The sequence below is a fragment of the Ectopseudomonas chengduensis genome, assembly GCF_900102635.1.
Lineage (GTDB): Bacteria > Pseudomonadota > Gammaproteobacteria > Pseudomonadales > Pseudomonadaceae > Aquipseudomonas > Aquipseudomonas chengduensis.
The window spans coordinates 115,344-332,256 of the sequence record NZ_FMZQ01000003.1 but is presented as its reverse complement, the minus strand read 5'-3'; the positions used below and the strand labels follow the sequence as shown (position 1 = coordinate 332,256).

The following is a 216,913-nucleotide window of genomic DNA, read 5'->3' as shown; positions in this document are numbered from 1 at the left end:
CGCAGCGAATCGGCTTTTAGCGCCTGCTCCAGCGTGGCGTGAAAAGGGCTGAGTTTGTTGAAGATCGCGCGGCGTTGGTAGACCGGCGGCTTGGCCTCAGGTGCTCTGACCCACTTGCGAATCGTGTTGCGCGCCAACCCGGTGCGCTTGGCTATCTCATGCAGCGACAGCTTGTCGCGGAAATACATCCGGCGAATTTTGCCCATCATTTCCATACTGATCACCCTGTGTTCTCCTGCTCAAAAATTGAGCAGAAGCAGTTGAACACCTGGGTCAGTTTTCAGTCGGCAGAACAGCCTCTACTGGGTCAGTTTTCGGTCAGCGGCAACAGGGACTGTACATAAGGCGCATGTGTTAGCAGATCCTTGCTGTACTTTTCCATGAAGGAGGTCATCGCTTCCTGCACTTCCGGTGCCGAGCCGGTTTCCCACGCTGCCTTTAGTTCTTGGATGGCTGCTTTGATTAGCGAGCCGCGGCCATAAAATGGACCAGCCTTCCGCCGATCAAGCAGTTCCTCCTCGGCGATTGTTCCCCAGCTTTCAACATCGGCTATGCGGCGAACCGAGAAGCTGAGTTTTTTGAGGGTGCCGGAAGATGCTGCGAGCCGGGCCATTAATGGCTCATACAAGCTGGCCAACGCGTTCTGCTCGTTAATAATTGCGTCGAAAACGCGTCCGTACGTGTCATTACGCTCGGCTTGCAAGGCCTTGCGACGGGCCTCGGCTCCAACTGCATCAGCGAGGCGTGATTCGAGTACCTGAAGTGCAGTGTTTTCCTGCGCAATACGCGCTGCTAGCGTCGTGTACTGATCCCGCACGATCTTGTCAGCACTGAACAGCGCCTCAAGGCGTGTCATCTCAGCTGCGATGGGCGCTAGTGGTAGCTTAGAGAGATCGGTAGCCTCATCGATCAGAGGGACATTCTACAGGCGCGGCGTCCGTGAGCTGCTGGACGATCTCATCCAGCTGGCCACATAGCGAGCGTTGCTTAGCCTCCCTCCAACGCTGAGACAATCAGTCCACGGATGATGCTGCAACGCCTGTGACGCCAACTGCCCCAGCGAATCTGCCCTTCTCTACTCTGCAATCCTCTCCTCCCGGTTGAGGCACACCAGAACGTGCCATATGGTGCCAAATAGACACCTTTCACGTATCACACAATCGCCGGTATGGTATCGGCGGGATCGTTATCCATGGAAGCGATACAGTTTTTGAGCCACGAGCAAGTCTGTGAGTTGACTGGCGCCAAGATAAGAGCGAAGCAAATCGAGGTCCTACGCAGAAACGGCATACCCCATACGATCAAAGCAAATGGCTGGCCATGTGTGATTGCGGCCAATCTATTGCCAGTGTCGAAGGTTAGCGTTGAGCGAGAAGTGACCTGGAGGTCGAGGAAGGCAGGATAGATGGGACGAAGACCAACAAACCTAGGGGCAATTCCGCGCCTGCGTGAGCGAAAACGCGGGAGCACGACATACTACTTCTATGACACCGGAGGTCGACCAAGGAAGGAGATTCCCCTTGGTCGAGATTACGGTCTGGCAATAATGAAGTACGCTGAACTTGAGCGCGATAGAACAGCTACAGAGCTACAACAGAAAGTCATTACGTTCGGGTATGTGGCAGGGAAATACCAAGTAGAGATTATTCCTACCAAGGCCCCCGGTACCCAAACGAAAAATCGCCAAGAACTACGCAAGCTACTAGAGTTTTTCGACGACCCGCCAGCCCCACTTGAAGCGATCCAGCCTCAACACATTCGCCAGTATCTACGCTGGCGGCAAACCGCTCCGATTAGCGCGAACAGGGAGAAGGCTCTTCTCTCAGCAATCTGGAACTATGCACGAGAGATGGGTTACACCGCTCTTGCTAATCCGTGCGCGGGAGTGAAAGGCAACAAGGAAAAGGGACGCGACGTCTACATCGAAGACAGCCTCTTCCATGCCGTTTACTCAGAAGCGGATTCTGGCTTACGCGATGCGATGGACTTGGTTTATCTGACAGGACAACGTCCTGGAGATACCTTGCGTATGGACGAGCGAGACATCAGAGACGGACATCTGCATGTAAAGCAGTCAAAAACTGGCACCAAACGCCGCATTGAGGTTACAGGCGAACTTCGCCTGCTACTGGAAAGGATCAAAGCTCGAAAAGCAGGCCACAAAGTGCGCTCGACCAGACTGGTAGTGGCGGAGGATGGAACCTCTATGACTCCGGCAATGCTCCGCTCCCGGTTCGACAAGGCTAGAAAGGCGGCAGGTATCGAAAAAGCAGAGTTTCAGCTACGTGATCTACGGGCCAAAGCAGGCACCGACACGGCTGAATCAAGCGGAGACATCCTGAAAGCTAGAGACCAGCTTGGCCACACCACGGTAGTCATGACGGAGCATTACATCAGGGAGCGGCGAGGAAAAAAAGTGTCGCCAACAAGGTAATTGCGGAAAAAAACTGGAATTGCGGAAAAAGTGGGAAGAGAGCCGATATCTGTAAGTGCTTGATTTTAAATGGTGCCCGAAGCCGGACTCGAACCGGCACGCCCTTGCGAGCGAGAGATTTTAAGTCTCCTGCGTCTACCGATTTCGCCATTCGGGCGGTAGCGCTGTGCGAAGGACCGGACTATATACAGCCCTTCGCTTACCCGCAAGGCACGCAACGCTTGCCCGGGATAATGAAAAAAGCCTCGTAGATCAGTGATCTACGAGGCTTTTCGAATTGGAGGCTGAGGTCGGAATCGAACCGGCGTTCACGGATTTGCAATCCGGTGCATAACCACTCTGCAACTCAGCCATGAAGCAAACGAGCCGCCTTGGCGACTCGTGTAAAACTGGAGCGGGAAACGAGACTCGAACTCGCGACCCCGACCTTGGCAAGGTCGTGCTCTACCAACTGAGCTATTCCCGCTTGTCTTGTCGACGGGCGCCATTCTATAGAATCGAATCGCGCCGTCAACCCTTTGATTCAAAAATACTTATTTCTTTTCCGAGGTCGTGCTGAGGTGCGGCCAGGCGGCCAACAGGTACTGCAGCATCGACCACAATGTGAGCACGGCTGCGACCACCAGCAAGATATATCCGAGCACGACCCAGAAGGTGAACACCGGTGGATTACCCAGCAGGATGACCAGCGCCAGCATCTGCGCTGCGGTTTTCCACTTGCCAAGGTTGGACACCGCGACATGCGCCCGAGCACCGAGCTCGGCCATCCATTCACGCAACGCTGAGACGACTATCTCGCGCCCGATGATGGTCGCGGCAGCCAGGGTCAGCCAGAGATTGGAGTGTTCGGCCGCCAGCAGCACCAATGCCACCGCCACCATCAGTTTGTCCGCCACCGGGTCGAGGAAGGCGCCGAAAGGCGTACCCTGCTCCCAGCGGCGGGCCAGGTAGCCATCGAGCCAATCGGTCACGGCGGCAATCGCGAAGACGCCGCTGGCAGCCCAATAGCTCCAGGAGAACGGTAAATAGAACAACAGGATAAAGACCGGGATCAGCGCGACCCGGAGCAGGGTAAGCAAGTTGGGGATATTCATCGGCACAACTAGGCTGCGAGGTGAGCGGGCATTCTACTCGCTGTGCAGAGCGTCATAAATCAACTCGGCGAGCTTTTTACTGATTCCGGGCGCTTTGGCAATTTCTTCCGCGCTGGCACGGGACAATTCCTGCAGCCCGCCAAAGTGATTGAGTAGCTCGCGCCGCCGCTTCGGGCCGATCCCTGCTACTTCTTCCAGCGTCGAGGTGCGCCGCGTCTTGCCGCGGCGAGCACGATGCCCAGTAATCGCAAAACGGTGCGATTCATCACGGATCTGCTGGATCAGATGCAGCGCTGGCGAATTGCCGGGCAAGGTGAACTCATGCTCAGCGTCGTTCAGGTAGAGTACTTCCAGGCCAGGTTTGCGCGTCGTGCCCTTGGCCACACCAAGCAGAATCAGATCCGGCACGGCCAGCTCCTGCAGTACCTCGCGCGCCATGGCCAACTGCCCCTTGCCACCGTCCACCAGCAGCACATCGGGCAACTTGCCTTCGCCATCCTTGATCTTGCTGAAGCGCCGAGTCAACGCCTGGTGCATCGCGGCGTAGTCGTCGCCGGCGGTCACGCCCTCGATATTGAAGCGCCGGTAATCGGATTTCAGCGGGCCTTCGGGACCGAATACCACGCAGGAGGCGACCGTCGCCTCACCACTGGAATGGCTGATATCGAAGCATTCCATGCGCTGCGGCGGCTCGTCCATTTCCAGCACGGTAGCCAGCGCCTCGAAACGCTCGGCCAGATGCTGCCGGTTGGCCAGGCGTGCGGCCAGCGCCTGTTCGGCGTTGGTCACGGCGAGCTGCTGCCAACGGGCTCGCGTGCCACGCACGCGCAAGCTGATGCTGAGACTACGGCCGCGTAACGACTCGATGGCCTCGATCAGCGTGGCGAAATCTTCATGCTGCACGTTGACGATCAGCTCGCTGGGCAGGTCGCGCTCGGCATTGCCCAGGTAGTACTGAGCGAGGAAGGCCATCATCACGTCGCCACCCTCCTCTTCGATCGCCACCTGCGGGAAGAAATTCTTGCTACCCAGCACGCGCCCGCCACGCACGCTGATCAGGTGCACGCAGGCGCCACCGGGGGTGAGCATCACCGCGACCACGTCGACGTCGCCGGTACCACCTTCCATGCTTTGCTGGTCTTGCACGCGGCGCAGCATGGAGATCTGATCACGCAGCTCAGCGGCGCGCTCGAACTCCAGGGCCATCGAGGCCTTTTCCATGCTGGCCGAGAGCTCCTCGCTCAGTGCATTGCTGCGGCCATCGAGAAACATCACCGAGTGGCGCACGTCCTCGGCGTACTCCTCTGGACTGACCAAGCCGACGCAGGGACCTTTGCAGCGTTTGATCTGGTATTGCAGGCAAGGTCGCGTGCGGTTCTTGTAGTAACTGTCCTCGCACTGGCGAACCAGAAAGGTCTTCTGCAGCAGGCTCAGGCTCTCGCGAATCGCCAATGCACTGGGATAAGGGCCGAAATAGCGCCCCTTGGCTTTCTTCGCCCCCCGGTGAATGCCGAGCCGTGGAAAGTCGCCGTCGGAGAGAAACACATAAGGGTAGGATTTGTCGTCGCGCAGCAGGATGTTGTAAGGCGGCCGCCATTCCTTGATCAAGGTCTGCTCGAGCAGCAGTGCCTCGGTCTCGTTGGCGGTGATGGTGGTTTCGATCTGCGCGATACGTGCGACCAGCGCGGCCGTCTTGGGTGCCTGACCGGTCTTGCGAAAGTAACTGGAGAGACGCTTCTTGAGATTCTTCGCCTTGCCGACATACAGCAGGCGAGCCTCGCTATCGAACATGCGATAGACGCCGGGGCGACCACTGCAGGTCGCCAGGAAGGCACTCGGATCGAATGGGGCAGACATTTTCAGCTGACGGCGTCGACCATGCCGTGGCGCACCGCGAGCAGAGCCAGCTCGACATCGCTGGTGATGGAGAGCTTCTCGAAGATGCGGTAGCGGTAGGTATTGACCGTCTTCGGCGACAGGCACAGCTTGTCCGAGATGTTCTGCACCTTGTGGCAGTTGGCGATCATCAGCGCGATCTGGATTTCGCGCTCGGACAACAGGTCGAATGGCGAACCACTGTTCTGCGGCTGAAAAGATTTCAGCGCCAGTTGCTGGGCGATTTGCGGGTCGATATAGCGCTGGCCGGCGAATACGAGGCGAATGGCCTGCACCATCTCATCCAACGCTGCACCCTTGGTCAGATAACCAGCGGCGCCCGCCTGCAGCAGGCGCGTCGGGAAAGGATCTTCCTCGCACACGGTAACGGCGACGACCTTGATATCGGGATGGCTGCGCATCAGCTTACGGGTGGCTTCCAGGCCGCCGATACCAGGCATTTTGACATCCATCAGGACGACGTCGGGCTTGAGTTCGCGAACCTTGAGCAGGGCTTCTTCGCCAGTGCAGGCTTCGCCCACGACTTGCAGACCGTCGATATCGGCCAGCATACGGGTGATGCCCGTGCGGACCAGATCGTGATCGTCGACAACCAGGACCCTAATCAATCGCCACCTCGTTGCACCTTGTCAGCCACCGTGCAACGACGGTGAGATTGAACTTGCCGGTCACCTTAACAAAAAGCCAGGGCCTGACCTAGCTTGGCGCACGGGAGTCAAAAAGCAAGCGCCAGATTAGGATCAGCAATTGCGTCGTAGCAATTTTGGAGAATTGGCGGAAGCGGTGAGATTCGAACTCACGGATAGTTGCCCATCGACGGTTTTCAAGACCGTTGCCTTAAACCACTCGGCCACGCTTCCAGATTCTTGAGTGCGGAGGCTAACGCTCAAACCTCCGCAGCAGTGCGGGCGGCAATCTTACCGGAACGCAACACACTGTCAAACTCTAAGTCTTGGCAGGCAATCCCGCTCTGTTATGATCCGATACATTCGAATTTGAAAGCCTCTTACAACAGGAGCGTCGCCATGCAAGAGCGAGATTATGCACTCAACCATTCTCAGGTTGAGCAACAGGAAGTCAGCAGCGTTCTGCGCAATACCTATGGCCTACTGGCCATCACCCTGGCCTTCAGCGGCCTGGTGGCGTTCATCTCGCAGCGCGCCAACGTTCCTTATCCGAACATCTTTGTCGTACTGATCGGTTTCTACGGCCTGTTCTTCCTTACCGCCAAGCTGCGCAATTCTTCGTGGGGCCTGCTTTCCACGCTCGCGCTGACCGGCTTCATGGGTTACACCCTGGGCCCGATCCTCAACCGCTACCTGGGCATGGCCAACGGCGCTGAGGTGATCAGCTCCGCCTTTACCATGACCGCACTGGTGTTCTTCGGCCTGTCTGCCTACGTGCTGACCACCCGCAAGGACATGAGCTTCCTCAGCGGTTTCATCACGGCAGGCTTCTTCGTTCTGCTGGGCGCCGTGGTTGCCAGCTTCTTCTTCCAGATCAGCGGCCTGCAACTGGCGATCAGCGCCGGCTTCGTGCTGTTCTCCTCGGCCTGCATCCTGTTCCAGACCAGCGCCATCATCCATGGTGGTGAACGCAACTACATCATGGCCACCATCAGCCTGTACGTATCGATCTACAACCTGTTCGTCAGCCTGCTGCAGATCTTCGGCATCATGGGCGGCGACGACTGACAGCTTTCGTCCCCCTTCAAGCCCGCTTCGGCGGGCTTTTTCTTGCGCGGCCGTCAGCTGCCTTTGTTTGCTGGGCACCCTGGCCTTATCATTGGCGCAGTTTTGCCTCGCCGGAAACGCCATGAAGTTTGCCATTGCCCTGTTCGCCGCTCCTCATCTGCCCGCCTCGCGACGCGCACTGCGTTTTGCCCAGGCGGCGCTGGCGGACGGCCACGAGATCGTTCGCCTGTTCTTCTACCAGGACGGCGTGCACAGCGCCGCCAGCAACGTGGTCAGCCCGCAGGACGAGCTGGATCTGCCCGGCGAGTGGCGCGAGTTCGTCACTGCCAACGGGCTGGACGCGGTGGTGTGTATCGCTGCTGCGCTGCGTCGCGGTGTACTCAACGCCGAAGAGGCGCAGCGCTACGCGCGCCCAGCGGCCAATCTGCAGGCCCCGTGGGAGCTTTCCGGCCTCGGCCAATTGCATGAAGCGGCGCAACAGGCCGACCGACTGATCTGCTTCGGAGGCCACTGAATGAGCAAGTCTCTGCTGATCATCAGCCGCCAGGCGCCCTGGAGCGGCCCTGGAGCCCGCGAGGCGCTGGATATCGCCCTGGCCGGCGGCGCCTTCGACCTGCCCATCGGCATGCTGTTTCTCGACGATGGCGTGTTCCAGCTAAGCAAAGCGCAGCAGCCTGGTGCGCTACAGCAAAAAGACCTTGGCGCGAACCTACAGGCGCTGCCCATGTTCGGCGTAGAAGATCTGTACGCCAGCCAACGCAGCCTGGACGAGCGCGGCCTGAGCGATGCCGAACTGAATCTGGCGGTAGAGCGACTGGACGACAGCGCACTGACCGCCCTCCTTGATCGTTATGACCAGGTGATCACCCTCTAATGGCCACCCTGCACATACTTTCCCATTCGCCGTTCGCCGATAGCCGCCTGGCCAGCTGCCTGCGTCTGTTGGGTACCGCTGATGGTCTGTTGCTCAGCGGCGATGCGGTCTACGCGCTGCAGCCAGGCACAACCAACCTGCAGGCGCTGCAACTGATGCCCGCCAGCGTTGCGCTCTATGCACTGGGCGAAGACCTAAGCGCCCGCGGCCTGCAGGCGCCCGAGCGCGCACAGGTCGTGGACTATCCAGGGTTCGTCGAGCTCTGTACCCGCTACGCCAAGGTCAACAGCTGGCTATGAGCACGCTCAACGTCGCCGGACGCGAAATCGCCCTGGACAAGGACGGCTACCTGGTCGACCTGCAGGATTGGTCACACCCCGTAGCCGAGGCGCTGGCCGCAGCGGAAGAGTTGCAGCTGAGTGACGAACACTGGGAAATTCTCGAACTGCTGCGCGCCTTCTACGCCGAGTTTCAGCTATCGCCGGCCAACCGTCCGCTGATCAAGTACGCAGCCCTGAAACTGGGCACGGACAAAGGCAACAGCCTGCACCTCAATCGCCTGTTCAAGGGCACGCCCGCCAAACTCGCCGCCAAGCTCGCCGGCCTGCCGAAACCGACCAATTGCCTATGAACCTGATCACGCCCGCCGAACACCCCTTCGCCCAGTTCGTGCGCATTCTCGGCAAGGGCAAGCGCGGCGCCCGCGGCCTGACCCGCGAGGAGGCCCGCGAAGCCATGGGCCTGCTGCTCGACGGCAAGGTCGAGGACACCCAGCTCGGCGCCTTCCTGATGCTGCTGCGACACAAGGAAGAGAGCGCCGAGGAGCTCGCCGGCTTCACCGAGGCCATCCGCCCACGACTCGCCGCCCCCGACATTCAGGTCGACCTGGACTGGCCTAGCTATGCCGGTAAAAAACGCCACCTGCCCTGGTATCTGCTGGCGGCCAAGGCGCTGGCCGCCAGCGGCGTGCGCATCTTCATGCACGGTGGCGGCGCCCACACCGCCGGGCGCCTGTATAGCGAGCAATTGCTGACAGCGCTGGATATCCCCTGTTGCCGCGACTGGCAGAGCGTGGCAAAGGCGCTCGATCAACATGGCCTGGCCTACAGCTACCTGGGCGACTGGATGCCGGCGCTACAGCGTATGATTGATCTGCGCAACACGCTGGGCCTGCGCTCGCCGATTCACTCCCTGGCGCGCGTTATCAACCCGTTGGGGGCCAACTGCGGGCTGCAAAGTATCTTCCATCCCGGCTACCAGGCCGTGCACCGCGAAGCCAGTCGCCTGCTCGGCGATCCTGCCATCGTGATCAAGGGCGAAGGCGGCGAGATCGAGGTCAACCCGGACGGTGCGTGCCATCTCTACGGCACTCTCGATGGCGAGAACTGGGACGAAGAATGGCCTGCGCTGTCAGCGCAGCGCCATGTCAAACCCGAACGACTCGACCCAGCCGTGCTGGGCGCATTCTGGCGCGGCGAGCACGATGACCCTTACGGTCGTCTGGCAGTGATCGCCACCATGGCCGTCGCATTGCGTGGCCTGGGCTTGGCCCGTGAAGCAGCGTTCCAGCAGGCACAGCAGCGTTGGGATGCGCGCCTTCAATCTAACCAGCCGATCATTTAAGCCAGCTTTTTCCACCTTTCAATCGAGTTCATAACGTTAGACTCCAGACTCACTCAAAACGGAGGCAAGCGTCATGGGCTTGTTGATCGATGGACGCTGGCACGACCAGTGGTACAACACCGGCAACAGCGGCCGCTTCCAGCGCGAAAGCGCACAACGCCGCAACTGGGTAACCGCCGACGGCAGCGCCGGGCCAAGTGGTGACGGCGGCTTCAAGGCTGAAGCCGGACGTTATCACCTGTACGTCTCGCTGGCCTGCCCCTGGGCTCACCGCACCCTGATCCTGCGCAAACTCAAAGGCCTCGAATCGCTGATCGATGTATCCGTGGTGAGCTGGCTGATGCGCGAACAGGGCTGGACCTTCGACCGCAAATTCGGCTCCAGCGGCGACCACCTCGACAACCTGAGCTACATGCATCAGCGCTACACGGCCGATGATCGCCACTACAGCGGCCGTGTCACCGTGCCCGTGCTGTGGGACAAGCAGACCGGCGGCATTGTCAGCAACGAGTCGGCGGAAATCATCCGCATGTTCAACAGCGCATTCGATGACCTGACCGGCAACGACCTGGACTTCTACCCCGAGCCGCTACGCGAGCGCATCGACCAGCTCAACGAGCGCATCTACCCGGCGGTGAACAACGGCGTCTACCGCGCCGGCTTCGCCACCACCCAGGAAGCCTACGAAGAAGCCTTCGACGAGCTGTTCGCCATGCTTGATGAGCTGGAAGCACTCCTGGGCAGGAATCGCTATCTGGCCGGTGAATACCTGACCGAGGCCGACATCCGCCTGTTCACCACGCTGATTCGCTTCGATGCCGTCTATCACGGCCACTTCAAATGTAACCTGCGACGCATCGAGGTCTACCCGAACCTGTCCAACTGGCTACGCGAGCTATATCAGTGGCCAGGCATCGCCGAGACGGTGGACTTCACCCACATCAAATCGCACTACTACGCCAGCCACGCCACCATCAACCCGACTGGCGTGGTTCCCAAAGGGCCGCAGCAGGATTTCACCCGCGCACATGATCGCCAGCGCCTGCCGGGTAAAGGTGTGTTTCAGCACTAGAGTGACGGCGGATGATGGCTGAAGCCCCGATAACGAGGCTTCAGCCACAACGCGTCAGATGCGGTTCTGGGCGCCTTCGAACCAGGCCAGCTTGTCACGCAGGGTGACCACTTCTCCGACTATCACCAGCGTGGGCGCGTGCACTTCGTGCTCGGCCACCAGTTGCGGCAAAGTCTCCAGGGTACCGGTGAATACCCGCTGACTCTGCGTGGTACCTTGCTGCACCAGCGCTGCAGGCGTGGCGCCTGAACGGCCGTGAGCAATCAGCTGCTCGCAGATGCCCGGCAGGCCGACCAAGCCCATGTAGAACACCAGGGTTTGCCCTGGAGCCACCAGGTCTTTCCATGGCAGGTTGCTGCTGCCGTCCTTGAGATGCCCGGTGACGAAACGCACCGACTGCGCATGATCGCGGTGGGTCAGCGGAATGCCGGCATAGGCCGCGCAACCGGACGCAGCGGTGATACCCGGCACGACCTGGAAGGGAATATCTTCCGCCGCCAGTTGCTCGATCTCCTCACCACCACGACCGAAGATGAACGGATCACCGCCTTTCAGGCGCAGCACACGCTTGCCCTGACGGGCCAGATCGATCAGCAACTGGTTGATCTGCTCCTGCGGCACCGCATGATCGGCGCGGCGCTTGCCGACGTAGATGCGCTCGGCATCGCGCCGGCACAGCTCGATGATGGCGGGAGCCACCAGGCGGTCGTAGAGCACCACATCGGCTTGCTGCATCAGGCGCAGGGCGCGAAAGGTCAGCAGATCGGGATCGCCCGGCCCAGCACCGACCAGATAGACCTCGCCCAGCGCACGTGGCGCTGCACCGGCCAGACGCTCCTCCAGCAGGCGCTCACCCTCCTCCGGCTTGCCGGCAAACACGCTCTCGGCGATCTGACCCTGGAAGACATCCTCCCAGAACACCCGGCGTTGCTGCACGTCGGGAAACAGCTGCTTGACCCGCTCACGAAAGCGCTTGCCCAGGTTGGCCAACTGGCCGTAGGTGGCCGGAATCCAGGTTTCGATCTTGGCGCGGATCAGCCGCGCCAATACCGGCGCATCGCCGCCACTGCTGACCGCGACGATTAGCGGCGAACGGTCGACGATGGCTGGGAAGATCACGCTGCACAGAGCCGGCGCATCCACCACGTTGACGGGAATGCCCAACGCCTGGGCCTCGGCGGAAATCTGCGCATTGAGCGGCACGTCATCGGTCGCTGCAATGACCAGGGCAACGCCCTGCAAGTCGCTGCTCGCGTAGCCACGCAGGAAGATGCCGCCAGGACCGGCCAGCTCCTGCAACTCGCTACGAATCTCCGGAGCGACCACATGCAAAACAGCACCAGCGTCGCTTAGCAGGCGCGCTTTGCGCAGCGCGACCTCACCACCGCCAATCACCAGTACCAGGCGATCCTGCAGCTTGTGGAACAGCGGAAGGAATTGCATAAATCAGCCTCGAATGAGGTGGGAAGGCGAACGACGGGCTCTTAGGGTGCGCCATGCGCACCGGACCAGGCTGAAAGACCTTGGTGCGCACAGCGCACCCTACGCCCATCGCCAAGCGCGCCGCCTGTAAACGGGGCAGCCGCACCACCCCGCTTTAGTACCGGCTCAGCCGATCACTTCAATGCCGCCCATATAGGGTTTCAGAACCTCGGGCACACGAATGCTGCCGTCGGCCTGCTGGTAATTCTCCAGTACCGCCACCAGGGTACGGCCGACCGCCAGGCCGGAGCCGTTGAGCGTGTGCAGCAGCTCCGGCTTGCCGGTTTCCGGGTTGCGGTAGCGCGCCTGCATGCGGCGCGCCTGGAAGTCGCCGCAGTTGGAGCAGGAAGAAATCTCACGGTACTTGTCCTGGCTCGGCACCCAGACTTCCAGGTCGTAAGTCTTCACTGCGGAGAAGCCCATGTCACCAGTGCACAGAGCCAGCTTGCGATACGGCAGCTCCAGCAGTTGCAGCACGCGTTCAGCGTTTGCGGTCATGCCTTCCAGCGCCTCGAAGGACTTGGATGGCTCGACGATCTGCACCATCTCGACCTTGTCGAACTGGTGCTGACGGATCATCCCACGGGTATCACGACCGGAAGCGCCCGCCTCACTGCGGAAGCACGGGGTATGGGCGACGAACTTCAGCGGCAGCTGCTTGGCATCGAGAATTTCACCGGCGACGATATTGGTCAGCGAGACTTCGGCAGTCGGGATCAGGTACAGATCGGCCTGGTCTTCACGACGGATCTTGAACAGGTCTTCCTCGAACTTCGGCAGCTGGCCGGTGCCCTGCAGCGCCGGAGCCTGCACCAGATACGGGGTGTAGGCCTCTTCGTAGCCGTGCTCGCCGGTGTGCAGGTTGATCATGAACTGCGCCAGGGCGCGATGCAGGCGCGCAATGGGGCCGCGCAGCAGGGCGAAACGCGCGCCGGACAGCTTGGCAGCGGTCTCGAAGTCCAGCCAGCCGTGCTGCTCGCCGAGGGCGACGTGATCCTTGATCTCGAAATCGAAGCTGCGCGGGGTGCCCCAACGCGCCACCTCGACGTTGCCGTCTTCATCGGCGCCAACCGGCACAGACTCGTGCGGCAGGTTGGGAATGTTCAGCAGCAGGTTGTCCAGCTCGTTCTGGATCGCATCCAGCTCACGCTTGCCGGCTTCCAGCTCGCTGCCCATCTGATCGACTTCCGCCAGCAGCGGCGCGATGTCTTCGCCACGCGCCTTGGCCTGGCCGATGGACTTGGAACGGCTGTTGCGCTCGGCCTGCAGTTGCTCGGTGCGCACCTGCACCGACTTGCGCTGACTCTCCAGGGCCTCGAAGCGGGCGACGTCAAGGGCGAAGCCACGGGTGGCGAGGCGCTCGGCGATTTCGGTGAGTTGCGTGCGGACAAGTTTGGAATCGAGCATGTTCGGGTCTCAATACATCGACGAAAAAAGGTTGCGGCCACCAGCGTGACGCGGGTTGCCGAGTGTAAAGCTTTAGCGGGTCAGGATGCCAATCGGGCCAGGCTCAGACCAGCCCAGGCAGCCAGCAGACCACCAAGGATACTGAATGCCAGGTAACCGAGCGCTTCGAGGGCGCGACCTCCATCCATCAGCTTCATGATTTCCAGGCTGAAGGATGAAAAAGTAGTGAAGCCACCCAGCACACCGGTAATCAGTCCGGTACGCAGCTCCAGCGGCAGGTCGGTACGGGTAAGGAACAGACCTGACAGCAGACCAATCAGCAGGCAACCGATGACGTTTACTGCAAAGGTGCCCAGGTAGAAATGCCGGGGCCAGTTGCCGGCTACCCAGCTGGCAACCAGAAAGCGCATAACCGAACCAGCAGCGCCCCCTACAGCGACGGCAAGCGCCACACGAATCATCACTTTCTCCTCTGCCTTGGACTGTTGCCATCCAGGTTGCGCAGGTGCTGCAGCTTGTCGCGGATCTTCTGCTCCAGGCCACGTGGTACCGGGTCGTAATACTGGCGCGGCTGCAGATTTTCGGGGAAGTAATCCTCGCCCGCCGCGTAGGCATCCGGCTCATCATGGGCATAACGGTATTCATCGCCATAACCGAGCTGCTTCATCAGCTTGGTCGGCGCGTTGCGCAGGTGCAGCGGCACCTCCTGCGAGCCCTGCTCGGCAGCGTCACGCATAGCCGCCTTAAATGCGGTATACACCGCGTTGCTCTTCGGTGCACAGGCCAGATAGACGATGGCCTGGGCCACGGCAAGCTCGCCTTCAGGGCTGCCCAGGCGCTCCTGCACGTCCCAAGCGTTGAGGCACAAGGTCAGTGCGCGCGGATCGGCGTTGCCGATATCCTCGCTGGCCATGCGCACCACACGGCGGGCGATGTACAGCGGGTCGCAACCGCCATCGAGCATACGCGCGTACCAGTACAGCGCACCGTCCGGGCTGGAACCGCGCACCGACTTGTGCAGCGCGGAAATCTGGTCGTAGAAGGCTTCGCCGCCCTTGTCGAAACGGCGCCGGCTATCGCCCAGCAGGTTCTGCAGCAACTCCACCCCGATTTCGCTACCATCCTCGGCCAGGTCTGCAGCGTTCTCGAGAAAATTGAGCAAACGACGGCCGTCGCCATCGGCGGCAGCCAGAAGAATCTGAAAGGCCTCGTCCGGCAGGCTGAGATGGCGATCACCCAGGCCTTTCGGGTCGGTAAGTGCGCGATTGACCAGCTTGCGCATAGCGGCCTCGTCGAGGCTCTTGAGCACATAGACGCGAGCACGCGACAGCAGCGCATTGTTCAGTTCGAACGAGGGGTTCTCGGTGGTGGCACCGATGAAGATCAGCGTGCCGTCTTCCACGTAGGGCAGGAACGCGTCCTGCTGGCTCTTGTTGAAGCGGTGCACTTCGTCGACGAAGAGAATGGTGCGACGGCCGTACTGAGCCGCGTGCTGCTGGGCCACTTCGACGGCCTGGCGAATCTCCTTGACCCCGGAGAGCACGGCGGAGATGGTTTCGAAATGCGCGTCGGTGACCTTGGCCAGCAGGCGCGCCAGGGTGGTCTTGCCTACGCCAGGCGGCCCCCAGAAGATCATCGAGTGCAAAGCGCCCTGCTCCAGCGCCTCGCGCAGCGGCTTGCCCGGCGCCAGCACATGCTCCTGGCCGACGTATTCGTCCAGACTGGTAGCACGCAAACGCGCAGCCAGGGGCTGCGCGACGGGTTGGCGACCGAACAGATCCACGCCTTACTCCTGGATGACGTCCGCGCCTTCCGGAATGTCGAAGGTGAACAGATGGTCTTCGACCGGCTCGTTCATCTTTACATTGAGGAACAGGATGTTGGTGCGCTGACCGATGCTGTCGATCAGTTGCATGTCGTTGAGCACGCGATTGCGGAACGACAGGCGCAGGCTGTCGAACAGGCTGTCTTTGGCCTTGGGCTTGAGAATGAAGTCGACCACGCTGCCGCCTTCCTTGTAGTCGATCTCGAAGTTCTCGCGGATCTGCGAGACATCGCCGGAGAGCAACAACGCGGGAGTGTGGGTCAGGCGCTGATCGAGTGTCTGAATGGTGACCTGCTCCAGATCCGGGTCGTACAGCCAGACCTTCTCGCCATTGGAGACCAGCAGTTGCTCCATGGGTTGATCGGTGTGCCAACGGAACATGCCCGGACGCTTGAGCGCCAGTTGCCCTGCAGTTTCCTGCAGCTGAGTGCCGCTGGCGTCGAGGGTCAACTGAGAGAAGCGCGCGCTGATGGTTTGCGCCTGGCTGAGCAATTCGCTCAAGCGCTTGGTGGCCGCCTCTTCATCAGCCTGGGCGGTCAGCAGGGTAAAGCTCAAAGCAGCCAGCATCAGCAGGCGAATAACACGCATATAAACCCCTTGAGTCCGTATAAGAATGGCGAGGCGACTCCGTACCCCGCATTGCTCGGCAGCACCTGGGCTGCCGTGAATCCTGTAGACCGCGAATTCAGCGGTTCATCCGCGAGACGCAACACTCAGTCACGAGATGAACCGGGCGCGAGTACCTCGCGTGAACCGTTGGTATTCATCGAGCTGACCACGCCGGCCATTTCCATCGCCTCGATCATCCGTGCGGCGCGGTTGTAGCCGATCTTCAGCTTGCGCTGCACGGCGGAAATGGAGGCACGGCGGCTTTCCAGCACGAAGTTGACGGCCTCGTCGTACAGCGGGTCTTCCTCGCTGCCCTCACCGCCTTCACCACCACCACCTTCGAAGCTGCCGCCACCCTCTTCGGCCCCGGCGAGAATGTCTTCGTTGTAATCCGGCGCACCACGCAGCTTCCAGGCTTCGACTACACGGTGCACTTCATCGTCCGAGACGAAGGCGCCGTGAACACGAATCGGCAAGCTGGTGCCCGGCGGCATGTAGAGCATGTCACCGTGGCCGAGCAACTGCTCGGCACCGCCCTGGTCGATGATGGTGCGCGAGTCGATCTTGCTCGATACCTGGAACGCCATGCGGGTCGGGATGTTGGCCTTGATCAGGCCAGTGATCACGTCCACCGACGGGCGCTGGGTGGCGAGGATCAGGTGAATACCTGCCGCACGCGCCTTCTGCGCGATACGCGCGATCAGCTCTTCGACCTTCTTGCCGACGATCATCATCATGTCAGCGAATTCATCGACCACCACGACGATGGTCGGCAGTGGTTTGAGCAGCGGCGCTTCGTCTTCCATGCTTTCGCGACGGAACAGCGGATCGGACAACGGCTCGCCAGCCTCGATGGCATCCTTGACCTTGCGGTTGAAGCCCGCCAGGTTGCGCACGCCCATCTTCGACATCAGCTTGTAGCGGCGTTCCATCTCGGCAACGCTCCAGCGCAGGGCGTTGGCCGCTTCCTTCATGTCGGTGACGACCGGGCAAAGCAGGTGCGGAATGCCTTCGTAGATCGACAACTCGAGCATTTTCGGGTCGATCATGATCAGCTTGGCGTCTTCCGGGCTCGACTTGAACAGAATCGACAGAATCATCGCATTCACGCCCACCGACTTACCGGAACCGGTGGTACCGGCCACCAGCAGGTGCGGCATCTTGGCCAGATCGGTAATCACCGGCTTGCCGCCGATGTCATGGCCCAGGGCCAGGGTCACCGGCGACTTGGCGTCATCATATTCGGGCGTCGACAGCACTTCGGAGAAACGCACGATCTGACGATTCTCGTTGGGGATCTCGATACCGACGGTGGTCTTTCCGGGAATGACTTCCACGACCCGCACGCTGGTCACGGCCAGCGAACGCGCCAGGTCCTTGGCCAGGTTGGCAATACGGCTTACCTTGACCCCTGCGGCCGGCTGGATTTCGTAGCGGGTGATCACCGGGCCAGGATGGATCGAATCCACCGCGACCTCGACACCGAATTCCTTGAGTTTGATTTCCAGCAGATGGCCAACGCCCTTGAGCGATTCCGGCGAGTACTCGACCTTCTTGGCTTCCGCCGGGTCGAGCAGGGAAATCGGCGGCAAGGTGCCTTCCACCGCGCTGTCGACGAACAGCGGCGCCTGCTTTTCCTTCTGCACGCGCTTGCTCGGTTCTGGCGCCTTGGCCACGGGCGGCGGCGCAATTACCGGTGCGGGGCGCTTCTCGCGCTCGCTCATGTGCTTGCTCAGCGACTCTTCGCGTTCGAGCAGACGCTCCTTAACCTTAGCTTGCTCACGGCGATCCGAAACCACTGGCGCAGCCACTTCGGTGACCCGCTCATCCAGCTCGCGCAGCTGAATCTTCATCTGCTTGCGCTCGCTACGGGCATTCCACCAGCCGGTGATGGCGCCGTGAATCAGCTCGATCAGGTCGAGGGTGATCTTGCCGGTCAGGTCCATCACACGGAACCAGGACAGATCGGTGAAGACGGTCAAACCAAACAGAAACAGTGCCAGGAATACCAGGGTACTGCCCTGCACGTTCAGCGCATGCACGGCCAAATCACCCAGGCTGGCACCGAGCATGCCACCACCGGAGCCCTGCATGCCGGCGGCCGCTGCAAAATGAATATCGCCCAGCGCAGCACCGGAAAGAATCAGGAAGACCAGGCCGATGCTATGCCAGGAAAACAGCCAGCCGTTCCAGTGCCAGGGTTGATTGCGGGTGCGAAACACCTGCCAGGTCTTGGCGGCCAGCAGGAGCGGGAAGATGTAGGCGAAGTAACCCAGCGCGCCGAACAGTGCGCTGGAGAGCCAGGCGCCGATGCTGCCACCGGCATTCATGATGCGTTCGACCTGCACGCTGTTGTCCCACGCCGGGTCGGCAACGTTATAGGTCAACAGTGCCATCAGCAGGTACAGGCACATAGCGCCCAGGGCGATCAACGCGCCTTCCTTCAGTCGGTACTGAAGCTTCTGACGCCAGTCGGTAATCTGGGTGGTGGAATTCTTCAAAACAGCCATTTCCTGCGCCCTTGGCGCGTCCATCTGATGGTTAACCGCGAAGCGGCCTATTGTAGGGCCAGCCTGACGCCCAGGCCAATTGCCAAGCTCCCGCACCCACCCCGCTTCGGTGTAGCATAGCCGCCAGCAGCTTCCATGCGGCTCAATTGGAGCACGCATTCTCTTTTGTGACAAAGGCTTATGGGGTTTTTTTATGAGCGAAGTCAAGCATTCCCGCCTGATCATCCTGGGTTCCGGCCCTGCCGGTTATAGCGCCGCCGTTTATGCCGCGCGCGCCAACCTCAAGCCCGTGGTCATCACCGGCATCCAGCCTGGCGGTCAGCTCACCACCACCACCGAAGTGGACAACTGGCCGGGTGACGTCGAAGGTCTCACCGGCCCGGCGCTGATGGAGCGCATGCAGAAACACGCCGAGCGCTTCGACACCGAGATCATCTACGACCACATTCATACCGCCGAGTTGCAGAGCCGCCCCTTCGTGCTCAAGGGCGACAGCGGCACTTACAGCTGCGATGCACTGATCATCGCCACTGGCGCCAGCGCCCAGTACCTTGGCCTGCCATCGGAAGAGGCATTCTCCGGCAAGGGCGTCTCCGCCTGCGCCACCTGCGACGGCTTCTTCTATCGCAACCAGGTGGTGGCTGTGATAGGCGGCGGCAACACCGCAGTGGAAGAGGCACTGTACCTGTCGAACATCGCCAAGGAAGTGCACCTGGTGCACCGCCGCGACAAACTGCGCTCGGAGAAGATCCTGCAGGACAAGCTGTTCGACAAGGTCGAGAACGGCAACATGCGCCTGCACTGGAATCACACCCTGGACGAAGTGCTGGGCGACCAGAGCGGCGTGACCGGCATGCGCCTGAGAAGCACCCTCGACGGTAGCACCAAGGAGCTGGCCCTGGCTGGCGTGTTCATCGCCATCGGCCACAAGCCCAACACCGAGCTGTTCGTCGGCCAGTTGGACATGCATGACGGCTACCTGAAGATCAAAGGCGGCAGCGAAGGCAATGCCACCGCTACCAGCATCGAAGGTGTGTTCGCCGCCGGCGACGTGGCCGATCACATCTACCGTCAGGCCATTACCTCCGCTGGCGCCGGCTGCATGGCCGCGCTGGATGTCGAGAAGTTTCTCGACGGCAACTGATGGACAAGGGCGAGCACCTCCGCTCGCCCTCCCCTCCTCCGCTGGACAAGCGCACATGCTCACCTGGCTGCAACGCGACTCACTGCAGTTCCCGCCATTGGCTAAAGCCATGCGCGAGCCTAATGGCCTGCTGGCCGCTGGCGGCGATCTGAGCGCCGACCGCCTGATCAGCGCCTATCGACATGGCTGCTTTCCCTGGTTTCAGGATGGCCAGCCAATTCTCTGGTGGTCGCCCGATCCGCGCACCGTTCTGTTCCCTGATGAGCTGCATGTTTCCCGCAGCCTGGCCAAACTGCTGCGCCAGCAGCATTATCGCGTCACCTTCGACCAGAACTTCGCCGCCGTCATACAGGCCTGCGCCGAGCCACGCGCCTACGCCGATGGGACCTGGATTACCCGCGGCATGCAGGAGGCTTACCTGCAGCTGCATCAGCGCGGCACCGCCCACTCCGTGGAGGTCTGGAGCGGGGACGAACTGGTCGGAGGGCTTTACGGCCTGGCCATCGGCCAGCTGTTTTTCGGTGAGTCCATGTTCAGCCGTGCCGACAATGCATCCAAGGTCGGTTTCGCCACCTTGGTCGGCAAGCTGCGAGACTGGGGCTTCGTCCTCATCGACTGCCAGATGCCCACACAGCACCTGCACAGCTTCGGCGCCAGGGCTATACCGCGCGCCAGCTTCGCCGAATACCTTAAGCGTCACCTCGATCTGCCCACCGGAGCAGATTGGCTCGCCTAGTCGATATTCGCAGCCTGGCATACACTCTTATCAGGCTTCCCCGAGACACCGCCATGACCGAGCTGGCCCGCCTGAAGTTCTATGCCACTCAACCCCATCCATGCAGCTATCTGCCGGAAGAACAGGCCACCACCCTGTTTCTTGACCCCAGCCAGCCCATGGATGTGCTGGTTTATGCAGAACTTTCGGAAATGGGCTTTCGCCGCAGCGGCGACCACCTCTACCGACCGCATTGCCAGCAGTGCACCGCCTGCATTCCTGCACGCATTCCTGCTGCGCGCTTCACACCTAACCGCCAGCAGCGGCGCATCCTCAAACGCAATGAAGACATCGTCGTTCGCTGCGTGCGCCCGGCATTCACTGAAGAATATTACGATCTCTACGTGGGCTATATCGAGCAGCGCCACGCTGATGGTGACATGTATCCACCGAGCCGCGACCAGTTCTCGACCTTTCTGATTCGCGACCTGCCGTTCTCACGCTTCTACGAGTTTCGTCTGCAGGGCAGGCTGGTCGCCATCGCAGTCACTGACGTTCTGCCAAACGGTCTGTCGGCGGTTTATACCTTCTATGACCCCACCGAAGAACGCCGCAGCCTGGGGCGATTCGCCATCCTCTGGCAAATCGGCGAGGCCGAGCGCCTGGGATTGGAGGCCGTCTACCTCGGCTACTGGATCAAGAATTGTCGGAAGATGAACTACAAGACCCAGTACCGCCCCATCGAACTGTTCGTTAATCAGCGCTGGACACTGCTTACCTAGCCTATCAGCCACCACCCCAGTCAGTTCGACACTCCAAGCCACTTGGCGCAGCCCACTGTTTTCGGGCACAATGCACGCCGCTTTTGCCTGGCGCCAGTTGCACCGGGCCATTTCCTGGATACCGAGGGCTTTACTGCATGTCGAAAGAAGACAGCTTCGAAATGGAAGGCACTGTCGTCGACACCCTGCCCAACACCATGTTCCGCGTGGAGTTGGAAAACGGGCACGTCGTTACCGCGCACATCTCCGGCAAGATGCGCAAGAACTACATCCGCATTCTCACTGGTGACAAGGTGCGCGTTGAGCTGACACCTTATGACTTGAGCAAGGGCCGCATCACCTACCGCGCCCGTTAAGCCAAGCACCAAACGAAAACGCCCGGCATATGCCGGGCGTTTTCGTTAGCTCACTGAAAGCCACCAGGGCTTTCAGTGCACTTGAGGCCATTCGATCAGGCGACCTCTGCCGCCGTCTCGAACTCGAAGCTGGGCTCGCCATCCTTGATGTCGATGTGCACCACACCGCCATGCTCGGCCAGCTCGCCGAAGAGGATTTCCTCTGCCAGCGGACGCTTGATCTTGTCCTGGATCAAACGTGCCATCGGCCGTGCGCCCATCATCACATCGTAACCGCGCTCGGCAAGCCAGCTGCGCGCCGCATCGCTGACCTCCAGCGTGACACGCTTGTCCTCCAACTGCGCCTGCAGTTCGGTGAGGAACTTGTCGACGATGCTCTTGATCGTCTCGTGACTGAGGCGACCAAACTGGATGATGGTGTCCAGACGGTTGCGGAACTCCGGTGTGAAGCTCTTCTTGATCACTTCCATGGCATCGGTGGAATGATCCTGCTGGGTGAAGCCGATCGACGCACGCGAAGCGGTTTCCGCGCCAGCGTTGGTGGTCATGATCAGGATCACGTTGCGGAAGTCCGCCTTGCGCCCATTGTTGTCAGTCAGCGTGCCGTGGTCCATCACCTGCAGCAGCAGGTTGAAGACTTCCGGATGCGCCTTCTCGATCTCATCGAGCAACAGCACGCAGTGCGGCTGCTTGGTGATCGCCTCGGTCAGCAAGCCACCCTGGTCGAAACCAACGTAACCGGGCGGCGCACCGATCAGGCGCGACACGGTGTGACGCTCCATGTACTCGGACATGTCGAAACGCACCAGCTCGATACCCATGGCCTTGGCCAACTGCCGTGCGGCCTCGGTCTTGCCCACGCCAGTAGGGCCAGCGAAGAGGAAGGAGCCGACCGGCTTGTCCGGCGCCTTGAGGCCGGCACGCGACAGCTTGATCGCGGTTGCCAGCGAGTCGATGGCAGCATCCTGGCCGAACACGGTGAGCTTGAGGTCACGCTCCAGATTACGCAGTAACTCCTTGTCGGAGCTGGACACGTGCTTCGGCGGAATCCGCGCGATCTTGGCGACGATATCCTCGACCTGAGCCACCTCGATACGCGCCACGCGCTTGTCTTCCGGCTGCAGACGCTGGTAGGCGCCGGCCTCGTCGATGACGTCGATGGCCTTGTCCGGCATGTGTCGATCATTGATGTAGCGCGCAGCCAACTCAGCCGCTGCACGTAGGGCTTCATCACTGTATTCGATGTGATGATGCTGCTCGAAGCGCGCCTTGAGCCCCTTGAGAATGCCGACGGTGTCCTCTACCGAAGGCTCGACCACGTCGACCTTCTGGAAGCGTCGCGCCAGCGCACGGTCTTTCTCGAAGATGCCGCGGAATTCCTGGAAGGTGGTGGAACCGATGCAGCGGATTTCACCAGAGGACAGCATTGGCTTGAGCAGGTTGGAGGCATCCATGACCCCGCCCGACGCCGCGCCAGCACCGATGATGGTGTGAATCTCGTCGATGAAGAGGATCGCATGCGGCCGCTTGCGCAGCTCATTGAGCAGCGCCTTGAAGCGCTTCTCGAAGTCGCCGCGGTACTTGGTGCCGGCCAGAAGTGCACCGAGGTCCAGGGAATAGACCACGCTGTCGGCCAGCAGATCAGGCACCTGCTCGTCGACGATACGCTTGGCCAGGCCTTCGGCGATGGCTGTCTTGCCGACACCGGCCTCGCCTACCAGCAGCGGGTTGTTCTTGCGCCGACGCGCGAGAATCTGCGCAACGCGCTCGACTTCATGCTCGCGACCGACCAGTGGATCGATACGCCCCTGACGAGCCAGTTCGTTGAGGTTGCTGGCGTAGGCATCCAGCGGATTGCCGGAAGCTGAGGACTCGCCGCCCTCCTCATCCTGCATGTCCTGATCATTCTCGTGCTGATCGCCATGCCCCGGCACCTTGGAGATGCCATGGGCGATGTAGTTGACCACATCGATGCGGGCCACGCTCTGCTGCTTGAGCAGGAACACGGCCTGGCTTTCCTGCTCGCTGAAGATCGCGACCAGCACGTTGGCGCCGGTCACCTCACGCTTGCCGGAGCTCTGCACATGGAAGACAGCACGCTGCAAAACGCGCTGGAAGCCCAGAGTCGGCTGGGTTTCGCGGTCTTCATCGTGCTGAGGAATCAGTGGCGTAGTGGAGTCGATGAACTCCTGCAGATCGTGGCGCAGCTTGTCGAGGTTGGCCCCACAGGCCCGCAGCACACTGGCGGCTGCCTCGTTATCCAGCAAGGCGAGCAGCAGGTGCTCGACCGTCATGAATTCATGACGCTTGGCACGGGCCTCCTTGAAAGCCAGATTGAGGGTGACTTCGAGCTCTCGATTCAACATAGCTTCACCTCATACCCAAGTGGCCGGCGTTAACCGTCCTTCTCTATTTCACAGAGTAGCGGATGCTGGCTCTCTCGCGCGTATTGGTTGACCTGCATTGCCTTGGTCTCCGCAATATCACGGGTGTACACACCACACACCGCACGCCCTTCTGTATGGACGGCCAGCATGATCTTGGTCGCCAGCTCCCGGTTCATGCCGAAAAACGTTTCGAGCACTTCGACGACGAAATCCATCGGGGTGTAGTCGTCATTGAATAAGACCACCTTGTACATCGGTGGTGCCTGCAATGCTGGCTTGGATTCCTGAACAGCGATACCAGAGGAGTCATCCTCATGCTCTGCCGGGTGATCCTGATTGAATGTTAGTCGAATCTGGCTACTTGCATGCATGCTGAAATCAGAGGTTCAAGGCCGGGCGAACGGGGATGCTAGAGGGAGTTTGACTGAGTTCTCAGCCATCCGCCGTATAGCCTTGACTAACGGCAAAAGGGTGTTACAACAAATAAATACCCACTGGTGGGTATCAGGGATTCCACGCCTTCGCCCAGCCTGGTCGGTTATCGCGTGGAGTCGAAGTGGATGATACTCCAGAGATGGAGTCCTTTGCAGAGGGATATCAGCATGCTCAGCGGTAAGGTCAAGTGGTTCAACAACGCCAAAGGCTACGGATTCATCCTGGCCGACGGCCGAGATGAGGACCTGTTCGCCCACTACTCGGCCATCCAGATGGACGGTTACAAGACACTCAAGGCCGGCCAGCCGGTCCGCTTCGAGATCGTGCAAGGCCCCAAAGGACTGCATGCCATCAATATCAGCGCGGTTACCGCCAACCAGGACGCCCCCGTGGCCGTACCCCAGGCGCAAACTATCGCGAGCACTGTCGAAGTCTGAGTACTCTGGCAAATCGCCACGAAAAGGCCGGTCATGTGACCGGCCTTTTTTTTCACGCTCTGAATCGGTCTACCGATTACATATGGCTGATCATCGCATCGCCAAATTCGGAGCAGGACATCAGTTTCGCTCCCTCCATCAGACGCTCGAAGTCGTAGGTTACGGTCTTGGCAGCGATGGCGCCGTTGGTGCCCTTGATGATCAGATCGGCCGCCTCGGCCCAGCCCATATGACGCAGCATCATCTCGGCAGAGAGAATGACCGAGCCTGGGTTGACCTTGTCCTGCCCGGCATATTTGGGCGCCGTACCATGAGTCGCCTCGAACATGGCCACCGAATCGGACAGGTTGGCACCGGGCGCGATGCCGATGCCGCCGACTTCTGCCGCCAGAGCATCGGACAGATAGTCACCATTGAGGTTTAGGGTAGCGATCACGTCATATTCGGCCGGACGCAGCAGGATCTGCTGCAGCATGGCGTCGGCAATCACGTCCTTGACCACGATGTTCTTGCCGGTGCGCGGATTCTTGAACTGCATCCACGGGCCGCCGTCGAGCAGCTCGGCGCCGAATTCCTCACGGGCAATCTCGTAGCCCCACTCCTTGAAGGCACCCTCGGTGAATTTCATGATGTTGCCTTTGTGCACCAGGGTCACCGAGCTGCGGTCGTTGTCCACAGCGTATTGCAGTGCCTTGCGCACCAGGCGCTTGGTGCCCGCCTCGGAAACCGGCTTGATGCCGATACCGCACATGTCGGTGAAGCGGATCTTCTTGACGCCCATTTCCTCGGTGAGGAACTTGATGACCTTTTCGGCCTCGGGGCTGCCAGCCTTCCACTCCACGCCGGCATAGATGTCCTCGGAGTTCTCGCGGAAGATCACCATGTCCACGTCCCCCGGCTTCTTCACCGGGCTGGGTACGCCTTCGAACCAACGCACCGGGCGCAGGCAGACATAGAGATCGAGTTCCTGGCGCAAGGCCACGTTCAATGAGCGAATGCCGCCACCAACAGGCGTGGTCAGCGGGCCTTTGATCGAAACCACGTAATCACGCACAGCTTCGAGGGTTTCTTTCGGCAGCCAGGTGTCCTGATCATAAACCTGGGTGGCCTTCTCGCCGGCATAAACTTCCATCCAGGAGATCTTGCGGGCGCCGCCATAGGCTTTTTCGACAGCCGCGTCGACGACCTTGATCATCACCGGAGAAATATCGACACCGATACCGTCACCCTCGATGAACGGGATGATCGGGTTGTTCGGAACGTTCAGCGACATATCGGCATTGACGGTGATTTTGTCACCGCTGGCTGGCACCTGGATCTTTTGGTATCCCATGCTGGACTCCATCTTGTGGTTAGACAGTGTGCATCCCCGAGAGTAGCGCAAACCGCTCGCGGAGACACATGTGCAAAGGTCTTATGCAACTGGGCATTCTGTGGCGAGGTGTCGCAGTGGTATACTGCTTAGGTGACTAACGAGTCATAAGGGGCGACCTGTCTGGAACCAGACAGCAACCTCTTGAACCCGGTAAACGGCCACCACTGTCTGCCGGCTCGAAATGCTCGACACTCTACGGGTGCATCCAACATCACCGCGGCGAGTCCTCGACCCGGCCCCGCCATCATGGGGCTCAAGCGCCTACCCGCGCAGGTCGAGTTTCTATGCGCGCTCAGCAAAGAAGAGAGTTAACCCTAAATGTCCACCCCTTCGAAGATCATCTACACCTTCACCGACGAAGCTCCGGCCCTCGCTACCTATTCGCTTCTGCCAATTGTAGAAGCCTTTGCCGCCTCGGCTGACATCTCCGTTGAAACCCGCGACATCTCTCTTGCTGGACGGATCCTGGCAAGCTTTGCCGACCGCCTGGACGCCGACAAGCGCATCGATGACGACCTGGCCAAACTGGCCGAGCTGACTCTGCAGCCGGACGCCAACATCATCAAACTGCCGAACATCAGCGCCTCCGTACCTCAGCTCAAGGCAGCCATCGCCGAGCTGCAGGCTCAGGGCTATAACATTCCGGACTTCCCGGAAGATCCGCAGAGCGACGAAGACAAAGAAGTTCGCGCCCGCTACGCCAAAATCCTGGGCAGCGCCGTGAACCCGGTTCTGCGCGAAGGCAACTCCGACCGCCGCGCCCCGGCCGCGGTCAAGGCCTATGCACGCAAGCACCCGCACAGCATGGGCAAGTGGAGCATGGCTTCGCAGTCCCACGCCGACTACATGCGCGGCGGCGACTTCTTCTCCAGCGAGCAGTCGATCACCATGGCCAAGGCTGGTGACGTGCGCATCGAGTTCGTCGGCAAGGACGGCAAGGTCGAGGTCAAGAAACAACTCGCTCTGCAAGAAGGCGAAGTGTTCGACAGCATGTTCATGAGCTGCCGCAAGCTGCGTGATTTCTTCGAGAAGACCCTGCAGGACTGCAAGGAAACCGGCGTGATGTGGTCCCTGCACGTCAAGGCGACCATGATGAAGGTCTCCCACCCGATCGTCTTCGGCCACGCCGTCAGCGTTTACTACAAGGACGTGTTCGACAAGTACGGCGAACTGTTCAAGGAACTGGGCGTCAACCCGAACAACGGCATCAGCAGCGTCTACGACAAGATCAAGTCGCTGCCAGCCTCGCAGCAGGAAGAAATCCTCCACGACATCCACGAGGTTTATGCCCATCGCCCGGAAATGGCCATGGTCGACTCGGTCAAGGGCATTACCAACCTGCACATCCCGAGCGACGTGATCGTCGACGCCTCGATGCCGGCAATGATCCGCAACTCCGGTCAGATGTGGGGCAAGGACGGCAAGCAGAAAGACACCAAGGCCGTCATGCCTGAGAGCACCTACGCTCGCATCTATCAGGAAATGATCAACTTCTGCAAAACCAACGGCGCCTTCGACCCGACCACCATGGGCACCGTGCCGAACGTCGGCCTGATGGCGCAGAAAGCCGAAGAGTACGGCTCTCACGACAAGACCTTCGAAATGACCGCCGACGGCACCATGCGCGTCGTGGCTGCCGACGGCACCGTGCTGATGCAGCACCAGGTCGAAGCCGGCGACATCTGGCGCGCCTGCCAGACCAAGGACGCGCCGATTCGCGACTGGGTGAAGCTGGCCGTTACCCGCGCTCGTCAGTCCAACACCCCTGCCATCTTCTGGCTGGACCCGGAGCGCGCCCACGACCGCGAGCTGCAGAAGAAGGTCGAGCTGTACCTCAAGGATTACGACCTGACCGGCCTGGACATCCGCATGATGGGCTACAACGAAGCCATCCGCGTATCCATGGAGCGCATGATCCGCGGCCAGGACACCATCTCGGTGACCGGCAACGTACTGCGCGACTACCTGACCGACCTGTTCCCGATCATGGAACTGGGCACCTCGGCCAAGATGCTGTCCATCGTGCCGCTGATGGCTGGCGGCGGCATGTACGAAACCGGCGCCGGCGGCTCGGCACCCAAGCACGTACAGCAGCTGGTCGAAGAGAACTACCTGCGCTGGGATTCCCTGGGCGAGTTCCTGGCCCTGGCCGTGTCGCTTGAGGAAACCGGCATCAAGACCAACAACGCCAAGGCCAAGGTACTGGGCAAGACCCTGGATCAGGCCACCGGCAAGCTGCTGGACAACAACAAGTCCCCGGCGCGCAAGGTCGGCGAGATCGACAACCGCGGCAGCCATTTCTACCTGGCACTGTACTGGGCACAAGCCCTGGCCGAGCAGAATGACGATGCCGAGCTGAAAGCCCGCTTCACCCCGCTGGCCAAGCAACTGACCGAGCAGGAAGCGACCATCGTTGGCGAACTGGCTGCCGTACAAGGCAAGCCGGTCGAAATCGGTGGCTACTACCGCTCCAACCCCGAGCTGACCAGCAAGGTGATGCGCCCCAGCGCTACCTTCAATGCCGCTCTGGCTGCACTGAATGCCTGATAGGGCTTGAGTGTCAAAAGAACCCCGGTCTTGTGCCGGGGTTCTTTATTTATAGACGCGAACAATCTCCGTAGGAGCGAGCTCTGCTCGCGAAGCCGTTTTTCGCGAGCAGAGCTCGCTCCTACAGAATCCTGCACGCTGATCGTTTTTTGGAGCACCGAAAATGGAGTGGCAACCCCATATCACCGTGGCCACGGTGATCGAAGATGATGGCCGTTTCCTCTTCGTCGAAGAGTTCAAGGCCGGCCGCCTGGTACTCAACCAGCCGGCCGGGCACCTGGAAGCCAATGAATCGCTACGCGAAGCCGCACTGCGCGAGACGCTCGAGGAAACCGGCTGGGACGTCGAGCTCACTGCCCTGCTCGGCATCTACCTCTATACCGCACCAAGTAATGGCGTGACCTATCAGCGCGTCTGCTTCAGCGCACGCCCCGTGCGCCATGACCCCGAGCGCGAGCTGGATAGCGACATCAGCGGCATCACCTGGTTGACGCGCGACGAGTTGGCCGACCAGCCCGAGCGCTGGCGCAGCGAGCTGGTACTGCAATGCGTGGATGACTACCTGGCTGGCATCAGCGGACCACTGGAGCTGCTGCGCTAACACCAGGCGCACCGTTGCGCCCAAAGTTGTCGCTTACCTCAACACGGCCAACATAGCCGGTACGCTCAATACCGCCGTGTAGTAACCCATGAACTGCACGCCGATGTTGAACCCCAGGAAGCGCCCGAGGAAGCCACCAATCAAGCCGATTGTGACCACCACCAGCACTCCGAGCAGACCGCCCTCCCAGATACCCACGACCAATGCCAGACCGATGAAGGTGGAAATCACCGCCTCGTGACTGATCTTGCGGAACACGAAGGATGCAGCCCGGTGGGCGAAGCTCATGGAAAACGGATAAGCGATCAGGATGGCGACAAACACCGCCAACATGCCGTAACCGAAGAACTCCCAGTAGTTCAGCAGGTTGTGAAGGTTGTTGACCTCACCTGTCGCGCTGTCGACGGTAAAACGCGGCGGTGCATTGAACAGCGGCGCAGCCGGCCCGGCAGCTACCGGGCTTAGCGGCAGGCCGAAGGCGATCAGGGGAATCAGCGCTTCCGCGATGTAGGTCGACTCAGTTACGCCATTACGTGCAGTGATCACCGTGGTCAATCGCTCGTATGCCTGCTTGATGCGGGCGCCGATCACCTCGCCCATGATCACGGTCATGGCCACGGGGCTGAAGACGAAGGTGGCACTGGTGACACTGGCAGCCATCGCGGCCATGCGTCTCTGACGCTTGTTGATCACTCGAAACGGATTGGGAAAGTAGCCTTTCCAGCCCTTCATATCCGGAGCCAGGGAAAAGACGCGAAAGCCATCGCGACGCATCTTCTCGCGCTCGCCCGGCGCCAGCAGAGAGAACAGCGAGGCGATCAGCGGCGCGACTGCGATACCGAGGAAATAGCTGACGGCGAGCTTGACGTCGTGCTGAGCCGTCAACGCCTGCAAGGCAACGATAACCAGCACGAATGGCAGCAGCGCCAGCACCGAGGCCCAGCGACCGGCCGAGAAATAAGCGATGGCAAAGGCCGCACAGAGGAAAACCCAGGGAGCGAACTGCTTGATCACATCGCCGAATGGCGCCAGCAACACCGCGAACAGCACCGATAACGGCACTGCGATCAGCGCGGCCATCGCGCCGCCGGTGATCATCTTGCGCAAGGCCACGTGGGGCACGCCGAGTCGGCGCAAGTAGTTGGCGTCCCCGATCAGCGCAGTCGCCATGGTGTCGCCGGGAATCCCCAACAGCGCAGTGGGTACGGCGTGGGTCATATGCTTGGCGACCGCCCCGGCCAGAAAGAAGGTGAGGATGCCGGCTGGCGGCGCACCCAGCATCACGACCAACATGGTCAAGGGCGCCAGGGTGGTGGTTTCATCGGTTCCCGAGACCAGACCGATAGCGGAGAACAACACCGCGCCGAACAAACCAAGTGCCAGAGCCATCAGGATTTCGTAGAGCAGCCCCTCCATCACGAACGCCCTCCGCTTGGCTGCAGGGATGCATGCGCATCCACCTCGGCGTCAGCGGCAGACTCACGCGCCCCCTCCTCTCGCCGCTGAGCGTCGCGAAATAGCTCGTAGAGCCCCAGATCGCGCAGCTCGGCGATCACCTCGGGCGACGTCTCCTCAAGGCGACCAAGGCTGCCGTACTCCTTGAGCAGGTCGTTGACCACTTGCTCACGAAACGCGGGATCCGCCACGTGCTCGACCACATCGCGCTTGGGTTTGAACAGGAAGGCACTGATAGTCCCGCCACCCAGGCAGCCCAGAATTCCGAACAACATGGCGTAGGCCTTGGCCATCTGCGCCGAATCCAGGATGTCGGCAAGAATCCCTAATGCCAATGCATAGGTACCGAGACTGACGACTGCACTGATCAGAATGGCCAGCACGAGATGCCTGGAATCCACGGTGTCGCCCCACACCTCATAGAGGTTGTTGGTATCGCGCGTGACGTCGGACGGCGTTGCGGCCGGCCTGGCAAGTTCTTGAGTCATGATGTCCCTCGCCCTCGCGGGCTCTTGTTGTTATTGAGGAAGCGCTTGGATGGACGACCGCCAGGTCGTCGTTCATGGGTGTCGGGATACTGGGCGTGACACAACCTGCCTGTCATCACCAGCCCTCCGGCACCGTCATCGCGGACGGGCTGCCTTGCTGCGCAGAGCCGTGGCCACTCTCGAGGCCGAGGCCTTGCCCAGCGCGGCATCGATAAAGGCTCCCGCTTCGAGCAGCGCCGGAAGATCAACACCGGTCGCCAACCCCTGCTCACGGAACAGGTAGACCAGTTCCTCGGTTGCCACGTTACCCGTGGCACCTGGTGAATATGGACACCCGCCAAGCCCGGAGATCGAGCTGTCGAACACACGCACGCCAGCCTCCAGAGCCGCCTGAACGTTGGCCACTGCCATGCCATAGGTGTCGTGGAAGTGCCCGGCCAGGGCCGTGACCGGCACTTCGCTGGCGCACGCCTCGATGAGCTGCCTGACCCGCCCCGGCGTACCTCTGCCAATGGTGTCCCCCAGGCTGATCTCATAGCAGCCCATGGCATACAGCTCACGGGCAACTCGAACCACATCAGCCATCGGTACTTCATCGCTGAACGGACAACCAAGCACGCAGGACACGTAGCCGCGTACCGCCACGCCCTGCTCTGCTGCCTTGGCAAGCACAGGCTGGAAGCGCTGCAGGCTTTCATCGATGGAGCAGTTGATGTTCCGCTGCGAGAACAACTCGGATGCGGACGCGAAAACCGCGACCTCCCTGCAGCCCGCCGCCAGCGCGGCATCCAGCCCCTGGAGATTGGGCACCAGCGCCGTGTAGGTCACCCCCGGGTGCTGCCGAAGCCGTCGCAGCACCTCATCGGAGTCGGCCATCTGCGGAACCCAGCGCGGCGAGACGAACGCACCGGCCTCCAGAGTTTGCAACCCGGCTGCGACCAGGCGCTCGATCAGCTCCACGCGTATCGCCACCGGCAGCGTCTGGGCCTCGTTCTGCAGGCCGTCGCGTGCGCCGACCTCTACCAGCCTTACCGCATCCATGGTCATTGAGCACGCTTTTCGCGCAGCAGAACCTCCGCGCGGTCGGCGCGCACATCTCGCGCCTCGACCATTCGCTTGACCAGCCAGTCCACCTCATCGCCACGGGCACCGGCCGACAGCGCGACATTGCGCGCATGCAGGGCCATGTGACCGCGCTGAATGCCTTCGGTGGCCAGGGCGCGCAGAGCCCCGAGGTTCTGCGCCAACCCCACGGCGACCGCAATTTCGCCCAGCTCCTGAGCACTCTTGACGCCCAGAATGCGCAGCGACAACTGCGCCAGGGGATGAGTCTTGGTGGCGCCGCCCACCAACCCCAGCGGCATGGGCATTTCAATGGTTCCGACCAGATGACCTTGGCTGTCCTTCTCCCAGGTGGTCAGTGAACCATAGTGACCATTGCGGCAGGCATAGGCATGAGCACCGGCCTCCACCGCCCGCCAATCGTTGCCAGTGGCCACCACCAGGGGATCGATGCCATTCATGATGCCCTTGTTGTGGGTCGCCGCTCGGTAGGGATCGATCGCCGCAAAGGTATAGGCATCGATCACCCCTTCGATGACCTCGACCCCCTTGTACGCCGGCGTATCCAGCTGCTCCGGCGCAATACGCACCTGGGCGCGGGCCAGACGCAGATCGGCGAGGTTGGAGAGAATGCGCAAACGCACCTTGCCGCCGGTGAGCTGCTCCATCAGCGGCGCCACCGCCTCTGCCATGGTATTGACCGTATTGGCGCCCATGGCATCGCGCACGTCGACGATCAGGTGAGCCACCAGCATCGGCCCGCGCGGGCTATCGATGAAGGTGTGCACCTCGATATCGCGACAACCGCCACCCAGGCTGTTCAGCAACTGGTCCTTGCTGTTGGCCAGAGCGATGATCTCGTCCTTGCTGCGCAGCAGGCTGAGCCGCGCATTGTAGGGGTCGCTGACGCCAATGATCTGTACCTGAGCACGCATCAGGGGCGCACTGCTGGAGGTCTGAAAACCACCAGTCGGCCGCGCCAGCTTGGCCATGAACGAAGCCGCGGCAACCACCGAAGGCTCCTCCACCACCAATGGAATCACTACATCCCTGCCGTTGATGCGGAAGTTGCTTGCCAGTGCGTAGGGCAACTCGAACGTGCCGATCACGTTCTCGATCATGCCGTCGGCGATTTCAATCGGCAGTGCACCGGCATCGCGGAGAAGGGCCGAGTCCTCGGCAGACAGACCGATCAGTTGCTGAACGTAGTCGAGTCGTTTCGAGGGCGACAGATTGCGGAAATTGGGCAGGCGGGAGTCGATGGACATCGGGGAGCTCTCTTGGAGTCGTTTGTTCTTGGTTGCGAAACACTATCCGCACTGTATCCATGAAAAAAGGTACAGTTTGTCCAGACACTTCACCCATGTACCCACGACCTTTTCGCCATGCCCAGACAAACCCTTGCGCAAAGAGTGGCCGACGCCATTGCCAGGCAGATAGCCGAAGGCGCCCTGCAAGAGGGCAACAAACTGCCCTCGTTACGCGAGTACATGCGCCTGCATGGGTACGCCAAGAACACCGTAATCACCGCTTACGAGCACCTGGCATCGCAGGGGCTGGTAGAAGCCCGGCATGGCAAGGGGTTCTTCGTCTGCAAGAACCTCAAAGCGCGCAAGGAGGATGACGAACCAGAGCCTTACACCCGGGCGCTGGACACCATCTGGATGATGCGCCAGCAGTTCGTGCGCGACCCTGGCCATTCACACCTGGGCGAAGGGTTTCCGCCGATCGAATGGCTGATGGACATGCGCCTGGACAAATTCCACCGGCAAGTGGTGCGCGGTGGCGTGTCGACCCTGTTTCGCTACGGAACACGGCTGGGCAATCCCGACCTGCGCCAACGCCTGGTGCAGAAGCTGGCGGACTACCAGATTGCCGTATCACCACGGCAACTGGTGACCACCCTGGGCGCCAACCATGCAATGGACCTGATCATCCGTCGCTACGTGGCCCCCGGCGACACGGTACTGGTCGAGGACCCTGGCTACTATCCCTTGTTCGGCAAGCTGCAACTACAAGGGGCGCGCATGCTCGGCATTGCGCGAGAGGCTGATGGCCCGGACCTGGATACGCTGGAACGCCAGCTGAAGAAGCACCGCCCCAAACTGTTCTTCCTCCAATCCGTGGGCCACAACCCGACCGGCTCCGATCTGTCCCCAGCCAAGGCGCACCAGTTGCTGCAGCTTGCAGAAGCGCATGACCTGCTGCTGGTGGAGAACGACGCCATGGCCGACTTCAAACCCAGCTCGGCGATAAAGCTGACGGCCCTGGACCAGTCCGAGCGCACCCTGTACCTGGGCAGTTTCTCCAAATCGATTTCCGCCGCCTTGCGCGTCGGCTTCATCGCCGGCAGCAAGAAACGCATCGAGGAACTGGCCGACCTGAAGATGCTGCTGCACAACAGCGGCGCCGAGTACAGTGAGCGCACCATCGACGTGATCCTCGCCGAAGGGCACTTCCTGCGCCACCTGTCGCGCCTTCAGGAACGCTTGCGCGCTGCCACGCAACGCGGTCTGGCGGTACTCGACGGTTTGGGCGCCGAGGTGTTCTGCCGGCCCGAACAGAGCCTCTATCTGTGGGCCCGCTTTCCTGGGGCAGATGATGCCAATACCCTCACCCGCCAATGCCTGAGCCAGGGCGTGATGCTTGCGCCGGGCTCGATCTTCGCGGTCGATCGGCAGATGCCCGTGGCCTGGACGCGGCTCAATGTCGCCTACCTGGACGATCCAGCCTTTCGCCGCAGCCTCATGCACCTGGGGCTAGCAGGATAAGAACAACAGTCGCTCTCGCCTGCGCACTGAACGGGCGCAGGCTTTCTGGTAGACTCGGCAACTTTTCAGGCTTCACTCGCAGATTCCCATGCAAGCACCTAGCACCCAACGCGTGATCGTCGGCATGTCCGGCGGCGTCGACTCGTCCGTTTCCGCCCTGCTGTTGATGGAGCAGGGTTACCAGGTCGAAGGCCTGTTCATGAAGAACTGGGACGAAGACGACGGCACCGAGTACTGCACCGCCATGGACGACCTGGCCGACGCCCAGGCCGTATGCGATCGCATCGGCATCAAGCTGCACACCGCCAACTTCGCCGCAGAATACTGGGACAACGTGTTCGAGCATTTCCTGGCCGAATACAAGGCCGGACGTACGCCGAACCCGGATATCCTGTGTAACCGCGAGATCAAGTTCAAAGCCTTCCTCGACTACGCCCTAAGCCTCGGCGCCGACCTGATCGCCACCGGCCACTACGTGCGTCGCCGCGATATCGATGGCCGTACCGAGCTGCTCAAGGGTCTGGACCCGAACAAGGACCAGAGCTACTTCCTGCATGCCGTCGGCGGCGAGCAGATCGCCAGGACCCTGTTCCCGGTCGGTGAACTGGAAAAGCCGCAGGTGCGCGCCATTGCCGAGAAGTACGAGCTGGCCACGGCGAAGAAGAAGGACTCCACCGGTATCTGCTTCATCGGCGAGCGCCGCTTCAGCGACTTCCTCAAGCAGTACCTGCCGGCGCAGCCTGGCGATATCGAAACCACTGACGGCCAGGTCATCGGCCGTCATCACGGCCTGATGTACCACACCATCGGCCAGCGCCAGGGCCTCGGCATCGGTGGTCTCAAGGACGCCAGCGACGATCCCTGGTACGTGCTGCGCAAGGACCTGACGCGCAACGTGCTGATCGTCGGCCAAGGCAACGAACATCCCTGGCTGTTCTCCCGCGCCCTGCTCGCCTCGGACATCTACTGGGTCAACCCCGTGGACCTGAGCACTCCGCTCCGCCTCACGGCCAAGGTGCGCTACCGCCAGAGTGACCAGAGCTGCACCCTGGAGAAGACCGAAAACGGCTATCGCGCCGTGTTCGACGAGCCGCAGCGCGCCGTCACCCCGGGTCAGTCCGTGGTGTTCTATGACGGCGAGGTGTGCCTCGGCGGCGGCGTGATCGAAACCGCCGAAGCCTGGTACGAGGACGCCCGATGAGCCCGCTGCAGGAGCAACTGGTTGCCCTCGGCGCCGTATTCGAAGCCGCCGTACTGGCCGACAAGATCGCCCGCACCGGCCAGGTCAGCGAAGCCTCTATGGGCTGCATGCTGGGCAGCCTGCTGGTGCGCGACCCGAAAAGCACGCTGGACGTATACGGCGGCGACGACCTCAACCTGCGTGACGGTTATCGCGCCCTGATCAGCTCGCTGGAGCGCAACCCATCCGCTCTGCAGCGCGAGCCGCTGCGCTATGCGCTGGCGATGATCGGCCTGGAGCGGCAACTGGACAAGCGCAGCGACATGCTGCAGGTGATGGGCAGCCGGCTGGATCAGATCCAGCAACAGGTCGAGCATTTCGGCCTGGTCCATGACAACGTCATTGCCGCCTGCGGCGGCCTGTATCAGGACACCATCAGCACCTTCCGCCAGCGCATTCAGGTGCACGGCGACATGCGCTTCCTGCAGCAGCCGAACAACGCGGCAAAAATCCGCGCCCTGCTGCTCGCCGGCATCCGCTCGGCGCGCCTCTGGCGTCAGCTCGGCGGCCACCGCTGGCAGTTGGTGTTCAGCCGCAGCAAGCTGCTCAAAGAACTCTACGAACTGACGCGAAGCTGACCATGGAGCCCGCCAGCCGCAGCGTAAAACCCCTTCAGGGTGCCCTGCTGCTGGCGCTCTCGGCGCTGCTGTTCGCCTTTACCGGAGTCGGCATCCGCGAGATATCCGTCAGCGTCAACAACGAGTCGGTGGTGTTCTTCCGCAATCTGGTCGGCGTGCTGTTCTTTCTGCCGCTGCTGCTGGTACGCGGTGTTCGTCCTCTGCGCACGACACGGCTGAAATCCCATCTGTGGCGCACCACCTACGGCCTGGCGGCGATGTACTGCTTCTTCTACGCCATCGCCCACCTGCCACTGGCCGACGCCATGCTGTTCACCTATTCGGCGCCGGTATTTACCCCGCTGATCGCACATATCTGGCTCAAGGAGCCGCTGACGCGGCGCATGCTGATCAGCAGCCTGATCGGCCTGTGCGGGGTACTGCTGGTGGCCAAGCCCAGCGCCGCCCTGTTCGAGGGGCCCGCGCTGTTTGGCCTGGCCGCCAGCCTGCTGGCCGCCTTCGCCTTCGTCTCCATCCGCGAAATGAGCGACAGCGAACCGGCCACGCGCATCGTCTTCTATTTCTCGCTGTTCAGTGCACTGTTCTCCGCCATCCCGCTGACCTGGAGCTGGCAACCGCTCGACTCCACGCAACTTAGCTGGCTGCTGGGCATCGGCCTGCTGGCCACCGCCAGCCAGGTGATCATGTCGCGCGCCTATGGCCTGGCGCCGCCCGGGCTGATCGGCCCGGTCGCCTACCTGGCCATCGTCTTCGCCGGCATCATCGCCTGGCTGCTCTGGGGCGAGACGCCAGACACGCTTTCGCTGCTCGGTGCAGCATTGATCTTTGCCGCCAGTCTGTTATCGGTAGCAAGACGCAGGGCATAGGCGGCCAAGCGTCGGTTTTCATGTATGATATGCGCCCTTTTCGTCAGAGGTCGTCCCGGCACCTGAGCTAGCGCCCGCTTCATCGAAGCCGGCGCGATGCACAGCGATCCAGGATGGCTTTTCAGCCCGACAGCCCGAGAACGCCTACATGCAGCTTTCCTCGCTCACCGCGGTTTCCCCCGTCGACGGCCGCTACGCCGGCAAAACCAGCGCCCTGCGCCCTATCTTCAGCGAATACGGCCTGATCCGTAGCCGCGTACTGGTCGAAGTGCGCTGGCTGCAGCGCCTGGCTGCCCACGAAGGCATCCCGGAAGTCGCGCCCTTCTCCGCCGAAGCCAACGCCCTGCTCAACGAGCTGGCCGAGAACTTTGCCGTCGAGCATGCCGAGCGCGTCAAGGAAATCGAGCGCACCACCAACCACGACGTCAAGGCCGTGGAGTACCTGCTCAAGGAGCAGGCCGCCAAGCTGCCAGAACTGAACAAGGTCAGCGAGTTCATTCACTTCGCCTGCACCAGCGAGGACATCAACAACCTGTCCCACGCTCTGATGCTGCGCGAAGGCCGTGACAGCGTCCTGCTGCCGCTGATGAAACAACTGGCAGACGCCATCCGTGAGCTGGCGGTGAAGTTCGCTGACGTGCCGATGCTGTCGCGCACCCATGGCCAGCCGGCCTCGCCGACCACCCTGGGCAAGGAACTGGCCAACGTCGTCTACCGACTGGAGCGCCAGATCGCTCAGGTCGCGGCTGTACCGCTGCTGGGCAAGATCAACGGCGCCGTGGGCAACTACAACGCGCATCTGTCGGCCTACCCGAGCATCGACTGGGAAGCCAACGCCCGCCAGTTCATCGAAGGTGACCTGGGCCTGAGCTGGAACCCCTACACCACCCAGATCGAGCCGCACGACTACATCGCCGAGCTGTTCGACGCCATCGCCCGCTTCAACACCATCCTGATCGACTTCGACCGCGACGTCTGGGGCTACATCTCCCTCGGTTACTTCAAGCAGAAGACCGTGGCCGGCGAAATCGGCTCCTCGACCATGCCGCACAAGGTCAACCCGATCGACTTCGAAAACTCCGAGGGCAACCTGGGTATCGCCAACGCGATCTTCCAGCACCTGGCCAGCAAGCTGCCGATCTCCCGCTGGCAGCGCGACCTGACCGACTCCACCGTGCTGCGTAACCTGGGTGTCGGCTTCGCTCACAGCGTCATCGCTTACGAGGCAAGCCTCAAGGGAATCAGCAAGTTGGAGCTCAATGCTCAGAAAATCGCTGAAGACCTGGACGCCTGCTGGGAAGTGCTCGCCGAGCCGATCCAGACCGTCATGCGCCGTTATGCCATCGAGAACCCGTACGAGAAGCTCAAGGAGCTAACCCGCGGCAAGGGCATCAGCCCCGAGGCCCTGCTGGCCTTCATCGACGGCCTGGACATGCCGACCGCCGCCAAGGAAGAGCTCAAGCAACTGACCCCGGCGCGCTACATCGGTAACGCCGTGGCCCAGGCTAAACGCATCTGAGCCATACCAGCCTCGAGGACGCCCGGCTGAGCCGGGCGTTTTTGTTTTAAGGTTTTTATCTATTTCAAGGGCTTACTGATGAATCCTGATACTCCGCTGCAATTGCTGGGTGGCCTCACAGCCCGTGAATTCCTGCGCGACTACTGGCAGAAGAAACCCCTGCTGGTGCGTCAGGCCATTCCCGACTTCGAAAGCCCGATCAGCCCGGACGAACTGGCCGGCCTGGCGCTGGAAGAGGAAGTCGAGTCGCGCCTGGTGATCGAGCATGGCGAGCGCCCCTGGGAGCTGCAGCGCGGTCCGTTCAACGAAGACACCTTCCAGGATCTGCCCGAGCGCGACTGGACCCTGCTGGTACAAGCCGTCGACCAGTTCGTCCCGGAAGTGGCCGAACTGCTGGAAGACTTCAAATTCCTGCCCAAGTGGCGCATCGACGATCTGATGATCAGCTTCGCTGCCCCCGGTGGCGGCGTCGGCCCGCATTTCGACAACTACGACGTATTCCTGCTGCAGGCTCATGGTCATCGCCGCTGGCAAATTGGCCAGATGTGCGATGCCGACAGCCCGCTGCTCCCCCACGCCGATCTGAAGATCCTGGCTCAATTCGAACCAACCGATGAATGGGTGCTGGCACCCGGCGACATGCTCTACCTGCCGCCATGCCTCGCCCACTGTGGCACCGCTGAGGATGATTGCATGACCTATTCCGTGGGCTTCCGCGCGCCGAGCGCCGCCGAAGTACTGACCCATTTCACCGACTTCCTCGGCCAGTTCCTGCCCGACGAAGAGCGTTACAGCGATGCCGACATCCAGCCGAGCGAGGATCCCAACCAGATCCAGCGCGACGCCCTGGAGCGCCTCAAGGCCCTGCTCAATGAGCACATGGGTGACGAACGTCTGCTGATGACCTGGTTCGGCCAGTTCATGACCGAGCCCAAGTACCCGGAGCTGGTCGCCGGCATCGAGATCGAGGAAGAAGACTTCCTTGGCGCACTGGAAGATGGCGCGATCCTCATCCGCAACCCCAGCGCACGCATGGCCTGGTCGGAAGTCGGCGAAGATCTGGTGCTGTTCGCCAGCGGCCAGAGCCGTCTGGTGTCGGCCCGCCTGCGTGAGCTGCTGAAGCTGATCTGCAGCGCCGATGCGTTACATGTGGAAAACCTCGGCGCCTGGCTGGCCGACGACGAGGGGCGTACCCTGCTATGGGAACTGGTCAAGCAAGGCAGCCTGGGATTTGCCGATGAGTGAGATCTCCGTCCGAGTCGCGGACTGGCACAGGGACAATGTCGAGCTTCGTCGTATCCGCGACAGCGTGTTCGTCGCCGAGCAATCGGTGCCGCCAGAACTGGAGTGGGACGCCGAGGATACCGACGCCGTGCACTTTCTCGCCGAGGAAGGCGATTACCCGGTCGGCACCGCACGCCTGCTGCCCGACGGCCATATCGGTCGCGTGTCGGTGCTCAAGGACTGGCGCGGCCTGAAAGTGGGCGAAAAACTGATGCAGGCGGTGATTGCCGAAGCGGAAAAGCGCGGCCTGCATCAGCAAATGCTCACGGCTCAGGTGCACGCCACGCCGTTCTATGAAAGGCTAGGCTTCAGGATTGTCAGCGACGAGTACCTCGACGCTGGCATACCGCACGTGGATATGGTGCGCACCAGCCAGTAGAGAGCACGATGAACGACAAAGACGCCCCGGTCGAACCGATCGATACGCCAGATCCCATTGAACTGGCGGCTATCCAATTCGAGTCGCCGGGGCGTTTTGCCGTGCACAACCCCGCCCCCATCACGCCGGATGCGGCGCAATGGGAGCCGGCCCCCTTCGTCTTGGGCGAGCACGAGCGCCTGGAGCGCTTCAGCCAGCCCCAGCAAGCGCGCGCTCACGTTCTCGCCCTGATCCAGCAGGCGCAGCGCAACCTGTGCCTGTACAGCGATGACCTGGAACCCTGGCTCTATCACCACAGCAGCGTGCAACAGGCCTGTACCCGATTCCTGCTGAGCAGCCCACGAGCGCGCCTGCGCATCCTGCTGCGCGATCCGACCCGCGCCGTGAAGGAAGGTCATCGCCTGCTCGCCCTGTCACGCCGACTGTCCTCCAACCTGCATATCCGCAAACTCAATCCGGATTACGCCAACGAGGAACTGGCCTTCCTGATCGCCGATGACAGAGGCCTGTTCGTGCGACCTGAACTCGATCAACAATCCGGCTACACCCTGTACAACGATCCGGCGCGCGTGCGCCAACGCCAAACCCAGTTCGACCAGGCCTGGGATACCAGCATCACCGACCCTGATCTGCGGAGCTTTCTGCTATGACCCTGCGCACGCTGTTCGCCGCCCTGCTTCTCGGCCTGTGCCTGCCGCTGCAAGCGGCCACCGAGGTAATCCCACTGAATTACCGCACTGCCGATGACGTACTCGGCGTGGTGCAGTCGATGCTCGGCAACGAGGGCAAGGTCAGCGCCTATGGCAACCAACTGATCGTCAATGCGTCACCGGCCAAGATCGGTGAAGTGCGCGTGTTGTTGCAGCAACTCGACACCCGCCCGCGTCGCCTGCTGATCACCGTGGAGAGCGCCGACAGCAATTACCAGAACGACCGCGGCTATCGCGTCGATGGCACGCTCAGTGCCGGCAATGCCGAAGTACAGGTCGGCCGCGGCGAAGTGAACGGTCGCGACCAGGTGCGCATCATCCGCCGCAGCACCGACAGCCGTGGTGGCGGCACCCAGCAGGTACAAGCCACCGAAGGTTATCCAGCGCTGATCCAGGTCGGCCAGAGCGTGCCGCTGACCACCACCAGTACCGGCCCTTACGGCCAGGTCTACCAGGATACCCATTACCGCGACGTGACCCGCGGCTTCTACGTAACGGCCAGCCTCTCTGGCGAACTGGTCCACGTTGCCATCAGCAGCCAACGCGATCGCGTCAGCAACAGCCACCCCGGCGTGATCGATGTGCAAAGCACTGATACCCGCGTCAGCGGCCGACTCGGCGAGTGGATTACCCTGGGTGGCGTCAGCGAGGAAACCAGCTCCAGCGGCCGTGACGTGTTGCGCCGACACACTACCCAGGGCCGCGAGGACATGTCGCTGCGCCTGAAGGTCGAAGCGATCGACTGACACCCCGACCAAAGTCGAATGCCTTTCCCTCGCAAGAACGATGGACAACTCACGCAACCCGCGAAATGCCTGAAACGCCCATCCCATGGGCTGCCGAGCGTGACCAGCCAGTCGCCTACTGAATATGTAGTAGTTTTAAAAAACCACTACAAAACGTTTGACGAAGCATTTTCCCAGAGGCATGATGGCCTCGCTCCCGCTAGCCAGGGGTCCTGAAAAGGATCTCCAGACCGCCCGCGAAGTACTTCGCAACGGTCCGTGTCCCAACAGCCCACAAGGCCGTACGACGAGGTTGCGACTGGAACGAAGTTGTCCTGAGGGACGGGGAAGCGTTTAGCGTCAGACAGATCGAAAGCCCAGCAGGTGCCCAAGGCTTCCACGAGCCAACCAGCCCACGCCAAGCGCCCGAACTGTTCGCCACATCCCCCCCTCCTCGCGGTCAATCCTCGCCCCAGCCGTATTCTCGCCGTCAAAGTGGAAGCCTCCCGCAGCCGCTGCATCCGTGCACGCATTGCGTGGGTAGTCGGTGCTCAACCAACACATTTTTTGAAGGATTGACCATGTCCGCATATCAAAACGACATCAAGGCTGTAGCCGCTCTGAAAGAGAAGTTCGGCAGCAGCTGGAGCGCTATCAACCCCGAGTCCGTCGCCCGTATGCGCGCTCAGAACCGCTTCAAGACCGGTCTGGAAATCGCTCAGTACACCGCTGACATCATGCGCAAGGACATGGAAGAGTACGACGCCGACTCCTCCGTCTACACCCAGTCGCTGGGTTGCTGGCACGGCTTCATCGGTCAGCAGAAGCTGATCTCGATCAAGAAGCACCTGAAGACCACCAACAAGCGCTACCTCTACCTGTCCGGCTGGATGGTCGCTGCTCTGCGCTCGGACTTCGGCCCGCTGCCGGACCAGTCGATGCACGAGAAGACTGCCGTCTCCGACCTGATCGAAGAGCTGTACACCTTCCTGCGTCAGGCCGACAGCCGCGAACTGGATCTGCTGTTCACCGCCCTGGACGCTGCTCGTGCAGCTGGTGACCAGGCCAAGGCTGCCGAGATCCAGAACCAGATCGACAACTACGAAACCCATATCGTGCCGATCATCGCCGACATCGACGCTGGTTTCGGTAACCCGGAAGCCACCTACCTGCTGGCCAAGCGCATGATCGAAGCAGGCGCCTGCTGCATCCAGATCGAGAACCAGGTTTCCGACGAGAAGCAGTGCGGCCACCAGGACGGTAAGGTGACCGTTCCTCACGCCGACTTCCTCGCCAAGATTGCTGCCGTTCGCTACGCCTTCCTCGAGCTGGGCATCGACAACGGCGTGATCGTTGCACGTACCGACTCCCTGGGTGCCGGTCTGACCAAGCAGATCGCCGTGACCAACGAGCCGGGCGACCTGGGCGACCTGTACAACAGCTTCCTGGATTGCGAAGAAGTGTCTGCTGCCGACCTGGGCAACGGCGACGTCGTGATCAACCGCGGCGGCAAGCTGCTGCGTCCCAAGCGCCTGCCGTCCAACCTGTTCCAGTTCCGTGCTGGCACCGGCGAAGACCGCTGCGTACTGGACTGCATCACCAGTCTGCAGAACGGCGCCGATCTGCTGTGGATCGAGACCGAGAAGCCGCACGTTGGCCAGATCAAGGCCATGGTTGACCGCATCCGCCAGGTCATCCCGAACGCCAAGCTGGTGTACAACAACAGCCCGTCCTTCAACTGGACCCTGAACTTCCGTCAGCAGGTGTTCGACGCCATGGTTGCCGAAGGCAAGGACGTTTCCGCCTACGACCGCGCCAAGCTGATGAGCGTCGAGTACGACGAGACCGAACTGGCCCAGATTGCCGACGAGAAGATCCGTACCTTCCAGCGCGACGGTTCGGCCCACGCCGGCATCTTCCACCACCTGATCACCCTGCCGACCTACCACACTGCCGCACTGTCCACCGACAACCTGGCCAAGGGCTACTTCGCCGACCAGGGTATGCTGGCCTACGTGAAGGGCGTGCAGCGTCAGGAACTGCGTCAGGGTATCGCCTGCGTCAAGCACCAGAACATGGCTGGCTCCGACATCGGCGACAACCACAAGGAGTACTTCGCTGGCGAAGCAGCTCTGAAGGCGAGCGGTAAAGACAACACCATGAACCAGTTCCACTAAGAACGGTTCTCCTGCTGCGGACCACGCATCCGCAGCAGCCTGTTTGCCTAATCCGCCCCGGCTTTGCCGGGGTTTTTTTATGCCTGGGCGCAGGGTACGTCCCGCGCATCAATATCACCGCAAACGCCTGCACTGCCTGCCCTGCACGGCCTTGCCACACCTGATGAAGCGGCGCCAAACAGAGGATGGTCGTTGCCCCTCCGAGCAGTTTTGTGCAATGGCGCACAGGCGCTGTCACTATTCCGTCGTTTTCCTTGGTTAGCGTCATGACTCCGTCGATCAGCCTGACAAGGAGCCCTCCATGCGCAATGAACAAGAGCAAAACGTGCTATTCGGCAATGGCGATGAACCGCTCAGCAACGCCTCCAGCAATCCTCATATCAATGACCTGATCGAAGCCGGCCTGAGCCGCCGCCAGGTGGTCGCCGGCGGCGCTGCGCTCGGCGTCATGGGCTTTCTCGGCGTCGCCATGCCCGGTAGTGCCGAGGCCGCCGACAACCCGCTCAAAGACCAGCTCAAGGAGCTGCTGGAACGCCTGAAGAAACGCAGCAAGCGCCTGCCGTTCAATCCGGTGGCGGTTACCCGTGCCGATACCATCACCGTGCCAGCCGGCTACAAAGCCACCACTTTCATCCCCTGGGGCACGCCGATTCGTGGCAGCTTCCCGGCATTCCTCGACAACGCCGGCAACAGTGCCGCCGATCAGGCTGACCAGATCGGCATGCACCATGACGGCATGCACTTCTTCCCCATCGACGGTCAGCGCGGTGGCGGTCACAAGAGCGACCACGGCCTGCTGGTACTCAATCACGAGTACATCGACGCACCGCTGCTGCACCCCAATGGCCCCACCCTGGTCGGCGGCAAGCGCAGCAGCGCCGATGAAGTGCGCAAGGAAATCAACGCCCACGGCGTTTCGGTGGTAGAAGTGCGCCGCGTGCGCGGCCAATGGGAGGTGCTGCCCAGCGCCCGCAACCGCCGCATCACGGGCGCCACACCGATGCAGATCAGCGGCCCAGCACGCGGTCACGCCCTGCTCCGGACTCGCTACAGCCCCGACGGCACCGCCACCCGCGGCACGCTGAACAACTGCGCCAACGGCTTCACGCCCTGGGGCACTTACCTGACCTGCGAGGAAAACTGGGCCGGTTATTTCGCCAGCGGCGATGCCGAGCGCCCGCGTGAAATGACCCGCTACGGTGTCGGCAGCGCCAGCCGCTACGGTTGGGATCACCTGTCCGGCGACGAATTCCAGCGCTTCAACGCCACCCGCCTGGCCGCCGAGGCTGCAGGCGACTATCGCAACGAGCCGAACCACTTCGGCTGGATCGTTGAGATCGATCCCTTCGCGCCGGAATCGCCCCCGGTCAAGCGCACTGCACTGGGCCGCTTCGCCCACGAAGGCCTGGTATTCGCCCCGGTCAAACCGGGCAGTCCAGTGGTCTGCTATTCCGGCGACGATTCGCAGAATGAGTACATCTACAAGTTCGTCAGCCGCGGCAGGTACGTACCGGGTCGCAGCAACGGCAGTCTGCTCGACGAGGGCACTCTCTACGTGGCGCGCTTCAAGGCCAACGGCAAGGGGGATTGGCTGGCCCTGGACATCAAGGACAAGGCCTTCCAGGCCGCCTGCAGGGCTGCCGGGGTAAGCTTCGCCGACCAGGGCGAGGTACTGATCAACACCCGCCTGGCTGCCGACATCGTCGGCGCCACCAAGATGGATCGTCCGGAATGGGGGGCGGTAAACCCGAACAACGGCGACGTCTACTTCACCCTCACCAACAACAGTTCGCGCACCGTCGCTGATGCAGCCAACCCGCGCCCGGCCAACGCCTTCGGTCACATCATCCGCTGGCGTGAGCAGAGCCGCGACTATGCTGGCCGTGAATTCGTCTGGAGCCTGTTCCTGCTGGCCGGGCCGGAGAACGACAGCCTCGACCCCAACGGCAGACCGCTGACCGCCGACAACCGCCTGGCCAGCCCGGACGGCCTGTGGTTCGACGACGAAGGCCGCCTGTGGATCCAGACCGACATGAGCGGCAGCCAGCTCGCCAGCGGCCCTTTCGGCAACAACCAGATGCTGGTGGCCGAGCCCACCACCGGCGAGGTCAAGCGCTTTCTGGTCGGCCCCGTAGGCTGCGAGGTCACCGGCATCACCGCCACACCGGACTTCCGTACGTTGTTCGTCAACATCCAGCACCCGGGTGAAGGCTCGACTCCGACGGATTTTCGCAGCACCTGGCCGGACGGCCCCGGTCGCCGCCCACGCTCGGCCACCGTGATCGTCACGCGCGAAGACGGCAAGCCGCTGTTCTGATCCAGACACCTGCCCTCTCACCCACGACGAGAGGGCAGGCCCTCCATTCGCTGCATGGACAGGCAAAACGCGACTGCAACTTCTAAGCTGGAAGGCAATCGACTCGCGCAAGGACTGCTCATGCCCCGCTCCATTCTGCTGTTCGGCAGTTGCATTCTGATTGGCAGCATGACACTCGCCTGGTACTGGCAACGCCCCAATGCCGAAGAGCCTGCCACCTCACCATCAGAGCAAACGCAAGTGCAACCGGCCGCGCAAGGCAGCGCCTCGCCAGCTCCAGCCGATCTGAGCCCCGAGCAAATGCACCTGTTGGCCAGGCCCGAAGTCCAGCAACAGGAACGCCGCCTGGATTTTCATCAGCGCTACAGAGGGTTCATCGAGAACGCCACGGAACTCGACAGCAGCAGTCGCGAAGCACAAGCGCAAGCGTTGAGTGAGGGCGTCGATGCACTGGAGCAGCGAGGGGAATTGGCGCTGAGCGAGTCCCTGTTGTTGCAGATCGCCCTGATCAAGGCAGTCAGCGAAGACGAAGCCGAGCAGAAGAGACGCGCTGAAGCACTGATCAAGCGTTACCAGGCCATCAGCGCTGAGCGTGAGGCCAAACTGGCGCAACGATCTGACCCGAACTTCGAACGCTACAAGGCCGAGGAAAGAAATATCGTCGAAGAAGTGCTCGGCCTGCAGAATATTCCCCATGGACTCACTCGCGATCAATACCTCAGGCAACGCCTGCAAGAAGCTCGCGAGCGCAGTTACCAACAAACTCCGGATGGCTGAACGCGGCGACAACCCAAGCTGCCGCCGCGTTGCTTTCGCGCCGCTTCAGAGCAACTGGTCCAGCAGGTAATAGAGCAGATTGAATGGTTTGTTGCGGTCAGCCACATCGCTGCTTTCCGAAGCATCCAGTACCTGCCCACTGCCATCGAGAACACTGCTGACGAAGTTGTCCAGCTGCAGATTCTGCTCCTGGATATCGGAGTTGGCGAACTCGATGATGCTGGTGCAGTGGCTTTCGTTGACGTTACGGAATTGCGGGAAATAACCACCGACATTGCCCAGGCTCGCCAGTTGGCTGCGCAGACGCGTGGTATCCGTTGCCCAGCGCTGCTTGATCAGTGCTTCCTTGGTAGCCTGATTCGGCGCGTTGACGATCTCAGGGTAGAAGCGCTCGTAGGAATAGGACGAATAGTTCAGGTCCTGCCAGAAATGCGTATGCCCCATGCGATCACCAGGCAGATTGCTCGAAAGCGCCGGATACAGGCTGCCCAGATCGTTGCTGTTGAAGCCTGGCAGGCGCGCCTGCAGGTATTGCAACGGCCCCTGTGCAGCATCCAGACCCCAGGCCTGACGAATCAGGGTCTGCAACGGATAGGAAGGATAAGCCTGGTTGTCGCCAGCCAGCGCGGTATAGACAGGCCCGGAATCATTGATCAGGTAACCCCGGTTCGGCGCGATGTCCTGGCGCAGGTTGGCGTAGTTGGTCAGGCTGCCCGCGCCGCCTGCACTGCATCCCGTGGTGAGCATCTGGGTCGGCCGCGGCAGATTATCCTTCAGCCACCCCACCACTGCGCGCATGTTGCGCAAGCCGTTGTGGTGCCACACCAGCGGGGGATTTACCCCCTGCGGGTCTTCGTATACCGCCACCTTGTCACCGGAGTAGATGTCACCCGTGCAATACGGCACATAGACCATGTTCCAGTTCTGCGTCTTGACGCGCGTCCAGGGGTGCAGACGCACGACGAACGGACTCACCAGACTGGCGCCCGGATTGAGCAGCGACATGTAGTCGTCGGCGATGCCATCGGGGTTGCGCGCACCGCGGATGCCGCTCTGCCCGCTGCAGCTGGCGTAATCCCAGCAGGCACCACCACCTTCCAGATAAACGATGGTATTGCGCGTGTTCGGCACACGATTGATGAAGAACTTGTAAGGCGAGCCATTGCCGCACACCGCACCGGTCTGCGGCGCCATCTGAATCGTTTGCCAGCCGTAGTAATTGCCGGGATTGAAGCCGCTGTTGAAACCACTCGGATTGGCCAACAACGGATACGGCCCCACACGCTGCGCAGGCGTCACCGGGTTATCGGCCCTGGGCGGCGACACCAGGTTGCTCAAGCTCTGCCAGAAACTGTAATCACCCAATTCCGCGCTGGCAGGCGCGCTCAGGGCTAGCAACAGAACGGCTGGGACAATACGTGGCAACGACTGGACAACAGGCATGGCAAAACCCCTCATATTGTTATTCGTACGAAGGGTCGGCATACCCAGGCAGGGCAACTTCGCAGACCCAGCGGATGGTGGGCACTGCTCGATCAACTGCGCATCGCCGCGCGGCGATTCATGCACGCTAGTACAAGATCAGTTGGACAGCACCTGGAGATGAATAACATTTGGTGATAAGCCATGCCGCCGGCTATACGCTTTGAGAATCCGGGAAGCCATTCGATGCTTTCGCCTTAACACCAAAGTGGCAGCGAATTGCTCATCTCGCTGAGGGCAATCACGCTGCGAAATGAGGCAAATTAGCCGGATGAATGCGCCTTGAAATTGCCAGAGCAGAGTCATCAGCTATAGTCCTGAAACGCCAGCCCATACGGCTCGCTTCAGAATTACACCGATGCGACAAATCAATCAGAAATGATCGAATTTCAGGAATAATTTTTCTCTGAAAAATTTACTTACAGTTGGTCTACGCATAGTATTGTATACACACTTCGCGCCAACGCCCTCGACGGTGTCTGGTCGCTTAATAGATTAAAAGCCGTTCCTTAATCCAAGGAGTACCGGCATGCCTGATGCGGTAACGACCATGTCCCATAACTGGGCTTTCGCTGTGTTCTTGCTGGGTGTCTGCGGGCTCATCGCCTTCATGCTCGGCGTTTCCAGTCTGCTCGGCAGCAAAGCCTGGGGACGTAGCAAGAACGAGCCTTTCGAGTCGGGCATGCTTCCTACCGGCAGCGCGCGTCTGCGCCTGTCAGCCAAGTTCTATCTGGTCGCGATGCTCTTCGTGATCTTCGACGTTGAAGCCCTCTATCTCTTCGCTTGGGCAGTCTCGGTGCGCGAAAGCGGCTGGGCGGGCCTGATCGAAGCTACAGTTTTCATAGCAATTCTGTTGGCAGGTCTTGTCTATCTTTGGCGTATCGGCGCGCTCGATTGGGCACCGCAGGGACGTCGTGAACGGCAGGCGAAGCTAAAACAATGAGGCTTTGGCGATGCAATACAAACTTACTCGGGTCGACCCGAATGCGCCCAACGAGGCGTATCCGATCGGCCAGCGGGAGGTCGTCTCCGACCCGCTGCTAGAGGACCAGGTTCACAAGAACATCTACATGGGCAAGCTCTCGGACGTGCTTAACGGCGCGGTCAACTGGGGGCGCAAGAATTCCTTGTGGCCGTACAACTTCGGCCTGTCCTGCTGCTATGTGGAAATGACCACCGCCTTCACCGCCCCGCACGACGTGGCGCGTTTCGGTGCGGAGGTCATTCGCGCATCACCCCGCCAGGCCGACTTCATGGTCATCGCCGGCACCTGCTTCATCAAGATGGCGCCGGTCATCCAGCGTCTCTATGAGCAGATGCTGGAGCCCAAGTGGGTCATCTCCATGGGTTCATGCGCCAACTCCGGCGGCATGTACGACATCTACTCGGTCGTTCAGGGCGTGGACAAGTTCCTCCCCGTGGACGTCTACATTCCCGGCTGCCCGCCCCGTCCGGAGGCGTTCCTGCAAGGCTTGATGCTGCTGCAGGAATCCATCGGCCAGGAGCGCCGCCCGCTATCCTGGGTCGTTGGCGATCAAGGCATCTACCGTGCCGAAATGCCTTCGCAGAAGGAACAGCGACGCGAGCAGCGAATCGCCGTTACCAACCTGCGTAGCCCCGACGAAGTCTGAGCCGATGCTTGCCTGCGCAAGCGTCACGCCCACTTTCTACGTTGATCGACAGCGACCGAGACCATGACTCAAGACACCGTTGTGTCCATACCGCCTTACAAGGCTGACGACCAGGACGTCGTCGCCGAACTGCGCGCCCGTTTTGGCGACGACAGTTTCACCCTGCAAGCGACCCGCACCGGCATGCCGGTTCTCTGGGTCGCCCGTGAGCGCCTTATCGAAGTGCTCACCTGCCTGCGCAACCTGCCACGCCCCTATGTGATGCTCTACGACCTGCATGGCGTCGACGAGCGCCTGCGTACCCAGCGTCGCGGCCTGCCGGACGCCGACTTCACGGTGTTCTATCACCTGATGTCGCTGGAGCGTAACAGTGACGTGATGATCAAGGTCGCCCTGTCCGAGCGCGACCTCAACCTGCCCACCGCCACCAGCATCTGGCCCAACGCCAACTGGTACGAGCGCGAAGTCTGGGATCTGTACGGCATCACCTTCACCGGCCACCCGCACCTGAGCCGCATCATGATGCCGCCGACCTGGGAAGGTCACCCGCTGCGCAAGGACTACCCGGCGCGCGCCACCGAATTCGATCCGTTCAGCCTGACCCTGGCCAAACAGCAACTGGAAGAAGAAGCCGCGCGCTTCCGCCCGGAAGACTGGGGCATGAAACGCGGTGGCGAGCACGAGGACTACATGTTCCTCAACCTCGGCCCCAACCACCCCTCCGCCCACGGCGCGTTCCGCATCATCCTGCAGCTAGACGGCGAAGAGATCGTCGATTGCGTGCCGGAGATCGGCTACCACCACCGTGGCGCCGAGAAGATGGCCGAACGGCAGAGCTGGCACAGCTTCATCCCCTACACCGACCGCATCGACTACCTCGGCGGGGTGATGAACAACCTGCCCTACGTGCTCTCGGTGGAGAAACTCGCCGGTATCAAGGTGCCGGCCCGCGTCGACTTCATCCGCGTGATGCTCGCCGAGTTCTTCCGCATCACCAGTCACCTGCTGTTCCTCGGCACCTACATCCAGGACGTCGGCGCGATGACGCCGGTGTTCTTCACTTTCACCGACCGCCAGCGTGCCTACAAGGTGATCGAGGCCATCACCGGTTTCCGCCTGCACCCGGCCTGGTACCGTATCGGCGGCGTCGCCCATGATCTGCCACGCGGCTGGGACGGGCTGGTCAAGGAATTCGTCGACTGGCTGCCCAAACGTCTCGACGAGTACGAGAAAGCGGCGCTGAAGAACAGCATCCTCAAGGCCCGTACCATCGGCGTGGCGCAGTACAACACCAAGGAAGCGCTCGAATGGGGCACCACCGGTGCCGGCCTGCGCGCCACCGGTTGCGACTTCGACCTGCGCAAGGCGCGCCCCTATTCCGGCTACGAGCACTTCGAGTTCGAGGTGCCGCTGGCGGCCAATGGTGACGCCTACGACCGCTGCATGGTGCGCGTGGAAGAGATGCGCCAGAGCATCCGCATCATCGACCAGTGCCTGAAGAACATGCCGGAAGGCCCGTACAAGGCCGATCACCCGCTGACCACGCCGCCGCCGAAAGAGCGCACGCTGCAGCACATCGAAACCCTGATCACCCACTTCCTGCAGGTTTCCTGGGGCCCGGTCATGCCGGCCAACGAAGCCTTCCAGATGATCGAGGCGACCAAGGGCATCAACAGCTACTACCTGACGAGCGACGGCAGCACCATGAGCTACCGCACCCGGATTCGCACCCCCAGCTTCGCCCACCTGCAGCAGATCCCCTCGGTGATTCGCGGCAGCATGGTGGCGGATCTGATCGCCTACCTGGGCAGTATCGACTTCGTCATGGCCGACGTGGACCGCTGATCATGAATACGCTTATCCAGACAGACCGTTTCGTTCTCAGCGAAACCGAGCGCTCGGCCATCGAGCACGAGATGAACCACTACGAAGACCCGCGCGCCGCCAGCATCGAAGCGCTGAAGATCGTGCAGAAGCAGCGCGGCTGGGTGCCAGACGGCGCCGCTGACGCCATTGGCGCGATCCTCGGCATTCCCGCCAGCGACGTCGAGGGCGTGGCCACCTTCTACAGCCAGATATTCCGCCAGCCGGTGGGCCGCCACGTGATTCGCGTGTGCGACAGCATGACCTGCTACATCGGCGGCCATGAATCGGTGGTCAGTGAGATGCAGAAGCAGCTCGGCATCGGCCTTGGCCAGACCACCAGCGATGAGCGTTTCACCCTGCTGCCGGTGTGCTGCCTGGGCAACTGCGACAAGGCCCCGGCGCTGATGATCGACGACGATACCTTCGGCGATGTTCAACCCGACGGTGTCGCCAAGCTGCTGGAGGACTACCAATGAAAACTCTGACCTCCATCGGCCCAGCCAACCGCATTACCCGCAGCGAAGAAACCCATCCGCTGACCTGGCGCCTGCGTGACGACGCCCAGCCGGTGTGGCTGGAGGAATACCAGCAGAAGAACGGTTACGCGGCCGCCCGCAAGGCACTGACCGAAATGGCCCAGACCGACATCGTGCAGACCGTCAAGGAATCCGGCCTCAAGGGCCGTGGCGGCGCAGGCTTCCCCACCGGCGTGAAGTGGGGCCTGATGCCGGCTGACGAATCCATGAACATCCGCTATCTGCTGTGCAACGCGGACGAAATGGAGCCCAACACCTGGAAAGACCGCATGCTGATGGAACAGCTGCCACACCTGCTGGTGGAAGGCATGCTGATCTCCGCGCGCGCACTGAAGGCCTATCGCGGCTACATCTTCCTGCGCGGCGAGTACGTCGACGCCGCCGCCAACCTCAACCGCGCCATCGAGGAAGCCAAGGCCGCCGGCCTCTTGGGCAAGAACATTTTTGGCAGCGGCTTCGATTTCGAGCTGTTCGTGCACACCGGCGCCGGTCGCTACATCTGCGGCGAGGAAACCGCGCTGATCAACTCGCTGGAAGGCCGCCGCGCCAACCCACGGGCCAAGCCGCCCTTCCCGGCTGCTGTCGGCGTATGGGGCAAGCCCACTTGCGTCAATAACGTCGAAACCCTGTGCAACGTGCCGGCCATCGTCGGCCAGGGCGTGGACTGGTACAAGGGCCTCGCCCGCCCGGGCAGCGAAGACCACGGCACCAAGCTGATGGGGTTCTCCGGCAAGGTGAAGAACCCCGGTCTGTGGGAGCTGCCGTTCGGCATCACCGCCCGCGAATTATTCGAGGACTACGCCGGCGGCATGCGCGATGGTTACCAGCTCAAATGCTGGCAGCCGGGCGGTGCCGGCACCGGCTTCCTGCTGCCCGAACACCTTGAGGCGCAGATGTACGCCGGCGGCATCGGCAAGGTCGGTACCCGTATGGGCACAGGCCTGGCGCTGGCAGTCGACGACTCGATCAGCATGGTCTCGCTGCTGCGCAACATGGAAGAGTTCTTCGCCCGCGAGTCTTGCGGCTGGTGCACGCCGTGCCGCGACGGCCTGCCCTGGAGCGTGAAGATCCTGCGTGCCCTCGAGCGCGGCGAAGGCACACGCGAGGACATCGCCACCCTGCTCGGCCTGGTCAACTTCCTCGGCCCGGGCAAAACCTTCTGTGCTCACGCGCCAGGCGCCGTGGAGCCGTTGGGCAGTGCCATCAAGTATTTCCGTGAAGAGTTCGAGGCCGGTGTGGCCAAGGTGGCGACCACGCCCCGCATGCCGGCAAGAGCGAGCTGAACAGACGAATTCCCTTAGCCAGCCGCTTTTCTGAAGCGGGTAAACGAAGACTGAAGAAATGGCCACTATCCACGTAGACGGCAAAGATTTCGAAGTCGATGGTGCAGACAACCTCCTGCAGGCCTGCCTGTCCCTTGGACTCGATATCCCCTACTTCTGCTGGCACCCGGCGCTTGGCAGCGTCGGCGCCTGCCGCCAGTGCGCGGTCAAGCAGTACAACGACGAGAACGACACCCGCGGTCGCATCGTCATGTCCTGCATGACGCCCGCCACCGATAACACCTGGATCAGCATCGACGACGAGGAGTCCAAGGCGTTCCGCGCCAGCGTCGTCGAATGGCTGATGACCAACCACCCGCACGACTGCCCAGTGTGCGAGGAAGGTGGTCACTGCCACCTGCAGGACATGACGGTGATGACCGGGCACAACACCCGTCGCTACCGCTTCACCAAGCGTACCCACCAGAATCAGGAACTCGGCCCGTTCATCGCCCACGAGATGAACCGCTGCATCGCCTGTTATCGCTGCGTGCGCTACTACAAGGACTACGCCGGCAGCACCGACCTGGGCGTCTACGGCGCGCACGACAACGTGTACTTCGGCCGCGTCGAGGACGGCACGCTGGAAAGCGAGTTTTCCGGCAACCTGGTCGAGGTCTGCCCGACTGGCGTGTTCACCGACAAGACCCACTCCGAGCGCTACAACCGCAAGTGGGACATGCAGTTCGCCCCGAGCATCTGCCATGGCTGCTCCAGCGGCTGCAACATCAGCCCCGGTGAGCGCTACGGCGAGCTGCGCCGTATCGAGAACCGCTTCAACGGCTCGGTGAACCAGTACTTCCTCTGTGACCGTGGCCGCTTCGGCTATGGCTACGTCAACCGCGAAGATCGCCCACGTCAGCCGCTGCTGGCTGGCCAGGCCATCAGCATAGATGCCGCGCTGGACAAGGCCGCCGAGCTGCTCAAGGGCAAGCGCGTGATCGGCATTGGCTCGCCGCGCGCCAGCCTGGAATCCAACTTCGCCCTGCGCGAACTGGTCGGTGCCGACAACTTCTATAGCGGCCTTGCTGCCAGCGAACTGGCCAATATTCGCCTGATCCGCGACATCCTGCAAAACGGCCCGCTGCCGACCCCGACCCTGCGCGACGTCGAGCTGCATGACGCCATCTTCGTCCTCGGCGAAGACCTGACCCAGACCGCCGCGCGTATGGCCCTGGCCCTGCGTCAAGCCGTCAAGGGCAAGGCCACCGAGATCGCTGCCGGTGCACGTATTCAGGACTGGCACATGGCAGCGGTGCAGAACGTTGCGCAGCACGCTCTGCACCCGCTGTTTATCGCCAGCGTCGGCGAAACCCGCCTGGATGATGTCGCCGAGCAGTGCGTGCACGCTGCCCCGGCCGACCTGGCCCGTATCGGTTTCGCCGTGGCCCACGCCATCGACCCGAGCGCACCGGCCGTCGACGGCCTGGACGCCGAAGCCGGCGAACTGGTGCAGCGCATCGCCGATGCCCTGATCAATGCCAAGCGCCCGCTGATCGTTTCCGGAGCCTCCCTGGGCGACAAGGCCCTGATCGAAGCCGCCGCCAATATCGCCAGCGCGCTGAAGAACCGCGAGAAGAACGGCTCGCTGAGCCTGGTGGTGCCTGAGGCCAACAGCCTGGGGCTGGCCCTGCTCGGTGGCGACTCCGTCGATGCCGCACTCGGTGCTCTGAGCAACGGCCAGGCCGATGCCGTGATCGTGCTGGAAAACGACCTGTACCGCCGCGCCGATGCGGCCAAGGTCGAAGCCGCGCTCAGCGCCGCGCAGGCGGTGATCGTCGCTGATCACCAGCGCACTGACACCAGCGAACGCGCCCACCTGCTGCTGCCGGTGGCCTCCTTCGCCGAAGGCGACGGCACCCTGGTCAGCCTCGAAGGCCGCGCCCAGCGCTTCTTCCAGGTCTATGAGCCGAGCTACTACGACGCGGGCATCCTGATCCGCGAAGGCTGGCGCTGGCTGCACGCCCTGCACAGCACCCTGCAGGGCAAAGCCGTGGACTGGACGCAACTGGATCAGGTCACCGCGGCCTGCGCCGCCAGCAATCCGCATTTGTCCGGCATCAAGGACGCCGCGCCTAGCGCCTCGTTCCGCATCAAGGGGCTCAAGCTCGCCCGCGAGCCGCACCGCTACAGCGGCCGTACCGCCATGCGCGCCAATATCAGCGTGCACGAGCCGCGTCAGCCGCAGGATCAGGATTCGGCCTTCGCCTTCTCCATGGAAGGCTACGCCGGCAGCAAGGAAGATCGGCAACAGATTCCGTTCGCCTGGTCGCCGGGCTGGAACTCACCGCAGGCCTGGAACAAGTTCCAGGACGAGGTCGGTGGTCATCTGCGTGCCGGCGACCCCGGCGTGCGCCTGCTCGAAGCCGCCGGTAACGTCCTGCCCTGGTTCGCGGTGAATGCAGCGTTCAACCCGGCAGCCGGCACCTGGCAGGTGGCGCCGCTGCACCACTTGTTCGGCAGCGAGGAAAACTCCGCACGCGCCAAACCGATTCAGGAGCGTATGCCCGAGCCTTACGTGGCCCTGGCCCGCGATGAAGCAGCACGCCTGGGGGTGAACGACGGCGCGCTGCTGGCCCTGCGCGTCAACGGCCAGGCGCTGCGCCTGCCGCTGCAGGTGCGTGATGATCTGGCCGTCGGCCTGGTCGGCCTGCCGGTTGGTTTGCCAGGCATTCCGGCAGCAGTCGCCGGTGCCAGCGTGACCCTGCTGCAGGAGGCCGCGCAATGAGCTGGTTGACGCCCGAACTGATCGAGATCGTCATCGCTGTGCTCAAGGCCATCGTCATCCTGCTGGTGGTGGTGGTCTGCGGCGCGCTGCTGAGCTTCGTCGAGCGGCGCCTGCTCGGCTGGTGGCAGGATCGCTACGGCCCCAACCGTGTGGGGCCGTTCGGCATGTTCCAGATCGCCGCCGACATGATCAAGATGTTCTTCAAGGAGGACTGGACGCCGCCGTTCGCCGACAAGTTCATCTTCATCCTGGCACCGATGATCGCCTTCTCGGCGATGCTGATGGCCTTCGCCATCATCCCCATCACCCCGACCTGGGGTGTGGCGGATCTGAACATCGGCATCCTGTTCTTCTTCGCCATGGCGGGTCTTTCGGTCTATGCCGTGCTGTTCGCCGGCTGGTCGAGCAACAACAAGTTCGCCCTGCTCGGCAGCCTGCGTGCCTCGGCCCAGACCATCTCCTACGAGGTGTTCCTGGCCCTGGCACTGATGGGCGTGGTGGCGCAGGTCGGCTCGTTCAACATGCGCGACATCGTCGATTACCAGGCGCAGAATCTGTGGTTCATCATTCCGCAGTTCTTCGGCTTCTGTACCTTCTTCATCGCTGCCGTTGCGGTGACCCACCGTCACCCGTTCGACCAGCCGGAAGCCGAGCAGGAGCTGGCCGATGGTTACCACATCGAATACGCCGGGATGAAATGGGGCATGTTCTTCGTCGGCGAGTACGTCGCCATCGTCACCGTGTCGGCCTTGCTGGTAACGCTGTTCTTCGGTGGCTGGCACGGCCCGTTCGGCATCCTGCCGCAGATTCCGTTCTTCTGGTTCGCGCTGAAAACGGCCTTCTTCATCATGATCTTCATCCTGCTGCGTGCGTCGATCCCACGCCCGCGCTATGACCAGGTCATGGCCTTCAGCTGGAAGTTCTGCCTGCCGCTGACCCTGATCAACCTGCTGGTGACCGGCGCCGTCGTGCTGGCCACGGCCCAGTAAGGAGAACCACAGAATGTTCAAATACATATGGGACGTGCTGGTCGGTACCGGCACCCAACTGCGCAGCCTGGTCATGGTGTTCAGCCATGGCTTTCGCAAGCGCGACACCCTGCAATATCCGGAAGAACCGGTCTACCTGCCGCCGCGCTACCGTGGCCGCATCGTCCTGACCCGCGACCCCGACGGCGAGGAACGCTGCGTGGCCTGCAACCTGTGCGCCGTGGCCTGCCCGGTGGGCTGCATCTCGCTGCAGAAGGCGGAAACCGACGACGGTCGCTGGTACCCGGAGTTCTTCCGCATCAACTTCTCGCGCTGCATCTTCTGCGGCCTGTGCGAAGAAGCCTGCCCGACCACCGCGATCCAGCTCACCCCCGATTTCGAGATGGGCGAGTTCAAGCGTCAGGATCTGGTGTACGAGAAGGAAGACCTGCTGATCAGCGGCCCCGGCAAGAACCCGGACTACAACTTCTACCGCGTTGCCGGTATGGCCATCGCCGGCAAGCCCAAGGGCGCCGCGCAGAACGAGGCCGAGCCGATCAACGTCAAGGGGCTGTTGCCATGACTCGTTCTTACCCTCTCCCCCAGCCCCTCTCCCGTATGCGGGAGCGGGGTGCAATGAGGAGCTTCTGATGGAATTTGCCTTCTATTTCTCCGCCGGTATGGCGGTGGCCGCAACGGTCGGGGTGGTCACCAACACCAACCCGGTGCATGCCCTGCTCTATCTCATCGTCTCGCTGCTGGCGGTGTCGATGGTGTTCTTTGCCCTCGGTGCGCCCTTCGCCGGCGCGCTGGAAATCATCGTCTACGCTGGCGCCATCATGGTGCTGTTCGTCTTCGTGGTGATGATGCTCAACCTTGGCCCGGCTGCTGCCGAGCAGGAGCGCAAGTGGCTGACGCCCGGTATCTGGGTCGGCCCGGCGATTCTCAGCGCCTTGCTGCTCGGCCAGTTGCTCTATGTGCTGCTGAACCACGTCAGCGACGCCCATATCGGCCACACCACAGTCGAAGCCAAGGCCGTCGGCATCAGCCTGTTCGGCCCCTATCTGCTGGCGGTGGAACTGGCTTCCATGCTGCTGCTCGCCGCATTGGTCGCTGCCTACCACCTGGGCCGCCACGACGCCAAGGAGCCCACCGCATGACCGGTATTCCACTCGAACACGGCCTGGCCCTGGCCGGCGTGCTGTTCTGCATTGGCCTGGTCGGCCTGATGGTGCGGCGCAACATCCTGTTCATCCTGATGAGCCTGGAAGTGATGATGAATGCCGCTGCGCTCGCCTTCGTCGTCGCCGGCGCCCGTTGGGGCGCGGCTGACGGCCAGGTGATGTTCATTCTGGTGATCACCCTGGCAGCCGCCGAGGCCAGCATCGGCCTGGCAATCCTGCTGCAGCTGTATCGCCGCTTCAACACTCTGGATATCGACGCTGCCAGCGAGATGCGCGGATGAACCTTCTAGCCCTGACTCTATTCTTCCCGCTGCTCGGCTGGCTGCTGCTGGCCTTCTCGCGCGGGCGCCTCTCGGAAAACACCAGTGCGCTGATCGGCGTCGGCTCCATCGGCCTGGCCGCCGCCAGCGCTGCCTGGGTGACCGCCGCTTTCCTCGGCAATCCGCCGGCCGGCGGCGCCTACAGCCTGACCCTGTGGCAGTGGATGAGCGTCGAAGGCCTGGCGCCGAGCTTCACCCTGTATCTGGACGGCCTGTCCGTGACCATGCTCGGCGTGGTCACCGGCGTAGGGTTTCTGATCCACCTGTTCGCCAGCTGGTACATGCGCGGTGAAGAAGGTTATTCGCGCTTCTTCGCCTACACCAACCTGTTCATCTTCAGCATGTTGCTGCTGGTGCTCGGCGACAACCTGCTGGTGCTGTTCTTCGGCTGGGAAGGCGTGGGCCTGTGCTCGTACCTGCTGATCGGCTTCTACTACAAGCACATACCCAACGGTAACGCCGCGCTCAAGGCGTTCATCGTCACCCGCGTCGGCGATGTGTTCCTGATGATTGGCCTGTTCCTGCTGTTCCTCAACCTCGGCACCCTGAACATCCAGGAGCTGATGGTGCTGGCGCCGCAGCAATACGTGGCCGGTGACGCCTGGCTGTGGCTTGCCACGCTGATGCTGCTGGGCGGCGCGGTCGGTAAATCTGCCCAGCTGCCGCTGCAGACCTGGCTGGCCGACGCCATGGCCGGCCCGACTCCGGTGTCGGCGCTGATCCACGCGGCGACCATGGTCACCGCTGGCGTGTACCTGATCGCCCGTACCCACGGCCTGTTCCTGCTGACCCCGGAGATTCTCGAGCTGGTCGGCATCGTCGGTGGCGTGACCCTGGTGCTGGCCGGTTTCGCCGCGCTGGTGCAGACCGACATCAAGCGCATCCTCGCCTACTCGACCATGAGCCAGATCGGCTACATGTTCCTCGCCCTGGGCGTTGGTGCCTGGGATGCGGCGATCTTCCATTTGATGACCCACGCATTCTTCAAGGCCCTGCTGTTCCTTGCTTCCGGTGCGGTGATCCATGCCTGCCACCACGAGCAGAACATCTTCAAGATGGGCGGGCTGTGGAAGAAGTTGCCACTGGCCTACGCCAGCTTCGTCGTCGGCGGCGCTGCCCTGGCTGCCCTGCCGCTGCTGACCGCCGGCTTCTACTCCAAGGACGAAATCCTTTGGGAAGCCTTCGCCAGTGGCCACAGCGAGCTGCTTTACGCGGGTCTGGTCGGTGCCTTCCTGACCTCGATCTACACCTTCCGCCTGATCTTCATCGCCTTCCACGGCGAGCAGAAGACCGAGGCGCACGCCGGTCATGGCATCGCCCACAACCTGCCGCTGCTGGTGCTGATCGTCCTGTCGACCTTCATCGGTGCCTGGATCACCCCGCCGCTGGCCGGCGTGCTGCCACAAAGTGCCGGCCATGCCGGTGGCGAGGCCAAGCACAGCCTGGAATTGCTGTCGGGGCTGATCGCGGTGAGCGGTATCGTCATCGCCGCCCTGCTCTTCCTCGGCCAGCGTCGCGTCGCCTCTGCCGTGGCGCAGAGCGCGCCGGGTCGTTTGCTGAGCGCCCTGTGGTTCGCTGCCTGGGGTTTCGACTGGCTCTACGACAAGCTGTTCGTGCGCCCCTACCTTGCGCTCTGCCATCTGCTGCGCCGCGACCCCATCGACCGCAGCATCGGCCTGATTCCGCTGCTTGCGCGCGGTGGTAATGCCACGCTGGTGCGCAGCGAAAACGGCCAGGTGCGCTGGTACGCCGCCTCGATCGCCGGGGGCGCCGTGCTGGTGCTCGCCGCCATCCTCTTTCTGAGTTAAGGAAAACAGCCTGTCATGATTCTGCCCTGGCTAATCCTGATTCCCTTCATCGGCGGCCTGCTGTGCTGGCAAGGCGAGCGCTTCGGCCACGTCCTGCCGCGCTGGATCGCCCTGATCACCATGGGCCTGCTGCTGGGCCTCGGCCTGTGGCTGTGGGTCAGCGGTGATTTCACCCTGGCACCCGCTCCTGGCGGCGAGCCGCGCTGGGCCCACGAGTTCGTCATCGACTGGATCCCACGCCTGGGGATCACCATCCACCTGGCGATGGACGGCCTGTCGGTGCTGATGGTAGTGCTCACCGGCCTGCTCGGCGTGCTCTCGGTGCTCTGCTCGTGGAACGAGATCCAGAACCGCGTCGGCTTCTTCCACCTCAACCTGATGTGGATTCTTGGCGGCGTGGTCGGCGTGTTCCTCGCCGTCGACCTGTTCCTGTTCTTCTTCTTCTGGGAAATGATGCTGGTGCCGATGTATTTTCTCATCGCGCTCTGGGGTCATAGCGGCAGCGACGGCCGTACCCGCATCACCGCCGCCACCAAGTTCTTCATCTTCACCCAGGCCAGCGGCCTGATCATGCTGGTGTCGATCCTGGCTCTGGTGTTCGTGCACTTCAACCAGACCGGCGTGCTCAGCTTCAACTATGCCGACCTGCTGAAAACCGAGTTGGCGCCGGGCACCGAGTACCTGCTGATGCTCGGTTTCTTCGTCGCCTTCGCGGTGAAGTTCCCGGTGGTGCCGGTGCACTCCTGGCTGCCGGACGCCCACGCCCAGGCGCCTACCGCCGGCTCCGTCGACCTGGCCGGCATTCTGCTGAAGACCGCGGCCTACGGCCTGCTGCGCTTCGCCCTACCGCTGTTCCCCAATGCCTCGGCGGAGTTCGCGCCCATCGCCCAGTGGCTCGGCGTGTTCGCCATCGTCTACGGCGCTCTGCTGTCGTTCGCGCAGACCGATATCAAGCGCCTGGTGGCCTACTCCAGCGTCTCGCACATGGGCTTCGTACTGATCGCCATCTATTCGGGTAGCCAGATCGCCCTGCAAGGTGCGGTGGTGCAGATGGTCGCCCACGGCCTGTCCGCTGCTGCGCTGTTCATCCTCTGCGGCCAGCTCTACGAGCGCGTGCACACCCGTGACCTGCGCCAGATGGGCGGCATCTGGGCGCGTATGCCGTGGCTGCCGGCCATCAGCCTGTTCTTCGCCGCTGCGGCGCTGGGCCTGCCGGGCACCGGCAACTTCGTCGGCGAATTCCTCATCCTGATCGGCAGCTTCCCCGGCGCACCCTGGATCGTGGTGCTGGCCGCCACCGGCCTGGTGCTCGGCTCGGTGTACGCCCTGGCGATGATCCACCGCGCCTACTTCGGCCCGGTGCAACAGGAGGCACCGCTGCCGGGCCTGAAAGCCCGTGAGCTGGCCATGGTACTCGGCCTCGCGGCCCTGCTGATTCTGCTTGGCGTTTACCCGCAACCGGTGCTCGACACCTCCGCTGCCAGCATGCATGGCGTGCAGCAGTGGATGGCTGGCGCCCTCAATCAACTCGCCGCGGGCCGGTAAGGGTAAGGATTAAAGACTCATGGAACATCACGCTGTCGACTTCACCCTGCAACACCTGATCGCCCTGCTGCCACTGCTGGTGACCAGCCTCACCGCTGTCGTGGTGATGCTGGCCATCGCCGCCAAGCGCAATCACGCCCTGACCTTCATCCTCTCGGTGGTGGGCCTGAACCTGGCGCTGCTGTCGTTGATTCCGGCACTGGAAGTAGCGCCGCTGGAAGTCACCCCGCTGCTGCTGATCGACACCTTCGCCTGCTACTACATGGCCCTGGTGCTGGCCGCCAGCCTGGCCTGCGTCACGCTGATCCATGCCTACCTGGGCGGCGAGTCCGGCAAGGGCTACCCGGGCAACCGCGAGGAGCTGTACCTGCTGGTACTGCTCTCCGCCGCGGGCGGCCTGGTGCTGGTCAGCGCGCAGCATCTGGCAGGCCTGTTCATCGGCCTGGAACTGCTGTCAGTGCCGACCTACGGCATGATCGCCTACGCCTTCTTCAACAAGCGCTCGCTGGAAGCCGGCATCAAGTACATGGTGCTGTCGGCCGCAGGCAGCGCCTTCCTGTTGTTCGGCATGGCGCTGCTGTATGCCGAGTCTGGCAACCTGGCCTTCGCCGATATCGGCGCAAGCCTGGCGCGCGAGAGCAGTCAGCTGGTGCAGATCGGCATCGGCATGATGCTGATCGGCCTGGCCTTCAAACTGTCGCTGGTGCCCTTCCACCTGTGGACGCCGGATGTCTACGAAGGCGCCCCTGCGCCAGTCGCAGCCTTCCTCGCCACTGCCAGCAAGGTGGCGGTATTCGCCGTGCTGCTGCGCCTGTACCAGATATCTCCGGCCATGAGCGGCGGCTGGTTGAGCGACCTGCTGACCCTGATCGCCATTGCCTCGATCCTGTTCGGCAACCTGCTGGCACTGCTGCAGAACAACCTCAAACGCCTGCTCGGTTACTCGTCGATCGCCCACTTCGGCTACCTGCTGGTGGCGCTGATCGCCAGCAAGGGCCTGGCGGTGGAAGCCGTGGGCGTGTACCTGGCCACCTACGTGCTGACCAGCCTCGGCGCCTTCGGCGTGATCACCCTGATGTCCACGCCCTACAGCGGCCGCGATGCCGATGCGCTGTACGAGTACCGTGGCCTGTTCTGGCGCCGCCCGTACCTGACCGCCGTGCTCACGGTGATGATGCTGTCGCTGGCCGGCATTCCGCTGACCGCAGGCTTCATCGGCAAGTTCTACGTGATCGCCGCCGGTGTCGAAGCGCAACTGTGGTGGCTGCTCGGCGCCATGGTGCTGGGCAGTGCCATCGGCGTGTTCTATTACCTGCGGGTGATGGTCACGCTGTTCATGCGCGAACCCAATATGCATCGCCACGATGCGCCCTTCGACTGGGGCCAACGCGCCGGCGGCATCATGCTGCTGGTGGTCGCCCTGCTCGCCTTCATCATCGGCGTGCACCCGCAGCCACTGCTGGAGCTGGTCCAGCACGCCGGACTGGTTGCCCTGGTGCAGTAAACGAACAGCTCCCGCAGATGCGGGGGCTTTCTGTCGCGGCTAAAGCCCCTCCCACAGTCTTCACTGCGATCTGTGGGAGGGGCTTTAGCCGCGAGCTTGTTGCGCTACCGCCGAGCCACCAGAAACAGACGCGGAAACGGCAGCAACACCCGACCATCGGCCTGCGCCGGATAGGCTTCAGCAATCGCCGCCTGATAGCGCTCGAGGAAAGCTGCCTGCTGCTCGACCTCCAGCGGTTGCAGGAACGGCAGCAACGCCGTTGACTTGAACCACTCCACCACTGCCGCGGCATTGTCCAGCACATGGAAGTAGGTAGTGCGCCAGATATCCAGCTCGCTGGCATGGGCGCCGAGGATGTCGTAATAGGCCTGCGCGCTGTGCCGCTCGACATGGCGCACCTCGCCGATTTGTGCAGCCCAGGGCCCGGCGGTGGCCACCTCGCGGGCCAGACGGTGTGCCGGCTCCTGCAGGTTGTCCGGTGTCTGGATTGCCAGCCAGCCACCGGGGGCCAGCTGCGCCAGCAATCTCGGGTAGAGCTGCGCGTGATCCGGCAACCACTGCAGCGAGGCGTTGGCCAGGATCAACTGCGGTGCGCGCTCGGCCTGCCAGTGCTGGATATCCGCCAACTGGAAGGTCACCTGCGGCAGGCGTTCGCGCGCCGCGCGCAGCATGTCGTCACTGCTGTCGATACCCACCACCCGCGCCTGTGGCGCATGAGCCTGCAATACGGCAGTGGAATTACCGGGGCCGCAGCCCAGGTCGACGGCCAGCTCGACATCATCGCGCGGCACCGCCGCCAGCAGATCATGCACAGGGCGGGTACGCTGGCGTTCAAACAGGGAATACTGCTGGGCGGACCAACTCATCGCATCACTCCTCGATTTCAATCGCGGGCCACAGGATAACAGGCTGACCGAAGCCCCAAGGCTTTCGCTGAAACCGGCAAGTTTCCGCTCTCGCCTGACACAGGCATGGCGGATATCCGCCACCCAATGTGCGACACGTCACAGCCCTTTTCACATGCCAGGCAGGTTGGCGGAATTTCGCCACAATGGCATAAGCCTTGCGATGGTAAGTCGCCAGCTTCGTTCATACCGCGACAACTACCAGCGGCTGGGCGACCGCCAAAGTGACCAACACGACGTAGCCGAAAAGGCTCCGCAACCTGATAAGAAGAAAAGGAAGCAGTATGTTCAATACAGTTCGCGCCATGGCCATCTGCGCCATGGCGTTCGCCTCTCTCAGCGCAACCAGCGCGCTGGCCGATGAACCTATCCTGATCAAGTTCTCCCATGTTGTGGCCGATGCCACTCCCAAGGGCCAGGGCGCACTGCTGTTCAAGCAGTTGGTCGAGGAACGTCTGGCCGGCAAGGTGAAGGTCGAGGTCTACCCGAACTCCAGCCTCTTTGGCGACGCCAATGAGCTGGAAGCCCTGCGCAAAAACGATGTTCAGTTGCTGGCACCGTCTCTGGCGAAGTTCGAGCAGTACACCAAGCAACTGCAGGTGTTCGACCTGCCGTTCCTGTTCGATGACCTGGATGCGGTCAACCGCTTCCAGAAACGCGCCAAGGGCCGCCAGTTGTTGCGCTCGATGGAAGACCACAACATCGTTGGTCTGGCTTACTGGCATAACGGCATGAAGCAGCTTTCCGCTACCCGCGCGCTGAACATGCCTGGCGATGCCAATGGTCTGAGCTTCCGTATTCAGCCGTCGGCGGTACTGGAAGCACAATTCGCCCAGGTGGGCGCAAATAGTCAGAAACTGCCTTTCTCGGAAGTCTTCAAAGCGCTACAGAGTGGCCAGGTACAGGGGGCGGAAAACCCCTGGTCGAACATCTATAGCCAGAAGCTGCATGAAGTGCAGCCCTTCATCAGCGAAACCAACCATGGCGTGCTGGACTACATGCTGGTGAGCAATTCGCGCTTCTGGTACGGCATCCCGCATCAGATCCGGATGGAGCTGGAAGCCATCATCGATGAGGTCACCTACGTGGTGAACAAACAGGCCGAGGCCGCCAACCAGGCCGACCGCCAGCGCATCGTGGATTCTGGGCGCAGCCAGGTCATCAACCTGACCGCCGAGCAGCGCCAGGCCTGGCGCGATGCGATGCGTCCGGTATGGGAACAGTTTCAAGGGCAGATTGGCAGTGACGTGATCAAGGCGGCGCAGACGGTGAACCGCAAGCATCGCGAATGACCCACAGGCAGCATGGCGGTTTCCCGCCATGCCGGCTGATTAGTTCCCTCACCTACTGGGGCGCCTGCTGCTGTAGTCGCTCCACCTGCCAGCCGCCACCGAGAGCAGCGATCAACTGCACACTGGCAGTCAGCCGGCTACCCAGTAGCGTGAGATTGGTGCGTTCGTTGTTCAGCGCGGTGGCCTGTACGGTAACCACGCTGTTGTAGTCCACGGTACCGGCGCGGTACTGGTTCTCGATCAGACGCAGCGACTCACGCGCCGCATCCAGCGCCTCCTGCTGCACCCCGCTCTCCTGCTCCAGCACGCGCAGCTGCACCAGGTAATCCTCCACTTCACGGAAGCTATCCAGCACGGCCTGGCGGTATTGCGCCACAGTCTGGTCATAGACGGCTTCGCTACGTTCCAGCTCCGCACGCCGCGCGCCGCCGTCGAACAGGGTCAGTGCCAGTTGCGGGCCGAGCGACCAGAAGCGATTGGGTACCTCGATCCAGTCGGCGAAGCTGCTACCACGATAGCCACCGGTCGCCGAAATGCTCAGGTCCGGAAACCAGGCCGCTTCCGCCACGCCGATCTGCGCATTGGCTGCCATCACCCGGCGCTCGGCCGCGGCAACGTCAGGGCGACGTTCGAGAAGTTGCGACGGCAGCGCCACGGGTACCTCGGGCAGCGCTGGCAGGCTCTCGCGCGGTGCGATGGACAGCTCGGCCGGGCTGACGCCGACCAGCACGGCAATGGCATGTTCGAGCTGCGCGCGCTGCCACTCGAGATCGATTGCCTGCGCCTGGGTGCTCTTGAGCTGAGTGGTGGCCTGGGTCACGTCGGACTTGGGCACGATACCGGCTCGATACTGGTTCTCGGTCAGGCGCAGCGAGCGCGCGTAAGCGGCCACTGTCGCGTCGAGCAGGCGCTTCTGTTCGTCGAGGATGCGCAGTTGCAGGTAGTTCTGCACCAGTTCGCTCTGCAGGCTCAGGCGCGCTGCAGCCAGATCGGCGGCGCTGGCCTCGAATTCGGCGCGGCTGGCCTCCAGGCCCCGGCGCAGCTTGCCCCAGAGATCCAGCTCCCAGGCTGCATTGAGGCTGAGGTCATAACTCTTGGAAATGCTTGACGCTCCAGAACCGCTGACAGTGACGCCATCAGCGGTACGGATGGTGCTGTCACCACCACCCTGCCCGGCCCGAGTCACCCCGGCGCTGCCGGACAGCGTTGGATAGAAGCTGGCCCGCGCACCGCGCACCAGTGCCCTTGCCTGGCGGTACTGGGCCTCGGCGGCGGCCAGGTTCTGGTTGGACAGCTGCAGGCGCTCGGCCAGTGCATTGAGCTCGGCGTCGCCGTACAGCGCCCACCAGTTGCCACGCTCCAGAACATCTGCTGGCGCGGCGGCTTTCCAGCCCTCGACCTGTTTGAACTGTGCAGGTGCCGCCAGCTCGGGGCGCTGATAGTCAGGCCCCAGGGCGCAACCGCCCAGTACGCCGGCCAGCAGCAAGGAGACAAGAGTTCGGGCGAAAGGAGCTCGATTCATAACGGATTTTCCAACGAAGCATCGGTGCGCACGCCACGCCAGCGGTTGACGCGATGGCGCAGACGGTCGAAGTAGAGGTAGACCACCGGAGTGGTGTAGAGGGTCAGCATCTGGCTCAGCACCAGACCACCGACGATGGTGATACCCAGCGGCTGACGCATCTCCGAACCTTCGGCACTGCCCAGCACCAGCGGCAAGGCGCCAAGGATGGCAGCCAGGGTGGTCATCATGATCGGCCGGAAACGCAGCAGGCACGCCTGGCGGATGGACTCCTGCGGACTCAGGCGCTCACCGCGCTCCAGTTGCAGGGCCAGATCAACCATCAGGATGGCGTTCTTCTTGACGATACCGATCAGCAGGAACAGACCCAGCAAGGAGATCAGACTGAACTCCATGCCTACCAGTTGCAGCGCGAGCAAGGCGCCAACGCCGGCCGACGGCAAGGTCGAAAGGATGGTCAGCGGATGTACGTAGCTCTCGTAGAGCACGCCCAACACGATATACACCACCACCAGTGCCAGCAGGATCATCAGCGGCTGATTGCCCTGGGTCTGCTGGAAGGCTGCACCGGTGCCGCCCAGCATGCCCTGCACTTCGGTGGGCAGGCCGACCCGCGCCACGGCATTGTCAATGGCGCGGCTGGCCTGATCCAGGCTGACCCCTTCGGCCAGGGAGAAGCCGATGTTCTCGGCGGCGAACTGGCCCTGGTGGTTGACCCTGTCCTCTTCCAGGCTGCGTTCCCAATGGGCGAAGGTGGACAGCGGCACCCGTGCGCCATCGGCGGTGATCAGCTGAATCTGGTCCAGCGCCTCGGGATGCTGGGCATAGAGCGGGTTGATTTCCATCACCACGCTGTACTGGTTCAGCGCTTCGTAGATGGTGGAAACCTGGCGCTGACTGAAGGCGTTGTTGAGCACTGCGGTGATCATGCTCATCTCCACGCCCAGGCGCTGCGCGGCTTCGCGATCCACCACCAGGCGAATCTGCTGGGCACCGCTGTTCTCGCGGGCGTCGATATCGGTCAGTTCGGGCAACGCGCGCAGCGCTTCACGCACCTTGGGTAGCCACTCACGCAGGGCATCGAGATCGCCCGAGAGCAGCATGTACTCGTTCTCCGAACTGCGTCCTTCACGCCCGCCGATCTGCAGATCCTGGTCCGGCATGAGGAACATGCGCCCACCGGGCACCTTCGGCACGCTGGCGCGCAGGCGGTTGATCACCTGTTGCGATGACACGCTGCGCTCGCTGATGGGCTTCAGGCGCACGATCATGAAGGCGTTGTTGATGCCGCCGGCACCGCCGATGAAGCCAGCAACGCTGTCCACCGCCGGATCGGCCAGCACCGCCTTGCGGAAAATCTCCATCTTCGGCTGCATGACCTGGAACGACAGGCCATCGTCGCCGCGGATAAAACCGATCAGTTGGCCGGTGTCCTGCTGCGGCATGAAGGTCTTCGGAATGCTGACGAACAGGTAGACGTTCAGCGCGATGGTCGCCAGCAGGCTGATGACCATCAGTAACGAATGGCGCAGTGCCCAGTCCAGCGAACGCCCGTAGATAGCCAGCACCCGCGTCTGCAAGCGGTCGCCCCACTGCTGCAGGCGGCCGCGTGGCTGCTCGTCTTCGGCCTTGAGCCAGCGCGCGCAGAGCATCGGCGTCAGCGTCAGCGACACCAGCAGGGAAATCACCACCGCTACAGCCAGGGTAATGGAGAACTCACGGAACAGTCGCTCGACGATGCCGCCCATGAACAGGATGGAGATGAACACCGCTACCAGCGACAGGTTCATCGACAGCAGGGTGAAGCCTACCTCGCGCGTGCCTTTGAACGCCGCCGCCATCGGCTTCTCACCGTTATGGATGTGCCGGGCGATGTTCTCCAGCACCACAATGGCATCGTCCACCACCAGCCCGGTGGCGATAATCAGCGCCATCAACGACAGGTTGTTCAGCGAGAACCCCAGCAGGTACATGGCGGCGAAACTGCCGATCAGCGACACCGGCACCGCCAGCGCCGGAATCAGCGCAGCGCGCCAACGCCCGAGAAACGCCAGCACCACGAGGATCACGAGGCCCACGGCGATCAGCAGGGTCTGCTCGGCCTCGTGCAGGGTGGCGCGGATTACCGGCGAGCGATCCATCGCCACTTCCAGCTCGACGCTGGCTGGAATCACCTCGCGTAGCGCCGGCAGCTCGGCGCGGATGTCGCTGATGGTCTGCAGGATGTTCGCCCCGCTCTGCCGATTGATCACCAGCAGCACCGCTTCCTTGTCGTTGTAGAAGCCGCTGTTGTAGCGGTCCTCGACACCATCGGTGACCGTGGCTACGTCGCCCAGGCGCACGGCAGCGCCGTCCTGGTAGCGGATGATCATCGGCAGGTAATCGGCGGCCTTGGCCAACTGGTCGCTGGCCTGCACCTGCCAGCGACGCTGCTCGTCCTCGACCGCGCCCTTGGGACGCAGGGCATTGCTGGCGGCGATGGTCTGGCGCACTTCGTCCAGCGCGATGCCGTAGTGATCGAGCAGACGTGGCTCGAGGGAAACCCGTACTGCCGGCAGCGAACTACCACCGACCTGCACCTCACCCACGCCACCGACCTGGGACAGTTTCTGCGCCAGGATGGTCGAAGCCACGTCGTACAGCTGGCCCTTGTTCAGCGTGGCACTGGTCAGCGACAGCACCATGATCGGTGCCTGCGAAGGGTTGATCTTGCGGTAGCTGGGCATGGTGCGCATGCCGCTGGGCAGCAGTTCGCGCGCCGCATTGATCGCCGCCTGGACCTCGCGCGCGGCGGTGTTGATGTCCTTGTCCAGGTCGAACTGGATCATGATCCGCGTGCTGCCCTGGCTGCTGCGGCTGTTCATCTGGCTGACCCCGGCGATCGAGCCGAGCGAGCGCTCCAGCGGCGTGGCCACGGTCGAGGCCATGATCTGCGGGCTGGCTCCTGGCAGGCTGGCCTGCACGGTGATGGTGGGGAAATCCATCTGTGGCAGCGGCGCCACTGGCAGCAGGCCGAAGCTGACACCACCGAGCAGCATGATCGCCAGGCTCAGCAGCAGCGTGGCCACCGGACGGCGGATAAAGGGGGCGGAGAGGTTCATGCGTGATTGGCCCCAAGGCTTCGCCAATCCTGTAGGAGCGGCTTCAGCCACGAATCCCTTGCACCTTCCTGTTCGCGGCTGAAGCCGCTCCTACGGGTCTGGGTCATACCGCCACCCCCGCCGCAATGCGCCCGCTGACGCGCCGCGACAGGCGATCGAAGTACAGGTAGATCACCGGCGTGGTGAATAGCGTCAGCACCTGGCTGACCAGCAGACCGCCGACCATCACCAGTCCCAGCGGCTGGCGCAGCTCGGCACCGGAGCCCGAGGCGAGCATCAGCGGGATGGCGCCGAACAACGCCGCCAGGGTGGTCATCAGAATCGGCCGAAAGCGCAGCAGCGCCGCCTGATAAATCGCCGCCTCTGGTGCCATGCCCTGGTTGCGCTCGGCCTCGAGGGCGAAGTCGATCATCATGATCGCGTTCTTCTTGACGATACCAATCAGCAGGATGATGCCGATGATGGCGATCAGCCCCAGGTCGTTACCGGTCAGCAGCAATGCCAGCAGCGCACCGACGCCCGCCGACGGCAGCGTGGACAGAATGGTGATCGGGTGGATATAGCTCTCGTAGAGCACGCCGAGCACGATGTACATGGTGACGATGGCCGCCAGGATCAGCAGCAAGGTCGACGACAGCGATGCGCGGAACGCCTCGGCAGCGCCCTGGAACTGGGTGTTGATGCCGCCTGGCAAACCGATTTCCTGCTCGACCCGCTCGATCACCGCCACTGCCTCGCCCAGCGACACGCCAGGCGCCAGGTTGAACGACAGGGTCACCGCCGGGAACTGGCCGATATGGTTGACCAGCAGGCTGGCCGGACGCTCCTCGACATGCGCCAGGGACGACAACGGCACCTGCTGGCCGTCACCGGTGGCCACATGAATCTGACGCAGCGCGGCCAGGCCGATACGCCCGCCATCGCGGCTCTCCAGCACCACGCGGTACTGGCTGGCCTGGGTGTAGATGGTGCTGATCTGGCGTTGGCCAAAGGCGTCATACAGCGCATCGTCGATAGTGCCGACGTTGATGCCCAGGCGCGCCGCGGCGTCACGATCGATATCCAGAAACACCTGCAAGCCGCGGTTCTGCAGGTCGCTGGCCACGTCGGTCAGCTCCGGCTGCTCGCGCAGCGCCTCGACCAGACGCGGCGTCCAGGTTTCCAGCAACTGGCTGTCGGGCGATTCCAGGGTGAACTGGAACTGGGTACGGCTGATGCGATCCTCGATGGTCAGGTCCTGCACCGGCTGCATGAACAGCTCGATACCGGGAACCTTCGCCAGCTCAGGACGCAGACGTTCGATTACCTCACTGGCGGTGACGTCGCGTTCGGCGTGGGTTTTCAGGTTGATCAGCAGACGGCCGCTGTTGAGCGTCGGATTGTCGCCATCCACGCCAATCGACGAGGACAGACTGGCCACCGCCGGATCACGCAGGATGACATCCGCCAGGCGCTGCTGACGCTCGCTCATGGCGGCAAAGGAAATCGACTGCGGCGCCTCGGAAATACCCTGGATCACGCCGGTGTCCTGCACCGGGAAGAAGCCCTTGGGTACCGCCATATACAACAGCACGGTCAGGCCCAGGGTCGCCACGGCCACCAGCAGGGTCAGCGGCTGATGCCTGAGCACCCACTGCAGCCACACGCCGTAGCGTTCGATCATGGCGTCGATGGCGCCACCGGCGACGCGATAGAAGCGCCCTTCCTGCTCGGGTTTCTCGGCCTTGAGCAAGCGCGCGCACATCATCGGCGTGAGGGTCAGCGACACCACCAGGGAAATCAGGATGGCCACGGCCAGGGTAATGGCGAACTCGCGGAACAGCCGGCCGACCACATCGGCCATGAACAGCAGCGGGATCAGTACGGCAATCAGCGACAGGGTCAGCGAGACCAGGGTGAAGCCGATCTGCCGAGCGCCCTTGAGCGCGGCGTTGAGCGGCGTCTCGCCCTCCTCTAGATGGCGGGCGATGTTTTCCAGCATGACGATGGCGTCGTCGACCACGAAACCGGTGGCGATGGTCAGCGCCATCAGCGTCAGGTTGTTGATGGTGAAACCGGCCAGGTACATCACACCGAAGGTGCCAATCAGCGACAGCGGCACGACGATCGACGGGATGATGGTCGCCGACAGCTTGCGCAGGAACAGGAAGGTCACCATCACCACCAGGGCAATGGCCAGCAGCAGTTCGTGCTGTACGTCGCGCACTGCAGCGCGGATGGTCTGCGTGCGGTCGGTGAGCACCTTGACCTCGACGCTGGCCGGCAGGCCTTCGGTCAGGTGCGGCAGCAGGGTCTGGATGCGGTCGACCACATCAATCACGTTGGCACCGGGCTGACGCTGCACATTGACCAGTACCGCCTGGTTGCGGTTGGCCCAGGCGGCCAGGCGTTCGTTCTCGGCGCCGTCGATGATCTCGGCGACATCCTTCAGGCGCAGCGCGGCACCATTCTGATAGCTGAGGATCAGCTCGCGATATTCCTCGACCGACTTCAGCTGGTCGTTGGCATCGAGCTGGGAAACCCGCGTGGGCCCGTCGAAGTTGCCCTTGGGCTGGTTGACGTTGCTGGCCGTGATCAGGCTGCGCACATCGGCCAGACTCAGGCCATAGGACGCCAGCGCCTCCGGGTTGACGCGAATACGCACCGCCGGACGTTGCCCGCCGGCCAGGGTCACCAGGCCGACACCGCTGGTTTGCGCCAGCTTCTGCGCCAGGCGGGTATCGACCAGGTCGTTGACCTGCGGCAGCGGCATCGTCTTTGAGCTCACCGCCAGGGTCAGCACTGGTGTATCGGCCGGGTTGACCTTGTTGTACACCGGCGGCGCCGGCAGATCGCCAGGCAACAGGTTGCTCGCCGCGTTGATCGCCGCCTGCACTTCCTGCTCGGCCACCGCCAGGGAGACATCCAGATTGAAGCGCAGGGTGATCACCGAGGCGCCGCCCGAACTGGTCGAGGACATCTGCTTGAGCCCGGCCATCTGCCCGAACTGGCGCTCCAGCGGCGCCGTCACGGCGCTGGTCATCACATCCGGACTGGCGCCTGGATATAAGGTCAGCACACGGATAGTCGGGTAATCCACTTCCGGCAGCGCCGACACCGGCAGCAGGCGATAGGCGATCAGACCGCTGAGGAAGATCGCCACCATCAACAGCGTGGTGGCGACCGGCCGCAGGATGAAGGGGCGGGAAATATTCATGCGTCGTTCCGTGCTGCGCCCGGACGTGCAGAGCCATCGCGCTTGCCCTGGCGGTCGCCCGGCTCGTTAGCCGCGCCGTCGGGGCTCTGCACCAGGTTCGGGTCGACCACTTCCACCTCACTACCGTCACGCAGACGATCGGTACCTTCCATGACCAGCCGCTCACCCTGCTGCACGCCCTCGTTGACCATGCTGCGTTCAGCGTCGCTGGCAGCGATGGTGACCTGACGGATGCTCACCTTGTTATCGTCACCCACGACATAGACGAAGGTACCCTGGGTGCCGAACTGCACCGCAGCGGACGGAATGATGGTGGCGGCCTCACGGGTTTCAACGCGCAGACGCACATTGACGAACTGATTGGGGAAGAGCATCTGCTCGGCGTTGTCGAAGCGCGCCTTGAGCTTGACCGTACCGGTGGTGGTGTCGATCTGGTTATCCAGGCTTTCCAGCACGCCCTCGGCCAGTTTCAAGCGCTCACCACGGTCCCAGGCCTCGACAGCCAGGATCGTGCCGTCGCGGCGGCGCTGCAGCACGGCAGGCAGATCGCCCTCGGGGATGGTGAAGATCACCGCAATCGGATCGGCCTGGGTGATTACCACCAAAGGCGTGGTATCGCCGCTGCTGACCAGATTGCCGATATCCAGCTGACGCAGACCGAGGCGACCGTCGATGGGCGCGCGAATCTGGGTGAAGTCGAGGTTGAGCTTGGCCGTGGCGACATCGGCCTGGTTGCTCTGCAGACTGCCACGGTACTGATTGACCAGCGCCTGCTGGGTGTCCAGGGTCTGTTTGGCGATGCTGTCTTCGTCGTACAGCCCCTTGTAGCGCTGCAGGTCCAGCTCGGCGTTCTTCAGTTGCGCCTGGTTTTCCTGCAGCGCCCCCTGCGCCTGCTGCAAGGCCACCTGATAAGGGCGTGGATCGATCACCGCCAGCAGGTCGCCGGCCTTGACCTGCTGGCCCTCCTCGAACAGCACCTTGACCAGTTCACCGTCGACTCGCGAGCGTACGTTGACCGTGTTATAGGAAGTTACCGTGCCAAGCGCCTTGAGCTCGATGGCGAACTCGCCCTGCTTGACCTCGGCCACGCGCACCGGCACCGGCCCCATGTCACCGAAACGGCCACGGCCCATCTGCTGGCTTTCTGGCTTGCTCGGCCAGAACCACCACAGCAGCAGAAGCAGAACGGTGAGCAACGTCAGGCCAATCAGCCATTGACGGGAGGAATTCGATGGAGACGGGGAAGCATTCGACATGGCAGGCGCAATATCACTTTTAAGGGGAGTCGGCACGATAAGCACTGGCCCGCGTCAAGCAAAGCCCATTTACCCGCTTTTTACGCTGCCCTTACGTTACTAACTGTTTGAGTCCGCGAAAAAATCTGGATCGGGCAAGGGACTGTCGACGTGCTCAGAACGTTCGGCTTGGTGCACAAATAAAAACGGCCTGCGAAGCAGGCCGTTTCATCGAACCAGCTGCGAGTTACTTCAGCGCGGCCAGGGCGGCTGCGTAATTCGGCTCATCAGCGATTTCGCCAACCAGCTCGCTGTGCAGCACCTTGTCGTTTTCATCCAGCACTACCACGGCGCGCGCGGCCAGGCCGGTCAGCGGGCCGCTGGCAATGGCCACACCGTAGTTCTTGAGGAAGTCGGCGCCACGCAGGCTGGACAGGTTGACCACGCTTTCCAGACCTTCGGCACCACAGAAGCGTGCCTGGGCGAACGGCAGGTCAGCGGAGATGCACAGCACCACGGTGTTGTTCAGTTGACCGGCTTCGGCGTTGAACTTGCGCACGGAGGTAGCGCAGGTCGGGGTGTCGACGCTGGGGAAGATGTTCAGCACCTTGCGCTTGCCAGCCAGGCTGGCCAGGGTGACGTCGCTCAGGTCACCAGCGACCAGGCTGAACGCTGGTGCCTGTTGGCCGGCCTGCGGCAGTTGGCCGTCGACCTGCACCGGGTTGCCTTTGAGAGTGACTTGCGCCATGGGAGTTTCCTTATCGTTCAGGGAGTTGAAGGGCAAATGTGTGACATGGGGTTCGCCGTGGCGAATGCTCCATCGAATGGCAGGTCACGGCCCGACCATGCATCCAGACTAGCGCAGAAGCGCCGCCGATACACCCGCAGCCATGTAGGGATTTAGCATAAAGGTGGCGCGACCATCAGAAGTCCCGGCGATAGAACAGGTCGAGCGAGCTGGCCAGACCGCTGGCGGCCTCAAGGTACAGGCGCCGGCTCAGCTCGTAACGCAGAGCGATGGTGTTGGCCGGCTCGAACACACCCACGCCGTAACGCAGGCTCAGGCGCTCGGTGATATTGCCGCTGGCCACCACGCTGGTGGTCACGCCACTGCCCTCGGTGTCGAGCTGAAAATCCTGAATACCCAGACTGGTGGCCAGGCTGGTGGTGAGCGAACTGCTGCCGGCCAGACCGAGCGCCAGCGCTGCCTGGCCAAGCATGTTGTTGTCCCCCGTGCTTTGCCCCAAAGGCCGGCCCAGCACCAGATAGGACAGCGCCTGTTCCTGGCTCATGGCCGGCTCGGCGAAGACCGTGGTGCTCGGCTGCTCGGCGCTGCCGGACAGACGGATACCGGCGACGACCGTGTCGACCCGGCGAATCGCTTCCACATCGAGGAACGGCTGATCGATAGGTCCGGTGAACAGCAGGCGCGCGCGGCGAATGGTCAGGCGCTGGCCGTAGGCGCGATAGCGGCCGTTGACCAGATCCAGTTCACCGCGGGTATCGAGGTTATCGCCGATGTGCACGCGTCCACGCAGGTCGGCAGTCAGGCCAAAACCGCTGAAGGCCAGCTTGTCCTGCCCCACCTCGACATCGACATCCATGGCGACGCCCATGCCCTGCTCAGCTTCCGGGGTTTCACGACCGACCACCCGTGCATCACCGGAAACCTTGACCGTCGACGGCGGTAGTTCACGTACGCTGATCAAACCACGCGGCACACCAACCTTGCCGCTGACGGCCAGACGCTGGGCACGCAGTTGCAATTGCAGATCAGGCTCGACTTCCAGCTCGGCATACGGCTCGACCTTCACCGGCAAGCGCTGTCCCTGCAATACCAGATCGCCGCTCAGCCCCTCGGCCCAGGTCAGTTCGCCACGCAGATTGCCACGCCCCTGCTCACCGCTGCGCCAATCGCCGGAGAGCTGCACCTGCTCGCCCGCGATCAGCGCCTGCAATTGCAGGTTCTCCAGGCTGATCGGCAGTTCGCTGCCGGACAGCTCGCCGCCGTCCAGGCGCAGCTGGCCGTTGATCTGCGGCGCCAGCAGCTGGCCACTTATATTGCCGCTGCCCTGCAGCTTGCCTTCGAGCCTTTCCGCCATGGGTACGAAGGGACGCAGCACGGCGAGATCGAACCCGCTCAATCGAAACTCGCCGCTGACCGGCTTGCTCGCCGGGCGTGGGTCGATCTGCGCCTGCAGCAGCAGCTCACCCAGGCGGCTACTGACGAAACGCAGTTCGCTGTCTACCCGCTGAGGGCGCAGCGTGCTGTCCAGGCGCAGGCTGTCGTAGGGAAAGTCCAGCCACTGCTCTTCATCCGGCTGACGAATACGCAGGTTGCCGCCGCCGGCATCGAGCCTGATCTGGCCGTTGGGACCGCTGTCGGGTAGCTCGACTTTCAGCTGACCATCCAGCCGCCCCTGCCAGGCAAAGTCCTCGGGCAGCCAGGGCTGCAGGCTGGCCAAGGGGAAATTCTCCAGGCGCCAGTCCAGGCTGGGCTGTGGCATCAGCCGCTGCTGCCCGCCGCACAGGCTGGCATCGCCGGACTGCCAGCAATGCGCGCCCAGGTTCATGCGGCCGCTGGCCAGGCGCTCCAGGGTCGCCACCTGTTGCAATTGCCAATCCTGCCCGCCGCTCTGCACACGGCCACTGGCAATACGACCGCGCCAGTCGCCCTGCTCGCTCAAGCTGCCGTCCAGGGCCAACGCCAGCTGCAACAGCGGACCTTGCAAATCGATGTCCAGCGCCTGGCGACGCTGATCGCCACGACCATCGGCCTGCAGGCGCCCAAGGTAGGTATCGCCGATGCGGATGCCACGCAGATTCAAACCGATGCGCGCCTGCTGGCGGGCATCCAGCGTCGCGTCCAACTGCAGTCGCCGCAGGCTGGGGTCGCCAAAGGCCAGACGCTCCCCACTCAGCGCAAGCTGGCCTTGCGGCGCCTGCAAGGTGCCCGCCACGGACAGCTGGCCCTGTATCTGCCCTTGCAGACCGGGCCAGAGTTGCCCCAGACGCGGCAAGGCCAGTTGTAGCTGGCCACGCAAACGCTGATCCAGCGCGCCCTGGCCGCTGATCCGGTTGTCGCCCAGACGCACCAGCAATTGCTCGAGCTGCCACTGCTCGCCGCTACCGGCGCCCTGCACTTGTAATTGCGCGGGCTGGCCACGCAGACGGCCATTGAGGTCGATATCGGCCTTGGCTTGCAGCGCACCGGCATTGAAGCTGCCCGAGGTATTCAGCGGCCCTGCCAGATTACCCGGCATCTCAGCCAGCCAATAACCCGGGTCGAGGGCGCTGAGCTGCAGCATGGCCTGCCAGTCGACGCCGTCGGCAAAACCGACCTTGACCACCCCTTCGGCGCGGCCCTGGCCAGCCACCAACTGCAATTGCGGCAGGCTGACCTGGCCGAGATCGCCACTGACCGGACTGCTCAGGCTGAAGTCCCCTGCCGGCCCCTTAAGCTGCGCAGCGAAGTTACCCAGGTAATTGCCTTCGCTATAGCTGACTTCTGCCTGCAGTTGCTGCAGCGCCACGGGTGGCGGCTCGTCCAGCGGGTACAGACGCTGCCAGGGGAAATTCAGCCAATCGAGCGTGGCGTCGGCCTGAAACGCCTCACTCCAGGCGAGCGTACCGCTGAGCTGCAGATGCTGCTGATCCTCGGCTTCGATGCGCAGCAATTCGATATCCGCGCCCCTGGCATCGACCCTGCCGCGCAGGGTCAGCGGCATCGGCGCCTGCTCGGCGGGCAGAGTGGAGCTGCCGTCGATTCGATAGCCGCTGCTCAGGTCACCCTTTGCCGACAACGTCAGCGCCTGCAGGTGCAGCGTCTGCGGCAAGGCGCTGCTGGCCTGAAAATCCTGGCTGGTCAGGCGCAGTTCGGCGGGCAGGTGCTCGGCCAGCGCCTGCACCTGTCCTTCGAGACGGGCGTCGAGATAACCGCTGCTGTCAGCCTCGATCTTCAGGCTGCGCTGCAATTCGCCAGCTACCTGCAGTGCCACCTGCCAGGCCTTGCCATCGACTTCCGGTAACTGCAGGCGGCCGCTCAGGGCCAAGGGCCAATCGCCCTGCGGCGTCAGCTGGCCACTGAGGTCCAGGCTCAGGTCATCACGTTGCAAGACCAGGCGCTGCAGCTCCACACCCTGCTCGTTCCAACTGGCGCTCAGTTCGAGATCGCTCAGTTGCGTCTGGCCGTCCAGGCGCAGTTCGCCCAGTTGGATATCGCCCATTTGCAAGCGCAGTGGCAGGTTGAGGTTCGGCAGGCTCAACGGCTCATCGCTGGCCTCCCCACTGTCGGGCAGGGTCACGGCCACCTGCTGCAGATGCAGACGATCCAGGCACAGCGTCAGGCGCAGCAGGCAGGACGGTGACCAGGCCATGTCCAGCTGCTGCAGCTCAACCCGCATATCGTCTTGCTGCCAGATCAGCGCATCGACCTGCCAGGCACCGCCCAGACGCCCTGCGAAGTTGTCGACTTGCAGGCCTGGCACCTGGGCCAGCAGCCAACGACTGCCACCCTGGGTGCCCAGCAGCGCCCACAGGGCCGCGACGAGCAGCAACACCAGACCGAGCAGACCGCCGGCCAGCCACTTCAACAGGCGCCGGGTCATAGCTCAGGCCCCATGGAGAAATGCAGGCGTACGCCACCGTCGTCGTCTAGCGCATGAGCGAGGTCCAGGCGCAGCGGGCCCACCGGTGAAACCCAGCGCACGCCGAAGCCGACGCCGGTCTTCAAGGTGGGAATGTCCAGCGAATTGAAGGAATTGCCCTGGTCGATGAAAGTCGCCAGGCGCCACTTGTCGGTGAGGCTGTACTGGTACTCGGCGCTGGCGGTGAACAGGTAGCGGCCACCAATCTTGTCGCCGCGATTGTTCTCCGGCGACAGACTCTGATAGTCGTAACCGCGCACGCTCTGATCGCCACCGGCGAAGAAGCGCAGCGACGGCGGCACGGCAGAAAAACCATTGGTTTCGGTACCGCCAAACTGCACCCGCCCGAGCAGACGGTGATTATCGAATACGGTAGTCAGGCCCTTGAGCATGACGTTACCGTGCAGCACGTTGGCGTCGGACAGCACGCCATCGACAGCGCCGCGCAAGTCGAACTGCACGCGGTAGCCCTGATTCGGGTCGAGGCGGTTGTCGCTGCGCAGCAGCGAGTAGCTGACGCCCGGCATCAACAGGGTGCTCAGCCCGGAATCGTCACCCAGGCGATATTCCTCACGCTGCCATTTCACCGACAGCACGCGCTGCCAGCCACCGGAGCGCTGGCTGTGCCATTCCGGACCGAGGGTAAGTAGCCGGCTCAAGCTGTCCTTGCTGGCCAGCTCCTCATACTGATAACCGCCGGCCAGGCGCAGTTTGTCGGTCAGTGGCGGGTCACCGGGAATGTCGTACCACAGGCCAACGTTCTGTCTGGGAGCGGACAATTCGGTTTCCACCCCGTAGCTGTGCCCCTGCGGATTGCGCCAGTGGCGCGTCCAGTTGGCGCGCAGGCGCGGCCCGACGTCGGTGGAAAAGCCCAGTCCCAGGCCCATGGTGCGCGGCTCTCGCACCTGCAGCGCCACCGCCACTGGAATACGCAACTGGTCGGCCTGGGTCGGGATGGCGTCGACCCGCACCGATTCGAAATAGCCACTCGACTGCAGCGCCTGATACAGCTCGGCGATCAATTCGGAGTCGTAGGGTGTGTCCGGATCGAACGGCACCATGCGCAGCAGCAGCTCTTCATCGAACGGGAAGTCACCGCTGAAGGCGATATCGCCCAGGCTGTAACGCGGCCCGCTGACGAACACCAGCTCGATATCGGCCACCCCGGCAGCCGGATCGATTTCCAGGCGCTGCCGGGAGAATCGGCCGTCGAAGAAGCCGTAGCGCGAGGCCTGATTCTGGATCAGTCGCTTGGCATCCTCATAGCGCCCATGGTTGAGCACCGAGCCTGGCTGCAAACGACCGGCACTGGGTACACGAAAAGCAGACAGCTCGCTGGCAGGCCCTTCGATACGAATGTCCACGTTGCGCAGGCGAATGCGCTCGCCGGGCTCGACCTCGATCACAAGGCGCGGCGTTGCGCCCTCTTCGATACGGCTACGAATGCGCGCCTGGTAATAACCCAGGGCCTGAGCCGCCTTGTCGGCCTCGTTCTCGGCGATACGCCGCAAGCGCCGCAACGACTGCGCATCACGCCCATCGAGGCTGCCGACATAACCTTCGATATTGGCCTTGAGAGCCGAATTGCTCGGGGTGATTCGTACGTCGAGTTCGCTCGCTGCGAAAGCACCCGTACTGATCAGCAGCAGCGCCAGGCTACGCTGAAAATGTCCATATACGCTCATGGCGGAGGATGCTACCACGGAGCGGAGCCCACGCCAGAGCCGTTGAACGCGCGCCAGACAGCCGCAGTTCAGGCGCTGGCTCTGACCACCGGTTGTGGGTTGGGATGAAAGAACACGTGTTCGACCACCGGGCCTATGGCCAGCTCGCCGATTTCCTCGTAGCCCTGGCGCCGGTAGAAATCCAGATAGCGCGCATTGCCGGTATCCAGCACCACGCCTTGCGAGCCGCTGTCCTGGGCACACCAGTCGTGCAGCGCCTCGAGCAACTGCTCGCCGCGATGCTGCCCCTGAAACTCGGGGTGAATGCCCAGTAGCGGCAGCACGTGGTAAGGCCCGGGCGGCAGACTGGTAAGCACCGCATCGTGGTACTCGAGATAGCGCTTGGTGCAGCTGAAACCGGTGCTCAGCAGCATGCGCAGACGCCACCCCCAGCTTTCGGTGATATCCAGACGGCGCTGCGGTGGCGCGATCAGCGCTGCGCCGATCAGGCGGTCATCGATCAGCAGGCCAATGGCCGGCTGATCCTCGGCGAAGTGCTGCTGCACAAGTTCGCGAATCGTCGCGCGCACACGCTGATCAAAACCCGGTCGCTGCGCTTCGAACAGGTAGGCGAAGGTCGGCTCGTGGCGATAGGCGTGGTAGAGCAGCGAACGGACCTCGCGGGCGTAACCACCATCGAGCATGCGCACTTCTGCTGGAGCGTTGTTGGGCATGGCAGACCTCTGTTGTTATGCGTTGTGGGTCAGGCGCGTCCCAGCCAACTTAGCACCACCTCATCACGCCCGCCAGGCGCTGGCCGCGAGCGCCGAGGATCGGCTAGCATCGCCTTTTGCCCAGGACCCGCTGCCCATGAAAATCGTCTCTTTCAATATCAATGGCCTGCGTGCGCGCCCTCATCAATTGCAAGCCTTGATCGAAAAACACCAGCCGGACGTGATCGGCCTGCAGGAAACCAAGGTGGCCGATGAGCAGTTCCCCGAAGCCGAGATCCGCCAGCTCGGCTACCACGTGCATTACCACGGCCAGAAAGGCCACTATGGCGTCGCCCTGCTCTCGCGTCAGGAGCCACTGAGCCTGTACAAGGGGTTTCCCGGCGATGGAGAAGACTCTCAACGCCGCTTCATCTACGGCACCTTCGCCGATGCCAATGGCAACCCGGTCACTGTCATGAACGGCTATTTCCCGCAGGGCGAAAGCCGTGACCACCCGGTGAAATTCCCGGCCAAGCAGCGCTTCTACGCCGACCTGCAGCAACTGCTGGTGGAGCACTTCGATCCGCAGCAGGCGCTGGTAGTGATGGGCGACATCAACATCAGCCCGGAAGATTGCGACATCGGCATCGGCGAGCCCAATCGCCTGCGCTGGCTGAAAACCGGCAAGTGCAGCTTCCTGCCGGAGGAACGCGAGTGGCTGGCGACGCTGAAGAGCTGGGGCCTGGTGGACAGCTTCCGCCACCTCAACCCCGAGGTGAATGACCGTTTCAGTTGGTTCGACTACCGCAGTCGCGGCTTCGAAGACGAGCCAAAGCGCGGCCTGCGCATCGACGTGATCCTCGCCAGCCAGCCGTTGCAGGCGCGCTTCAAGGATGCCGGCATCGATTACGACCTGCGTGGAATGGACAAGCCATCGGACCATGCGCCGATCTGGCTGGAACTGAACTGAAACTGGGGGCGCGTGAGATGACGCGCCCCGTCACATGACTGCAATCTGACTGACTTAATCTGCGCGGCACTTTCTCTCACCCACTAGAAGGTGCCTGCCGCATGCCGCGCGCCCTGTCCGCCGACCGCGACCTCTGGGGTCGTACTCTGTCCCTGCTGCTGATCGGTTTCATCTGCTACGCCCTGCCTCTTTCCGTCTTCGCCGCACTACCAGCCTCCGAGGGCAACCAACCGGTACTGCGCATCCAGGGCTCCAATACCATTGGTGCCAAGCTCGGCCCGGAGCTGGTCAAAGGGCTGTTCGAAGCTCAGGGCCTGCACGATATCCACAGCGAAGAAGGTGCCCGGGAAAACGAGCAGCGCCTGCTCGCGCGACGGGCCGACGGCCGCCAGGTGATAGTCGAAGTCGCCGCTCACGGCTCTGGCACCGGTTTTACCTCGCTCAAGGACGGCAGCGCCGATCTGGCCGCCTCGTCGCGGCCGATCAAGGATGGCGAAGCCGCTACCCTGGCGACCCTTGGCGATCTGCGCAGTCCGCAGAGTGAACAGGTCATCGCCATCGATGGTCTGGCGATCATCGTCCATCCATCGAACCCGATTGGAACGCTGAGTGTGGAGCAGATCGCGCAGCTGTTTTCCGGCGAGATCGGAGACTGGGCTGCGCTGGGCGGCAAACCCGGCAAGGTTCGCCCCTACGCACGCGATGACAATTCCGGCACCTACGACACCTTCAAGGAGCTGGTGCTGGCTCCAGGCGGGCGCACACTCGCCGCCGGCGCGCAACGCTTCGAATCCAGCGCCCAACTGTCCGATGCGGTGAGCAGCGATGCCAATGGCATCGGTTTCATTGGCCTGCCCTACATCCGCCAGGCCAAGGCTGTCGCCGTCGCTGCGGGCAATTCTCAGCCGATGCCACCGAGCACCACGCTGATCGCCACCGAGGACTATCCTCTGGCACGCCGCCTGTTTCTCTACAACGACCCGCAACTGGCCAATCCCTGGGCGCGCGCGCTGATCGACTTCGCCCACAGCCCACGCGGCCAGGCCATTGTCGACAACAGCGGTTTCATCGCCCAGACCGTCCAGGCGGTCAAGGTCGCCGCGGATGCGCAGATGCCAGCGGAGTACCAGCAACTGGCAAAGCAGGCGCAGCGCCTGTCGGTGAACTTCCGCTTCCAGGAAGGCAGCGCAACGCTGGATAACAAGGCCCATCGTGATTTGCAGCGGGTGCTGGACTATCTCAAGCAGTACGACAAGCTGCAGGACAAGGTGGTGCTGGTGGGTTTCGGCGATCCGAAGAGCGACCCCGAGCGCGCCGAACTGCTGTCGAAACTGCGCGCCATGGCCGTGCGCCGCGAGCTGGCCAAACAAGGCGTACTGTTTCGTGAAATCACCGGTATGGGCAGCGAGCTACCGGTGGCGGCCAATGATCAGAACAATGGCCGCATCCGTAATCGCCGTGTCGAAGTATGGGTCTACTGACGCCTGAAAATATTTCCTTACAAAGGGCTTGGCAGAGTAAGGGCTCGGCGCTAGTCTTTGCAGCGCGTGACGCCGGGCCCCTCTGGCGGTGAGTTTTCTCACCGTGATGTCGGAGTCACTGAGTCGATTTCTTTCAACTCAGGCAGACATAAGGGAGGGCTCATGGACGCTCTACTTGCCTTTTTGACATCCCCCATCTTCGGTACCCCCGGCTGGTTCTGGCTGGCCTTTCTGGTACTGATCATCACCCTTCTGGTACTCGACCTCGGCGTGCTGCATCGCGATCAGCATGAAATCGAGATGCGCGAGAGCCTGCTGCTGTATTCCGGCTATTTCAGTGTCGGCGTCGCCTTCGGCGGCTGGATCTGGTGGCAGCTCGGCGGTACCAAGGCGATGGAGTACTACACCGGCTTCCTGGTGGAGCAATCGCTGTCGATGGACAACGTCTTCGTCATGGCGATGATCCTCGGCTACTTCAACATCCCGCGTAAGTACCAGCACCGCGTGCTGTTCTGGGGCATTCTCGGGGTGATCGTGCTGCGCGCGATCATGATCGGTCTGGGCACGGCCCTGGTGCAGCAGTTCGACTGGATTCTCTATCTCTTCGGCGCCTTCCTGCTGTTCAGCGGCGTCAAGATGCTGCGCAGCGGTGGTGACGAAGAATCGCACCCGGACCTTGCGCAGAATCCGGTGATCCGCTTCGTGCGCAAGCACATTCGCGTCACCGATGAGCTGCACGAAGGCAAGTTCCTGGTGCGCCTGAAGGATCAGGTCAGTGGCAAGCCGCTGCTCTATGCCACCCCGCTGCTGCTGGCGCTGGTGCTGATCGAACTGGCCGACCTGGTGTTCGCAGTGGACAGCGTGCCGGCGGTACTGGCCATTTCGCAGGACCCGTTCATCGTCTACACCTCGAACATCTTCGCCATTCTCGGCCTGCGCGCGCTGTATTTCGCCCTGGCTGCACTGATGCACCGCTTCATCTACCTGAAGTACGCCCTGGCGCTGGTGCTGATGTATATCGGCGGCAAGATCTTCCTGCACGACCTGATCAAGGTTCCCGCCCTGCTCTCGCTTGGCGTCACCCTGGGGCTGCTGGCAGGCGGGGTGATCCTGTCGCTGCTCAATACCCGGGACCAGAAAGCCCCGCAACACTGAGAAACGGCGTAGCCGGACGACCGAGCAGCAGCGTCGACGGTTCACGAACAAAGAGGCCCGCAGATGCGGGCCTCTTTGCTTTGGCTTGCGGGATCAGCGGCTGGCTTTCATCACGTCGCGCGGCACGTACTTGCCAATCTCGAACTTGCCGATGGCTGCGCGGTGCACCTCGTCCGGGCCATCGGCCAGGCGCAGGGTGCGCTGCATGGCGTACCAGTAGGCCAGCGGGAAGTCGTTGGAGACGCCCGCGCCGCCGTGCATCTGGATCGCCCGGTCGATCACCTTGAGCGCCACGTTGGGCGCCACCACCTTGATCTGGGCGATTTCGCTGGCGGCGATCTTGTTGCCCACGGTATCCATCATGTAGGCCGCGTTCAGGGTCAGCAGACGCGCCTGGTTGATCTCCATGCGCGAATCGGCGATGTGATCGATATTGCCACCCAGGCGCGCCAGCGGCTTGCCAAAGGCGGTCCGCGAAACAGCGCGCTTGCACATGAGTTCCAGGGCGCGCTCGGCCATGCCGATCGAACGCATGCAGTGGTGGATGCGGCCCGGGCCGAGGCGCCCCTGGGCGATCTCGAAGCCACGCCCTTCACCGAGCAGTACGCTCTCGTAGGGCACGCGCACGTTCTCGAACAGCACTTCGGCATGGCCATGCGGCGCGTCGTCATAACCGAACACCGGCAGCGGGCGCAGTACGGTGACGCCCGGCGCATCCATCGGCACCAGGATCATCGAGTGCTGCTGGTGGCGCGGCGCGTCCGGGTTGGTCAGGCCCATGAAGATCATCACCTTGCAGCGCGGGTCGCAGGCACCGGAGGTCCACCATTTGCGACCGTTGATCACCCACTCATCGCCCTCGCGGCGAGCATTGGCCTGCATGTTGGTGGCGTCGCTCGAGGCCACGCCCGGCTCGGTCATGGCAAAGGCGGAGCGAATCTCGCCGGACAGCAGCGGCTCCAGCCATTGCTGCTTTTGCGCCTCGTTGCCGTAGCGCACCAGCACTTCCATGTTGCCGGTATCCGGCGCGGCGCAGTTGAACGGCTCGGGGCCGATCAGCGAACGCCCCATGATCTCCGCCAGCGGTGCGTATTCGGTGTTGGTCAGGCCGGCACCGTAGTCCGACTCGGGCAGAAACAGATTCCACAGACCTTCGGCTTTGGCCTTGTTCTTCAGCTCCTCCATGATCGCGGTCGGCTGCCAACGATCACCTTCGGCTACCTGCTGCTCGAACACCGCTTCAGCCGGGTAGACGTGCGCCTCCATGAATGCGCTGACGCGCTCACGCAGCTCTTGAACCTTCGGGGAATAGGCGAAATCCATGGAATTACCTGTTTGCAATAAAGGGTGAGAGGTTGTGGAAATGATGCTAGAACAGCGCTTAAGATTTATCTAACCTATTTTCAGCGTGTATGAACATTCATAACCGATATATGATCGATTGATATCGACGCCCCCTGGAGCACTGCCGGCATGAACCTGACCAAGGTGGATCTGAACCTCTTCATCGTCTTCGACGCCATCTACACCGAGGCCAACCTGACCCGTGCCGGGCAGATCGTCGGGATTACCCAACCAGCGGTTTCCAACGCCCTCGCCCGTCTGCGCGAAACCTTCAACGACCCGCTGTTCGTGCGTACCGCCCAGGGCATGGTGCCGACGCCGATGGCGCAGAACATCATCGGCCCGGTACGCAATGCCCTGCAGTTGTTGCGCGTTTCCGTGCAGGAAAGCCGCACCTTCAACCCGCAGCAGGCCGGCAAGACCTACCGCATCAGCATGACCGACCTGTCGGAGCAGATCCTCCTGCCACCGCTGTTCCAACGCCTGCGTCGCCTGGCGCCGAGCGTGTGCATCGAGAGCTTCCTGGCCAAGCGCCGCGAAACCACCAAGGAACTGGCCGCCGGCCGTCTCGATTTTGCCGTCGACGCGCCACTCAATACCGACCCGCAGGTTCGTCACGTCAAGTTGCTGGATGATCGTTATGTCTGCGCCATGCGCCAGGGGCACCCGCTGGCCAGGGAAAAGATCAGCCTCGACGAATACCTGTCACTGAGCCACATCCACATCTCCAGCCGCCGTAGTGGCCTCGGCTATGTGGATCTGGCCCTGGGCAAGATGGGCATCCAGCGCAAGATTGCCCTGCGCTCGCAGCACTACCTGATGGCCGGCAGCGTGCTGCAGCAGACCGACATGGTGATGACCGTGCCGGAGCGCTTCGCCCGCCGCCACAACCTGCATCATGTGGCCCTGCCGGTCGGTGATGTGCCGGCCCTGGAAACTCACCTTTACTGGCACGAAAGCACCGATCAGGACCCGGCCAACCGCTGGATGCGCGAGCAGATGATCGAGCTGGCGCAGCAGGTCGCCGCGCAGGAGAAAAAGGCCGAGCAAGCCGCTAATAACTGACCGCTCGACGTTGAACGCAAAAAGGCCCGCATTTGCGGGCCTTCTCGTTATTGCAGGGTTCGATCAGCGAGCGATCTTGCCATCCACCGACAGCTTGCCGGCGCCTTCGAACACCAGCGCTACGCTGATGGCCAGCAGAGCCAGGGCGAACTCGTAGCCATTGTTGCTCATGAAGAAACCGTTGGCGAAGTGCACAGTGAAGATCGCCACCAGCATGGTCACGGCCAGTACCGCCGCAGCCGGACGCACCAGCAGACCGATGATCAGCGCCACGCCGCCGAAGAACTCGGCGCTACCAGCCGCCAGCGCCATCAGGTAGCCCGGGGCCAGACCGATGCTCTCCATCCACTGTGCCACGCCAGCCAGACCATAACCACCGAACCAGCCGAACAGTTTCTGCGCGCCATGGGCGGCGAAGGTAATGCCGGCGACGATACGCAGGATGGTGATGCCGAAGCTGGCCTGGGTGGCGGTGATGTTCTTGATCAGGTTGTTCATTACAGCGCTTCCTTCGTGTGTGGGAGTTGATGGCGCACAGAATAGCCAATTTATTCGATTAAAAAACAGCAAAATACCGGTAATTAATATCGAATAAATAAATATTTAGTTGGCCGTCAGACGCTGCCTTTGCGGTTCGAGCAGATAGCGCTCACGGTCATAAGCAAGGTAGTACTTATTCACCGCATTCACATAACTCACCACGCCCATGCCCATCTGCTCCATGGCCACACGCTCGACCTGGAAGAACCACTGATTGGGATTGAGGCCACGCCTGCGAGCCTCGGCGCGCAGGCTCTGCACCCGCTGCGGCCCCAGGTTGTAGCCAGCCAGGACGAAGGCCATGCGCTCGCGCTCGTTGAGCTGCGGGCTGTTGAAGAAGTTGCGGCGGATCATCGCCAGGTACTTGCTGCTGGCCTGGACGTTACCGTCGAGGTTCTGGATGTTGCTCACCCCGACGCTACGCGCTGCCGCCGGGGTGATCTGCATCAGCCCGGTCGCGCCGCTGGCGCCGCGCGCCGATGGGTTCAACGTCGACTCCTTGAATGCCAGCGCAGCCAGCATCAGCCAATCGAAACCCTGCTGCTCGGCATGCTGCTGCAGCACCGGGCGCACCTTCTCCAGACGCTGTCGTTCAGTGCGCCCCAGCGGCGAATGCACCTTGTATAAGCGGCGATAGACACGCTGGAACGCCGCATCCTGGTCGGCCGGGCTCTGATAGCTGCTGAAGAAACGGTCGATGCTGGCACGCAGCATTGGCGCATCGGGGCGCACGAACCATTTCATGTCGCCGTCGCGCGCCAGGATCAGATGCTTGTCGACGCGCAACTTGGGCATCACCTTGGCCCAACGTTCGGCGATCGGCAGCTCCACCGCAGTACGTTCGAAGATGCCGGCCTGAACCATTTCCAGCACATCTTCGACGGCCAGACTGGGGTCGACCCACTCGACCACGATGGGTGGCAGTTTGCGATCAGCCAGTTGCTGGTTGATCAACCGTAGCGCATCACCCACGGCGCTGCCCGCTGGCAATGAAAGACTACGCCCGGCCAGCTGTTCGAGGCTGCGGTAATGCCGGTTACCCTGCTTCGACACCAGCACCAAAGGTACTTCGCGGCGAATCGCCGTACTGGCGCTGACATCGTGCCCGGTGCGTACATTGAGCAGTTCGCCGGGTGCGACCAGGTCGCCCTCGCCGCGCTGCAATGCACCAAGCAACTGATCCTTGGCTTTGGGGATGATCTTCAGTCTGAGGCTGCGACCATCTCGAGAATTGCGGTTGAGGTACTGCTCGAACGCCCGCAGGCGGTGGTACTCGACGCCAATGCTCTGGCCCTTGACCGAGCCCGAGCTGTTGCGGCTCTGATTGACCAGCACCCGCAGTTCACCGCTGCTGCGAATCGTCGGCAGATCGCGCGCGCTGCGGGCCTGACTGCCGACCTCCGGCGGGCCGGCCACGCGCGCACTGACCGACAACGGCAGCGCAGCCAGCAGGCACAGGATCAGCAGCAATCGCGACATCGACTCTCCAGGGAAGGCGGTAGGCCGCCGAAGCCTCATCCGGTTGGTGGCTGCTGTACGCCGATGCGCGACAGACGGCTACTGACCGTATACCCGCCAAACAAGTTCCAAGGCCGGCAGGGGCGCGGAGATTGGCACAGCAGAGCGCTGCCGCGCCACCCCACAACCTTGCATCAACCTTAAAAACAGCGACCAACTTATTGTTTTAAATCGACTTCCTGACGAACGGATGGCATCTGCTATTCTGCCCCTTCGCGTTCAATAGGTGGCACCATGCAACTCATCGATATTGCCGTCAATCTCACCCACCCCAGCCTCGCGGTGCAGGCCGAGGCGCTACTCGAACGCGCTTATGCAGCCGGGGTGTGTCAGTTGGTACTGACCGGCACCAGTCTGAATGAAAGCGAGGCCAGCCTCGCACTTTGCCGACAGTTGGATAGCAGCGGCCAGCGCCTGTTTAGCACCGCGGGGGTTCACCCGCACGACGCCAGCTCGTGGAATGGCGCCAGCAGCCGCACGCTCAAGACGTTACTGGCCGAGCCACAAGTGCGCGCCGTAGGCGAATGCGGACTGGATTTTGATCGCGACTTCTCGCCACGCCCGGTACAGGAAAAAGCACTGGAAGAACAGCTGGCCCTGGCCGTCGAACTGCAGATGCCGGTATTTCTGCATGAGCGTGAAGCCAGCCAGCGCCTGCTGGAAATCCTGCGTGACTATCGTGACCGACTGCCAGCGGCCGTGGTGCACTGCTTTACTGGCGAACGCTCTGCACTCTATGCCTATCTCGATCTCGACCTGCATATCGGCATCACCGGCTGGGTCTGCGACGAACGTCGCGGTACGCATCTACATCCGCTGCTCAAGGATATCCCCGGCGAGCGCCTGATGCTGGAGACCGATGCGCCCTTCCTGTTACCGCGCAGCCTGCGGCCAAAGCCCAAGAGCGGGCGTAACGAACCAGCCTATCTCGGCGAGGTGCTGCGGGAGGTGGCGTTGCACCGCGGGCAAAGCGAGGAAACCCTGGCGGCACAGACCACAGCCTGTGCACGAGCGTTCTTCGATATGCCAGCCATAGTGGAAGACTAAGGCGCCAGAGTATTGATTGGCGTCAAGACCCTGGCTGTTTACCGATGCATACTGCTGGCACTTGGCCAATAGCGAACGCAGCGAGACGGATAACAACAGCATGGGCGCCTGGATCAGCGATCTTTCTCTCAAGTACAAATTCTGGGCGGTCAACGCCGTCGCCTTCGTCATCAGCCTGATGCTAGTGCTGTTCGCCCTGCATACCGAGCAACAGGCACGCAGCGCCGATGCCAGGCAGGCTGCAATCGAGCAGGCGCGCCTGCTTCAGCAGTGGCCGCAGCAGGCTGCGTTGCCCAACTCGAGCAGCATCCAGATGCTGCAAGGCAATGCTAGCCTGCCGGGCGCTCGAGGTACCCCCGACGCCAGCGGCTGGCAGGCAGTGAAGCATGACGCCCGGTTCGGCGACTCCCCCGTGATCGGGGCGCAGCACGTCACCCTCAGCGATGGACGTACCCTGGCGATCGTGGCGCGCGCACCCAGCCTGCTCGACCTGTTCGCCCAGCATGCGCTGACCTATGCCGTCGCAGTCGCCGTGTTGATGCTGTTGCTGCTGGCTGCTTCGCAGCTGTTGATCCGCTTTCTCTTGAGCCACCTCAACACCCTCAAGGACGTGATACTGCAAGCCGAGCGCAGCGGTGACCTGTCCCTGCGCGTACCGCTGAGCAGTCGTGACGAAGTCGGCCAGATGGCCGCCGCCTTCAACGCCATGCAGGCCGGCTATCAGCGCGTGGTCGGCACCGTCGGCCAGGTGGCGGGCGAGCTGAACAGTGGCACCCGCGATATGGCCGAGCGCATGGGGGCGGTGCGCCAGGGCATGCTCAGCCAGCAAAGTGAAACCGATCAGGCTGCCACCGCAATCAACGAGATGTCAGCGACCGTGCAGCATATCGCCGATCACGCTGGCACCACCCGCGATCAGTCGCTCAATGCCGATCAGCTAGCGCGCGCAGGCCAGCAGGTGGTGGAACGGGTCGAGCAATCCATCGCTGCCCTGTCGCAGGGCGTACGCCAAAGCGCCGCCAGCATCGAGCGCCTGGCCGAAGACAGCCAGCACATCAGCCGCGTGGTCGGTGTGATTCACGGCATCGCCGAACAGACCAACCTGCTCGCCCTCAATGCCGCCATCGAGGCCGCCCGCGCCGGTGAAATGGGCCGCGGCTTCGCCGTGGTCGCCGACGAGGTGCGCAACCTGGCCAAGCGCGTGCAGGACTCCACCGACGAAATCACCCAGATGATCGGCAACCTGCAGGCTGGCTCCCGCGACGCCGTGGAGTTCATGCGCGAAAGCTCGGAGAACGCCAACCATTGCGTACAACTGGCGCAAGAAGCCGGCGAGTCGCTGGCGGCGATCACCGCCGCCGTGGCGCTGATGCGCGACAGCAATACACAGATCGCCGTGGCCGCCACACAGCAGAGCCAGGTGGCCGAAGAGATGAGCCGCTCGGTGGTGGGCATTCGTGACGTCACCGAACAGACCGTTGGCCAGACCCTCGAATCGGCCGCCACCAGTCAGCAGCTCGCCCAGCTGGCAGGCGAACTGAACAGGGCCATCGGCCAGTTGCGCCTGTAGAGGTGGCCCTTTAGGCATAAGCCTATCTGCGCCATAGCCAGGAGCAATTCGCTCTGCATTGGCGGCGATCCTAGACTCGTCTCATCGAGTCGAGGATCGTCCCATGAGCAAACGTCACCCCAACCTGCTGGCCTGGCAATGGCGCCATTACGCCAGCCAGCATCGGCATCCCACCAATCTGCTGCTGCACCTGATCGCCGTGCCACTGTTCCTCCTGTCGCTGATACTGCTGCTGATCGGCCTATGGCATCTGCGGTTCGTGCCGTTGGCACTGGGCAGCATCGGCCTGATCGCCTCCCTGGCGCTGCAAGCTCACGGCCACAGACTGGAGCAACAGCCTGCGGAACCCTTCGCCAGCAAGAGCGATGCGCTGAAGCGTCTGCTGTTGGAGCAGTGCGTGACGTTCCCGCGCTTTCTCTTCAGCGGCGCGTGGTGGCGCGCCTGGCGCCAACGCCGGCGCCACTGAATCAGGCAAATACGGTCACGGTCTGCCGGCTCAAGGCGATCAGCTCACCTGCAGGTGTCCACATCGCCGCCGCCACGTGCCCGTAACCATCGCGGGCATGTTCGATATCCGCGCGATACAGACACCAGTCTTCGCTGCTAAGTGTGTGTAGCGGCTGGACGAACTCGATGGTCCAGGTCAGCGAGCTGCCCGGCGCCGGGCTTTTCAGATAGGGCAGCACTGCAGGCGGCCAGGCATCGACCAGTGCCAGCAAGTGCGCCTCGCTGAGCATCTGCGGCTCGCGCTCACCACGCAAACGCACCCAGCCGCCCATCTGCCGCGATGGCGTATTGCTGAAAGGCATGCCGCCAATTCCCCAGCGCATGGCCAGAAAGCGCGTGAACTCCGGCGTGACGTTGCGCACGTAGGGCAACTCCTGGCACTGCTCGACCGGCGTGATCTGCGGTGCGGCAAGCGCCTCCACGGCAATCGCCGAAGGGCGCGATGCGCCAAAGCTGCCCTGCACCACGGTCACCACCTGTCCGTCCTGAACCGCGCGTAGGAACATCTGGCTGACCGCCTTGCCCTCGCGCAGCACCTCGGCCTGGAAACTGACGGGAACATCCGGCGCCACGGGGCCGACGAAGGTAATAGCCAGCGAGCGTACCGGTCGGCCCTGCGGCACCTTGGCGCGCATGGCCTCGAACGCCAGAGCCGCCACCAGGCCGCCGAAACTGGCGCGGCCCTGCCCCCAATCAGCCGGGATCACCACGGCATCGGGATCGCGGCGCACCGCCTCAAGTATTTCGGAAAAGATCATACGCACCTCGGCATTCATCGATGGCGACGATCTTAGGGGATGCTGACGACTGAACGATAGTCTACAAGGATGCCTATTCGGTCATATTTGCGGCGAGAATGACACCTTTACCCGCGTTCGGCAGGTCGCCATACAGCGCCAGCAAGGCATCATCGGCGCGCCCCTCGGCAGTCAGCAGAGCCTGCAGCCAGATGGCCCGGCAAGGTTCCAGGGACACCATCGCATCGGCCTGTGCCAGCCACTGCAGCCGATCATGCCAGTCACCCAGCGCGCTTTGCGCAAGCTTGAGCCTGAGCTGCGCCGCCTTGCTCAAACGACTTTGTGCGGGGTAGGTTTCAGCGGCGTAACGCACGCGCTTGATCAACAGGCGCAGGCGGTGACGATCATGCGCCGGATCGAGCAACGCACGGGCCAGTTGTCGTTGCTGACGGCGCAGGCGACGCCGGATGCGTTTGTCTATATCGTTCAACTGGCCTTGCCTGGCGGCTTCACGCCAATTCGCCGGCCAGCCGTCGAGCAACAGCATCAGGTCCGCCAACTCGCGACTACTGGCAATGGCAGCGTAGCCTGCGGCGCGCTGCGCCTCATCGACAGGCGCCAGATGGGCCAAGCCCATTCGTGCCAGTTCGGCTACCAGGACTTCGCGATCACGCAGTGGCCCACTGAGGCGGCCCAGCACCGCTGCTCCCTGCTCCAGAACATCTACAGCCGGCAAACCGCGTAACGGACGCAACAGGCTGCGCAATTGCCGCAGGGCGATGCGTAAATCGTGCAATGCCTCGGTATCGGTACAGTCGGCCAGCCGTGCCTGGCAGGCATACAACCGCACTTGCAGAGCCAGGACGCGGCCCAGGCAATGCTCGATGAAATCGCTCATGCTCGCTCCTCCAAACGATGATGCATCAAGCTAACAGCCCGACCACCCACTCAAGCAAGTGGCCAATGGTCGCTAACGCGACAAGCGCCAGGGCAATGCTCTGCGCAAATCACTCAGTGCTTGCCGCAAAGCATCACGTGACGCTGGCCCGCCGGCATAGCGCTGCTGCTCGAAGCATCGGGCAAATGTCTCGATCTGCTCCGCCTGCTCGGGCAACTGCCGCGCCGCGCGCAACGCGAAGGAGCGTGCGCCCTCACCCGCTTCCCGGCGCACGTCATGGCGCGCCAACAGCCGCTCGAACTTGCGAAACGCCTGGCGTTGCGGATCAGGCCGCTGTTGCCAGGGTTTGAGCAGCCACAGCGCCAGCAGGCCAATCAAAAGCGCTCCAGTGCCCACCAGAGCGATCGCCAGACGCTGCCAATCGAGGCTGCCGAACCAGTTCTGCAGCAGTTTCAGCTGCTGTTCACCCTGGTACCCCAGCACCCAGCGCTGCCAGCCGTAATTGAGATTCTCCCAGCTCATGCGCAGCTGATTGAGCCACGCCAGCTCGCGGTAGCGCAGCGGCGAGAAGGGTTGATCGTCGAGAAAACCATCTTCTTCGGCCAAGGCCTCTTCCAGCCCTTGCTCGATACGCTCCGGCGCTACCTGAAAAGTCGGATCGACGCTGCGCCAGCCACGGCCCGGCTGCCAGTACTCGACCCAGGCGTGGGCGTCGAACTGACGTACCTGGACGTAGTTGCCATTGGGATTGAGCTCGCCGCCCTGATAACCGGCGACCACCCGCGCGGGAATACCCGCGGCACGCAGCACGAAGGTCATGGCGCCGGCATAGTGCGCGCAAAAACCACGCCGGGTGTTGAACAGGAAATCGTCGATGCTGTCGCTGCCCAGAGGCTGCGGGCGCAGTGTGTACACGTAGGGTTCACGGTTGAAATGCTGCAGCACTGCCGCCACCAATGCGTCGCTCTGCGGATACTGCGCCTTCAGCTCAGCCGCCCAGGCGCGACTGCGCGGGTCGCCCTGCTGGGGTAATTGCAGCGCCTGACGGATACCTGGCGGTTCGGCCTGCGCCTCCCGCACGGCCTCGGGCCAGGAGCGCACCTGGTACAGCAGGGGCCGATCCACCGGACGCAGTCTCTGCCAACGGAAGTCGTTCATCATCCGCCCGCTGTCCTGCGCCATCTCGCCGACATCCAGGGCGTACAGCCAGCGCTTGCCGCTGGGCTGCATGATGATGCTGTAATCGAGCGGCTCGCCGGCCTTGCTCCACTGCGGAGCCAGCGGAACATCAGCGTAACCGGACTGCGACCAGCGCCTGCCATCGAAGCGCTCCAGCGTCAGAGCACGCCAGTACAGCTGCCCTCTGGGCGGCACTTCACCCTCGAAACTGGCGCGAAAGGCCAGTGCCGAGGAGCGACTGAGTTCGGCGATATCAGCCGGCTCCATGCTGTCCGACAGGCCGGTGACGCCCTTGTCGCTGGGCAGTGGCAGCGACCACAACGGCCCCATGCGCGGAAAGAACACGAACAGCAGAAGCATCAGCGGTATCGCTTGCAGCACCAGGCCACCTGCCAGGCGCAGGGGCGGCCAGGGGCGTTCGGCAAATCCACTGTGCTGCAGGCCGACCAGGGCGGTCAGCAGCGCCGTGACCGGCAGCAGGCTGTAGAGCGCGGCAAGAATGCCGTCTTCGAACAGATAGGCGGTCACCACGCAGAAGAAACCGAGGAAGATCAGTACCAGCGCATCACGCCGCGTACGCATCTCCAGCAGCTTGAGGGTGAAGGTGGCGATCAGCAGCACTGACGCGGCATCCAGCCCCACCAGCGTGCCGCGCGAAAGCAGGATGCCCGCCAGTACCAGCAGCACCAGACCGCCCTTGGCCCAGCCATTGGGATAGCGCGCCCGCATGCGGAAGATCTGCACGCGCCAACCGGCAGCGCCGAGCCATAGCGCGATCATCCACAGCGGCAGATGCACCAGGTGCGGCACGATCACCAGCACCTGGGCGACCAGCAACCAGGTCAGGGCGATCCTCGGGATACCCGGCAGGCTGCTCATACGCGCGCTCCGAACAACGCCAGGGCGCGCAGGCAGGCATCGCGATGCCCCTCACCGTAATCAGGGGCAATTACCTGCCCAGGCAGTTGCAGGCCGAACGCCTGTTGCCGCTCGGTAAATTGCAGCACCCAGTGGCAGAGCAGCGACAAACGCATTTCGCTGTCGCCCCCCAGGCTGTCGAAGTCCAGCCATAGATCGCGGCCGCTGAGCATGGCGAAATCCTTGACCAGCAGGCCCTGGCCACGTGAATAGGCCTTCCAGTCCAGGCGTCGTTTCGAGTCGCCTGGTTGATACTCGCGCAGGCCCTGGAAATCATCGGCGCCCTGGCCGCGGGCACGCATGCCCTCTTCCTCCTCCTCGTCGCCCAAGCCTGCCGACAACGGCAGCTCACCCTCCAGCGGCCGCGGGTAGACCAGCACCGCCTGATCCAGATCGACCCAGCTCCAGGCCACCAGCAAGCCCAACGGAAAACGGCTTTCCACCCGTAGACGCTCGGGTCGCAGCCAGCCACGTCGCACGGCTGGCTGGCTCAGATCCACTTCGGTCTGCCCCTGGCGCGGTACGTCGCGCACCACCAGATCAGACGGTGGCCAGCCCAGCGCCACGGCCTGGCGCTCACGCTCAGGGCTCTCCAGGCGCACGCGAAAACGCGCATGCTCGCCGACGAACACCGCACCACCGCCACCGGCCTTGAGCACCAACCCGGCCAGGTTGCGGTAGGTATGCAGGATGGTGACGACGAACACCGACACCAGCAGGAAGGTCAGGCCATAGGCCAGGCTGTTCTGGTAATTGATGCCCACCAGCAGCATCAGCAGCAGGGCCACGGCAAAAACCGCCCCCACCCGGCTGGGTAGAATGAAAATGCGCCGCTGATTCAGGCGCACGCTGGCCGCTGGCGGAATACGCCTGGCCAACCAGCGCCGCCAGAGCGGCTTCAGCGCTGCACGCATCAGAGCGCCGGCACTTCGCGCAGCAGCCATTGCACCAGAGTGCCGCCACCGTGACCGGTGGGGTCGGCGCGCTCGCGCAGACGATGCCCCACTACTGATGGCAGTACCGCTTGCACGTCTTCGGGGATGACGTAATCACGTTCGGCCAGCAAAGCCCAGGCCCGTGCAGCGGCCAGCAACGCCAGACTGGCACGCGGCGACAAGCCCCAGGCGAATTGCGGCTGGCTGCGGGTGGCCTCGACCAGGCGCAGTACATAGTCGATCAGCGCATCGCTGGCACGCACCTTGGGCACTTGCGCCTGCAGACGGGCCAGTTCGGCATGGTCGAGAATGGATTCCATGCTTGGCAACAGATCGCGCCGGGCATCGCCCAGCAGCAACGCCCGTTCCGCAGCCTGCGCCGGATAGCCCAGCGACAGACGCATGAGAAAACGATCGAGTTGGGATTCGGGCAAGGCGAAGGTGCCGCCACTGCTGACCGGGTTCTGCGTGGCGATGACGAAAAACGGCTCGGGCAGCGGCCGGGTCGCGCCCTCGATGGTCACCTGCCCTTCTTCCATGGCTTCGAGCAGCGCGCTCTGACTCTTCGGCGTGGCGCGGTTGATTTCATCGGCCAGCACCAACTCGGCAAAGATCGGTCCCGGATGAAAGACGAACTGCCCGCTGTCCTTGTCGAACACCGAGGTGCCAAGAATGTCGCCGGGCAACAGGTCGGAGGTGAACTGGATGCGCTGAAAGCTCAGCCCCAGCACACGTGCCAGGGCATGACTGAGGGTCGTCTTGCCCATGCCCGGCAGGTCTTCGATCAACAGGTGACCGCGCGCCAGCAGGCAGGTCAGCGCCAGGCGTACCTGCGCCTCTTTGCCCAGCAACACCTGATTGACCGAGTCGAGACAGGTATCCAGTTTGCTTCGCATCATTCGCTCCTTATGCAGAACGTCGATGCTACTGGGGCGCCGGGGCGTGGCATAGCGCTATGCAAAGTTTGCTCACGAAACTGTGAGGCCAGACGCTATGTCAGGCGAAAGTGCCCCGCCATGCCCTGCAGCTCACGCCCCAGCTCAGCCAGCTGGATGCTCGACGCGGCGGTTTCGTCCATGGCCGTGGCTGACTGATCGGCAATATCGCGGATCGAGGTGACGCTGCGGTTGATTTCCTCGGCCACGGCGGTTTGCTGCTCGGCGGCGGCAGCGATCTGCTGATTCATTTCCGAGATCAGGCTCACCGCCTCGGCAATGGCCGCCAGGGCGCCTTCGGTCTGGTTGGCGTCGCCAACGGTCAGATTCACCAGGCTGGCGCTCTGCTCCATGTCCGTCACGGCGCGGCGGCTACCCTCGCGCAAGGCCGCGATCAGCGACTCGATTTCCGCCGTGGATTGCTGAGTGCGTTTTGCCAACGCCCGCACCTCATCGGCGACCACCGCAAAACCACGCCCCTGTTCTCCGGCGCGCGCCGCTTCTATGGCCGCGTTGAGCGCCAGCAGGTTGGTCTGCTCGGCAACGCTCTTGATCACCTCGAGTACGGCATCGATACGCTGAGTGTCCTGGCTCAGGCGCTGAATGCTCTCGGTAGTGGCGTCCATGGCGCGAGCCAATTGCTCGATGCGCTGCAGGGTCTGGCGCACCACCTGGCTACCGGCACCGACGCGCTGGTCAGCCTGTTCGGTGGAAGCCGCTGCGGCCTCGGCATTGCGTGCCACCTCGTGCACCGTGGCCGTCATCTGACTCATGGCGGTGGCGACCTGATCGGTCTCCAGCTTCTGACCATTGACGCCCTGGCGCGTCTGCTCGGCAGTTGTCGAGAGGGTCTGGGCGGAGCTGGAAATCTGCGCCACACCCCCCTGCAGGCGGCCAACCATATCTCTCAGGTTGGCGGACATCCCTTGCATGGCAGCGAGCAGTTGACCGATTTCATCGCGCCGATCCTGTTCGATACGTACGCTGAGGTCGCCACTGGCAATGGATTCGGCGAGGCCGATCACGCGCTTGAGCGGACGCACGATGGCCAGGCTGATCATGATCGCCGCGCCAAGACCGAAAAGCAGCGCCAAGGCCGCTGCCAGGATGATCAGACCGCTGCTGGCCTGACGCTCGGCATGCATGGCCTGGCGTTGCGTGTCCAGAGCCAGCTCGACCCGCTGCAGCAACTGCTCGACCTGAGCGACCAGTTGCCCGTATACCTGTTTTTGTTGCTGTAGCTGGGTGGCGTACTCCTTCAGACGCTCATTGAAGGAGTCGACGTTGACCACTACCTCGCCGAGCACCGCGGCATAGCCGGGATCGTCCAGCGCATCGCGCAACTCGGCCGCCAGGGCTTGCGCCTCGCCTGCCTGGGCAATTTCCGCCTGCTCACTGCTGTCGCTGCGTCGGCTGGCTTCCAGGCGCTGGCGTGCCTGATCCAACGCCTGCAACAGCAGTTGATGAACCTTGCCGACCTTGCCGGCCTGCAGGACCGAATCACCGCCCTGCTCGCCTTGGGAGCTCTTGAGCAGGTCGACACCGTCTTCGGCCAGCCCTTCCTGCAGCAGATCCAGACTGTTGGCCGCGCTGACCACCAGCCAGTCGGCGGCTTGCAAGGACAGCTGCATGTTGTCGGTGAGCTCAACGTAGCGGGCAAAGGCGCTGCGGTAGTCGGCCAGTGCAGGCTCGACCTGCGCCAGAATCGCGGCCGTGTTGCTGTCGAGCTCACTTTGCAGTGCCTGTCCGGTCTGCAAAATGCCCTCAGCCTGTTCGGCCAGGCGCTCGGCGTGCTGGCTGTCACCACTCAACGCAAACGCCTGCTCACTCTGACGCATACGCAGCGCCTGCTCGCCCAGCGCGCTCATGCGCTGCTGCAGCTCGGCGCCAGCACTGACCTCACGCAACGCCAGCAAACCGGTAACAGCCACCAAAGCAGTCAGAATCAATACCAGAGCAAAACCCAGCATCAACTTGCTGGCCGTGCTCAGACTGGCCAGCCGCTTGCTCAATGAGCCACCCATGACATCCCCCTGCCTACTGCAGCTAGCCCCGAATTCTGGAACATAGGAGCGCAGCGCTACTGGCGACAAGCCAGCAAACAGCAAGATGGCCGGGAGAGTTAACTGGACGTCGTTTTCAGAACGGGTTCAGGGCCGTTGCATCTGGAAAAGATCCCGTGTGCGGCAATAGGCGCTACCACCGAGGCGACCCACCAGATCGAGTTTGAGCGGGTCGATGCGTCCCTGCTCGTTGAGCACTGCGTCATCGATATGCGCCAGCAACACTTCGGCGAAGATCAGATGACAATTGGGTTGCTGCGCCGGATAGGGCTGGATTTGCGTCACACGGCATTCGAAGGTCACCGGGGCGCCGACGACGCGCGGCACGTCGATGCGCTCGCACGGCTGGCTGGCAATGGCGCAGTGGGCAAATTCGCTGACCTCATGAGGCAGGATCGCGGCACTGGCATTCATCGCTTCGGCCTGAGCGAAGCTGACCAGTTGAATCGCCAGCTCGCCGCTGGCCTGGGCATTGCGCAGGCTGTCCTTGAGGCTGCCATCGTCGCGGGTGTTGACGTTGACCAGCAAGGTCGGCGGGTTGTCACTGATCACCTGAAAGAAGCTGAACGGCGCCAGATTGGCCACGCCCTCGGCCGAACGGGTGGAAACCCAGGCGATAGGCCGCGGCGTGACAGTGGACGCCAACCAGCGATAAGCCTCGAGCGGGCTCAGATCGGAGAAATCGAGCTGCATCAACGCCCCGCTCGCGATTCACGGATGTAAAAGCGCGCACGCTCGGCCTTGCTGGTGCAGCCTTCGTAGGCTTCGAACTGCTGCTGGGTCTTGGCAGCGGTAAGCAGCGAAAGCGCCTTGGAATAGCTCACCGTACCGGCGAAACCCTCGGCCTCGGCGATGCTCAGCTCTTTCCAGGCGGCATCCAGTTGATTGGCACAGGTCTCACGGTAGACGGTCTTGCCGGCGCAGCCGGTGAGCACCACCGCAAGCAGCGGTAAACAGATCCAGTGTTTCATCGACCACACTCCTCGAACAGATTGACTACGGGTTGGCCCAGTCTATGACGCTACGGCAGAAGGAAAGTGCCACCTCACCCGCCGTTTCGCTTACGCAGGTATTCCACCACAGCCAGCTGCTCCCCGGCGAATTCAATCCGCCCTGATTTGCTCTCGCGCTGGAATACGTACATAGGATCGTAGTACTCGACCAGCAGGGCCTCGATCCAGCCGCGGTGCGTATCCACCTGGCCATCGACCTGCTGCTCCTGCAGCGCTTGCTCCATGATCGCGGCCAGGCGCTGGTACCGCTCGCCTCCCAGGCGACGGGTGATATTGGCCAGGCTCTCGCGCAGGCGCTCGGCGAACGCGGTGAAGCCTGCCTCGGCGCCCTGGACTGCAACGAACTCGGCACACAACTCGACCACGTAGGCCTGCAGAATCCGCTCCACACGGTTGGCCACACTGTCCTCCAGCCACACCAGGGGGTGCTGCTGCATCGCCTGATACAGCGGCAATGGCAAGGAGCAGCGGCCGATCAGACGCGCCTCATCTTCCAGTACGAATTGCTGCTGTCCCGCGGCACGGCGCTTGAGCAGATCGATGGCCAGAGCATTCTCGAAATCGATCTGCTCGGGCTGGCCAGTGGCGCGCTTGCCGAAGCTGGAGCCTCGGTGATTGGCGTGCGCCTCCAGGTCCAGGCTGTTGCTCAGCTGGCTGATCACCTCGGTCTTGCCAGTGCCGGTCATCCCGCCCACCAGCACGAAATCGCACGCCTGTACCGCCTCGTCGGTGGTCTGCAGAAGGAAGGTGCGCATGGCCTTATAACCACCGACCACTCGCGGATAGTCGATGCCCGCCTCGCTTTTCAGCCATTGCTGGACGATCTGCGAGCGCAGGCCACCGCGAAAGCAGTACAGGTAACCGTCAGGGTTGGCCTTGGCAAAGGCGGCCCAAGCCTCGATGCGCTCGGCCTTGGTCTGGCCGCTGACCAGTTGATGGCCCAGCTCGATTGCAGCCTGCTGGCCTTGCTGCTTGTAGCAGGTGCCAACCTTCTGCCGCTCGATGTCAGTCATCAGGGGCAGATTGATCACGCCGGGGAAGGCACCTTTATGGAATTCGACCGGTGCACGGGTATCCATCATCGCCCGGTCATGCAGGAACAGATCGCGGTAGTCGGTGCAGTCGTCGCGCATCAGAGCACCTCGACCGCGTAACGCTGTCGCTCGACCATCTCACCGATGGGCGCCAGGCTCAGCCCCAGTTCGGCGGACACGGCGAGGAACTCGGCCTCGCCTTCCGGCGCCACGGCGATCAGCAGACCGCCGCTGGTCTGTGGGTCGCACAGCAGGAGCTTGGCCAGCTCGGGCAGCGGCGCGATCTTGTCGCCGTAACTGTCGAAATTGCGCAAGGTGCCACCCGGTACGCAGCCCTGCTCCAGATAGTGTTCGACACTGGCCAGACGCGGCACTCGGGCGAACTCGACACGGGCACTCAGACCGCTGCCATCGGCCATTTCCACCAGGTGGCCAAGCAAGCCGAAGCCAGTGACGTCGGTCATCGCGCGCACGCCGGCGAGCTTGCCAAAGCGGCTGCCGGGCTTGTTCAGGGTGCACATCCAGTCACGCGCCAGGCCAACGTCCGCATCGCGCAGCTTGGCCTTCTTCTCCGCCGTGGTGAGGATGCCGATGCCCAGCGGCTTGGTCAGATACAGCTTGCAACCAGCCGTGGCGGTATCGTTGCGCTTCATGTTGGCCTTGCTCACCAGGCCGGTCACGGCCAGGCCGAAAATCGGTTCCGGCGCATCAATCGAGTGACCGCCCGCCAGCGGAATGCCGGCTTCATCGCACACGGCGCGGCCACCCCGGATCACTTCGCGTGCCACTTCCGGGGCCAACACATTGACCGGCCAGCCAAGGATGGCGATGGCCATCAGCGGATCGCCGCCCATGGCGTAGATGTCGCTGATCGCATTGGTGGCGGCGATACGGCCGAAATCGTAGGGATCGTCGACGATGGGCATGAAGAAATCGGTGGTCGAGACCACCCCGCGTTCCTCGTCAATGGCATAGACCGCGGCATCGTCGCGCGAGGCGTTGCCTACCCATAGGCGCGGGTCGAGATTCTGCGCGCCGCTGCCGGCGAGAATCACCTCCAGCACCTTGGGGGAAATCTTGCAGCCGCAACCGGCGCCGTGGCTGTACTGGGTCAAACGGATTGGCTCGCTCATGTCTCTCTCTTGCATCGACGACTGGCGGCGGATTCTAGCAAAGACTGCCTTGGCTAAGCCCAATTGCGCGAGTAAGGTCGAAGCTTCACTGGGGGAATCGGTCAATGAGCAAGAAAGTGGCGCTGGTATTGGGCTCAGGAGGTGCGCGCGGCTATGCGCACATCGGTGTGATCGAGGAGTTGCAGGAGCGCGGTTACGAAATCGGCTGCATCGCGGGCTGCTCGATGGGCGCAGTAGTCGGCGGCATCTTCGCCGCAGGCAAGCTGCGCGAATACCGCGAATGGACGGAAAGCCTGGATTATCTCGACGTGTTGCGCCTGCTCGACGTCAGCTTCCGCCTCGGCGCCATCCGCGGCGAGCGAGTGTTCGGGCGCATCCACGACATCGTCGGCGAGATCAATATCGAGGACCTGTCGATCCCCTTCACCGCGGTGGCCACCGACCTGACCAACCAGCAGGAAATCTGGTTCCAGGAAGGCTGCCTGCACCAGGCGATGCGCGCCTCGGCGGCGATTCCCAGCCTGTTCACCCCGGTGGTGCAGGGCAAGCGCATGCTGGTCGACGGCGGCCTGCTCAACCCGTTGCCGATCGTGCCGGTGGTGTCCAGCCACTGCGACCTGATCATCGCGGTCAACCTCAACGCCACCAACCAGAGCCACTACCAGTTGCCGGTGATCGAGCGGCCGGCGGCGCTCAAGGGGCGCATCGACCAGTTGATGACCACGCTCGGCTCGCGCCTGCCAAGCTTCCGCCGCAAGAGCGAGGACGACGTCCTGCTGCTGGCCGAGGAGCAGCAGCGCGCCGATGCCGTCAGCCCGGCTGCCGCGCCGAGCCGCGCCTGGGAGGATGAGGCGGCGCCGAAATCCGCCAGCGGCTCGCGGGTCGCCGAGTTCAGCGGCCCGGCCTCGCTGCTGGAGCTGGTCAACCAGAGCTTCGAGGTGATGCAGACCTCGCTGGCGCAATACAAGATCGCCGGCTACCCGCCGGACATCCTGATCAACGTGCCCAAGCGCGTGTGCCGTTTCTTCGAGTTCTACAAGGCGCCGGAGCTGATCATGCTCGGCCGCCAGATCGCCCGCGACACCCTTGAGCGCTACGAGCGCGAGCGTTGATCACTCGCTGTGCAGCGCCTCGACCGGCTGCAGGCGAGCCGCCCGCCGCGCCGGGGCGATGCCCGAGAGCACCCCCACCAGCGCCGCCAGCAGCAGTGCCAGCAGCAGCCCCCCCGGCTGCACGGCAAGCGGCAGCCCCGGTAGCGCCAGTTGCAGAGCGCCGAGCAGCGCGCCCATCAGCAGCAGCCCGGCCAGCCCGCCGAGCAGCGACAGCAGCAGCGCCTCGCCGAGAAACAGCGCCAGCACCTGCCGCGAGGTGGCGCCGACCGCGCGCAGCAGGCCGATTTCCGCCGCGCGCTCGGCCACCGCGGTGGTCATGATGGTGAGGATGCCCACCGCCCCCACCAGCAGCGAGATACCGCCCAGCGCCGCCACCGCGACGCTGAACATGGCGAGGATGCGATCCAGGCTGCGCAGCATGTCGTCCTGGGTGGTCAGGTTGAAATCCTCCTCGCCGTGGCGCTCGATCAGCAGCTGGCGCACCCGTTCGCTCATCTGCGCCGCGCCGCTGCCGGCGTTGAACACCAGGTTGATCTTGGCCAGGCCGTCGCGGTTGAACAGGCTTTCGGCCCAGTCCACCGGCACGTAGGCGATGTCGTCGATGTCGAAGCCGAGCAACTGGCCCTGGCGCGCCATCACCCCGATCACCCGAAAGCGCGTGCCGCCGACCCGCACCGTCTGCCCCAGCGGGTTGGCCGCGCCGAACAGCTCCTGGCGCAGGGTGTGGCCGAGCACCACGTAGGGCGGCGAGCGGCCGTCGCGCGGCTCGGGGAGGAACTGGCCGAGGGCCAGCGGCAGGCGCCAGGCCGTGGCCATCTGGTGGCCGCAGCCGAGCACCCCGGTGTAACGGGTCAGGCCGGCGAACTGGATGTCGCCGTTGCCCTGAATGATCGGCACCGCCGCCTCGACGTGGGCCAGGCGGCGCAACGCATCGGCGTCGGCGATGGTCAGCGGGCGCACGTTGCTGAGCACGCCGCCGAGGCCGCCGGTGCGGGTCATGCCCGGGCGGATGGTCAGGTTGCGCGTGCCGAACTGGGCGAAGTTGTCCTGCACGTAGCCGCGCAGGCCGTCGCCGATGGCGGTGAGCAGGGCCATGGCGGCGATGCCGATGGCCACCCCGAGCAGGGTCAGCAGGCTGCGCAGGGGCCGGCTGAGCAGCGCCGAGCCGCTCAGGCGCAGACCGTCGCGCAGTTGCATTAGCCGCCCCCCGCCGCGCCGTGCAGCGCCTGCACCGGCGCCATGCTCGCGGCGCGGTTGGCCGGCAGCCAGGCGAACAGCGCGGCGCAGACCAGCGCCAGGCCCAGGCTGACCAGCCGCGCCCACCAGGGCGCATGCAGCGGCAGCGCGGTGGCCAGGCGCGCGCCCCACAGCAGCAGCTCGGCCAGCAGCAGGCCAGCCAGCGCACCGACCAGGGCCAGCAGCAGCGCCTCGCCGAGAAACACCAGGCGCACCTGCCCGGCGCTGGCGCCGAGGGCCTTGAGCAGGCCGATCTCGGCGGTGCGCTGGTTGACCGAAATCCAGGTCACGTTCATCACCAGGATGCCGGCCACCAGCAGGCTGATCGCGGCGATGCCGCCGAGCGCCTGGGTCAGGCGCGCGAGAATCTGCTCGAAGGTGCCGCGCAGGGCGTCCTGGCCGACCAGGGTGAAATCCTCCTTGCCCTGGTGACGCCGGCTCAGGCTGGCACGAATCTCCCGCTGCGCGCTACCGAGGTAACTGGCGCCGCGCAGCTCGACAAAGATGCGCAGCAGGCCCTCGCGGTCGAACAGCGCCTGGGCGTTGGCCAGGGGTATCAATAGGCTGTCGGAAAAATCCATGCCCAGCGACTCGCCGCGTTCGGCCAGCACGCCGATCACCCGCAGCCGCCGGTCGCCGGCGCGCAGCCACTGGCCCAGCGCCGGCCCGTCGCCGAACAGCTCGCGGCGCAGCCGTGCGCCGATCACGCCGACCGCCTCGCCCTGGCCCGCGGCCAGTTCCGGCAGCGCCCGGCCCTGGGCCAGTTGCAGGCCGCGCATGGCGAAGAAGTGGTGGTCGGTGCCGACGATCAGCGTCTCGCGGTGGCGATTGCCGGCGCGTACCTCGGCGCGCCCCGACTGCTGCGGCGCCACCCGGCGCACCTGCGGCAGGCGGGCGATGGCCAGGGCATCGCCGAGGGTCAGCTCGCGCGGCGCCAGGCCGGTGACCGGCGGCATGCCGCCGGTGGTCTGGTTGCGCCCCGGCACGACGATCAGCAGGTGGCGGCCGAGCTGGTCGAACTCGCCGATGACGAAGCGCCGGGCGCCCTCGCCCAGGCCGCTGAGCAGCACCACGGCGAACACGCCAATGGCGATGGCCAGCAAGAGCATGGCGCTGCGCGAACGGTGCCCGCGCAGCCCGCCGAGCCACAGGGCGCAGAGGTCGGCGGCACGCATCAGGCCACCCGCAGTTGCGGCGGCCGCGCCTGGCCGTCGTGCAGCCACAGCTGGCGCCGCGCGCGCGCCGCGTGCTGCAGGTCGTGGGTCACCACCACCAGGGTCTGGCCCTCGGCGTTGAGCGCTTCGAGCAGGGCGAACACCTCGCCGCCGGCCTGGCTGTCGAGGTTGCCGGTGGGCTCGTCGGCCAGCAGCAGCGCCGGGCGCATGACCATGGCGCGGGCGATGGCCACCCGCTGGCGCTGACCGCCGGACAGCTCGGCCGGGCGATGACCCAGGCGCTGGCCGAGGCCGAGGCGTTCGGCCAGCTCGCGGCTGCGGCAGCGGCGCTCGGCGGGGTCGATGCCGGCCAGGAGCATCGGCAGCTCGATGTTTTCCAGCACGTTCAGCCGCGGGATCAGGTGGTAGGCCTGGAACACGAAACCGATATGGCGGCTGCGTAGCTCGGCGCGACGGCGTTCGTCGAGCGCTACGGTGGCCTCATTGTTGAGCCAGTACTCACCGGCATCCGGCACGTCGAGCAGGCCGAGAATATTGAGCAAGGTCGACTTGCCCGAGCCGGACGGACCGACCACCGCCAGGTAGTCGCCGGCAGCGATCTGCAGGTCCAGCGCCGCCAGGCCGACAACCCGCTGCTCGCCACTGGCGAAGCCGCGCGTCACCCCCTGCAGACGGATCATCACTGCGCTTCCGCGCCGCGCGAGATCACCGCGATACCGTCCTTGAGTCCCTCCTGGTGGAGGCTGGCGAGAATCCGCTCGCCCTCGTGCAGGCCGTCGAGCACCTCGGTCCAGCGCCAGTTGGCCAGCCCGGTGTTGAGTTCCACCTCGCGCAACACGCCGGTGGCCGGGTCGTAGCGCAGCACCCGGCGCCCCTCCAGCAGGGTCTCGGTGGGGATACGCAGGCTGCCGGCGCTCTGTTCCAGGAGGATTTCCACGTCGGCGCTATAGCCGGCCAGCAGGGTCACGTCCACCGGCAACTGGGCGAAACGCACCTCGACGTCGACGGTGCGCGCCTGCTTCTCCAGCTCACGCACGAAGGGCGCGATGCGGCTGACCTGGCCGTGGAAGTGGCGGCCGCGGAAAGCGTCCAGGCTGATCCGTACCGGCATGCCGATGCGCACCCGACCGGCGTCCACCTCGTCGATCGGTGCATCGACGTAGAGGCAGCTGTCGTCGATCAGGTCCACCGCCGGCGGCGTCGGAATGCCCGGCGGTGAGGGAGTGACGAATTCGCCCAGCTCGCCGTTGATCTGCGCTACCACTCCGGCGAAGGGCGCACGCAGCACGGCCTGGTCGAGCAGCGAGCGCTGCAGCGTCAGGTTGGCCTCGGCCTCGCGGATCTGCACCTGCTGCGCGGTGCAGGCCAGTTGCGCCAGGCGCGCCTTGGTCTCGGCCTGGTCGAGGCGCTCGAGCGAGGTCAGCTTGCGTTCACCCAGGTGCTGCAGGCGGCGGTGATCGCGCTGGTACAACTCGGCCTTGCGGCACAGCTGCTCGCGCTCGCTGCGGCGTACCTCAAGACGCGCACTGGCCTCCTCGACCCGCGCCAGGCGGTCGTCCTGGCGCAGGCGCATGAGCACCTGGCCGAGTTCGACCTGCTGGCCTTCGTCGACCAGCAGCTCGCTGACCTGGCCGCCGACATTGAACGACAGCCGCGAACGGCGACAGGATTTCAGGGTGCCGGCGCGGGTATTGGCGACCACGGTTTCCACCGGGCCGCGCTCCACCGCGATCAGTTGCACGGGCATCGGTTGGGGTCGCTGCCACCACCATACAGCCGCCAATAAACCGGCGAAAACAATGAGGTAAATCGACAGACTGCGCATAAGTGCCTCTTTATTGACACCCCAGCTTCAGCCTAGGTCAGCCTCTCCCCGCCAACAACGCGATACGCCCGCCATTGGTCTCTTGATAGAAGTTCTTAGTTTCAACGGTTGATACGTCTCATGCCCGTTTGTCCGGCGGCAGCTGGTCGAGGGCTGCCTGGTTGTCCGGCGCCTTGTCCGCCACCCAGTCGCTGAGCAGGCTGTAAGCCACTGCCAGCAGTGTCGGACCAAGGAACAGGCCCATGAAGCCGAAGGCCAGGATGCCGCCGAATACGCCGAGCAGCACCACCACCAGCGGCAGGTTGCCGCCACGGCTGATCAGGTAGGGTTTGAGGATGTTGTCCACCCCACTGATGATGAAGAAGCCCCAGATCCCCAAGAAGATCGCCATGCCGATTTCCCCCTGCCATACCAGCCAGGCCACGGCCGGGCCCCAGATCAGCGGCGGGATCATGATGAAGCTGAAGGCGAAGGTCAGCAGGCCCAGCACCAGTGCCCCCGGCACTCCGGCGATGACGAAACCGATATAGGCCAGCACGGCCTGCGCTGCGGCGGTGCCGATCACGCCGTTGACCACACGCTGTACAGTGCCGGCAACCAGTTCCAGATAATGATCGGCACGCTCGCCGATCAGCCGCTCCAGCAGGCTGTGCACGAATACCGCCAGGCGCGGGCCATCACGGTAGAAGAAGAACACCAGCACCAGGCTCAGGGCCAGCTCGACCATGCCCGCACCGATCTTCGCGCTACGCGCCACCAGCCAGTTGCCGACCTGGCCCAGATAGGGCCGCAACGTGTCGAAGAAGGCAGCGCCCTGCTGGTCGATGGTGCGCCACAGTTCCACCAGGCGATCACCGACCAGCGGAATACTGGCCAGCCAGCTCGGCGGTGGCGGCAGGCCTTCGACCTGAAGATCCTTGACCAGGGCGTTGGCGTCCTTGATGTGATCGGCCAAATTGAAGCCCAGCCAGACCAGCGGCACCGCCACCATGATCACCCAGACCCCAGTCAGGATGCCCGCCGCCAGCGACAGGCGCCCGTTGAGCAATTGCGTCAGCAGGCGCATCAGCGGCCAACTGGCAAAGGCCAACACGGCGGCCCAGAACAGCGCCGACCAGAATGGCGCCAGCACCCATAGGCTGGCAGCCAGCAGGCCGAGCAGAAGAATCTGCACCAGCAGACGATCATTAGTGGCCATCAAGCGAAACTCCCTTCGACGAAACGACAAAGCGCCCCTACGGGCGCTCTGTTACAGGCGATTGCGAGTACTAGCTTAACGCAACAAACGCACGCTCAGTGTTTCATCCGAACGCTCACCCAACTCCAGGCGCGCTTCGCGCACGCGCTGCTCGATCAACGCCTCACGCCAGGCTTCGGCCTGGCTACCGGCGAGGCTGACGCGCAAGGTGCTGTCGAGGTTCAGGCTGCGCGCCAGCACCTCGACCCAGGCGCTGTCGGCCTTGGCTTCGTCGGGCAGTTTCAGTTGCCCATCGGTGCGCAACTGACGCAGCAAGGTCGCCGGCGTCGGCAGTAATACGCCCAGAGGGGCTTCGGCATCCAGTTGCTCGGCATGCAGGTAAGCACGGCGATTACCACGAGTGATGCTGTATAACGCCAGCAGGCTCTCGTGGTTCGGCTCGGCCAGACGTAACAAGGCATAGGCCTGCTGGTCATCAGAGCCATATAGCGTGGCATTGCCGAATACCGAGTTGGCCCACAGGCTGCTCGCACCACACTCACGGCCCTGGCACCAGTAGAGCAGCTCGGCGTCCTTTTCCAGCAGCGCTTCGCGCGCCGCGGTGAACACCTGATCGGCGCTGTGGGTGCGTGGCAGCTCGTAGGTCACCGCACTGTGCTTGCCCTGCACGAGAATCTCCCGCTCATAGCGCAGCCGCCCGCTGATGCGGCGAATGGAGCCTTGCGGGTAGATACGCTCGACATCGGGCGCTTCCTTGAACGCGACGATGTGACTGGCAGGAAACCGCGGCAGTACCTCGAGGTCGCGACTGCCAGGTAGATCGGCCGCCAGTACGGCACCGCTGCAGACCGTGGCAAGCACCGCAGAAAAAAACTGCACAGCCCCCTTCATGAGGTGGCAGTCCACTGAAAAAACGCGACGGGTGAGCTTGCTGTACAGCGAGTGGCGACTTTTAACGGGTCGATCATGCGATCCTCCATGGCAGACCGCCACACCTTTCCCCACGGCCGCAGGCAAGTCAAGGCAAGCGCAGGAATGGATTGAAACAATCCGCTACGAGCTGCGCACCGGCTTCATCATCCAGATGCAGGTGATGCCCACCGGGCAGACGGTGTACCTCGAACGGCAGATCCTGCAGCAAGGTGCGCACGGCCGCCTGCGCCCCCATCATGCCCTGCTCCGCCAGCACCAGGCTGACCGGACATTGCAGCGCGCGAACGAACGCCTGGGCATGCGCCCAGGTCAGACGCAGCGGCGACGGCAGGGTCAGGCGGCTGTCGGTACGCCAGGTGTAGCCGCCCGGCACCGGCATCAGCCCACGCTGGGCCAGCAATTCGGCCGCCTCACGGCTGACCGCGCCCACGCCTTTCATGCGTGCCTCGACCGCGCGCGCCATCTCCGCGTACACCGGCTTGCGCTTGTCAGTCAGCGCCTGCCTGGCGCGCAAGGCTTCACCCAGCTTCTGCGGCGCCTGCTCGGCTTCACCGGTGTAAGGCACCAGGCCGTCAATCAGGGCCAGGCGCGCGATCCGCTCCGGCATCGCTCCCGCCAGCAACACTGCCGTGATCGCGCCCATGGAATGACCGAGGATGGAGAAACGCGCCCAGCCAAACTGCTCGGCGACCTGCAGTACATCAAAGGCATAGTCCCATAACGCGTAACCGGCGCCTGCCGAACGATGCTCGGAATGCCCATGACCGGCAAAATCAAGGGCGACGATGCGCACCCCCTCGAGTTTCGGCGCCAGCCGCGCAAAGCTCGCCGCGTTGTCCAGCCAGCCGTGCAGCGCCAGAACCGGCACACCATCCTCTGGACCGTAGAGATGAGCCGCCAACTCGATATGCGGCAGGCTCAGGCGCACTTCCTCGAAATCCATGCTCATGCACGTTGCTCCTGGCTACCAGCCCAGCGGGTGAACAGTTGACGCAGCAGGTCGGCGGTAGCCTGCGGGCGCTCCAGCGGGAACATATGGCCGCCAGGCAGATTGTGATATTCCGCGCGCGGCATGCGCCGCAACAGATGCGCATGATGCGGCAACACCACCCGACTGTGGCGACCGCGCACCATGGCCAGCGGCACCGCCAACTGCTGTGGCCGGCCCGGCGAAGTGTGCGGCACGCTGCGGTAGATACTGATCTCGGTGGCCGGATCGAACTTCAGGCGCAGCCCCTGCTCACTCAATTGCAGGCCATGGCTGACATAGGCGTCCAGGCACTCGGGGTCGAAACGGCGAAACAGGCTCTTGCCGGCGAAGTAGTCTCGCGCCTCGACGAGATCGGCAAAGGCTTCACGGCGCCCAAGCGTGCGGCCGGCCGGGGTGATGCGGTCGATGAAGCCGAAGCGCTTGGCAGCGCGAATCACCATGCGGTCTGCCAGGGTCAGCACTGGCGAATCGAGCATCACCACGCCGCGGTACAACTCCGGGCGAAGCAAGGCGGCGTGATAATGCAGCACACCGCCGAGCGAATGGCCGACGCCCCAGACCGGCTCATCGCCGCCCTCGAGGTGATGGATCAGCTCATCGACCAGATTCGACCAGTTGTCATTGACCGGAAAACGCGGGTCGTGGCCATGCTGTTCCAGGTGCTGCACCTGAAAATCCGGCGCCAGCGCGGCGAACAGCTTGCCGTAGGTGGCCGACGGAAAGCCGTTGGCATGAGCGAAGAAGATCGACTGCGGCATGCATCAAACTCGAGAAAGCAAACATGCCCGGATTCTCCGGCAGCCGACGACGCGCGGCAATGACCGTAACGGCCATTGATGGCAGCGCAATGGTCAGGGCTATAGCAGCAGACGTCCTACGATGCTGGCCGCCACCAGCAGAAATACCAGGCCGCAAACGAAGTCGATGGTCGGCGCCACCTGCAGCAGCCGCTGACGCATCAGCGGGCGGCTCAGGGTCAGCCCCAGCAGGCTGAACCAGAACAGGCTCAGGCCGAACAGCAGCGCCGCACAGGCCATCTTGCCGGGCAGCGACATATCGGCGGGTACAAGACTGCTGAGCAGTGCCAGGAAGAACACCAGCGCCTTGGGATTGCCCAGGTTGGTGAGCACGCCGCGTAACCAGGGGCCGAACAGCGAAGGCGTCAGCTCGCCATCCAGCCGCCTCGGGCCAGCACTGCCACGCCACCAGGCACGCACAGCGCCGATACCCAGCCAGCCCAGATAGAGTGCACCGCCGACCTGCACCAGATCGAACAGCCACTCGGTACGACTGAGCAGCAAGGCCACGCCGCTGAGCACCAGGGTGCCATGCAGAAGAATGCCGCAGGCCAGGCCCAACGCACTGAGCAAGCCGGCACGCTGCCCCTGATGCAAGGCGGTGCGCACCACCAGCGCTACATCCGGGCCGGGACTGATAAGGGCCACCGCGAACACGGCAGCCAGCGACAGCAAGACGGACGTCTCCTGCATGGTGATCTCCAGGAAAATGAAAAACAGGATGTGCGGGTGGGTCAGCCCTGGCGCAGGCGCGCCGGTGGCAGGCCATAGGTGCGGCGGAACAACTGCGAGAAATGCGCCTGGTCGTAGAAGCCCAGGCGCAGGGCGATCTCGCTCAGAGGCTCACCCGCCAGCACCAGCGGCAACGCCCGCTGCAAACGCAGTTGCATCAACCACTGATGCGGCGGCAAACCGGTGTGCTGGCGGAAACGCCGCAGCGCCTGCCAGGGACTCATGGCGCAAAAAGCGGCGATTTCCTCCAGCGTGGGTGGAGCGTCGAGGCGGCTCTCCAGCCAATCGCGCAGCCGCTGCCAGGTCTGCTGATCGAAGACGCGATGTGGCTCGCTGACGCGCAAGGTCGAGCCCATCTCCAGCAGGTGGGCCAGCGCCTGCCAGAGCGCCTCCTCCTGAGCCAGTCTCGAGCCGCCCAGCATCGCCGCATGAAAGCGCTGCAGGTGCTGTGACAGCAGCGGGTGACGCAAGCTGCTGGTGGTCAAGCGTGGCGCGCCCTGACGACCGTCACTCAGGGTACGACTGGCTTCATCCAGCCAGGAGGGATCGAAGGCCATTACCCGAATGCGGTAACTCTGGCCATCCAGGCAGGCGCCGTCATGAATCCCTTCCGGCGCCATCAGCAGTACGTCCCCCGCCCCGACATGCCGGCGCTCACCGCCATAGGCGTAGCGATGCTGTCCCTGTATCAACAGGCCGACGTGATATTCCAGGTGAAAGTGCCGGGGAAAGGCGAAGCGACGGTACTCGGCATCGATCAGGCGCACGCCGGGCAAGCTGCTTTGGATATGAGTGATCTGGTCCATGGCGCGTACTGTAGCGCCATGGACCAGGCAAATCTTGGATGAAATTGCAGGCAGAAACTTAAAGTTTCGGGGGCTGATCACCCAGGGGAACGATGGCCATGGTCAGGCGCGAGATACAGCTGGCCTTGCCGTCATCGCCACTGAGGCGAATGTCCCAGACGTGGGTGGTACGGCCCAGATGCACCGGCCGCGCCACCGCATGCACACGCCCGCTGCGTAAACCGCGCAGATGGTTGGCGTTGACTTCCAGGCCGACACAGTAGAAGCGGCTGCTGTCGATGCACAGGTAGCTGGCAGTGGAGCCTAGGGTTTCCGCCAACACCACCGAGGCGCCACCGTGCAGCAGCCCATAGGGCTGGTGAGTGCGCGAGTCGATCACCATGCTGGCGCTGAGCGATTCGTCGTCGAAGGCTTCGAAACGGATGTCCAGCACCTCACCGATGCTGTTTTTTAAGGTCGCGTTGAGTGCATCGATATCGGGCGTTCGTTGCCACAGTCCCATGGATACGTTCCTTGTGCGTTGAACACAGGGCCGGTCAACCCGGCCCATTCAGGCTCAATCGTGCCAGAGCACGGCTTCGCTGCGCTGTTGCCACTCGGCGAAACGCTCGCCATAAGTGCCCTCGATCACCGCGCGTTTGATTTTCAGGGTCGGCGTCAGGAAACCGTTCTCCACTGCCCAGACCTCCTTGACCAGTACCAGGCCTTGCAGCCGCTCATGATGATCGAGACGACCATTGACCTCGGCGAGCAAGGCCTTGAGGCTGTTCTCCAGCTCATCGCGACTGTCATTGGCCGCTTCCTGACGCCCTACATCGGATAGCACGCACAGGGCTATGGGCTGCGGCAGGCCGTCGCCGACCACGCACACCTGCTCGATACGCGAGTGCTCGCCAATGCGGTTTTCGATCGGCGCAGGCGCGACATACTTGCCCTTGCTGGTCTTGAAGATTTCCTTGATGCGGCCGGTGAGGCGCAGGTTGCCTTCGGCGTCCTGCTCGCCCTTGTCGCCGGTGCGCAGGAAGCCATCGTCAGTCAGCGTCTCGGCGGTCTTGATCGGGTCCTTGTAGTAACCCTGCATGGTCGCGCCGCTGCGCACCAGGACTTCGCCATCCTCGCCGATACGTACCTCGACGCCCGGGTTGTTCTGGCCGATCCAGCCCTGCTTGAACTTGCCCGGCAGACACACGTGGGAATAACCACAGTTCTCGGTCATGCCATAGACCTCCTGGATCTCCATGCCCAGGCGGCGATACCAGTTGAGCAGCGCCTCAGGCACCGGCGCGGCACCGGACAGCGCATAGCGAATGGCGTCCAAACCGAGGCCGGCGAGTACCTTGCGACCGATGAAGCGGCCGATGATCGGCAGTCGCAGCAGGCGGTCGAGCTTCTGCGCCGGCATCTTGCTGTACACACCCATCTGGAACTTGGTCCAGATGCGCGGCACGCCGAACATCACGGTCGGCCGCGCGCGCTTGAGATCTTCCAGAAAGGTATCCAGGCTCTCGGCAAAGAAGATCGTCTGCCCCGCATAGATGGACGCCAGCTCGACGAACATGCGCTCGGCCACGTGGCACAGCGGCAGGTAGGAGATCAGTCGATCATCCTCGCCCACGCCAAACAGCTTGATGGCGTTGCTGGCGGCGAAACCGAAATTGGAGAAATTGTGCATCACACCCTTGGGCGTGCCGGTGGTGCCTGAGGTGTAGATGATGGTGGCCAACTGGTTGGCTGCTGGCTTGGGGTCGTCCTGGATCGGCGCGCTGCGCTGCAGATCATCCCAGCTGTAGTCGAAGCTGCCCTGCGGATGCAGCGGCAGGCTGACGGTCGGCAAGCCCTGCGGCAGGCCCGGTGCCATCGAGGCCCAGTCATCGAGCTTGCCGACCAAGGCCAGGGCTGCTTCGGAATGCTCCAGCACCTGCCCCATGGAGTCGGCGGTGAGGTTGGGATACAGCGGTACCGAAACGTGGCCCGCCATCCAGATCGCCAGATCGGCGACGATCCAGTGCGCGCAGTTCTTGGAGATGATGGCGATGCGGCTGCCCTGTGGCAGTTCGCGACTACGCAACCAGCTGGCTGCGCGGCGCGCCTGCTCGCCCACGTCGGCCCAGCTCAGTTCCAGCAGCTGGCCGCCCCCTAGAGGTTGCACCATGTAGCGTTTGTTCGGGTGCCTTGCTTCACGTTCGTAAAACAGCTCGAGCGGCAAACGGATTGCATCAGCCACAGGGCTTCCTCCTTTGTTGTTTTTGTAGGAATCGACCAAGCACTTGCTTGGTTGAATATTCCACGCAGACAAAAGAGGCGCAAGTTAAGAAATGTTTCTCACCTGGAACATTTGCCCCCAAGGGGCGATAAGTCAGGCATGAGGCACCTGCGACGCCACAAGTGGCGCCACAGGGCGAAAGGTCAGCGGGGGTGGATAAGCGCCAGCAGCTCCATCAGCCCGGCGGCCGGGATATCGCCTTCCAGCTCAGCCAGACTGGCGGTGCGCATGGGCAGCGGCTCCTGGCGATGACCGTGCACCAGCAGCCCGCCCAGCGCGCCGATCAGCGGTTGATGGCTGACCAGCAGCACCTCGGCACGCTCACGCTCATCGAGATACTTCAAGGCATCACGCGGATCACTGTCCGGCGTCAGCCAGGTCACGGTGTTTATCTTGCCGGTGAACCCCAGCTCGCTGCGTACCAGCTCGGCCGTCTGCTGGGCACGCACGTAAGGGCTGGCGACGATGGCGGTCAGGGGCCGACCGGCGAGCTGAGCGGCGGCCTGCTGCACTTCCTTGCGACCATGGGCGGTCAGCTCGCGGGCAGCATCAGTGGCTGCCTGCGGCTCGGCCTCACCATGGCGCAGCAGCCATAACCTCACAGCTTGGGCTCCTCGTCGCGCACGGGGTGCGGCGCCGGCGGGATACTGTGCGCGGTCTCGCCTTCCGGCGCCCGCGGCGTCGGCCAGTCGGCGAACGGCCAGGGTTTTTCATCGGTATTGAAGGTGCCGAAACGACCGATCTGCGCCAGATACTGGCTGAGACTGTCGCCAAAGCTCAGCAGGCTGGCGTTCGGCGCGCCGTAGAACAGGCGGTAACCCAGTTGCAGCAGCACCACGGCGCCGAGCAGCAGCTCGGCCAGTTGCCAGACGATGAGGAAAATCACCATCCACAGAATGCGCAACAGAATCGACTCGCGCTCCAACTCCTGTTTTTCATCACTCATGATTCACGCTCCTTGATTGGCTGCCGGGTTCAGAAACCAGCAGTGGGGATGAAATCGACGTCGGTCTTGGGCTCACCGAGCATCAGCAATTCGATGACCTGAGCCAGCGTACGCCCCTCGAAGAGGATGGCATGCAGGCCAGCGACCAGCGGCATGTAGACGTCCAGTTCTTCGGCACGGGCCTTGAGTACCTTGAGCGTATTGACCCCTTCGGCGACTTCGCCAAGGCGCTGCACCGCGTCTTCCAGGCTGAGGCCTTCACCCAGGGCGAAGCCGACCTGATAGTTGCGACTTTTCGGTGACGAACAGGTGACGATCAGGTCGCCGACACCAGCGAGGCCGAGGAAGGTCATCGGGTTGGCGCCGAGCTTGACCGCGAAACGGGTCATTTCCGCCAGGGCGCGGGTGATCAGCATGCTTTTGGTGTTCTCACCCATGCCCAGCGCCGCCGCCATACCGGACATGATGGCGTAGACGTTCTTCAACGCGCCGCCAAGCTCGACACCGAAACGATCGGCGCTGGCGTAGACGCGGAAGGTTCTGCCATGCAGAGCCTGCTGCACGCGCAGGCACAGTTCTTCATCTTCACTGGCGATCACCGTGGCGGTCAGGGCGTGATCGGCCACTTCCTTGGCCAGATTCGGCCCGGACAGCACGCCGATACGCGCGGCGGGGGCGATCTCTTCGAGAATCTGGCTCATCAGCTTGAAGGTCTTGGCTTCGATGCCCTTGGTGGTGCTGATCAGCATCTTGCCCGCCAACTGCGCCGCCACCGGTTGCAGGGCATCGCGCAGGGCGCTGGAAGGCAATGCGACCAGCACCAACTCGGCCTGCTGCAGCACGCCGCTCAGGTCACTGGTCGGCTCGATACCGCCATGCAGCTTGACGCCCTTCAGATAGCGCGGGTTCTCGCCGCTCTGACGCATCTGCTCGGCCTGCTCGGGGTCACGCATCCACTGCAGGACGCGCTGGCCGTTCTCCGCCAGCAGGTTGGCCAGGGCGGTGCCGAAGCTGCCGCCGCCGAGTACGGCAATGGGTTGGAGCTGTGTCATAGGTCTTCCGAATGAGGCCATGCGTGATGGCGGTCTGCGGGCATTATACGGAGCCGAGAGTACCCGGCCAGGGCAAAAGTTCAGTGCAGACCATCCACAGAGCCGGGCAAACGAGAATTACCGCAGAGTGCAGGCGCCTGACGCTGGCAAAGCGCGTCGGGTCGGTTAACATGCGGGATTGACCATAATTGCCAAGGACGATTCGTGCCCACAGGCAGCCCCTTGCCCCCGCCCTGCGCCTCTCGTCAGACAGCAGCGCCGCTTTCCAGGGATGGTAGAGCCATGAACCAGCGTCGCGGCTGGAACATTCACACCCGCACTCAGCTGATCAGTGTCGGCCCGGCCCTGCTGCTGACCCTGCTGCTGACCGGTTTTCTCACCTTCACCCGCCTGCAGGACCTGCGCCTGGAGCAGGGTCACATCGGCCAGCTGATCGCCAACCAGTTGGCGCCAGCCACCGAGTACGGCGTGCTCAACGACAACCTCGACACGCTGGAAAGCCTGCTGCGTGCAACCCTCGGCACCCCTGACGTGCGTTTCGCTGAAGTGCGTGACCGCGACGACAACATTCTGGTGTACGTCGAACGCCCCAAGGAACAAGGCCATAGCACGCCGCAGGTCGAGGTGTTCCAGGCACCGATTCGCCTGCAGGGCCAGCCTGCCCGTACGCAAGCGCTGCCACCCTTGGGCAAGGCACTCGGCGACGGCTACCTGGGCCGGGTGGTGGTGGGCATGTCCAACGACACCTTCAATACGCGCCAGCAGGAGATACTGTTCAAGGCCGGCGTTCTCTCATTGTTTGCCCTGCTCCTGACCTTCCTGCTCGCCCGTCGCCTGGCCAGACGCCTGGCGCAACCGCTCAGTGCCATGGGCCAGGCCCTGGAACGCATCCAGAGTGGTGACTACCGCCCGTCCCTGGTCGAGCGCGGCAATGACGAACTGACCGACCTCGCCCGGCATATCAACAACCTCGCCTGCGCCCTCGAGCAGAGCGGTCGCGAGCAGCAGCAGGCGATTGCCGAATTGATCCAGGCGCGCGAGGAATCCGAGCAGGCCAACCGGGCCAAGTCCGACTTCCTGGCCATGATGAGCCATGAGCTGCGCACGCCCATGAATGGCGTGTTGGGCATGCTGCAACTGCTGGAAACCACCAGCCTGAACGACGAGCAGAACGAGTACGCCGCCCTGGCCACCGAGTCCACCGAGCACCTGCTCAAGGTGATCAACGACATTCTCGACTTCTCACGGATCGAACGTGGCGCCCTGGAGCTCGAAGCCATCCCCTTCAGCCTGCTGGAGCTGCTGCAAGGCTCGGTGCAGGTATTCCAGCACAGCGCTCAGCAACGCGGCCTGCAACTGCTGCTGGAAACCCAGCCAGGTCTGGACCAATTGGAAGTGCGCGGCGACCCCACGCGCATCCGGCAGATTCTGGTCAACCTGATCGGCAACGCACTGAAGTTCACCGAAGAAGGCCAGATTCTTGTGCAAACCCGCTGGCAGCAGCTGGACGACCAGGTGCTGTGGTTCACCTGCGCCGTGCGCGACAGCGGTATTGGCATCGACGACGAGCGCCTGGAACACATGTTCGACGCCTTTCAGCAGGCCGACACCTCGATATCCCGCCGTTACGGCGGCACCGGCCTCGGCCTGCCGATCGCTCGCACCTTGGCCGAACGCATGGGCGGCACCTTGCGCGCGGAAAGCCGACTGGGCGAAGGCTCGGTGTTCACCCTGGAGATACCTTTACCCTTTCTGGCCCGCAGCGAGCAGGCACAAAGCAGTGACAATCAGAGCCTGAGCAGCGGCGACGGCCAGGCAGTGCTGCTGGTGGAAGACAATCCGGTCAACCAGACGGTCATCGAAGCCATGCTGCGCAGCCTGGGCTATCAGGTCAGTCTGGTCGGCGATGGTCAGCAGGCCGTACAAAACTGCAGCCAGCACGACTACGCCGCCATCCTGATGGATTGCAGACTGCCGCTGATGGACGGTTACGAGGCGACGCGGCAGATCCGTCAGCTCCAGCAGTGCCAACAGGTGCCGATCATCGCCCTGACCGCCAATGCCCTACAGGGTGACCGCGAAGCCTGCCTGGAAGCGGGAATGAACGATTACCTGGCAAAGCCGTTCAAACGAGCAGACTTGCAACGCATTCTGCTGCGCTGGCTGCCACCCCGACCATAGGCGAGTAGCGCCCGTGACAAGCCGGCGTTACAAGGGGAAACTGCTGTGCCTGTGACAATGCAGAACCAGCAGAGTACAACTGTACTCACTGCGCTGTGACTTTCACCACAACGCAACAGTCTATGACTAGGCTGCCGGCAGACGCCTACATTTAGAAAGACGTCGCCGGCCAGGACGATTCGCCCAGCCTTAGAAGCGTGGGGACAATTGAGGAGCTCGCATGACAAGACAAAACGCCTACACCCGGGAAGATCTGCTCGCCTGCAGCCGCGGCGAACTGTTCGGCCCGGGGAACGCGCAACTGCCCGCCCCAAACATGCTGATGATCGATCGTATCGCTCACATCAGCGAAACCGGCGGCAAGTACGGCAAGGGCGAAATCGTCGCTGAGCTCGATATCAATCCGGACCTGTGGTTCTTCGCCTGTCACTTCGAGGGCGACCCGGTAATGCCGGGCTGCCTCGGTCTCGACGCCATGTGGCAACTGGTCGGCTTTTACCTCGGCTGGCAAGGCAACCCCGGCCGTGGCCGCGCCCTGGGTAGCGGCGAAGTGAAATTCTTCGGTCAGGTACTGCCGACCGCCAAGAAGGTCACCTACAACATTCACATCAAGCGCACCATCAGCCGCTCGCTGATCCTCGGCATCGCCGATGGCACCGTGTCCGTCGACGGCCGTGAAATTTACAGCGCCGAAGGCCTGCGCGTCGGCCTGTTCACCTCCACCGACAGTTTCTGAAGGACTTGCACATGCGTCGTGTAGTGATCACCGGTCTGGGCATCGTTTCCTGCCTGGGCAATGACAAAGAAGCCGTTGCCGGCAGCCTTCGCGCGGGCAAATCAGGCATCCGTTTCAACCCCTCCTACGCCGAAATGGGCCTGCGTAGTCATGTCTCCGGTTCGGTCAACCTGAATCTGGAAGAGCTGATCGACCGCAAACTGTTCCGCTTCATGGGCGACGCTGCGGCTTACGCCTATCTGTCGATGGAACAGGCGATCAAGGATTCCGGCCTCAGCGAAGAGCAGATTTCCAATCCGCGCACCGGCCTGATCGCCGGTTCCGGTGGCGCTTCCACCGTCAACCAGATGGAAGCCATCGATACCCTGCGCGAAAAAGGCGTCAAGCGCATCGGCCCATACCGCGTGACCCGCACCATGGGCAGCACCGTATCGGCGTGCCTGGCCACTCCGTTCAAGATCAAGGGCGTCAACTTCTCCATCTCCTCGGCCTGCGCCACCAGCGCGCATTGCATCGGCCAGGCCATGGAGCAGATCCAGCTGGGCAAACAGGACGTGGTCTTCGCCGGTGGCGGCGAAGAAGAGCACTGGAGCCAGAGCTGCCTGTTCGACGCCATGGGCGCCCTCTCCACCCAGTACAACGAAACCCCGGAGAAGGCCTCGCGCGCCTACGACGCCAAGCGTGACGGTTTCGTCATCGCCGGTGGTGGCGGCATGGTCGTGGTCGAAGAGCTGGAACACGCACTGGCTCGCGGCGCCAAGATTTACGCGGAAATCGTCGGTTACGGCGCGACCAGCGATGGCTACGACATGGTCGCTCCGAGCGGCGAAGGCGCGATCCGCTGCATGCAGCAGGCGCTGGCCACCGTCGACACCCCCATCGACTACCTCAACACCCACGGCACCTCGACTCCGGTTGGCGACGTTGCGGAAATCAAAGGCGTGCGCGCCGTATTCGGCGACAAGGCTCCAGCCATCAGCTCGACCAAGAGCCTGTCCGGCCACAGCCTCGGCGCTGCCGGCGTGCAGGAAGCGATCTACTGCATGCTGATGATGGAAGGTAACTTCATCGCCGCGTCGGCCAACATCGACGAGCTCGACCCGGAAGTGGCCGATATGCCGATCCAGCTCAGCACCGTCGAGAACGCCAAGCTCGACACAGTGATGAGCAACAGCTTCGGCTTCGGTGGCACCAACGCCACTCTGGTGCTCAAGCGCTGGGCCGGCAAGTAACAGCTGCCGCGGTAAAGAAAACGGCGCCTTCGGGCGCCGTTTTCGTTTGTGCTACTTCCCCCTGCCGCTGGCGGGAGGGGAAATGGCCGTGCCTCAGACCTTGAAGCGCGCTACCAGGTTGTTCAGGTCGATCGCCAGACGCGACAGCTCCTGGCTAGCCGCACTGGTCTGGTTGGCACCCGCCGAACTCTGCAGCGACAGATCGCGAATATTGACCAGATTGCGATCCACTTCCCTCGCCACCTGAGCCTGCTCTTCCGACGCGCTGGCAATCACCAGGTTGCGCTCGTTGATCGAGGAAATCGCCTGAGTGATCAACTCCAGCGCCGTGCCCGCAGCCTGGGCCACCTCAAGGGTGGAGCGGGCGCGACTGTTGCTGCTCTGCATCGAACCGACCGCCTGATCGGTGCCGCTTTGAATGGCACCGATCATCTGCTCGATCTCCTGGGTGGATTGCTGAGTGCGATGCGCCAGCGCACGCACCTCGTCAGCCACTACAGCGAAGCCTCGTCCCGCATCACCGGCCCGCGCTGCCTCGATGGCAGCGTTGAGCGCCAACAGGTTGGTCTGCTCGGCGATGGAGCGGATCACGTCAAGCACCTTGCTGATCTCACGGACCCGCTCGGCCAGCTTCTCGACCTCACCCGCGGTGCCATTTACATCATCGGCCAGCTGACTGATCGAGCTCACGGTCTGGCGCACCTGCTCGCGCCCCTGCTGCGCCGTAGCATTGGATTCGCGCGATGCCTCGGAGGTGCTCACAGCATTGCGCGCGACCTCTTCGACCGCGGCAGTCATCTCGTTGACTGCCGTAGCGGCCTGTTCGATCTCGGTGTTCTGCTGATGCAGGCCGCGAGTCGAATCCTCGGTCACCGCATGCAATTCTTCGGATGCCGATGCCAGTTGATTGGACGAGTCGGCGATACTCTGAATGGTGTTACGCAGGCTCTGCTGCATGCTTTTCAACGCCGCCAACAAGCGCGCCGGCTCATCGCTACCTTCAGCATGAATGACCTGAGTCAGGTCACCAGATGCCACCACCTCAGCCACCCGCACGGCTTCGCTCAGCGGCGCGACGATACTGCGGGTCAGCAACAATGCCAGGGCCACGGTGGCCAGCGCCGCCAGTGCCATCATCACCACTACCCAGGTACGCGCCGAATCGAACACCCGCCCGGCTTCGCGAGCAGCCCCGGAAGCCCCCTTACGGTTCAGTTCGGAAAGCTCACGGAGAGCTAGCGTCATATCATCGGCATGTTGATTGAGCGTGCCACGGGTCACGGCAATGGCATCGTCGAAGTTACCTTGTCGAACGAATGCGACGATCTTGCCCTGCTCCTGCAGGTAACCAGCCTCAGCGCGACGAAAGCCTTCATAGAGGCCACGCTCGTCACTACTGGAAATGAGTTTTTCGTATGAGGAATCGGCCTCACTGAGCGCAGCGCGCAAGTCATCGGCCAGACGCAGGTTGCGCTGTAATTCGTCCGGCTCACGATTGAGCATCAGCCGCAGCGTCACGGCACGCAGACGCAGGATGTCCTGGCTGACCTCCCCCAGCGCCATCACACTTGGCAGCCAATCCTGATCGACTGCCTCGGACTGCTTGCGCATCTCGGTCATCTGGAACAGTGAAAAAGCCCCAAGCAACAACACCAGCAAAGCCACTAGACCGAACCCCAAAGCAGCCCGTGGTGCGATAGAAAGATTACGCAGCGACATTTTTTGCAACTCCCATTGCGCGCAGAAATCGAGACATCCTTCGCCGCACTTGGCAAAAGACCTTAAGAGATTGCGCTAATCCCTTCTTTCTTATCGACGTGATTCAGTCGCTCTTGATAAGGAAATAAAGAAATTTCTAACGACGCAGTGCCTTGGCCATCGCCTGATCGACATGGTGGCGCCATTCATCATCGCGCCACTGCTCCTCCCGGCGTGCCTGCCTGTCATCGATACGCTGCACGTCCTCGCACTGGCGAAACCCGTCATCCCAGCCCTGAGTGTAGAGCGGCTCGGCCATATAGCGTGGTACGTCCTTGTCGAACTGGCCCAGTGGACCGGTTGCCGAGCGCCCGCTGCTGCAGCCGGCCATTTCTGCCAGGGCCTGTTCCTTGCTCCAGCCTTGATAGATGACGCGATACAGCGCAGCGATCAGCCCGGTGCGGTACAGATCGGGCGCCATGCGATAGAGGTTGATACGGGCATCCAGGGGTTGCGCACAATTGGCCTGGCGCACGCCCTGCAAGGGTGCGGGCGAGGTCGTCGCACCCCAGGCCATGCTCAGCGGCAGCAACGCGCTGCGTGTGAGGAAGAAAACTGCCAGCCAGGCCAGCAGGATGATCGCCAGATAACGAAGTTGCGCGTATTGAAGCCGAGGCATCGTATGATCCTTGAAGGATGAACGTGCCGCAGTGTGCGAGGCGAGCCGTGAGCCGCTCGTCAAAGCCGTGTGAAAGAATCGTCAAACCCAGGAATAACCCGCGATGCGCATTCTGGTCATCGAAGACAACCGAGACATCCTCGCCAACGTGCTCGACTATTTGCAGCTCAAGGGCTTTTCCGTCGACTGCGCACAGGACGGCCTGAGCGGCCTGCACCTGGCCAGCAGCGGCCACTATGACTTGATCGTGCTGGACATCATGCTGCCCGGCATAGACGGCTATCAGGTATGCAAGCGCCTGCGCGAGGATGGGCGCAGCGAGGTGCCGATCCTCATGCTCACCGCACGCGATGCCCTGGATGACCGCCTGCAGGGCCTCAACGCCGGCGCCGACGACTATCTGATCAAGCCGTTCGCGCTTTCCGAACTGGTGGCGCGCATCGAGGCGATCCTGCGCCGCAGCCGCGGCAGTCGCAAACGCCAGCTGCAGGTCGCCGACCTCAGTTACGACCTCGACACCCTGTACGTCAGCCGCGCCGGTCAGCCGCTCAAGCTCAACCCGTTGGGTCTCAAGCTGCTGGCCATCCTCATGCAGCGCAGCCCGGCTGTGGTACGGCGCGAGGCGCTGGAAGAATCCCTGTGGGGTGACGACTGCCCGGACAGCGACAGCCTGCGCAGCCACATCCACCAACTGCGTCAGGTGCTCGACAAGCCCTTCCCCACTCCCCTGCTGCACACCATCCATGGTGTCGGTTATCGCCTGGCGGAGAGCGCCGATGCTGTCTAAGCAGCCCTTCGAACGGCGGATTCTGATCGCCTTCGTATTGATGACGGTGATGGTCAGCGGCCTGTTCTCGCTGAGCATCGTCGGTGTGGTGCACTTCATCGAGGAGCACCTGGTTTCCCAGGAGATGAGCCGCGAGCTGGGCGAAACGCTCAACGAGGACATCCGCCAGGGCCGCCCGCCGCGCCTGGACAGCAGTACGCAGTTCTTCTCCTCCTACCACGACCAATACCTGATTCCCCAGCAGTACGCCGGCCTGCAGGAGGGATTCAACGAAGTGGTCAGCGGCGACGAGGCGTTTTACATCTACGTACAGAAGATCAACGGCGAGACCTACATGCTGGTGCAGGAACAGCAGGAATTCGAAGCCCGCGAGAATGCGCTGTTCAACGTGGTGCTGGCCGGCTTCCTGATAACGGTGGTGGCCGCCTGGGGCCTGGGCCTGATGATGGCGCGCAAGGTCATGGCGCCGGTCAGCCGTCTGGCCCAGCAGGTGCGCCATCGCGACCAGCTGCACCCACTGGCGCCGCCCCTGGCGCCGGACTACCCCGACGATGAGATCGGCCAGTTGGCCGCCGCCTTCGACAGCACGCTGGGCCAGGTGCGTCAGTCTCTGGAGCGCGAGCGGCTATTCACCAGCGATGTCAGCCACGAACTGCGCACACCGCTAATGGTCATCGCCACTTCCTGCGAACTGCTCGCCGAAGCGCCCCTGGGGCCGCGCGAGAAGGAACAGGTGGCGCGCATCGCCCGCGCCAGCGAGGAAATGCGCGAGCTGGTGCAGACCTTCCTGCAACTGGCGCGGGACAAGAGCAACGAAGCGGCCTTCGGCGGCGACCGCACGCTCGCCGGTATCGCTCATGAGCAGGCCAGCCGCTGGAGCGTCTTGATGAAGGAGAAGGGGCTGGACTTCCAATTGACCGAGGAAGGCCAGGACGACGGCCGTTACAACGCCACCTTTCTCGGCACGGTGATGGCCAACCTGTTGCGCAATGCCCTGCATTACACCGAACGCGGCAGTGTGCGCCTGATCCTCGAACAGGGCGCCTTCCGTATCGAGGACAGCGGCGCCGGCATTCCCGCCGAGCAGCACGAGCGCATCTTCCAGCCCTTCGTCCGCGGCTTGCAGGCCCGCGGTGAAGGGCTGGGCCTGGGGCTGTCGCTGGTCAAACGCATCTGCGCCAAACAGGGCTGGCAGGTCAGCCTGCAGAGCGAACCGGGGCATACACGCTTTCGCGTGACACTGAACGGGGACGCTTGACGAAATTTTCACATCCCTTTGACGTGAACTTGATGCCTGGCTCTTTAGGGTGACGAACGTATCCATCAAGGGACATTCGTCATGCCCAAGCCTAGCCCCATCGAACTGGATTTTTCCCGCAAGTACGATTTCGAGCACGCCCAGCAATACCTGCACAAGCATCAGGACGGCCTGTCCCGGCGCCTGTCGCACTGGCGCGACGTGCAGGTGGCGCGCCGTGCACTGCAGATGGCCGATGAACCGAACCTGGTGCTTGACCTGCCCTGCGGTGCCGGGCGCTTCTGGCCGATGCTCTGCGAACAGCCGAACCGGGTGATCTTTGCCGCCGACAACTCGGCCGACATGCTCGCCACCGCGCGCGCCGCACAGGCTCCCGAGGTAGTGGCGCGGGTCACCAGCTTCCGCACCTCCGCTTTCGCTATCGACCTGGGCGCCAATGCGGTGGACTGCATCTTCTGCATCCGCCTGCTGCATCACATCGAATCGGCCGAACACCGCCTGGCCATCCTTCGCGAGTTTCATCGCGTCAGCCGCGATACGGTGATCGTCTCGCTGTGGGTCGATGGCAACTACAAGGCCTGGAAACGCCAGCGCCTGGAGGCCCGCCGCGCCGCACAGGGCCGCGCCGCGGAAAACCAGAACCGCTTCGTCGTCGCCCGGAGTACGCTGGAGGATGAATTCCGTCAGGCCGGCTTCAACATGCTCGGCCATCTGGACTTCCTGCCCGGCTACGCCATGTGGCGCACCTACGTCCTGCGCAAGGTGGCCTGAGATGGGCATCCTCAGCGAACAGGCACTGGCCGCCCTGCCGTCGACCGAATTCGACCGCTGGTGGCACAGCCCAGGCGAATGGGTCGAACCCGCCAATCAGCGACGCGGCGGCGAAAGTGGCGTGCGCCTGCTGCAACACTGGGACACAAGCCGGCCCCTGCTGTTCTGCAAGCGCCAGAGCGGGCATATCTACCGTTCGCTGCGCCACCCCGGGGGACGGCCGACCATCCTGCGTGAGCTGCAGGCCTACCGCGCCCTCGCCCGCCTGGGTGTACGCACGCCGAACATCGTCTACTGCGCCGCACGCAAACAGAGCGGACAGTGGCAGGCACTGTTGGTCACCGAAGCGCTGCTGGGCTTCGTCAGCCTGGAACAGTGGTACGAGGAGGCGCATACGCCGCAACTCAATCAACGGATGTTGCAGCGCCTGGCAGTCACCCTGGCACGCCTGCACCTGGGCGGCTGGCAACACGGCTGCTGCTACGCCAAACACCTGTTCATCAAGCTGCGTGGCGATGGTGATGTGGACATCGCCTTGCTGGATCTGGAAAAAAGCCGTCGCCGCTGGCGCGCCTCCAGCGCCGCGCGACGCGATCTGGGCCAACTGGAGCGGCACCGCGGCGCGATGCCCGAGGCCGACATGGGCTACCTGCGCCAGGCTTACCAGCAGGCGCTGAACATGCCCTGGGGCGGACTGCAGCCATGAGCGACACCCCGGCCTGAATGCGCTGTCGTTCAAGGGCCATCGCGACCTGGCGCGCATATTCGCTCGCCGGGCTGCGCGCCGCCTACCAGGGCGAAGCTGTGTTCCGCCAGCTGGTTGAACCTGGTGCTGGTGCCGCCATTGGCGCTGGTGGTGGAACTGCTCAATTCCGCCATCACGGCGGTGGCTGACCGCATCTCTCTGAACCTGCACCCGCTGTCCAAACAGACCAAGGACATGGGCAGCGCAAATGGTCGCGCTGCTGATGATCACCCTGACCTGGGCGATCATCCTGCTCTGATCAGCGCACGGTGAAACGTTGTTCGGCCAGCTTGCGATCTCCCTGATAGACGATGAAATGCCATTCACCGGGCACCACTTCGTGGTGCTCGGTGAATTCGAAGGCCATCACGTCCTGCGGCGCACCGACTACCAGCTTCTGCTGCACCTCGAACTTGTCATGACGCTGACCATCCGGGGTGACCACGCCGGGCGTGAGGTACAACAACGTCAGTGGAATATCACCCTCACGCTTGCCGGCCAGGCTGTAACGCATGCCGAACTTGGTACCGAGCTTGGCGGGAATCTGCTCGGTGCGCTCGATTTCCTGATTGCTGCGGGTCAGCACCCGCTCGCCGGGCTGGTAGTCCTGATACTGGCTGCTGAAGATGCCGTATTCCACCGGCCCTTCGACACGGACGTCAGCCTGGCTCAGACCTGCCCAGGCGAATAGACCGGCCATCATGGCCACTCGGGTGTAATGCATGGTGCGCTCCTCGTTGAGATGAACGCGAGCCTATGACACCCGAGTGACAGCCTGATGACAGATGCGCTAGCGATCCAGCTCGGCCTGCACCTTGCGCGGCAATACGGAAAGGAAGTTATCGCGCGCCACCTTGTGCGCGACGTCCTCTGGCAAGGCATTGAGGAAGGGATCGAAGCCCTTCATGTACTCGCCCAGGCTGCCGAAACGGCCAACCACATCCGAGCCCAGCATGAAGCGCTCCGGATAACTGCTGACCAGATGCACCCACTTCGCATCAGGCGCGCCGCTCTCGTCGAGCAGGTAGGGGCGCAACATGGTCCAGGACAGGTCGATATACAGGTTCGGGTACTGTCCGAGCATGCGTTCGACCGTCTCCAGGAGGAAGTCGAGCTTCTCCTGATGACGATGAATCTCGGCACTGGTACCGGCATGCGCCCAGATGAAGCGCACGTGCGGATGGTTTCGCAGCGGCGCCTCGATTTCCTGCAGATAGATCGGCTCGCGCTCACGCTTGGAGGTGATGTTCGAATGCAGCATCACCGGCAGGTCGTACTCGGCGGCCAGATGAAAAACCCGCGCCAGCGCTTCGTTGTTGGCACGCGGCGCACTGCCATGAATCAGCGCGGTGAGATCGTCATGCCGGGTGAAGACCTCGCCGATGCCCTGCCACAGGCCGGGGTCCAGCTCGAGCATACGGCGGATATGCGCGTCGGCGTTCTTGTCGTTGGGATTGAAGCCGGAAAGAAACGGATGGAAGCGCTTGCGCTGCTCGGCGGGCAGACGCTTGTAGGCGGCCGCGATGAACACGTCGGTAGCGCTGTACCAATAGGCATTGGCGTCATCACCAGCGTAATAACGCGGACGCTTGGGCTCGTCCTCATCCCACTTCTTGGCCACCGGAATACCGGAGAACATCACATGATCGACGTTGTTTTCCGCCATCTTCTCCAGCAGTTCGTCCATGCCGGCGCTTTCCTGGAAGAAGTCGACGTAGTGCAGGTGGGCGTCGCTGTAGCGGTATTCGCGGGCCTGGGCGCTGCAGACGATAACGGCACTGAGCGCGAGTATCCATGGCATCGTTCGAGATGTGAGCAAGGCGAGTCCTCCTGACGGTACGAGCAGCATAGACCGCCGAGCGGCCCGGCAAGTTCGGAGATCACCCCACGTCATTCGCATCAGCGCCCTCAAAAGAAGCAGGCAACCAGAGGCCGCACCAAGCCGGAACATTAATAGCTGGCTAACGGCCTGAAACGGCCATGGGTACGTCAGCCAATGATGGCACCTCGCTTGCAGTGTCCGAGGTAGACCAGACAGGGGAATCACCATGTTGCAGTTGCTGCGCAAGCCAGCCCGCAAGGCCCAGGACGAGGCCGCATTGGACGCTTTGTTCCAACAGCACGACCTCACGACTCGCCTCCCGGAGGACTACCAGTGGATGGCGCGCCTGAATGATTTCAGCGCCGGCCTCCAGCAACGTATCCGCGCCAGCCTCGGCGCCGCTGTCGGCATCGCCGCGCATGCGCCACAACTGGCGCGCATCGCCGCTGCCAACCAACAAAGCGGGCAGACGCTGGCACAGTCATCGGAGTTGATCGCCAGCGCCAGCGAGCAGGTCACCACCACACTGGACGCCGAACTGGTGCCCGGTGCCGGCGAAGTTGCGCGCTTGTCCGCCGAGGTTTCCGCCACCCTCAACCAATGCCAGCAAAGCGGCCAGGCGGTACTACGGCAGGTCGAAGTGATCGACGCCAGCGAGGCGCAACTGGCTCAGGTGATCCAGCAACTGGCCGGACAGCTCGATGAAGTGAGCAAGGTCATTGGTGTGATCGCCAGCATCTCCCAACAGACCAATCTGCTCGCCCTGAACGCCGCCATCGAGGCCGCACGCGCGGGTGAACATGGTCGGGGCTTCGCCGTGGTCGCCGAGGAAGTGCGGCGTTTGGCTGGCCATACCACCGATGCCACCGGCCAGGTCAGTGGCATCATCGAGCGTTTCCGCGAAGGCATGCAGCAGCTCGGCAGTGCCGGCCAGCACATGAACCAGGCGGTGGCCGACGGCCGCACCGGCATTCTCGCCGTCAGCGGCGGACTGGACAGCACGCGCCAGGCCATGGATCGCCTGGACGCTCAGGTCGGCCAGATCGCCGCCGGCACCGAGCAGATCGGCCAGGCGGTGCGCTCGATCAACGGCGATGTGCAAAACATCGCCCAGGTCGCTGGCGAGCTGCTTGGCAAGGCAGGTCAGGTGCTGCATCACAGCAAGGCCGTGCGCGAAGACGGTGATCGCCTGCTCGCTGGGCTCGGCGACTTCCGTCTGGAAATTCACGCAGCCGTGCGCGCCAGCGTCGAACAACTGGCCAAACGCCCCGAGCTGGCCAGCGACGTGACAGCGGCCGAACGACTGCTTGCCAATACGCTGACGCGCGACAGCCGTTTCGAGCTGTTCTATCTGGTAGACAGCCGCGGCGTGCAGATTTCCGAGAACGTCTTCGCCGCCGATGTGGCGCACGGTGAGGATGCCAGCTGTCGCGGCCGCGACTGGAGCCAACGCCCCTGGTTCCGCGCCGTGGCCGAGCGCATGGAGAGCCATATCACCCAGGTCTACCGCTCCTCGGCCACAGACGACTTCTGCTTTACCGTTTCAGTCCCCATTGTCGATGAGCGCGGGCAACTCCTGCGTGTGCTGGGAGCGGACGTGAGGCTCTCGGCACTGGTGTGATCGGTGCCGGCTGGGCTAGGCTGGCCACTGTCGATTCGTCACAACTCAAGAGAAGCGCCATGATCCGTATTCACAATAACAAGGGCCTGCAGCAGCAGATCGAAATCGGCTCGCACCAGCTCATCGGCGACGTCTCGCCCGAGCAGGGCGGGGATGGCGCCGGACCGGAACCGCACGATCTGTTCGACGCAGCCCTCGGCACCTGCAAGGCCATGACCCTGCTGCTCTATGCGCGCCAACGCGGCCTCCCGCTGGAAGGCATCGACGTGCACGTCGAGCGTGACGACAGCGAGGAGCGTCAGGGCAACTACCGCCTGATCGTCGACCTGGCGCTCAAGGGGCCATTGGACGAGACGCAGCGCCAGCAACTGCTGCGCGTGGCGGACAAATGTCCGATCCACAAGCTGATGACCACCACCGACATCCAGATCGAGACCCGCCTGGCGGGAGCTCCGGCATGAGCGAGTTACAGCTGATCCGCCCGCGCGCCGAGGACATTTCCGGCCAACCGATTCTGCGCCCCCTGCCCTCGGCACGCTTTCGCAGCATCGGCCCCTTCGTGTTCTTCGATCACATGCTGGAGCATGACTACCCGGCCGGCAAAGGCATGAACATTGCCCAGCATCCGCATATCGGCCTATCCACCCTCACCTACCTGTTCGAAGGCCAGCTGCAGCACAAGGACAGCCTGGGTTCGGACCAACTGGTGGGCCCCGGTGACGTCAGCTGGATGACTGCAGGGCGCGCCGTCGCCCATGTCGAACGTACGCCGCCCGAGCAGCTCGGACAGAACAAGCGAGCCCACGGTCTGCAGGTATGGCTGGCTTTGCCAGAAGCCGAGGAACAGTGCGAACCGGCTTACAGCCATCACCCCGCCGCTTCGCTACCCCGCAGCGAAGCCATGGGCGTGCAGATCACCCTGATCGCCGGCAGTGGTTTCTGCCTCGAATCACCAGTACCGGTTCACTCACCGACCCTGTATGCCGAGCTGCGCCTGGCCGCCGGAGCCAACCTGCTGATACCCACCGAGCACAGCGAACGAGCCCTGTACCTGATCGATGGCGAAGCCGAGCTGGATGGCGAGCCCCTGCCCCGGCATACCATGGCGGTGATCCCGGCAGGCGAAACGCCCGTGCTCAGCGCATGCGGCGAATGCCACTTGGCCCTGATCGGCGGCGAACCCATTGGCCCACGGCGAATCAACTGGAACTTCGTCGCCACGACCCCGGAGCTGATCGATCAGGCGCGCCAGCGCTGGGCAGCGGGCGACTGGCCGCAAGTACCAGGCGAAACCACGCGCATCGAACTGCCGCGCTGAAACCGCCCCATCAACGACAGGCGCGCAAAGGCGCCTGTCGCTCGCAAAGGATTGCCCTCTTGCCCTCGTATCGCCCCCTCGCTGTCCTGCTGCTGTTGCCCACATTGGCCCTGGCTGATCTACCCCGTTTCGAACCTGAGCCCGGGCGGCATGCCCAGGTACAACAGCAAGGCGAAGGCTATTTTCTGCTGCAACCCGACGGCAGCCATCTGGAACTGAGCATCCCCGAAGGCAACGACGCAGAACCGCCGAGCTTCGCCGTCGAGGACTACGACTTCGACGGCCATCCGGATCTGGCGATTCGCGTGCCGGCCGGGATGGTCAACTCCGCCTACCACGTTTACCTCTACCGCCCGGCCCTGCGCCGTTTCGAGCAGTTGCAGATACCGCCTGCGCTGATGGAACGCGTCAATTGCGCATGGCTGTCGGAGCTGCAGCCCGACAGTGAGGAACGAGCGCTCTACAGCCACTGCCGCAGCGGACCACGCTGGTACTACGACGCCTATCGCTTCGCTGAATCCGGTGCCCCCTGGCTGTACAAGACGCTGCAAGTACGTCACGACTACGATCCGGATGCACCTGTGTTTTTTCCTGTGTTCGAGAAAACACTCGATCCTCAAGGCCGGGTCATCGCCAGCCACGCGATCGACGACGGTGACCAGCCAATTACCTGGACTGTGCCCGCCCCACGTCTTTATCTCCACGCACGCCCTGAAGAAACCAGCCGGACCAAGGCCTACCTGATCGAAGGGGACGTCTGCGAAGTCCTGGATCAGCAGGGACGCTGGCTACAGATTCGCTACGCCTCGCGCAAGGGCCCGCTGGAGCACTGGGTTTCACTCGACGAGGCCTACGCCCAGGCTCAGCCCTGAAGCCTCACCCATTGAATGCATTGCAACGCCTTCGCAGTTTTTTGTTACCTGTGCGTGATCCAGAAGCGCAGTAGCCGGGTATAAGCTGCATGCGGATTTCTCAGGCCAACGGATGACCCATGGCAGATCGCGAGTTCGATTACGAAAGCACCCTGGAAGCCTGCGCACGCGGCGACGAACGTGCCTTCCAGACGCTCTACCGGCAAGAGGCCGGGCAATTGCTCGGCCTGGCCATCAGCATGCTGGGCCGCCGTGATATTGCCGAGGACTGTCTGCACGACGCTTTCGTGCGTATCTGGCAGCACGCCGCGCGCTATCGGCGCGAACTGGGCAGCGGTCGCGCCTGGGTGCATAGCATCCTGCGCTATCGCGTACTCAATGCCCTACGCAGTGGCAACCGGCATGCCGAAGTGGACGATGACTTCATCGAACGTGTGCTCGACGACAGCCCGCAGGCCGAAGCACAGGCGCTGGAGCAATCCGAGCAGCGCCTGCTGCGTCGCTGCCTGCAGCGCCTGGAAAGGCCGCGCCGCCATCCGATCCTGCTGGCGTTCTACCGTGGCCTGACCCACGAGCAGATCGCCAGCCGCCTGAGCACACCGCTGGGCACCATCAAAGGCCGTATCCGCGCCGGCCTGCGCGCGCTGCAGGAGTGTCTGCAAGCATGATTCCGCACGAACCCGAAGAACGCCGTGCCCTGATTGGCGAATACCTGCTCGGCTTGCTCGATGAGCATGAAGCGGCCGAGGTGCGCCAGTTGCTCGAAGAGGATGAGAGTGCCGCTCGTATGGCCCTGGAATGGGAACGACACTTTCTCGAACTGAGCGACCAGCTACCGGCACATGCGCCCTCCCCGGCACTCTGGGCACGTATTCGGCAGAGTCTGGGCCTGCACGTTGAGCCACATCCGAGCCCGCTGGCCAACTGGTGGAACAGCCTGCTGACCTGGCGCCTGACTGCCGCCGCGCTGGCCATGGCGCTGCTGGTCGCCGTGCTGATGCCGCTGCTGCGCACCCCGGATATCGCCGGAGAACGCTATACCGTGGTGCTGCAGCAGCCAGGCGAAGCGGCCAAACCCGGTTGGGTGATCCAGGTCAGCAGCGATGGCACGCTCTCGCTCGATCCGCTGGTCGCCGATCAGGTCCCTGAAGGTCGCGACTTGCAATTCTGGACGCTGATCGATCCGGCCGACGGCCCACGCTCGCTGGGCCTGGTCGAGGCTGGCCAGCCGCTGCGCCTGCCTGCCGAACAGATCGGCGCGGTGCAGCCGGGGCAACTCTTCGAGCTAACACTGGAACCGGCCGGCGGCTCGCCCTACAACCGCCCAAGCGGCCCGGTGCTGTATATTGGTCGCGCCGTGCTGGCCAGCGCCAACTGAGTGGGTTGCCGGCCACATGGCCGGCAACCTTTCCCCCCCCGATTACCCTGCGGTAAAAAATATTTTCCTCCGCCGACATCCAACTCCGTTCCTCGCGGGTATAGCTCACAGGTGTTTCGTCGAGGCACCTGCGAAGCCGGCCAGCCGGCTTCGTCTCGATGCTGAAACCTTTATGAGGAACAACCATGAAACGCATCACTACCCTTTGCACCGCCAGCCTGCTGACCCTGAGCGCAGGTGCCGCCAGCGCCACCGAACTGCTCGCACTGGGCGCCGATGGCAAGCTGTTCAAGGTCGATGTCGCCAGCCTCAAGGTCACCGCCAGCATGGTGGTCAGTGGCGCCAGCGACCTGCGCGGCCTGGATTTGCGTCCGGCCAGCGGTCAGCTCTACGCCCTCAGCGGTACCGATCAGCTCTACACCCTGGACGCCACAAGCGGTAAAGCAACTGCAGGTAGCAAGCTGCAAACTGCGCTGTCCGGCAGCGGCCAGGCGGTGGTCGATTTCAACCCGGTGGCCGACCGCCTGCGCCTGCTCGGCCCGGACGGCACCAGCCTGCGGGTAAACGTCGATACTGGTGAAGTGGCCGTAGACGGCAAGGTCGCCTACGCCACCGACGGCCCCTACGCGGGCAAGCAACCCAAGGTGGTCGCCGGCGCCTACACCAATTCCTATGCCGGTACGCAGAGCACGGCGCTGTACAACATCGACCTGGCCAGCAGCAGCCTGATGCTGCAGAACCCGCCAAACGATGGCGTGCAGCAACTGGTCGGCAAGGTCGCCGATGGCCTCAAGGCAGCTGCGCTGGATATCGCCAGCGACGGCAAGGGTGGCAACACCGCCTACGTATTGACCGGCAAGACCCTACACCAGCTGGATCTGACCAGCGGCAAGCCCACCACCCTGGGCGACGTCGCCGATCTGCCGGACGGCATCATCGACATCGCCGTGCTGCCCGCGAAGTAAGATGAAAAAAGGCTGCGCCCATCGGGCGCAGCCTTTCGTTCAACGCATCGCAAACCTGGCGTCACTGCTCGGCGAATACCTCATCGAACAGATCGTTCATCGCCTTGAATGCTCGCGCGGCGACCACCGGATGGTATTCGTTGCGACCCGGCACGTTGGCCTTGGGGTTGGTGAACGAGTGCACGGCGCCGCCGTAGCTCACCAATTGCCAATCAGTCTTGGCCGCCTTCATCTCGGCGATGAAGCCGTCGACCTGCGCCTGCGGTACGGCAGGATCATCAGCCCCATGCAGTACCAGTACCGGCGCCTTGATGTTCTGGGCATCGGCCGGATTGGGCGTATCCAGATTGCCGTGGAAGGATACGAAGCCTTTCAGCGGCGCCCCAGAGCGCGCGAGTTCCAGCACCGTGCCGCCACCGAAGCAGAAGCCGATAGCACCCAGCTTGCTCAGATCCAGTGCCACCTCGCCGTTCTGCGCCTTGAGTACCTCGACTGCAGCCTGCGCACGCTTACGCATCAGCGGGCGATCTGCACGTACGGCAGTGGCCGCGGCCCCTGCTTCTTCGGCATTGCTGGGACGAATGGATTTACCGTACATGTCGGCGACGAACACCACGTATTTGTCGCCTGCCGCGCGGGCGGCCTTGGCCACGGTGTCTTCATTCACCCCCATCCAGTTGGGAACGGCGAGCAGCCCAGGGCGCGGCGTGGTGACCGAATCGTCGTAAACCAGCACGCCTTCGAAGGCTTCGCCATCGATTTCGTACGCAACTGTCTTGGTCACGACCGCCGCATCGGCAAGACCGGCGAATGCGGCGCACAACAGGGGAACCAGTGTCTTCTTCTGCATGATGAGACCTGCCCTTGGCAATGGTAGGCCCCTAACAATAGCCTCACCTTCGACAATGACCAAGTCGAGAGGAGGCGGGTTTTAGACAGGAGATTTCAAGCGGCAGGTTATTCGGCCCAGCGTTCCTTGATCTGCAGAATCTCGGGCAAACAAGCGATGAACAGCTCGACCAGACGGGGATCGAAGTGGCGCCCACTCTGTTCACGCAGGAAACCGACTGCATCGTCCACGGACCAGGCCTGTTTGTAAGGGCGCACGCTGGTCAGCGCGTCGAACACATCGGCAATGGCGACGATGCGGCCCTCCAGGGGAATGTCCTCGCCACTCAGACCGTTGGGGTAGCCGCTGCCATCCCACTTCTCATGGTGCGACAGGGCAATGCGTTGCGCTGTGCGCAGCAGCCCCGAGCTGTGCTCGCCGATTATCCGCGCACCGATCTCCACGTGCTGGCGCATCACCTGCCACTCCTGCTCGTCGAGCTTGCCCGGCTTGCGCAGCACGGCGTCGGGAATACCGATCTTGCCGACATCGTGCATCGGTGCCGCATTGAGCAGTTCCTCGGCCGCGCTTTCGCTGAAACCGGCGGCCAGCGCCAGCACCTTGGAGAAATGGCTCATGCGAATGACGTGCAGGCCGGTCTCGTTGTCCTTGTACTCGGCGGCCATGCCCAGGCGCTGGACAATCTGCAGGCGAGTCTGTTTGAGCTCATCGACACGCACCAGCGACAGGTGAGTACGCACCCGGGCACGCACGATGGGCGGGCTGATCGGCTTGGTGATGTAGTCCACCGCACCAACTTCGAAGCCGTGTGCCTCATCCTCGACATCGCCCAGAGCGGTCACGAAGATCACCGGAATCGTTTTTAGCAGAGGATTGGCCTTGAGCCGCTCGCAGACCTCGTAACCGGTCATGCCCGGCATCATCACATCGAGCAGAATCAGGTCAGGCCGTTCACGTTCGGCCATTTCCAGCGCGCGCGAACCCTCCTTGGCGAATAGCAGGCGATAGTCCTCTTGCAGGATATGGCGCAGCACCTGCAGGTTGGTGGGTTCGTCATCGACCAGCAGCAACAGCGGACGAGTATCGGCAGCCAGGGTCATGATGGGGTCGTTTCCTCGTCTTGCAGTTGCAGCAACAGTCGATCGAGCACCAGCAGAGCCTGATCGAAATCGAAATCTTCCAGCGCCTGACGCATATCGCTGAGCGCGGCGCCATAGGCTGTGCCCCTGGCGGCCTGCTCCATGACAGCAAGGGTTTCATCGTCCAGGCCGCCCCGCTGTAGCGCCTGCCGCAGCTGAATTGCCTGTTCACGCAGCATGGGCAAGTCGACGGCCGCGCTTTCAGCCGAAGATACGACTTCCGGCACCTGCGGCACCACGTCCTTGACCGTCAGCAGAGCCTGCTCGAGTTCCACGATCAGTGCAGGCAACGCCTGCTCGTCTCGCCGCTGAAAGGCCTGCTCGATCGACTGTCCAAGGCTGGCAAGGCTGCTCATGGCCAGGTTGCCGGCGGCGCCGTGCAGACGATGCGCGAGCGCCTCGCCCTCGCGCCAGTCGCGCGCCGCCAGCAGATGGCTGAGACGCGCCGCCAGAGCATGCTGTTCGGCAATGAAGGTATTGATCGCCTGCGCCATACGCAGCGGCCCGCCCCACAGGCTGCTGCCACGGACCCAGTCGAACAGGCCATCTTCGGCAACCCGGGTGGCACTGACCACTGCGCTGGGTACATCGGTCAGCCCGAGCAGGCGGGCGATTTCCCAGAGCAGCGCGTTGACATCCAGTGGCTTCGAAGCAAAGCCATTCATACCCGAGTCCAGGGCGGCCTGACGATCCTGATCAAGCACGCTGGCGGTCAGGGCAATGATCGGAATCGGCTCTCGTGCCTCGGCGGTTTCCAGTTGGCGGATCCGCCGCGACGCTTCCAGACCGTCGACACCCGGCATCTGCACATCCATCAGGATCAGATCGAAACGTTGCTCGGTGAATGCCTGCAGTGCACCTTCACCATCAGCGACGCAGTGTACGCGATGGCCAAAATGCTCCAGGGTCAGTTGCAGCAGCTCGAGGTTCTGCGGCACGTCATCGGCCGCAAGAATGTTCAACTGCCCCAGCTCAGGCAGCACGGCACGTTGCTGCGAGGCCAGACGCTTGCCGGCACGCAGCGGCAACTCGACGCTGAAGCAGCTGCCCTGCCCTTCGGTACTTTCGACCCGCAAACGCCCCCCCATCAACTCGACCAACTGCCGGGAGATGGTGGTGCCGAGGCCGGTACCGCCAAAGCGCCGGCTCATCGAGGCATCAGCCTGAGCGAAAGGCTCGAAGATCTTCTCCAGGCGATCGGCTGCGATACCGATGCCGGTGTCCTTCACCGCCAGGCGCATCGCGCCCGGCTCACCCGTCACTTTCAGGCGAACCTCGCCGTGCAGGGTGAACTTGACCGCATTACCGAGCAGGTTGGTCAGGACCTGTTGCAAACGCAGTGGGTCACCACAGAAGAACTCGTTGGTCGTTGCCGGGTAATCCAGATGCAGCTGCAGGCCTTTGCTTTCGGCCGTCAGGCGCTGCGTCGCGAGTACCTGCTCGCACAGCTCACGCAGGGAGAAATCCAGTTGTTCCAGCTCGATGGCACCACGGTCGAGCTTCGCCGTGTCGAGGATGTCATTGAGCAAGCCCAGCAACGAACGCGACGAATGCTGCACGGTGCTCAGATGGCGACGTTGCTCGCTGGAAAGCGGCGTTTCCAGCAGCAGGTCGGTAAAGCCGATGATGGCATTCATCGGCGTACGAATTTCATGGCTCATGTTGGCCAGGAAGCTGCTGCGCGCGGCAGCGGCGGCTTCGGCGCGATCACGGGCAGCCCGCAGATCCTGTTCCATGACGCGGCGCGGGGTCAGGTCGGTCGCCAACTTGACGACCTTGAACGGCTTGCCGTCGGTATCGAGGATCGGGTTGTAGCTGGCCTGAATCCAGACTTCCCGCCCGCCCTTACCAAAGCGGTGGTATTCACCTGCTCGAAAATGACCTGCACGCAGATCCACCCAACCCTGGCGATAAGCATCGCTTGCCACCAGCTCAGGATCGCAGAACATGCCGTGGTGGCGCCCTATCACCTCCGCCTTGTCATAACCAAACAACGCCAGTGCATTGTCGTTGATGTCGAGGATATTGCCGTCGAGGTCGAACTCGATCAGTGCCATCGCCTTGCTGATCGCGGTGACCTTGCCTTCGTATTCGGCATTGCGCCGCTTGGTTTCGGTCTGGTCGAGCAATACGCCATCGATCCAGCGCGGCACACCGTTTTCGTCGCAAACTGCGCTACCACTTTCCCAGATCCAGTGTTCCGCGCCATCGCGGTCGAACAAGCGGTATTCGACAACGTAGTTGCGGCCTTGCTCGATAGCCTGCATCACCTCGGCGGCGACTCGCTGATAGTCGTCCGGGTGATACATATCGGCAATCGAACAGCGGCGACTGATGAAATCCTCCGCACTCCAACCGGTGAGGGGCTGCACCGCATCGCTGATAAATATCATGGTCCAGTCCTGATCCAGCGTGCAGCGGAACGACACACCAGGAATGTTGCTGATCAACGAACGGTACTGCTGCTCGCTGTCACGCAGGGCCTTCTCCATGGCTTGTCTTTCGCTGATATCGGCGACGAATACCACGAACAGCGGACGGCTGCCTGAATGGGTGATGCCAACGCTGATGCGCACCAATTTCTCTTCGCCGTCACGGGTCAGACACACCAGTTCCTGCTCACCGGCCGGCATCGTCAGGCGACCCGTTCTAAGGTAGTTCGCCAGCAGCACCTCCACCTGCTCGACATGGCGAGCAGGCATCAGTGAGCGCATGTGCATGCCCACCAACTCCTCCGGCGTCCAGCCGAACAGACGCGAGACCGCGCGATTGGCCGAGCGCAACGTGCCGGTGTGATCGACGGTGATGATGGCATCCAGAGCCGTGTCGAAGATCGAGCGCAAATGCTGCTCGCTGGCCTTGAGTTGAAGACTCATGCGGCGGTAGCGCAGCAGCGTATTGACCGCCACCACGAAGACTGTCAGAGCGACGGTCAGCAGCGTGATGGCAATGGCGATATAACCACTGTCGACCACCGCCATCGGAGCTTCGGACTCCGGCGTACCGACGAAACGCGCCGCAGCCATGCCGGTGTAGTGCATGCCACTGATCGCCAGGCCCATCACCAGGGCGCTGAGCAGAAGCGCCCAGAGGGTCGGCAAACGCCCCTCCAGACCGAAGCGTACCCACAACGCCAGAATGGCCAGGGCGACGGCAACGACGATGGACAGGGCGAACATCCAGGGGTCATAGCGCAGCAGCGGCGCCATCTGCATCGCCGCCATACCGCTGTAGTGCATGGCTCCGATACCGGCTCCGACCAGTACGCCCCCCACACACAGCTGCAACAGGCTCAAGTCACGCCGCGCCAGCAGGCTCAGCGCGACCCACGAAGCAGCCAGGCTCGGCAGCATCGACAGTAGCGTGATGCCCAGATCGAATCGCACCGCCGCACACAGCTCGAAGGCGAGCATGCCGAGAAAATGCATGGACCAGATGCCGCCGCCAAGAGCGAGCGAACCGGTGAGAATGGTGATTTGCCTGGCGACCGGATGCGAACTGTCGCGTGCTTCGCCAGCCAGCTGCAGCGCCATGCCGGCGGCGAATACAGCAATAGCCAGCGACAGCAGCACCAGGGACGTGTCGTAACTACTGAGCACAAGGACACTCGGGTCCGCGCCCATCAAGAAGAACAACTCGAGAATCGACATACAACCCCAAGGCACCGGCAGAAAGCCAGCCAATTGCCAGCATCTGAAACGACGGGGTCACACTTGTCAATTAAACCCGATCAATCACACCCATAGAAAAGCCCGCCGAAGCGGGCTTGTCCTATTGCCAGATAGATCAGGCGGAGAGCTCCACCAGCAGCTTGTTCAAGCGCTGCACGTAAGCGGCCGGATCCTTCAGGCTGTCGCCTGCGGCCAAAGCGGCCTGGTCGAAGAGGATGTGCGAGAGATCGGTGAAGCGATCCTCGTCCGGCTCGGCATCCAGGCGCTCGATCAGCGGGTGCGCCGGGTTGAACTCGAAAATCGGCTTGGACTCAGGCACCTTCTGCCCGCTGGCCTCGAGAATCTGACGCATCTGCAGGCCCAGATCCTGTTCGCCAATGGCGAGGATCGCCGGCGAGTCGGTCAGACGATGCGACACACGCACCTCCTTGACCTGTTCGCCCAGCGCGCCCTTGAGACGCTCGATCAGTCCTTCCTTGGCCTTAGCCACTTCCTCCTGGGCCTTCTTGTCCTCTGCCGAGTCCAGCTTGCCCAGATCCAGGTCACCACGGGCCACGTCGACGAATTGCTTGCCGTCGAACTCGGTCAGGTAGCTCATTAGCCACTCGTCGATCCGGTCGGTGAGCAGCAGCACTTCGATGCCCTTCTTGCGGAAGACTTCCAGGTGCGGGCTGTTCTTGATCTGCGCGTAGGATTCGCCGGTGAGGTAGTAGATCTTGTCCTGACCGTCCTTGACCCGGCCCAGGTAGTCAGCCAGCGAAACCGACTGCTCGTCGCCCTCGCCAGCGGTGGAGGCGAAACGCAGCAAACCGGCGATCTTCTCCTTGTTGGCGAAGTCTTCCGCCGGGCCCTCCTTGAGCACTTGACCGAAGGCCTTCCAGAACACCTTGTAGTCGTCCGGCTTGTCCTTGGCCAGATTCTCCAGCATGTCCAGTACGCGCTTGGTCAGCGCCGACTTCATCGAATCGATGATCGGGCCGGACTGCAGGATTTCGCGGGAAACGTTTAGCGACAGGTCATTGGAATCGACCACTCCCTTGATGAAACGCAGGTACAGCGGCAGGAATTGATCGGCCTGATCCATGATGAACACGCGCTGCACGTAGAGCTTGAGGCCCTTGGGTGCTTCGCGGTGATACAGGTCGAACGGTGCACGGCCCGGCACGTAGAGCAGCGAGGTGTACTCCAGCTTGCCTTCGACCTTGTTGTGGCTCCAGGTCAGCGGGTTCTCGAAGTCATGGCCAACGTGCTTGTAGAACTCCTGATATTCCTCGTCCTTGATTTCGGTACGCGGGCGGGTCCACAGGGCGCTGGCGCGGTTGACGGTTTCCCACTCGACTTCGGCAGGCTTGTCCTTTTCTTCGCCATAGTGCTCTTTCGGCATTTCGATGGGCAGGGCGATATGGTCGGAGTACTTCTTGACGATATTGCGCAGGCGCCAGCCATCGGCGAACTCCTCTTCACCGCTCTTCAGATGCAGAACGATGCGGGTACCACGCTCGGCTTTCTCGACGGTGGCGACTTCGAACTCGCCTTCACCTTTGGATGACCAATGCACGCCTTCGCTGGCCGGGCTACCGGCACGGCGGCTGAACACCTCGACCTCGTCGGCGACGATGAAGGCAGAATAGAAGCCCACACCGAACTGGCCGATCAGGTGCGAATCCTTCTTCTGGTCACCGGAGAGATTTTTCAGGAAGTCGGCAGTGCCGGACTTGGCGATGGTGCCCAGGTGCGCGATGACTTCCTCGCGGCTCATACCGATACCGTTGTCTTCGAGGGTGACGGTCTTGGCATCCTTGTCGAACGACAGGCGGATCTTCAGTTCGGCGCCACCTTCGAGCAGCTCCGGCTTGGCCAGCGCTTCGAAACGCAGCTTGTCAGCGGCGTCTGACGCGTTGGAGATCAACTCGCGCAGGAAGATTTCCTTGTTCGAGTACAGGGAATGGATCATCAGGTGAAGCAGTTGCTTCACCTCGGTCTGGAAGCCCAGGGTTTCTTTTTGAGTTTCCACACTCATGGTCTGCTAACTCCATCTGTAGGACAGGAACCGCTATGGGGTACCTCTAAAAACTACCTGCGTTGCCATCGCTGCGTTAAAAACAGGCTCAAAATGCTCATTTACAACTCGTAAACTCCGCTTTTTCGCCTGTTTTTGCCTTGCGCTGGCTGCCTCGCCTACGTTTTTAGAAGTCCCCATGCGGCGATGACCTACAGATGGGGCCTGCTGGATGAATTTCAAGGGCTTGGAGCAGGCGCATCATCGTCTCGGGCAGGTAAAAACCATCCGCAAGCCGAATATGGCGGGTTGCACCCGCCCTACGGCTCCAGCAGTTCCAGGCGACCGATTTCTTCCGGTTTGAAACTGAAGCTGGCCTGGCCACCGCCACTGCCCATTTGCTGAATGAGGCGAATGCTGCCGTCGGCGTCGAGCCCGGCAAAACGTCCCTCCACCGTGCCGCCACTGGCGCGGCTCAGGCGCATGCTGAGGTTGCGGTACTGTTCCGGGTTGCGCTGCAAATGCGCCAGGCTGAAACGCTGACGACGGTCGACCGGACGACTCAGGCGCTCCTCGACGGCAGTCGCTTCAATTTGTTGTGCCGGTTGCTTGGCCGCAACGGAGGGCAATGCCGGGAAGCGATCGCCCTCCACCATCCAGCCTTGCTCAGAGCGCTTGTGCAAACGAATTGGCAAGCGCTCGTTACGCCCGTCGATCTGCGCGTCAACCTGCAATTCCAGGGTATCGCCCTCGAAGGTGAACACCGGCAGTTTCAACTCGCGCACGTCGCGCGTAGCGAAACGTCGTTGCAGATAGTCCTGCAGGAGATGGGCGATGGTGTCATTGGAGTCGTACCGGGTATCGACCTTGCCATCCACATAGCGCAGGCGATCACGGTACAGCTCGACCCGACCACTCAGGCTGGTCTTGAAGCGTGGCGGCATGACCAGATGGAAATCACCGACCAGCCGATTCGGTTCCTGCGGTTGCAGGTCCAGATGCAGGGTGTAGCCACGACTCAGGCGACGCGCCTCGGGCAGATCCTGCTCCGGCAACAGCCAGCTCAGCTCGACCTCTGGCAGGTTACCGCTGTCCTGGGGCAGCACGTCGATACGTACAGAACCCTCGACTGGCTGCGGCAGGCGGATACTCAGTTCGCGCAGGGCGAAGAAATCCAGGCCTTCGCGCAGCACCAACACGCCATCGATCAGCTCACCCTGCTGCGGGTGAAATGGCTGGCCGTTGAGCTCACCGTCCAGCTCGATGGCAAGCTCGGCCGGCGCCTGCACTTCGGGCTTTAGCCAGTCCAGACGGACGATCGCCGCCAGACGTTCGGCATCCTTGCTCGCCAGCAAGGTCAAGCCCACCACCAGCGGGATGACGCCAAGCCCGATGAGCGTGACCGCGCTACGCGCTCGTCGCCAGTGGCGCACGATGTAGATCAGGGTGATCGGTGGGATCAGACTGCCCCAGCCCCACAACAGGCTGGTGGCGAACGCCCGCATGACCAGCCATACCAGACCGGCCAGCAGCATCACCAGGCCACCAATTATCAGCAACGCATCCATCTACAGGGTCCTTGTTATGATTTCGCTGCGCTGCCGATCCGCTCCAATTGCCGGGCAAGTCTCAACGACTCAGGGCTCATCGACCTTGAAGTGGGCACGGGCGGTGGCAATCGGTTCGGTCTGCCTGGTCTGCCAGGCGGTGATCGCCACGTTGGCCACCCGACGCCCCTGCCGCCAGACCTGGCACTGCGCATAGGTGTCACGATAATGGCCGGCCCGCAGGTAATCTATCGAGAAGTCGATGATTTTGGGCAAATGTGGAATGCCCATGAACATCAATAGATGGAGCATGGCTGCATGCTCCATAAATCCGGCGATTACGCCGCCATGCAGCGCCGGTAATACCGGGTTACCGATGCAGTCGTGGTTGGCTGGCAGACGAAAGACCATGTCGTCGCCCAGACGCAGGCATTCGATGCCCAGTAGCTTGGCGTAGGGGATCAGATTGATCAGCGGGTCATAATCATTCTGCTGGTGCGCACGCGCTACCAGTTGCTCCAGACTCAGCTCGCTCATGCGCCACCGCCTTGCCGGATATTGCGTTTCAGCTCAGCGCCGCCCTGCACGGCCTTGCCCATGCGCATGAAGGCTCCGACCACGTGGGCAATTGGCTGCTCGGGGTCGTCCTGATAGGCATAGCCGCGAGTGAAGATAATGTTGGGCGTGACCCGATAACACTCGGCGAAACCAAAGACGTCCTTGCCGGGCAAGGCCGGGTGCATGTAATCGATGCGCAAATCCAGGGTCGGGCATATTTCGAACTCCGGCAGCACGCAGACCGTGGAGATACCGCAGGTGGTGTCCATCAGCGTGGTAATGGCGCCACCGTGGATCACACCGGTGTCCGGGTTGCCGACAATATGCGGTGCGTAAGGCAAGCGCAGCGTCAGTCCTTTGCTATCGGCCGACTCAACACTCATGCCCAGCACCTGACAATGACGTAGCACGGCCAGAAACCGCTGCGCCCGCTCCTCGATCGACTGCTCACTCATCACACTGCTGCTCTGCCGCAAAAAAGGCTGCGCATGATAGCGCCTTGCTCCCGGACTGACACCCGTCCGGGCCAGCCTTCAAGGCCAAGGGAACTTATTGGCAGCGCCGACATTCAAAGTGACTGTGTGCTCTGGGGTAAGCCCAGCCACTTATAACTCTCACACATGGAGTGATGACCGTGAACAAACCTCTGACTTATGCCCTGCTGCTTGCCACTGCCCTGGGTCTCGCCGCCTGCGAGAAAACCCCGGAAGACAAGATGGAGTCGGCCAAGGAGTCAGTCTCCGAAGCGATGGAGAACCTGGGCGATGCCGCCAAAGACACCGGCGATGCCATCGAACAGAAGACCAACGAAGCCTTGGGTAATGAACCTACCACTGGCGAGAAAATTGAGGATGCGGCCAGCGATGCGGCCGATGCCATCGAGGATGCCGGCGACGAAGCCAAAGACGCTGTGGACGGCCAGTAACCTCCGCTGAGAATCAGGAAGGCCCGCAATGCGGGCCTTCTTTCATTTCAGCGCAGGGCTGATCATCAGCAGCAGGCTACAGGCCAGGCCCACCACCCATACCAGACTGCGCTGCCAGTGCAGATCCCACCAATAGAACAGCAGATACAGCACCCGACTGACGACGAAGGTGACGGCGAGAATGTCGATCAGAAAGCCGTATGTCTGCGTGGTGTGCGACACCTGCCGCGAACAGTGGGAAGGCCTTGATACTATTCAAATGCGCCGCCAGGGCACGCGCGCCGAAACCCGTCAGACGCGCCTGCTGGGCACGCGGGTGATGGTTGTCATAACGACCACCGCCCTCCTCGGCCATGGCCCTGGCCACCGGGCCTTGGCGATGAAGATCAACAAGGCGCTGATGAATACACACCAGAACGGCAGGCTCACTCACTCTTCTCCTTGGCCACCTCGACGGCCGGCGTTGGGGTATACACCATCACTTCCAGCACATCCGAATGGAACTCGCGGCGATACAGCACCACGACCACACCGGCAGTCACCAGCATGAAGAACCAGGGATTGATGAACCACGCCAGGGTTGCCATACCGAAATAGTAGGCGCGCAAACCGAAGTTGAACTGGTTGGCTGCCATCGAGATCACCCGAGCTGTGCGCTCGGCGAAAGCCTTGCGCTCCTGCTCGGTGACATGCCGTTCACCCACCATCGGCGCCGACCCCACCAGCACCGCGGCGAAGTTGTACTGGCGCATGCACCAGCTGAAGGTGAAGAAGGCATAGACGAAGATGATGCACAGGCACAGCAACTTGATCTCGGACAGGCCACGACTGGCCTGTTGCACGAAAGGAATGTCGGCCAGCAACGACAGGGCGCGGTCGGAGGCACCCAGCACGGTGAGGATGCCGGCCAGGATAATCAGCGTGCTGGAGGCGAAGAACGAGGCGTTGCGCTCGAGGTTACCGATCACGTTGGCGTCGGCAATGCGATTGTCACGCAGCAGCATGCGGCGCATCCAGTCTTCACGATACAGATGCAGGACGCTGGCCAGACAGGGGGTGGTTCGCGCCTTCGAGGAGGCATAGCGGGTGTAGCCGCCCCAGCACAGAACAAACCACAGTGCGGCCAGAAAATGAGGCAGGTACGGATAGCTGTTGAGCATGCCAACTCCTTGTAAGACTGCTGCGGATTATAGCCAGGCTGCCTGTTTTCTTGTTCGACAAAAAAGGCCGCCTCGTGGGCAGCCTTGTTTTGTTTCGAGGGTCTATTACGCAGTGGTAGCGCTCTGACGCAGGCCCAGAAGGCGGTCGAGCGCCACCACCAGCACCAGCGTCACCGCCACCGGCAGCAGCCAGCCCAGGCTCTGACCGGCCAGAGGCAGTTGCCCGAACCAGGCGGGGACCTTGTCGGCCCATGGGGTCGCGGCAACACCGTCGGCAACACCGAAGACCAGCGTAACGGCCATCACCGGCACGAAAACCAGCGCCTGGGAAACCCACAGGCGATCGGCCAGGCTCAATGCAACCAGCACGATAGCCAGCGGATACAGCCCCACCAGAACCGGAATCGAGAAACTGATCAGTTGGGTCAGGCCCTGATTGGCCACCACCAGGCTGAACAGACCGAAAACGATTACTACCGTGCGATAGGAAACCGGCAGCAGCTTGCTGAAGAACTCGCCGCAGGCAGTCAACAAGCCAACCGCGGTGGTCAGACAGGCCAGGGTGATGACCACCGCCAGCAGCAGGCTGCCGGGGGTGCCGAAGGTATGTTGCACGTAGGTGGTCAACACCTGCACGCCATTTTGCGCATCACCGGCGATGCCCTGGCTGGTAGCACCGAGATAGAACAGCGCCAGATACACCAGCGACAGACCGATGGCCGCGATAACGCCGGCAATTATCGAATAACGGGTTACCAGGCCTGCATCACTGACACCACGGTCGCGAATGGCGCTGGCGATCACGATGCCAAACACCAGCGCGCCCAGGGTATCCATGGTCAGGTAGCCCTGCAGGAAGCCCTGCACCAGCGGCGCTTCGCGGTAGCTCTCGGCTACCGCGCCAATCTCGCCTGCCGGCGCGAACAGCGCAGCGCCGCCCAGCACCAGCAGCGCTGCGAGCAGTACCGGCGTGATGAATTTACCGATACGGTCGACCAGCTGGCCGGGATTGAGCGAGAGGAACAGCACGGCCGCGAAATACACCAGGGTATAGATCAGCAGCGGCGCCCCTTCGTTACCGGTGAACGGCGCAATGCCCATCTCGAAGGACACCACGGCGGTACGCGGCGTGGCGAACAGCGGACCGATGGCCAGGTAAACCGCTACCGCGAGGATTGCACCCGCCACCTTACCCAGAGGAGCGGTAAGCAGATCCATACCACCGCCCACTCGGGCCAGGGCAACCACAGTCAAAAGCGGCAAGCCGACGCCGGTCAGCAGGAAACCGAGTGCTGCGGGAAGCAGATTCTCCCCGGCGGCAAGACCAGCACTGGGCGGGAAGATGATATTGCCTGCGCCGAGAAACAACGCAAATGTCATGAAGCCGAGGGCCAGGAGGTCCGAGCCTTTCAAACGAGTCATAAAGGGAAATACCACAAGCAGGAAATCGAAGAGTTGCGGGGGTTTCCTTGAGGGATCGGGGAAACGTCGCCCGAGCGTTTGGCTCGAACCACTGCAAGCATCGCCAGGCGCTTGTGGCGCCACGGACACGATAAGGCGCGCATACTAACGAAAAGCGCCCGCCAGCAGCACAGTTGGCGGACGAGCTGTCGAACTGGCGTAACTGACTGTCGCATCGGCAAAAGTTATGGGAAATCTGACCGCCACACTTTCGCCCCCTACCAGGACCGCTCCTTATGGGTCTCGGCAGCTCGCTCACAGCGTAAGAAACCGAAAAATGAAAAAGGCCGCGAAAGCGGCCTTTGTCGTTGAGCGCGAGGCTTACTCGGCCAGGCGCCAGGTGGTACCGCCCTGACCATCTTCCAGCACCACGCCCATGGCGGTGAGCTGGTCGCGGATGCGGTCGCTTTCTGCCCAGTTCTTCTCCGCACGTGCTTGCAGGCGCGCGGCGATCAGCGCATCGACCTCTGCTGCATCGACCTTGCCGGCAGCACCGGCCTGGAGGAAGGCCTCTGGCTCCAGTTGCAGCACGCCAAGCACGCTGGCCAGTTGCTTTAGCTGGGCAGCCAAGCCGGCAGCGGCCTGCACATCGGACTCCCGCAGGCGGTTGACCTCACGGATCATCTCGAACAGCACGGCGCAGGCTTCCGGCGAGTTGAAATCGTCGTCCATCGCCGCGCCGAAGCGCTCGACGAATTCCTCGCCACCGGCAGGCGCGGCTTCCGGCAAGCCTTTGAGGCCGTTGTAGAAACGCTCCAGGGCGCCCTTGGCTTCCTTGAGGCTCTCTTCCGAGTAGTTGATCGGGCTGCGGTAGTGACTGGACACCAGCAGGTAGCGCACCACCTCCGAGTGGTACTTCTCCAGCACCTCGCGAATGGTGAAGAAGTTGCCCAGGCTCTTGGACATCTTCTCGCCATCCACTCGCACCGCGCCGGCGTGCATCCAGGCATTGGCGTACTGCTTGCCGGTGGCCGCCTCGCTCTGCGCGATCTCGTTCTCGTGGTGCGGGAACACCAGATCCGGGCCGCCGCCATGAATGTCGAAAGTCTCGCCCAGGCAGCAGGTGGACATCACCGAGCACTCGATATGCCAGCCCGGGCGCCCTGCGCCCCAAGGCGACTCCCAGCTAGGTTCGCCCGGCTTGACGCCCTTCCACAGGACGAAGTCCAGCGGGTCTTCCTTGGCCTCGTCGACCTCGATGCGCGCACCGATCTTCAGGTCTTCGATCTTCTTGCGCGACAGCTTGCCGTAGCCAACGAACTTGCCGACGCGGTAATACACGTCGCCATTGCCCGGCGCATAGGCATAGCCCTTGTCGATCAGGGTCTGGATCATCTGGTGCATGCCGGCGATATGGCCGGTGGCACGCGGCTCGATGTCCGGGCGCAGCACGCTCAGGCGCGCCTCGTCCTCGTGCATGGCCGCGATCATGCGCTCGACCAGCGCCTCGAACGGCTCGCCGTTGTCGTTGGCGCGCTTGATGATCTTGTCGTCGATGTCGGTGATGTTGCGCACGTAGGTCACGTCGTAGCCGCGCTGGCGCAGCCAGCGGGTGACCACGTCGAAGGCGACCATGACACGGGCGTGACCGATATGGCAGAAGTCATAGACGGTCATGCCGCACACGTACATGCGCACCTGATTGCCGATCAGCGGCTTGAACGGTTCCTTGACCTTGCTGAGCGTGTTGTAGATCGACAGTGCCATTACTGCCCCCAGGAATCGCGCAGCGTGACGGTCCGGTTGAACACCAGCGCATCGGCGGTCGAATCCTTGTCGAGGCAGAAGTAGCCCTCACGCTCGAACTGGAAGCGGTCGTCAGCGCCGGCCTTGGCCAGCGACGGCTCGGCACGGCAGCCGGTGAGCACCACCAACGAATCCGGGTTGATGTTGTCGAGGAAGCTACCGCCCTCCTCGGCTTTCTCCGGGTTGGCCGAGCGGAACAGGCGATCGTACAGACGCACCTCGCACTCGACGCTCTCAGCAGCCGGCACCCAGTGGATCACGCCCTTGACCTTGCGGCCTTCCGGGTTCTTGCCCAGGGTGTTCTCGTCATAGGAGCAGCGCAGCTCGACGATATTGCCAGCGGCGTCCTTGACCGCTTCGTCGGCGCGGATCACATAACTGCCGCGCAGGCGCACTTCGCCACCGGGAATCAGGCGCTTGTAGCCATCGGGCGGGGTTTCTTCGAAGTCGCTGGCGTCGATGTAAATCTCGCGGGAGAACGGCAGCACGCGGGTGCCCATGTCCTGCTTGGGATGGCGCGGCAGTTCGAGGTTCTCGACCTGGCCTTCTGGATAATTGGTGATCACCACTTTCAGCGGTTTGAGCACGCACATGGCACGCGCGGCGTTGGCGTCCAGGTCGTCACGAATGGCGAACTCGAGCATGCCGATGTCCACCAGACCACCGGCGCGGTTGACGCCGATCATGTCGCAGAAGGCGCGGATCGAAGCCGGGGTATAGCCACGGCGACGGTAGCCGGACAGCGTCGACATGCGCGGGTCGTCCCAACCGTTGACGTGCTTCTCGTCCACCAGCTGCTTGAGTTTGCGCTTGCTGGTGATGGTGTAGTTCAGGTTCAGCCGGGCGAATTCGTACTGACGCGGCTGTGCCGGCACCGACAGGTTGGTCAGGAACCACTCGTACAGCGGACGATGGTCCTCGAACTCCAGGGTGCAGATGGAGTGAGTGATGCCCTCGATGGCGTCCGACTGGCCGTGGGTGAAGTCATAGCTCGGGTAGATGCACCACTTGTCACCGGTCTGATGGTGGTGAGCGTGGCGAATGCGATAGAGGATCGGGTCGCGCAGGTTGATGTTCGGCGAAGCCATGTCGATCTTGGCGCGCAGCGAACGGGCGCCATCGGGGAACTCGCCGGCCTTCATGCGGGCGAACAGATCGAGGTTTTCCTCGACACTGCGCTCGCGGAACGGGCTGTTCTTCCCGGGCTCGGTCAGGTTGCCGCGGTACTCGCGCATTTCCTCGGCGTTCAGGTCGCAGACAAAGGCCTTGCCCGCCTTGATCAGCTCGATGGCCCAGGCATGCAGTTGGTCGAAATAGTTGGAGGCGTAGCGCTCCTCACCGGCCCACTTGAAGCCCAGCCATTCGACATCGGCCTTGATCGCGTCGATGTATTCCTGATCTTCCTTGGCCGGATTAGTGTCGTCGAAACGCAGGTTGCACTGGCCGCCGAACTCTTCGGCCAGGCCAAAGTTCAGGCAGATGCTCTTGGCATGGCCGATGTGCAGGTAGCCGTTGGGCTCCGGCGGGAAGCGGGTCACGATCTTGGCGTGCTTGCCGCTGTCCAGATCAGCCTGGACGATGGGGCGCAGGAAGTTGGCAGCTTTTTCGACGGTAGGCTTGCTCATGGTGTCCTTAACAATACTGGCGCGGCACAGGGTAGGCCGCTTCGGGCAAAGTCCGTATCATAACCAACCTGTCAAGCCCCTGACAGGGTGCATGCCACCCTGACAAGCGCTGTTCACCTCAGGGCCACTGGCTCGAACCTGCCTCATCACGGATACGATCATGATCAAACTGCACACCAACCACGGCGTCATCACCCTGAACCTGTTCGCTGACAAGGCCCCGGAAACCGTGGCCAACTTCGAGCAATACGTGAAGGAAGGCCATTACGACGGCACCATTTTCCACCGCGTGATCGGCAACTTCATGATCCAGGGCGGCGGTTTCGAACCGGGCATGAAGCAGAAGCCGACCCGCGCACCGATCAAGAACGAAGCCAACAACGGCGTGGCCAACAAGGTCGGCACCGTCGCCATGGCTCGCACCATGGAGCCGCACTCGGCCAGCGCGCAGTTCTTCATCAACGTCGCCGACAACGGCTTCCTCAACCACAGCGCACCGACCGTTCAGGGCTGGGGCTACGCGGTGTTCGGTGAAGTGGTCGAAGGCATGGACGTGGTCGAGAAGATCAAGGGCGTCGCCACCACCATGAAATCCGGCCACCAGGACGTACCGGTGGACGACGTGGTAATCGAGAAGGCCGAAGTCGTCTGACAGACCGACGAAAAACTACTGCGCTAGGCTATGCGTCGTTGCGGCCGGCCTCGGGCTGCTCATTTACAGCCCGTAAACTCCGCGCCCTCGGCCACCCGCGCCTAGCCTAGCCGTCGCTCGCTACCTTTTTCATCGGTCTGTTGAACGAAATGATCCTGCTGATCTCCGATCTGCACCTCGAAGAGAAACGCCCGGACATCACCCGGGCGTTTCTGCTTTTTCTCGCCACCCGCGCGCGCCAGGCCGAGGCGCTGTATATCCTCGGCGACTTCTTCGAAGTCTGGATCGGCGACGACGGCATGACGCCCTTCCAGCACGAGATCGCCCGCGCTCTGCGTGAGCTGAGTGATGCCGGCACGCACATCTACCTGATGCACGGCAATCGCGACTTCCTTATCGGCAAGGCGTTCTGCCGCGAGGCCGGCTGCACCCTGCTGGGCGACCCGCACAAGGTGCAGATGAATGGCGAGCCGGTACTGCTGATGCACGGCGACAGCCTGTGCACCCTCGATGTCGGCTACATGAAGCTGCGCCGCTGGCTGCGCAATCCGCTGTCGCTGCTGATCCTGCGCAACCTGCCACTGAGCACGCGACAGAAGCTGGCGCGCAAGCTGCGCAACGAAAGCCGCGCACAGACGCGGATGAAAGCCAGCGAGATTGTCGACGTCACGCCAGAGGAAGTGGTCAAGGTGATGGCCGCGCATGGTGTGCGCACGCTGATCCATGGCCACACCCACAGGCCGGCTGTGCATGAGCTGGAAGTCAACGACCAAGCGGCACGGCGCATCGTGCTGGGGGACTGGGATCGCCAGGGCTGGGCGCTGCAGGTCGACGAAACGGGCTTCAACCAGGCGCCGTTCGAACTGACGCCAGCCTGACCGTAGCCCGGATGAAATCCGGGGGATCTTTCGATAAATCCCCGGATTTCATCCGTGCTACGACTGCAGGGCCTTGCTCCCCTCTCCCGCTTGCGGGAGAGGGGCTGGGGGAGAGGGCAACGGCGTAGGCTGAAGCCCCCTCTCCCGCCCTGCGGGCACCCTCGGCTTTGGCGTCCTGCGTCGCCCTACCTCCTGCATCCATGCAGTCGTCTCCCATAAATGGGAGAGGGTCATCAGATGGCCGCTTTGCGACTACTTTATGCGGGCACGCCACTATGGAAACGGAACTGCTCATCTGGCGTGGTGATCAGCTCCTGCTCCACTGCGCGCACCACCTCGATACGCGCATCCACGTCGGCCGCGTCGCCATACAGGTAGGCAAGCTTGAGATAACCGCGGTAGTGACGCCCTTCGCTCTCCAGCAATCCGGCGTAGAACTTGGCCAGTTCGGCATCCAGGCGTGGTACCAGGGCCGCGAAGCGTTCGCAGGAGCGCGCCTCGATGAAGGCGCCCACCACCAGCACATCCACCAGCCGCTCCACTTCGCCACCGCGCAGCAACGCGCGCAGGCCGGCCGCGTAACGCGAGGCGGAAACATGACGAACCTCGATGCCACGCCCGCGGATGATCTTGCTCACCTGCTCGAAGTGCACCAGCTCCTCACGAGCCAAACGCGACATTCTCGCGGTCAATTCGGTCTTGGTCAGGTAGCGCCCCATCAGGCTCAGGGCCGTCTGCGCTGCCTTGTACTCCAGGTTGCGGTGGTCGAGCAGGAGGATTTCCTGCTGGCGCAGGGCCTCGTCCAGCCAGGCATCCGGCGTGGCGACGCCACCGAGAAACCCGAGAATTTCCTGCAGAATCGACACAGGTTCTTCACCGTTAGTCGGAATTTGCTCAGCATTTGACATCATATTTGAAGCGCTCTAGGTGCTGGCGAGGTTGAAAATGGCGGGCCATTATACGAGTGGCAGGTCGGACGACCAGCACGCCGTTGATGCAGGTCAACAAGCCGCTGGCAACGACGCACCTATAGTTGAATAAGCGCTATTCATTCTCAGGGAGACGACCATGCAAGCGATCCGTAGCATTCTGGTGGTGATGGAGCCCCAGCACCCCGAAGGCCTCGCACTGAAGCGGGCAAAACTGATAGCGGGAGTCACCCAGTCGCATCTGCACCTGCTGGTCTGCGACAAGAAAGGCGACCACAGCGCCTGGCTCAGCGATCTCAGCAGCACCCTCGGTGAAGAAGGTTTCAGCGTCTCCACTCAGCAGTCCTGGCATGACAACCCGCACCAGACCATCATCGCCGTGCAGCAGGCTGAAGGCTGTGGATTGGTGATCAAGCAACATCTGCCGGACAACCCGCTGAAAAAGGCCCTGCTCACCCCGGAAGACTGGAAGCTGCTGCGCTACTGCCCGGGTCCGGTGCTGATGGTCAAGACCGAGCGCCCCTGGATGGGCGGCAACATCCTCGCCGCCGTGGACGTGGGCAACGCCGATGGCGAACACCGCACCCTGCATGCCGGGATCATCAGCCATGGCTACGACATTGCCGGCCTGGCCAAAGGCACCCTGCACGTGACTACCGCGCATCCGACACCGATGCTGTCGGCAGCCGACCCGACCTTCCAGCTCAAGGAAACCATCGAGGCGCGCTACCGCGAGCAGTGCCGCAGCTTCCAGGCCGAGTACGACATCAGCGATGAGCGCCTGCATGTACTCGAAGGCCCGGCCGACGTGGTAATTCCGCAGGTTGCCCATCAACTCGACGCGGCGGTCACGGTGATCGGCACCGTCGCGCGCACCGGGCTTTCCGGCGCACTGATCGGCAACACGGCCGAAGTCATACTCGACGCACTGGAAAGTGATGTGCTGGTGCTCAAGCCGGACGAAATCATCGCCCACCTCGAAGAGTTGGTGGCGCAACGCTGACCGGTGCCTGAAACGAAAATGCCGCTCCGGAACGAGCGGCATTTTTACCTGCACAGAGGGCTAGACCCTCAGCTCCAAGCCTTCGCGCAGAAACTTCGGCGCAATGTAGCGCTCGTAATGCGCCTCGGAGAGCAGAAAGAACTCCCTGTCGATGGCATCGCGCAACTCAGGCAGCGCCCAGTAGCGAAACTCGGGCAGCAGCACCATGCCGTAGGCTTCCAGCTGATTGATCACCCGCGCGCCCCGCGCGATCAGCTGATAGGCCCAGCAATAAGGCGATTGCTGCGGCACGAAGCGGATCTGCCGCTGCTCTAGTTGCCCGCGCAGACGCTGCTCGTCGAACACCTCCACCTTGGCGGTCATCACCTGCACCAGCAACACTTCCAGCCGCGTCCACACCGCACGCTTCTCGTCGTCGTTGTAACTGTTCCAGTTGATCACCTCATGGTGGAAGCGCTTGCAACCGCGGCACACGACATCGCCGTAAACGGTCGAACACAGCCCCACACAAGGCGTCTTGATGCGCTGATTGGACATGGCAAAACAGAATAGACAGCAGAATGGCCTGGCATCTTAGCCCTTTGTCTAATTCAGATCACCCCTGCCGACAGGCCACCGAAAACTACCTGCGTTGGCACTACAGCGTAAAAATGGCCTCAAAATGCTCATTTAGAACAGCTAAGCTGCACTTTTTCGGCCTTTTTTGCTTTGTATTGCCTGCCTCGACCACATTTTCAACAGCCTGCCGACACGGGGACATCGGCTTAACTTTATCTGCGCTTTCCATTAGAATCGGCCCGCCTTTTACGGCGCCAATGTCCGTTGGAAGCTGTTTTCAAAGCGTCACGAGCACAGTCGATCCTGCAGGTACGATGGCGACGCAGCCACTTGGAGTCCCCCCGAGCGTCTGCGTCAGCCCTCATCAGAAACCGTCCTGCCGGCGTAAAACTTTGAAAGCAGCTTCTACAAGAGACTCATGAAACCTCGGCTGATCGGCTCATAAAGTCGAAAAGCGCCTGGTCATGAGTATCTGGATCGCGTCCCGGACAACCCTTTGGGACCACTGATGAGGGTAATAACTGTGCTTGAAGCCTATCGCAAACACGTAGCAGAGCGTGCCGCTCAGGGTATCGTGCCCCAGCCGCTGAACGCCGAACAAACCGCAGGCCTGGTCGAGCTGCTGAAAAACCCGCCGGCTGGCGAAGAAGAATTCCTCGTAGACCTGATCACCAACCGCGTACCGCCAGGCGTGGACGAAGCGGCCTACGTCAAGGCCGGCTTCCTCTCTGCCATCGCCAAGGGCGAAGCCACCTCTCCGCTGATCAGCAAGCAACGCGCTGTCGAGCTGCTGGGTACCATGCAGGGCGGCTACAACATCGCCACCATGGTCGAGCTGCTGGACGATGCCGCCCTGGGCACCGTTGCCGCCGAACAACTCAAGCACACCCTGCTGATGTTCGACGCCTTCCACGACGTCGCCGAAAAAGCCAAGGCTGGCAATGCCAACGCCAAGGCCGTGCTGCAGTCCTGGGCCGATGGCGAGTGGTTCACCAACAAGCCGGCCATCGCCGAGAAGTACAGCCTGGCCGTGTTCAAGGTGCCTGGCGAAACCAACACCGACGACCTGTCCCCTGCCCCGGACGCCTGGTCGCGCCCTGACATCCCGCTGCACGCCCTGGCCATGCTGAAAATGGCTCGCGACGGCATCGTGCCGGAGCAGCAAGGCGCCATCGGCCCGCTGAAGCAGATCGAAGAGATCAAGGCCAAGGGCTTCCCGGTCGCCTACGTCGGTGACGTGGTCGGTACCGGTTCTTCCCGTAAGTCCGCCACCAACTCGGTGCTGTGGTTCTTCGGCGATGACATCCCCTACGTTCCGAACAAGCGCGCTGGCGGTTTCTGCTTCGGCACCAAGATCGCCCCGATCTTCTACAACACCATGGAAGACGCCGGCGCCCTGCCGATCGAGTTCGACGTGTCGAACATCAACATGGGCGACGTGATCGACGTTTACCCGTACGCCGGCAAGGTCTGCAAGCACGGCACCGACGAAGTCATCACCACCTTCGAACTGAAGACCCCGGTGCTGCTCGACGAAGTGCGCGCTGGCGGCCGTATCCCGCTGATCGTCGGCCGTGGCCTGACCGAGAAGGCGCGTGCCGAGCTGGGCCTGGGCTCCTCCGACCTGTTCAAGAAGCCGGAGCAGCCGGCTGACAGCGGCAAGGGCTTCACCCTGGCGCAGAAGATGGTCGGCAAGGCCTGCGGCGTCGAAGGCGTACGTCCGGGCACCTACTGCGAACCGAAGATGACCACCGTCGGCTCCCAGGACACCACTGGCCCGATGACCCGCGACGAGCTGAAGGACCTGGCTTGCCTGGGCTTCTCCGCCGACCTGGTGATGCAGTCCTTCTGCCACACCGCGGCCTATCCGAAGCCGATCGACGTCACCACTCACCACACCCTACCGGATTTCATCCGCACCCGTGGCGGCGTATCCCTGCGTCCGGGCGACGGCATCATCCACAGCTGGCTGAACCGCATGCTGCTGCCTGACACCGTCGGCACCGGTGGCGACTCGCACACCCGCTTCCCGATCGGCATTTCCTTCCCGGCCGGCTCCGGCCTGGTGGCCTTCGCCGCCGCCACCGGCGTGATGCCGCTGGACATGCCGGAATCGGTGCTGGTGCGCTTCAAGGGCAAGATGCAGCCAGGTATCACCCTGCGTGACCTGGTCCACGCCATCCCCTACTACGCCATCCAGAAAGGTCTGCTGACCGTCGAGAAGAAAGGCAAGAAGAACATCTTCTCCGGCCGCATCCTCGAGATCGAAGGTCTGGACAACCTGACCGTCGAGCAGGCGTTCGAGCTGTCCGATGCCTCCGCCGAGCGTTCGGCTGCCGGTTGCACCATCAAGCTGCCGGAAGCGGCCATCGCCGAATACCTGCAGTCCAACATCACCCTGCTGCGCTGGATGATCAGCGAAGGCTACGGCGATGCCCGCACCCTGGAGCGTCGTGCCCAGGCGATGGAAGCCTGGCTGGCCAACCCGGTGCTGATGGAAGCCGACAAGGACGCCGAGTACGCCGAAGTCATCGAGATCGACCTGTCCCAGCTCAAGGAGCCCGTCCTGTGCGCCCCGAACGACCCGGACGACGCCCGCCTGCTGTCCACCGTGGCCGGCGACAAGATCGACGAAGTGTTCATCGGTTCGTGCATGACCAACATCGGCCACTTCCGCGCTGCCGGCAAGCTGCTGGACAAGGTCAAGGGCGGCATCCCGACTCGTCTGTGGCTGTCGCCGCCGACCAAGATGGATGCCCACCAGCTGACCGAGGAAGGCTACTACGGCATCTACGGCAAGGCCGGTGCCCGCATGGAGATGCCGGGCTGCTCGCTGTGCATGGGTAACCAGGCACGTGTGGCTGCCAACTCCACCGTGGTGTCGACCTCCACCCGTAACTTCCCGAACCGTCTGGGCGATGGCGCCAACGTGTACCTGGCCTCCGCCGAACTGGCAGCGGTCGCTTCGATTCTCGGCAAGCTGCCGACCGTCGAGGAATACATGGCCTACGCGAAGGATATCGACAGCATGGCTGGCGACATCTACCGCTACCTGAGCTTCGACCAGATCGCCGACTTCCGTGAAGCCGCGGCCAACGCCAAGATCCCGGTCGTTCAGGCCTGATCAAAGCGTCGTAGAAAAAGCCCCGACTAGTGCGGGGCTTTTTTATGCACGCACACATGGGCCTTTTGCCGCACCCGGCTTGCAGCCAGTGCGCCACCGTCTACCTTCTGAAATGGGAGCCCCCAGATCATCATTCAGGAGCACGTCATGAAACCATGGATCATCGCCGTCCTGTGTCTGTTCGGCCTGGCCGGTTGCAGCAGCGAGTACATCATCACCACTACCGATGGCCAGATGCTCACCAGCGACGGCAAGCCGGAACTGGACAAGGACACCGGCATGCTCGAATTCACCGATAGCGAGGGCCGCAAGCAGCAGATACCGCAAAGCAGCGTGAAGCAGATGCTGGAGCGCTGAACGCCTCATCCAACAGCGCATGCTCTGCGCACTGGCATATGCCTTGCTTTCTCTACGTACAGTGAGCCTCTCCGGCGACGGACAAGGCCCGAACGACAACGGCGTCGTATCCGAACTCGGCCCTTTACGGCGGTGATCGGTACGACGCCTTTTTTGTGGGCCACCCGCACAGCCCTGCAAACCTCAGCCGGCGGCTCGGAACCTAATGTGTGGATGAAGGAAGTGACATGAGCGAACAGCATATCCCTCGCGGCGACGCCCTGGCCTGGGTCGGCGGCAGCGATGCACCGGAAAAGAGCGTGCTGAACATCGGCTTCATGGCCCTGAGCGATTCCGCCTCGGTGATAGTCGCGGCCACCCAGGGCTTTGCCGAAAAATACGGGCTGAGTCTAAAACTGCGACGCCAGGCCTCCTGGGCCGGCCTGCGCGACCGCCTGCTCAGCGGCGAGCTGGACGCCGCCCACAGCCTGTATGGTTTGATCTATGGGGTCCAGCTCGGCCTCGGTGGTGCAGCGGCAACCGACATGGCGGTGCTCATGGGGCTGAACCAGAACGGCCAGAGCATCAACCTGTCGCACACGCTGCAAAGCGCCGGCGTGACCAGCGGTGAAGCACTGCACCAGCATGTGCACCAGAACAGAGCAAGACTGACCTTCGCGCAGACCTTCCCCACCGGCACCCATGCCATGTGGCTTTACTACTGGCTGGCCAGCCAGGGCATCCATCCGCTGCGCGACGTGGACAGCGTGGTGGTGCCACCGCCGCAGATGATCGAACACCTCGAGGCCAAGCGCATCGACGGCTTCTGCGTCGGTGAACCCTGGACCGCCAAGGCCGTCGATGAACAACTCGGCTGTACCGTCACCACCATCCAGGCAATCTGGCCGGATCACCCAGAAAAGGTGCTGGGCTGCACCCGCGCCTTTGCCGAACAGAACCCCAATACCGCCCGTGCGCTGATCATGGCGGTGCTCGACGCCGCACGCTTCATCGATGACAATGAGGAAAACAAGCGCAGCACCGCCCTGCTGCTCAGCGGCAGCGAATACGTCAACGCGCCAGTCTCGGCGATCACCCCGCGCTTTCTCGGCCAGTATCAGGACGGCCTCGGCCACGCCTGGCAGGACGAGCATCCGTTGCGCTTCCATGCCGGTGGCCTGGTCAACCAGCCCTACCTGTCCGATGCCATGTGGTTCATGACCCAATTCCGCCGTTGGGGCCTGCTACGCAAGGACCCCGACTACCTGGGCGTGGCCCGCCAGGTGCAGCAACTGGCCCTGTACCGCGAAGCCGCTACGGCGCTGGGAATTGCCGTGCCGGGCGAGATGCGCAGCTCCATCCTGCAGGACGGCACCTGCTGGGACGGCAGCGCCCCTGCCGCGTACGCGCGCAGCTTCAGCCTCCATGCCCTGGCCGACAGCCCGGCTGTCGCCCTGTAACCGCCGGGAGATCCATCGATGCTGCGTATCCTTCTGATCAACGACACCCCGAAGAAGGTCGGCCGCCTCAAGTGCGCGCTGATCGAGGCCGGCTTCGAGGTCATCGACGAATCCGGGCTGACCATCGACCTGCCGGAGCGGGTCGAGGCCGTGCGCCCCGACGTTATTCTGATCGACACCGAGTCCCCTGGCCGCGACGTGATGGAACAGGTGGTACTGGTCAGCCGTGACCAACCGCGTCCAATCGTCATGTTCACCGACGAACACGACCCCAGCGTGATGCGCCAGGCAATCCAGAGTGGCGTCAGCGCCTACATCGTCGAAGGCATCCATGCCCAGCGCCTGCAACCCATCCTCGACGTCGCCATGGCCCGCTTCGAGAGCGATCAGGCATTGCGCGCCCAGCTCCAGGCACGCGATGCCCAACTGGCCGAACGCAAGCGCGTCGAACTGGCCAAGGGCCTGCTGATGAAGATGAAGAGCTGCAATGAGGAAGAGGCCTATACGCTGATGCGCCGGCAGGCCATGAGTCGCCAGCAGAAGCTGATTCAGGTGGCCGAACAGATCATTGCGATGCATGACATGTTGGGTGGTTGAGCAACTGTACCGCTAATACAGTGCACTGTATCGGTTCAGACTGTATCACTCAGTCAACTGTAGCAGCCGCCTTCGTTGACGCCTGTGTATGCCGCGCTCTGCAGGGCTCGGCTAGGGTAGACAGCCCCTAGCCGAGGATTCCCTCATGACCGAACACGACCTGCTGGTCGAAGCCGACCGCCGCGCCCTGGCCTACCTGGACGGCATCCCCACGCGCCGGGTCTTCCCCGACGCCTCAGCCATCACCGCCCTGGCCACCTTCGACCGGTCCCTGCCAGAGCAAGGCCATGCTGCCGATCAGGTACTCTGCCAGCTCGACGAAATTGGCTCACCAGCCACCGTGGCGAGTAATGCCGCGCGTTACTTCGGCTTCGTCATCGGCGCGACGCTGCCAGTGGCAGCAGCTGCCGAACGCCTGGTACTGGCCTGGGATCAATGCGCCTCGTCTTTCGACAATTCTCCAGTCGCTGATCGGCTGGAGAAAATTGCCGGACGCTGGGTCTGCCAAGCACTGGGGCTACCGGATCAGAGCGCCGTGGGATTTGGCACCAGTGCGACCGCCTGCACCCTGGCCTGTATTTCTGCCGCACGGCGCGTGCTGCTGGCACGCCAGGGCTGGGATTTTGATGGCGACGGATTACTCGGCGCACCACAGATCCGCGTCGTACTCGCAGAAACGGCGCACATCACGGTGAAGAAAGCACTGCGCGTGCTCGGTTTCGGCATGAACCACCTGCATTATGCGCCCGTGGACGAGTACGGGCGTATCGACCCGGCCCGACTCCCTGAACTGGATGAACGCACGCTATTGATATTGCAGGCCGGCGAGGTCAACACCGGCGAGTTCGACCGTTTTGCCGAACTGATTGCCATCGCCCGCGAGGCTAACGCCTGGGTGCATGTCGACGGCGCATTCGGCCTATGGGCGCGAGCCTCATCCTCAGCGCATTTGCTTGAGGGCGTCGAGCTGGCAGATAGCTGGACGACCGATGGACACAAGTGGCTGAACACCCCTTACGACAGTGCCATGGCGATCTGTCGTGACGCCAATGCACTGGCCGCCGCGATGAACAGCGATGCTGCCTACGCCTCGGCAAGCAAGGATGCGCAGAAGAACCTGACACTGGAGTTCTCTCGTCGCGCCCGTGGCATCGCCATCTGGGCGGCCCTGGCCAACCTGGGCCGCACCGGCCTGCAAGCGATGATCGACCGCCATATCCGCCAGGCTGAAGAACTGGCCAACACATTACGTAACGCCGGCTATCAGGTACTGAACCGGGTTGTGCTGAACCAGGTATTGGTGCGTGGCGATACGGACGAACAGACCATCGCCATTCGCCAAGCAGCCCAGGCATCTGGCGAAGTCTGGTTCGGCCCGACCGTCTGGCAGGGGCGCCCCGCCTTTCGCCTCAGCCTTTGCTCCTGGCGTACCGAAGACGCCGATGTGGAGGCACTGGGCGCCTTGCTGCTGCGCTTGAAAGATGAGTTGAGCTGAATCGACTGATTCGCTGTTTTAGCCTGCAACTGCGCTGGACAGCGCAGTTCGGCAACCCTTATCTTTAGCGCCGGCCACCGCAGTGGCCAACGTCGCTCGGACGGTTCCGGGCGCTTACGTATCCGAGGAAATCATGGCTGACAACGCCAAGCGCCGCTTTGCGCGCATCGATCGTCTCCCCCCCTACGTCTTCAACATTACCGCCGAACTCAAGATGGCCGCACGCCGTCGCGGTGAAGACATCATCGACTTCTCCATGGGCAACCCCGACGGCGCGACTCCACCGCACATCGTTGAAAAGCTCGTGCAGGTCGCCCAGCGTGAAGACACCCACGGATACTCCACCTCCCGCGGTATTCCTCGCCTGCGCCGTGCCATCTCGCGCTGGTACAAGGACCGCTACGACGTGGAGATCGATCCGGAAAGCGAAGCCATCGTCACCATCGGCTCCAAGGAAGGCCTGGCGCACCTGATGCTGGCCACCCTGGACCACGGTGACACCGTACTGGTGCCCAACCCCAGCTACCCGATCCACATCTACGGCGCGGTGATCGCCGGCGCTCAGGTACGCTCTGTACCGCTGGTACCGGGCGTGGACTTCTTCGCCGAGCTGGAACGGGCGATTCGCGAGTCGATCCCCAAGCCGAAGATGATGATCCTCGGCTTCCCCTCCAACCCCACCGCGCAGTGCGTGGAGCTGGATTTCTTCGAGCGCGTGGTCACCCTAGCCAAGCAGTACGATGTGCTGGTGATTCACGATCTGGCCTACGCTGACATCGTCTACGACGGCTGGAAAGCGCCGTCGATCATGCAGGTGCCGGGCGCCAAGGACATCGCGGTGGAGTTCTTCACCCTGTCCAAGAGCTACAACATGGCCGGCTGGCGCATCGGCTTCATGGTCGGCAATCCCGAGCTGGTCAGCGCCCTGGCACGGATCAAGAGCTACCACGACTACGGCACCTTCACCCCGCTGCAGGTCGCGGCCATCGCCGCGCTGGAAGGTGACCAGCAGTGCGTGCGCGATATCGCCGAACAGTACCGGCAACGCCGCAACCTGCTGGTCAAGGGCCTGCACGAGATCGGCTGGATGGTGGAGAAGCCCAAGGCCTCGATGTACATCTGGGCCAAGATTCCCGACGCCTATGCTCATCTTGGCTCGCTGGAGTTCGCCAAGAAGCTGCTGGCAGAAGCCAAGGTCTGCGTTTCGCCCGGCCTGGGTTTTGGCGACTATGGCGACGACCATGTGCGCTTCGCCCTGATCGAGAACCAGGACCGTAGCCGTCAGGCGCTGCGCGGCATCAAGGCGATGTTCCGCGCAGACGGCCTACTGCCGGGTAAGCCGGCCAAAACCGAGACCGAGTAAGTATTGAAGGGCGCCGTGAGGCGCCCTTTCTGCATGGGCACGGAAACCGACAAGTTCTGCGACAATTCATGACGTTACGCACGCCAAGCGGTAGTTTCGAGCAATTGCCCGCCAGAGTGAACGCCCGTACACTGCGCGCCCCTTCCCTGACGGTTCTCCCCAATGCTTTACGTCTTGCGCATGCTGCTGATGGGCGTGCATTTCATCCTGGCCGGCCTGCTTGGCCTGCTGCTCGGCCTGTGCCGCCCGTTCAACCCCGACAACAGCCGCCTCTGCGCACGTCTCTATTCGCTGCCCGCCCTATGCCTGCTGCGCCTGAAGCTGAAGACCGACGTACGCCCGCTTTTAGAACACCAGCGCTCCTGCGTGATCATCGCCAACCACCAGTCCAACTTCGATCTCTACGTGCTTGGCCGCGTGGTACCGGAGCGCACCGTGAGCATCGGCAAGAAGAGCCTCAAGTGGGTGCCATTCTTCGGTCAGCTCTACTGGCTGGCCGGTAACGTGCTGATCGATCGCAGCAATGCCGTAGCCGCCAAACGCGCAATGCTGACGACCACCGAAACCCTGCGCAATCGCGACACTTCGATCTGGGTCTTCCCGGAAGGCACGCGCAACCTTGGCCGAGGCCTGCTGCCGTTCAAGAAAGGCGCGTTTCAGATGGCGATCACGGCCGGTGTTCCGATCATCCCGGTGTGCGTGAGCAACTACAGCAAAGCCATGCGCCTGAATCGCTGGAACAGCGGCCGCATCCTGATTCGCTCGCTGCCGGCAATTCCTACTGCCGGCCTGAGCCTGGACGACATGCCCGCGCTGATGGAGCGTTGTCAGCAGGCCATGAGCGAATGCATCAGCAGCATGGACAAGGAGCTGGCATCTGCGTGAAGCGTGACGCGGGGTGCCGGAGCGAGCAGGCAACCCGCGCCTGCTATCAAATCCATCGATAGTTACTCTGCAGAACATCCATTATTCAATCGAAATGACTTCGACGATTCTGTGCCCACACCCACTCCGGACCAGGAGCACAGAACATGTCCCGCCTCTCTCAAGCTGCCCGCAACGGCGCCCTCGCTGCCATCGGCCTGTACCTGATCAGCACCTCGACGGTGCTGGTCGTGAGTTACGCTACCTTGCAGCCAAGCACTCCAACCTTTGAACAACCAGGCCCACTGCACAGCCTGATCACGCATTTGCCCGCCCTGCTCGGCACGCTCTCGCAGGGATGAGGGAACGGCCATGATCAGAACCCAACGCACTCGCCTGCTGATGCTTGCCAGTCTGTCCCTGCTGACCACCCTGCTCGCACTCAGTGGTATTGGTAAAGGCTCGGCTGGCGCCGTGGCGCGCAATATCGAGTGCAGCCACAAATTGGCTCACCACCTGGACCTGGCCGAGAGTCTCAAGCGGCAACGTAGCAGCCCACCGCCAAGCAGAAGCGAACAGCTCTCGCCTTACTTCGTGCTCACCCAGCAGGCATGAAAAAGCCCGGCAAACCGGGCTTTTTCATGGACCGAATCAGGCTCAGGCCTTGCTTTCCTTGCCTTGAGCGACAAAGCGCATCATCCACTCAGCCACTGCACTGCCCTGCTGCGAATGCTTGAGGCTGTCCACGCCCTGCTGATAGACCTGCTCACCGAGATGCTGCTGGCGCAGATCGAGTAATGCCCGCGAGTAGTCGTGAACGAACTCTGGATGCCCCTGGAAGCACAGCACCTGATCCTCGATGTGGTAGGCGCCAATCGGGCAGAAGTCACTGGAAGCCAGCAGCGTGGCCTTCTCTGGCAGGCGGGTGACCTGATCCTGGTGGCTGATCAACAGTTGCAGCTCGTCCAGAGCCGGGCTCATCCACTCGGGCTTGCCTGCCAGACGATAACTGTGCACGCCAACGCCCCAGCCCTGTTCGGCACGCTCGGCCTTGCCGCCAAGCAGCAGCGCCAGCAGTTGATGGCCAAAACAGATGCCCAGCAGCTTGTCGCCGCGCTTGTAGCGCTCGAGCAGATACTCCTTGAGGGTCTGAATCCAGGGATCGCTGCCGAAAGAATCCGCCTTGCTGCCGGTCACCAGATAGGCATCGAATTTCTCGCTATCGGGCGGGTAATTCCCTTCCACCACGTTGTAGACACTGAACTCTGCCGTGACCGGCTGTTGAGCGAACAGCTGCTCGAACATGTGGCCATAACCCTGGTACTGGTCGACCAGTTCGGGGCGGAGGATGTCAGTTTCCAGGATGCAGATACGCAGCGACATGAGGTTTCCTGTGGTGAACATGCGGGCGGGTGATTTGTGCGTTTTTCTTAACACATCATGCAGCCCAATGAAATAGCGCCATAACCCTGAACACCGATAGAAGTGCCGCATGCCAGGCTCTGAGAGGAGTCTGACTCTCGTCAAGAAAATTTTACAACCTGCCGAACGAGCCCCAGCCAGGCGCCGTTAGCGCATGAGCGAGCCAAGACCTCAGGACCACCCTAACGACCTGATTGATTAGAAAATGCTCAGCAGGTCACAGCCCGAGGGCCCATGAACGACGAACGGCTGATCAAAAAATGAACTACAGCGCTTACCATTGCTCTCATAGTCGTGGGCCTTCCCCCGGCTCGAGCACAAACCCTGTCCATCGCTCCATCGCCCCCCCGAATCTGGAAGATTCCTTGACTGCAAGAGATTGCGTCGGTGGTTTGCTATTGTCCAGATAAAAGAGGTTTTCTGCAGTTAATAATTACCAGAAAGTGATTAGCGATCAGTAACCACACACAAAACAAAGTCAGTGCCAATTAAATATGCTCTGACGCATGGTTATTTTTATTTATTTTTGCAGAGTCCGAGGTATTTACATGGACCTTTACACACTTCTAATTTCCGCTCTCCAAAACAAAGAAGCAATGGAACTATTACGTTTAGGGATCATTTATATACACCTCATCGCCTGCTGCGTTGCCATTGGTTTGATACTAACCAGCGATATCGCCATGATTAAGCAGCTGCTTAAAGGTGAAGGCGCAAAACAGTGTCGCGAACACCTGGCACATCTGAAAAGCGTGGTCGGCATCTCACTTATTGCCCTATGGATCAGTGGCATCGCCATCATTGCGCTAGACGCCTCCAGCGCCGGCATGCAGTACTTCATGAACCCCAAACTGCAAGCCAAGATCAGTATTGTCGTGCTATTGACCCTCAATGGTATGGTCTTGCACAACTCGATACTGCCAGCTCTGCAAAAAACCGGGTCTTTGCTCAAGCTGTCAGCGAACATGCGTCACCTGGCCATTTTTTCTGGCGCACTGTCCGGTGTTTCCTGGTTCTACGCGGCCCTTCTCGGCGTTGGCCGACCGCTGGCCTGGAAGTATTCACTGGTCGAACTAACAGTAGCCTATCCCCTTATGATTATCGGCGGAACTCTGGCTATGGTGGCACTCACCAACTGGTCGATGAACCGCAGCGAAAGGCATCATCATAACTGGATGCAGAGCAACTACGCTTTGGCTACTCGCTAAGACAAAACATGAACAGGGATGTTCATAAGCACCGCCCCCACAATAACTTAACCCTCATATAACCGCTCACCACGCAAACATTGGTTTTCCCGCCAAAGGCCGCCGCGTAGCGTCTTATCAGTACGCTCGATAGTCATCATAAATACCTTTCACTTCTGCGCCTCATGCATGTGCCGGATGATTTCGTCATCGGGCCCTGCCCACTTGCACAGAAGGAAATCGATCATGAGCATCTACGCCGCACTCGCCAGTTTCGCCGCCGCCTCCGCCTTCCAGACCGTCGTACCGGTTCGTCCCGAGCAGGCTGCCGCCGCAGCCCGCGACGCTCGTCCGCGCTGACACGACCCAGGAGAGCAGCCATGCATAGCCAACTCAGCCTGGACGCCTACGGCGTCACCTACGCTCACCTGCAAGATGGCAGCCTGCAATTCGAAACCGAAGCCGCTCTGCAGCTCGATGATGGCAGCATGCTGACCCTGCGCATGCCTACCCGGCACAGCGAGATGCTGGCGATCCACGAGGCCGTGTGCATTCGCCAGGGATGGTGCCAGGCGGCGTGAAGTCTCGATGGTCTAGACTCCTCCGGGTATCTTCAACGGAAAGAGGAACCAGACCATGCATACACGCAACCTGATCGCCCTGCTCGCAGGCAGTTTCCTGTTGGCTGGTAACGCCCTGGCGGATCGCCCCGGCAGTGACTGGATCAGCATCGAGGACGCCCTGAGCAAGGCCCGTGCAGCCGGTTATACCGAACTGCACAAGATCGAAGCCGACAATGATGGCTACTGGGAGGGCGAAGGTCTGAAACAGGATGGCCGCCTCTACGAGTTTCGCATCGACGGCAAGAGCGGCCAGGTGATCCGCGACCAGTTGGAAGACTGACTCACGCCACCGAGGAAACTCGCCCTGCCGGGCTTGTCCCAACCAGATAAAACGCCCACAGCTTTCTTTCGTGGCAGCCCCGCCCCGGGGCGAAGCTTTGCGAGCACCCGCCGCCCAGGTTCGCGGCGGGGCACCGCTCCTACAGGTTCGGCGCCCCTCCTGTTAAAACATCTCGCCCTTGGCCGCCTTCTCCAGCAACAGCGCTGGCGGCAGGAAACGCTCGCCGTACTGCTCGGCCAGGTACTGCGCACGCGCGACGAAATCCTTCACCCCGTACTGGTTGATGAACTGCAGCGCACCGCCAGTCCAGGCGGCGAAGCCGATGCCGAAGATCGAGCCGATATTGGCGTCGGCCACCGACTTGAGTACGCCCTCTTCCACGCAGCGCACCGTCTCGATGGCCTGGATGAACAGGATGCGGTCGCGCACGTCCTCCTGCGAAATCTGCGCATCGGCTTTCTCGAAGCGCGCCTTGAGCTCGGGCCACAGGTACTTCTTGCCACCCGCCGGGTAATCGTAGAAACCACTCCCGGCCGCCTTGCCCGGACGCTTGTACTCATTGAGCATCAGATCGATCACGGCAAAGGCCGGGTGCTCGGGGATGGATTTGCCCTCGGCCGCCAGATCCTTGATGGTCTGCTGGCGGATGTGATTCATCAGGCTCATCGATACTTCGTCGCTGATCGCCAGCGGGCCGACCGGCATGCCGGCCTTGCGCGCCTCGTTCTCGATCATCGCCGCGCTGACGCCTTCACCGAGCATGGCCAGGCCTTCGTTGGTGAAGGTGCCGAATACCCGCGAGGTGAAGAAGCCGCGGCTGTCGTTGACCACGATGGGGGTCTTCTTGATCTGCATGACGAAGTCGAAGCCACGCGCCAGCGTCTCGTCACTGGTCTTCTCACCACGGATGATCTCCACCAGCGGCATCTTGTCCACCGGGCTGAAGAAATGCAGGCCGATGAATTTCTCCGGTTTGGCCACGGCAGTCGCCAGGCCGGAGATCGGTAGCGTCGAGGTGTTGGAGGCGATGACCGCGTCGCTCAGCGCAGCGGCCTCGGCGGCAGCGGTGACCTTGCCCTTGAGCGCACGATCCTCGAACACGGCTTCGATGATCAGGTCGCAGCCGGCAAAATCCGCCTCGCTGTCGGTCGCTTTGATCAGCGCCAGGAAGGCTTCGCGCTGCTCGGCCGTCATGTGGCCCTTGCTCACTTTCTTGTCCAGCAGCTTGGCCGAGTAGCCCTTGCCCTTCTCCGCCGCGTCGAGGGACACATCCTTGAGTACCACTTCGATGCCGGCGGCCGCTGACACGTAGGCAATGCCGGCGCCCATCATGCCGGCACCGAGCACGCCGACCTTCTTGGTTACCGATTTTTCATAGCCCTGCGGGCGCGAGCCGCCGGCGTTGATCTCGTTCAGTTGGAACCAGAAGGTGCCGATCATGTTCTTCGCCACCTGACCGCAGGTCAGCTCGGTGAAGTAGCGCGCCTCGATGATCTGCGCGGTGTCGAAATCGACCTGCGCGCCTTCTACGGCCGCGCACATGATCTTCTCCGGCGCCGGGAAGCAGCCCTTGCTCTTGTCGCGCAGCACGCTCGGGGCGATGGCCAGCATCTGCGCCACGTTCGGCGAACTCGGCGTGCCGCCGGGAATCTTGTAGCCCTGCACGTCCCAAGGCTGCTTGGCAGCCGGGTTGGCGGCGATCCAGGCGCGGGCTTTGGCCAGCATCTCGTCACGGTCGCTGGCCAGATCGTGGATCAGGCCGGCCTTGAGCGCTGCGTCCGGGCGCACCTTCTTGCCTTCGGCCAGATACGGCAGGGCCTTTTCCAGGCCAAGCAGGCGCACCATGCGCACTACCCCACCGCCGCCCGGCAGCAGGCCGAGGGTGACTTCCGGCAGGCCGAGCTGGACGTGGCTCTGGTTCAGCGCGATGCGGTGGTGGCAGGCCAAGGCGATTTCCCAGCCGCCGCCCAGCGCTGCGCCGTTGATGGCGGCAACCACCGGCTTGCCGAGGGTTTCCAGGCGGCGCAGCTGGCCCTTGATCTTCAGAATCATCTCGTAGAAGCCCTGGGCCTCGGCCTGGGTTACCTTGATCAGTTCATTGAGGTCGCCGCCGGCGAAGAAGGTCTTCTTCGCCGAGGTGACGATCACCCCGGTGATCGAGTCCTTTTCGGCCTCCAGGCGGTCGACGATCTGGCCCATGGCCTCGCGGTAGACCGCGTTCATGGTATTAACGCTCTGGCCGGGCATGTCCATGGTCAGGACGACGATATTGTCCTGGCCTTTTTCGTAACGGATGGCGTCAGTCATTTTTGTATTCTCTTCCCAAAGCTGTGGGAGCTGCGTAGGGCGGGTGCAACCCGCCAGCACACGAATGGCGGGTTGCGCCCGCCCTACCGATCAGATTCGTTCGATGATGGTGGCGATGCCCATGCCGCCGCCCACGCAGAGGGTGGCAAGGCCGTAGCGCAACTGGCGCTTCTCCAGTTCATCGAGCAGTGTGCCGAGGATCGCGCAGCCGGTGGCGCCCAGCGGGTGGCCCATGGCGATGGAACCGCCGTTGACGTTGACCTTGTCCTCGCTCACGCCCATGTCCTTCATGAACTTCATGACAACGGAGGCAAAAGCCTCGTTGACCTCGAACAGGTCGATGTCGTCGATGGACAGTCCCGCCTTGGCCAGCGCCTTGCGCGTGGCCGGCGCCGGGCCGGTGAGCATGATGGTCGGGGCGGTGCTGGTCACCGCCGTGGCGACGATCCGCGCGCGCGGCTTCAGGCCCAGTTCCTTGCCCTTGGCCGCCGAGCCGATCAGCATCAGCGCCGCGCCGTCGACGATGCCGGAGCTGTTGCCCGGCGTATGCACGTGCTCGATGCGCTCGACATGGCTGTAGACACGCAGCGCGGTGGAGTCGAAGCCCATCTGCCCCATCATCTCGAAGCTCGGCTTGAGCTTGCCGAGGCCTTCCAGAGTCGAATCGCCACGGATGAATTCGTCATGGTCGAGCAGCACGATGCCATTCTGGTCGATCACCGGCACCAGCGACCTGGCGAACGAGCCATCGGCGCTGGCGCGCGCCGCCTTCTGCTGCGAGCGCAGGGCGAAGGCATCGACATCGGCGCGGCTGAAACCCTCCAGGGTGGCGATCAGGTCGGCACCGATACCCTGCGGGACGAAATTGCTGTGGATGTTGGTTTCCGGGTCCATCACCCAGGCGCCGCCGTCCGAGCCCATGGGCACGCGCGACATGGACTCCACGCCACCGACCACCACCAGGTCCTCGAAGCCGGAGCGTACCTTCATCGCGCCCATGTTCACCGCCTCCAGGCCCGAGGCACAGAAGCGGTTGAGCTGCACGCCGGCGACGCTGACGTCCCAGTCCGCGACCATGGCGGCGGTCTTGGCGATGTCGGCACCCTGATCGCCCACGGGCGTCACGCAGCCCAGCACGATGTCGTCGACCTGGCTGGTATCCAGATCGTTGCGCGTTTGCAGGGCATTGAGCAGGCCGGCAATCAGCTGAACCGGCTTGACGCTGTACAGCGCGCCGTCCTTCTTGCCCTTGCCACGCGGTGTGCGCAGCGCATCGAAAATATATGCTTCGGTCATGGCGTCCTCGGAGACTGATACGGCGCTGGCGGAACATCACAGACCGGCCGCGCCTGTTCTTATTGAGCCTGACTACCATAGCGCTGGCACATCAGCGCTCAATGACCTAAGCGCTCAGCACCATTGACCGCTGAGCTCAGACGAATGGTCGCTTGCTCGAACTGACAGCTGCAAGGGCGAGCAAGCTGTCTGCTTCAAGGCCTGCATTGTTCTGGAGGATGTCGCACATAGCCCCAGCTTCCTAACAGCACTTCGTTAGCAACCAAACCATCTAAGGAAACTGTGACGCCAGCCCTAGAGTTACTTCTACGCCCGTATAGAAAAACGGGTGCAGGGAACCGTCGCCGGGTCATGCCGGGGCGGGCAATCAAAGCAACGCCCAGGTGTGACGCAGCAGCCTGCCGCATGGTGATGCAGGCTCCCGGTGCCACCCCCATAACAACAAAAGGCATGCAGCCATGTTCAAACAGCCGAAATATCGCCAAGCTGGCGTAATACTTTTCGCCACGGCAATCATCCTGATCCTTCCCAATCTGACCCGTCTGGTCAGCTGACTTTATACTTCCCCGCTGCTGCGCCGACGCCGTAGTGCGCTCAGTGCAGGGCGGGCGCTTGCTTGTGGACGGCGTGCTGACTTCGGGCAAAGATAGGCAAAAGCCCCCTGCCCTGGAGCCGGACATGCGTTTTCTCATTTTGTTGAGCAGCCTGCTCACCTTTCTTGGCGCCCAGGCTGAAGAAATCGATCAAGCCGCCGCTCTGGCCACCCTGCAACGGGCCGACAGCCTGCTTATCGACGTACGCAGCAGCGAAGAATTTTCCGCTGGCGCCCTGCCTGGCGCCATTCGCATCGGTCATGACGAGATCGCTGCGCAGATCGCCAGCATCGCACCGGACAAGGACCGGCCTCTGGTGCTCTATTGCCGCAGCGGTCGCCGCTCGGGACTGGCCAAGCAAAGCCTGGAGAACCTGGGTTACCGCCAGGTGATCAATGCCGGCGCTTATGACGATCTGCTACCTCTGCTGGAGGCCGAGGAGTGAGGGCTCTGCTACTTGCACTGTTGGTTCTGGGCGGCACAGCGCAGGCGGCGCAGCTTGAGATACATCTGAGCGGCGGACAACGCAGCTGGAGCAGCAGCGAGTTGCTCGGCCATCCGCAAGCACGTGATATCGAGATAGACGACGACGTGAGTTACAAGCGGCCCATGCGTTACCGAGCGGTGCCCATAAGCGCCCTGCTGGACGGCGTAACTGCTGGCGACCACCTACAGGCCGTGGCCCTCGACGGCTTTGCTGCCGAGCTACCGGCCGCCACCCTGCTGGCGCGCGAGGGTGCCAAGGCGTGGCTGGCCATCGAGGATCCACAACGCCCCTGGCCACCGCTGGCCAAGGATAAGCCCAGCGCCGGTCCCTTCTATCTGGTCTGGACCGATCCGGCCGCCAGCCAGATCGGCCCGGAGCAGTGGCCCTTCCAGGTCGCCCGGATTCGCCAGCTCGCCACTGTTGAACAACGCTTCCCTGCCTTGCTGCCGGCAGTGGATGCCAGCACCGAAATCCGTGCCGGCTTCACCGCGTATCAGAAGAACTGCATGGCCTGCCACCGACTCAATGGCGCTGGCGACTCCGAGTTCGGCCCGGACCTGAACATTCCGCACAGCCCGACCGAATATTTCACCGGCGACTTCCTGCGCCAGTACATCCGTGACCCACAAAGCCTGCGACGTTGGCCGCAGGGGCGCATGCCGGGGTTCAGCGAACAGGTACTAGCACCTGCCGAACTGGAACGACTGATCGCCTACCTGCAGCACATGAGCCAGCGCAAGAACGCCCCGAAACCTGACAACACCTAGCCTGTAGGAACGATTCAGGTAGGGTGCGCCATGCGCACAGGCGTTTTGACCAGGCGCCTGGTGCGCAAATGGCGCACCCGACACGCGCCTATCGGTACATCACTGCTGACGCACCTGCAGCAGCGGCGCCACCTGTACCTGCGCGTGCATCTGCTCGCAACCACCGCCTCGGCGCATGCCACGCACCGGGCAGGCATCGAGGTAGTCCAGGCCGACTGCCAGCTTCAGATGTCGTTCCGGGCGTGCCAGGCAGTTGGTCACATCGAAGCTGTACCAGGCGTCGTCCAGCCAGGCTTCGGCCCAGGCATGGCTGGCCAGGTGCTCGGCGTCGTCGGTGTAGAGATAACCAGACACGTAGCGCGCCGGCACGCCGAGGCTGCGCGCGCAGGCGAGGAAAGTATGAGTGTGATCCTGGCAGACGCCACGGCGACCGGCGAAGGCCTCGGCGGCACTGGTGTCCACCTCGGTGATGCCTGGCTGGTAGGCGATATGAGCATTGAGCGCATGCATCAGGTCGATCAGGCCGTTGCGATCCGCGCGAGCCTTGCTCTGCTGCGCGGCGAATTCGCGGATGGCGTCGTCGGCCTGGGTCAGGCGAGTAAAACGCAGGAACGGTAACGCCGACTGGCGCTCGTGCTCGGCCTCGCAGCTTTCGTCGATCTCCACCTGGCCGCGGGCACCGATGACGATGGACTCGTGGGGCTCGTCCAGGGTCAGCACATGCAGAATGTTGCCGTAGGGGTCGAGCTGGGCATGCACCGGGCGCGGCAGGTCGAGCTGCCAGCTGAGCACCTGCTGGCGCTCGCTGTCGTGTGGGGTCAGGCGCAGGTACTGGATGCTGGCGCGTACCTGATCATCGTAACGATAGGTGGTGTCATGGCTGATCGAGAGTCTCATGCGACCTCCAGGTAGGACGTATGGATGGTGTTGCCCAACTGGCGTACCAGCAGGATGAAGTCGGTGAGCCAGGCGTGCAGGCCTTCGTCGAGCACTTCATCGATACTGGTGTAGCGCAGCCGCGCATCCAGTTCGGCGGCCAGGCGCTGTGCCGGGCGACCGTTCTCTCCGGGTAGACCGGAAAGCATCAGGTTGAGTTCTTCCATGCAGGCACGCAGCGAGCGCGGTACGTCCGGACGTAGCAACAGCAGTTCGGCGACCTTGCGCGTGCGTGGCGAGCCGCGGTAGCTCTCGGCGAAGGCCTCGAACGAGGACAACGCACGCAGCAGCGCACTCCATTGGTAATAGCTGCGTGCAGTGCGCTCCTCCAGCTCGTCGATCTCCTCGCCAAGCATTTCGTAGCGCGCATCGAGCAGGCGCAGGGTGTTGTCGGCACGCTCGATGAAGGTGCCCAGGCGGATGAAGCGATAGGCCTCACCACGCATGATGGTGCCGAAGGTGGCACCACGGAACAGGTGCGAGCGCTCCTTGACCCACTCGCAGAAGCGGCTGATGCCGTAGCGGCCCAGGCCCTGCTCGGCAATGCCGCGCATCTCCAGCCAGGTGGCGTTGATGTTTTCCCACATGTCCGCGGTGATCCGCCCGCGCACCGCATGCGCGTTGCTGCGCGCAGCTTGCAGGCAGCAGTAGATGCTGCCGGGGTTGCTCGCATCGAGAGCGAAGAAGTGCAGCATGCGCTCGCCGTGCAGCGGACCGTGGCGCTCCAGGTAGTCGTCCAGGGTGCCGGTGATCAGCAGCGGCATAGCCAACTCATCTAGGCCATCGCCACGGCCGTCCTGCGGCATCAGTGACAGCGAATAGCTGACGTCGAGCATGCGCGCCAGGTTCTCGGCACGCTCCAGGTAGCGCGACATCCAGTACAGATCGGAGGCAGTTCTCGAAAGCATGGGTCAGTCCTCCACCACCCAGGTGTCCTTGGTACCGCCGCCTTGCGACGAATTGACCACCAGCGAGCCTTCGCGCAGTGCCACGCGCGTCAGGCCGCCGGGCACCAGGCGGGTTTCGCGACCGGTCAGGACGAACGGGCGCAGGTCGATATGGCGCGGGGCGATGCCGCGTTCGACGAAGGTCGGACAGGTCGACAGGCACAGCGTCGGCTGGGCGATATAGGCCTCCGGTTTGGCCATCAACCGCGCGCGGAAGTTCTCGATCTCGGCCTTGCTCGCCGCCGGGCCGACCAGCATGCCGTAGCCGCCCGAGCCTTGAGTCTCCTTGACCACCAGTTCGGACAGGTTGGCCAGCACGTGGGACAGCTCCTCCGGCTTGCGACACTGCCAGGTGGGTACGTTCTTGAGGATCGGCTCTTCGTCCAGATAGAAGCGGATCATGTCGCCGACATAGGGGTAGATCGACTTGTCGTCGGCCACGCCAGTGCCGATGGCGTTGGCCAGCACCACGTTGCGTGAGCGATAGGCCGACAGCAGCCCCGCGACGCCGAGCATCGAATCAGGATTGAAAGCCAGTGGATCGAGGAAGGCGTCATCGAGGCGGCGATAGATCACGTCCACCTGCCGCGCGCCGGCGGTGGTGCGCATGTAAACCTTGTCGTCACGCACGAACAGGTCAGCGCCTTCCACCAGCTCCACGCCCATCTCGCGGGCAAGGAAGGCGTGTTCGAAGTAGGCGCTGTTGAAGCGGCCCGGCGTCAGCACCACCACCGTGGGGTTGTCCAGCGGGCTGGAACTCTTCAGCGCATCGAGCAGCAGGTTCGGGTAGTGGTCCACCGGCGCCACGCGCTGAGCGGCGAACAGCTCGGGGAACAGGCGCATCATCATCTTGCGGTCTTCGAGCATGTAGCTCACGCCGCTGGGGGTGCGCAGGTTGTCTTCCAGTACGTAGTAGCTGCCGTCGCCGTCACGTACCAGGTCGACCCCAGCGATGTGCGCGTAGATGTCGCGGTGCAGGTCGAGGCCCTGCATGGCCATCTGGTAGCCCTCGTTGGCCAGCACCTGCTCAGCCGGGATGATCCCCGCCTTGATGATGCGCTGGTCATGGTAAAGATCGGCGAGGAACAGGTTGAGCGCCTGTACGCGCTGGATACAGCCGCGTTCGACGACGCGCCATTCGCTGGCAGGGATGGAGCGGGGAATGATGTCGAAGGGGATCAGGCGCTCGGTGCCCTGATCATCCCCATAGAGGGTGAAGGTGATACCGGCACGGTGGAACAGAAGGTCGGCTTCTCGTCGGCGCTGGGCCAGCAGATCATCCGGCGTGTCTGCCAACCAGCGGGCAAATTCGCAGTAGTGCGGGCGGACAGCGCCGCTCGCGTCGTACATCTCATCATAAAAGGTGCGGGCCATGCCGTACTCCTTGTCACCCGGACTTGCAGCATCCTCTGCAAGGCCCGAGCCAGCGAAATTAATCCTTTAATTTCAAATAGATACCAACAACACCCAAACAAAAAGCACCGAAATGGTGCAACGCAATGTTTCCGTCATGAGACGCCGCCCCATTGCGTGGCACAGCAAGAATTCACTGGCCATCGCAGCGCGCGGTGAAGGCAAAAAGCCTGCAGCCCCGCCCTGCAGTGGCCCCGGACACTTAGCTGTCACATTGCGTGACCGACCGGTCAAGCGCAACCGCTTTTGCACCGACTACACGACGAACAAGTGTCGGAATGAACGTGCGTAGCCCGAATGAAATCCGGATCAAGAGAAGCAGCGGTCAAGCGGACGAAGCTCTTCCTCAGCCCGCACCAAGATAAGCCGCGATCGCCCCGACTGCCGTCTGGAGATGCTGCTGATGGCTGAAGCCTGATGCCTTCAATGGCTTTAAGTCATGATCGGCAGCCTGCAGCCAGTGCAACTCGATGGCCGCTGAAAGCTCGTAACCCGCCACGGTTTCCCTATTGCCCAATGCATCGCGCTCCCCCTGGATGATCAGCGTCGGCGTACGCAGCTCGGCGAGATGGGCCACTCGCGGTTTTTCCGGCTTGCCGGCGGCATAGAAGGGATAGCCGAGACAAACAAGGGCTGAGGCGCCGAACTCGTCAGCCAGCAGACTGGCCATGCGCCCGCCCATGGACTTGCCACCGATGGCCACGGGCCCTGCGACCCGTTGGCGCACCTGGGCATATACCTCGCGCCATTGCTGCAGCAGTTGCGCCTGCGGATTGGGCGGGCGCTTGCGCCCGTCCACCCGTCGCTGCGCCATATAGGCGAACTCGAAGCGCACCACACGCACGCCCCGCGCCGCCAAACCCTGAGCCATGGTCTGCATGAACGGACTGTCCATCGGCGCGCCCGCGCCATGGGCGAGGATCAGCGTGCTCGATGCCGCCTGCGGCGGTTCGTCCCACAGCCAGGGTAGTCCCTGCTCACATTGACCGGCGTCAATAAACCCAGATGGCCCTTTGCTCATGCTTGCCTCGCGTCGATATCCGTGGTGTCCGTGGCTTGCTCATGCCTGCGTCCACCACGGTTATCGGCCGCTCTGCCATAACCGTGGATGGAAGCCCAGACATGAACACAACAACCCGTTCCGCCTACAACTACAGGGTGGTTCGCCAGTTCGCCATTATGACGGTGGTTTGGGGCATCGTCGGCATGGGACTCGGCGTATTCATCGCTGCCCAGCTGGCCTGGCCCGAACTGAACCTGAACCTACCGTGGACCAGCTTCGGCCGTCTGCGTCCGCTGCATACCAATGCGGTGATCTTCGCCTTCGGTGGCTGCGCCCTGTTCGCCACCAGCTACTACGCGGTGCAACGCACCAGTCAGACCACGCTGTTCGCGCCCAAGTTGGCTGCCTTCACCTTCTGGGGCTGGCAACTGGTGATCCTGCTCGCGGCCATCACCCTGCCCCTGGGCTGGACCAGCTCCAAGGAATACGCCGAACTGGAATGGCCGATCGACATCCTGATCACCATCGTCTGGGTGTCCTACGCCATCGTCTTCTTCGGTACGGTGATGCAGCGCAAGGTCAGCCACATCTACGTGGGTAACTGGTTCTTCGGCGGGTTCATCCTCACCGTGGCCATACTGCACGTGGTCAACAACCTGGAAATTCCGGTCACCCTGACCAAGTCCTACTCGCTGTATGCCGGTGCCACAGACGCCATGATCCAGTGGTGGTACGGGCACAACGCCGTGGGCTTCTTCCTCACCGCTGGCTTTCTGGGGATGATGTATTACTTCGTGCCCAAGCAGGCCGGTCGCCCGGTCTACTCCTACCGCCTGTCCATCGTCCACTTCTGGGCGCTGATCGCGGTATATATCTGGGCCGGCCCGCACCACTTGCATTACACCGCGCTGCCGGACTGGGCGCAGAGCCTGGGCATGGTGATGTCGCTGATCCTCCTGGCACCCAGCTGGGGCGGCATGATCAACGGCATGATGACCCTCTCCGGTGCCTGGCACAAACTGCGTACCGACCCGATCCTGCGCTTTCTGGTGGTGTCCCTGGCTTTCTACGGCATGAGCACCTTCGAAGGCCCGATGATGGCCATCAAGACCGTCAACGCCCTGTCCCACTACACCGACTGGACCATCGGCCATGTGCACGCCGGCGCCCTCGGCTGGGTCGCCATGGTGTCGATCGGCTCGCTCTATCACCTGATTCCCAAGGTGTTCGGCCGCGAGCAGATGCACAGCCTGGGTCTGATCAACAGCCACTTCTGGCTGGCCACCATCGGCACCGTGCTGTACATCGCCTCGATGTGGGTCAACGGCATCACTCAGGGCCTGATGTGGCGCGCGGTGAACGAGGACGGCACCCTCACCTACTCCTTCGTCGAAGCGCTGGAAGCCAGCCATGTCGGCTTCGTGGTGCGGGTGATCGGCGGCGCCATCTTCTTCGCCGGCATGCTGCTGATGGCCTGGAACGTCTGGCTGACCGTACGCAGCGCGAAATCCACCGAGATGGAAGCCGCTGCGCAGTTCTCGGTAGAAGGAGCCCACTGATGAAACACGAGATTCTCGAGAAGAACATCGGCCTGATGGCCCTGGTGATGATCCTGGCGGTCAGCATCGGCGGTCTGACCCAGATCGTCCCGCTGTTCTTCCAGGACGTCACCAACGAACCGGTCGATGGCCTCAAGCCCTATACCGCGCTGCAACTGGAAGGTCGCGACATCTACATCCGTGAAGGCTGCGTCGGCTGCCACTCGCAGATGATCAGACCGTTCCGCGCCGAAACCGAACGCTATGGCCACTACTCCGTCGCTGGTGAAAGCGTCTGGGATCACCCGTTCCTGTGGGGCTCCAAGCGTACCGGCCCGGACCTGGCTCGCGTCGGCGGCCGCTACTCGGACGAGTGGCATCGCGCCCACCTGTACAACCCGCGCAACGTCGTACCGGAATCGATCATGCCCGCCTACCCCTGGCTGGTGGAGCACCCCCTCGACGGCAAGGACACCGCCAAGAAGATGAGTGCCCTGCGCACCCTCGGCGTGCCCTATAGCGAAGAGGACATCGCCGGTGCCAGTGACGCGGTCAAGGGCAAGAGCGAGATGGATGCTCTGGTCGCCTACCTGCAGGTGCTTGGCACCGCCGTGAAGAACAAGAGGTGAGTGCCATGTTCGAGCTTATCGATATCGGCACCCTGCGCGGCCTAGGCACTGCGCTGGTTTTGATCGCCTTCACCGCCGTCACCCTCTGGGCCTACAGCGGCAAACGCCGCGATGCCTTCGCCGAAGCGGCCAACCTGCCGTTCGCCGATGAGCCCAAGCCCGCCGTTTCGAGGACCCAAGCATGACCACCTTCTGGAGCTGGTACATCACCCTGCTGACCGTCGGTTCGCTGGTCGCGCTGTTCTGGCTGATCTTCGCCACCCGCAAGAGCGAAGTGCACAAGAACCCGACCGAGCAGACCATGGGCCACGCCTTCGATGGCATCGAGGAATATGACAACCCACTGCCCAAGTGGTGGTTCATGCTGTTCCTCGGCACCCTGGTGTTTTCTGTTGGCTACCTGCTGCTCTACCCGGGCCTGGGCAACTTCAAGGGCCTGCTGCCGGGCTACGAGAATGGCTGGACCCAGGTCAACCAGTGGCAGCGCGAGATGGACCGTGCCGATGAGCTGTACGGCCCGATCTTCGCCAAATACGCCGCCATGCCGATCGAGGAAGTGGCCAAGGACGAACGCGCGCTGAAGATGGGCGGACGCCTGTTCGCCTCAAACTGCTCGGTCTGCCATGGCTCCGACGCCAAGGGCAGCTACGGCTTCCCCAACCTGACGGACAACAGCTGGCGCTGGGGTGGCGAGCCGGAGACCATCAAGACCTCCATCATGCATGGCCGCGTCGGCGTGATGCCTGCACAAGGCCCGATGATCGGCGAAGATGGTGTGCGTAACGTCGCTGCCTACGTCCTCACCGAACTGGGCGGTCGCGACCTTCCGGAAGATGCGCAGGCCGACGTCGCCGCCGGCAAGCAGATCTTCGCCACCCTCTGCTCCGCCTGCCATACCCCTGCCGGCACCGGCATGGCAGTGATGGGCGCGCCGGACCTGACCCAGCCCAGCGCCTTTATCTACGGCAGCAGCTTCGCCCAACTGCAGCAGACCATTCGCTATGGTCGCAGCGGCAACATGCCGGCGCAGGGTGACTTCCTTGGTAACGACAAGGCTCACCTGCTGGCTGCCTACGTGCTCAAGCTGAGCCAGGGCGAAAACAAGTAACCCCCCTGCTTTACCGGCGACCGAATCACGGTCGCCGGCCCCTCCTTATATGTGTGCGACCCAGTGTCGCACCTGCCGACCAATAGCCCTGCAATTTCCTTGAACTGGGCTAAGCTGCCTTTCAGTCGCCATCCGTCACAACTCTAAGGCGATCCTTTCTTAGCGCTGCGCAAACTGGTTGCGCAAAAGCTGCCAGAGCTGTTTCCGAGGCCGTTGCGAACGGCTCGCGGAAGGCCCTGAAACCCTATTCGCGTCGGCACGTTGCGTTGCAATGGCTACCTGCTTTCTCCATACTTGCCGCCGATTTTTGCCCCATAAAACTCCATTAACCGTGGAACCCCTAGCATGAGCACAGCAATCAGTCAGACTGCTTATAACTATAAGGTGGTCCGCCAGTTCGCCATTATGACGGTGATCTGGGGGGTCATTGGCATGGGTCTAGGCGTGTTCATCGCCGCACAACTCGTGTGGCCGGAACTCAACCTAAACCTGCCGTGGACCAGCTTCGGCCGTCTGCGCCCGCTGCACACCAACGCGGTGATCTTCGCCTTTGGCGGATGCGCCCTGTTTGCGACCTCGTATTACGTGGTCCAGCGCACCTGTCAGACGCGTCTGATCTCCGACGGCCTGGCTGCCTTCACCTTCTGGGGCTGGCAAGCGGTGATCGTGCTCGCCGTGATCACCCTGCCGATGGGCTACACCAGCTCCAAGGAATACGCCGAGCTCGAGTGGCCGGTCGACGTCCTCCTGGGGATCGTCTGGATCACCTACCTGCTGGTGTTCTTCGGCACCATCGTCAAGCGCAAGACCAAGCACATCTATGTGGGCAACTGGTTCTTCGGTGCGTTCATCCTCGTGACCGCGATGCTGCACATCGTCAACAGCGCCGCCATGCCGGTAAGCCTGTTCAAGTCGTACTCGGCCTATGCCGGCGCGACCGACGCAATGATCCAGTGGTGGTACGGCCATAACGCCGTGGGCTTCTTCCTGACCACCGGCTTCCTGGGCATGATGTACTACTTCGTACCCAAGCAGGCCGAGCGTCCGATCTATTCGTATCGCCTGTCCATCGTGCACTTCTGGGCGCTGATCACCCTGTACATCTGGGCCGGTCCGCACCACCTGCACTACACCGCCCTGCCGGACTGGGCACAGTCCCTGGGCATGGCCATGTCGGTCATCCTGCTGGCACCGAGCTGGGGCGGCATGATCAACGGCATGATGAGCCTGTCCGGCGCCTGGCATAAGCTGCGCACCGACCCGATCCTGCGGTTCCTGGTGGTGTCCCTGGCGTTCTACGGCATGTCGACCTTCGAAGGTCCGATGATGGCCATCAAGACCGTCAACGCCCTGTCCCACTACACCGACTGGACCATCGGCCACGTGCACGCTGGTGCTCTCGGCTGGGTAGCGATGATCTCCATCGGCTCGCTGTATCACCTGATCCCGAAAGTCTTCGGTCGCGAGCAGATGCACAGCATCGCCCTGATCAACACCCACTTCTGGCTGGCCACCATCGGCACCGTGCTGTACATCGCCTCGATGTGGGTCAACGGCATCACTCAGGGTCTGATGTGGCGCGCAGTCAACGAAGACGGCACCCTCACCTACTCCTTCGTCGAAGCGCTGGAAGCCAGCCATGCGGGCTATGTCGTACGCATGATCGGCGGCGCCTTCTTCGTCGCAGGCATGCTGCTGATGGCCTACAACACCTTCCGCACCGTGCGTGCCGCCAAGCCGGCTGAATACGAAGCGGCTGCGCAGATTCCCGCCGGAGTAGCTCACTGATGAAACACGAAATCATCGAGAAGAATATCGGCCTGATGGCGCTGCTGATGGTGATTGCCGTCAGCATCGGTGGCCTGACCCAGATCGTCCCGCTGTTCTTCCAGGACGTCACCAACGAGCCGGTGGAAGGCCTCAAGCCCTACACCGCGATGCAACTGGAAGGTCGCGACATCTACATCCGTGAAGGCTGCGTCGGCTGCCACTCGCAGATGATCCGTCCGTTCCGCGCCGAGACCGAGCGTTACGGCCACTACTCCGTCGCTGGTGAAAGCGTCTGGGATCACCCCTTCCTGTGGGGCTCCAAGCGCACCGGCCCGGACCTGGCTCGCGTCGGCGGTCGTTACTCGGACGAGTGGCATCGCGCCCACCTGTACAACCCACGCAACGTCGTGCCTGAGTCGAAGATGCCTGCTTACCCATGGCTGGTGGAGAACAAGCTCGACGGTCGCGACACCGCCAAGAAGATGGAAGTCATGCGCGGCTTCGGCATTCCCTACACCGACGAAGATATCGCCGGTGCTCGTGATGCTGTGAAAGGCAATACCGAGATGGACGCGCTGATCGCGTACCTGCAGGTTCTCGGCACTTCCATCAAGAACAAACGGTAAGACGCTATGGACATCGGGATGATTCGCGGCATCGGTACGGCGGTGGTCTTCATCGCCTTCATCGGCGTGGTGCTCTGGGCCTACAGCAGCAAACGCAAGTCGAGCTTCGACGAAGCAGCCAACCTGCCCTTCGCCGACGATCCCAAGCCCGAGTCCAAGCGCGATCAAGACTCTTCCAGGAGCAATAACCAATGACCACGTTCTGGAGTTGGTACGTAACCATTCTGTCTCTGGGCACCATCTTCGCCCTGACCTGGCTGATCTTCGGCACCCGCAAGGGCCAGCGCCAGGAAACCACCGAAGAAACCGTCGGCCACAGCTTCGACGGCATCGAGGAGTATGACAACCCGCTGCCGAAGTGGTGGTTCATGCTGTTCGTCGCCACCATCATCTTCGCCCTCGGCTACCTCGCCCTGTACCCAGGCCTGGGTAACTTCAAGGGCCTGCTGCCTGGCTACGATTACGTCGACAGCGAAAAAGAAACGCCTTTCGCTACTGGTGTGCAGATCGCTGACGGCTCCATGCGTCACTCCGGCTGGACTGGTGTGCACCAGTGGGAAAAGGAAATGGCGCGCGCCGATGAGCAATACGGCCCGCTGTTCGCCAAGTACGCCGCCATGCCGATCGAGGAAGTCGCGCAGGACCCGCAAGCCCTGAAAATGGGTGGCCGCCTGTTCGCCTCCAACTGCTCGGTGTGCCACGGTTCCGATGCCAAGGGTAGCTACGGCTTCCCCAACCTGACCGACACCGAATGGCGCTGGGGCGGCGAGCCGGAAACCATCAAGACCACCATCCTCAAGGGTCGCCAGGGTGCGATGCCGGCTCAAGGCCCGGCCATCGGCGAAGACGGCGTGCGCAACGTTGCCGCCTACGTCCTCACCGAGCTGGCCGGTCGTGAGCTGCCGGAAGGCGTGGAAGCCGATATCGAAGCGGGCCAGAAGGTCTTCGCCGGTACCTGCTTCGCCTGCCATGGTGCAGACGGCAAGGGTACCGCCGCCATGGGCGCGCCGAACCTGACCAACCCGGCAGCGTTCATCTATGGCAGCAGCTACGCACAACTGCAGCAGAGCATCCGCTACGGTCGTCACGGCAACATGCCGGCCCAGGAAGAATTCCTCGGCAATGACAAGGTGCACCTGCTGGCTGCCTACGTGTACAGCCTGTCGCACAAGGCACAAGAGCAGTAATCGCAGCACGACTCTGTTGACAAGGGTCAATGAACGCCCGGGTCGCGACCGCTGGTCGCACCCGGGCGTTGTCTTTCAGGCGTACCATATAGCTACCGTGAATTGACCCTGACCGGCATGTATCGGCCCGGGCTGCCAACCAACCGCTTTGGTATGCATTGATGAGCGAACAGATTCCCGTCCAGGACGTCACCCCTCCTCCTGCCAAGAATGCCAGCGTCGATCTCTACGCCAGCCGCGAGAAGATCTATACCCGCGCGTTCACTGGCCTGTTTCGTAATCTGCGACTCGCTGGCGGCGCCCTGCTCTTCCTGCTGTTCTTCGGCACCGTGTGGCTGAACTGGGAAGGTCGCCAGGCAGTGTGGTGGAATCTGCCGGAGCGCAAGTTCCACATCTTCGGCGCCACTTACTGGCCGCAGGACTTCATGCTGCTGTCCTGGCTGCTGATCATCTGCGCCTTCGGCCTGTTCTTCATCACCGTGTTCGCCGGTCGCGTCTGGTGCGGCTACACCTGCCCGCAGAGCGTGTTCACCTGGGTGTTCATGTGGGCCGAGAAGGTCACCGAAGGTGACCGCAACCAGCGCATGAAGCTGGACAAGCAGCCCATGAGCGGCGCGAAACTCGGGCGCAAGGCGGCCAAGCACGGTATCTGGGTTGGCGTCTCGCTGCTCACAGCGATCACCTTCGTTGGCTATTTCACGCCGATTCGCGAACTGGTGATCGAGATCCTCACCGGCCAGGCCAGTGGCTGGGCCTATTTCTGGACCGGCTTCTTCACCCTCGCCACCTACGGCAACGCTGGCTACCTGCGCGAGCAGGTGTGCATCTACATGTGCCCCTATGCGCGCTTCCAGAGCGTGATGTTCGACCAGGACACCCTGATCGTCTCCTACGACCCGCGCCGTGGCGAATCACGCGGCCCGCGCAAGAAGGACGCCGATTACAAGGCGCAGGGCCTCGGCGACTGCATCGATTGCAAGATGTGCGTGCAGGTCTGCCCGACCGGTATCGATATTCGCGATGGTCTTCAGATCGAGTGCATCGGCTGCGCCGCCTGCATCGACGCCTGCGACGACATCATGGACAAGATGAACTATCCCAAGGGGCTGATCAGCTACACCACTGAACACAACCTGTCCGGGCGCAAGACCCACCTGCTGCGCCCGCGCCTGATCGGGTACGCTGTCGCGCTGGTCGCCATGATCGGCCTGTTCGCCTGGGCCGTGGCCAATCGCCCGCTGGTGGAGCTGGATGTACTCAAGGACCGCGTGCTGTTCCGTGAGAACGAGCGCGGCCATATCGAGAACGTCTACACCCTGAAGATCATGAACAAGGCGCAGCGCGACATGACCTACGTGATCACTGCCGACGGCCTCGACGGCCTGGTCTACGAAGGCAAGCGCGAAGTGCGAGCCCTGGCTGGCGAGGTGTATTCCTTCCCGGTCGAGCTGTCCATCGCACCGGAGAAGCTGCCGTCGAGCGCCAACAACATCGTCTTCCACGTACAATCCGCGGATGACCCCAGCATCAAGAACGACGCCGACAGCCGCTTCATCGGCCCAAGCCTCCACTAACAACGGAAAACGCATGACCGAGCAAACCCCATCGCCAGTCAAACCCTGGTACAAGCAGTTCTGGCCCTGGTTCATCCTGTTCCTGCTGGGCTACTCGGTAGTGCAGGGCCTGACCCTGCTGACCATCGCCACGAAGAATCCGCCAGGGCTGATCTCCGACGACTATTACGATGTCGGCAAGGGCATCAACCAGTCGCTGGAGCGCGAAAAATTGGCCGAGCGCCTGCAACTGCATGGCAAGCTGGTGCTGGACAACACCACCGGCGTCGCCACCCTGTCGCTGGAGGGCAACAGCAGACCGCAGCAGATCGTGCTCAACCTGATCTCGCCGACCCAGCCGGAGCGTGACCGCCGCGTGATCCTGCAGCCGGCGGCTGACGGTCAGTACCGTGGGCAGATGATCGATGAAGTCAGCGGTCGCCGCTTCGTCGAGTTGCTCGGCCAGGAAGGCAGCCAGAACTGGCGTCTGTTCGAGGAAGAGAACATCAGCGGCGGCCAGACCATCATGATCGGTGACAACCCCTCCTACTGACCCATCCGATGCCCACCCCCACTCCCTGCTATCACTGTGGCCTGCCGGTGCCCGCCGGCAGCCAGTTCCGTGCCGACGTGCTCGGCCAGACCCGCGAAATGTGCTGCCCCGGCTGTCAGGCCGTGGCCGAAGCCATCGTTGCCGGTGGCCTGGAGCATTACTACAGCCATCGCAGCGAGAACGCGGCCAACCCGCAGGCACTGCCCGCCGCCCTGCCGGATGAACTGGCGCTGTATGACCGTAGCGATGTGCAGCAGCCCTTCGTCCAGCACGAAGGCGAACTGAGCGAAACCCAATTGCTGATCGAAGGCATCAGTTGCGCGGCCTGCGGCTGGCTGATCGAGAAGCACCTGCGCGGCGTGCCGGGCGTGGCCGAAGCGCACCTGAACCTGTCCAACCATCGCCTGCAGGTGCGCTGGCAGGACAGCCAGATCGCCCTGAGCAAGCTGCTCGCCGAACTGCGCCGCATCGGTTACGCCGCCCACCCCTGGCGCGCCGACGAGGCGGCAGAGCGCATGGCTGCGGAGAATCGCCGGCGCATGCGCGAGCTGGGCGTGGCCGGGTTGTTGTGGATGCAGGTGATGATGGCGACCATGGCCACCTGGCCGGAATTCAACATCGACCTGTCGCCGGAGCTGGACAAGATCCTGCGCTGGACCAGCCTGTTCCTCACCACGCCTATCGTCTTCTACTGCTGCGGGCAGTTCTTCCGCGGTGCTCTGCGCGACCTGCGTACCCGCCATCTGACCATGGATGTCTCGGTCTCGCTGGCCATCGGCGGTGCCTACGTGGCCGGCATCTGGTCGACCATCACCGGCCAGGGCGAACTGTATTTCGACGCCGTGGGCATGTTCGCGCTGTTCCTGCTCGCCGGACGCTATCTGGAGCGCCGTGCACGAGAACGCACAGCCGCCGCTACGGCGCAGTTGGTCAAGCTGCTGCCGGCCTCCTGTCTGCGCCTGAGCGCCGACGGCCAGAGCCAGCGCATCCTGCTCAGCGAACTGCGTGAAGGCGAGCAGGTGCTGGTGCAACCCGGCTCGCTGATTCCCGCCGACGGGCGCATCCTCGCCGGCCAATCCAGTGTCGACGAATCGCTGCTCACCGGCGAGTACCTGCCGCTGCCACGCGGCATCGGCGACAGCGTTACCGCTGGCACGCTGAACGTCGAAGGCCCATTGACCGTCGAAGTGCAGGCGCTGGGCGATGCCACGCGCCTGTCGGCCATCGTGCGTTTGCTGGAACGCGCGCAGAGCGAAAAACCACGCCTGGCGGAAATCGCCGACCGCGTCTCGCAATGGTTCCTGCTGTTCATCCTGGTAGCGGCCGCCGTGGTCGGCTTCGCCTGGTGGGAGATCGACTCCAGCCGCGCTTTCTGGGTCGTGCTCGCCCTGCTCGTGGCCACCTGCCCTTGCGCACTGGCCCTGGCCACCCCAACAGCGCTGACCACCGCCACCGGCACCCTGCATAAACTGGGCATGCTACTGACCCGCGGCCATGTGCTCGAAGGCCTGAACCAGATCGACACCCTGGTGCTGGACAAGACCGGTACGCTGACCGAAGGCCGCCTGACGCTCAAGGCCATCCATCCGCTGCGCGATCTCGACCAGGGCGATTGCCTGGCGCTGGCCGCCGCACTGGAAAACCGTTCGGAACACCCCATCGCCCGTGCGTTCAGCCAAGCACCTCGCGCAGCGCAGTCTGTCGACAGCCATCCCGGGCAAGGCCTGCAGGGCCTGGTCGATGGCCGCCTGCTGCGCATCGGCGAGGCCAGCTTCGTTTGCGCCCTGAGCGGCCAGGCCGTACCAGCGATTGCCAGCGAGCACGGCCAATGGCTGCTGCTGGGCGACGAACAGGGGCCACTGGCCTGGTTCGTCCTCGACGACCGCCTGCGTGAAGACGCGCCGGACCTGATCGCCGCCGCCCGCAGCCGTGGCTGGCATATCCATCTGCTGTCTGGCGACAGCTCGCCGATGGTGGCCGAAGTAGCCCGTCAACTGGGCATCGAAGATGCCCGTGGCGGCCTGACTCCGGATGCCAAACTGGTGGTACTCAAACAGCTGCACAGCGAAGGCCGCCGCGTGCTGATGCTTGGCGATGGCGTCAACGACGTACCGGTGCTGGCGGCTGCCGATATCAGCGTGGCCATGGGCTCGGCCTCCGACCTGGCGAAAACCAGCGCCGACGCCGTGTTGCTGTCGAACCGCCTGAGCAGCCTGGTCGATGGCCTGAAGCTGGCCAAGCGCACGCGCCGTATCATCATCGAGAACCTGGCCTGGGCGACGCTGTACAATGGCCTGGTACTGCCCTTCGCCGCCCTGGGCTGGATCACGCCGATCTGGGCGGCCGTGGGCATGTCGCTCAGCTCGCTGTTGGTGGTGCTCAACGCCCTGCGCCTGAGCCACACCCCAAACATGTAGGAGCGAGCTCTGCTCGCGAACCGCTTCTTCGCTCGCGATGCTCGCTCCTCCCCAGACGCCTCCATGGAGACCGCATGTCCGCCCTCTACATCCTGATCCCCGTCGCCATCGGCCTGGTCGGTTTCGCCATCTGGCTGTTCTTCTGGGCGGTGGACAGCGGTCAGTACGACGATCTCGACGGCCCGGCGCACAGCATTCTGTTCGACGACGAAGATCCACTGCACAAGGCTGGTGTCGAGCAGGCCGAGGACCACAACAAGCCGGGCAAACCTGATGCTTGAGCTGGCACCGCTGCTGGTGTCGGCGCTGATTCTCGGCCTGCTTGGTGGCGGCCATTGCCTCGGCATGTGCGGCGGCCTGATGGGCGCGCTGACTCTGGCGATTCCCCCCGAGCAACGCGGCAGGCGTCTACAGCTGCTGCTGGCTTACAACCTCGGGCGCATTCTCAGCTACAGCCTTGCAGGCTTGCTCCTGGGACTGGCCGGCTGGGCCATTGCCGGCAGCAAAGCCGAAGTGGCGATGCGCACAATGGCTGCCTTGCTGCTGATTGCCATGGGTCTTTATCTGGCCGGCTGGTGGAGCGGGCTGACACGCATCGAAGCGCTGGGTCGCGGCCTGTGGCGGCATATCCAGCCGCTGACCCGGCGCTTTATGCCGGTCACAAGCGTCCCGAAGGCAGTGGTGCTAGGTGGTCTCTGGGGCTGGCTGCCGTGCGGGCTGGTCTACAGCACCCTGCTGTGGGCCTCCAGCCAGGGAAATGCAGTCAACAGTGCCCTGCTGATGCTGGCGTTCGGCCTGGGCACCTGGCCGGTGCTGCTGGCCACCGGGCTGGCAGCAGAACGCATCACCACCCAGCTACGCAAGCGCGGCGTGCGCATGGCTGGCGGCCTGCTGGTCATCCTGTTCGGCATCTGGACCCTGCCCGGCCCACACCAGCACTGGCTGATGGGGCATTAGAGCGGCTTCAGGCTAGCGTAGCCCGGATGCAATCCGGGGAAACCTGCCACAAGCCCCGGATTGCATACGGGCTACGTCACTATCGCTCCAGTGAAGCTTTTTTCGCTCTCGCCTGCAGCCTGAGGCCTGTGATCTGTGGCCGCCCCTCTTGTAGCCCCGTTGATTCAGGTCAAGGCCACCCCCTACGTGCATCCCTAGACTGGCCACACAGCCTGTCCAGGATTATTCCCCATGCTCAAAGCCATCCAGTGGGACGCCGACCTGATCCGCCGCTACGATCTCGCCGGCCCGCGCTACACCTCCTACCCGACTGCCGTGCAGTTTCACGACGATATCGGCCCGTTCGACCTGCTGCACGCTCTGCGCGACAGCCGCAAGGCCGGACGCCCGTTGTCGCTGTACGTGCACGTGCCGTTCTGCGCGCACATCTGCTACTACTGCGCCTGCAATAAAGTCATCACCAAGGATCGTGGCCGCGCCTTGCCTTATCTGGAAAAGCTCGAGCGGGAAATCGAGATCATCAGCCGCTACATCGATCGCAACCAGCCAATCGAGCAACTGCATTTCGGTGGCGGCACGCCAACCTTCCTCAGCCATGACGAGCTGCGCCGCCTGATGCAGCACCTGCGCCAGCACTTCAACCTGCTGGCTGACGACTCCGGCGATTACAGCATCGAGATCGACCCACGTGAGGCCGACTGGTCGACCATGGGCCTGCTGCGCGAACTGGGCTTCAACCGTGTCAGCCTGGGCGTGCAGGATCTCGATCCCGAGGTGCAACGCGCGGTCAACCGCCTGCAAACCCTGGAGGAAACCCGCGCCATCGTCGAGGCAGCGCGCACCCTGCAGTTTCGCTCGGTAAACATCGACCTGATCTACGGCCTGCCCAAGCAAACGCCTGAGCGCTTCGCCCGCACCGTGGCCGAAATCATCGCCCTGCAGCCGGATCGTCTGTCGCTGTTCAACTACGCGCACCTGCCCGAGCGCTTCATGCCGCAACGGCGCATCAGCGCCGATGACCTGCCCAGCCCGGCGGACAAGCTGGCCATGCTGCAGGCCAGCATCGAGCAGCTGACCCGCGCCGGCTATCGCTACATCGGCATGGATCACTTCGCCCTGCCCGACGATGAACTGGCCATCGCTCAGGAAGAAGGCACGCTGCAACGCAACTTCCAGGGCTACACCACCCACGGCCACTGCGACCTGATCGGCCTGGGCGTATCCGCCATCAGCCAGATCGGCGACCTGTACAGCCAGAACGACAGCGATATCACCAGTTACCAGCAGACCCTGGGCAACGGCCAACTGGCAACTCGTCGAGGCCTGCATTGCAATGCCGACGACCGCCTGCGTCGCGCCGTGATTCAGCAACTGATCTGCCATTTCCAACTGCGCTTCGCCGACATCGAGCAAACGCATGGCGTGGTGTTCCGTGATTATTTCTGCGCCCTGTGGCCGGAGCTGGAGCAACTCGCGGCTGACGGCCTGATCAGCCTCGACGCTCAGGGTATTGAAGTGCGTCCGGCCGGGCGCCTACTGGTGCGTTCGCTGTGCATGCTGTTCGATCGTTATCTCAACGATCAGGTGCGCCAGCGCTTCTCGCGGGTGATCTGAGCCGGGCAAGCGCCCGCTCCGTTACGGGCGCTTCTCAACTCATCGCCAGCAGGCTCGCAGCCTGCATCTGCTCGCTGGAAAGGCCATTGTCACGCATCCACTTGATCAGCTGGGCGTTGGCCGAAGTCAGCGCACTGTTGAGCGAGGCCAGCTCGGTCTGCAGCCCTTCCAACTGCTGACGCTTGCCCTCGGCGTCAAGCCTCTGGTCGCTCATGACGGCCTCGATCTGCGCCTGCTTCTCGACGATCTGCGCACGCAACTCGCGGATCATCTTGAGCAGATCCCTGATCGCCTGAGGCAGGTCGCTATCGTCGATATCTTGATGCTTCTCAGACCTGGTCGACATGCCCTTGCCCAGCTCGGACAGGCTCACGCGCAATCCTTCGCGACTCTCCTGCGCAGTTCGTTCAGCCGTGCTGAACTGTCGTTGAACACCCTGAGCCAGATTGTTCAGTGAACCCAGCGAAGCGATGCGCATTACCCTGCTCCCTGCCTTGATCTATCATGTCAGGGTCACATCGGCAGACCGGGATCAAACTTGGGCAAGCAGTCAGGCTTGCATAGCTGGTCGCAAACCCGCCCCTGCTGTACCCTAAGCGCCATTGCGTATCTATAAGGAGGTTGAACGATGTCCGAGAGCATCAAGCTGCACAAGCAGCATCAAGCCCATTGCAAGGATTGCAGCCTGGCCAGCCTGTGCCTGCCGCTCTCGCTGAACATGGAAGACATGGACGCCCTCGACGACATCGTCAAGCGTGGTCGGCCGCTGAAAAAAGGCGAATTCCTGTTCCGTCAGGGTGACTCCTTCGGCTCCGTATTCGCCGTACGCTCCGGTGCGCTGAAGACCTTCAGCCTGAGCGATGGCGGTGAGGAGCAGATAACCGGCTTCCACCTGCCCAGCGAGCTGGTCGGCCTGTCAGGGGTCGACGGCGAGCGCTACCCGGTATCGGCACAGGCGCTGGAAACCACCTCGGCCTGCGAGATTCCCTTCGAGCGCCTCGACGACCTGGCCCTGCAACTGCCGCAGCTGCGCCGCCAACTGATGCGCATCATGAGCCGTGAGATCCGCGACGATCAGCAGATGATGCTGTTGCTGTCGAAGAAGACCGCGGACGAACGTATCGCCACCTTCCTGGTCAACCTCTCCGCCCGCTTCCGCGCCCGTGGTTTCTCGGCCAACCAGTTCCGCCTGGCCATGTCGCGTAACGAAATTGGTAACTATTTGGGCCTTGCGGTGGAGACGGTGTCTCGCGTATTTACCCGCTTCCAACAGAACAAGCTGCTCGAAGCCGAAGGCAAGGAAGTGCACATTCTCGACCCGATCGAACTGTGTGCTCTGGCCGGCGGCAATCTCGACGTTTGAGTTCGCACGATTTCGCGGGCTCAACGCATTAGGACCCCACGATGATCTTTGACGAATTCAGCATCAAGACCCTGATCCGCCCGGTACCGGACTTCCCCAAGCCGGGCGTCATCTTTCGCGACATCACCCCGCTGTTCCAGTCGCCGCGCGCCCTGCGCATGGTCGCCGACAGCTTCATCCAGCGTTACGTGGAGGCCGAATTCAGTCACATCGGCGCCATGGACGCACGCGGTTTCCTGATCGGCTCGATCATCGCCTACGAATTGAACAAGCCCCTGGTGCTGTTTCGCAAGCAGGGCAAACTGCCGGCTGACGTGCTCAGCGAGGGCTACCAGACCGAATATGGCGAAGCCTTCCTCGAAGTGCACAGCGACAGTCTCTGCGAAGGCGATTCGGTGCTGATCTTCGATGACCTGATCGCTACCGGCGGCACCCTGATCGCCGCAGCCAACCTGGTGCGGCGCATGCGTGCAACGGTCTTCGAGGCCGCTGCGATCATCGACCTGCCTGAGCTGGGCGGCTCACAGAAACTGCAGGACGCCGGCATCCCCACCTTCACACTGACGGCCTTCGCCCTCGACGATCACTGAGCCAAAGCCCCTGCCAACCCGCAAGTGGGTTGATGATTCAGCCGGGCAATGCCCGGCATCACCGATTACCTTGGCCAGACTCCCATGCACGAACTCGAACTGAATCCATCCAGTGACTGGCGTCAGCGCCTGGGCGCGCTGATGGACGGCGCCATCATGCAGCGCCTGATCACCCTGCTGATCATCATCAATGCAGTCATTCTCGGCATACAGACGTCACCGTCGATCATGACCGACTGGGGCACGCCGCTGCTGATCCTCGATACCTTCATCCTCGCCTGCTTCGTCATCGAGCTGGTGCTGCGCTTCACCGCCCGCGGCATCAGCCTGCTGCGCGATCCCTGGGCCGTATTCGATTGCCTGGTGGTCGGCATCGCCCTGATACCAGCCAGTGGCCCCTTCGCCGTGCTGCGTGCCTTGCGTGTGCTGCGGGTATTGCGGCTGGTGTCGATCAACCCAAGCATGCGCAAGGTGGTGCAGGCGCTGCTCGCTTCTCTGCCTGGCATGGGCAGCATCGTCATGCTGATGGGGTTGGTGTTCTATGTCGCCGCGGTGATGGCCACCCAGCTGTTCGGCCAGAGCTTCCCCGAGTGGTTCGGTAATATCGGCGCCAGTCTGTACACCCTGTTCCAGGTGATGACCCTGGAAAGCTGGTCGATGGGCATCGTGCGCCCGGTGATGGAAGAGCATCCACTGGCCTGGCTGTTCTTCGTGCCCTATATCCTCGTCGCGACATTCATGATGCTCAACCTGTTCATCGCCGTTATCGTCAACGCGATGCAGAGTACCCACGAGCCCAATGCCGAGGAGCAGGCCGCAGCAACTCGCGAACAGGCAATTCTCGACGAGTTGCGCGCACTGCGCAGCGAAGTGGCCGAGCTGCGCCGTAACGCGCCGTAAACCCCGCCGTCAGCGCAATCCGCCGCGTCTAGCGCGGCGGGTTGCGTACCCTCTTTCCTGATATCTGCCCATCAGACCCGCCTTAAGTTGGCGGCGCTCAGCGCCCGCACGCCCGATAGTTACATCGTTCAATGACACAGTTGGTCTGTCGAGATTAGCCATCTGCGACCCCGAGTGCTGCCAGCCAGAGCCGCACGACAATCGGGAGTACCAACGCCCAGAAGAGGACTCGAACGATGAGCGCCAGTACCACCCTACCCCAGCCGAAACCCAGCTTTCCGGTGCGTCGCATGGACTTCAGTTTCAGCGAGACACCGAAGTACTGGTTCTACGACGACCCGTTCATGAGCCATTTCATGAACAACCTGTCGTCGCTGTTCCCCTACGGCGAGAAGTTCTTCGTCGACAGCGTGCGCGCCGTACGCGATCAGGTCAGCGAGCCGCAGCTGAAAAAAGACATCAGCGCCTTCATCGGTCAGGAGGCCATGCACTCCAAAGAGCATGCGGCCTACAACGACTATGCCAATGAGCACGGTATCGACCTGGAGCGCCTCGAGCTGCGCATCAAGGTACTGCTCGAATGGACGACCCGCTTCAGCACCAAGAAGCAACGCCTGGCAGCCACCTGCGCCCTGGAACACTTCACCGCGACCATGGCCGAGCAGTTGCTCAAGCGTGAAGATCTCACCACACAGATGAACGACCCGAGGCTCTATCAACTGTGGATGTGGCACGCCATCGAGGAAAACGAGCACAAGGCCGTGTGCTACGACGTCTATCAGAAGGTCTACGGCGGTTACTTCACCCGCACGCTGGTGATGATGCTGACCACCCTGATGTTCCTCGGCGTGATCGGCTGGTTCCAGATTCACCTGCTGCGAAAAGACGGTCAACTGTTCAACTGGCGTAGCTGGGGCTTCGGCCTGAAGAAGCTGTTCGGCCCGCGTAATGGCTTCTTCACCAGGCTGCTCGGCCCCTATCTGGACTACTACCGCCCCGGCTTCCACCCCAAGGATCACGACACCGACAAGCTGGAAAATCGCTGGCGCGAGCGCCTCGGTTTCAGCAGCTGAGGCCTCTTGGTGTACGGATTTAGACACCAACAAGAACGACAAGCAGGAGTTCGGTCATGAATGCGCCCGTGTCACCCCCTATCGCTGGCCGCCATTGCAAGATCGCCATCCTCGGCAGCGGCTTTTCCGGCCTCGGCATGGCCATTCGCCTCAAGCAACAGGGCGAGCAGGACTTCCTGCTGTTCGAAAAGGAAGCCGGCGTCGGCGGCACCTGGCGGGTGAACAACTACCCGGGCTGCGGCTGCGACGTGCAATCGCATCTGTATTCCTTCTCCTTCGAGCCGAACCCGAACTGGACGCGGATGTTCGCCAGGCAGCCGGAAATCAAGGCCTATCTGCAAGGTTGCTGGGAGAAGTATCGGCTGCAGGACAAGACCCTGCTGGACACAGAAGTGGTGCAGATGCGCTGGGACGAGCACGCCGAGCTATGGCATCTGCAGGACCGCGCCGGCAACCAGTACAGCGCGCAATTCGTGGTCTCCGGCATGGGCGCCCTGTCGACACCCTCGATTCCCAAGCTCAAGGGCCTGGAGCACTTCACCGGCGAGGTGTTCCACTCGCAGCAGTGGAATCACGACTATGAGCTGAGCGGCAAACGCGTGGCGGTGATCGGCACCGGCGCCTCGGCCATCCAGTTCGTACCGCAGATTCAGCGGCAGGTGGCTCGCCTCGATCTCTACCAGCGCACCGCGCCGTGGATCATGCCCAAGCCTGATCGCGCCATTCGCGACGGCGAACGCCAGCGTTTCAAGCGCTTTCCGCTGGCACAGAAGCTCTGGCGCGGCGCGCTGTACGGCATCCTCGAAAGCCGGGTGGTCGCCTTCGCCTTCGCCCCGCGCCTGCTGCGCATGGCCCAGGGCATCGCCAAACTGTATATCAAGAAGCAGATCAAGGACCCGCTGCTGCGCGCCAAGGTCACCCCGGACTACACCATGGGCTGCAAGCGCGTGCTGATCTCCAATGACTACTATCCGGCGCTGACCCAGGCAAACGTCGAGGTGATCACCGACGGTATCGCCGAAATCCTGCCGGGCGCCGTGCGCACCGCCGACGGCCAGGAGCGCAAAGTCGATGCCATCATCTTCGGCACCGGCTTCACCCCCAGCGACCCGCTGCCGCGCGGCACCGTGTTCGGCCGCGGCGGCATCGATCTGCTCGACACCTGGCCCGAAGGCCCAGAAGCCTACAAGGGCACCATGACCGCGGGCTTCCCCAATCTGTTCTTCCTCATGGGGCCGAACACCGGCCTGGGCCACAACTCCATGGTCTATATGATCGAGTCGCAGATCACCTACGTGCTCGGTGCCCTCAAGCAGCTCGAAGAAGGCCGACTGCAGAGTCTGGAGCCCAAGCGTGAGGTGCAAGACGCCTTCAATCGCAAGATCCAGGGCACCCTCGGCAGCACCGTATGGAATGCCGGCGGCTGCATGAGCTGGTACCTGCACCCGGTCAGTGGGCGCAACTGCACGGTATGGCCCGGTTTCACCTGGCGCTTTCGCATGCTGACGCGCAACTTCGATCCGCATGCCTATCACTTCAGTCGCCAGCACGCCGCTCATCCGGCGCAGAGCAATGCCATCAGCCTCGACGCGCAGGAGGTCAGCGCATGAAATCCTTCGAGAACAAGGTTGCCGCCATCACCGGCGCTGGCTCCGGTATCGGCCGCGCCCTCGCCTACCACCTGGCCCGCCAGGGCTGCCACCTGGCGCTGTCCGACGTCAACGTCGAGGGCCTCAAGGAAACCGTCGAGCAGGCCCGCAAGCTCGGCGTCACCGTCAGCGGACAACGCGTCGACGTTGCTGATCGCTTCGCCGTCGAGGCCTGGGCCGAGCAGATCGTCAGCGAGTTCGGCCGGGTCAACGCCATCTTCAACAATGCCGGCGTGGCCCAGGGCGGCACCGTGGAGGGCAACGATTACGCCGACTACGAATGGATCATGAACATCAACTTCTGGGGTGTGGTCAACGGCACCAAGGCCTTCCTGCCCTACCTCAAGGCGGCCGGCCAGGGCCATGTAGTCAATGTGTCCAGCGTGTTCGGCCTGTTCTCCCAGCCCGGAATGAGCGCCTACAACGCCAGCAAGTTCGCCGTGCGCGGCTTTACCGAGTCGCTGCGCCAGGAGCTGGATATGGCCGCCTGCGGGGTTTCCGCCAGCTGCGTGCATCCCGGCGGCATCCGCACCAACATCGCCAAGACCGCGCGGATGAACGATAGCCTGGCCAAGGTCACCGGCCAGGAAGCCGAACAGGCGCGCCAGCAGTTCAATGACCAGCTGCTGCGCACCACGCCGGAACAGGCGGCGAAGGTCATCGTAAATGGAGTGCTGGCCAACAAGCGGCGCATTCTTATCGGCGCCGATGCCCATGCTCTGGACTGGATGCAGCGCAGCATGCCGGCGCTGTATCAGCGCCTGGTGACCGTCTCGATGCGCCTGGCGGCGCGCTTTGCGCCGAAAACGAGGAGCGTGAACAAGGTGAGTGAGGCGACCGAGTAGAGGCTCGTCAGCAGCAGACACCGGGCCGGCCATTGCCGGCTCTGTGCGTTTGTCGGGCAACGCTCGCAGCCGCGACATCTGGACTAAGGTAGGAGAACAGACGCATCACTCATCCACGCGGCGCCGCTACCGGCTCCCGGCTGGAACCTCGGTGTGGCGTCGACGCCGAGGGCGGCGCCTTGATCCACGAGGTGGCCTCATGAGCGCGCTTACCTGCACCCACCGCGACCACACCATCCGCGCCAGCGTCATGGAACACCCCGGCCTGCCGACACCCTGGGCCGGCGGTTGCCAGATTACCGATCCCCACGGCAACACCAGCAAACGCCAGACCTTGCCGGTGGATTACGCCTTCATGGATGACCTGAACAAGGCCCAGCACGCGTCCATCGCCCATGGCAAATGGCTGGTGGATCAGAAGCTGGATCACGGCCGCAATTGGCACTGAGGGCAACTCAGACGTAGGGTCGTAGCCCGCATGAAATCCGGGAGAGATCGGAAATTGTCCCCGGATTGCATCCGGGCTACGAACGGTCGCGCAACGGATCGAGCAACGGTTTGAGGCCGTTGTGGTCGATCTCCTGCATCAGCGCGAGCAGTTGACCCAGCTCGCCCTTGGGAAAACCCGTGCGGGCGAACCAGTTGAGGTAGTGGCCCGGCAGATCGGCGATCAGTCGATCCTTGTACTTGCCGTAAGGCATACGGCGGGTCACCAGGAGCTTCAGCGCTTCGGGGTTCATCGGTTACTCGAATGGCCGGAAAATGATCCGGCCATTGTGCCAGGCATCAGACCCTGGACGAAAAGCACCTAGCCGCGAAGTGCTTCGCGAACGAAATCCAGGCGATCCTGGCCGAAGAACATCTCGCCGCCAACAAAGCAGGTCGGCGCGCCAAATACGCCGCGTTTGACCGCCTCCTCGGTAGTCGCCTTGAGCGCGTCCTTCACTACCGGTTCAGCGATCTGCACCTGCAGGGCGGCTGCATCGAAACCAGCGGCAACCAGCACGCCTGCCACCTTGGCCGGATCCCCCATATTCACCCCGTCGACCCAGATCGCCCGGAATAGCGCCTGCAAGGCATCGTCGAAACGCTCCGGCTGATGCAGTTGAACGGCCACCAGCAAGCGCATCAGCGTCAGGGTATTGATCGGAAAATGCGGGTTGAAGCGCATCGGTACGCCATAGCGCTCGGCAAAGCGTGCCAGGTCGCGCAGCATGTAGCGCCCCTTGGCCGGAATCATTGCCGGCGAGGCGTTGCCGGTGGCCTGGAACACTGCGCCCAGCAGCATCGGCCGATACACCAATTCAGCGCCGGCGTCGCGACACAGATCAGGCAACTGGGTATGGGCCAGGTAGGACGCCGGGCTGCCCAGGTCGAAGAAGAATTCCACCGTCTTGCTCATCAGCTTCACTCGCTCGTTATTGTGATTATGGGTTCAGCGCAGGTTACCAGCGCTCGATCCACGGGCGCAGATCCAGCTCGAAGGTCCAGGCATCGCGCGGCTGAGCGTGCAGGAACCAGTAGCTGTCGGCGATATGCTCGGGATCGAGAATGCCATCCTGATCCTTCTTGGCGTATAGCTCGGGAAAGCTGTCGCGGATAAAGGCGGTATCGATGGCACCGTCCACCACCACATGGGCGACATGAATATTCAGCGGTCCCAGTTCACGCGCCATGCTCTGCGCCAGCGCGCGGATGCCGTGCTTGGCCCCGGCGAAAGCGGCAAATCCGGCGGCGCCACGCAGGCCGGCCGTAGCACCGGTGAACAGGATGGTGCCGCGTCCGCGGGTGACCATGCGCCTGGCCACCGCCTGGCTGGTGAGAAAGCCGGAGAAGCAGGCCATTTCCCAGATCTTGAAGTACTTGCGTGCGGTTTCATCGAGGATGCTGCAGGGCACGTTGGCGCCGATATTGAACACCATCACCTCGATCGGCCCGATGTCACGCTCGATGCTTTCGACCAGTTCAGCCACCTGCTCCTCACGTCGCGCATCGGAAGCAAAGCCATGGGCTTCGCCGCCCTCGCTACGGATTTCTTCCAGCAGCGGTTGCAGTTTATCGAGGCTGCGCCGGGTGACGCAGGCGACATACCCCTCGCGAGCAAAACGCCGAGCAATGGCGCCGCCGGTGGCATCACCCGCGCCGATGATCAAAGCGACTTTCTTGTTCTCGTTCATGGCTTCCTCCATTAACTAACGATCGTTAGCTGAACGAACGTTATGCTACTATCTCGGGCAGGTCAACCCAGCATAGAACGGAGTCATCCATGCGTTATTCCGCCGAACACAAGGCCGAAACCCGCGAGCGCCTGCTCGCCAGCAGCGGCGCGATTGCCAAGCAGCAAGGTTTTGCCGTGACCGGCGTGGACGCGCTGATGAAAACCATAGGTCTGACCGGCGCAGCCTTCTACAGCCATTTCCCGAGCAAGGACGATTTGTTCGCTGAACTGATCGAACGCGAGCTGCGTAACAGCCTGAGCCGGCTTGGCGGCGAAGCGGGTGACGCTGGGCGCGACAAGCTGCAACGCTGCCTGGCGGCCTATCTCAGCCTGGCGCATGTCGAGCAACCGGATAAAGGTTGCGTGCTGCCTGCCCTGGGCGCGGAGATCGCCCGTGCCGATGAACGCGTGCGGCTGCGTACCGAGCAGCAGATCCTGCAGTTGCAGAACACCTGGGCCGAGATCATCGGCGACGCGCAACTGGCCTGGACGATTCTCGCGCAATGCCTGGGCAGCCTGCTGCTGGCGCGCATGATGGCCAGCCAGGAATCGCGCCAGCAGGTGCTCGGCGCCAGCCTGGACATGCTCGAACACACATTGAAGCCTGTCAGCTGAGCGCGGATGCCGTTAACCTAGGCGCGTTCTTCCTGCCAGGATCGATCCATGTCGCACACCCCATCCCCGCTGGTTGGTGAAACCCCGCTGCACGCCGTCGAGGTGCGCATCCTCGGCTGCCTGATCGAAAAGCAGCTGACCACGCCGGAAACCTACCCGCTGACGCTCAATGCCGTGCAACTGGCCTGTAACCAGAAGACCAGCCGCGAACCGCTGATGAACCTGGAAACCGGTGAAGTCGGGCGCTATCTGCGCAGCCTCGAAGGTCGCAAGCTGGTACATCTGGTGATGGGCAGCCGTGCCGACCGCTGGGAACAGCGTTGCGACAAGCAGTTGGAGTTGGTCAAGCCGCAGACGGTATTGCTCGGTCTGCTGCTGTTGCGTGGCCCGCAGACGCTCAATGAGCTGCTCACGCGCAGCAATCGCATGCACGATTTCGACGATGTCGCCGAGGTCCAGCATCAGTTGGAACGTCTGATCGGTCGCGGTCTGGCGCTTCTGCTACCACGCCAGAGTGGTCAGCGCGAGGATCGCTACATGCATCTGCTGGGCGAATCTGCAGATATGGAAAGCTTGCTGGCCAGCCGCCCTGCTGCTCGTGGGGAGGCTGCGGCACCTAACGAAGATCGACTGGTCGAACTGGAAACGCGCATCGCCGCCCTCGAAGAACGTCTGGCGCGCCTGGAAGGCGCGCAATAACCCAAGGAGCTCATGCATTGAATTTCAAAACTCGTCTCTGCCTCATCCTGGGCGCCACCCTGCTTGCAGCCGGCTGCAGCAGCACCGCCGAGAAACCGACCTCCGCTGCCGCACCGAGTGGCCCGACGCCGGACAGCTGCACCTCGTCCGCCGTCGAGCACTTCAAAGGCAAGACCGCAACGCCCGAACTGCTCGAGCAGGCACGCCAGCAAGCCGGGGCCAGCACGGCTCGCATACTCACACCCGACAGCGTGGTGACCTTGGAATACAATGGTCAACGCCTTAACCTCAACGTTGATGATCAGCGAGTGATCACCCGCGTATCCTGCGGCTGATGCCATCTGGGTGCGGATTACCTCCGCACCGCTTGCCGACAACACCAACCACATTTGCACAGGCCAATGCCATGACCTCCCAAGTGGAACCCTGCGCCGAGCTGATGCTGGATAACCAGCTGTGCTTCGCCCTCTATTCCACCTCGCTGATGATGACCAAGACCTACAAGCCCCTGCTGCAGGCGCTCGGTCTCACCTATCCGCAATATCTGGCCATGCTGGTGCTGTGGGAAAACGAGGGCATCACCGTCAGTGAGATCAGCGCACGCATGCTGACCGATCCGGGCTCGTTGACGCCTCTGCTCAAGCGCCTGGAGAGCGAAGGCCTGCTGCAGCGCCAGCGCAGCAGCCAGGATGAACGTGTGGTACAGCTGTACCTGACCGACAAGGGTCGCGCCCTGCACGAACAGGCCAAAGCATTGCCTGCCTGCATCCTCAAGGCTTCTGCGTTGAACATGGCGCAACTGGGCAAGCTGCGTGATGACCTGATAGAACTGCGCGGCCATCTGCAAGACGCCCTCTGATCCCAGGCGGTGCCGGCCATCGCCTGCTTCCGCTGCCCCGTAGAACCCCCTAGCCGGGCAAAGTCTCGTGCGCGCCGTATTCAGCGGCCTCATCGTCCATCTCCACGCATCACGGGCTTCTCCTGAGCCTCTATTCGGTCTGATTCTGCCAAATCACCTACGGCATCTACTGCAAAGCATGGCTACCCCCCCCCTGTCGTGCCTGCTTATTCCTGAAAATCAAAAATCTATAACCAAATCTTCCATACAATTGTCTTGTGCACTAATATTTTGCGCAATATAGTTCGCTCCATGGAAACGGTTAGCGCACAAAAGATTAGCAAGCCAATCCATCACTACCCCACCGACAAGGATCAATGCCATGACTATCGAAAACGTTCTCTACCGTGCAACCGCTGAAGCCTTTGGTGGCCGTGAAGGCCGCGCTGTCTCCTCCGACGGCATCCTCGACATCGCCCTGTCCACCCCGAAAGAACTGGGTGGCGCCGGCGGTAACGGCACCAACCCGGAGCAGCTGTTCGCCGCCGGTTATTCCGCCTGCTTCCTCGGTGCCCTGAAATTCGTCGCCGCCCGCGACAAGCTGAGCATCCCGGCTGACACCTTCATCGAAGGCACCGTCGGCATCGGCGCCATCCCCACCGGCTTCGGTATCGAGGTGGAACTGCGCATCAGCCTGCCCGGCCTGACCCCGGAAGCCGCACAAACCCTGGTGGATCGCGCGCACATCGTTTGCCCGTACTCCAACGCCACCCGCGGCAACATCGACGTCACCTTGACCATCGTCTGACAGTTAGCAGCCAGCGCTCGCGGCCACAGCCCGAGCGCGGCTCCAAGAGGAGAACCGCCATGAAAACCCGCACCCTGCTCGCCACCGCCCTGACTGCCCTCGCGTTCAGCGCGTCGCTCACCACCCTCGCCCACAGCGCCGAGGCCACGCCCTACCGCTACGGCCAGAACCTGGATATCGCCAAGGTGATTTCCATCGACGTGCCTAACAGCTCGCAGTGCGAAGTGGTCACGGCAACGATGACCTACCGCAACAGCGCGGGTGACGTGGAAGTTCTCGACTACGAACAACTCTCCAGCGTTTGCACCAACCAGAACTGACAACCAGCCACCCAACTGATCGACAGGAGTTTGACCATGAAATTTTCTCGCACTCTGACTGCCGGGCTGCTTGCCCTGGCCATCAACAGCAGCTTCGCCGCAGGCAGCCCCGGCGTGGAGCGCAACACCCAGGGCTTTCTCGATGCCCTGGCAGCCGGTGGTGGTCAGCCGCTGGAAACCCTCTCGCCGAAAGACGCCCGCGCCGTACTGGTAGGTGCTCAGGCCAGCGTCAAGGTGGACCTGTCCGGCATTATCGTGGACACCAAGGTGATCCAGGTTAATGGCCAGTCGCTCACCCTCAAGGTGGTACGTCCTGAAGGCGCTCGCGGCATTCTGCCGGGCTTCATGTTCTTCCACGGCGGTGGCTGGGTACTGGGTGATTATCCGACCCACGAACGCCTGATCCGCGACCTGGTAGTAGGTTCCGGCGCCGCCGCGATCTATGTCGACTACACGCCATCACCCGAAGCCAAATACCCGACCGCGATCAACCAGGCCTATGCCGCCACGAAGTGGGTGGCTGACAACGGCAGCCAGATCGGTGTCGACGGCTCGCGCCTGGCAGTGGCCGGTAACAGCGTCGGCGGCAACATGGCCGCCGTGGTGGCCATCAAGGCCAAGGAAGCCGGGACGCCGAAACTGCGCGCCCAGGTGCTGCTGTGGCCGGTGACCGACGCCAACTTCAACAATGGCTCCTACAACCAGTTCGCCGAAGGCCACTTCCTGACCCGCGGCATGATGGAATGGTTCTGGGACAACTACACCACCGACCCGAAGCAGCGTAACGAGATCCATGCATCACCCCTGCGCGCCAGCCTGGAACAGCTCAAAGGCCTGCCGCCAGCACTGGTGCAGACCGCCGAGATGGACGTGCTGCGCGACGAAGGCGAAGCCTACGCTCGCCGCCTGAACGCCGCCGGCGTACCGGTGACCGCCGTGCGCTACAACGGCATGATCCACGACTACGGCCTGCTCAATGTGGTGTCCGAAGTCCCGGCGGTACGCTCCGCCATGGATCAGGCAGCACAGACGTTGAAAAACAGCCTCAAGTAAGCGGCTGAAAAACGAAACCCCGCCACCGTCACCGGTCGCGGGGTTTTCATTTGCCTGGCCGGTGCGCGCTACGCGCACCTTCTTGAATTACGCCAGACCGCGAACCTGCTCCCAGGTCAGATCCAGACACTTGCGCGCTTTCTCCACCAGCTCATCCACTTCCGCCTGGTTGATTACCAGAGGCGGCGCGATGATCATGGTGTCGCCCACCGCGCGCATGATCAGGCCGTTGTTGAAGCAGTGGCCACGGCACACCATACCCACGCCCACATCACCGGAGAAGCGCTTGCGCGTGGCCTTGTCCTGTACCAGCTCGATGGCACCGAGCATACCGACGCCACGCACTTCGCCCACCAGCGGATGATCCGCCAGTTCACGCAGGCGCTTTTGCAGGTAAGGCGCGGTGTCTGCCTTCACCCGCTGGACGATGCCTTCTTCCCGGAGCAGGCGCAGGTTCTCCAGCCCCACCGCTGCCGCCACCGGATGCCCGGAATAGGTGAAGCCGTGGTTGAAGTCGCCATGCGCCTCGATCACCTCGAATACCTTGTCGCTGACGATCAGCCCGCCCATCGGCACGTAGCCGCTGGTAAGGCCCTTGGCGATGGTCATCAGGTCCGGCTTGAGGTCGTAGTACTGGCTGCCGAACCACTCGCCGGTACGGCCGAAACCGCAGATCACCTCGTCGGCCACGAACAGAATGTCGTACTTGGCCAGGATCTCCTTGATCCGCGGCCAGTAGGTCTCGGGCGGGATGATCACGCCGCCGGCGCCCTGGATCGGCTCGGCGATAAAGGCGGCAACGTTTTCTTCGCCCAGCTCGAGAATCTTCTTCTCCAGCTGATCGGCTGCCCAGATGCCGAATTCCTCCGGCGACTGGTCGCCGCCCTCGCCGAACCAGTAGGGCTGCGGGATATGGGCGATGCCCGGAATCGGCAGATCGCCCTGCTCGTGCATGAACTTCATGCCGCCGAGGCTGGCGCCGGCCACGGTGGAACCGTGATAACCGTTGTCGCGGCCGATGATGATCTTCTTCGCAGGCTGCCCCTTGCACGCCCAGTAGTGGCGTACCAGGCGCAGCATGGTGTCGTTGCCCTCCGAGCCCGACCCGGTGAAGAACACATGGTTCATGCCGGCCGGCGCCAGCTGGGAGATGGCATGGGCCAGCTCCAGCACCGGTGGATGGGCGGTCTGGAAGAAGGTGTTGTAGAACGGCAACTGGCGCATCTGCGTAGCGGCAGCTTCGACCAGCTCCTCGCGACCATAGCCGACCGCCACGCACCAAAGACCGGCCATGCCATCGAGGATCTTGTTGCCCTCGCTGTCCCACAGGTGCACGCCTTTTGCCTCGGTGATGATGCGCGGGCCCTTCTCGGCCAGCTGCTTGTAATCACTGAATGGTGCCAGGTGGTGAGCCTGGCTCAGGGCCTGCCAGTGTGTGGTCTTGGGGTTGTTTACGGCGTTGTTCATGGCGCCTCCTTCTATCCGTGACATCACAGGTACCAGCGGTATTCGCGCGGGCTGATGTCGTGCATGAAGGCCAGGTGATCCTGGCGTTTGTTCTCGCAATAGACCATGACGAACTCGCTGCCCAGCCCCGCGGCAACGCGCTCACTGGCCTGCATGCGGCGCACGGCGTCGAGCATGTCCTTGGGAAAGTCGACGCCGCTGGTGCGGTCGTCATTGAGCGGTGCAATGGGCTCGACCTTGGCGTCGAGGCCATGCTCGATACTGGTCAGCAATGCCGCCAGCACCAGATAGGGGTTGGCATCGGCGCCCGGCAGGCGGAATTCCAGGCGCAGGTCGCGCGCGTCCGACTCGGGAATACGCACGCAGGCGTCGCGGTCTTCGAAGCCCCAACTGGCCTTGCTCGCCGAGTTCACCTGAGCGCCGAAGCGGCGATAGCTGTTGTGGTTCGGCGCGTAGATCGGCATCAGCTCCGGCAGCAGTTCCAGGCAACCGGCCACGGCATGCCGCAGCGGACGCTGCTCGTCACAGGCCAGCAGGTTGTCGCCCGCCTCGTCGTACAGGCTGACGTGGATGTGCATGCCACTGCCCGGATACTGCAGGTACGGCTTGGCCATGAAGCTGGCGCGATGGCCGTGTTTGAGCGCCACACCACGGGTCACCCGGCAGAACAGCGCCGACCAGTCGGCCGCCTGCATCGGATCCATGTTGTGGCTGAAGTTGATCTCGAACTGCCCCGGGCCGATCTCGGCGGTGATCACCGTGGTGTCGATGCCCTGCAGACGCGCGGTCTCGCTGATGTCGTCGAGCACCTCGGAAAAACGCGACAGCCGTTCGATGTGCATGTTCGGCTGGTCGTCGGCATCGCCACTCAGGTCATCGCGCGGGTACTGCGGCAAGCCGTCCTTGAGCGCCTTGTCGAACAGGTAGAACTCCAGCTCGAAGGCCACCACCGGACGAATGCCACGCGCGGCCAGGCGCTGCACCACGCGCGCCAGCACCTCGCGCGGCTCGAACTCGATCGGTGCTTCGGTGCCATCGGAGCTGATCAGCATCTGCCCCAGCGGCTGGCGCTCCCAGTTCACCAGCTTGAGCGTGCCGGGGATCAGTCGCCGTGGCGCGTCCGGGTCACCGTCATGGAAGCAGTAGTCGCCGATCTCGTACAGCCCGCCCTGAGCGCCGAGCAGCACGCAGTTCTGCGGCAGTTTCAGGGCGCTGCCGGCGGCGACCTTCTCCAGCATCTCGATGGGGTAGCGCTTGCCGTAGAAATGCCCGGGGATATCCAGACAGATCAGGTCGACGAAGCGCACCTCGGGGTGGACCTGGCGAAATTGACGGACTTCGTCGAGCAGCTCGACTCGGGTGGCGTTCATTGTGGTTATTTCCGGGTTCACGGGAAGGTTCAGGTGTAGATCCACAACACCCGCGCGGGGGTGTCGCCCTGGTTGGCATAACGCAGGCGCGCATAGCTAGGCACCTGGAAAACATCGCCGGGATAGAGGGTGGCACTTTCTTCGTCCTCGCCCAGCCACAGCGTCAGCTGGCCTTCGAGTACGTAGCCGGCCTGCTCGGAGCGATCGCTCATCTGCCGCTCGCCACTGCTGGCCCCCGGTTCGAGCAGGCTATCGACGACCATGAAGGCGCCCTGCAAGGTCGGCGACGCCATGATGTCGGTGATGCCACCGGCCAGGTACAGGGTGCGGCGCTCGTCCGGACGGGTCACCCAGTCCAGCGCCTTGGGCTTGGGCAGGCTGTAGAAATAGGTGGTGGGTACGTCGAGTGCCTCGCTGATGGCAGTCAGATCTGCCACGGTCGGGCGCGACAGGCCACGCTCGACCTGCGAGAGAAAGCCCACGGAACGACCGATGCGCTCGGCCAGCTCGTTGAGGGTGACCTTCTTGTGCTTGCGCAGGTCGTGAATGAGCACGGCCAGCGCGGCCATCTCCAGATTCTTGTCCATGTCAGAAATAGTCTCTTAATCGATACCAGGCCTTGCCGATGGCCTCGAGCGGTGCCGCCAGGCGCTCGCCGAATGGGAATTCGGGATTGCGCAGTTGCTGATACAGAGCCAGTTCGTCGTCATTGCCGAGAATGGCATCACTGACTGCCCGCGCCGCCGCCAGGGTCGGCAGCACACCATGCCCGGAAAAGCCCTGCAGCCAGTAACGGCCGTTCTCGCCGCCAACGTCGGGCGTGCGAGCACGAGTCACGTCGATATGGCCGCCCCAGGCAAAGTCGATTGCCACGCCTGACAGCTGCGGGAATACGCGCTCGAGGAACGGTCGCGTGGCCGCCGCCATGTCTCTCGGCAGGCCGCCCAGATAGGTACAGCCGCCGCCAAACAGCAGGCGGTGATCCGGGGTGCGGCGGAAGTAATCGAGGACGAACTGGTTGTCGGTCACACACGCATTGCGCGGCAAAAGTGCCTCGGCGCAGTCGGCGCCCAGCGGTTCGGTGGCGATCTGGTAGGTGCCGACAGGCAGGATGCGCCGCGCCAGACGCGGCTCGAGGTGATCGATATAGGTGTTGCAGGCCAGCACCAGGGTGTCGGCCTGCGCGCTGCCGTGCTCGGTACGCACCCGGTAGCCCGCGCCCTGCTTGTCCTGACTCAGCACACGGCTCTGCTCGAAGATCTGCCCACCGGCGCGAACGAAGGCTTCGGCTAGCCCGAGCGCCAACTTGAGCGGATTGAGATGCCCGGCCTCGGGGTCGTAGAGGCCAGCGCGGTAACGCTCGCTGGCGACCCACTCCGGCATCTGCTCACGAGAGACGAACTGCAGCGCGCGATGCCCCCATTTATAAGCGGCCTCCTCCTGCCACTCATGCAGCAGCGCCACACGACGTGGCAGCACTGCCGTCCACAGATGGCCGCGGCGGTAATCGCAGTCGAAGCCGTGGCGCTCGGGCAGTTCACGCAGCTCACGAGCTGCCCAGCTCATGCCATCCCACAGACGGCGGGCGCGTTCGATGCCCAGCGCCTTTTCCAGCGGCGGCATATCGCAGGACCAGCCCAGAATCGCCTGCCCGCCATTGCGTCCAGAGGCCGCCCAGGCCACACGACTGGCCTCCAGCAGAATGACCTTGCGGCCTGCTTCGGCCAGGCGCAAAGCAGTGTGCAGACCACTGAAACCAGCACCGATCACCAGCACCTCGCACTGCAAATCATCTTGCAGCACGGGATGATGCGTCAGTCGATCCTTGCAGCTATGGGCGTAATAGCTGTCGACGTGCTCACTGGCATGGCGAAACATAGACGACTCATGAAATTTAAAATAATTAATTTCATGAAAATCTATAGAGATAATTTCACAAAGGCAAGTCTGAGCGGCTCAGGCGACCTGCTGCTGCAATTCCATACCGCATTCGAGATGAGTGAACAGCCCTTCATCTATCGCCTGGGCCAAAACCCGACGCAGGCCTTCGCTGCCAAGGAAAGCGTCGCGTGCCGCTGCCGAACGCCACTGCCCTTCGACCTGCCATATCAACGGATCATTGCGCAGTGAGAACACACGCAGGCGCTCACAACCTGGAATATCTCGCCCGACCTCATGCAACCGCGCCAGGCACTGCCCCAACCGATTTGAACGGCCGTGACGGGCGCGAACGGTCATACGGTGAATGATGCTCATGGCAACCTCCTGGAACTGAATCAATACATACCAGCAGCGTTTCGCTGCAGAACATGGGGCGCTGCGTCCGGCTCGGCAAAAGCCGCTTCGCCAACGGCTCTTGAGTCAAGCCAGGCCGTGGCGAGCAATAACAGAGTCAGCGGTGCGATCAGCCATTTGCTGGGCATGGTTCGCTCCTTTCGTGAGGTATGTGAGCACCACTTAGCGGGTGATATGGCTACAGCATGCGTTCGAGCCGATGCAGAGGCACCGCTCGATGGCTACAAAGATCAGGCAGAAGGTCATCAGAGCGTTAGTCGATTTCTGGCAAATCCTTGCCTAAAACTCCATAGCAAGGAAATTACTGCAACCGAGTGCAGCTCACCCTGACTCCCTTGAAATACTCTGTATCACCGGTTATTTGCCCATTACTGGCAAATATTTGCCTAATCCTGCCGCCCCTCATGACTTGCCTGAAAAACCTGGCTAGGCTTCGCTGACTTTCCGGAGGCGCGCCATGCAGTCACCCATTCACACCGCCACAACTCTCGACACCCCCCTTGCCGAACTGAGCCACGAAATGGCGCGTCTGGTCGATCGCTTCGTCCCCGAGGACGGTTTGCACCTCACAGCGATTCCTGGCCTGAAGCTGGCACGCGCCACGACACCCAGCCTGCCGATGCAGACAGTCTACGACCCCTGCCTGTGCATCATCGCCCAGGGCCGTAAAGAGATACGTCTGGGTGACGAGCTCTACGTCTATGATCCGTTGAATTACCTGGTGGCGTCGGTGGTGCTGCCGGTAACCGGTCGGGTGATCGAGGCCAGCCCGGATCACCCCTATCTGAGCATTGCTCTGGAGATCGATCCCGCGCTGATCAGCAGCCTGCTCACCGAAATGCCAGCGATTCCAGCCCCGGACGCGGCCTCCCAACGGGCGCTGTTTCTCGATCGTCTCGACCCGCGCCTGCTGGATGCGGTGATCCGCCTGCTGCGCCTGCTGGAAACCCCATCCGACATCGCCATGCTGGCGCCATTGGCATTGCGTGAGATTTTCTACCGCATGCTGCTCAGCCCGCAGGGCCATCGCCTGCATGAAGTGGTCATCGCCGACAGCCAGAGCCAGCGCATCTCCCGCGCCATCGAGTGGCTGCGCAAGAATTTCGATCAGCCGCTGCGGATCGAGGAACTGGCCCGCGAGGTGAACCTGAGCCCCTCGACCCTGCACCATAGATTCAAGGCAGTCACGGCATTCAGCCCGCTGCAGTATCAGAAGCAGCTGCGCCTGCAGGAGGCTCGCCGGCTGATGCTGTGCGACAACCTCGAAGCGGCAGCGGCCAGCTACCGCGTCGGCTACGAAAGCCCATCGCAGTTCAGCCGCGAGTACAGCCGCCTGTTCGGCGATCCGCCACAACGCGACATCGCCCGCCTGCGCCAGGCTGCGCAGAATCAGGTCGCTTCCTGATAACCGCGCAGGACCATGCCCCCGTGGGAGGTGCTTCAGCGGCGAGCTTTTCCGCCCTTTTTGAGCATGATCGCAGCTAAAGCCCTTCCCACTGCGCGCCCGGCTACAGCCCCATCTGCTTCGAAATTATCTCGTTCATGATCTCTCGCGTGCCGCCACCAATGGAAAGGATGCGGTTGTCGCGGTATAGGCGCTCGACCAGGCTTTCGCGCATGTAACCCATGCCGCCCATGATCTGCACCGCATCGTAGGTCAGGCGATCGGCGATATCGGTGGCGAAGTTCTTGGCCATGGAGATCTCCTTGATCACGCTCCTGCCGGCCGCCATCTGCGCGGCCTGACGGTAGGTGAACTCACGGGAGACTTCGAGCTGCGTGGCCATCTCGGCCAGGCGGTGCTTGAGCACCTGGAACTTGCCCACCGGCTTGCCGAACGCCTGGCGCTCGCGCGCCCACTTCAGGGACTCCTCCAGGGCCAGTTGTGCGGTCATGTTGGCCATGATCGCCAGGCTCAGGCGCTCGCTCTGGAAGTTGGCCATGATGCAGGCGAAACCGGCATTCTCCGCGCCGATCAGGTTCTCCACCGGCACCTTGCAGTCGTCGAAGAACAGCTCAGCGGTATCCGAGGCCCACCAGCCCATCTTCTTCAGCTTGCGACCGACACTGAAACCCGGCGTGCCCTTCTCCACCAGCAACAGGCTGACGCCGCCAAAGCCCTCACCGCCGGTGCGCACCGCCACCGTGTAGTAATCGGCACGCACGCCGCTGGTGATGAAGGTCTTGCTGCCATTGACGCGGTAATGATCGCCGTCGCGCACAGCGCGGGTCTTGAGATTGGCCACGTCGGAGCCACCGGAGGGCTCGGTCACCGCCAGCGCCATGATCTTCTCGCCGGCCAGTACCTGCGGCACCACGCGCTCACGCACGGCGGGCTTGGCCCATTTGACGATGGGTGGCAGGCCGATATCCAGCGAACCGAGCCCGGCCACCAGGCCGCCGGAGCCACTGCGCATCAGTTCCTCGCTGGCCGCCACCTTGGCGAACACGTCACCCTCGTGACTGCCGCCGAGCTGCTCCGAGTAACCGATACCGAGAATGCCCGCAGCGCCAGCCTTGAGGTACAGCTCACGAGGAAACTCCTCGGCCTCCTCCCACTCGTCGATATACGGCAGGATTTCACGCTCGACGAAACGCCGGACGGAATCACGAACCAATTGGTGGGACTCATCGAAATACGACAGAGAGGCGGCCATGCGGGTACTCCCGTTATTATTTTGGCCACCCTAACCTAGCGCTTGCTTGGTTTTCAAGCGAGCGTTTCATTTCTGCTCGCGCAACGCCTTTCTCACCCGCTCGCCCATCTCGTAGGCTGGCCCTTCCACTGACTGGAAATTGCGCGTGTAACGCTGGGCGAAGCCATCGGTGCCCCACTCGCGGTATTGCTGCACATGCCACAATTCATGCGCCCACAGCGCCGCATCCTCTGCGGCGGCATCGGCGTTGCGAAACACCACCACGTCGACCAGCGTCACGGCCTGCACATCGGGGTTCTGCAGCATGACGGTGGCGGCGTCCATCTCGTCGGTGATGCCCACGCGAAAGCGCACTTCATCAAGCAATGCATCGTCGTAGAAAGGCGCGAGCTGGGCACGAATCATCAGAGGGATAGGTTCGGTGCCGGCTCGCAGTGCTGCCTGGCGAGATTGCAGCAACCAGGCTTCGAGACGCGCCGCCGCCATATTCAGGCCATCTTCACGTACCCGTACCGGATCGGGCACGCATAGGCAGGATGCGCCCAGGCACACCCGTACCTGCCCGGTCGGACATTGAGCCTGTGCAGCCAGAGGCGCCCCGAGCAGGAGCAGCAGAGCAATACGGCGCAGAGTGTCGGTGGTCACTGGCACTCCGAATCGAGAGGGTTTAACTGCTTACAGGCTGATCGGGCGCCGACCTGCCAAGGCATGGGCCAGGGTACCGCCGTCGACCAGTTCCAGTTCGCCACCGAGCGGCATGCCATGGGCGATGCGCGAGGCGACCAGACCTTTGCCGGCGAGGATCTGAGCGATGTAGTGCGCCGTGGCCTCGCCTTCCACCGTCGGGTTGGTGGCCAGGATCACTTCGCTGAAAGCACCGGCATCGATGCGCTCCAGCAGCGCAGGAATACCGATGGCTTCTGGCCCCAGACCATCGAGCGGTGACAGATGCCCCTTGAGCACGAAGTAACGGCCGCGAAAGCCGGTCTGCTCCACGGCATGAACGTCCATCGG

At 62.7% G+C, this 216,913-nt stretch carries 204 protein-coding genes, 4 tRNA genes and 3 pseudogenes (1 of these 211 running past the window's edge); 113 read left to right on the top strand and 98 right to left on the bottom strand.

From position 1 onward, the window contains the following. Together BLS08_RS08245 and BLS08_RS08240 are read right to left on the bottom strand one after the other, a co-directional pair. Positions 1-206, bottom strand: a pseudogene (locus BLS08_RS08245) (IS21 family transposase); the annotation flags it as partial. Positions 207-307: 101 nt separating this feature from the next. Continuing rightward, positions 308-856 carry a hypothetical protein gene (locus tag BLS08_RS08240; RefSeq protein ID WP_244155368.1) on the bottom strand — a complete coding sequence of 183 codons (549 nt, stop codon included), beginning with the start codon at positions 854-856 and terminating at the stop codon, positions 308-310. Between the two features lie 312 nt (positions 857-1,168). Between BLS08_RS08240 and BLS08_RS08235 the strand changes: the two genes are divergently transcribed. Both BLS08_RS08235 and BLS08_RS08230 read left to right on the top strand, forming a co-directional pair. After that, positions 1,169-1,405, top strand: a complete 237-nt coding sequence (locus tag BLS08_RS08235; protein ID WP_371916359.1) for a DUF4224 domain-containing protein — start codon at positions 1,169-1,171, stop codon at positions 1,403-1,405. Then, positions 1,406-2,434 carry a tyrosine-type recombinase/integrase gene (locus tag BLS08_RS08230; protein ID WP_090336330.1) on the top strand — a complete coding sequence of 343 codons (1,029 nt, stop codon included), beginning with the start codon at positions 1,406-1,408 and terminating at the stop codon, positions 2,432-2,434. 70 nt (positions 2,435-2,504) lie between these two features. On the opposite strand, the gene BLS08_RS08225 is transcribed toward BLS08_RS08230, so the two are convergent. The 7 genes from BLS08_RS08225 to BLS08_RS08195 all read right to left on the bottom strand — a co-directional run bounded on the left by BLS08_RS08225 (position 2,505) and on the right by BLS08_RS08195 (position 6,284). After that, positions 2,505-2,591: transfer RNA gene (locus BLS08_RS08225), tRNA-Leu, on the bottom strand. 121 nt (positions 2,592-2,712) lie between these two features. Beyond that, positions 2,713-2,786, bottom strand: a tRNA-Cys gene (locus BLS08_RS08220). A 38-nt stretch (positions 2,787-2,824) separates the two neighbouring features. Then, positions 2,825-2,900, bottom strand: a tRNA-Gly gene (locus BLS08_RS08215). A gap of 67 nt (positions 2,901-2,967) precedes the next feature. Then, a complete protein-coding gene (gene pgsA / locus BLS08_RS08210; RefSeq protein ID WP_055985578.1) occupies positions 2,968-3,528 on the bottom strand; it encodes a CDP-diacylglycerol--glycerol-3-phosphate 3-phosphatidyltransferase in 561 nt (186 codons plus the stop codon). A 33-nt stretch (positions 3,529-3,561) separates the two neighbouring features. Continuing rightward, positions 3,562-5,385, bottom strand: a complete 1,824-nt coding sequence (gene uvrC / locus BLS08_RS08205) for an excinuclease ABC subunit UvrC (protein WP_055985575.1) — start codon at positions 5,383-5,385, stop codon at positions 3,562-3,564. A gap of 2 nt (positions 5,386-5,387) precedes the next feature. Continuing rightward, a complete protein-coding gene (gacA, locus tag BLS08_RS08200; protein ID WP_017677048.1) occupies positions 5,388-6,032 on the bottom strand; it encodes a response regulator transcription factor GacA in 645 nt (214 codons plus the stop codon). 164 nt (positions 6,033-6,196) lie between these two features. Next, a tRNA-Ser gene (locus BLS08_RS08195) sits at positions 6,197-6,284 on the bottom strand. A 165-nt stretch (positions 6,285-6,449) separates the two neighbouring features. Here BLS08_RS08195 and BLS08_RS08190 point away from each other — a divergent pair. The 7 genes from BLS08_RS08190 to BLS08_RS08160 all read left to right on the top strand — a co-directional run bounded on the left by BLS08_RS08190 (position 6,450) and on the right by BLS08_RS08160 (position 10,687). Further along, positions 6,450-7,118, top strand: coding sequence for a Bax inhibitor-1/YccA family protein (locus tag BLS08_RS08190; RefSeq protein WP_021489164.1), 669 nt, complete (start codon positions 6,450-6,452; stop codon positions 7,116-7,118). Between the two features lie 121 nt (positions 7,119-7,239). Next, on the top strand, positions 7,240-7,632 hold the full coding sequence (tusD, locus tag BLS08_RS08185; RefSeq protein WP_017677050.1) for a sulfurtransferase complex subunit TusD: 393 nt from the start codon (positions 7,240-7,242) through the stop codon (positions 7,630-7,632). Further along, entirely contained in the window at positions 7,633-7,992 is a 360-nt protein-coding gene (gene tusC / locus BLS08_RS08180; RefSeq protein WP_017677051.1) for a sulfurtransferase complex subunit TusC, read from the top strand. Further along, complete coding sequence (gene tusB / locus BLS08_RS08175) at positions 7,992-8,291, top strand: sulfurtransferase complex subunit TusB (protein ID WP_017677052.1); 300 nt, start codon at positions 7,992-7,994, stop codon at positions 8,289-8,291. The genes tusC and tusB overlap by 1 nt, the downstream gene beginning before the upstream one ends. Continuing rightward, entirely contained in the window at positions 8,288-8,623 is a 336-nt protein-coding gene (locus BLS08_RS08170; protein ID WP_017677053.1) for a TusE/DsrC/DsvC family sulfur relay protein, read from the top strand. The genes tusB and BLS08_RS08170 overlap by 4 nt, the downstream gene beginning before the upstream one ends. After that, positions 8,620-9,615 (top strand): glycosyl transferase family protein, encoded by a 996-nt coding sequence (locus tag BLS08_RS08165; RefSeq protein ID WP_017677054.1) that lies wholly within the window; start codon positions 8,620-8,622, stop codon positions 9,613-9,615. The genes BLS08_RS08170 and BLS08_RS08165 overlap by 4 nt, the downstream gene beginning before the upstream one ends. A gap of 73 nt (positions 9,616-9,688) precedes the next feature. Continuing rightward, positions 9,689-10,687, top strand: coding sequence for a glutathione S-transferase family protein (locus BLS08_RS08160; RefSeq protein WP_017677055.1), 999 nt, complete (start codon positions 9,689-9,691; stop codon positions 10,685-10,687). Positions 10,688-10,741: 54 nt separating this feature from the next. Here BLS08_RS08160 and cysG read toward each other — a convergent pair whose 3' ends face one another. From cysG to ftsK, 6 genes are all read right to left on the bottom strand, one after another. Then, a complete protein-coding gene (cysG, locus tag BLS08_RS08155; RefSeq protein ID WP_017677056.1) occupies positions 10,742-12,130 on the bottom strand; it encodes a siroheme synthase CysG in 1,389 nt (462 codons plus the stop codon). 165 nt (positions 12,131-12,295) lie between these two features. After that, positions 12,296-13,576, bottom strand: coding sequence for a serine--tRNA ligase (gene serS, locus BLS08_RS08150; RefSeq protein WP_017677057.1), 1,281 nt, complete (start codon positions 13,574-13,576; stop codon positions 12,296-12,298). 80 nt (positions 13,577-13,656) lie between these two features. Beyond that, a complete protein-coding gene (gene crcB / locus BLS08_RS08145; RefSeq protein ID WP_017677058.1) occupies positions 13,657-14,037 on the bottom strand; it encodes a fluoride efflux transporter CrcB in 381 nt (126 codons plus the stop codon). Further along, complete coding sequence (locus tag BLS08_RS08140; RefSeq protein ID WP_017677059.1) at positions 14,037-15,359, bottom strand: replication-associated recombination protein A; 1,323 nt, start codon at positions 15,357-15,359, stop codon at positions 14,037-14,039. Before BLS08_RS08140 ends, crcB begins: the two co-directional genes overlap by 1 nt. Positions 15,360-15,362: 3 nt before the next feature. Continuing rightward, positions 15,363-15,989: an outer membrane lipoprotein periplasmic chaperone LolA gene (gene lolA / locus BLS08_RS08135; RefSeq protein ID WP_017677060.1), complete on the bottom strand. Its 627-nt coding sequence runs from the start codon at positions 15,987-15,989 to the stop codon at positions 15,363-15,365. Positions 15,990-16,114: 125 nt separating this feature from the next. Continuing rightward, the gene (gene ftsK, locus BLS08_RS08130; protein ID WP_370731136.1) at positions 16,115-18,520 is read right to left on the bottom strand and encodes a DNA translocase FtsK; all 2,406 of its coding nucleotides are present in this window, start codon (positions 18,518-18,520) and stop codon (positions 16,115-16,117) included. A gap of 193 nt (positions 18,521-18,713) precedes the next feature. On the opposite strand from ftsK, the gene trxB reads away from it, so the two are divergent. The 4 genes from trxB to infA all read left to right on the top strand — a co-directional run bounded on the left by trxB (position 18,714) and on the right by infA (position 21,517). After that, positions 18,714-19,664 (top strand): thioredoxin-disulfide reductase, encoded by a 951-nt coding sequence (gene trxB, locus BLS08_RS08125; RefSeq protein ID WP_017677062.1) that lies wholly within the window; start codon positions 18,714-18,716, stop codon positions 19,662-19,664. 55 nt (positions 19,665-19,719) lie between these two features. Next, the gene (aat, locus tag BLS08_RS08120) at positions 19,720-20,400 is read left to right on the top strand and encodes a leucyl/phenylalanyl-tRNA--protein transferase (RefSeq protein ID WP_017677063.1); all 681 of its coding nucleotides are present in this window, start codon (positions 19,720-19,722) and stop codon (positions 20,398-20,400) included. 53 nt (positions 20,401-20,453) lie between these two features. Beyond that, positions 20,454-21,161 (top strand): arginyltransferase, encoded by a 708-nt coding sequence (locus tag BLS08_RS08115; RefSeq protein WP_017677064.1) that lies wholly within the window; start codon positions 20,454-20,456, stop codon positions 21,159-21,161. Between the two features lie 137 nt (positions 21,162-21,298). Further along, positions 21,299-21,517, top strand: a complete 219-nt coding sequence (gene infA, locus BLS08_RS08110) for a translation initiation factor IF-1 (protein WP_002553999.1) — start codon at positions 21,299-21,301, stop codon at positions 21,515-21,517. Between the two features lie 95 nt (positions 21,518-21,612). Here infA and clpA read toward each other — a convergent pair whose 3' ends face one another. Both clpA and clpS read right to left on the bottom strand, forming a co-directional pair. After that, complete coding sequence (clpA, locus tag BLS08_RS08105; protein ID WP_017677065.1) at positions 21,613-23,883, bottom strand: ATP-dependent Clp protease ATP-binding subunit ClpA; 2,271 nt, start codon at positions 23,881-23,883, stop codon at positions 21,613-21,615. 29 nt (positions 23,884-23,912) lie between these two features. Then, positions 23,913-24,275, bottom strand: a complete 363-nt coding sequence (gene clpS / locus BLS08_RS08100; RefSeq protein ID WP_003460431.1) for an ATP-dependent Clp protease adapter ClpS — start codon at positions 24,273-24,275, stop codon at positions 23,913-23,915. Positions 24,276-24,506: 231 nt separating this feature from the next. On the opposite strand from clpS, the gene cspD reads away from it, so the two are divergent. After that, positions 24,507-24,776, top strand: coding sequence for a cold shock domain-containing protein CspD (cspD, locus tag BLS08_RS08095; RefSeq protein ID WP_017677067.1), 270 nt, complete (start codon positions 24,507-24,509; stop codon positions 24,774-24,776). Positions 24,777-24,852: 76 nt separating this feature from the next. On the opposite strand, the gene icd is transcribed toward cspD, so the two are convergent. Further along, positions 24,853-26,109, bottom strand: a complete 1,257-nt coding sequence (gene icd / locus BLS08_RS08090; RefSeq protein WP_017677068.1) for an NADP-dependent isocitrate dehydrogenase — start codon at positions 26,107-26,109, stop codon at positions 24,853-24,855. Positions 26,110-26,469: 360 nt separating this feature from the next. On the opposite strand from icd, the gene BLS08_RS08085 reads away from it, so the two are divergent. Further along, positions 26,470-28,698 carry an NADP-dependent isocitrate dehydrogenase gene (locus BLS08_RS08085; protein WP_017677069.1) on the top strand — a complete coding sequence of 743 codons (2,229 nt, stop codon included), beginning with the start codon at positions 26,470-26,472 and terminating at the stop codon, positions 28,696-28,698. A 163-nt stretch (positions 28,699-28,861) separates the two neighbouring features. Continuing rightward, complete coding sequence (locus BLS08_RS08080) at positions 28,862-29,299, top strand: NUDIX hydrolase (RefSeq protein ID WP_017677070.1); 438 nt, start codon at positions 28,862-28,864, stop codon at positions 29,297-29,299. A gap of 33 nt (positions 29,300-29,332) precedes the next feature. Here the strand turns inward: BLS08_RS08080 and BLS08_RS08075 are convergent, their stop codons facing one another. The 4 genes from BLS08_RS08075 to BLS08_RS08060 all read right to left on the bottom strand — a co-directional run bounded on the left by BLS08_RS08075 (position 29,333) and on the right by BLS08_RS08060 (position 33,572). Then, positions 29,333-30,715, bottom strand: a complete 1,383-nt coding sequence (locus tag BLS08_RS08075) for a tripartite tricarboxylate transporter permease (protein WP_017677071.1) — start codon at positions 30,713-30,715, stop codon at positions 29,333-29,335. After that, a complete protein-coding gene (locus tag BLS08_RS08070; RefSeq protein WP_017677072.1) occupies positions 30,715-31,242 on the bottom strand; it encodes a hypothetical protein in 528 nt (175 codons plus the stop codon). The genes BLS08_RS08075 and BLS08_RS08070 overlap by 1 nt, the downstream gene beginning before the upstream one ends. Positions 31,243-31,377: 135 nt before the next feature. Continuing rightward, entirely contained in the window at positions 31,378-32,289 is a 912-nt protein-coding gene (locus BLS08_RS08065; protein ID WP_017677073.1) for a hydroxymethylglutaryl-CoA lyase, read from the bottom strand. Then, positions 32,286-33,572: a hydroxymethylglutaryl-CoA reductase, degradative gene (locus BLS08_RS08060; protein WP_017677074.1), complete on the bottom strand. Its 1,287-nt coding sequence runs from the start codon at positions 33,570-33,572 to the stop codon at positions 32,286-32,288. The genes BLS08_RS08065 and BLS08_RS08060 overlap by 4 nt, the downstream gene beginning before the upstream one ends. Positions 33,573-33,689: 117 nt before the next feature. Here BLS08_RS08060 and BLS08_RS08055 point away from each other — a divergent pair, with 117 nt between their 5' ends. The 12 genes from BLS08_RS08055 (at position 33,690) to BLS08_RS08000 (ending at position 47,647) form a co-directional block, all read left to right on the top strand. Beyond that, a complete protein-coding gene (locus BLS08_RS08055) occupies positions 33,690-35,075 on the top strand; it encodes an aminotransferase-like domain-containing protein (protein ID WP_026088579.1) in 1,386 nt (461 codons plus the stop codon). 88 nt (positions 35,076-35,163) lie between these two features. Beyond that, positions 35,164-36,276: a tRNA 2-thiouridine(34) synthase MnmA gene (gene mnmA / locus BLS08_RS08050; protein ID WP_017677076.1), complete on the top strand. Its 1,113-nt coding sequence runs from the start codon at positions 35,164-35,166 to the stop codon at positions 36,274-36,276. Continuing rightward, positions 36,273-36,893, top strand: coding sequence for a high frequency lysogenization protein HflD (hflD, locus tag BLS08_RS08045; RefSeq protein ID WP_017677077.1), 621 nt, complete (start codon positions 36,273-36,275; stop codon positions 36,891-36,893). The genes mnmA and hflD overlap by 4 nt, the downstream gene beginning before the upstream one ends. 2 nt (positions 36,894-36,895) lie before the next feature. Continuing rightward, positions 36,896-37,759: a DMT family transporter gene (locus BLS08_RS08040; protein WP_017677078.1), complete on the top strand. Its 864-nt coding sequence runs from the start codon at positions 36,896-36,898 to the stop codon at positions 37,757-37,759. Positions 37,760-37,907: 148 nt separating this feature from the next. Beyond that, on the top strand, positions 37,908-39,278 hold the full coding sequence (gene purB, locus BLS08_RS08035; protein WP_017677079.1) for an adenylosuccinate lyase: 1,371 nt from the start codon (positions 37,908-37,910) through the stop codon (positions 39,276-39,278). 78 nt (positions 39,279-39,356) lie between these two features. Next, the gene (locus tag BLS08_RS08030) at positions 39,357-40,523 is read left to right on the top strand and encodes a ribosomal protein uL16 3-hydroxylase (protein ID WP_017677080.1); all 1,167 of its coding nucleotides are present in this window, start codon (positions 39,357-39,359) and stop codon (positions 40,521-40,523) included. Beyond that, the gene (locus tag BLS08_RS08025) at positions 40,516-40,941 is read left to right on the top strand and encodes a GNAT family N-acetyltransferase (RefSeq protein WP_017677081.1); all 426 of its coding nucleotides are present in this window, start codon (positions 40,516-40,518) and stop codon (positions 40,939-40,941) included. The genes BLS08_RS08030 and BLS08_RS08025 overlap by 8 nt, the downstream gene beginning before the upstream one ends. 8 nt (positions 40,942-40,949) lie before the next feature. Continuing rightward, positions 40,950-41,591 (top strand): DUF7931 domain-containing protein, encoded by a 642-nt coding sequence (locus BLS08_RS08020; RefSeq protein WP_017677082.1) that lies wholly within the window; start codon positions 40,950-40,952, stop codon positions 41,589-41,591. Further along, the gene (locus BLS08_RS08015) at positions 41,588-42,397 is read left to right on the top strand and encodes a secretin N-terminal domain-containing protein (RefSeq protein WP_017677083.1); all 810 of its coding nucleotides are present in this window, start codon (positions 41,588-41,590) and stop codon (positions 42,395-42,397) included. The genes BLS08_RS08020 and BLS08_RS08015 overlap by 4 nt, the downstream gene beginning before the upstream one ends. A gap of 560 nt (positions 42,398-42,957) precedes the next feature. Beyond that, a complete protein-coding gene (locus BLS08_RS08010; RefSeq protein WP_017677084.1) occupies positions 42,958-44,553 on the top strand; it encodes an isocitrate lyase in 1,596 nt (531 codons plus the stop codon). 301 nt (positions 44,554-44,854) lie between these two features. Continuing rightward, entirely contained in the window at positions 44,855-46,870 is a 2,016-nt protein-coding gene (locus tag BLS08_RS08005; protein WP_017677085.1) for a PhoX family protein, read from the top strand. 120 nt (positions 46,871-46,990) lie between these two features. Continuing rightward, complete coding sequence (locus BLS08_RS08000) at positions 46,991-47,647, top strand: hypothetical protein (RefSeq protein ID WP_055985566.1); 657 nt, start codon at positions 46,991-46,993, stop codon at positions 47,645-47,647. Positions 47,648-47,692: 45 nt separating this feature from the next. On the opposite strand, the gene BLS08_RS07995 is transcribed toward BLS08_RS08000, so the two are convergent. Beyond that, on the bottom strand, positions 47,693-49,090 hold the full coding sequence (locus tag BLS08_RS07995; RefSeq protein ID WP_055985558.1) for a pectin acetylesterase-family hydrolase: 1,398 nt from the start codon (positions 49,088-49,090) through the stop codon (positions 47,693-47,695). A 568-nt stretch (positions 49,091-49,658) separates the two neighbouring features. Here BLS08_RS07995 and BLS08_RS07990 point away from each other — a divergent pair. The 13 genes from BLS08_RS07990 (at position 49,659) to nuoN (ending at position 64,541) form a co-directional block, all read left to right on the top strand. Next, positions 49,659-50,072 (top strand): NADH-quinone oxidoreductase subunit A, encoded by a 414-nt coding sequence (locus tag BLS08_RS07990; protein WP_013715479.1) that lies wholly within the window; start codon positions 49,659-49,661, stop codon positions 50,070-50,072. A 10-nt stretch (positions 50,073-50,082) separates the two neighbouring features. Beyond that, positions 50,083-50,760 (top strand): NuoB/complex I 20 kDa subunit family protein, encoded by a 678-nt coding sequence (locus BLS08_RS07985; protein WP_013715478.1) that lies wholly within the window; start codon positions 50,083-50,085, stop codon positions 50,758-50,760. A gap of 63 nt (positions 50,761-50,823) precedes the next feature. Beyond that, positions 50,824-52,605, top strand: a complete 1,782-nt coding sequence (nuoC, locus tag BLS08_RS07980) for an NADH-quinone oxidoreductase subunit C/D (protein ID WP_055985555.1) — start codon at positions 50,824-50,826, stop codon at positions 52,603-52,605. 2 nt (positions 52,606-52,607) lie between these two features. After that, positions 52,608-53,102 carry an NADH-quinone oxidoreductase subunit NuoE gene (nuoE, locus tag BLS08_RS07975; RefSeq protein ID WP_055985553.1) on the top strand — a complete coding sequence of 165 codons (495 nt, stop codon included), beginning with the start codon at positions 52,608-52,610 and terminating at the stop codon, positions 53,100-53,102. Then, complete coding sequence (gene nuoF / locus BLS08_RS07970; RefSeq protein WP_055985550.1) at positions 53,099-54,445, top strand: NADH-quinone oxidoreductase subunit NuoF; 1,347 nt, start codon at positions 53,099-53,101, stop codon at positions 54,443-54,445. The genes nuoE and nuoF overlap by 4 nt, the downstream gene beginning before the upstream one ends. 58 nt (positions 54,446-54,503) lie before the next feature. After that, complete coding sequence (gene nuoG, locus BLS08_RS07965) at positions 54,504-57,212, top strand: NADH-quinone oxidoreductase subunit NuoG (protein ID WP_055985547.1); 2,709 nt, start codon at positions 54,504-54,506, stop codon at positions 57,210-57,212. Continuing rightward, positions 57,209-58,201 carry an NADH-quinone oxidoreductase subunit NuoH gene (gene nuoH / locus BLS08_RS07960; protein ID WP_045733231.1) on the top strand — a complete coding sequence of 331 codons (993 nt, stop codon included), beginning with the start codon at positions 57,209-57,211 and terminating at the stop codon, positions 58,199-58,201. The genes nuoG and nuoH overlap by 4 nt, the downstream gene beginning before the upstream one ends. Before the next feature lie 13 nt (positions 58,202-58,214). Then, positions 58,215-58,763: an NADH-quinone oxidoreductase subunit NuoI gene (gene nuoI / locus BLS08_RS07955; protein WP_017677093.1), complete on the top strand. Its 549-nt coding sequence runs from the start codon at positions 58,215-58,217 to the stop codon at positions 58,761-58,763. A gap of 67 nt (positions 58,764-58,830) precedes the next feature. Beyond that, positions 58,831-59,340: an NADH-quinone oxidoreductase subunit J gene (nuoJ, locus tag BLS08_RS07950; RefSeq protein ID WP_055985544.1), complete on the top strand. Its 510-nt coding sequence runs from the start codon at positions 58,831-58,833 to the stop codon at positions 59,338-59,340. Beyond that, the gene (gene nuoK, locus BLS08_RS07945) at positions 59,337-59,645 is read left to right on the top strand and encodes an NADH-quinone oxidoreductase subunit NuoK (protein WP_003460477.1); all 309 of its coding nucleotides are present in this window, start codon (positions 59,337-59,339) and stop codon (positions 59,643-59,645) included. The genes nuoJ and nuoK overlap by 4 nt, the downstream gene beginning before the upstream one ends. Continuing rightward, positions 59,642-61,492 carry an NADH-quinone oxidoreductase subunit L gene (gene nuoL / locus BLS08_RS07940; RefSeq protein ID WP_055985541.1) on the top strand — a complete coding sequence of 617 codons (1,851 nt, stop codon included), beginning with the start codon at positions 59,642-59,644 and terminating at the stop codon, positions 61,490-61,492. The genes nuoK and nuoL overlap by 4 nt, the downstream gene beginning before the upstream one ends. A 15-nt stretch (positions 61,493-61,507) precedes the next feature. Next, positions 61,508-63,037 (top strand): NADH-quinone oxidoreductase subunit M, encoded by a 1,530-nt coding sequence (gene nuoM, locus BLS08_RS07935; RefSeq protein WP_055985538.1) that lies wholly within the window; start codon positions 61,508-61,510, stop codon positions 63,035-63,037. A 19-nt stretch (positions 63,038-63,056) separates the two neighbouring features. Next, entirely contained in the window at positions 63,057-64,541 is a 1,485-nt protein-coding gene (gene nuoN / locus BLS08_RS07930) for an NADH-quinone oxidoreductase subunit NuoN (RefSeq protein WP_055985535.1), read from the top strand. A 104-nt stretch (positions 64,542-64,645) separates the two neighbouring features. Here the strand turns inward: nuoN and tam are convergent, their stop codons facing one another. After that, a complete protein-coding gene (gene tam / locus BLS08_RS07925; protein ID WP_055985532.1) occupies positions 64,646-65,407 on the bottom strand; it encodes a trans-aconitate 2-methyltransferase in 762 nt (253 codons plus the stop codon). 323 nt (positions 65,408-65,730) lie between these two features. On the opposite strand from tam, the gene BLS08_RS07920 reads away from it, so the two are divergent. Next, the gene (locus tag BLS08_RS07920) at positions 65,731-66,738 is read left to right on the top strand and encodes a TRAP transporter substrate-binding protein (RefSeq protein WP_055985529.1); all 1,008 of its coding nucleotides are present in this window, start codon (positions 65,731-65,733) and stop codon (positions 66,736-66,738) included. 52 nt (positions 66,739-66,790) lie between these two features. Here BLS08_RS07920 and BLS08_RS07915 read toward each other — a convergent pair whose 3' ends face one another. From BLS08_RS07915 to BLS08_RS07880, 8 genes are all read right to left on the bottom strand, one after another. Beyond that, positions 66,791-68,260: an efflux transporter outer membrane subunit gene (locus BLS08_RS07915; RefSeq protein ID WP_021489212.1), complete on the bottom strand. Its 1,470-nt coding sequence runs from the start codon at positions 68,258-68,260 to the stop codon at positions 66,791-66,793. Continuing rightward, entirely contained in the window at positions 68,257-71,361 is a 3,105-nt protein-coding gene (locus tag BLS08_RS07910) for a multidrug efflux RND transporter permease subunit (RefSeq protein WP_017677101.1), read from the bottom strand. The genes BLS08_RS07915 and BLS08_RS07910 overlap by 4 nt, the downstream gene beginning before the upstream one ends. Positions 71,362-71,464: 103 nt before the next feature. Continuing rightward, the gene (locus BLS08_RS07905) at positions 71,465-74,557 is read right to left on the bottom strand and encodes an MdtB/MuxB family multidrug efflux RND transporter permease subunit (RefSeq protein ID WP_055985526.1); all 3,093 of its coding nucleotides are present in this window, start codon (positions 74,555-74,557) and stop codon (positions 71,465-71,467) included. Further along, entirely contained in the window at positions 74,554-75,813 is a 1,260-nt protein-coding gene (locus tag BLS08_RS07900) for an MdtA/MuxA family multidrug efflux RND transporter periplasmic adaptor subunit (RefSeq protein WP_026088582.1), read from the bottom strand. The genes BLS08_RS07905 and BLS08_RS07900 overlap by 4 nt, the downstream gene beginning before the upstream one ends. Before the next feature lie 226 nt (positions 75,814-76,039). Then, positions 76,040-76,540: a thiol peroxidase gene (tpx, locus tag BLS08_RS07895; protein ID WP_017677104.1), complete on the bottom strand. Its 501-nt coding sequence runs from the start codon at positions 76,538-76,540 to the stop codon at positions 76,040-76,042. 175 nt (positions 76,541-76,715) lie between these two features. Further along, a complete protein-coding gene (locus BLS08_RS07890; protein ID WP_017677105.1) occupies positions 76,716-80,399 on the bottom strand; it encodes a translocation/assembly module TamB domain-containing protein in 3,684 nt (1,227 codons plus the stop codon). Continuing rightward, the gene (locus BLS08_RS07885) at positions 80,396-82,123 is read right to left on the bottom strand and encodes an autotransporter assembly complex protein TamA (RefSeq protein ID WP_017677106.1); all 1,728 of its coding nucleotides are present in this window, start codon (positions 82,121-82,123) and stop codon (positions 80,396-80,398) included. The genes BLS08_RS07890 and BLS08_RS07885 overlap by 4 nt, the downstream gene beginning before the upstream one ends. A gap of 68 nt (positions 82,124-82,191) precedes the next feature. Beyond that, positions 82,192-82,836 carry a GNAT family N-acetyltransferase gene (locus BLS08_RS07880; protein WP_017677107.1) on the bottom strand — a complete coding sequence of 215 codons (645 nt, stop codon included), beginning with the start codon at positions 82,834-82,836 and terminating at the stop codon, positions 82,192-82,194. 136 nt (positions 82,837-82,972) lie between these two features. Between BLS08_RS07880 and xthA the strand changes: the two genes are divergently transcribed. From xthA to BLS08_RS07865, 3 genes are all read left to right on the top strand, one after another. Next, on the top strand, positions 82,973-83,785 hold the full coding sequence (xthA, locus tag BLS08_RS07875) for an exodeoxyribonuclease III (RefSeq protein WP_017677108.1): 813 nt from the start codon (positions 82,973-82,975) through the stop codon (positions 83,783-83,785). Positions 83,786-83,886: 101 nt separating this feature from the next. After that, a complete protein-coding gene (locus tag BLS08_RS07870; RefSeq protein ID WP_017677109.1) occupies positions 83,887-85,266 on the top strand; it encodes a substrate-binding domain-containing protein in 1,380 nt (459 codons plus the stop codon). A gap of 162 nt (positions 85,267-85,428) precedes the next feature. Next, positions 85,429-86,421 (top strand): TerC family protein, encoded by a 993-nt coding sequence (locus tag BLS08_RS07865; RefSeq protein ID WP_017677110.1) that lies wholly within the window; start codon positions 85,429-85,431, stop codon positions 86,419-86,421. A gap of 93 nt (positions 86,422-86,514) precedes the next feature. Here BLS08_RS07865 and BLS08_RS07860 read toward each other — a convergent pair whose 3' ends face one another. Beyond that, on the bottom strand, positions 86,515-87,744 hold the full coding sequence (locus tag BLS08_RS07860; protein WP_017677111.1) for an acyl-CoA dehydrogenase: 1,230 nt from the start codon (positions 87,742-87,744) through the stop codon (positions 86,515-86,517). A 150-nt stretch (positions 87,745-87,894) separates the two neighbouring features. Here BLS08_RS07860 and BLS08_RS07855 point away from each other — a divergent pair, with 150 nt between their 5' ends. Then, positions 87,895-88,830, top strand: a complete 936-nt coding sequence (locus BLS08_RS07855) for a LysR family transcriptional regulator (protein WP_017677112.1) — start codon at positions 87,895-87,897, stop codon at positions 88,828-88,830. A gap of 63 nt (positions 88,831-88,893) precedes the next feature. Here the strand turns inward: BLS08_RS07855 and BLS08_RS07850 are convergent, their stop codons facing one another. Then, positions 88,894-89,328 carry a DoxX family protein gene (locus BLS08_RS07850; RefSeq protein ID WP_017677113.1) on the bottom strand — a complete coding sequence of 145 codons (435 nt, stop codon included), beginning with the start codon at positions 89,326-89,328 and terminating at the stop codon, positions 88,894-88,896. Positions 89,329-89,433: 105 nt separating this feature from the next. Continuing rightward, on the bottom strand, positions 89,434-90,849 hold the full coding sequence (locus BLS08_RS07845; RefSeq protein WP_017677114.1) for an MltF family protein: 1,416 nt from the start codon (positions 90,847-90,849) through the stop codon (positions 89,434-89,436). 273 nt (positions 90,850-91,122) lie between these two features. On the opposite strand from BLS08_RS07845, the gene BLS08_RS07840 reads away from it, so the two are divergent. From BLS08_RS07840 to BLS08_RS07830, 3 genes are all read left to right on the top strand, one after another. Further along, positions 91,123-91,935, top strand: a complete 813-nt coding sequence (locus BLS08_RS07840) for a TatD family hydrolase (protein WP_017677115.1) — start codon at positions 91,123-91,125, stop codon at positions 91,933-91,935. Between the two features lie 100 nt (positions 91,936-92,035). After that, the gene (locus tag BLS08_RS07835; RefSeq protein WP_017677116.1) at positions 92,036-93,505 is read left to right on the top strand and encodes a methyl-accepting chemotaxis protein; all 1,470 of its coding nucleotides are present in this window, start codon (positions 92,036-92,038) and stop codon (positions 93,503-93,505) included. Between the two features lie 103 nt (positions 93,506-93,608). Next, complete coding sequence (locus tag BLS08_RS07830) at positions 93,609-93,971, top strand: Mpo1-like protein (protein WP_003460511.1); 363 nt, start codon at positions 93,609-93,611, stop codon at positions 93,969-93,971. A 1-nt stretch (position 93,972) separates the two neighbouring features. Here BLS08_RS07830 and BLS08_RS07825 read toward each other — a convergent pair whose 3' ends face one another. From BLS08_RS07825 to selD, 10 genes are all read right to left on the bottom strand, one after another. Then, entirely contained in the window at positions 93,973-94,770 is a 798-nt protein-coding gene (locus tag BLS08_RS07825) for an acyl-CoA thioesterase (RefSeq protein WP_026088583.1), read from the bottom strand. Positions 94,771-94,843: 73 nt separating this feature from the next. Then, a complete protein-coding gene (locus BLS08_RS07820; protein WP_017677118.1) occupies positions 94,844-95,647 on the bottom strand; it encodes a CHAD domain-containing protein in 804 nt (267 codons plus the stop codon). Positions 95,648-95,719: 72 nt separating this feature from the next. After that, positions 95,720-97,705, bottom strand: a complete 1,986-nt coding sequence (locus BLS08_RS07815) for a transglutaminase TgpA family protein (protein WP_017677119.1) — start codon at positions 97,703-97,705, stop codon at positions 95,720-95,722. Beyond that, positions 97,702-98,658: a DUF58 domain-containing protein gene (locus BLS08_RS07810; RefSeq protein WP_017677120.1), complete on the bottom strand. Its 957-nt coding sequence runs from the start codon at positions 98,656-98,658 to the stop codon at positions 97,702-97,704. Before BLS08_RS07810 ends, BLS08_RS07815 begins: the two co-directional genes overlap by 4 nt. Next, a complete protein-coding gene (locus BLS08_RS07805; protein ID WP_017677121.1) occupies positions 98,658-99,575 on the bottom strand; it encodes an AAA family ATPase in 918 nt (305 codons plus the stop codon). Before BLS08_RS07805 ends, BLS08_RS07810 begins: the two co-directional genes overlap by 1 nt. Positions 99,576-99,670: 95 nt before the next feature. Beyond that, entirely contained in the window at positions 99,671-101,638 is a 1,968-nt protein-coding gene (locus BLS08_RS07800) for a methyl-accepting chemotaxis protein (protein ID WP_017677122.1), read from the bottom strand. A gap of 126 nt (positions 101,639-101,764) precedes the next feature. Beyond that, a complete protein-coding gene (locus BLS08_RS07795; protein ID WP_017677123.1) occupies positions 101,765-102,370 on the bottom strand; it encodes a flavin reductase family protein in 606 nt (201 codons plus the stop codon). After that, positions 102,370-102,648: a hypothetical protein gene (locus BLS08_RS07790; protein WP_017677124.1), complete on the bottom strand. Its 279-nt coding sequence runs from the start codon at positions 102,646-102,648 to the stop codon at positions 102,370-102,372. The genes BLS08_RS07795 and BLS08_RS07790 overlap by 1 nt, the downstream gene beginning before the upstream one ends. Before the next feature lie 74 nt (positions 102,649-102,722). Beyond that, a complete protein-coding gene (gene mnmH / locus BLS08_RS07785; protein WP_017677125.1) occupies positions 102,723-103,823 on the bottom strand; it encodes a tRNA 2-selenouridine(34) synthase MnmH in 1,101 nt (366 codons plus the stop codon). After that, positions 103,823-104,857, bottom strand: coding sequence for a selenide, water dikinase SelD (gene selD, locus BLS08_RS07780; RefSeq protein WP_017677126.1), 1,035 nt, complete (start codon positions 104,855-104,857; stop codon positions 103,823-103,825). The genes mnmH and selD overlap by 1 nt, the downstream gene beginning before the upstream one ends. A gap of 104 nt (positions 104,858-104,961) precedes the next feature. On the opposite strand from selD, the gene BLS08_RS07775 reads away from it, so the two are divergent. Beyond that, entirely contained in the window at positions 104,962-105,969 is a 1,008-nt protein-coding gene (locus BLS08_RS07775) for a patatin-like phospholipase family protein (RefSeq protein WP_017677127.1), read from the top strand. On the opposite strand, the gene BLS08_RS07770 is transcribed toward BLS08_RS07775, so the two are convergent. The 15 genes from BLS08_RS07770 to BLS08_RS07700 form a co-directional block, all read right to left on the bottom strand. Continuing rightward, positions 105,970-107,166, bottom strand: a complete 1,197-nt coding sequence (locus BLS08_RS07770; RefSeq protein ID WP_017677128.1) for an ABC transporter permease — start codon at positions 107,164-107,166, stop codon at positions 105,970-105,972. Further along, positions 107,166-108,380 carry an ABC transporter permease gene (locus BLS08_RS07765; protein ID WP_017677129.1) on the bottom strand — a complete coding sequence of 405 codons (1,215 nt, stop codon included), beginning with the start codon at positions 108,378-108,380 and terminating at the stop codon, positions 107,166-107,168. Before BLS08_RS07765 ends, BLS08_RS07770 begins: the two co-directional genes overlap by 1 nt. Continuing rightward, positions 108,380-109,060, bottom strand: coding sequence for an ABC transporter ATP-binding protein (locus BLS08_RS07760; protein ID WP_017677130.1), 681 nt, complete (start codon positions 109,058-109,060; stop codon positions 108,380-108,382). The genes BLS08_RS07765 and BLS08_RS07760 overlap by 1 nt, the downstream gene beginning before the upstream one ends. After that, positions 109,060-110,205 (bottom strand): efflux RND transporter periplasmic adaptor subunit, encoded by a 1,146-nt coding sequence (locus BLS08_RS07755; protein WP_017677131.1) that lies wholly within the window; start codon positions 110,203-110,205, stop codon positions 109,060-109,062. Before BLS08_RS07755 ends, BLS08_RS07760 begins: the two co-directional genes overlap by 1 nt. Positions 110,206-110,323: 118 nt before the next feature. Beyond that, a complete protein-coding gene (locus BLS08_RS07750) occupies positions 110,324-111,403 on the bottom strand; it encodes an AI-2E family transporter (RefSeq protein WP_017677132.1) in 1,080 nt (359 codons plus the stop codon). A gap of 75 nt (positions 111,404-111,478) precedes the next feature. After that, complete coding sequence (locus tag BLS08_RS07745) at positions 111,479-112,294, bottom strand: DUF4892 domain-containing protein (RefSeq protein WP_051037296.1); 816 nt, start codon at positions 112,292-112,294, stop codon at positions 111,479-111,481. Between the two features lie 127 nt (positions 112,295-112,421). Beyond that, positions 112,422-113,285 (bottom strand): alpha/beta hydrolase, encoded by an 864-nt coding sequence (locus BLS08_RS07740; RefSeq protein ID WP_017677134.1) that lies wholly within the window; start codon positions 113,283-113,285, stop codon positions 112,422-112,424. Then, entirely contained in the window at positions 113,282-114,085 is an 804-nt protein-coding gene (locus tag BLS08_RS07735; RefSeq protein WP_017677135.1) for an alpha/beta fold hydrolase, read from the bottom strand. The genes BLS08_RS07740 and BLS08_RS07735 overlap by 4 nt, the downstream gene beginning before the upstream one ends. A gap of 99 nt (positions 114,086-114,184) precedes the next feature. Next, complete coding sequence (locus BLS08_RS07730; RefSeq protein WP_017677136.1) at positions 114,185-114,817, bottom strand: LysE family translocator; 633 nt, start codon at positions 114,815-114,817, stop codon at positions 114,185-114,187. Between the two features lie 41 nt (positions 114,818-114,858). Further along, the gene (locus BLS08_RS07725) at positions 114,859-115,662 is read right to left on the bottom strand and encodes an AraC family transcriptional regulator (protein ID WP_055985522.1); all 804 of its coding nucleotides are present in this window, start codon (positions 115,660-115,662) and stop codon (positions 114,859-114,861) included. A gap of 58 nt (positions 115,663-115,720) precedes the next feature. Further along, entirely contained in the window at positions 115,721-116,164 is a 444-nt protein-coding gene (locus BLS08_RS07720; RefSeq protein ID WP_017677138.1) for a hotdog fold thioesterase, read from the bottom strand. A 54-nt stretch (positions 116,165-116,218) separates the two neighbouring features. Beyond that, a complete protein-coding gene (locus tag BLS08_RS07715) occupies positions 116,219-117,886 on the bottom strand; it encodes an AMP-binding protein (protein WP_017677139.1) in 1,668 nt (555 codons plus the stop codon). Between the two features lie 182 nt (positions 117,887-118,068). Further along, positions 118,069-118,527 carry a phosphohistidine phosphatase SixA gene (gene sixA, locus BLS08_RS07710; RefSeq protein ID WP_017677140.1) on the bottom strand — a complete coding sequence of 153 codons (459 nt, stop codon included), beginning with the start codon at positions 118,525-118,527 and terminating at the stop codon, positions 118,069-118,071. Beyond that, positions 118,524-118,871 (bottom strand): DUF4389 domain-containing protein, encoded by a 348-nt coding sequence (locus BLS08_RS07705; RefSeq protein ID WP_017677141.1) that lies wholly within the window; start codon positions 118,869-118,871, stop codon positions 118,524-118,526. The genes sixA and BLS08_RS07705 overlap by 4 nt, the downstream gene beginning before the upstream one ends. Before the next feature lie 29 nt (positions 118,872-118,900). Further along, positions 118,901-119,923 (bottom strand): NAD(P)H-dependent glycerol-3-phosphate dehydrogenase, encoded by a 1,023-nt coding sequence (locus BLS08_RS07700; RefSeq protein WP_017677142.1) that lies wholly within the window; start codon positions 119,921-119,923, stop codon positions 118,901-118,903. A gap of 282 nt (positions 119,924-120,205) precedes the next feature. On the opposite strand from BLS08_RS07700, the gene BLS08_RS07695 reads away from it, so the two are divergent. The 3 genes from BLS08_RS07695 to fabB all read left to right on the top strand — a co-directional run bounded on the left by BLS08_RS07695 (position 120,206) and on the right by fabB (position 124,072). After that, positions 120,206-122,104, top strand: a complete 1,899-nt coding sequence (locus BLS08_RS07695) for a response regulator (protein WP_017677143.1) — start codon at positions 120,206-120,208, stop codon at positions 122,102-122,104. A gap of 220 nt (positions 122,105-122,324) precedes the next feature. Beyond that, positions 122,325-122,840 carry a 3-hydroxyacyl-[acyl-carrier-protein] dehydratase FabA gene (fabA, locus tag BLS08_RS07690; RefSeq protein ID WP_017677144.1) on the top strand — a complete coding sequence of 172 codons (516 nt, stop codon included), beginning with the start codon at positions 122,325-122,327 and terminating at the stop codon, positions 122,838-122,840. Positions 122,841-122,851: 11 nt separating this feature from the next. Next, positions 122,852-124,072 (top strand): beta-ketoacyl-ACP synthase I, encoded by a 1,221-nt coding sequence (gene fabB, locus BLS08_RS07685; RefSeq protein ID WP_017677145.1) that lies wholly within the window; start codon positions 122,852-122,854, stop codon positions 124,070-124,072. Between the two features lie 93 nt (positions 124,073-124,165). On the opposite strand, the gene BLS08_RS07680 is transcribed toward fabB, so the two are convergent. Together BLS08_RS07680 and BLS08_RS26485 are read right to left on the bottom strand one after the other, a co-directional pair. Next, a complete protein-coding gene (locus tag BLS08_RS07680; protein ID WP_026088584.1) occupies positions 124,166-125,791 on the bottom strand; it encodes a methyl-accepting chemotaxis protein in 1,626 nt (541 codons plus the stop codon). A gap of 136 nt (positions 125,792-125,927) precedes the next feature. Then, positions 125,928-126,449: a hypothetical protein gene (locus BLS08_RS26485; protein ID WP_017677147.1), complete on the bottom strand. Its 522-nt coding sequence runs from the start codon at positions 126,447-126,449 to the stop codon at positions 125,928-125,930. A gap of 103 nt (positions 126,450-126,552) precedes the next feature. Between BLS08_RS26485 and BLS08_RS07670 the strand changes: the two genes are divergently transcribed. The 5 genes and pseudogenes from BLS08_RS07670 (at position 126,553) to BLS08_RS07650 (ending at position 130,269) form a co-directional block, all read left to right on the top strand. Then, positions 126,553-127,236, top strand: a complete 684-nt coding sequence (locus BLS08_RS07670; RefSeq protein ID WP_017677148.1) for a response regulator transcription factor — start codon at positions 126,553-126,555, stop codon at positions 127,234-127,236. Then, a complete protein-coding gene (locus tag BLS08_RS07665) occupies positions 127,226-128,494 on the top strand; it encodes a sensor histidine kinase (protein ID WP_017677149.1) in 1,269 nt (422 codons plus the stop codon). The genes BLS08_RS07670 and BLS08_RS07665 overlap by 11 nt, the downstream gene beginning before the upstream one ends. 81 nt (positions 128,495-128,575) lie before the next feature. Then, positions 128,576-129,265 carry a class I SAM-dependent methyltransferase gene (locus BLS08_RS07660; protein WP_017677150.1) on the top strand — a complete coding sequence of 230 codons (690 nt, stop codon included), beginning with the start codon at positions 128,576-128,578 and terminating at the stop codon, positions 129,263-129,265. 1 nt (position 129,266) lies between these two features. After that, complete coding sequence (locus BLS08_RS07655; RefSeq protein ID WP_017677151.1) at positions 129,267-129,971, top strand: lipopolysaccharide kinase InaA family protein; 705 nt, start codon at positions 129,267-129,269, stop codon at positions 129,969-129,971. A gap of 17 nt (positions 129,972-129,988) precedes the next feature. Beyond that, positions 129,989-130,269: pseudogene (locus BLS08_RS07650) on the top strand (diacylglycerol kinase). On the opposite strand, the gene BLS08_RS07645 reads toward BLS08_RS07650, so the two are convergent. Further along, positions 130,270-130,734, bottom strand: a complete 465-nt coding sequence (locus BLS08_RS07645) for a DUF3859 domain-containing protein (protein WP_017677152.1) — start codon at positions 130,732-130,734, stop codon at positions 130,270-130,272. A gap of 66 nt (positions 130,735-130,800) precedes the next feature. Next, complete coding sequence (locus BLS08_RS07640) at positions 130,801-131,811, bottom strand: amidohydrolase family protein (protein ID WP_017677153.1); 1,011 nt, start codon at positions 131,809-131,811, stop codon at positions 130,801-130,803. A 247-nt stretch (positions 131,812-132,058) separates the two neighbouring features. Here BLS08_RS07640 and BLS08_RS07635 point away from each other — a divergent pair, with 247 nt between their 5' ends. The 7 genes from BLS08_RS07635 (at position 132,059) to BLS08_RS07605 (ending at position 137,986) form a co-directional block, all read left to right on the top strand. Then, positions 132,059-133,453 (top strand): methyl-accepting chemotaxis protein, encoded by a 1,395-nt coding sequence (locus BLS08_RS07635; protein ID WP_017677154.1) that lies wholly within the window; start codon positions 132,059-132,061, stop codon positions 133,451-133,453. Positions 133,454-133,512: 59 nt separating this feature from the next. Beyond that, positions 133,513-133,914 carry an OsmC family protein gene (locus BLS08_RS07630; protein WP_017677155.1) on the top strand — a complete coding sequence of 134 codons (402 nt, stop codon included), beginning with the start codon at positions 133,513-133,515 and terminating at the stop codon, positions 133,912-133,914. Beyond that, entirely contained in the window at positions 133,911-134,771 is an 861-nt protein-coding gene (locus tag BLS08_RS07625; RefSeq protein WP_017677156.1) for a pirin family protein, read from the top strand. The genes BLS08_RS07630 and BLS08_RS07625 overlap by 4 nt, the downstream gene beginning before the upstream one ends. A gap of 59 nt (positions 134,772-134,830) precedes the next feature. Next, positions 134,831-135,643, top strand: a complete 813-nt coding sequence (locus tag BLS08_RS07620) for an FG-GAP repeat protein (protein ID WP_017677157.1) — start codon at positions 134,831-134,833, stop codon at positions 135,641-135,643. A 119-nt stretch (positions 135,644-135,762) separates the two neighbouring features. Continuing rightward, positions 135,763-136,311 (top strand): sigma-70 family RNA polymerase sigma factor, encoded by a 549-nt coding sequence (locus BLS08_RS07615; RefSeq protein ID WP_017677158.1) that lies wholly within the window; start codon positions 135,763-135,765, stop codon positions 136,309-136,311. Then, positions 136,308-137,021 carry an anti-sigma factor gene (locus BLS08_RS07610; protein ID WP_017677159.1) on the top strand — a complete coding sequence of 238 codons (714 nt, stop codon included), beginning with the start codon at positions 136,308-136,310 and terminating at the stop codon, positions 137,019-137,021. The genes BLS08_RS07615 and BLS08_RS07610 overlap by 4 nt, the downstream gene beginning before the upstream one ends. Before the next feature lie 185 nt (positions 137,022-137,206). Then, entirely contained in the window at positions 137,207-137,986 is a 780-nt protein-coding gene (locus BLS08_RS07605) for a DUF4394 domain-containing protein (protein ID WP_017677160.1), read from the top strand. A 61-nt stretch (positions 137,987-138,047) separates the two neighbouring features. On the opposite strand, the gene BLS08_RS07600 is transcribed toward BLS08_RS07605, so the two are convergent. The 7 genes from BLS08_RS07600 to BLS08_RS07565 form a co-directional block, all read right to left on the bottom strand. Continuing rightward, positions 138,048-138,836, bottom strand: a complete 789-nt coding sequence (locus tag BLS08_RS07600) for a dienelactone hydrolase family protein (protein ID WP_017677161.1) — start codon at positions 138,834-138,836, stop codon at positions 138,048-138,050. A gap of 107 nt (positions 138,837-138,943) precedes the next feature. Next, on the bottom strand, positions 138,944-139,936 hold the full coding sequence (locus tag BLS08_RS07595) for a response regulator (RefSeq protein ID WP_017677162.1): 993 nt from the start codon (positions 139,934-139,936) through the stop codon (positions 138,944-138,946). Next, the gene (locus BLS08_RS07590) at positions 139,933-143,574 is read right to left on the bottom strand and encodes a PAS domain S-box protein (RefSeq protein WP_236699060.1); all 3,642 of its coding nucleotides are present in this window, start codon (positions 143,572-143,574) and stop codon (positions 139,933-139,935) included. Before BLS08_RS07590 ends, BLS08_RS07595 begins: the two co-directional genes overlap by 4 nt. A 187-nt stretch (positions 143,575-143,761) precedes the next feature. Further along, the gene (htpG, locus tag BLS08_RS07585; RefSeq protein WP_003460566.1) at positions 143,762-145,666 is read right to left on the bottom strand and encodes a molecular chaperone HtpG; all 1,905 of its coding nucleotides are present in this window, start codon (positions 145,664-145,666) and stop codon (positions 143,762-143,764) included. 299 nt (positions 145,667-145,965) lie between these two features. Next, complete coding sequence (locus BLS08_RS07575) at positions 145,966-147,213, bottom strand: hypothetical protein (RefSeq protein ID WP_055985516.1); 1,248 nt, start codon at positions 147,211-147,213, stop codon at positions 145,966-145,968. Between the two features lie 69 nt (positions 147,214-147,282). Further along, positions 147,283-147,729, bottom strand: a complete 447-nt coding sequence (locus tag BLS08_RS07570; protein WP_055985513.1) for a PaaI family thioesterase — start codon at positions 147,727-147,729, stop codon at positions 147,283-147,285. Then, on the bottom strand, positions 147,726-148,205 hold the full coding sequence (locus BLS08_RS07565; RefSeq protein WP_003460574.1) for a PaaI family thioesterase: 480 nt from the start codon (positions 148,203-148,205) through the stop codon (positions 147,726-147,728). The genes BLS08_RS07570 and BLS08_RS07565 overlap by 4 nt, the downstream gene beginning before the upstream one ends. A gap of 173 nt (positions 148,206-148,378) precedes the next feature. Here BLS08_RS07565 and BLS08_RS07560 point away from each other — a divergent pair, with 173 nt between their 5' ends. Continuing rightward, a complete protein-coding gene (locus BLS08_RS07560) occupies positions 148,379-148,675 on the top strand; it encodes a hypothetical protein (RefSeq protein WP_003460576.1) in 297 nt (98 codons plus the stop codon). 42 nt (positions 148,676-148,717) lie between these two features. Here the strand turns inward: BLS08_RS07560 and BLS08_RS07555 are convergent. From BLS08_RS07555 to BLS08_RS07535, 5 genes and pseudogenes are all read right to left on the bottom strand, one after another. Next, positions 148,718-149,104, bottom strand: a pseudogene (locus tag BLS08_RS07555) (MAPEG family protein). Continuing rightward, complete coding sequence (locus BLS08_RS07550; protein WP_055985509.1) at positions 149,101-149,835, bottom strand: DUF599 domain-containing protein; 735 nt, start codon at positions 149,833-149,835, stop codon at positions 149,101-149,103. Before BLS08_RS07550 ends, BLS08_RS07555 begins: the two are co-directional and overlap by 4 nt. Before the next feature lie 105 nt (positions 149,836-149,940). Next, positions 149,941-151,257 (bottom strand): branched-chain amino acid transport system II carrier protein, encoded by a 1,317-nt coding sequence (brnQ, locus tag BLS08_RS07545; protein WP_017677170.1) that lies wholly within the window; start codon positions 151,255-151,257, stop codon positions 149,941-149,943. A 360-nt stretch (positions 151,258-151,617) separates the two neighbouring features. Then, a complete protein-coding gene (cysS, locus tag BLS08_RS07540) occupies positions 151,618-153,003 on the bottom strand; it encodes a cysteine--tRNA ligase (RefSeq protein WP_017677171.1) in 1,386 nt (461 codons plus the stop codon). Then, complete coding sequence (locus BLS08_RS07535) at positions 153,003-154,667, bottom strand: glutamine--tRNA ligase/YqeY domain fusion protein (protein ID WP_017677172.1); 1,665 nt, start codon at positions 154,665-154,667, stop codon at positions 153,003-153,005. Before BLS08_RS07535 ends, cysS begins: the two co-directional genes overlap by 1 nt. A gap of 160 nt (positions 154,668-154,827) precedes the next feature. On the opposite strand from BLS08_RS07535, the gene BLS08_RS07530 reads away from it, so the two are divergent. Both BLS08_RS07530 and lpxH read left to right on the top strand, forming a co-directional pair. Further along, a complete protein-coding gene (locus tag BLS08_RS07530) occupies positions 154,828-155,319 on the top strand; it encodes a peptidylprolyl isomerase (RefSeq protein ID WP_017677173.1) in 492 nt (163 codons plus the stop codon). A gap of 149 nt (positions 155,320-155,468) precedes the next feature. After that, the gene (gene lpxH / locus BLS08_RS07525) at positions 155,469-156,197 is read left to right on the top strand and encodes a UDP-2,3-diacylglucosamine diphosphatase (RefSeq protein WP_017677174.1); all 729 of its coding nucleotides are present in this window, start codon (positions 155,469-155,471) and stop codon (positions 156,195-156,197) included. A gap of 257 nt (positions 156,198-156,454) precedes the next feature. On the opposite strand, the gene miaE is transcribed toward lpxH, so the two are convergent. Further along, positions 156,455-157,108: a MiaE family protein gene (gene miaE / locus BLS08_RS07520; protein WP_017677175.1), complete on the bottom strand. Its 654-nt coding sequence runs from the start codon at positions 157,106-157,108 to the stop codon at positions 156,455-156,457. 157 nt (positions 157,109-157,265) lie between these two features. On the opposite strand from miaE, the gene BLS08_RS07515 reads away from it, so the two are divergent. Continuing rightward, on the top strand, positions 157,266-158,129 hold the full coding sequence (locus BLS08_RS07515; RefSeq protein ID WP_017677176.1) for a universal stress protein: 864 nt from the start codon (positions 157,266-157,268) through the stop codon (positions 158,127-158,129). Positions 158,130-158,189: 60 nt separating this feature from the next. Here the strand turns inward: BLS08_RS07515 and BLS08_RS07510 are convergent, their stop codons facing one another. Beyond that, entirely contained in the window at positions 158,190-158,666 is a 477-nt protein-coding gene (locus BLS08_RS07510) for a DUF1289 domain-containing protein (protein ID WP_017677177.1), read from the bottom strand. 529 nt (positions 158,667-159,195) lie between these two features. On the opposite strand from BLS08_RS07510, the gene acnB reads away from it, so the two are divergent. From acnB to BLS08_RS07465, 9 genes are all read left to right on the top strand, one after another. Then, on the top strand, positions 159,196-161,811 hold the full coding sequence (gene acnB, locus BLS08_RS07505) for a bifunctional aconitate hydratase 2/2-methylisocitrate dehydratase (protein WP_186351387.1): 2,616 nt from the start codon (positions 159,196-159,198) through the stop codon (positions 161,809-161,811). A 147-nt stretch (positions 161,812-161,958) separates the two neighbouring features. Beyond that, positions 161,959-162,168: a YgdI/YgdR family lipoprotein gene (locus tag BLS08_RS07500; RefSeq protein ID WP_017677179.1), complete on the top strand. Its 210-nt coding sequence runs from the start codon at positions 161,959-161,961 to the stop codon at positions 162,166-162,168. 227 nt (positions 162,169-162,395) lie between these two features. Continuing rightward, positions 162,396-163,607 (top strand): CmpA/NrtA family ABC transporter substrate-binding protein, encoded by a 1,212-nt coding sequence (locus tag BLS08_RS07495; protein ID WP_017677180.1) that lies wholly within the window; start codon positions 162,396-162,398, stop codon positions 163,605-163,607. An 18-nt stretch (positions 163,608-163,625) separates the two neighbouring features. Next, positions 163,626-164,204 (top strand): ANTAR domain-containing response regulator, encoded by a 579-nt coding sequence (locus BLS08_RS07490; RefSeq protein ID WP_017677181.1) that lies wholly within the window; start codon positions 163,626-163,628, stop codon positions 164,202-164,204. A gap of 145 nt (positions 164,205-164,349) precedes the next feature. Then, positions 164,350-165,699: a pyridoxal phosphate-dependent decarboxylase family protein gene (locus tag BLS08_RS07485; protein WP_017677182.1), complete on the top strand. Its 1,350-nt coding sequence runs from the start codon at positions 164,350-164,352 to the stop codon at positions 165,697-165,699. Between the two features lie 133 nt (positions 165,700-165,832). After that, the gene (gene alaC / locus BLS08_RS07480; RefSeq protein ID WP_017677183.1) at positions 165,833-167,062 is read left to right on the top strand and encodes an alanine transaminase; all 1,230 of its coding nucleotides are present in this window, start codon (positions 165,833-165,835) and stop codon (positions 167,060-167,062) included. Between the two features lie 162 nt (positions 167,063-167,224). Beyond that, positions 167,225-167,947 carry a 1-acylglycerol-3-phosphate O-acyltransferase gene (locus tag BLS08_RS07475; protein ID WP_017677184.1) on the top strand — a complete coding sequence of 241 codons (723 nt, stop codon included), beginning with the start codon at positions 167,225-167,227 and terminating at the stop codon, positions 167,945-167,947. A 146-nt stretch (positions 167,948-168,093) separates the two neighbouring features. Continuing rightward, the gene (locus tag BLS08_RS07470) at positions 168,094-168,288 is read left to right on the top strand and encodes a hypothetical protein (protein ID WP_017677185.1); all 195 of its coding nucleotides are present in this window, start codon (positions 168,094-168,096) and stop codon (positions 168,286-168,288) included. Between the two features lie 10 nt (positions 168,289-168,298). Further along, positions 168,299-168,541 (top strand): hypothetical protein, encoded by a 243-nt coding sequence (locus BLS08_RS07465; RefSeq protein WP_017677186.1) that lies wholly within the window; start codon positions 168,299-168,301, stop codon positions 168,539-168,541. Positions 168,542-168,583: 42 nt separating this feature from the next. Here BLS08_RS07465 and BLS08_RS07460 read toward each other — a convergent pair whose 3' ends face one another. Next, a complete protein-coding gene (locus BLS08_RS07460; RefSeq protein ID WP_017677187.1) occupies positions 168,584-169,309 on the bottom strand; it encodes an amidotransferase in 726 nt (241 codons plus the stop codon). 587 nt (positions 169,310-169,896) lie between these two features. On the opposite strand from BLS08_RS07460, the gene BLS08_RS07455 reads away from it, so the two are divergent. From BLS08_RS07455 to BLS08_RS07445, 4 genes are all read left to right on the top strand, one after another. Beyond that, positions 169,897-170,556, top strand: coding sequence for a hypothetical protein (locus BLS08_RS07455; RefSeq protein WP_017677188.1), 660 nt, complete (start codon positions 169,897-169,899; stop codon positions 170,554-170,556). 225 nt (positions 170,557-170,781) lie between these two features. Next, positions 170,782-170,895 (top strand): PA2485 family small membrane protein, encoded by a 114-nt coding sequence (locus tag BLS08_RS26685; RefSeq protein WP_017677189.1) that lies wholly within the window; start codon positions 170,782-170,784, stop codon positions 170,893-170,895. Positions 170,896-170,915: 20 nt separating this feature from the next. After that, entirely contained in the window at positions 170,916-171,116 is a 201-nt protein-coding gene (gene ptrC, locus BLS08_RS07450) for a type III secretion system co-regulatory protein PtrC (RefSeq protein ID WP_003461392.1), read from the top strand. A gap of 55 nt (positions 171,117-171,171) precedes the next feature. Beyond that, the gene (locus tag BLS08_RS07445; RefSeq protein WP_017677190.1) at positions 171,172-171,438 is read left to right on the top strand and encodes a PepSY domain-containing protein; all 267 of its coding nucleotides are present in this window, start codon (positions 171,172-171,174) and stop codon (positions 171,436-171,438) included. A 162-nt stretch (positions 171,439-171,600) separates the two neighbouring features. Here the strand turns inward: BLS08_RS07445 and BLS08_RS07440 are convergent, their stop codons facing one another. Together BLS08_RS07440 and BLS08_RS07435 are read right to left on the bottom strand one after the other, a co-directional pair. Then, entirely contained in the window at positions 171,601-173,745 is a 2,145-nt protein-coding gene (locus BLS08_RS07440; RefSeq protein ID WP_017677191.1) for a 3-hydroxyacyl-CoA dehydrogenase NAD-binding domain-containing protein, read from the bottom strand. 90 nt (positions 173,746-173,835) lie between these two features. Next, complete coding sequence (locus BLS08_RS07435; protein WP_017677192.1) at positions 173,836-175,041, bottom strand: acetyl-CoA C-acetyltransferase; 1,206 nt, start codon at positions 175,039-175,041, stop codon at positions 173,836-173,838. Between the two features lie 678 nt (positions 175,042-175,719). On the opposite strand from BLS08_RS07435, the gene BLS08_RS07430 reads away from it, so the two are divergent. Next, positions 175,720-176,079: a rhodanese-like domain-containing protein gene (locus BLS08_RS07430; protein WP_017677193.1), complete on the top strand. Its 360-nt coding sequence runs from the start codon at positions 175,720-175,722 to the stop codon at positions 176,077-176,079. After that, positions 176,076-176,888: a cytochrome c gene (locus tag BLS08_RS07425; protein ID WP_017677194.1), complete on the top strand. Its 813-nt coding sequence runs from the start codon at positions 176,076-176,078 to the stop codon at positions 176,886-176,888. The genes BLS08_RS07430 and BLS08_RS07425 overlap by 4 nt, the downstream gene beginning before the upstream one ends. Positions 176,889-176,987: 99 nt before the next feature. Here BLS08_RS07425 and BLS08_RS07420 read toward each other — a convergent pair whose 3' ends face one another. The 4 genes from BLS08_RS07420 to BLS08_RS07405 form a co-directional block, all read right to left on the bottom strand. Beyond that, positions 176,988-177,785 carry a transglutaminase family protein gene (locus BLS08_RS07420; protein WP_017677195.1) on the bottom strand — a complete coding sequence of 266 codons (798 nt, stop codon included), beginning with the start codon at positions 177,783-177,785 and terminating at the stop codon, positions 176,988-176,990. Beyond that, positions 177,782-178,732, bottom strand: a complete 951-nt coding sequence (locus tag BLS08_RS07415) for an alpha-E domain-containing protein (protein ID WP_017677196.1) — start codon at positions 178,730-178,732, stop codon at positions 177,782-177,784. The genes BLS08_RS07420 and BLS08_RS07415 overlap by 4 nt, the downstream gene beginning before the upstream one ends. 3 nt (positions 178,733-178,735) lie before the next feature. Continuing rightward, positions 178,736-180,145 (bottom strand): circularly permuted type 2 ATP-grasp protein, encoded by a 1,410-nt coding sequence (locus BLS08_RS07410; RefSeq protein WP_017677197.1) that lies wholly within the window; start codon positions 180,143-180,145, stop codon positions 178,736-178,738. Positions 180,146-180,530: 385 nt separating this feature from the next. Beyond that, positions 180,531-181,205, bottom strand: a complete 675-nt coding sequence (locus tag BLS08_RS07405) for an alpha/beta family hydrolase (RefSeq protein WP_164092081.1) — start codon at positions 181,203-181,205, stop codon at positions 180,531-180,533. A gap of 101 nt (positions 181,206-181,306) precedes the next feature. Here BLS08_RS07405 and ccoN (BLS08_RS07400) point away from each other — a divergent pair, with 101 nt between their 5' ends. From ccoN (BLS08_RS07400) to hemN, 14 genes are all read left to right on the top strand, one after another. Next, a complete protein-coding gene (ccoN, locus tag BLS08_RS07400; protein ID WP_017677199.1) occupies positions 181,307-182,746 on the top strand; it encodes a cytochrome-c oxidase, cbb3-type subunit I in 1,440 nt (479 codons plus the stop codon). Then, entirely contained in the window at positions 182,746-183,354 is a 609-nt protein-coding gene (gene ccoO / locus BLS08_RS07395) for a cytochrome-c oxidase, cbb3-type subunit II (RefSeq protein ID WP_090336327.1), read from the top strand. Before ccoN (BLS08_RS07400) ends, ccoO (BLS08_RS07395) begins: the two co-directional genes overlap by 1 nt. A 5-nt stretch (positions 183,355-183,359) precedes the next feature. Next, positions 183,360-183,539, top strand: a complete 180-nt coding sequence (locus BLS08_RS07390) for a CcoQ/FixQ family Cbb3-type cytochrome c oxidase assembly chaperone (protein WP_017677201.1) — start codon at positions 183,360-183,362, stop codon at positions 183,537-183,539. Next, on the top strand, positions 183,536-184,462 hold the full coding sequence (gene ccoP, locus BLS08_RS07385) for a cytochrome-c oxidase, cbb3-type subunit III (protein ID WP_017677202.1): 927 nt from the start codon (positions 183,536-183,538) through the stop codon (positions 184,460-184,462). The genes BLS08_RS07390 and ccoP (BLS08_RS07385) overlap by 4 nt, the downstream gene beginning before the upstream one ends. A 345-nt stretch (positions 184,463-184,807) precedes the next feature. Continuing rightward, the gene (gene ccoN / locus BLS08_RS07380; RefSeq protein WP_017677203.1) at positions 184,808-186,250 is read left to right on the top strand and encodes a cytochrome-c oxidase, cbb3-type subunit I; all 1,443 of its coding nucleotides are present in this window, start codon (positions 184,808-184,810) and stop codon (positions 186,248-186,250) included. Then, complete coding sequence (gene ccoO / locus BLS08_RS07375; protein WP_017677204.1) at positions 186,250-186,858, top strand: cytochrome-c oxidase, cbb3-type subunit II; 609 nt, start codon at positions 186,250-186,252, stop codon at positions 186,856-186,858. The genes ccoN (BLS08_RS07380) and ccoO (BLS08_RS07375) overlap by 1 nt, the downstream gene beginning before the upstream one ends. 6 nt (positions 186,859-186,864) lie before the next feature. Continuing rightward, positions 186,865-187,053, top strand: a complete 189-nt coding sequence (locus BLS08_RS07370; protein WP_017677205.1) for a CcoQ/FixQ family Cbb3-type cytochrome c oxidase assembly chaperone — start codon at positions 186,865-186,867, stop codon at positions 187,051-187,053. After that, complete coding sequence (gene ccoP, locus BLS08_RS07365) at positions 187,050-188,045, top strand: cytochrome-c oxidase, cbb3-type subunit III (RefSeq protein WP_017677206.1); 996 nt, start codon at positions 187,050-187,052, stop codon at positions 188,043-188,045. Before BLS08_RS07370 ends, ccoP (BLS08_RS07365) begins: the two co-directional genes overlap by 4 nt. Positions 188,046-188,206: 161 nt before the next feature. Then, positions 188,207-189,619 (top strand): cytochrome c oxidase accessory protein CcoG, encoded by a 1,413-nt coding sequence (gene ccoG, locus BLS08_RS07360; protein WP_090336326.1) that lies wholly within the window; start codon positions 188,207-188,209, stop codon positions 189,617-189,619. A 13-nt stretch (positions 189,620-189,632) separates the two neighbouring features. Next, positions 189,633-190,151 (top strand): FixH family protein, encoded by a 519-nt coding sequence (locus BLS08_RS07355; RefSeq protein WP_075747208.1) that lies wholly within the window; start codon positions 189,633-189,635, stop codon positions 190,149-190,151. A gap of 8 nt (positions 190,152-190,159) precedes the next feature. Continuing rightward, the gene (locus tag BLS08_RS07350) at positions 190,160-192,568 is read left to right on the top strand and encodes a heavy metal translocating P-type ATPase (protein WP_090336325.1); all 2,409 of its coding nucleotides are present in this window, start codon (positions 190,160-190,162) and stop codon (positions 192,566-192,568) included. A 74-nt stretch (positions 192,569-192,642) separates the two neighbouring features. After that, positions 192,643-192,849 carry a cbb3-type cytochrome oxidase assembly protein CcoS gene (gene ccoS / locus BLS08_RS07345; protein WP_017677210.1) on the top strand — a complete coding sequence of 69 codons (207 nt, stop codon included), beginning with the start codon at positions 192,643-192,645 and terminating at the stop codon, positions 192,847-192,849. Continuing rightward, positions 192,842-193,525 (top strand): sulfite exporter TauE/SafE family protein, encoded by a 684-nt coding sequence (locus BLS08_RS07340; RefSeq protein WP_090336324.1) that lies wholly within the window; start codon positions 192,842-192,844, stop codon positions 193,523-193,525. The genes ccoS and BLS08_RS07340 overlap by 8 nt, the downstream gene beginning before the upstream one ends. 231 nt (positions 193,526-193,756) lie before the next feature. Then, positions 193,757-195,139 carry an oxygen-independent coproporphyrinogen III oxidase gene (gene hemN / locus BLS08_RS07335; RefSeq protein WP_090336322.1) on the top strand — a complete coding sequence of 461 codons (1,383 nt, stop codon included), beginning with the start codon at positions 193,757-193,759 and terminating at the stop codon, positions 195,137-195,139. Positions 195,140-195,173: 34 nt separating this feature from the next. Here the strand turns inward: hemN and BLS08_RS07330 are convergent, their stop codons facing one another. Further along, positions 195,174-195,617, bottom strand: a complete 444-nt coding sequence (locus tag BLS08_RS07330; RefSeq protein ID WP_090336321.1) for a hypothetical protein — start codon at positions 195,615-195,617, stop codon at positions 195,174-195,176. A gap of 150 nt (positions 195,618-195,767) precedes the next feature. Here BLS08_RS07330 and fnr point away from each other — a divergent pair, with 150 nt between their 5' ends. The 7 genes from fnr (at position 195,768) to BLS08_RS07295 (ending at position 202,007) form a co-directional block, all read left to right on the top strand. Beyond that, entirely contained in the window at positions 195,768-196,502 is a 735-nt protein-coding gene (gene fnr / locus BLS08_RS07325; RefSeq protein ID WP_074861268.1) for a fumarate/nitrate reduction transcriptional regulator Fnr, read from the top strand. Positions 196,503-196,543: 41 nt separating this feature from the next. Further along, on the top strand, positions 196,544-197,092 hold the full coding sequence (locus BLS08_RS07320) for an adenine phosphoribosyltransferase (RefSeq protein ID WP_017677215.1): 549 nt from the start codon (positions 196,544-196,546) through the stop codon (positions 197,090-197,092). An 84-nt stretch (positions 197,093-197,176) separates the two neighbouring features. Continuing rightward, complete coding sequence (locus BLS08_RS07315; RefSeq protein ID WP_090336333.1) at positions 197,177-197,992, top strand: ion transporter; 816 nt, start codon at positions 197,177-197,179, stop codon at positions 197,990-197,992. Between the two features lie 236 nt (positions 197,993-198,228). Continuing rightward, on the top strand, positions 198,229-199,065 hold the full coding sequence (locus BLS08_RS07310) for a metal-dependent hydrolase (protein WP_017677217.1): 837 nt from the start codon (positions 198,229-198,231) through the stop codon (positions 199,063-199,065). A 56-nt stretch (positions 199,066-199,121) separates the two neighbouring features. After that, positions 199,122-200,675 carry a flavin-containing monooxygenase gene (locus tag BLS08_RS07305; RefSeq protein ID WP_055985503.1) on the top strand — a complete coding sequence of 518 codons (1,554 nt, stop codon included), beginning with the start codon at positions 199,122-199,124 and terminating at the stop codon, positions 200,673-200,675. Then, positions 200,672-201,559 carry an SDR family NAD(P)-dependent oxidoreductase gene (locus tag BLS08_RS07300; protein ID WP_055985500.1) on the top strand — a complete coding sequence of 296 codons (888 nt, stop codon included), beginning with the start codon at positions 200,672-200,674 and terminating at the stop codon, positions 201,557-201,559. The genes BLS08_RS07305 and BLS08_RS07300 overlap by 4 nt, the downstream gene beginning before the upstream one ends. 199 nt (positions 201,560-201,758) lie before the next feature. Continuing rightward, on the top strand, positions 201,759-202,007 hold the full coding sequence (locus tag BLS08_RS07295) for a hypothetical protein (protein WP_055985497.1): 249 nt from the start codon (positions 201,759-201,761) through the stop codon (positions 202,005-202,007). A 76-nt stretch (positions 202,008-202,083) separates the two neighbouring features. Here the strand turns inward: BLS08_RS07295 and BLS08_RS07290 are convergent, their stop codons facing one another. The 3 genes from BLS08_RS07290 to BLS08_RS07280 form a co-directional block, all read right to left on the bottom strand. Next, positions 202,084-202,299 (bottom strand): DUF3820 family protein, encoded by a 216-nt coding sequence (locus BLS08_RS07290; protein ID WP_003243834.1) that lies wholly within the window; start codon positions 202,297-202,299, stop codon positions 202,084-202,086. A gap of 68 nt (positions 202,300-202,367) precedes the next feature. Then, entirely contained in the window at positions 202,368-202,961 is a 594-nt protein-coding gene (locus tag BLS08_RS07285) for a 2-hydroxychromene-2-carboxylate isomerase (RefSeq protein ID WP_055985493.1), read from the bottom strand. Positions 202,962-203,004: 43 nt separating this feature from the next. Continuing rightward, complete coding sequence (locus tag BLS08_RS07280; protein ID WP_055985490.1) at positions 203,005-203,736, bottom strand: SDR family oxidoreductase; 732 nt, start codon at positions 203,734-203,736, stop codon at positions 203,005-203,007. 89 nt (positions 203,737-203,825) lie between these two features. Here BLS08_RS07280 and BLS08_RS07275 point away from each other — a divergent pair, with 89 nt between their 5' ends. The 7 genes from BLS08_RS07275 to BLS08_RS07245 all read left to right on the top strand — a co-directional run bounded on the left by BLS08_RS07275 (position 203,826) and on the right by BLS08_RS07245 (position 208,110). Next, entirely contained in the window at positions 203,826-204,392 is a 567-nt protein-coding gene (locus tag BLS08_RS07275) for a TetR/AcrR family transcriptional regulator (protein WP_055985487.1), read from the top strand. Between the two features lie 48 nt (positions 204,393-204,440). Next, the gene (locus BLS08_RS07270; RefSeq protein WP_055985485.1) at positions 204,441-205,091 is read left to right on the top strand and encodes a YceH family protein; all 651 of its coding nucleotides are present in this window, start codon (positions 204,441-204,443) and stop codon (positions 205,089-205,091) included. A gap of 17 nt (positions 205,092-205,108) precedes the next feature. Further along, positions 205,109-205,426, top strand: a complete 318-nt coding sequence (locus BLS08_RS07265) for an I78 family peptidase inhibitor (RefSeq protein ID WP_045733160.1) — start codon at positions 205,109-205,111, stop codon at positions 205,424-205,426. Between the two features lie 71 nt (positions 205,427-205,497). Then, positions 205,498-205,950: a MarR family winged helix-turn-helix transcriptional regulator gene (locus BLS08_RS07260; RefSeq protein ID WP_055985482.1), complete on the top strand. Its 453-nt coding sequence runs from the start codon at positions 205,498-205,500 to the stop codon at positions 205,948-205,950. 361 nt (positions 205,951-206,311) lie between these two features. Continuing rightward, positions 206,312-206,737 (top strand): organic hydroperoxide resistance protein, encoded by a 426-nt coding sequence (locus tag BLS08_RS07255; RefSeq protein WP_017675130.1) that lies wholly within the window; start codon positions 206,312-206,314, stop codon positions 206,735-206,737. Between the two features lie 59 nt (positions 206,738-206,796). Further along, the gene (locus BLS08_RS07250; protein WP_090336319.1) at positions 206,797-207,057 is read left to right on the top strand and encodes a DUF2790 domain-containing protein; all 261 of its coding nucleotides are present in this window, start codon (positions 206,797-206,799) and stop codon (positions 207,055-207,057) included. Between the two features lie 36 nt (positions 207,058-207,093). Then, positions 207,094-208,110: an alpha/beta hydrolase gene (locus BLS08_RS07245; protein ID WP_055985068.1), complete on the top strand. Its 1,017-nt coding sequence runs from the start codon at positions 207,094-207,096 to the stop codon at positions 208,108-208,110. A gap of 87 nt (positions 208,111-208,197) precedes the next feature. Here the strand turns inward: BLS08_RS07245 and BLS08_RS07240 are convergent, their stop codons facing one another. The 6 genes from BLS08_RS07240 to BLS08_RS26300 all read right to left on the bottom strand — a co-directional run bounded on the left by BLS08_RS07240 (position 208,198) and on the right by BLS08_RS26300 (position 213,370). After that, positions 208,198-209,577 (bottom strand): aspartate aminotransferase family protein, encoded by a 1,380-nt coding sequence (locus tag BLS08_RS07240; RefSeq protein WP_090336318.1) that lies wholly within the window; start codon positions 209,575-209,577, stop codon positions 208,198-208,200. Positions 209,578-209,600: 23 nt separating this feature from the next. Then, positions 209,601-210,947 carry a glutamine synthetase family protein gene (locus BLS08_RS07235; protein ID WP_055985071.1) on the bottom strand — a complete coding sequence of 449 codons (1,347 nt, stop codon included), beginning with the start codon at positions 210,945-210,947 and terminating at the stop codon, positions 209,601-209,603. Between the two features lie 29 nt (positions 210,948-210,976). Continuing rightward, a complete protein-coding gene (locus BLS08_RS07230; protein WP_055985074.1) occupies positions 210,977-211,534 on the bottom strand; it encodes a helix-turn-helix domain-containing protein in 558 nt (185 codons plus the stop codon). Position 211,535: 1 nt separating this feature from the next. Beyond that, positions 211,536-212,825: an NAD(P)/FAD-dependent oxidoreductase gene (locus BLS08_RS07225; RefSeq protein WP_055985077.1), complete on the bottom strand. Its 1,290-nt coding sequence runs from the start codon at positions 212,823-212,825 to the stop codon at positions 211,536-211,538. A 78-nt stretch (positions 212,826-212,903) separates the two neighbouring features. Beyond that, positions 212,904-213,203 carry an antibiotic biosynthesis monooxygenase gene (locus BLS08_RS07220; protein WP_055985079.1) on the bottom strand — a complete coding sequence of 100 codons (300 nt, stop codon included), beginning with the start codon at positions 213,201-213,203 and terminating at the stop codon, positions 212,904-212,906. A gap of 20 nt (positions 213,204-213,223) precedes the next feature. Then, on the bottom strand, positions 213,224-213,370 hold the full coding sequence (locus BLS08_RS26300) for a hypothetical protein (RefSeq protein ID WP_021489869.1): 147 nt from the start codon (positions 213,368-213,370) through the stop codon (positions 213,224-213,226). 329 nt (positions 213,371-213,699) lie between these two features. On the opposite strand from BLS08_RS26300, the gene BLS08_RS07215 reads away from it, so the two are divergent. Further along, positions 213,700-214,647 (top strand): AraC family transcriptional regulator, encoded by a 948-nt coding sequence (locus tag BLS08_RS07215; RefSeq protein ID WP_021489870.1) that lies wholly within the window; start codon positions 213,700-213,702, stop codon positions 214,645-214,647. Positions 214,648-214,750: 103 nt separating this feature from the next. Here BLS08_RS07215 and BLS08_RS07210 read toward each other — a convergent pair whose 3' ends face one another. From BLS08_RS07210 to recR, 3 genes are all read right to left on the bottom strand, one after another. Further along, positions 214,751-215,899 carry an acyl-CoA dehydrogenase family protein gene (locus tag BLS08_RS07210; RefSeq protein WP_055985083.1) on the bottom strand — a complete coding sequence of 383 codons (1,149 nt, stop codon included), beginning with the start codon at positions 215,897-215,899 and terminating at the stop codon, positions 214,751-214,753. Between the two features lie 66 nt (positions 215,900-215,965). Further along, entirely contained in the window at positions 215,966-216,544 is a 579-nt protein-coding gene (locus BLS08_RS07205) for an eCIS core domain-containing protein (RefSeq protein ID WP_055985084.1), read from the bottom strand. 30 nt (positions 216,545-216,574) lie between these two features. Next, positions 216,575-216,913, bottom strand: partial view of a recombination mediator RecR gene (recR, locus tag BLS08_RS07200; protein ID WP_055985088.1) — the 3' portion only. Its footprint extends 261 nt past the window's final position; the window shows 339 of its 600 coding nt (coding positions 262-600); its start codon lies off the right edge, out of view; the stop codon is at positions 216,575-216,577.

Coding starts and splice junctions, on each gene's coding strand:
- htpG (WP_003460566.1), bottom strand. CDS start 145,666: ATGAGTGTGGAAACTCAAAAAGAAACCCTGGGCTTCCAGACCGAGGTG.
- BLS08_RS07340 (WP_090336324.1), top strand. CDS start 192,842: ATGCTTGAGCTGGCACCGCTGCTGGTGTCGGCGCTGATTCTCGGCCTG.
- BLS08_RS08065 (WP_017677073.1), bottom strand. CDS start 32,289: ATGACCATGGATGCGGTAAGGCTGGTAGAGGTCGGCGCACGCGACGGC.
- BLS08_RS07990 (WP_013715479.1), top strand. CDS start 49,659: ATGCCTGATGCGGTAACGACCATGTCCCATAACTGGGCTTTCGCTGTG.
- BLS08_RS07915 (WP_021489212.1), bottom strand. CDS start 68,260: ATGAATCGAGCTCCTTTCGCCCGAACTCTTGTCTCCTTGCTGCTGGCC.
- BLS08_RS08060 (WP_017677074.1), bottom strand. CDS start 33,572: ATGTCCATCGACTCCCGCCTGCCCAATTTCCGCAATCTGTCGCCCTCG.
- BLS08_RS07610 (WP_017677159.1), top strand. CDS start 136,308: ATGATTCCGCACGAACCCGAAGAACGCCGTGCCCTGATTGGCGAATAC.
- BLS08_RS08055 (WP_026088579.1), top strand. CDS start 33,690: ATGCCCAGACAAACCCTTGCGCAAAGAGTGGCCGACGCCATTGCCAGG.
- BLS08_RS07905 (WP_055985526.1), bottom strand. CDS start 74,557: ATGAATATTTCCCGCCCCTTCATCCTGCGGCCGGTCGCCACCACGCTG.
- BLS08_RS07885 (WP_017677106.1), bottom strand. CDS start 82,123: ATGAGCGTATATGGACATTTTCAGCGTAGCCTGGCGCTGCTGCTGATC.
- acnB (WP_186351387.1), top strand. CDS start 159,196: ATGAGGGTAATAACTGTGCTTGAAGCCTATCGCAAACACGTAGCAGAG.
- BLS08_RS07300 (WP_055985500.1), top strand. CDS start 200,672: ATGAAATCCTTCGAGAACAAGGTTGCCGCCATCACCGGCGCTGGCTCC.
- BLS08_RS08030 (WP_017677080.1), top strand. CDS start 39,357: ATGAATCCTGATACTCCGCTGCAATTGCTGGGTGGCCTCACAGCCCGT.
- BLS08_RS07320 (WP_017677215.1), top strand. CDS start 196,544: ATGATCTTTGACGAATTCAGCATCAAGACCCTGATCCGCCCGGTACCG.
- serS (WP_017677057.1), bottom strand. CDS start 13,576: ATGCTCGATTCCAAACTTGTCCGCACGCAACTCACCGAAATCGCCGAG.
- ccoS (WP_017677210.1), top strand. CDS start 192,643: ATGTCCGCCCTCTACATCCTGATCCCCGTCGCCATCGGCCTGGTCGGT.
- ptrC (WP_003461392.1), top strand. CDS start 170,916: ATGCATAGCCAACTCAGCCTGGACGCCTACGGCGTCACCTACGCTCAC.
- ftsK (WP_370731136.1), bottom strand. CDS start 18,520: ATGGCTGTTTTGAAGAATTCCACCACCCAGATTACCGACTGGCGTCAG.
- BLS08_RS07355 (WP_075747208.1), top strand. CDS start 189,633: ATGACCGAGCAAACCCCATCGCCAGTCAAACCCTGGTACAAGCAGTTC.
- BLS08_RS07455 (WP_017677188.1), top strand. CDS start 169,897: ATGGACCTTTACACACTTCTAATTTCCGCTCTCCAAAACAAAGAAGCA.
- lpxH (WP_017677174.1), top strand. CDS start 155,469: ATGATCCTGCTGATCTCCGATCTGCACCTCGAAGAGAAACGCCCGGAC.
- BLS08_RS07420 (WP_017677195.1), bottom strand. CDS start 177,785: ATGAGACTCTCGATCAGCCATGACACCACCTATCGTTACGATGATCAG.
- BLS08_RS07435 (WP_017677192.1), bottom strand. CDS start 175,041: ATGACCGAAGCATATATTTTCGATGCGCTGCGCACACCGCGTGGCAAG.
- BLS08_RS07240 (WP_090336318.1), bottom strand. CDS start 209,577: ATGAACAACGCCGTAAACAACCCCAAGACCACACACTGGCAGGCCCTG.
- BLS08_RS07870 (WP_017677109.1), top strand. CDS start 83,887: ATGCCGCGCGCCCTGTCCGCCGACCGCGACCTCTGGGGTCGTACTCTG.
- ccoN (WP_017677203.1), top strand. CDS start 184,808: ATGAGCACAGCAATCAGTCAGACTGCTTATAACTATAAGGTGGTCCGC.
- BLS08_RS07655 (WP_017677151.1), top strand. CDS start 129,267: ATGGGCATCCTCAGCGAACAGGCACTGGCCGCCCTGCCGTCGACCGAA.
- BLS08_RS26300 (WP_021489869.1), bottom strand. CDS start 213,370: ATGCCCAGCAAATGGCTGATCGCACCGCTGACTCTGTTATTGCTCGCC.
- tam (WP_055985532.1), bottom strand. CDS start 65,407: ATGAGTTGGTCCGCCCAGCAGTATTCCCTGTTTGAACGCCAGCGTACC.
- BLS08_RS08230 (WP_090336330.1), top strand. CDS start 1,406: ATGGGACGAAGACCAACAAACCTAGGGGCAATTCCGCGCCTGCGTGAG.
- BLS08_RS07630 (WP_017677155.1), top strand. CDS start 133,513: ATGATCCGTATTCACAATAACAAGGGCCTGCAGCAGCAGATCGAAATC.
- miaE (WP_017677175.1), bottom strand. CDS start 157,108: ATGATGTCAAATGCTGAGCAAATTCCGACTAACGGTGAAGAACCTGTG.
- BLS08_RS07490 (WP_017677181.1), top strand. CDS start 163,626: ATGCTGCGTATCCTTCTGATCAACGACACCCCGAAGAAGGTCGGCCGC.
- BLS08_RS07310 (WP_017677217.1), top strand. CDS start 198,229: ATGAGCGCCAGTACCACCCTACCCCAGCCGAAACCCAGCTTTCCGGTG.
- mnmH (WP_017677125.1), bottom strand. CDS start 103,823: ATGCGCGACGACTGCACCGACTACCGCGATCTGTTCCTGCATGACCGG.
- BLS08_RS07865 (WP_017677110.1), top strand. CDS start 85,429: ATGGACGCTCTACTTGCCTTTTTGACATCCCCCATCTTCGGTACCCCC.
- BLS08_RS07245 (WP_055985068.1), top strand. CDS start 207,094: ATGAAATTTTCTCGCACTCTGACTGCCGGGCTGCTTGCCCTGGCCATC.
- BLS08_RS08005 (WP_017677085.1), top strand. CDS start 44,855: ATGCGCAATGAACAAGAGCAAAACGTGCTATTCGGCAATGGCGATGAA.
- selD (WP_017677126.1), bottom strand. CDS start 104,857: ATGAGCGAGCCAATCCGTTTGACCCAGTACAGCCACGGCGCCGGTTGC.
- nuoJ (WP_055985544.1), top strand. CDS start 58,831: ATGGAATTTGCCTTCTATTTCTCCGCCGGTATGGCGGTGGCCGCAACG.
- BLS08_RS08010 (WP_017677084.1), top strand. CDS start 42,958: ATGTCCGCATATCAAAACGACATCAAGGCTGTAGCCGCTCTGAAAGAG.
- BLS08_RS07720 (WP_017677138.1), bottom strand. CDS start 116,164: ATGGGACTGTGGCAACGAACGCCCGATATCGATGCACTCAACGCGACC.
- BLS08_RS08115 (WP_017677064.1), top strand. CDS start 20,454: ATGACCGAGCTGGCCCGCCTGAAGTTCTATGCCACTCAACCCCATCCA.
- BLS08_RS08170 (WP_017677053.1), top strand. CDS start 8,288: ATGAGCACGCTCAACGTCGCCGGACGCGAAATCGCCCTGGACAAGGAC.
- BLS08_RS07315 (WP_090336333.1), top strand. CDS start 197,177: ATGCACGAACTCGAACTGAATCCATCCAGTGACTGGCGTCAGCGCCTG.
- BLS08_RS07850 (WP_017677113.1), bottom strand. CDS start 89,328: ATGAACAACCTGATCAAGAACATCACCGCCACCCAGGCCAGCTTCGGC.
- BLS08_RS07285 (WP_055985493.1), bottom strand. CDS start 202,961: ATGAGCAAGACGGTGGAATTCTTCTTCGACCTGGGCAGCCCGGCGTCC.
- fnr (WP_074861268.1), top strand. CDS start 195,768: ATGTCCGAGAGCATCAAGCTGCACAAGCAGCATCAAGCCCATTGCAAG.
- BLS08_RS07290 (WP_003243834.1), bottom strand. CDS start 202,299: ATGAACCCCGAAGCGCTGAAGCTCCTGGTGACCCGCCGTATGCCTTAC.
- tusB (WP_017677052.1), top strand. CDS start 7,992: ATGGCCACCCTGCACATACTTTCCCATTCGCCGTTCGCCGATAGCCGC.
- BLS08_RS07805 (WP_017677121.1), bottom strand. CDS start 99,575: ATGCGAAGCAAACTGGATACCTGTCTCGACTCGGTCAATCAGGTGTTG.
- BLS08_RS07770 (WP_017677128.1), bottom strand. CDS start 107,166: ATGCAACTGCGCGACGGTCTGCGCCTGAGCGGCTCGGCGCTGCTCAGC.
- BLS08_RS08085 (WP_017677069.1), top strand. CDS start 26,470: ATGTCCACCCCTTCGAAGATCATCTACACCTTCACCGACGAAGCTCCG.
- alaC (WP_017677183.1), top strand. CDS start 165,833: ATGGCTGACAACGCCAAGCGCCGCTTTGCGCGCATCGATCGTCTCCCC.
- BLS08_RS07835 (WP_017677116.1), top strand. CDS start 92,036: ATGGGCGCCTGGATCAGCGATCTTTCTCTCAAGTACAAATTCTGGGCG.
- BLS08_RS07845 (WP_017677114.1), bottom strand. CDS start 90,849: ATGTCGCGATTGCTGCTGATCCTGTGCCTGCTGGCTGCGCTGCCGTTG.
- BLS08_RS07510 (WP_017677177.1), bottom strand. CDS start 158,666: ATGTCCAATCAGCGCATCAAGACGCCTTGTGTGGGGCTGTGTTCGACC.
- BLS08_RS07370 (WP_017677205.1), top strand. CDS start 186,865: ATGGACATCGGGATGATTCGCGGCATCGGTACGGCGGTGGTCTTCATC.
- BLS08_RS07730 (WP_017677136.1), bottom strand. CDS start 114,817: ATGCAGGAGACGTCCGTCTTGCTGTCGCTGGCTGCCGTGTTCGCGGTG.
- BLS08_RS08240 (WP_244155368.1), bottom strand. CDS start 856: ATGACACGCCTTGAGGCGCTGTTCAGTGCTGACAAGATCGTGCGGGAT.
- BLS08_RS07305 (WP_055985503.1), top strand. CDS start 199,122: ATGAATGCGCCCGTGTCACCCCCTATCGCTGGCCGCCATTGCAAGATC.
- ccoO (WP_090336327.1), top strand. CDS start 182,746: ATGAAACACGAGATTCTCGAGAAGAACATCGGCCTGATGGCCCTGGTG.
- ccoO (WP_017677204.1), top strand. CDS start 186,250: ATGAAACACGAAATCATCGAGAAGAATATCGGCCTGATGGCGCTGCTG.
- BLS08_RS07740 (WP_017677134.1), bottom strand. CDS start 113,285: ATGAGCATGGATTTCGAGGAAGTGCGCCTGAGCCTGCCGCATATCGAG.
- BLS08_RS07460 (WP_017677187.1), bottom strand. CDS start 169,309: ATGTCGCTGCGTATCTGCATCCTGGAAACTGACATCCTCCGCCCCGAA.
- BLS08_RS07910 (WP_017677101.1), bottom strand. CDS start 71,361: ATGAACCTCTCCGCCCCCTTTATCCGCCGTCCGGTGGCCACGCTGCTG.
- BLS08_RS07765 (WP_017677129.1), bottom strand. CDS start 108,380: ATGCGTGCCGCCGACCTCTGCGCCCTGTGGCTCGGCGGGCTGCGCGGG.
- BLS08_RS08075 (WP_017677071.1), bottom strand. CDS start 30,715: ATGGAGGGGCTGCTCTACGAAATCCTGATGGCTCTGGCACTTGGTTTG.
- BLS08_RS07220 (WP_055985079.1), bottom strand. CDS start 213,203: ATGAGCATCATTCACCGTATGACCGTTCGCGCCCGTCACGGCCGTTCA.
- BLS08_RS26485 (WP_017677147.1), bottom strand. CDS start 126,449: ATGCCTCGGCTTCAATACGCGCAACTTCGTTATCTGGCGATCATCCTG.
- BLS08_RS07840 (WP_017677115.1), top strand. CDS start 91,123: ATGCAACTCATCGATATTGCCGTCAATCTCACCCACCCCAGCCTCGCG.
- BLS08_RS07830 (WP_003460511.1), top strand. CDS start 93,609: ATGAGCAAACGTCACCCCAACCTGCTGGCCTGGCAATGGCGCCATTAC.
- nuoG (WP_055985547.1), top strand. CDS start 54,504: ATGGCCACTATCCACGTAGACGGCAAAGATTTCGAAGTCGATGGTGCA.
- BLS08_RS07260 (WP_055985482.1), top strand. CDS start 205,498: ATGACCTCCCAAGTGGAACCCTGCGCCGAGCTGATGCTGGATAACCAG.
- BLS08_RS07440 (WP_017677191.1), bottom strand. CDS start 173,745: ATGACTGACGCCATCCGTTACGAAAAAGGCCAGGACAATATCGTCGTC.
- BLS08_RS07605 (WP_017677160.1), top strand. CDS start 137,207: ATGAAACGCATCACTACCCTTTGCACCGCCAGCCTGCTGACCCTGAGC.
- BLS08_RS07680 (WP_026088584.1), bottom strand. CDS start 125,791: ATGTCGCTGCGTAATCTTTCTATCGCACCACGGGCTGCTTTGGGGTTC.
- BLS08_RS07475 (WP_017677184.1), top strand. CDS start 167,225: ATGCTTTACGTCTTGCGCATGCTGCTGATGGGCGTGCATTTCATCCTG.
- uvrC (WP_055985575.1), bottom strand. CDS start 5,385: ATGTCTGCCCCATTCGATCCGAGTGCCTTCCTGGCGACCTGCAGTGGT.
- BLS08_RS07745 (WP_051037296.1), bottom strand. CDS start 112,294: ATGAAGGGGGCTGTGCAGTTTTTTTCTGCGGTGCTTGCCACGGTCTGC.
- BLS08_RS07515 (WP_017677176.1), top strand. CDS start 157,266: ATGCAAGCGATCCGTAGCATTCTGGTGGTGATGGAGCCCCAGCACCCC.
- BLS08_RS07535 (WP_017677172.1), bottom strand. CDS start 154,667: ATGAGCAAGCCTACCGTCGAAAAAGCTGCCAACTTCCTGCGCCCCATC.
- BLS08_RS07800 (WP_017677122.1), bottom strand. CDS start 101,638: ATGGGTGGCTCATTGAGCAAGCGGCTGGCCAGTCTGAGCACGGCCAGC.
- BLS08_RS07860 (WP_017677111.1), bottom strand. CDS start 87,744: ATGGATTTCGCCTATTCCCCGAAGGTTCAAGAGCTGCGTGAGCGCGTC.
- BLS08_RS07985 (WP_013715478.1), top strand. CDS start 50,083: ATGCAATACAAACTTACTCGGGTCGACCCGAATGCGCCCAACGAGGCG.
- ccoP (WP_017677206.1), top strand. CDS start 187,050: ATGACCACGTTCTGGAGTTGGTACGTAACCATTCTGTCTCTGGGCACC.
- nuoF (WP_055985550.1), top strand. CDS start 53,099: ATGAAAACTCTGACCTCCATCGGCCCAGCCAACCGCATTACCCGCAGC.
- BLS08_RS07640 (WP_017677153.1), bottom strand. CDS start 131,811: ATGCCATGGATACTCGCGCTCAGTGCCGTTATCGTCTGCAGCGCCCAG.
- BLS08_RS07445 (WP_017677190.1), top strand. CDS start 171,172: ATGCATACACGCAACCTGATCGCCCTGCTCGCAGGCAGTTTCCTGTTG.
- BLS08_RS07560 (WP_003460576.1), top strand. CDS start 148,379: ATGACCGTGAACAAACCTCTGACTTATGCCCTGCTGCTTGCCACTGCC.
- BLS08_RS07660 (WP_017677150.1), top strand. CDS start 128,576: ATGCCCAAGCCTAGCCCCATCGAACTGGATTTTTCCCGCAAGTACGAT.
- BLS08_RS08070 (WP_017677072.1), bottom strand. CDS start 31,242: ATGACTCAAGAACTTGCCAGGCCGGCCGCAACGCCGTCCGACGTCACG.
- BLS08_RS07280 (WP_055985490.1), bottom strand. CDS start 203,736: ATGAACGAGAACAAGAAAGTCGCTTTGATCATCGGCGCGGGTGATGCC.
- aat (WP_017677063.1), top strand. CDS start 19,720: ATGCTCACCTGGCTGCAACGCGACTCACTGCAGTTCCCGCCATTGGCT.
- BLS08_RS08160 (WP_017677055.1), top strand. CDS start 9,689: ATGGGCTTGTTGATCGATGGACGCTGGCACGACCAGTGGTACAACACC.
- hflD (WP_017677077.1), top strand. CDS start 36,273: ATGAGCCCGCTGCAGGAGCAACTGGTTGCCCTCGGCGCCGTATTCGAA.
- BLS08_RS07575 (WP_055985516.1), bottom strand. CDS start 147,213: ATGGATGCGTTGCTGATAATTGGTGGCCTGGTGATGCTGCTGGCCGGT.
- BLS08_RS07230 (WP_055985074.1), bottom strand. CDS start 211,534: ATGGACAAGAATCTGGAGATGGCCGCGCTGGCCGTGCTCATTCACGAC.
- cspD (WP_017677067.1), top strand. CDS start 24,507: ATGCTCAGCGGTAAGGTCAAGTGGTTCAACAACGCCAAAGGCTACGGA.
- BLS08_RS07920 (WP_055985529.1), top strand. CDS start 65,731: ATGTTCAATACAGTTCGCGCCATGGCCATCTGCGCCATGGCGTTCGCC.
- BLS08_RS07665 (WP_017677149.1), top strand. CDS start 127,226: ATGCTGTCTAAGCAGCCCTTCGAACGGCGGATTCTGATCGCCTTCGTA.
- BLS08_RS07750 (WP_017677132.1), bottom strand. CDS start 111,403: ATGGCCACTAATGATCGTCTGCTGGTGCAGATTCTTCTGCTCGGCCTG.
- ccoN (WP_017677199.1), top strand. CDS start 181,307: ATGAACACAACAACCCGTTCCGCCTACAACTACAGGGTGGTTCGCCAG.
- BLS08_RS07695 (WP_017677143.1), top strand. CDS start 120,206: ATGAACCAGCGTCGCGGCTGGAACATTCACACCCGCACTCAGCTGATC.
- BLS08_RS07330 (WP_090336321.1), bottom strand. CDS start 195,617: ATGCGCATCGCTTCGCTGGGTTCACTGAACAATCTGGCTCAGGGTGTT.
- BLS08_RS07250 (WP_090336319.1), top strand. CDS start 206,797: ATGAAAACCCGCACCCTGCTCGCCACCGCCCTGACTGCCCTCGCGTTC.
- BLS08_RS08015 (WP_017677083.1), top strand. CDS start 41,588: ATGACCCTGCGCACGCTGTTCGCCGCCCTGCTTCTCGGCCTGTGCCTG.
- BLS08_RS07615 (WP_017677158.1), top strand. CDS start 135,763: ATGGCAGATCGCGAGTTCGATTACGAAAGCACCCTGGAAGCCTGCGCA.
- crcB (WP_017677058.1), bottom strand. CDS start 14,037: ATGATTCGTGTGGCGCTTGCCGTCGCTGTAGGGGGCGCTGCTGGTTCG.
- BLS08_RS07725 (WP_055985522.1), bottom strand. CDS start 115,662: ATGGACCAGATCACTCATATCCAAAGCAGCTTGCCCGGCGTGCGCCTG.
- nuoM (WP_055985538.1), top strand. CDS start 61,508: ATGATTCTGCCCTGGCTAATCCTGATTCCCTTCATCGGCGGCCTGCTG.
- BLS08_RS08080 (WP_017677070.1), top strand. CDS start 28,862: ATGGAGTGGCAACCCCATATCACCGTGGCCACGGTGATCGAAGATGAT.
- tusC (WP_017677051.1), top strand. CDS start 7,633: ATGAGCAAGTCTCTGCTGATCATCAGCCGCCAGGCGCCCTGGAGCGGC.
- BLS08_RS07530 (WP_017677173.1), top strand. CDS start 154,828: ATGATCAAACTGCACACCAACCACGGCGTCATCACCCTGAACCTGTTC.
- BLS08_RS08235 (WP_371916359.1), top strand. CDS start 1,169: ATGGTATCGGCGGGATCGTTATCCATGGAAGCGATACAGTTTTTGAGC.
- BLS08_RS07900 (WP_026088582.1), bottom strand. CDS start 75,813: ATGTCGAATGCTTCCCCGTCTCCATCGAATTCCTCCCGTCAATGGCTG.
- nuoN (WP_055985535.1), top strand. CDS start 63,057: ATGGAACATCACGCTGTCGACTTCACCCTGCAACACCTGATCGCCCTG.
- BLS08_RS08040 (WP_017677078.1), top strand. CDS start 36,896: ATGGAGCCCGCCAGCCGCAGCGTAAAACCCCTTCAGGGTGCCCTGCTG.
- nuoL (WP_055985541.1), top strand. CDS start 59,642: ATGAACCTTCTAGCCCTGACTCTATTCTTCCCGCTGCTCGGCTGGCTG.
- BLS08_RS07410 (WP_017677197.1), bottom strand. CDS start 180,145: ATGGCCCGCACCTTTTATGATGAGATGTACGACGCGAGCGGCGCTGTC.
- BLS08_RS07215 (WP_021489870.1), top strand. CDS start 213,700: ATGCAGTCACCCATTCACACCGCCACAACTCTCGACACCCCCCTTGCC.
- BLS08_RS08165 (WP_017677054.1), top strand. CDS start 8,620: ATGAACCTGATCACGCCCGCCGAACACCCCTTCGCCCAGTTCGTGCGC.
- ccoG (WP_090336326.1), top strand. CDS start 188,207: ATGAGCGAACAGATTCCCGTCCAGGACGTCACCCCTCCTCCTGCCAAG.
- lolA (WP_017677060.1), bottom strand. CDS start 15,989: ATGCGTGTTATTCGCCTGCTGATGCTGGCTGCTTTGAGCTTTACCCTG.
- xthA (WP_017677108.1), top strand. CDS start 82,973: ATGAAAATCGTCTCTTTCAATATCAATGGCCTGCGTGCGCGCCCTCAT.
- BLS08_RS07795 (WP_017677123.1), bottom strand. CDS start 102,370: ATGCAGCTCGATTTCTCCGATCTGAGCCCGCTCGAGGCTTATCGCTGG.
- BLS08_RS07270 (WP_055985485.1), top strand. CDS start 204,441: ATGTCGCACACCCCATCCCCGCTGGTTGGTGAAACCCCGCTGCACGCC.
- BLS08_RS07465 (WP_017677186.1), top strand. CDS start 168,299: ATGATCAGAACCCAACGCACTCGCCTGCTGATGCTTGCCAGTCTGTCC.
- BLS08_RS07405 (WP_164092081.1), bottom strand. CDS start 181,205: ATGAGCAAAGGGCCATCTGGGTTTATTGACGCCGGTCAATGTGAGCAG.
- BLS08_RS07855 (WP_017677112.1), top strand. CDS start 87,895: ATGAACCTGACCAAGGTGGATCTGAACCTCTTCATCGTCTTCGACGCC.
- purB (WP_017677079.1), top strand. CDS start 37,908: ATGCAGCTTTCCTCGCTCACCGCGGTTTCCCCCGTCGACGGCCGCTAC.
- hemN (WP_090336322.1), top strand. CDS start 193,757: ATGCTCAAAGCCATCCAGTGGGACGCCGACCTGATCCGCCGCTACGAT.
- BLS08_RS07470 (WP_017677185.1), top strand. CDS start 168,094: ATGTCCCGCCTCTCTCAAGCTGCCCGCAACGGCGCCCTCGCTGCCATC.
- BLS08_RS07760 (WP_017677130.1), bottom strand. CDS start 109,060: ATGATCCGTCTGCAGGGGGTGACGCGCGGCTTCGCCAGTGGCGAGCAG.
- BLS08_RS26685 (WP_017677189.1), top strand. CDS start 170,782: ATGAGCATCTACGCCGCACTCGCCAGTTTCGCCGCCGCCTCCGCCTTC.
- BLS08_RS07235 (WP_055985071.1), bottom strand. CDS start 210,947: ATGAACGCCACCCGAGTCGAGCTGCTCGACGAAGTCCGTCAATTTCGC.
- fabB (WP_017677145.1), top strand. CDS start 122,852: ATGCGTCGTGTAGTGATCACCGGTCTGGGCATCGTTTCCTGCCTGGGC.
- BLS08_RS07550 (WP_055985509.1), bottom strand. CDS start 149,835: ATGCTCAACAGCTATCCGTACCTGCCTCATTTTCTGGCCGCACTGTGG.
- ccoP (WP_017677202.1), top strand. CDS start 183,536: ATGACCACCTTCTGGAGCTGGTACATCACCCTGCTGACCGTCGGTTCG.
- infA (WP_002553999.1), top strand. CDS start 21,299: ATGTCGAAAGAAGACAGCTTCGAAATGGAAGGCACTGTCGTCGACACC.
- clpS (WP_003460431.1), bottom strand. CDS start 24,275: ATGCATGCAAGTAGCCAGATTCGACTAACATTCAATCAGGATCACCCG.
- BLS08_RS07495 (WP_017677180.1), top strand. CDS start 162,396: ATGAGCGAACAGCATATCCCTCGCGGCGACGCCCTGGCCTGGGTCGGC.
- BLS08_RS07415 (WP_017677196.1), bottom strand. CDS start 178,732: ATGCTTTCGAGAACTGCCTCCGATCTGTACTGGATGTCGCGCTACCTG.
- nuoH (WP_045733231.1), top strand. CDS start 57,209: ATGAGCTGGTTGACGCCCGAACTGATCGAGATCGTCATCGCTGTGCTC.
- BLS08_RS07595 (WP_017677162.1), bottom strand. CDS start 139,936: ATGACCCTGGCTGCCGATACTCGTCCGCTGTTGCTGCTGGTCGATGAC.
- BLS08_RS07890 (WP_017677105.1), bottom strand. CDS start 80,399: ATGACCCGGCGCCTGTTGAAGTGGCTGGCCGGCGGTCTGCTCGGTCTG.
- BLS08_RS07295 (WP_055985497.1), top strand. CDS start 201,759: ATGAGCGCGCTTACCTGCACCCACCGCGACCACACCATCCGCGCCAGC.
- BLS08_RS08025 (WP_017677081.1), top strand. CDS start 40,516: ATGAGTGAGATCTCCGTCCGAGTCGCGGACTGGCACAGGGACAATGTC.
- BLS08_RS07825 (WP_026088583.1), bottom strand. CDS start 94,770: ATGATCTTTTCCGAAATACTTGAGGCGGTGCGCCGCGATCCCGATGCC.
- BLS08_RS07275 (WP_055985487.1), top strand. CDS start 203,826: ATGCGTTATTCCGCCGAACACAAGGCCGAAACCCGCGAGCGCCTGCTC.
- BLS08_RS07705 (WP_017677141.1), bottom strand. CDS start 118,871: ATGAGTGATGAAAAACAGGAGTTGGAGCGCGAGTCGATTCTGTTGCGC.
- BLS08_RS07790 (WP_017677124.1), bottom strand. CDS start 102,648: ATGAAACACTGGATCTGTTTACCGCTGCTTGCGGTGGTGCTCACCGGC.
- BLS08_RS07210 (WP_055985083.1), bottom strand. CDS start 215,899: ATGGCCGCCTCTCTGTCGTATTTCGATGAGTCCCACCAATTGGTTCGT.
- BLS08_RS07350 (WP_090336325.1), top strand. CDS start 190,160: ATGCCCACCCCCACTCCCTGCTATCACTGTGGCCTGCCGGTGCCCGCC.
- BLS08_RS07225 (WP_055985077.1), bottom strand. CDS start 212,825: ATGTTTCGCCATGCCAGTGAGCACGTCGACAGCTATTACGCCCATAGC.
- BLS08_RS07500 (WP_017677179.1), top strand. CDS start 161,959: ATGAAACCATGGATCATCGCCGTCCTGTGTCTGTTCGGCCTGGCCGGT.
- BLS08_RS08000 (WP_055985566.1), top strand. CDS start 46,991: ATGCCCCGCTCCATTCTGCTGTTCGGCAGTTGCATTCTGATTGGCAGC.
- cysG (WP_017677056.1), bottom strand. CDS start 12,130: ATGCAATTCCTTCCGCTGTTCCACAAGCTGCAGGATCGCCTGGTACTG.
- nuoC (WP_055985555.1), top strand. CDS start 50,824: ATGACTCAAGACACCGTTGTGTCCATACCGCCTTACAAGGCTGACGAC.
- cysS (WP_017677171.1), bottom strand. CDS start 153,003: ATGGCACTGTCGATCTACAACACGCTCAGCAAGGTCAAGGAACCGTTC.
- BLS08_RS07815 (WP_017677119.1), bottom strand. CDS start 97,705: ATGAGCAGCCTGCCGGGTATCCCGAGGATCGCCCTGACCTGGTTGCTG.
- mnmA (WP_017677076.1), top strand. CDS start 35,164: ATGCAAGCACCTAGCACCCAACGCGTGATCGTCGGCATGTCCGGCGGC.
- tpx (WP_017677104.1), bottom strand. CDS start 76,540: ATGGCGCAAGTCACTCTCAAAGGCAACCCGGTGCAGGTCGACGGCCAA.
- BLS08_RS07645 (WP_017677152.1), bottom strand. CDS start 130,734: ATGCATTACACCCGAGTGGCCATGATGGCCGGTCTATTCGCCTGGGCA.
- trxB (WP_017677062.1), top strand. CDS start 18,714: ATGAGCGAAGTCAAGCATTCCCGCCTGATCATCCTGGGTTCCGGCCCT.
- BLS08_RS07775 (WP_017677127.1), top strand. CDS start 104,962: ATGAGCAAGAAAGTGGCGCTGGTATTGGGCTCAGGAGGTGCGCGCGGC.
- icd (WP_017677068.1), bottom strand. CDS start 26,109: ATGGGATACCAAAAGATCCAGGTGCCAGCCAGCGGTGACAAAATCACC.
- tusD (WP_017677050.1), top strand. CDS start 7,240: ATGAAGTTTGCCATTGCCCTGTTCGCCGCTCCTCATCTGCCCGCCTCG.
- BLS08_RS08190 (WP_021489164.1), top strand. CDS start 6,450: ATGCAAGAGCGAGATTATGCACTCAACCATTCTCAGGTTGAGCAACAG.
- nuoE (WP_055985553.1), top strand. CDS start 52,608: ATGAATACGCTTATCCAGACAGACCGTTTCGTTCTCAGCGAAACCGAG.
- BLS08_RS07995 (WP_055985558.1), bottom strand. CDS start 49,090: ATGCCTGTTGTCCAGTCGTTGCCACGTATTGTCCCAGCCGTTCTGTTG.
- clpA (WP_017677065.1), bottom strand. CDS start 23,883: ATGTTGAATCGAGAGCTCGAAGTCACCCTCAATCTGGCTTTCAAGGAG.
- nuoI (WP_017677093.1), top strand. CDS start 58,215: ATGTTCAAATACATATGGGACGTGCTGGTCGGTACCGGCACCCAACTG.
- BLS08_RS08020 (WP_017677082.1), top strand. CDS start 40,950: ATGAACGACAAAGACGCCCCGGTCGAACCGATCGATACGCCAGATCCC.
- nuoK (WP_003460477.1), top strand. CDS start 59,337: ATGACCGGTATTCCACTCGAACACGGCCTGGCCCTGGCCGGCGTGCTG.
- BLS08_RS07755 (WP_017677131.1), bottom strand. CDS start 110,205: ATGCGCAGTCTGTCGATTTACCTCATTGTTTTCGCCGGTTTATTGGCG.
- pgsA (WP_055985578.1), bottom strand. CDS start 3,528: ATGAATATCCCCAACTTGCTTACCCTGCTCCGGGTCGCGCTGATCCCG.
- BLS08_RS07625 (WP_017677156.1), top strand. CDS start 133,911: ATGAGCGAGTTACAGCTGATCCGCCCGCGCGCCGAGGACATTTCCGGC.
- brnQ (WP_017677170.1), bottom strand. CDS start 151,257: ATGACTCGTTTGAAAGGCTCGGACCTCCTGGCCCTCGGCTTCATGACA.
- BLS08_RS07565 (WP_003460574.1), bottom strand. CDS start 148,205: ATGAGTGAGCAGTCGATCGAGGAGCGGGCGCAGCGGTTTCTGGCCGTG.
- BLS08_RS07820 (WP_017677118.1), bottom strand. CDS start 95,647: ATGAGCGATTTCATCGAGCATTGCCTGGGCCGCGTCCTGGCTCTGCAA.
- fabA (WP_017677144.1), top strand. CDS start 122,325: ATGACAAGACAAAACGCCTACACCCGGGAAGATCTGCTCGCCTGCAGC.
- BLS08_RS07670 (WP_017677148.1), top strand. CDS start 126,553: ATGCGCATTCTGGTCATCGAAGACAACCGAGACATCCTCGCCAACGTG.
- BLS08_RS07570 (WP_055985513.1), bottom strand. CDS start 147,729: ATGAGCGAGCTGAGTCTGGAGCAACTGGTAGCGCGTGCGCACCAGCAG.
- BLS08_RS07635 (WP_017677154.1), top strand. CDS start 132,059: ATGTTGCAGTTGCTGCGCAAGCCAGCCCGCAAGGCCCAGGACGAGGCC.
- BLS08_RS07600 (WP_017677161.1), bottom strand. CDS start 138,836: ATGCAGAAGAAGACACTGGTTCCCCTGTTGTGCGCCGCATTCGCCGGT.
- BLS08_RS07880 (WP_017677107.1), bottom strand. CDS start 82,836: ATGCCCAACAACGCTCCAGCAGAAGTGCGCATGCTCGATGGTGGTTAC.
- BLS08_RS07255 (WP_017675130.1), top strand. CDS start 206,312: ATGACTATCGAAAACGTTCTCTACCGTGCAACCGCTGAAGCCTTTGGT.
- BLS08_RS07700 (WP_017677142.1), bottom strand. CDS start 119,923: ATGACACAGCTCCAACCCATTGCCGTACTCGGCGGCGGCAGCTTCGGC.
- BLS08_RS07810 (WP_017677120.1), bottom strand. CDS start 98,658: ATGCGTGCAGCGCTGAAGCCGCTCTGGCGGCGCTGGTTGGCCAGGCGT.
- BLS08_RS07735 (WP_017677135.1), bottom strand. CDS start 114,085: ATGCCGCAGTCGATCTTCTTCGCTCATGCCAACGGCTTTCCGTCGGCC.
- BLS08_RS07390 (WP_017677201.1), top strand. CDS start 183,360: ATGTTCGAGCTTATCGATATCGGCACCCTGCGCGGCCTAGGCACTGCG.
- BLS08_RS07485 (WP_017677182.1), top strand. CDS start 164,350: ATGACCGAACACGACCTGCTGGTCGAAGCCGACCGCCGCGCCCTGGCC.
- BLS08_RS07430 (WP_017677193.1), top strand. CDS start 175,720: ATGCGTTTTCTCATTTTGTTGAGCAGCCTGCTCACCTTTCTTGGCGCC.